This window comes from Bradyrhizobium sp. UFLA06-06 (assembly GCF_054820065.1).
Genome location: NZ_JADFUD010000012.1, coordinates 1 through 166794, shown reverse-complemented (window position 1 = coordinate 166794; position 166794 = coordinate 1). Strand labels below are relative to the sequence as shown.

Here is a 166794-nt window from a genome sequence, read left to right as displayed (position 1 = left end):
TCCCCAATCGTCGTCCTGGCGAAAGCCAGGACCCATAACCACCGCATTTGATTGTGAACGGGATCGCGGCCCCAGCGCCGCGCAGCAATCAACATTTGTGGTTATGGGTCCCTGCTCCCGTGCGCAATTGCGCACTAGGCAGGGACGACACTGGGTTTGTTGCGCCGCTTGTGAATCATACCTCCGCATTCTCGCGACATGAGCGTGCGATCTCCCCAATCGTCGTCCTGGCGAAAGCCAGGACCCATAACCACCGCATTTGATTGTGAACGGGATCGCGGCCCCAGCGTCGCGCAATGATTGAGATTTGGGGTAATGGGTCCTGGCTTTCGCCAGGACGACGATGAGGATGGTCCTCGATTCATGATGACAAACACACGGTGTCATCACCCGCGCATGCGGGTGATCCAGTATTCCAGAGGCCCCTGAGTTCAATCCGATAGGCCGCGGCGTACTGGATCGCCCGGTCGAGCCGGGCGATGACAGTTGTAGTGGGGATGCAGCTTCGTATTCTCGCGACATCTTCTGTCCGAGCTTTGCTCTTCTTCGCCTCTGGAAACAGAGGGCGCAGGGAAAGCCGCGTGCCGATCGCACCCATGGGCCCCGCGTAAAACCACCTCCCCGCTTGACCTTGCCCCTGCGGCCGCCTCCATAGAGGCGCGGTCAGACGATGCGAGGTGATTCGATGAATGCTGCTGCCGCCCGTTTCCTCAGCCCGTCCGAAGCTGCAAGGCAGCTCGGCATCTCCGCGAAAGCGCTGCGCCTCTACGAGGAGCGCGGCCTGATTGCACCCGGCCGCACGCCGGCGGGATGGCGCGCCTATGGTCCGGCCGAGATGGCGCGCGGCGCCGAGATCGTCGAGCTGCGCGCGCTCGGCCTTGGCGTCGGTGAAGTGGCGCGGATCCTGAACGGCGACGCCGTCATCCTCGGCCGCGTGCTGGCCGCGCACGAGGCCACGCTCGAAGCGCGCATCCGCCAATGCGGCGACAGCATCACCAAACTGCGCCGGCTGCGCGCCGACCTCGGCGGCGGCAAGATGCCCGCGACGGGTGACATCATCGGCGCGGTCCGGACGCGGCCGGCGATCGGCGTCGCGTTCGATCTGCCGTGGCCGTGGGGCGGCGAGCGCTTCGAGTTGCGCGACATCAAACGGCTGAACTACATCGTCGGCCCGCTTGGCAGCGGCAAGACGCGCCTTGCACAACGGCTCGCCGAAGCCCTGCCCGGCGCCAGCTTCGTCGGGCTGGACCGCGCGGCCGATGGCGGCGCGGCCGTGCGTGCGCGCCTCGATGCCGACCCGGCGCACAAGGCCAGGGTCGCGGCCAGCCTTGCCACCCTGCTGGCCGACGGCGCCGCGGACTCGCCGGCGCTGACCGCCCTGCTCGCGGCGCTCGAGGCCGGCGACGACGCGATTCTCGTGATCGACATGCTCGAGCAAGGGCTCGATGCGGCGAGCCAGGAAGCCATCGTCGCGCATCTGCGCCGCCGCGGACCCGAGGCGCGGCCGCTGTTCTTCCTGACCCGCTCCAATGCGATCCTGGATCTCGACGCGGTCGGCGGCGATGAAGCGATCATCCTGTGCCCCGCCAATCACAGCCGGCCGATCTGCGTTACGCCCGTCCCCGGCGCGGCGGGCTATGAAGCGGTCGCGACCTGCCTCGCTTCGCCCGAGGTCCGCGCGCGCACCGAAGGCACGATCGCGTGGCGGCCGTCCTGACTTCTCGCATTGGTTGTATTATAATCGTATGACAATGCACGACGCAGGTCGGATGCGCGCCGGAAAAGTGTGCTATAAGCACGCGCGATGATCGAGCTTCCCCGTACCCAGGCCTTGCGTTGCTTCATCACGGTTGCCCGTGAGGGCACGGTATCGCGCGCAGCGGCGATGCTGAAACTGACCCAGCCGGCGGTCAGCCTGCAACTGAAGGCACTCGAGGAAAGCACCGGGCTGCAGCTGTTCAACCGCACCCCTGCCGGCTTCACCCTGACCGAGGCCGGCGCCGCGCTGCTGCCGCTGGCGCACCGGGCGGTCGCGGCCGCCTCCGACTTCAAGGCGATGGCGGACTCGCTGAACGAGGCGCAGCGCGGCACGCTGCGCGTCGGCACCATCCTCGACCCCGAATTCACCCGGCTCGGACCATTCGTGCGCAGCCTTGCGATGTCCTCGCAGCGCACCGAAGTCTTCCTGCGCCATGGCGTGAGCGACGACGTGCTGGCGCAGATCGGCCGGGGCGAACTCGACGTCGGCTACTATGTCGACGCCACGCCTCAGGACCAGCTCGCCCATCACAGCTTCACCGAACGGACCATCGCCGACGGCCGCTACCAGCTCGCCCCGCTGCTCTGCTACGACTACCGGGTGATCGCGCCGATCGCCTGGCGCGACCGGGTGATGGGCAAGGGCTGGGCCGAGCTCGCCGAGCTGCCCTGGCTCGCGACACCGCCGCACTCCGGCCACCGGCGGCTGCTCGACGACATCTTCCGCCCGCTCGGCGCATTGCCGAAGCGGATCGGCTACACCGACCAGGAAGAGGCGATGATCGACTTCGTCGAATCCGGCCTCTGCCTCAGCCTGGCGCGCGATAACGTGCTGGCGCCGCGGATGGCACGGCCGCATCAGTTCGTGGTCGCCGACAAGGTGAAGCTGACCTGCGATCTCTCCTTCGCCAGCCTCGCCGCCCGCCGCCAGGAGCCGGTGATCGCGCACGCCTTCGCAAGCGTGCGCGCGGTATGGAATATCAAGCCGGCGATCGCCGGCGCCGGACCGACGCGGACGCGGAAGGTCGCAAAGAACGTGTGAGCGGCGCACGGAGGCGCGGATCAGGAAACGGTTCTGTTTACTTCGGTCTCGCGGATTAGACTGGCAGCGACGGAGTGCGGCAGGTCGGCTTTGGGCTAGAAGCAGACAAAGGTCGCGACAACCGAACGCTTTGATTGTCATTTCGCTCGCTTGAACACCAACTCCAACGTGATGCCGGCCGGCGTGCGTGGATTTGTTAGTTTCAATTCATCGTCGGTGATCGATGTCACGATGCGGCGTTGATTTGGCGCTCCGACCAAGTTGGGAAACGAACTCGCCTCGATGTTGACGTGGATCGTTTTAGTGCTCTCGTCCACTGTGTATGTTCCGGTGTAGGCAACGACACCTGACGCGATAGCCATGGCCTCCTCGGGGGAAGGACGTGCGGAATCGCCTGATACATACTTTGGAGCGTCGGAGCGCACAGTGATGAAATGGAAGCGGCCATCGGCGGTATAGGTGACAGCGCCTTGCAACTTCGGTCGCTCCACGGGACTGCCATCTTCACGTGTCCCGGTGCTGGATACGTAAATCCAAGTGCCGACCAACTGATCCTTGAGAGACTTTCCTTGGGAAATACTATCGTTCGGGAATGCTACAATCGAAATCAACGCGGCCGCACAAAGTCCAAGTGCATAACGTCTGTTCATGAGACGCCCCCTGCTCTGGCAACGCGGGCAACATTAGTCGGCGTTCCAATTGTCAGCAATGGATCAAAAAGACGACGTGACGAAAGATGCCACCTCATCAATGAACCAAGACCTAGGCCGCGACGACCAGCGGTCTCGTCATGTCCGCCATCGTGGGCACCAGCGACGGCGCGTCACAATCCTGCAGCGCGAGCTCGTCGACCAGCTCGCGCAGCCTTGGCGGCAGATCGGCGTAGTCGCCGCGCAGGGCATGGCGCAGCCTCTCGCCAATCTCTTCGCAGATGGCGCGCGCGTGCTCGGACGCAATCGGATGATGCTTAGTCATGGACGTGGACCGCTGGCGATGACTGCGCGCCGTCCCACTGCACTTCCGCAACCACGGATCCCGCATGTGCACATGCGATCAAGACGAGGATCCGAACAATGCTGAACATGGTTCGTACTCCCTTTTCCTGACCTTCAATAACAGCAGGTCGTTGCCGCCCGATTAGGGAAACTGGTTCTCACCGCCTTTAAGGGATTGGTAAACGCGAGGTTCACGACCGGCGGAGCCCGATCAAGTGCTCCGGACGGCGTCGGCCTCGCCATTCCCGTTGGTCGTTTCCGGCACCTCCGCCGATCAGGGCAGAACTCAACCAGGCGCAGGCCTGCCCGACGCCGCCAATGTCCCCAATCAGGGGGACAGACGAATCCGGCGGAATCAATATGATGCGCGAGCCGACGGCGGTCGGCTATCATCGGCCGCAGATAAAAAGAACCTGCTGGGAGGATTTGCAATGAAGCTGGCCATGGCCGGACTGTTGACATTTGCGAGCGCGATCCTGATTGCGCCGGGCGCGCGTGCCGATATCAAGGTCGGCGTCGTGGTGTCCGGATCCGGACCGGGCTCGGCGCTCGGCCAGCCGCAGATGCGCACCATCGCCGCGCTGCCGAAGGAGATCGGCGGCGAGAAGGTCACCTATATCGCGCTCGACGACGAGTCCGACCCGACCAAGGGCACGCAGAACGCGCGGCGCCTCGTGATCCAGGACGGCGTCGATATCCTGATCGGCTCCTCGCTCACCCCGGTGACCATGCCGATGCTCGACGTCGCCGTGGAGAGCAAGACGCCGATCATCTCGCTCGCGGCGGCAACCGCGATCGTGCAGCCGATGGATGACCGCCGCCGCTGGGCGTTCAAGGTGGTGCCCAATGACGACCTGATGGCGGCGGCGATCCTGAAATACATCGCCAAGTCCGGCATCAAGACGCTCGGCTATATCGGCGTCTCCGACGGCTATGGCGAAGGCTATTACAAGGAGGTATCGCGGCTCGCCCCTCAGCTCGGCCTCACCGTGACGACGCATGAGGTCTATGCGCGCGCCGACACCAGCGCGATGGGCCAGGCGCTGAAGGTGATCGCGACCAATCCGGAAGCGGTGTTCATCGCCTCCGCCGGCACGCCGGCGGTGCTGCCGCAGGAGGCGCTGCGCAGCCGCGGCTATGCCGGCAAGATCTTCCAGACCCATGGCGTGGCCTCGGAAGAGTTCATCAAGCTCGGCGGCGCCAATGTCGAGGGCGCGATCTTCACCGGCGAAGCCTTCACCATCGCCGACGATCTGCCGGCGAACGATCCGTTCCGCCAGGTGCGCGACGAGTTCGTGTCGTCCTACGAGAAGGCCAACGGCTCGAGGCCGAACATTTTCGGCGCCCATCTGTGGGACGCCGTCACGCTGTTCAAGCGGGCGGCGGCGAATGCGCTGAAGACCGCAAAGCCCGGCACGGCGGAATTCCGCGCCGCGCTGCGCGACGAGCTCGAGCGCGGCAAGGACGTCTATCTGAACAACGGCCTCTCGACGATGAGCCCGACCGACCACAACGGCTATGACGAGCGGTCGGCGTTCCTGATCAAGGTCGAGGGCGGCAAGTTCCGGCTGGTGAGGTAGAGCGTCACCTCTTGCGCGCCACGATGTAGGGGCGGTGATCGTCGCCCCTCGTCGCATGGTTCTCTGCAGCAACAATCTCGAACCCGCCGGCACCCAAGAACTCGCGCAGTCTCTCGGACGTGAACACGCCTGCATGGGGCGCCATTCCGATCGCGCGCATCGCCGGCAGCACAAGCCGGACCAGCGGGTTCATCTCACCAACACAGGGCGTCTTGGAAATGAAAACGCCATCTGCCACCAGCAGCGCGTGAATCCGGCAGAGAGTGCCATGCAGGTCCCGAATCAGATGGAGGTAGTTGAACCCCAGGATGGCGTCGAACGGTCCAGCGTCGACCGCAGTGGTATCGGCAGTCGCGACCCGGAACGTCAGACCCCGGATAGGCGTCGTCGCGTGCTTCTCATTGGCGATCGCAATCATCTCCGCCGAAATGTCGGTGGCGAGATAGCTCTCGACGTCGCCCGCGAGCCGGAGCGCCGTGGTGCCGGTCCCGCAACCGAGCTCCAGCACACGATCGCCGGATTTCAACAGTGCACGGGTGCGGTCCAGCGTGCGCTCATATTCGGCCGGCGCTGCGACCGGCCGCGCGGCATATTTGCGTGCAGCCCGGTCCCAGAAGCGGGCGTCGCTTTCGATGGTCAAGACAGGCAAATCCTCCGGGCGCGTGCGGGCTCAAAGACCATGAGCAGTCTGCACCCACCCAGGTCAATTCCGTCAAAATGTCGCGCCAGCCTGCTCCAGTCTCGAAATCCCCCTGCGTCACACCTTGCCCTTGCCCGCCGCGCAGATGCCCTTCAGCGCCTGCCATTCGGCCGCCGACAGCAGCGGCTGGCCGCCGGCCGGGCGAGCGGCATCGGCCTTGTCCATGCGGGCGAGGCGATCCTCGGTCAAGGGATGGCTGGAGACCAGCGAGAGCCCCTTGCCGCCCTCCTTGCCGGTGACGCGGAACATCAGTTCGCCCATCGGCTTGGCCGGACGGCCGAGCTTGTGCATGGTCTCGATCGCGAAGCTGTCGGCGTTGGTCTCGGCATCGCGCGAATAGGACGACGTCACCAGCGAGCGCGAGGCGAAGATCAGCGCTCCCGAGCCGGTGACATCGCCGAACAGCAGCCCGATCAGGAACGAGGTGCCGCCATTGTGGATCAGTTCGCGCATGCTGTCGCGGTGGCGGAGATGGCCGAGCTCATGCGCCAGGACGCCGGCGATCTCGTCGGGGTTCTCGGCCTTCTCCAGCAGCCCGTCGAACAGATAGACCTTGCCGCCGGGGAGCGCGAAGGCGTTCGGCACCGACGTCGCCAGCACGCCCGACTGCACCGATGTGTCGAAGCCCGCGGACTGCCGCAACTTGCCGACCAGCTTCGCGAAGGCCGCCTGGCCGGCCGGGTTGTTGCAAGGCTTGCCGTCGAACAGCACTTTGACCTGCGCCTCCGCGACATCGCCGATGCGACGCTCGAACGAGTCGGGCACCAGCGGAGTCAGCCGCTCGGCGGCCAGCGGCACGCCGAACAGCACCACCAGCACGATCGACACCGCGGCCGCGAGCGACCATCCGACGATCGCGGCGACGCCCCTGCGGTTCGGCAGCCCTTCCTCGAGCGTGTCGCAGCGCGCGACGAGCGCGGCGATCAGCCCGGCGTCGCGGATGTCGAGCCGCGCCAGAGGCGGTGCGGTCAGACAGCTCAGCCGCAACAGGCCGGACGGGCTGTCGGCGCGGCGGATGTCGTGAAACGCCCAGCGCGCGAGCAGCGCGCCGTCTTCCCTGATCTCCAGCGCATCGGACAGTCTGAGCGCAACGATGCGCCGCCGGTTCGACAGACCGTCGAAGAAGACGCCGCCGGGATTAGGCAGCGCCGCGGAATTGGTCTGGCCGGAATCGGATTCCATGTAGCTAGAAGCCCCCGACGTCGAGGCCATCGGCAAAACCCTCGCCGAGCGCATTGGCGAGCTCGCCGCGCGCGGTGACGTTGGCCGCCGCCCCGATATTGTGCACGATGGTCGAGGACAGCACCCGGACCCAGAGATCGCGCATCAGATAGACGCGCAACACCACGTTCAGCGCCAGCGCAAAGGCGAGATAGCCGATGCCGAGCAGCACGATCAGCGGAATGCTCTTGGCGAACGCCTCGGTCCTGAAGAAATCCGCGATCGAGGAGCCGTCCATGCTGGCGACCAGCAGGGTGCAGAGCGCGAGATAGGCCGCGAACACCAGGCCGAGCAGCACGACCCAGCCGATCACCTTCCAGTACAGGCCGATCAGCGCGCCGCGGCGAAGCGTGGACTCCAGCCGCACATCGCCGAAACGGATTCCAGACAGCCACCAGCGCCACTCGACCGCCTTGAACGCGGCATAGGCGAACGGGGCGAAGATCGTGCTGTAGAGCGCGAACGGCATCAGCACCCAGAGCCACCAGCCCCGCGCGAAGAACTCCCAGCCGCGGCCCTCGAACGAGCCTTGCAGGTCGCCGTAATAGGAATGCCGCATCTTGTAGCGTTCGAGCGCCGCCTCGCGCCACGGCAGCGCGAGGCCGAGCGTGATCACGACCAGCACGCCCCAGAGCGAGGCCTTGAGCGCATAGACCCAGCCCGAGCCGCTCATCCAGAAGCGGACGCCGCGCCACACCGTGCGGGTCAGCCGGTAACGCCGCGCGCGATAGATCGCGAACTGGCCGAACAGGTAGAAGAACGCGACCAGCGGCAGCGAGGCGAACGCCTTGAGATGCTCCGCCTCGATGCCGATCAGGAAATAGCCGAGATAGATCGGCACCAGGATCGCGAGCGCGACCAGGAAGCCGATCAGGAGTTCCTTGCCGCGGCCGGTATATTCCGGCGCGTCGCCGTCGATCTGGCTGTTCGACCACAGGTGACGGCGGATGTCGGTGGTGAGCCAGAACCGGTAGAAGCCGACCGTGACCAGTTCGAGCCCGGCGCCGCGCGCGATCAGGCGAAAGAACTCCTTCCGGTTCCCTGAGAACGCCACCGGCATCGGCGGCGGGGCCGGCTGCGGAGGCGGCTGCGGCGGCCCCAGCGGGGTCCAGCTCATGTCGTTCACGGGATGGCTCCTGGACGGGACAATCTCTAGGTTATCAAAAGCACAGATTTGTCGTCGCGAGTGTGATCCAGGTTTCACACAAGGTCGAGAGCCGAGGCGGTTTTTTGGCGCGGTGCAGTTGGCTTTGCCTTAACGAGATTGCCGGAAACCGTGTCCGCACTCCGGGAAACCCGGCGCGGTTCACTTTCCGAGACGGTCCTCCGGGATGGCCAGGATTGCTCTTCTCGCCGAAACGCGCCGCATCTTGCCGCATGAGACTGCGACCGCAGTTCGCTATCGCAGCTTGCCGAGCCACAGCGCGGTGAGCGCCGAGCGATTGCGCACGCCGAACTTGGCGTAGATCGACTTGACGTGGAAATGCGTGGTGTTCGGACTTTGGTCGAGCCTCTGCGCGATCTGCTTTTCCGTGTGCCCGTCGAGCAGTGCGAGCAACACCCTGCGTTCAGCAGGTGTCAGGGCTGCATTGGCGATCAGCAGGCCGTGGCTGAGCAGTTGCTGACGGTGAAACCATCTCAACCCGCGCATCACGAAGCCCAGACGCTGGCCGTCCTGCGCCGAGAAGCGAGGGGCCTCCGCATCGCGAAACACGAACAGGCGAATCCTCACGTCGTCATTGAGCGCGATGCGCACGGAAATGCTGTCGGCGAAGCCGACGTCCAAATAGTGCCGCCGATAGTGCTCGCCCTCGAACCATTCCGGCGGCAGCGCTTCGAACAACAGGCGGACGCGGAACGGCTCATCTCCCGACATGGAAAGGATCTGAGACAGGTCGACGTCGCGGGACCAGAGCGTATCGAACTGCTTCTGCACGGATGCTGCCACCGCCGGTATCGGGTCCAGCACCCGGACGAGGCGCGGACGCCAACCGAGCAAGGGATCGGCCCGCTTCGGCGAAGGCAATCGCACGACAACGCCCCACAGCACATTGCGTGCCGACAACATGGTACGCAGTGCGGCTAGCAGATGTGTCAGTGCGGCGTCGCCGTCGCCGACGGAGAACTCGGCCAGCCGATCCCAGAGTGCATAGACATCTTGATTCTGCGGATTGGTGGAATCCGTGGATAGATACATGTCCCCCCGAAACAAGTGCGCAGGTCACCGACCTTCGAGCAAGCATAGGAGACACCGGACCACCTTTCTAGGTAGTTCCCAGGCGCATCACGTGGCGCGATATTCAGTGCGGGTGTTGGGAAGACTGGCCTTCTCACCGTCACGATATTCGGAGATTAACGATGCGCACAGCAACGGGCGCGCGCCGGCTTGACACGCCCGACGACGACCGGACGGAGCGGCGGTGGCGTCTCGGCTTTTTCATCGCCCTATCATGCGCCGTTTTGATTGCACTCGCGGTCTTCGCGCAGGAGCAAACTGCTGAAGCGTTGATCCGACCCACTGGCCCGCTGCCGGCGATCAACATTCCCTGATCGAGGCGCTGTTGGCGCACCATTTGCCTGGAGCCGAGATTTCATTTGCATTGGAAGCACGACGCTCGCTAACGCCCAGTCATTAGCCAACTCCTGGAGATCATCATGCGCGCCGTTGCAATTGCTGCGATTGCAAACGCTTTTGTCCGCGTATTCCCTGCATCGTCATTGCAAGCAAACGTCCTCAAGCAGACCGCGATGCTCTGTGGAGCAGCCCTCTTGGTGTGGCTGCTGTCGGTGACTTATGGGCTGGATCTCAGTGCCGGATTCTTCTAGCCGATCAGCATCTGATTTTTGCGTTTGCTTCGGTATCCAGCCCCCTTGAGCCACATGCGCAGGGGTCGTCGCGCTCTTCAGGGGCAAGTTCATAGAAGGACGCGGAAATGCTCTGCTCAGACGTTTTGCTCTGCGGCTCGAAGTCCTGGGTTGAAGCTGCCGGCTATCTCGCATCGCTTCTCGTCCTCGCCACGTTTTGCATGAAGACGATGCTCCCGCTCAGGATCGCGGCCATCTTGAGCAATGTCGCGTTCATCGCATACGCGTTCTTCGACGGCTTGTATCCAATCCTCATCCTTCACTCGGTTCTGCTGCCTCTTAACGTCATCCGAACAGTCCAAATGCTCCGCCTCAGGCGAATTGTGGAGCAGGCATCCAAGGGCGAATTCACAACCGAACCGCTATGTCCGTTCATGAAATCCGCGACGTGGAAGGCCGGGGAGATCATTTTCAGGCAAGGGGATTACGCCGATCGCATCTATCTGCTTGCAAAGGGAAGCGTACGCCTGAGTGAAATCGATCTCGTTCTGGGGGCGGGAGAGCTGTTCGGGGAAATTGGCGTTTTCTCGACGGCACATCAGCGTACCCAGACGGCTCAGGCAATTTCCGATGTCGAGCTGCTCTGGCTCACCGAGCGCGAGCTCGCCCAGGTGTGCCATGCGGATCCTGCCCTGGCTTTCCACTTCCTGAAGCTGTCGATCAACCGCCTGCTGGCCAACACGGGACGCCAGCCGGGTCGTTCTTTCGTGGTCCCGATACCCCCGGCCGGCGAGAACGAGCTTCGAACCCTAACGAGGGAAATACATACTTACCGATCAGGTGATGGAACGACCAGCAAGGACGCCGCCGCAAGCGAGGACAGGTGCGATGAACAGATGGATCTTGTCGGCATGCCTTCTGGCGCTCACGGCAGCTCCGGCTGCTGCCGTCGACGTGCGGCTGGATTCCTATCGCAATCCGAAAAATGAGAACTTTCGCATCTTCAATCATATGTACCTGGACGGCGTCAGGGGCGGCCTGATGGCTTCCAATGCCTGGCTGAAACGGCATGGCGGCCAATTGTTGTTCTGCATGCCCGACGACCTTGCACTGAGCAGCGAGCAGACCGAAGAGATCATGCTGAAGTCCGCCGACAAGCGGTCGGCGAAAGGTGAGATGGTGATCGCTCTCCTGCTGCTGTGGGGGATGCAGGACACCTACCCCTGCGAAAAACCCGCCGGCGAGAAAGCCGGCAGTCAATAAACGGCGCCCGCACCGTTCGCACGCCGCCGCCCGACCAAATCAAACGCCGTTTCAAACGAGGCGTGATCGCCGCCGCGGCCCCTTCGCCACCGGAAAGGCCCGGATTCGGCCGCTTTGGTCTGACATCAATGCGGCCAAATGCACATCGAGAGCCCTTGCGCAAACCGCCGAATGGGAATGTAATTCGGTAAAACATGCCGCGCCGGCCATGCCCCGGCAGCTCAAACGGTTGAGGAGCCGCTCATGCACGGGACCATCGATCTCGTCGACAACACGAATCTGGACGCCGCACGCGAACGCGCCAACACGCTTGCGCTTTCGGACTACGATCCCGGCAATCCCGAGCTGTTCAAGACCGATACCTTCTGGCCGTATTTCGACCGGCTGCGCCGCGAGGATCCGGTGCACTATTGCAAGGACTCGATGTTCGGTCCGTACTGGTCGATCACCCGCTACAACGACATCATGGACATCGAGACCAACCACTCGGTGTTCTCCTCGGCCGCCTCGCTCGGCGGCATCACCATCCGCGACGTGCCGCCGGATCTGCGCCGCGAAAGCTTCATCGCGATGGACCAGCCGCGCCATTCCGCGCAGCGCAAGACCGTGGCGCCGATGTTCACGCCGACCCACCTTGACGAGCTCGCCACCAACATCCGCAAGCGCTCGACCGAGTGCCTCGACAATCTGCCGCGCGGCGAGGTGTTCGACTGGGTCGACAAGGTCTCGATCGAGCTGACGACCCAGATGCTCGCGGTGCTGTTCGACTTCCCCTGGGAAGACCGCCGCAAGCTGACGCGCTGGTCCGACGTCGCGACCACCCTGCCCGGCGCCGGCGGCCTCGTCGCCACCGAGGACGAGCGTCAAGCCGAACTGATGGAATGCGCGGGCTATTTCGCACGGCTGTGGAAGGAGCGCGCGAGCCAGCCGCCGAAGAGCGATCTGCTCTCGATGATGGCGCATAGCGATGCCACGCGGAACATGGACCCGAAGAACTTCCTCGGCAATCTGATCTTGCTGATCGTCGGCGGTAACGACACCACGCGCAACACGCTGTCCGGCAGCATCTATGCGCTGAGCAAGCATCCGGAGCAGTACCGCAAGCTCAAGGAGAACCCGGCGCTGATCGACAGCTTCGTCCCCGAGGTGATCCGCTGGCAGACGCCGCTCGCCCATATGCGGCGCACCGCGCTCGCCGACTACGAGTTCCGCGGCCGCCAGATCAAGAAGGGCGACAAGGTGGTGATGTGGTACGTCTCGGGCAACCGCGACGAGGAAGCGATCGAGAAGCCCTACGAGTTCCTGATCGACCGCGCCCGGCCGCGCACCCACATCTCGTTCGGCTTCGGCATCCACCGCTGCGTCGGTCTGCGGCTCGCCGAGCTGCAGCTCAAGATCATCTGGGAGGAAATCCTCAAGCGCTTCGACACCATCGAGGTGGTGGACGAGCCGCAGCGGGTGTATTCCAGCTTCATCAAAGGCTACGAGACGCTGCCAGTGCGCATCGCCGCGTGAGTCGTGACTAGAACAGGAAGTTCCGCTTGAACTGCAACCACGACGAGGCTGCGCTCCCTCTCCCGCTTGCGGGGGAGGGCTGGGGTGGGGGTGCCACCGCAGAGGTAGTCTTCCCGTGGAGAAAGCCCCCACCCGGATCGCATCTCGCGATGCGATCCGACCTAAGAGCGAGCTTCGCTCGTCTCGACCGCCGCAAGCGGGAGAGGTGAGAACCGCCGCCGGAGCTGATTGAGATGAACGTCCAGACCGCCATCCGCGCCGACCGGGCCGAGCTGCTGCGCCAGGCCCGCGAGGAAGCCTATGCGACACCGCTTAGGGATTTTCATCCCGGCGCGCCAAGACTGTTCCAGAACGACACGCTGTGGCCGTGGTTCGAGCGGCTGCGCAAGGAAGAGCCGGTGCACTACTGCACCAATGCGCCGATCGAACCCTATTGGTCTGTCGTGAAGTACAACGACATCATGCATGTCGACACCAGCCACGGCATCTTCTCCTCGGACTCCACGCTCGGCGGCATCTCGATCCGCGACGTGCCGCCCGGCTACGACTATCCGAGCTTCATCGCGATGGACCAGCCGAGGCACGCCCATCAGCGCAAGACCGTGTCGCCGATGTTCACGCCCACGCATCTCGACGAGCTGGCAAAGCTGATCCGGCAGCGTTCGGCCAGCGTGCTCGACAATTTGCCGCGCAACGAGACCTTCAATTTCGTCGAGCGCGTCTCGATCGAATTGACCACCCAGATGCTGGCGACGCTGTTCGACTTCCCCTGGGAGGAGCGGCGCAAGCTGACGCGCTGGTCCGATGTCTCCACCGCGCTCCCGAAGAGCGGCATCGTCGACTCGCCGGAGCAGCGCCGGCAGGAGATGGACGAGTGCTACGCCTATTTCTCGAAGCTCTGGAACGAGCGCGTCAACTCGGCCCCGCGTAACGATTTGCTGTCGATGATGGCGCATAGCGACGCCACGCGGCACATGGACCCCGATAATCTGATGGGCAACATCATCCTGCTGATCGTCGGCGGTAACGACACCACGCGCAACACCATGAGCGGCTCGGTGCTGGCGCTGCACGAGCACCCCGACCAGTTCCAGAAACTGAAGGAGAACCCCGCGCTGATCGACACCATGGTGCCGGAGGTGATCCGCTGGCAGACGCCGCTGGCGCATATGCGGCGCACCGCCCTTCAGGACACCGAGATCGGCGGCAAGACGATCAGGAAGGGCGACCGCGTCGTGATGTGGTACGTCTCCGGCAACCGCGACGACGAGGTGATCGACCGTCCGAACGAGTTCATCATCGACCGGCCGCGGCCGCGCATCCACCTGTCGTTCGGCTTCGGCATCCACCGCTGCGTCGGCATGCGCCTCGCCGAGCTGCAGCTTCGGATCGTCTGGGAAGAGATGCTGAAGCGCTTCGACCGCATCGAGGTGGTCGGAGAGCCGAAGCGGGTCTATTCCAGCTTCGTCCGCGGCATCGAGAACCTGCCGGTGCGGATCCCGGGCTGAAGCTAGAGCATGATGAAGTTAGGATGGGCTAGCAACCGCGACGACGCTGCGCTCCCTCTCCCGCTTGCGGGGGAGGGCTGGGGTGGGGGTATTGCCACGAGTCTCCTCGCGGAGAGAACCCCCACCCGCCGCGCTACGGACGACGCTTCGCGTCGCTCGTCGCGCGTCGGCCTCCCCCGCAAGCGGGAGAGGCGAAACGAGTCTGCGGCTCGGCTGATCCAACCAAAAATCATCACGCTCTAGATTGTCCTTGGCCACAAGCGCGATCGGCCCTATGTCTTTGCCGGGCGTGGGGGTTGATGCACCGCGTCTTGCAGTTTGGGCCGGTTGACGGAACATGAACCGAAAAGAACGGCGTGCGGCTGGTAAGCAACGGGATGAGTCCGCCAAGAACGCACCAGCCTTCGCCTCTGCAGGCGTCAGCATTGCCGATCTCGCCGCCGAGGCGAGCCGCTTCTACGGGATGCGCCGCTTCAACGAGGCGCAGGAGATCTGCCGGCAGATTCTCGCGCGCGAGCCTGGCCATGTGCAGAGCCTGAATCTCCTCGGCCTGATGGTGCAGGCGTCCGGCGATCACCGGGCCGCTGCGAAGATGTTCACGAAGGCGATTGCTTCCGACGAGGTGAACGCCGCCTGCCACTACAACGCCGGCAATTCGTACCAGGCGCTGGGCAATCGCAGCAAGGCGGCCGCGCATTTCAGCAAGGCGCTGGCGCTCGGCATGGATGCGAAGGCCGTCGGCTTCATCCTGCAAAGTCCTGTCGTCACCAGCTATGTCGGGCGGATTGCAAGCAAGTGGCCGCTGCCGGTGGCAAGCTCCGAATTGTTCGGCAGCGAAGGCATCGCACCGCTTGCGCGCGACCTGTTCCTGCGCTCGGCGATGGAAGCGACGACGCTGGCAAGCATGCAGCTCGAGGTGCTGCTCGGATATGCGCGGGCCGAGCTGCTGCGGCTTGGCGGCGAGCAGGGCTCGGATGACGGTGACGTCGACGACGATGTCGTTGGCTTTGCGTGCGCGCTCGCCCGGCAGTGCTTCATCAACGAATATGTCTATGCGCCGACCGAGGCGGAAAGCGAAGGTGCCGGCGCGCTGCGCGATCGATTGCTGCAGGACGTGGCATCAGGCGCCGCGATCTCGCCGCTCACGCTGGCCGTGGTGGCGGCCTATTTTCCGCTTCATACCCTGCCCGCGGCGGACGCGCTGCTGCGCCGGGATTGGCCCGCGACTGTCGCCGGCCTGTTGCGGGTGCAGCTTCGCGAACCCCGCCAGGAGATGGAAGAGCGCAGCACCATTCCAACGCTCACACCGATCAAGAACAGCGTGTCGGTCGACGTGATGCGCCAATACGAGGAAAATCCCTATCCGCGCTGGACCGTCAACCCGCTGACGGCATTCGCCGCCGATCGGGCGCGGGGACGAACCGTCGCGACCGCGGACCAGCAAGCCGAACGGGATATCCTGATCGCGGGTTGCGGCACCGGCTCGCACGCGATCCAGATCGCGCAGGTCTATCCCAATGCCCGCTTGCTCGCCGTCGACATCAGCATGACCAGCCTCGCCTATGCGCGCCGCAAGACGCGCGAGCTCGGCTTGCGCAACATCGAGTATGCCCAGGCGGACATCCTGGAATTGGGCTCGATCGGCCGCACCTTCGACAGCATCGAGTCGGTCGGCGTGCTGCATCATCTTGCCGAACCCTTGGCCGGCTGGCGCGTGCTGGTTTCGCTGCTGCGGCCGGGCGGCACGATGCGCATCGGGCTCTACAGCAATCTGGCGCGCCGCGTCATCGTCGAGGCCCGCGATCGCATCGCGGCACGCGGTTATCGCGCCACCGCCGACGACATCAGACGCTGCCGGCAGGACATCTTCCGCGAAGCCGACAAATGGAAGCCGCTGATCGGCGCCAAGGATTTCTACAGCATGAGCGGCTGCCGCGATCTGCTGTTCAACGTGATGGAACACCGGCTGACGATTCCGGAGATCGCGGCATTCCTCAACGAACACGGCCTGATGTTTGGGGGATTCGAGCCGTTCGACGATCCGGCGGTGCTCGAACGGTTCCGCAAGCAGCTTCCCGGCGCGGCCGACGAGACCGATCTCGATCAGTGGCACCGCTTCGAGGTCGATCACCCCGAGACGTTCTGGGACATGTACGTTTTCGTGGTGCAAAAGACCGGGCCCTGACGGCGGGGCGCTAGAGCATGATAACGTTAAGTCGAACTGGCGACCGCGCATGAACTGCGCTCCCTCTCCCGCTTGCGGGGGAGGGCTGGGTGGGGGTATCGCCGCGAATCCCATCGTGGAGAGAGCCCCCACCCGCAAGCGCAGGGCTATCGCATTTCGTGGCGGTGCCCTCGTGGCCATCCTTCGAGACGCCCGCCTTCGGCGAGCTCCTCAGGATGAGGTCTTGTTTTGCGGCACAATAGTAGACCCTCATGGTGAGGAGCGCCGCTTGCGGCGCGTCTCGAACCACGAGGCCAAGCGCTTGCGCGGTCGCCACGATAGCCCTGCCCGCAAGCGGGAGAGGCCAAGCGAGTCTGCGGTTCGGCCGATTCAACCAAGATTTTCGCGCGCTAGCGCGCGTGCTGGCCCTTGCTGGTCGGCAACGGGCAGTTGGTGCAGACCCGGTCGTCGCACATCCGGCAGATCGTGAAGCGATCCATCTCGGAGGTGTCCTGCCTTGCCAGCAGCTCGCGGATCAGCGTTGCAAGCTGCTTCCTCTCCGTCGACGACAGCACGTCCAGCAGCGACGTCACGGCCGAAATCCGCGACGCCAACAATTCGTTGCGAGATGCCGCGCCTGACGCCGTCAGGTGCAAGGCGACCTCGCGGCCGTCCTTGCCCGCCCGGCGTTCGACAAGCCGATCCGAAACCAGCCGGTCCACCAGCCGGACCGTTCCGGAGTGCGACAGGCCGAGGATCCGCCGCAGCTTGTCGTTGGTCATGCCTTGGCCATAGCCGATGACGATCAGCGCCGCGGGCGTTTCGCCGCCGCGGCCGACCACCTCGCGCGCGCCTTGCTCGATCCGATCCATGACGGCGAGCGACAGCGCGCCCAGCAGATTGGCGATTCCGTTTTCCATGCGGAGAATAATATGTGCGCTGCGCACAAAAAACAACTTGACCAGATATGTGCGCTACGCACATATTTAGCCGGGACAGCAACGACGGCAAGAATGGAGAGCAGCGATGACGACCCGAAGCACCGCAACGCCTGACACATCCGGCAGCGAACCCGCCCTGAAATACGTGCAGGCCAACGGCGTGCGGTTTGCCTATCTCGAACAGGGCAGCGGGCCGCTTGTCCTGTTCATGCACGGCTTTCCCGACAACGCCTGGTCGTACCGAAAGCAGCTGCAGGTGTTCGCGGATGCCGGATATCGCGCGGTCGCACCGTTCCTGCGCGGCTATGCGCCGACCGAGATTCCCGCCGACGGCATTTTCGATCCGATCGCGCTGGGCCAGGATCTCGAAGCATTGATCGCGGCGCTGAGCGACGACGGACGCGCCTACGTCGTCGGCATGGATTGGGGCGGCACCTCGACCTTCCAGGCGCTGGCCACGGCGCCGTCGGTGATCAAGGCCGCGGTTGTCATGAACACCGCGCACCCGATCACAATCCCGAGCCTCCGGAGCGATCCCGATGCCGTTCGATCGGTCTTTCACGTCTATTTCTTCACGGTGCCTGGCGCTCATTCGGCGGTCAACATCGAGGGACTTCCCTTCGTCGACTACCTTTGGAAGCTGTGGTCGCCGACCCTGCAGAACGACGCGCATATCCGCTCGGTCAAGCAGACGCTCTCTTCTCCCGGCACCATGAAGGCGGCGCTGAAATACTACAACGGCCTGGTCGATGCGGGCGTTGCGGGCCGGCTGCCGATCAACGACATGCATACGCCGACGCTGACGATCTATGGCGGCAACGATCCGACGGCGCGGTATTCGATCAAGGAAGAGCCGCTCTTCAAGGGGCCACATCAGCGCATCGTCCTGCCCGATGTCGGCCATTTCCCGCATCTCGAGCGTGAGGCCGAGGTCACCGGCCTGATCATGGACTGGTTCACCACGCAAGCCGCCGACTGAGCGCCCGCGCCGCGAGCAGCGGCCGCGTCAGTCAAGATCTTTCAATTTCCCTGAGAAGGAGTGCGCGCCATGGACGCCACGACACAGCAGCAATACGCCGAAGCGTTTCACCGACTTCACAAGCAGGACGATCCGCTCGTCCTGTTCAACGCCTGGGACGTCGCCACCGCCAAGGCAATCGCGAAGGCCTCGCCGGCGGTGGCGACCAGCAGCGGTGCGGTCGCATCCGCGCTCGGCTACGCCGACGGCGAAAATGCCCCGCTCGAGATGGTGGAAGGCCTGGTCTCGCGGATGACCGCGTCGGTCTCGGTTCCGGTGTCGATCGATCTTGAGGCGGGATATGGCGACACTCCGGATGCTGCCGCGCATTCGGCGGCGAGGATCCTGAAGGCCGGCGCGATCGGCATCAATATCGAGGACGGGCTTGTTGGCGGAAAGCGGCAGCTCGCCACTCCGGAGCAGCATGCCGCGAAGATCAGGGCGGTGCGGGACGCCGCGCAACAACTCGGCGTTCACCTCTTCATCAATGCGCGAACCGATCCGTTTCTGCTGAAGTTCGGCTCGCCCGAGCAATGCCTGAATGAGGCGGCAAGGCGTGCGAAGGTCTATGCCGATGCCGGCGCCGACGGAATTTTTGTGCCGGGGCTCACCGACCTCGCGCTGATCGAGAGGCTCGTCCAGCTGACGCCGCTGCCCGTCAACATCATGGTGACGCAAGGCGTGCCCGAAATCCCGGAACTCGCCCGTGCCGGTGTTCGCAGGGTGAGCCTCGGGCCGTGGCCGATGATGGCGGCAATGCGTGTCATCGGACAGGCGGCAGCCACGGTCGCCGCGAGCAAGCAATACGGCGCGTTTCTACAGCCCGACGGTTGAGCCCGTGAGCGCAGGCGATGCCACGGTCCGGCCGGACCATTCAGTCCGCGCCGGCCGGACCACCGGGTTCATGAACGAATTAGTCACTCGATCACTTCGTCTGCGCCGCTGACGACTGAAGCAGAGAACTCGTGGCCGAGCAGTTTGGCGGTCTTCAGGTTGATGACGAACTCGACCTTGGTGACCAGCTGGACCGGAAGATCAGCAGGCTTCTCACCCTTCAGAACCCGGCCGGCGTAGACGCCCGCGCGTCGATGCGACTGCACGAAATCTCCGCCATAGCTCATCAAGCCTCCGGCCGTCGGGAAATCCCGGGTCTGCGTGATTGCGGGCACACGATACTTCAGCGCGAGATCGGCCAAGCGCCGGCTGCGAAATGCAAAATAGGGATCGGAGGTGAATACAAGCGCGTTCGCCGACTCTCTCGCGACCGAAGAGAATACGGATTCGAACTCCTCCTCCTTGCTTGCCCGCAATATCTGCAGATGGACCCCCAAAGTTTCGGCAGCGGCCTGAAGCCTCTGCAGTTGTGAGCTGGCGGTTGGACTTGTCGGGTTGGTCACGACTCCCAATGTTGTCGCCGCCGGCAGGAGTTCGTGCATCAACTCGAGCCGCTTCGGCGACACGTCGACGCTCAGGCTCGAGACTCCCGTGATGTTGCCACCCGGCCGCGACAGGCTGTCCACCACACCCAGCTGAACCGGGTCGCCGCCCATCTCGAAAACAATTGTCTTGGTGACGCCGGCAGCCTTGGCGGCAAGCGCGACGGGCGCGCCGCCGGGCGCAACCACCACATCGACGTTGCGCGCGATCAATTCGCCGGCCAGTGCGGGCAACTGGGCATATTGCCCATTGGCCCATCGATACTCGATCGCGACATCGCGGCCCTCGACAAGGCCGGCTTCACGAAGTCCCTGGTGGAAAGCCTTCAGCCGGCTGCCAAACAACTCCGGCGATTCCGGACAAAGATAGCCGATCACAGGCATCGACGGCTTCTGCGCGTGCGAGGATGTGGTCCAAGCCGCGGCGGCGGCCATCAACAACAGGACCTCACGCCGGCCGGCGCGTCCGTGCGATGTTGCTGCACGAGAGTGAGCGCAACTCATGCTCTATCGATCCGCTGGCATTCGCCGTCGGCGAAAGTATATCCCACGATCCGAAACCAGTCGCCAATGGACTGCACCGAACCGCTCCTCGCGGCATCGGCCAACGCATCAAAAAGATATTCCGAACACCGGAATGGCGTCATCGAAGCCCTTGATTTGTCGACTCCCGATATCCTCCAGGGAGCGCTTGCCTCTCACGCTTGCGGCGGTCCCTGCGTCCATCAGGATTTCCCGATCTGCGGCAGATGCGCACAGGCGGGCGGCGAGATTCACGACACTGCCGATGGCCGTGTAATCGAGCCGGTCATCGTAGCCGATCCGCCCAACCGTTGCCGATCCACTAGCAAGCCCTATTCCAAAGCCAACCTGGTAGCCCCGCGACCGCCAGCCACCGATCAAGCCTTGCACGCGCTTCTGCATTTCGCTCGCAAGGTCGACGGCTCTCAGCGCCGGCTCCTCGACCGGCACGGGTGCGTTCACCAGCACCATCAGCCCGTCTCCCGAGAAGCTGATGAGCGTTGCTTCGAACCGCGCAATGACCCTGCCCAGAACCTCGTAATATTCGGACAGCACGCTCATGACTTCCTCGGGAGTGACGCCTGCGGAAAACGCGGTGAACCCGCGCAAGTCACAGAACACAACGACGACGTCGGTGCGGCGGCCATCCAGCACGCTGTCATCGCCGGCACGATCGACGAGATCGGCGACTTGAGGCGCGAGAAACCGCTTGAGCTTCGCGATCCGCTCCTGGTGCTGCTGCGCCAGCGCGAGCTCACCGGCCATCCTGTTGAAGCTGTTTGCCAGACGCTGAAATTCGTCCCCGGTCTGGATCGCAATGCGGTGCTCGAACGACCCGGCGCCGATCCGCTCCGTCCCCTCCTCGAGCAGCCTGATCGGCTCGGTCATCCGGTGCGCGAATGCATAGGCGAGCAGCCCTGCAAATACGGTGCTGCCCGCGAGAAGCACTGTGGTCCGTCGCAACGCGGCATAGATCGGGGCGTAAGCCTCGGAGAGCGGCTGCGCCACCACCACGGTCCAATCGGGACCCGCCACAGGAGCCGCGCGGGCAGCAACCCGACGTCCCTGTCCGTCCCGACCCGTTGCAAAGCCCGCTCCCGGGCCGATCGCGTCGCGTATGGTGCGAAACGGCTGAGAGGTTGTTTCTTCCAGCCCGCGGAGCACAAGGCTGATGTCGGGATGGGCAATGAGACGGCCCGGCCGGTCCAGCACGAAGGCGAGGCCGGTCTCTCCCACCTTGATCGCCGATACGACATCCCAGATCAGCTTGAGATTGACTTCGGCGATGACTGCGCCGACCGCGGACCGATTACCCACGAGCGCAATGGTCAAATACGGTTCCGAGCCTCTGTTGTAGCTGACATCGCTGAACCAAACCTGGCGCGCGTGGGCGCCGACGAGCGCAGGTTCAGCCGATCGGTCGGTACGACTTTCGATTCGATTGAGGCCGACCCGCGAGACGTAAAGACGCTCCAACCCATTGTTGTCGATCAGTGTCAGGCTGACGACGGCTGGCGCTTGACGAAACAGACGCAACGCATCGGTTCGGCGCCCCTCATCGGCCTCGTCGGTCCAGGGAAGCTGGACCAGCCAGCCAAGCTGGCTTGCGATGTCGGAGATGAAGTTATGAATTTCAGCGGCCGCGGACGTCGCCTGAACACCAAGCAACTGGTCCAGCCTTGCGCGCTGATCGCGGTAACCGAACCAGGCTTCGATCGACCCGTTGATCACGAGCGGAAGCGCGACGGCCAGGAACAGTCCGAGAAAATACTTTGGGAAGAGGCCGCGAAACCGATCTCGGACAATCATGCCCTGATCCCTGAAAATGCGACGGATATATCGATATGCGAAATGAAGCCTTGAAAATGAAGCCCCGGCGCTGCCGCCAACCGGCATCTTCTAGCATAATGAGCCGTTTTAGGCCGTAATGGGGCTGTTGTTCGACCCGGCCAAAGGACGCAGTCGGATCCGGCCGCCATTGCGCTTGCGTCGGCCCTGCAAAACCTTGGCCCTATAGAATTCCGGCATAGCTGGGCGAGCCAGATGCGAAGAGAATTAAGTCCCCGCCTGCCCTAAGCCTATCGGTGTGAGGACGCGCCAATGCGCGTCCCTTGTATTGACGCTTTTCTTCGCGAACCGGTACCCGGTTCGTTCGAAAACGCTACCGCCGAGGCCATGATGGACCAGATTGCCCTTCACCAGGACAGCGCGACCAGCCGGGACTGGCCGGTTGCGATCTACCGCACGCTGAAGAGCTTCGGCGTGGCGCAGGTGTCCTACGTCCCCGATGCGGGACATTCCAAGCTGATCAAGCTGTCGCACGCGGATGCCGACATCAAGACCACGGTGCTGACGACCGAGGAAGAAGGCGTGGCGATGGCGGCCGGCGCCTGGCTCGGCGGCGATCGCGCGGTGCTGTTGATGCAATCGAGCGGCGTCGGCAATTGCGTCAACATGCTGTCGCTGATGGCGAGCTGCCGTTTCCCGCTGCTGACGCTGGTGACCATGCGCGGCGAATGGGCCGAGTTCAATCCCTGGCAGATCCCGATGGGCCGGGCGACGCCGCAGGCGTTCGAGATCATGGGCACCACCGTGCTGCGGCTGGAGAACCCTGATGATGCCGAGGAGGTGATCTCGGCGGCCGCCTCGCTCGCCTATGACGGCGACCAGCAGGTCGCGGTCTTGATCTCGCAGCGGATGATCGGCCGCAAGAAGTGGACCAAGGAGACGCACTGATGTCGGCATCAACAGGCACTCTCGATCGCCGCGCCGCCGTGAAGGCGCTGCTCGCTGAGCGCGGCGACCTGCTCGTGATCTCCGGGCTCGGCTCCTCGTCTTACGATTTGTTCGATGCCGGCGAGCATCCCGGCAATTTCTATCTGTGGGGCGCGATGGGCGGCGCGGCGATGGTCGGGCTCGGTCTCGCGCTGGCGCAGCCGAAGCGCCCGGTGCTCGTGATCACCGGCGACGGCGAGCAGCTGATGGGGATCGGCAGCCTGCTGACCATCGCGACCAAGCAGCCCGGCAATCTCTCGATCGCGGTGCTCGACAACGGCCATTTCGGCGAGACCGGCATGCAGCCGAGTCACTCCGGCCTCGGCGCCAGGCTCGAAGTGATCGCTGATGGCGCGGGCATCGGCAGTGTCTCCGAGATCGCCGACATGGCCGGCATCGAGAACTTCCGCAACAGCCTGCGCGATCTCGGCGGCGGCCCGCGGCTGGCGCGCATTCGCATCGCCGCCGGCGAGGTCGAGCGCGCGCTGCCGCCGCGCGACGGCACCTATTTGAAGAACCGCTTCCGCGGCCATCTCGGCTTCAAGGTGAGCTGATGCGAAGCCGCGCTCAGGCGAGCTGGATATCCCAGAGCCCCTCGGCGCGCAGCGCGGCGACCTCGTCGCGCAACAGCTTCGCGATCAGCGTCATCGCATTGGAGCCGGGATGCTCGACCGGCGAGGCCAGGGTCAGCTCGCGCCGCGGCGCCGGCCGCGCGATGGCGGCGGTCTCGAGCCGGCCCTCCGCCACCTCGGCACGGACCGAGGACGGCGGCAGCAAGGTATATCCGAGCCCCTCCTCGACCAGGCTGGTCAGCACGCGAAACGAATCCGCCTCGAGCTTGACGTCGAGATCGATCTTCTTCTTGGCCGCGGCATGTTCGAGCAGCGCACGGAGGCCGTGCGAGTGACTTGGCAGCACCAGGCGCTGGCGCATCAGCCAGCCGAAATCGACCTGCTTCTTCGGCTTCAGCCCGCTGCCGCGCGGGCCGACCGCGACGATACTGTCGCGGCCGAGGCTCTGCACCGCCAGATGCAGATCGACCGACGGCCCGTAGATCACGGCAAGGTCCATCTCGCCGCGATGCAGCCACTCGATCAGATGGCCGCTGTAGCTCTCGACGATGCAGAGCGAGATGCCGGGATAGCGCTCCACCGTGCGCCGCGCCAGCCGCGCCGACAGCACGCAGCTCACCGTCGGCACCAGCCCGAGCACGACGCGCCCGGACGGCGCGCCGCCGGCGGACTGGATGTCGTCGCGGATCTGGTCGATCTGCCGCACGATACCGCTGGTGCGCGCCAGCAGCAGCCGGCCGGCGTCGGTCAGCACCATGCCGCGGCCGTTGCGCGTGAACAATTCGGTGCGCAGCTCGTGTTCCAGCAGCTTGATCTGCCGGCTCAGCGCCGGCTGCGCGACCCGCAAGGTATCGGATGCCTTGCTCAGGCTCCCGAGTTCCGCGACGCACGCAAAGGTCCTAAGCTGGCGGAAATCCATACTTGCCAATCCTGGAAGGCAGGTTCATACGCTATAACAAAACAGCATAGGGAGTTTACCGGGGCCCCACAACAGCGGGCGTTTCGTCCGTACGAGCATGATCCGGAAAAGTGCGAAGCGGTTTTCCGAAAGAGATCATGCTCAGACAACGAGCTAAAGCGCATCGCGCTTTTGGCGCAACCTCTCGGCAAGACAGAACAATGACCGCACACGATCAGAACATCGAAGACCATTCCGACATCCGCGACGCGGTAGCAAAACTCTGCGCGCAGTTTCCCGGCGAATACTGGCGCAAGCTCGATCGCCAGATGGCCTATCCGAAGGAGTTCGTCGATGCGCTGACGGAGGCCGGCTATCTCTCGGTCCTGATCCCCGAGGAATATGGCGGCGCCGGCCTGAAGCTGTCGGCCGCGGCGGCGATCCTGGAAGAGATCCAGCGCGCCGGCTGCAACGGCGGCGGTTGCCACGCCCAGATGTACACGATGGGCACCGTGCTGCGGCACGGCAACGACGCGCAGAAGGCCAAGTATCTGCCGAAGGTCGCGACCGGCGAATTGCGGTTGCAGGCGTTCGGCGTCACCGAGCCGACCAGCGGCACCGACACGTCGTCGCTGAAAACCTTCGCGCGCCGCGAGGGCGACCACTACGTCGTCAACGGCCAGAAGATCTGGACCAGCCGCGCCGAATATTCCGACCTGATGATCCTGCTGGCGCGCACCACGCCGAAGGAGCAGTCGAAGAAGCGCACCGACGGTCTCTCGGTGTTCATCGTCGACATGCGCGAGGTGAAGGGCAAGGGGCTGGAGATCCGCCCGATCCGCACCATGATGAACCACGCCACCACCGAAGTGTTCTTCACCGACATGAAGGTGCCGGCGGAGAATCTGATCGGCGAGGAAGGCAAGGGCTTTCGCTACATCCTCTCCGGCATGAATGCGGAGCGCATCCTGATCGCGGCCGAGTGCGTCGGCGATGCCAAATGGTTCATCGCCAAGGCGACCAACTACGCCAAGGAGCGCAGCGTGTTCGGCCGGCCGATCGGCCAGAATCAAGGCATCCAGTTCCCGATCGCAAAGGCCTACGCCTCGATGCGCGCGGCCGAATTGATGGTGAAGGAAGCCACCCGCAAATATGAGGCCGGGCTCGACTGCGGCGCCGAGGCCAACATGGCCAAGATGCTGGCGGCCGATGCCTCCTGGGAAGCCGCCAATGCCTGCGTGCAAACCCATGGCGGCTTCGGCTTCGCCGAGGAATACGACGTCGAGCGCAAGTTCCGTGAGACCCGGCTCTACCAGGTGGCGCCGATCTCGACCAATCTGATCCTGTCCTACGTCGCCGAGCACGTGCTCGGCATGCCCCGCTCCTACTGAGTTGTCAGAACATGCTGCCGCTTGAGGGATTGACCGTCATCGCCGTCGAACAGGCGGTTGCCGCGCCGTTCTGCTCGTCACGCCTCGCCGACGCCGGCGCCCATGTCATCAAGATCGAGCGGCCCGAGGGCGATTTCGCCCGTGGCTACGACGCCGCGGCAAAAGGCCAGAGCAGCTATTTCGTCTGGCTCAACCGCGGCAAGGATTCCGCCGTGGTCGACCTCGCCACCAAGGAAGGCCGCGCGCAGCTCGAGGCGCTGATCGCGGGCGCCGACGTGCTGCTGCAGAACCTCAAGCCAGGCTCGATGGACAAGCTCGGCTTCTCGCGCGAACGGCTGCGCAAGGATTACCCGAAGCTGATCATGTGCACGATCACGGGCTATGGCGACACCGGCCCCTATGCCGACCGCAAGGCCTATGACTTGTTGATCCAGGCCGAGAGCGGCCTTGCCTCGATCACCGGCGGCCCCGAGGGCGCCTCGCGCGTCGGCATGTCGATCGTCGACGTTGCAACCGGTGCCACCGCGCACGCCGCGATCCTCGAGGCGCTGATCGGCCGCGGCCGCACCGGAGACGGTGCGGACATCCGGATCTCGATGTTCGACGTGATGGCCGACTGGCTCACCGTGCCGCTGCTCAATGCCGAGGACGGCAAGTCGCCGAAGCGGATCGGCCTCGCCCATCCCTCGATCGCGCCCTATGGCGTGTTCCGCTCGAAGGACGGCAAGGAGATCCTGATCTCGATCCAGAGCGAGCGCGAGTGGAAGACGCTCTGCGCCAAGGTGCTGGGCCAGCCCGGCCTGCCCGACGATCCGCGCTTTGCCAATATGGTCGAGCGCGTGCGCAACCGCGCCGTCACCGACCAGATCGTCAGCGACAGCTTCGGCAAGCTGACGCGTGAGGAGTTGCTGGCGAAGCTTGCCGAGGCCGACATTGCCTTTGCCGAGGTCAACAGCATGGACGACCTCGCGAAACATCCCCATCTGCGCCGCATCGAGGTCGACACGCCGAACGGCAAGGTCAGCTATCCGGCGCCGGCCGCGATCGTGGTCGGCGAGAACAGGCACTACGGCAAGGTGCCCGCGATCGGCGAGCGCACCAGACGTTAGGCTGCAATGAGATCAGGCGCGATCGCAACCACGAACGAGCTGCGCCCCCTCTCCCGCTTGCGGGGGAGGGTTGGGGTGGGGGTGTCACCTCACAGGGACTCTTCAAGTGGAGAGAGCCCCCACCCGGATTGCATCTTCGATGCAATCCGACCTCCCCCGCAAGCGGGAGAGGTGAACCTTGCATGCCGCGCGAGCAATTTGAACATGCATCATCGCACTCACCTCCTCCCGGAGACAACCTCATGACCGACAAACTCGACCTCGATCATCTCCGCCAGTGGATCGGCCGCAGCACGGAGGCCTCCGACGTCGTCACCAAATATCTCGTGATGGGGCTGCGCGCGACGCTGTTCCAGGAGATCGGCGAGCCGAAGGCCGGTGACGCCGCGCCGTGGACCACGCATTGGTGCCTGGCGCAGCCGGTGTTTCCGATGTCGCAGCTTGGCCCCGACGGCCACCCGACGCGCGGCGGCTTCCTGCCGCCGGTGCCGCTGCCGCGCCGGATGTGGGCCGGCGGCGAGCTCGAATTCTTCGACAGCTTGCGCATCGGCGATGAGGCCAAACGCACCTCGAAGATCGCCGACGTCACGGTCAAATCGGGCTCGACCGGCACGCTGTGCTTCGTCTCGGTCAATCACGAGGTGACGACGTCGCGCGGACTTGCGGTGCGCGAGCGGCAGGACATCGTCTATCGCGAGATGACGAGCACGCAAGGCGCAGCGCCGGCCAAGGCGCCGCCGCCTCCGCCGGTCGCGCAGCATCGCGAGAGCCACGTCTCCGACCCGGTGCTGCTGTTTCGGTACTCGGCGCTGACCTTCAACGGCCATCGCATCCATTACGACCGCGACTATGTCACCAAGGTCGAGGGCTATCCAGGCCTGATCTTCCACGGCCCGCTGCAGGCTTCCTTCATCGTCGAGTTCGCCGCCAAACTGCGCGGCGGCAAGCCGCCGAAGAAGCTCGCCTATCGCGGCGTGCAGCCGCTGTTCGAGGGCAGCGAGTTCTCGATCAATGCCAGCGACAAGGACGGCGGCATGGAGCTGTGGACCGCGAATGCCGAGGGCCAGCCGACCATGAAGGGCACGGCGACCTGGTAACGCGCGAGCATGACGCATGTCATAATGCGAGGGAATAAAGAGGCGCTTTCATCAGCGCCTCGTATTCCCTATTGTGATCGCGTTCATCCCTGGATCGTAGATCATGAGTCGCTTCTGGAGTTCGGTCGTCCACAATCTGTCGCCCTACGTGCCCGGCGAGCAGCCGAAGATCGACGGCCTCATCAAGCTCAATACCAACGAAAATCCCTACCCGCCGTCGCCACGCGCGGTGGCGGCGATCACAGCGACAACGGATCGCCTGCGGCTCTACCCTGATCCCCGTGCAACCGCCCTGCGCGAGGCAATCGCGAGGCGCTACGGCGTCACGGCGGACGAGGTGTTCGTCGGCAATGGCTCGGACGAGGTGCTGGCCCACGCTTTCCCGGCGCTGCTCAAGCACGATGCGCCGCTGCTGTTTCCCGACATCACCTACAGCTTCTACCCGGTCTACTGCCGCCTCTATGGCGTGAGCTACGAGACCGTACCGCTCGACGCCGCGATGCGCGTGCAGCTTGCCGACTACCGGCGGCCCGGCAGCGCCATCCTGCTGTGCAACCCCAACGCACCGACCGGCACCTCGTTGCCGCGCTCCGCGATCGAGGCGCTGCTCGCCGAGAATCCCGACCGGCTGGTGGTGGTCGACGAGGCCTATGTCGACTTCGGCGCCGAGAGCGCCGTGCCGCTGGTCGCGCGCCACGACAATCTGCTCGTCATCCAGACGCTCTCCAAATCGCGCGCGCTGGCCGGCTTGCGGGTCGGCTTCGCGATCGGCCAGCGCCCGCTGATCGAGGCGCTGGAGCGGGTGAAGGACAGCTTCAACTCCTATCCGCTGGACTGCTTCGCGATCGCGGGCGCGGTCGCCTCCATCGAGGACGAGGCGTGGTTCGAGGAGACGCGGCAACGCATCATCCGGAGCAGAGAGGCGCTGGTCCGCAGCCTCATTGAGCTGGGCTTCGAGGTGCTGCCGTCGCAGGCGAATTTCGTGTTCGCCCGCCATCCCAGCCATCGCGGCGCCGATCTCGCCGCGAAGCTGCGCGCACGCGGCGTTCTGGTGCGGCATTTCCAGAAGCCGCGGATCGAGGACTTTTTGCGCATCACGGTCGGCACCGACGATGAGTGCGGCCGCCTGATCGGCCTGCTGCGCGGCATGGTCTGATAGCCGTTCACCGACGACGCAACTTGCGATCGACGGCGCCAACCTGCATAGTGATCGCGCGACAGGATGGCACGGTTCTCCGGGAAGGAGCGGTCATGCGATTTGCGATCGGCGACGCAACCGTCGACGTCATCGTCGACGACGACGATTTCGGCCTTCCGCTCGCCGAATTCCTGCCCGGCTACGATCGCGGCCTGATCGAAGCGCATCGCACCACGCTGGAGCCGGTGTTCATCGACCTCGCCCGAGGCCTCGCGAAACACGCGATCCAGAGTTTTGTGGTGCGAACCGGCGGCCAAACGCTGTTGATCGACGCCTGCATCGGCGAGCACAAGGACATCCCCGAGATCCCGGCCTGGCATCGGCGGCGCGGCAGCGGCTTCCTCGATCGGTTGCGCGCGTGCGGCGTCGACCCGGCCGGCATCGACGTCGTATTCTGCACCCATCTGCATGTCGATCACGTCGGCTGGAATACGCGCCAGGACAACGGCCGCTGGCAGCCGACCTTTCCCAACGCGCGCTATTTGTTCGGCCGCCGCGAGCTTGCGGACTGGATGACGCAGCATGATGCCGGGCGTGCTCCGCCGATCCACGCCCGCGCCCTGGAGCAGAGCGTCATACCGATCGTCGAGGCTGGCCGTGTCGATCTGGTCGACGACGGCCATCAGTTGGGACCGGGCCTGCGGCTGGTCCCGCTGCCGGGCCACACCAGCGGCCAGATGGGGCTGATGGTAGACTACGCACAACATCGCGCGATCTTTTGCGGTGATGCCGTGCACAACCCGGTGCAGATCTTCCAGCCTGGTCTGTCGACATCATCGTGTGCTGACCCGCAGCTCGCGGGCGAGACGCGCGCAAAGTTCCTGGCAGAAGCCGCCGACAGTGGCCGGCTCGTCATACCCGCCCACTTCCGCGGCCCGCGCTGTGCCCATATTCGTCGAGACGGCGGTGGCTATGCGCCGGTGTTCGACGCCCAACATCGGTGAGCAGCAACACCCGGCGCCGCAGCTCACTAGAGCAGGATGATTCTTGGTTGAATCTGCTTGCCGCGATTTCGGTTCACCTCTCCCCGTCGGGGAGAGGTCGGATTGCGCCTGGCGATGCGCAGCATCGTCCAGTGCAATCCGGGTGAGGGCTCTCGTTCACTCGATGGACCGTAATCCCCTCACCCGATTTGCTGCGCAAATCGACCTCTCCCAAAGGAGAGGTGAACCTTCGACGCCGTTCCAGCCGAACCTGGTCTCATCACGCTTTAGGTGAAGGCCGGGCGTATCATCCAGTCCATTGGAACCGAAACCCGGCTTGCGCGTTCCCCGCCCTGACGGAGGACGCCATGCTTAGAGACGAACAGGTCGCGGTTCTCTGCGACATCGCCCAATCCATTGCCTTCGCCGATGACGTGCAAGGCGAGGTCGACCGGCTGATCAGGGAGGGATACGTCGCCAAGGACGGCGACCTCTACGAGCTGACGCCGAAGGCCGAGAAGGTTTTGTCCGAGCGCGGCGCCTGCCTCAAGGCGTGACGCCGCCTATTCGGCCGGCGTCCACCACGTCCCCGGCAACCTTGACGCCGAGCTTGGCGGTCCGTTCGCGAAACTGCGCGATCGATCGCGCCGCCATGACGGATACTCCTGTTTGATCGCTCACTCCGGCAGCGGTTTGCCGGCCTGCTCGCGCACGATGTAGTCGGCGTACCAGTCCGGCCAGTTCGCATCGTGGCCGCCGGTTCGCTTCTCGTGCTCGCCATGCGCGGCTGCCGCGCGCCGGAGCGCCGCGGCAAGATCAGCGGATGAAGCGAAAGTCGTGCTGTTTCCGTCGACGCGACCGGGCAGACGCTGCGTGACCTGCTGCAGCAGCCAGACATTGCCGTCGGGATCGTTGAAGGTGGCGAGCGAACCATAGCTCGGCCGCTCCGGATCGGGTCCCTTGATGCGGCCCGCCGCCCCGCGATGAAACACCTCGCTGACATCGACGCCACGCGCGATCAGGTCGGCACGCGCCGCCTCGATGTCGTTCACGATCAGGAAGCGCGGCAGCGCGGATCCCTTGTCGAGATGGATCGAGGTCGGCGAGCCCGGCGGCGTCAGCTGCAGCGCCCGGGACCCGTCCGTCCTGACGAAATCGGCGTCGAGCCGCCAGCCGAGATCTTCATAGAAGCGCTTGGCCCGGTCGACATCGGACACGGGAATCACCACGACCTCGAGCTTCATGTCGATACCCGGTTTCCTGCTTTCGGTGCTCATGGCGCGCTCCTTGAAATGTGAGGGACCGGGCCGGAAACGCCCGTTGCACCCACGTTGACGATAGCGCATATTGCTATGAAAATCATAGCAACAATGCCGGATGAAGAAAACGTGATGGCAAGGCCAAAGGGCAATCCTGCTGACCAAACGCTGTGTCCGGTGGCGCGCGCGGAGACCGCGGTGGGCGATCGCTGGACCGTGCTGGTGCTGCGCGAGCTGTTCGCGCGCAACTATCGCTTCGAAGAGATTCAGGCCTATACCGGCGCGACCCCGCAGATGCTCACGGCACGGCTGAAGAAGCTGGAGGCGGACGGACTGGTGACGCGGCGCGTCTACAACAGGCGTCCGTTGCGCCACGAATATCATCTGACGGAGAAGGGCGCGGCGTTCTTCCCCGTGATGTTCGCGCTGCGCGCCTGGGGCGAGACCTGGTGCAAGTCACCCAGGGACGGTCTTTCCATGAACTATACGCACCTCAGCTGCGGCAAGCCGGCGGGGCTCGGTCCGGTCTGCCAGTCCTGCGGCAAGCCGCTGCATTGGGCGGACATGGTGGCGGAGCGAACGCCGAAATATCAGAGAGAGCGCGATGCGCGCTGGGAGGCCTTCAAGGCGACCCGCTGAACGCAACGACCGCGCCGGCGCAAGCGGACAATGCCCGTTCGCGCTGTCGCACATCCCGATCACGCGGGGCGGAGCCTCGCACAACACAGGAGACCACCATGCCATTCGTTCGCATCGACCTGAAGCGCGGCAAGTCCGCCGAATATCGCAAGACGCTGGGCGAGATCGTCTACAAGGCGATGCGCGAGGTGATCAACGTCCCCGAGAACGACAAGTTTCAGGTCATCACCGAGCACGACCGTGGCGATCTGAACTACGCCGACAACTATCTCGGCAATACCTACAGCGACGATCTCGTCTTCATCCAGATCACCATGAATGCCGGGCGCACCGTCGAGATGAAGAAGGCGTTCTACAAGCGGATCGTGGACGACTATCAGAGCCAGCTGCAGGGTCGGCCGGACGATGTTGTCATCAACCTCGTCGAGGTCGCCAAGGAGAACTGGTCGTTCGGCCACGGCATCGCCCAATACGCGAGCTGAACGCAGAACAGGAATGCGCCGGACGGACGGCCGCCTGCCCGGCGGCTTGCCGTCCGCAGCTTGCGGTCGGCGTCACCAGCACGCATAGTCCCGCCCGTGCACGAACAACAACAAACAGGGAGACAACCATGAGGACGATCGCAGCCGCGCTGTGCGCGCTCACGCTGATCGCAACCGGTGCGCAGGCACAGACGCTCAAGGACTTCATGGCTGTTGTCATGAAGAAATGGACCGCGCCGTTCGAACCGTTCCAGCTCATCGACAATATCTACTATGTGGGCACTGACGGGATCGCGGTCTACGTCATCAAGACGTCGCAGGGGTTGATCCTGATGGACACGGCGATGCAGCAGTCGACCGGCATGATCAAGGACAACATCGCCAAGCTCGGCTTCAAGGAGGGCGACATCAAGATCATCCTCAACACCCACGCCCATCTCGATCACACCGGCGGCTTTGCCGAGATCAAGAAGGAGACCGGCGCACAACTGATCGCCGGCGAGCGTGACAAGCCGCTGCTCGAGGGCGGTTACTATCCGGGCGACGAGAACAACGCCGATCTCGCCTTTACGCCTGTGAAAGTCGATCGCACCGTCAAGGAAGGCGACAAGGTGACGCTCGGCGACGTCACGCTCACGGCGCACACCACCCCCGGCCATTCGCCCGGCTGCACCAGCTGGGAGATGACGGTCAAGGACGGCAGCCAGGCGCACAACGTGCTGTTCTTCTGCAGCGGAACGGTGGCGCTGAACCGGCTGGTCGGCCGTCCGACCTATCCCGGCATCGTCGACGACTACCGCTCGACCTTCACCAAGGTCAAGGCGATGAAGGTCGACGTGCTGCTCGGGCCGCATCCGGAGGTCTACGACATGCAGGCCAAGCGGGCGCAGATGAAGGACGGCGCGCCGAACCCGTTCGTCAAGCCGGGTGAAAACGCGACCTATGTGGCGGGGCTGGAGCAGGATTTCGACAAGCAGTTCGCCAAGCAGACGGCGGCGCTGCAGAAGTCGAATTAGGTATCACAGCGAAAGGTCATACCGTCATCCTGAGGAGCCGCGAAGCGGCGTCTCGAAGGATCGACGGCCCGGTTTGTGGCCACGCATCCTTCGAGGCTCGCTCCGCTCGCACCTCCAGCGACAAAGGCGCAGCCTTTGCGCGGGGATGACGTGGAACAGCCGCCGATACGATTTTCAGCCGTTGCTGCGGCCACACCGTCAGGCAATCCATCGACAGGTGGATTGCTTTTCCAATGTGGCTTGGAGCACGAATTCGTGGATTGAAGACTGCGCCGCTTCTGTATATGGCAGGGTCCTGCTCACCTACCTTCTCGATGAGGCGCCTGTTGAGACTGCTACTTCTGGTGTCGCTGCTCGTGCTCTCCGTTCCCGCCTGCGCACAGGACCAGCGCTTTCTCGACAGCCTGCGTCACGTCGAGCCGGCAACAAGGCTTGAGCAAGTCTGCGACTATGCCGTCATGTCCGACATCAACCGCGATACCGGGCGACAGGCCGACAGGGCAAAGTCCGACGTCACCTCCAGCCCGTCGCGCCATGGCGATACGGTGATCGCAAAAGGCGGCGCGTTCCGGAGCAAAGGCCAGTGGTTCTCGTTGAGCTATACCTGCAAGGGCACTCCCGACCACCTGCATGTGACCAGCCTGCAATACAAAGTCGGTGAGGCGATTCCGACGTCGAAATGGGCGTCGCTGGGCCTTTGGCGCTAGTCTGAGCGAGCGGAACGTTTCAACAGGCGCAGCCTTCATCTCCGCTTCCGGTGCAGCCGGCGGATCGCATGCAGCCATCTCACCGCGCAGCGCGGCCACGAGCAGGCGCGAAGGCGGCGGATATCAATCCTTTGGCTCGTTCTTGGTCAACTGTCCGGTGTGCGGGTCGATGTGCAACTCGTACGTCTTCCCATCCTTCACTGCATCGCCTTCCCAATGGCCGTCGTCAGCCTCCAGATCCGTGATGTTCGTGTAGCCCAGACTATGGAGCCGATCGACGATCTGTTGCTTGGTGAGCCAGTCCGCGCCCGGAACGTCGGCGAGCGCTGAAGTGGACAGAACAGCAAGGAACAAAACGAGTATCGTCTTCATGCGTGCCTCCTTCGCTTGACCATCTCTTATCCGCGGCCGGAACTCGTGCCACACCTCAACGCCGACCGGCTGGTGGGGTTGCAGGGCATAGGTCAAAAGCGGAATATTCCGGCGCAGGCTCAAGACGCTCGGCACGCCTCACCTTGGAGCATGACGTCGGCTGGTGCTCGATTGGACAGCGTCCGAACCGTATCCTAGAACGATCAGACGATCCAAGACGCGCTCGTTGGACGTCTCCGTTGCCCGTAACGAACGTGTCACCAACTCCCGGGGTTCAATGATGTCGTCGCGCAAACCCGCCGCCAGCAAAGGCAAGACCGTCACCGTCAAGGACGCCACATTCGGCTTGCTCCGCGCGTGGGGCATTAAGAAAGTGTTCGGCAATCCCGGCTCGACCGAGCTGCCGTTCCTGAGCGACTGGCCCGACGACATCGACTACGTGCTCGGCCTGCAGGAAGCTTCCGTCGTCGGCATGGCCGACGGCTATGCGCTGGCGACGCGCAATGCCGGGTTCGTCAATCTGCATTCGGCGGCCGGCGTCGGCAACGCGCTCGGCAACATCTACAACGCCTATCGCAACCAGACCCCGCTGGTGATCACCGCGGGCCAGCAGGCGCGCTCGATCATGCCGCTGCAGGCCTTCCTCTATGCCGAGCGGGCCTCCGAATTCCCTAGGCCTTACGTGAAATTCGCGGTCGAGCCGGCGCGCGCCGAAGACGTACCCGCCGCGATCGCGCGCGCCTATTATGTCGCGATGCAGCCGCCCTGCGGGCCGACCTTCGTCTCGGTGCCGATCGACGACTGGGCGCATGCGACGCAGCCGCTCGACGCGCGCCAGGTCAGCCGCGAGATCGGCCCCGATCTGTCGGCGATGCAGGCGCTGGTGGCCGCGCTCGGCGAAGCCAAGCGCCCTGCCCTCGTCGTCGGCCCGGCCGTCGATCGTGCCGAGGCGGTCGACCTCATGGTCGACGTCGCCGAGAAGTCGAAGGCCGCGGTCTGGGCCAGCCCGTTCTCGGCGCGCTGCTCGTTCCCCGAGCGGCATCCGCAGTTCGCCGGCTTCCTGCATGCCGCGCCGGGCCAGCTCTCCGACGCACTGCGCGATCACGATCTTGTCGTCGTGGTCGGCGCGCCGGTCTTCACTTTCCATGTCGAGGGCCATGCCGCGATCTTCGACGGTTCGACCACGATCTTCCAGATCACCGACGATCCGGATGCCGCCGCGATGACACCGACCGGCCACAGCATCGTCGCGACCATGAAGCCCGCGCTGACGGCGCTGCTCGAGATGCTGCCCGAGATGCTGCCCGAGACCAGGCGCACCGCGCCGGCCGGCCGTGTCCTGCCGCCGGCGCCAGCCGCCGGCGACCCGATCCCCGCCGAATATGCGCTGCATGCGCTCTCGGCCGCGATGGGCCCCCACGATGCGCTGGTCGAGGAAATACCGTCGCACCGCCCGCTGATGCAGAAGGCGATGCCGATGCACGGCCAGGACAGCTTTTACACCATGGCGAGCGGCGGCCTCGGCTACAGCCTGCCGGCCGCGGTCGGCATGGCGCTCGGTCGACGTCAGGGACGCACGGTTTGCCTGATCGGCGACGGCTCGGCGATGTATTCGATCCAGGCGCTGTGGACATCGGCGCAGCGCAAGCTGCCGCTGACGGTCGTCGTGCTCAACAATTCCGGCTATGGCGCGATGCGCTCGTTCAGCCAGGTGATGCAGGTGCGCAACGTGCCGGGCCTCGATTTGCCCGGCATCGATTTCGTCAAGCTCGCCGAAGGCATGGGCTGCGACGCCGTGCGGGTGACGAAATCAGCCGAGCTCGCCGGCGCCTACAAACGCGCCCTCTCGCACCAAGGCACCAGCCTGATCGAGGTGATGGTGGATTCCGCGGTGCCGCTGCTTTACGCGCAGAAGGCGTGAAGATCGGGCCGATCGTGCCGGACCTTCGGCACACGTAGTGAGGAAGCCACCGGCGGTAGGGTTCCCTCCCCCCTTGCGGGGGAGGGTTAGGGAGAGGGGTGCCGCACGGCTCGCTCTCTCAACACGAGTCTCAGCATAACGCGGTCGAAGTTGCGAAAGCGAGACTCACTTCAACCATCTCGCCCGGGGCTTACCCCTCTCCCCAGCCCTCCCCCGCAAGGGGGGAGGGAGCCTGATGAGCGTGCTCACCTGACAAGATCGGACTCCTGCTCCAGCGCCGCCGACGGCGTCGGCACCTCGCAGCCGGTGGCGCAGCAGCGTCCGGGCTGCTTCGATACCCGCTGTCCCTGGTCGACAAGGCCGCGGCCGAGCAAATTCTCGACCAGCTCGGCCTTCTCCATCACCGGATAGTTGCGCCAGATCTCGCGCTTCATCGCCTCCGGTGAGCCGCCGCCGTGCAACGAGATCACCGAATACCAGCCGGCCTCGTGCGAGACGGTGAGGTCCTCGATCAGCCGCGCCACCTCGGCGCGCTGATCGGCCGGGATATCGGGACGTCCGCCCATGACAGCGGCCAGCGACGCGCGCGTTTCCGGATTGTGGTCCTCGTCGGGACCCGGCAGCGCGACGATCAGCCCGCCGGAGACGTAATGCGCGACGCGGTGCATGTCGTAGATCTTGGTCGCCAGCAGCAGCTTGCCGATGTTGGAGAACACCGCATCCGGCATCACCGAGCCCGCCGGGTCCTTCGTGCAGTAGACCGAGGAGGCGACGCCGCAGGCGTAAAAGCTTTCGGTAATGGTGATCAGCTCGACCATCGCCTCGCGGATATGCGCGTGCTTCTCGGCATCGAGTCCGTTGGCCTCGATCATCAGCGCGCCGGCGCCGATCAAGAGATCGCCGAAGCCGGCACGGGCGCCGATGCAGGAGTGGCGGTGGTGCGTGGCGTAGGACGTGGTGAGGAAGCCGCCCTCCTCGGTCTCGCCGGCGAGGAACACGCGGTCATGCGGCACGAACACGTCGTCGAACATCACGACGCCGACCGACTGGCCGTACTTGGCGGAAAATTTCGCCGCGGCATCGCCAGCCCGGCCGGCCGGGCGCGCGACGATGGTGACGCCGGGCGCATCGACCGGCACGGCGCAACAGACCGCGAAATCCTTGTCGGCGGGCACATGGGTGCGGCACGGCATGACAAGGAATTCGTGCATGTAGGGCGCGCCGGTCACGATCGCCTTGGTGCCGCGGATCACGATGCCGTCGGGGCGGCACTCCTTGATATGGACGTAGACGTCCGCATTGGCCTGCAGGCCAGGACGCTTCGAGCGGTCGCCCTTGGCATCGGTCATGGCGATGCCGAGCGTCAGATCCTGGTCCTGCACCTCGTGCAGATAATTGAGGAAGCGCTGGCTGTAATCGGTGCCGTGGCGATCGTCGGTCAGCCTGGTCGCTTGATAGAGACCGTTCAGCGCATCATGGGTCAGGTAGCGCTGCGCGCAGCCCGACGTCCTGCACACCAGCCGCACCGCCTCGAGCTTGTCGAGCAGGTCCTGCGAGCTCTGATTGATGTGGAGCATGCGGTTGACGGTCTTGCCCGAGGTACCCTGCCGCGCCGTCATGATCGGCACGTGCTCGGGCTGCAGCGCGAAATCATAGGTCACGCCGACGCCCGCCACGCCGGGCGCCAGCAACGGCTCGTCCGCCACGCTCGCAACGGCCGCGCCGTTGACGAACACACGCGGCTTGTAGCGGCGCAGGGATTCCCGGTAGTCCGCAGCCGTCATCAGCATGGCGCTTCTCCCTTGCTCATTTATTCTAACGTTGTTAAATTATCTAACGCTGTTAGAATTGAGTCAAGAACGGATTCGCCGGGCCATGCAGATGCGCGAGAGCAGGAAGGAAGCGGTCAGCCGCCACAAGCGGGAGCTGATCCTCGACGCGGCGCGCAGCGTGTTCGCGGAGGAAGGCCTCGAGGGCGCGAGCCTGCGGGCGATCGCGACGCGGGCCGGCTACACGCCGGCAGCGCTGTATTTCCATTTCGATTCCAAGGAAGCGATCTATGCCGAGGTGCTGCGGCAATCGCTGGCCTCGCTCGGCGAAGCCGTCAGCGCGGCGGTCGCGACGACACGCGGCGCCAAGCAGAAGCTGCACGCCGCAGGCATGGGCTTCTTCCGCTATTATGCGGAGCACCCGCGCGACCTCGATCTCGGCTTCTACCTGTTCCGCGGCGGCATGAAGCCGGCCGGGCTCGGCCATGACCGCGACCACGCGCTGAACGCCGCACTGGAGGCGGCACTGCATCCGATCGCCGAAGCCGCTGAAGCGCTCGGCGCGTCGAGGCAGAAGGCGAACACCGTGATGGTCGACTGCTTCGCGCATGCGACCGGCCTGCTGCTGTTGCTGCACACCGGCCGCATCAGGATGTTCGGCGCGTCGGCGCCCGATCTGATGGACGCCTATCTGCGCGACAGGATCGCACAACTCGCCAGGGAGTGACCCGGATTACGCTTCGCTTCATCCGGGCCGGTCTCACTTCCCGTGCGCTTCCCGCATCTTGGCCTGGATCTTGGCCATGCCGCCGATCCAGCGGTCGTAATTCTCGGTCTTCTTGCGCATGTAGCCGAGCACCTGCGGGTGCGGCAGGATCAGGAAGGTCTCCTGCTCGATACCCCTCAGCGCATCCTGCGCGACCTGCTCGGCGGAAAGATCGCCGTCGCCGGATTGCGGGCCCTTCGGGATCGAGCGCAGCATGTTGGTGTCGACGCCCTGCGGGCAGAGGATCGAGACCTTGATGTTGTCGGCGCGGTGCGAGATCGCGAGGTTTTCCGCAAAGCCGACCGCGGCGTGCTTGGTGGTCGAATAGGCCGGGCTGCCGACCTGCGACAAGAGGCCGGCGGCCGAGATCGTGTTGAGGAAGTAGCCGCCGCCGCGCGTCTTCATGCGCGGCACCAGATGCCGCGCCGCATAGACATGCGCCATCACATGGATCGCCCAGCTCCGCGACCACGGCTCGTCCGAGGTGCCGCCGGCGTTCACCGACAACGGATCGAAGCCGCCGCCGATGCCGGCGTTGGAGCAGAACAGCGCGATCGGGCCGAACATGCGCTCGGTCTCTTCGATCACGTGCAGGATGTTCTTCTCCTGCCCGACGTCGCATTTGAAGGCGGCGCCGCCGACCGTGGCCGCGATCTTCTCGGCCGCGCCGTGATCGAGGTCGACGACCACGACCTTCGATGCGCCCGCGGCGTGGAATGCCTCGCACAACGCCTTGCCGATGCCATTGCCACCGCCGGTGACCACCACAACCTTACCTGCCACCTGCATGGCCATCCTCCCGATATCTTTGCTTGCACACTGTCGCTTTACCCACTCGCTCCTGCGTGTCCCGTCACCCCCGCGCAACGGCGAAGCCGTTGTCGCTGGAGGAGCGCGGCACGCGCGTCTCGAAGGGTCGACGGCCACCAGCCGGGCCGTGCATCCTTCGAGACGCGCTCCGCGCTCCTCAGGATGACGGGACAAAGCGCAACGGGCGTATCACGAAGCATGATAGCCCATTCGCCGCAGATGGCGAGAGCTTCAGCTGGCCAGCACGACGTCGAACACCGCCGTATAGTGGCAGGCGGCCCCGAGCAGCACGAAGCAGTGCCAGATCGCATTCTGGAAACGCAGCCGGCGCCAGGAGTGGAAGATCACCCCCAGGCTGTAGAGGATGCCGCCGGCCAGCACGAAGCCGAGCGCCATCGCCGGCAGCACCTTGACGACGGCGTCGTAGAGCATGATGCCGCTCCAGCCCATCGCAAGGTAGAGCCCGACCGAGAGCCGGTCGAAGCGGCCGGGATAGCGTAGCTTCAGCCAGATCCCGACGATCGCCACGCACCACACCCCGACCAGCAACGCGATCGCGAAAGTGCTGTCCTTCAGTTCCACGATGAACGGCGTATAGGTCGCGGCGATCAGCAGATAGATCGCGGAATGATCGAAGCGCCGCAGCACCCATTTGGCGCGCGACACCGGCCACAGATTATAGGTCGCCGACAGCACCAGCATCGCGAGCAGGCCGGCGACATAGACCGAGACCACGGCGATGTCGAACGGGCCGGCATAGACCGCGGTCAGCACGATCAGTGCGGTGGCGGCGACCAGCCCGAACGCGACGCCGACGAGATGAATGACGCCGTCGGCGATCAGCTCGGCACGGTCGTAGTTCCACAGCGCGGCGCCGGCCGCGTGGATCGAGGTCGAGGCAAGTTGCTTCAGGCGGAAGACCGTCATGCAGGCTTTCCCGTGGGCCGATAGACGATGGGTAGCGCGGGCATGGTGACGCGTTCAATTCCCTTGCCCCCTGACAATCCCCTCGCCTGTAAAGGCGCCGGAAATGTGAAGCTTGATTTTGGCCCGATAATCGCCACTTTGCGGGTGATCGCCCGCCCCTTTTGGTCCCTCCTGCCGGGTTTTTCGTTAACCCTCCATGCCCCCCAGCTTCACTGATATCGTCGAGGAAGCCCGTCTCTCGGCGCGGGCGCTGCTCGACTATGGCGAGGGCTTCTTCAACCCGACGGTGCGGCTCGGCGTCACCGGCCTGTCGCGCGCCGGCAAGACCGTGTTCATCACCGCGCTGGTGCACGGCCTGACCCGCGGCGGCCGCTTCCCGGTGTTCGAGGCCTATGCCTCGGGGCGGATCGCGCGCGCCTATCTCGCCCCGCAACCCGACGATGCGGTGCCGCGCTTCGCCTATGAGAACCATGTCCGGACATTGGTCAAGGAGCGGACTTGGCCGAGCTCGACCACCGACATCTCCGAGCTCCGTCTCGTGATCGAGTATCAGCGCCAAAATGGCGCGGACCGCACGCTCACCCTCGATATCGTCGACTATCCCGGCGAGTGGCTGCTCGACCTGCCGCTGCTCAACAAGAGCTACGAGCAATGGTCGGCGGAAAGCCTTGCGCTGTCGCGCGAGCCGCTGCGCGCCAAACTCGCGGCGCCCTGGCACGCCCATCTCGCGACGCTGAAGCCCGAGGCCAGAGAGGACGAGCAGGCCGCGCTCACCGAAGCACGCCTGTTCACCGACTATCTGCGCGCCTGCCGCGACGAGCGCTTCGCGATGAGCCTGTTGCCGCCCGGCCGCTTCCTGATGCCCGGCAATCTCGCCGACACGCCGGCGCTGACCTTTGCACCGCTCGACGTGCCCGCAGGCGGCAGCGCGCCCGACGGCTCGCTGTGGGCGATGATGCGGCGGCGCTTCGAGGCCTACAAGGACGTCGTGGTGCGGCCGTTCTTCCGCGATCATTTCGCGCGGCTCGACCGCCAGATCGTGCTGGCCGATGCGCTCGCCGCATTCAACGCCGGCCCCGAGGCGCTGCACGATCTCGAGGCCGCGCTCGCCGGCATCCTCGACTGCTTCCGGATCGGCCGCAGCACGATCCTGAGCGCGCTGTTCCGGCCGCGCATCGACCGCATCCTGTTCGCGGCGACCAAGGCCGACCATCTGCACCACCAAAGCCATGATCGGCTGGAGGCCGTGCTGCGGCGGATCGTGGCCAAGGCCGCCGAGCGCGCCAAATATGCCGGCGCCGACATCGACGTCGTCGCGCTCGCCGCGGTGCGCGCCACGCGCGAGGCGCAGGTCCAGCGCGGGCGCGACCGGCTGCCGTCGATCCTCGGCACGCCGGCGCCGGGCGAGGTCGCCAATGGCGAGCGGCTTGACGGCGAGACGGAGGTTGCGACCTTTCCGGGCGACCTGCCCGACAATCCGGAGGAGTTGTTCAACGGCGGATTCCGCGGCCTCTCAAACTCAGGCGCCGAGACCGCCGATTATCGTTTCCTGCGCTTCCGTCCGCCAAAGCTGGAACGAAACGGCGATGCAGAGCCGGCGCTGCCTCACATCCGCCTTGACCGCGCCCTCCAGTTCCTGATCGGAGACAAACTGCAATGAACGAGAAGACGCCCCCGCGGCGGCCGGCGACGTTCAAGCTCGACGATCCCGGCGTGGTCGTGATGGATCCGGACGACGGCGGCCACCTCACCCGCGGCACGATCCAGATCGTGCCCGAGGCCGAGCCCGCGCAGCTCCCGGTCCCGGTTGATACGCCGCTGGTGCCGGTGCGCCGCGGCTTCCGCTGGGGCACGCTGTTCTGGAGCGCGGTCGCGGGCCTCGTGGTGCTCGGCACCGGGCTTGGCGTCATCAACCTGGTCGAGGACCTGTTCGCACACAATGAAGGCCTCGGCGTCCTCGGGCTGGGACTCGCCGTCATCGCCGCGGTGGCGCTTGCGGTCGTCACCACGCGCGAGCTGGTCGGTCTGGCGCGGCTGGCGACCATCGAGAAGCTGCATCTGCGCGCCGCCGAGGTGCTGATCAGCGACGACCGCGCCGCAAGCCGGGTGATCGTCGCCGATTTGCTCAAGCTCGCGCACCAGACCCCGCAGCTCGCCCGCGCCCGCAGCACGCTGCAGAGCCATACCGACGACATCATCGACGGCGCCGACATGATCCGCCTCGCCGAGCGCGAGCTGATGACGCCGCTCGACGAGGAGGCGCGACGCTTGGTCTCGACCGCCGCGCAACGCGTCTCGGTCGTCACCGCGGTCAGCCCGCGCGCGCTGTTCGACGTGCTGTTCGTGTTCGTGGCGAGCTTGCGGATGATCCGGCAGCTGGCACGGCTCTATGGCGGCCGGCCCGGCGCGCTCGGCATGATCCGCCTGCTGCGCCACGTCATCGCGCATCTCGCCATCACCGGCGGCATGGCCGCCAGCGACAGCCTGATCCAGCAGATGCTCGGTCACGGCATCGCGGCAAAACTGTCACAACGCCTCGGCGAAGGCATGCTCAACGGCCTGTTGACCGCCCGCCTGGGCCTCGCCGCGATCGACGTCACCCGCCCGCTTCCCTTCAACGCCCTGCCACGCCCGGCGCTAACGGATCTCGCGAAAGACCTGATCCGCAAGCGCGAGGAAGAGGAATGAGTTGCTTGCCTCGCCCCGCTTGCGGGGAGAGGCCGGAATTTTCGCGAAGCGCAAATTCCGGGTGAGGGGGAGTCTCCGCGAGACCAACTCTCGCCGTCCCCGCGGAGACTCCCCCTCATCCCGACCTTCTAAGAGCGAGCTTCGCTCGTCTCGACCCCGCAAGCGGGGAGAAGGAGAAGGCCAGCACGCGCCAGCGGAAGAAGGTGGTGTCCGGCGGCGGCGACAGATCGGGCGTCCAGCCGCTGATCTTCTCCAGCGAATAGGTGTCCATCACCATGCCGCGCCAGCTCCGCGTCACGCGCTCCAGCGGCTGGCGCACCGCCGTCGTCTCGCTCCACAGCGGCAGATTGTTCTCGGGCTCGCGCCCGACATAGACGCCGGCGTGATTTCTGATTTTGCTCATGCCGGGATCGGCAAAGCCCTGGAAGCGGCCGCGCTCGTTGATTTCGATGACCGTCACCTTCCCGCGCAGCAACCAGCGCAGCATCGCATAGGTGCGATAATCCGTGGTCGCGACCCAGGTTGCGCCGGTCGACTCAACCTGCGCCAGCGTGCGCGCAGCCACCACATCGTAGCCCGCCTCGGTGCCGATCGGATCGGTGCGGCCGATCAGATTCCACGGCGCGAACATGTAATAGAGGAAGACGCAGACGACGAAGACGATCCCGGTGGTGATCGCGGTCCGCGCCCAATAGACCGTCGATTTGACGAGCCCGACCGACCAGCCCTCGAACGGCATCCGCGTGACGTTGATGGCAATTGCCGCGAAGCCGGCGGGCCACAGGAACATCGGCCAGGTGTCGCCGACCCGCAGCGTCAGGGACTTCCAGAGGAAGTAGATGAACGGCACCAGCACCGCGGTCGCCAGCAGGATCGCGACCGGCTCGCGCTTGCGATAGCCGCGCCATGCCGTCAGCGCGGTGCCGAACAGCGTCACCGGAAGCAGCACGAAGCCGACCAGGCCGAACTGCATGCCGACGAATTCGCCGACGGTGCGCAGCGTGAAGGCGCGCTCGGCGGTGGCGCGCACCGCCTGGAAGCGGAACGAGGCCCAGTCGTGCCCGGCATTCCAGATCAGCACAGGCGAGAACACGATAATCGCGATCAGCGCGGCAAGATACGGATACGGGCTGCGCAGCCAGCGCCAGCGCCAATCCGGCACCAGCGCAAAGGCGAGCACCGCCGGCGCGAACATGATCGCGGTGAATTTCGACAGCAGCGCCAGCCCGGCAAACAGCCCCGCGGCGAGCCACCAGCGTCCGTCACCACTTTGTGCAAGCCGGACCAGCGACCACAGCATCGCCACCGAAAACGGGATCAGCGCCGTATCGGGCGCGACCTTGGCCATCAAGAGGCCGTAATACAGCGCCGCCTCCGGCAACAGCAGCGCCAGCATCACGGCGCGGACGTTGTTGGCCGTCACGCGGCGGACGATGTCGGCGAGCAGGAGCTGGGTGGCCAGCATCGCCACGATGCCGCCGAGGCGGACGCCGAGATTGGTGTCGCCGAGGATCGCGGTGCCGAAGCGGATGAACCAGGCAACCATCGGCGGATGGTCGAGGAACGACAGCACGTTTTCCTTCGACCAGGTCCAGTAATAGGCCTCGTCGGTGCGCAGATCGAGCGCATGGGCGTAGACCAGCCGCATCGCGGTCATGGCAACGATCACGGCGATGACGCCCCGCCAGTCCGGCGCGCGCGAACGGGCCGGCTTAACGCTGTTGTTATCGGCTCCAGGTTCGGCTTGGGCTATCGTCACGGCGCGCTTTTTGTTCGACTCTTAACGGAGTGTCAACGTGCCGCGCGGCCCGCTCTCACGGCTGGTCCGGACCCGCGACGGTGTTCAGCGCGGGAATTAACCACTAGACTTGCCGATCATGAATCACATGGCCTCCCCCTCGCGCGAGCATTTGCAGGACATGGCCCGCGGTATCGGCCTGCGGCAGGTCCGCATCGTCACGGGGGCGATCATGTTCGCCTACCTGATCAGCCATTTCCTCAACCACGCGCTCGGCAATATCTCGACGCAGGCGCTGGCGATCGGGGTCTACTACCACACCGAATTCTGGCAGTTCCTGCCGGTCGCGATCGTGTTCTACAGCGCCTGCCTGGTGCATACCGGGCTCGGCATCTGGGCGCTCTATCAGCGCCGCGAGTTCCACTGGAAGGCGATCGAGCCGCTGCAACTGACGCTCGGCCTCAGCATCCCGATGCTGATCGTCGCCCACGTCGTCGGCGTACGGCTCGGCCAGACCCTGTACGGGCAAGAGAAGCTCTACCCCCAGGAGCTGTACACCTTCTTCATCGCCTCGCCGAACCGGCTGTGGCAGATGCTGGCGGTGCTGGTGATCGCCTGGGTGCATGGCTGCATCGGCCTGTATTTCTGGCTCCGGCTGCGTCCGTTCTTCAAGCGCGCCGCGCCGTTCCTGCTCGCCGGAGCGGTGCTGATCCCGACCCTGGCGATGCTCGGCATCTACCAGGGTGGCCGCGCCACGATCATCGACTATCAGGACCCCGACTGGCGGCGCGAGGAGCTGTCGGTGCAGAAGCTCGGCACCGCGGCGCAGGGGACCACGCTCGAGAAGATCACCGACGGCCTGACCGTCGGCTATCTCGGCCTGCTCGGCCTCGTGCTGCTGGCGCGCGGCGCGCGGGCCCTGCTGGAACGCCGCGGCGGCATGATTGCGCTGTCCTACGGCAACGGCCGCACGCTGCGGGTACCGAAGGGATTGAGCGTGCTGGAAGCAAGCCTGCGCTACAACGTACCCCATGCGAGCGTCTGCGGCGGCCGCGCGCGCTGCTCGACCTGCCGCATCCGCATCATCGGCGACCACAACGGATTGCCCGAGCCCTCGCCGCGTGAGGCCTTCGTGCTGCACCGGGTCGGCAATGACGATCCGTCGATCCGGCTGGCCTGCCAGTTGCGGCCCACCGCTGACTTGAATTTCTTCCAGCTGTTCCTGCCGAGCACGACGTCGGCCAACGCGCACGCCACCAATCCGGCACGGGTCGGCCAGGAGTGCTATCTGGTCAGCATGTTTGTCGACATGCGCGGCTCGACGCAGCTTGCCGAGAAGCGGTTGCCGTTCGACACCGTGTTCATCGTCAACCGCTTCCTCGGCGCGGTGTCGCAGGCGGTGCTGGAAGCCGGCGGACGGCCCAACCAGTTCATCGGCGACGGCATGCTGGCGCTGTTCGGGCTTGCCACCGACCGGCAGGTGGCCTGCCGCCAGGCGTTGCGCGCGGCGGCGCTGATCGCAACCCATATCGACGAGCTGAACCAGTTCCTGAGCCACGATCTGCGGGAGCCGATCCGCTTCGGCATCGGCATCCATGGCGGCGAGGTGATCGTCGGCGACATCGGCTATCGCGACCACATGGTGTTCACGGCGCTCGGCGATGCCGTCAACGTCGCGGCACGGCTGCAGGACATGACCAAGGCGCTGGCCTGCGAGGCGATCATCTCGGACGAGGTGCGCGTCACCGCCGGGCTGGCCGCCGATGCCCTGCCGGCGCAGGAGGTCGCGATCCGCGGCCGCAACGAGCCGATGACCGTGCGCACGGTCGAAAAGACGCAGCTCCTGTCAACGCTGGTCGACGACCGGCGTGCCGTCGCGGCCTGACCGGTCCATCTCCCTCTTTCCGAATGTGACCTGCCGCACATCCGACGGTGCGTTCAGCAGAGATGCTCGAACGTGCCCGGTGCCGGATGCGACTGACTGGCGATGGGTAACACTGCAACCGCGCCGCGACAGAGCTCAACGCGCATCCGAAGGAGAAGACCATGTTTCGCAAAGTCACGCTCGCTCTCGCCACTGCCGCAACCCTCGGTGCCGCCGCGCTGGCGCCGACCGCAGCTTCCGCCAAGCCGTTCTTCTGGCATCCGCATCACCATCACTTCTGGGGTGGCCCGGGCGTTGCCGTCGGCTTCGTCGACTCCGGCTGCTACGCCACCCGCCTGGTGCTGACGCCCTACGGCTATCGCTATCGCACCTTGAACGTCTGCTACTGATCGAACCTTCTACCTGGATGGAAACGCCCCGGTCGCGACCGGGGCTTTTCGTTGTTGCGACGCAACGCTGCGAAAGCTCAATTGACTTGCCGTTCCCCGGTGCGACATTTGGGCTGCGTGCATTCCATGGTGCGAAGGTGCGCAAGGTAATCTGGGGCTGGTGATGACCGGCTCACGACAGAACAGCTTCGGAGGAAGCGGGATGCTCGATCGACGAGACTTGATGAAGCGCGCCGGATTGGCCGCTTTGGTGACGGGGCTGGGATCAAGGGGCGCATTCGCCCTCGACACCGTGACGCTGCCCTTTGGCAATGGCGAGCGGCCGCTGGTGCGCTACCCGCAGAAGCGCCCGATGATCGGCCTGACCGCCCGCCCGCCGCAGCTGGAAACGCCGTTTGCGGTCTTCAACGACGGCCCGCTCACGCCGAACAATGCGTTCTTCGTCCGCTATCACCTCGCCGACCTCCCCTACAATCTCGATCCGGACAAGTTCACGCTGGAGATCAAGGGCAAGGTCGACAAGCCGCTGAAGCTGTCGCTGAAGGACATCAGGAAGCTGAAGGCGACCGATATCGTTGCAGTCAACCAGTGCTCCGGCAACAGCCGCGGCTTCTTCAGTCCGCGCGTCGCCGGCGGCCAGCTCGGCAACGGCGCGATGGGGTGCGCGCGCTGGCACGGCGTGCCGCTGAAGACCGTGCTCGACATGGCCGGCGTGCAGGCCGGAGCCAAGCAGGTCACCTTCAACGGCATGGACGGTCCGGTCAGCGACAAGACGCCGGATTTCGTCAAGGCGCTCGACATCGACCACGCACGCGACGGCGAGGTGATGCTGGCCTGGGGCATGAACGGCGAGGACCTGCCGTTCCTCAACGGCTTCCCGCTCCGCCTCGTGGTGCCCGGCTATTACGGCACCTATTGGGTGAAGCACCTCAACGAGATCACCGTGATCGACAACGTGTTCGAGGGCTTCTGGATGAAGTCCGCCTACCGGATACCGGATACGCCGAACAATGCGGTCGAGCCCGGGACCGCACCGAAGGCGACGATCCCGATCAATCGCTTCACGGTGCGCTCGTTCATCACCAGCGTTGCCGACGGCGCCAAGCTGAAGGCCGGCCGCACCATGCTGCGCGGCATCGCCTTCGACGGCGGCAAGGGCATCAAGGAGGTGATGGTCTCGACCGACGGCGGCAAGAGCTGGACGCCGGCCAAGCTCGGCAAGGACCTCGGCAAATACGCCTTCCGCGAATGGAAGCTGCCGGTGAAGCTCGCGGCCGGTCCCGCAGAGCTGAAGGTGCGCGCCACCAACAATGCCGGCGATACCCAGCCGATGGATCCGTTGTGGAATCCGGCCGGCTATCTGCGCAACGTCGTCGAAACCGTGCGCGTCACCGCGGCGTGAGGAGAAGCATCATGACCAGCAAGCTGCTTCCATCCCTCGCCGCGATCGCCATGTTGTCGATCGGCGCCGCCGTCGCCGCGCCCGTGAACTACACGGTCCCCGAGGAGACCGCGGCCTTCAAGCCGGGCCCCAACCTCGATGTGGTGCAAAACAACTGCACCGCCTGCCACTCGGCCGACTACGTCAAGACCCAGCCGCAGGGCGAGAAGTTCAAGAAGGACTTTTGGCAGGCCGAGGTGACCAAGATGATCAAGGTCTACGGTGCGCCGATCGACGAAGCCGACGTCGGCAAGATCGTCGAATACCTCTCCGCGACCTATTGAGAGACGGCCGGTTGATCCCCGCACGCCGGCCGAAAAGGCAGCGCGCGGGACCATCGATCCAATTCGGTACACTGGAACCGATCCGTTTTTGCAGCGCATCAATTGACCACGAAACGGGCAATCTGGCGTCAAACCCCCGCAAAGCGGGTTGTTTCCGGTCAAAAACACACCGTCGTTTGATCTACCCAGCTTTTTTCAAACTGCTATCCTGTCGTTGCGGACAAGCCGGTTTGTGCGGGGGCCGGCTGGTCTGTTTTCGATTGATTCCGCGGAGACGACTGGAATGCCCAAAGGTACAGTGAAGTGGTTCAACCCGACGAAGGGCTATGGATTCATCCAGCCCGCAACGGGCGGCAAGGACATTTTCGTGCATATTTCAGCAGTTCAGAAGGCTGGCCTTCAGACCCTGAACGAAGGCCAATCCGTCGAGTACGAAGAGATCGCAAATCGCGGCAAGACGTCAGCCGAGAATCTCAAGGTCTAGCGTATTAGCGCCAGATCCGGCGGCGCACTCTCGGATACCGTCCGGGAGTGGGGGCCGACCCAACATCAGACAACGTGACGTTCGGCGGGGCGGGCACGATACCCGCGCGCCACGGCGTTGAGCTTTTTTTCGGCCGCCATCGCCAGCGCGCGCCGACGTTCATCCTTTGCTCCAGCAAAGCGCGCCGCCGCCGAGTTGCCGCGTCACAGGCAGGTGCCGCTCTGACCGTTGCCGCACGGCACCCGCTTCGACAGCTCCTGAACCTTGCGCTTCGACTCGGCCTGCGCCAGCACGTCGAACACGCTTGACGGCGTGAGCTGCGTTGCCTTGCGGAAGTCCTCGGTCGCCTTGTCGGCATGGTTGAGCGCCTCATACGCCTTGGCGCGGGCGAACAGGCCCTCGACGGTCTCCTTCTGCGCAATCGCCCGGTCGAGATCCTCGACCGCCTTGTCGTAGTTGCGCAGCGCCGACCAGGTGATGCCGCGTAATGTCAGCGCCGGCTGATAATCGGGCCGCGCAGAGAGGATGAAGTTGAGATCCTTCATCGCGTTATCCGGCTTCTTCAGCCCGAGATAGGCCCGGGCGCGCAGCACATGCGGGAAGGCATCGTTGGGCGCCCGCGTGATGATCTGGTCGAAGGCGGCGATGGCACGGTCGTACTGGGACGAGGTCAGCATGGCGAGCCCGCGGCCGAGCTGGGCCGTCGGATTGTTCGGGCTTCGCTCCAGCACGCCGTCGATATCGACCAGTCCCTCATCGGCGCGGCCCTTGAGCATCAGCGCGAGGCCGCGCCACGATTTGGCGACCAGATTGGTCGGCACCAGCGCCAGGGCCTGATCGAAATCCAGCAGCGCCTTGTCGAGCTGGTTGAGGCCGATATGGGCGAGCCCGCGCTCGGTGAAGGCGAGCGTCTCCTTGGCATTCAGCGAGATCGAATGATCGTAGTCGGCGAGCGCGTCCTGCACCTTGCCGGTGCCGGCCTTGACGAGGCCGCGCGCCAGATAGGCCAACGAATTGTTCTGATCGAGCGTGATGGCACGGCCGGCATCAGCCTTGGCCTCATCGAACTGCCGCATGCCGGCGGCATTGAGCGCGCGGGACGCCAGCAGCTGCGGATCGTCCGGCTTGAGCTTGAGCAGGGCATTGAGATCGTTGCGCGCGTCCGCCAACCGGCCGAGCCGTGAATAAGCCAGTGCACGCAGGCGCAGCGCAGCCTCGTTGCGGGGGTCGCCGCCCAGCACCTGGGTTAGATTGGCAACGGCGCCCGCATTGTTGCCTTGTGCGATGAACTGCTTGGCCTGCTCGACTTGCTGGTTACCCGCCGCCGGCGCGGCTGGCCGCGCCGCCGTTGCACCTGGCGGCGGTGCGGCCTGCGGCGGCGCGGCGCCGCCTGCTGCCTTGGCGAGTTCGGCCTGCATCGCGACCGCCTGCTGGCGCTGCTGCTGGATCTCCTTGTTGTCGGAAGAACCGTCAACAGCCGGTCGAAGTCGGCAATCGCGCGGGCATAGTCGCCCTTGGCGCTGTAGAGCTGGGCGCGGGCGAAATAGGCGCTGCGCTCGGCCTGCGGCGCCTGCGCGATCGCGCGCGAGAAATCCTCGATCGCTTTATCCATGTCGCCCTTGCGGCGATAGGCCTGACCGCGCCAGTAGAACGCATTCGGCGTGCTGGCGTTGACGGCAATCGCGGTGTTGGCGTCGGCCAGCGCCGCATCGGGCTGTCCGGATTCGACATAGGCCCGCGCGCGCCCGACATTGGCGGCGGGGAGATCCTGCCGCAACGTGATCGCCTGGCCGTAATCCGAGATCGCATCGCTCCAGGCGTGCTGGTCGGCGCGCAGATTGCCGCGCGCCAGGAAGCCGAACGGGTTCTTCGGCTCGAGCTCGATCGCGCGATCGAAATCGGCGCGGGCCTGATCCGGGCTCCCTTTGCGTTGCTGGACATAGCCGCGCGCGATCAGCGCCGGCACGAACTGTCCATTCAGCTGCACCGCCGCATCGGCATCGCTGAGGGCCTGATCGATCTTGCCGCGCGCGATGTCAAATCGCGAGCGGCCGGTGAAGGCCTTGGTGCGATCCTCGGTGGAGCGTGCGGTATCGTTGATGATGCCCGAGCACGCCGCCTCGGCCTTGTCCGTCGGCGGCCCGCTGCAATCCTCGGCATCACCCGCGCGCGCCGGGCCGGCGAACAAAGGCCCAAGCAGCAACGCAAGCGCCAGCAGCTGCGGGAAACGAACGCCGCCGGTGGCGGCATCAATGCAGATCGAACGTGAACGCATGTGGTAGCCTCGGGTTGACCGAATGCTGCCGGTGTTAACGCGTCACTTGGTTCTTATGGTGATCGGCGCTGAACGTATTTTTTGGAACCATATCGTTCGAAGCTTGCTGTTCGAAGCTTGGCGTTCGGTTCCAGCATCGCACGGAACGCTATCGCTACGATCAATGAGGATGGAACAGCGCGGAACGCGCAGCTGCAATGCTCAGTCGTTCAATCTTCCGTCACCCATTTGGCGACGGTCATGACGTCAGGCGGTTGCAGATAGCCGCGGGGCCAGAGATCGACGGCCCATTCCACCTTGGTCGCGCGCTCGACGAGAACGGCGGTGTTGTGCGGCGTTTGCGCCAACGAAAATCCGCGGTAGTGGGGATCCCCGACGTCATGAAACCTGAACAGGTTCCACGCCTGCATCACCAGCATCAGGCTGGTCGTGTTCCGCGTCGTGTCCCAGCAATCATAATTGTGTTTGTCGTCGTTGGCGCGGAAGTCCGCTTTCGCCACGCGCTTGTCGGTGCCGAGGATCGGCCCCATGCGGCGGTCGAACCAGATCACGGCCTTTTGCACGGCCGCGCGTTCGGCGGCGGCATTGGCGCGGCCCGCGGCCATGATCTTGGTCAGGGCCGCCCGGTCGGCCGCGCTGAAGTCAAGCATCTCGCGACGCCGGCAGACGAAGCCGTAACAGACCGTCATCCCCGTCGCCGACGGCGGATAGATCGAGACCGAGGAATAGAGCTGCATGACGCCGGAGCTGAGCTCGGCTGCGCGGGCCGGCGCCACCGACGGCAGCGAGAGCATGAGCAAAGAAAGCGCGCCGGCAAATCCGGCCTGCATCGCTCGTATCGGCTGATCGGCGTCTTTCATGAACCACTGCCCCAACTCAACCAAAGGATTATCGCGGGTGCGTCGCGATGCCAAGACATCCGGCGCATGGCTGTGGATCGGAGCGGCTGCATGTCAGCCGACCGGCAGCGGCGCGTCGCGCTTGACTTCCTCCATCACCGCGTAGGTTCGCGTCTCCCGTACGCCCGGCAGCGCCAGCAGGGTTTCGCCGAGGAAACGGCGATAGGCGGTCATGTTGGCGACCCGCGCCTTGACCAGATAGTCGAAGCCGCCGGCCACCATGTGACACTCGAGCACTTCCGGCGCGCTCTGGACCGCCCTGGCGAACTTCTCGAATACATCAGGCGTGGTCTTGTCGAGCAGCACCTCGACAAACACCAGAAGACCAAGCCCGAGCCGGTGCGGATTGAGCCGCGCGCCATAGCCCTCGACGAAGCCGTCACGCTGCAGCCGCTTCAGCCGCTCGCCGACCGAGGTCGGCGACAGGCCGATCCTCTCGGCCAGTTCCACATTGGCAATCCGGCCATCCCCTTGCAGGATCGAGAGGATTTTGCGGTCAGTCTTGTCGATCTCTGTCATATCTACGGTTCTTCGCGAATTGGTCCTGATTTTCTAAGGCAAATCTGCTAATTTGTCTATCGAACTACGGTTCGCTAGCGCGTACGTGTTCCCATGCAATCTCAAGGAACCGCCATGCCAGACCCGTCGCCGCTCCCACCCCCGTTCACCGCGCCCTACGCGCCCGACGACGCCGCCATCGCCGCCCGCCTGCGCCAGGACGCGAGGCTCGGCGCAGAGGCGGAGGCACGGATCGACCGCACCGCAACCCGCCTGATCGAGGCGATCCGGGCCAACGACGATCCGCTCGGCGGGGTCGAGGACATGCTGCGGGAGTTCGCGCTGTCGACCAAGGAAGGGCTGGCGCTGATGGTGCTGGCGGAGGCGCTGCTGCGGGTACCCGACGCGCGCACCGCCGACCAGTTCATCGAGGACAAGCTCGGCCAGGGCGACTTCGTCAACCACGAGACCAGATCGAGCGCATTCCTGGTCAACGCCTCGGCCTGGGCGCTCGGCATGTCGGCCCGCGTGATCCAGCCCGGCGAGACGCCGCAGGGCACGATCGGGCGGCTGACGAAGCGGCTCGGTGCACCGGCGGTGCGCGCCGCGACGCGGCAGGCGATGCGGCTGATGGGCAGCCATTTCGTGCTCGGCGAGACCATCGAGGCGGCGCTGTCGCGCGCGCAATCGCATACGGCGCGCGGCTCGCGCTATTCGTTCGACATGCTTGGCGAGGGTGCGCGCACCGCCGACGATGCGCAGCGCTATTTCGAATCCTACGCCCGTGCGATCGATGCGATCGGCAAGGCGGCCGGCGATCAGCCCCTGCCCGACCGGCCCGGCATCTCGGTGAAACTCTCCGCGCTGCACCCCCGCTTCGAGGCGGTGAGCCACGCGCGGGTAATGACCGAGCTGGTGCCGCAGCTGATCGATCTCGCGCGCCGCGCCAAGGCGTTCGACCTCAACTTCACCGTCGATGCCGAGGAGGCCGACCGGCTGGAGCTGTCGCTCGACGTCATCGCCGCCGCGTTCGCCGATCCCTCGCTCGCCGGCTGGAGCGGCTTTGGCCTCGCCGTCCAAGCCTATCAGAAGCGCGCCGCCGACGTGATCGACTATGTCGATGCGCTGACGCGCGCGCTGGACCGCAGGATGATGGTGCGCCTGGTCAAGGGCGCCTATTGGGACACCGAGATCAAGCGCGCGCAGGAGCGCGGGCTCGACGGCTATCCGGTGTTCACCCGCAAGGCGATGACCGACCTGAACTACGTCGCCTGCGCGCGCAAGCTGCTGGCGCTGCGGCCGCGGCTGTTTCCGCAATTCGCCACCCACAACGCGCTGACGGTCGCAACCATCCTCGAACTCGCCGACGATCCCTTGAGCTTCGAATTCCAGCGGCTGCACGGCATGGGCGAAGCGCTCTACGCCCAGCTCGGCGAGGACCGGCCGGAGATCGCCCACCGCACCTATGCGCCGGTCGGCAGCCACCGCGATTTGCTCGCCTATCTGGTGCGGCGGCTGCTCGAGAACGGCGCCAACTCGTCCTTCGTGGCACTGGCCGCGGACAATCGCGTGTCCATCGTGGACCTGCTGCGCCGCCCGGCCGAGATCGTCGGCGCCGACGACAAGGCGTCGCACTCCGCAATTCCGTTGCCGGCCGAGCTTTATCGGCCGCAGCGCGAGAACTCGCACGGCATCGAATTCGGCGAGCGCAAGGCGCTGGGCGCGCTGACGTCGGCGATCGCGGCCGAGCACAAGGCCTCGCCTTCCACCGCCCCATCAACAACCGAGCAGGCGAATGCCGCCGTTGCCGCGGCGCGCCGGGGCTTCAAGGCCTGGAACGCCACGCCGGCCACAAAACGTGCGGCGATCCTGGACAAGGCCGCGGAGCTGCTTGAGCAGCGCCGCGCCCACTTCCTCGCTTTGCTGCAAAGCGAGGGCGGCAAGACGCTCGATGATGCGCTATCGGAAGTGCGCGAGGCGATCGACTTCTGCCGCTACTATGCCGCGCTGGGGCAAACGCTGTTCGGCGAAGGCGAGACGATGCCGGGTCCGACCGGCGAAAGCAATGTGCTGGAGCTGCACGGCCGCGGTGCGTTCGTTGCGATCTCGCCGTGGAATTTCCCGCTTGCGATCTTCCTCGGCCAGGTGACGGCGGCATTGATGGCCGGCAATGCGGTGATCGCAAAGCCGGCCGAGCAGACGCCGCGCATCGCAGCCGAAGCGGTCGCGCAGCTGCATCAGGCCGGGGTGCCGCCATCGGCCCTGCATCTGGTCCAGGGCGACGGCGCGGTCGGCGCCGCGCTGGTGGCGCATCCCGCCATCGCTGGGGTCGTCTTCACCGGCTCGACCGACGTCGCGCGGTCGATCAACCGCACGCTCGCGGCCAAGGACGGCCCGATCGTGCCGCTGATCGCGGAAACCGGCGGCATCAATGCCATGATCGTCGACGCCACCGCGCTGCCCGAGCAGGTCGCCGACGACGTCGTGACCTCGGCGTTCCGCTCCGCCGGTCAGCGCTGCTCGGCGCTGCGGCTGTTGTTCGTGCAGGACGACGTCGCCGACCGCATGATCGAGATGATCGCGGGCGCCGCGCGCGAATTAAGGATCGGCGATCCCTCGGAACCGTCGACGCATATCGGACCGGTGATCGATGCCGAGGCCAAGCAGCGGCTCGATGCGCATATCGCGCGGATGAAGCAGGAGGCGCGGGTGCATCTCGCCGGCGAGGCGCCATCAGGCAATTTCGTCGCGCCGCACATCTTCGAGCTGTCGGCGGCCGGGCAACTGAAAGAAGAGGTGTTCGGCCCGATCCTGCACGTGGTGCGCTACCGCGCCGACAAGCTCGGCGAGGTGCTGAGCGCGATCGAGGCGACCGGGTTCGGGCTGACGCTCGGCATTCATTCCCGCATCGACGACACGATCGAGCACGTGATCGACCGCCTCCAGGTCGGCAACATCTATGTCAACCGCAACATGATCGGCGCGGTGGTCGGCGTGCAGCCGTTCGGCGGCAGCGGCCTCTCCGGCACCGGCCCCAAGGCCGGCGGCCCGCATTACCTCGCGCGCTTCGCCACCGAACAGACGATCACGATCAACACCGCCGCCGCCGGCGGCAATGCGGCGCTGATGGCGGGGGTGGAGTAACGGACACCGTCATTGCGAGCCAACGGGTCGCGCGAACGCGCGCCCGATGACAGGCTCCGCGAAGCAATCCATACCTCCGCAAGCCGAAGCATGGATTGCTTCGTCGCTCCGCTCCTCGCAATGACGGCCAACAACCCGTTGCATCGTGCCCCCCAGATGGGTCAAATGGCGGTCCGATCGGGATCATTGCTTGCGATAATTCCAGCTACCGGAAAAACACCAACAAGCGCCACGGGAGCGACGGCACGATGGAAAAAGGCATTTTTGACGGGCTCAAGGTCCTGGACTGCGCGAGCTTCATCGCCGCGCCCGCGGCCGCCACCGTGCTGTCCGACTTCGGCGCCGACGTCATCAAGATCGAGCCGCCCGGCGCCGGCGACCCCTATCGCAATCTGCCCAATCTGCCCGGCTATCCATCGAGCGAGCACAATTTCGCGTGGATGCTGGAGGCCCGCAACAAGAAGAGCCTCGCGCTCGACCTCACCAAGCCCGACGCGCAGCAGGTGCTGTACAAGCTCGTCGCCGAGGCCGACGTCTTCATCACCAACATGCCGCCGCAGGTGCGCCAGAAGCTCGGCATCACCTACGACCATCTCGCCCATCTCAACGACCGGCTGATCTACGCCTCCTTCACCGGCTATGGCGAGAAGGGCGAAGAGGCCAACAAGCCCGGCTTCGACTCCAACGCCTATTGGGCCCGCTCCGGCCTGATGGATCTGGTGCGCGCCGACGAGGAGACCACGCCGGCCCGTTCCGTCGCCGGCATGGGCGATCACCCTTGCGCGATGGCGTTCTACGGCGCGATCGTCACCGCGCTGTTCCAGCGCGAGAAGACCGGCAAGGGCTCGCATGTCTCGACCAATCTGATGGCCAACGGCGTCTGGGCCAACGGCGTGCTGGCGCAGGCCAAGCTCGCCGGCGCCAAGTTCAAGAAGCGCAAGCCGCGCGAAGAGGCGCTGAACGCGGTCACCAACCACTACAAGTGCAAGGACGGCCGCTGGCTGATCCTGTCGCTGCTCAATGAAGACCGGCAATGGCCGACGCTGGCGCGCTGCATGGGCCGCGAGGACCTCATCGCCGATCCGCGCTTCGCCACCAAGGCGGACCGCCATGCGCGCTCGGTCGAGCTGATCAAGATCTTCGACGAGGTATTCGCTAGCAAAGACCTCGCCGAATGGCGCAAGATCCTCGACGGCAACGGTCTCGTGTTCGGCGTCGTCGGCATCCTCGACGACATCCCGAACGACAAGCAGATGATCGAGAACGAGGTGCTAGTGCGCTTCGAGAACGACACCATGCTGACCGTCAACAGCCCGATCTTCATCGACGGCGCGAGGAAGGTGCAGCCGCGCAAGCCGCCCGAGGTCGGCGAGCATTCCGACGAGATCCTGCGCCAGGCCGGCTACGACGATGCCACGATCCAAAAGCTGCGCGCATCCGGCGCGGTGGCGTAGCGGATCGATCTCCGTAGAGCGTCGCTTCAGCGCTTCATCCAGGCCCAGACGATGGCCACAACGATGATGCCGATGATGACCGCGAGCCCGATCGCCCAGCTGCTGACGCGGACGGCGCTGACCGCCTGACGTTCGGCCTCGTTGGCCGCGATCTCGCGGTCGCGCTGCTTGTCCTGCTCGGGAGCACTCATCGGCCGGTCTCCGCTCAAGGCTGGGCTGTTCGGGGCGTGGTCGCGACGCGGAATGTAGCATCGAATAATGACGCGCAGCCGCTTCGGTTCCGGCCGAAATCACCGGCCCTTCACGAAGCACATCCCGATGCGCGAGGCCTTCCCGGCCACCTGGCAGGCAAGGCCCTCGGCGCAGGTCCAGCCGCGGAAGCTGCGGTCGATCTCGGCGGGCCTCGCGCCCGGCAGATAGCAATGCGCGCCCCAGCCGTCGCTGTATTCGGTGCCGGCAAGCTCGGTGCTGCCGCGCAGTTGCGGCCGGTTGGAGAAGCCGCGCGAAAAGTCCGGCGCCTTGCCGTCGCGGAAGCTTGCGAGGATATCGCGGCGGCGGGGTTGGTCGCCGAAGAAATGCGGCGAGGCCGGCACCACAGTGGAGTTCGACGGCTTTGCCGCCATCCAGTCGACGCCGGGGAAATGGAAGCCGCCGATGCCGCGGGTCTGGTGGCAGCCGGCGCAGGTGACATCGTTGAGGCGCCGTTCGAAGCCGGCCAGCGACTGGATGTTTTGCAGCTTCGTTCCGTCGGCCGCGGCCTTCTGCAGGGCGCCGACGATGTCGCCATCCGAGAACACCGCGTTGCCGGCTGTGCCCTCACCCTGCACCATGCCGAACTCGGGCTCCAGCTCGCTGACATCGAAACCGGTCGGCGTCGGCGCGACCGCTGAGGTCGCGAGGAAGCGATCGGGGACCAGCAAGGTGCCGCGATCGAGCTCGGCAAAATGTTTGGGATCGAGCAGCCACGCCTTGAAGTCGCGCCTCAGTGCCTCGTCCGCCAGAATGCGGTCGCGATCGATCTGGTTCTCCAGCGGCGCCTCGGCAAAGCGCTTTGCCGCGCGGTCATAATCGAACACCTTGAGCAGATAGTCGGTGCGGAAATCGCGCACCGCGGATTTCGGCGCGTGCGCGATCTGCAGATTGGTCTCGATGCGATCGATATTGCGCGCGTCGATCAGGTCGAGCGGACCATCCTTGCCGAACAGTTTCTCCATCGCCGGCGGCGCGCTGCCGATCGCGAGCCAGCGCCGCGCGATTTCGCGGCAGCCGAGCGATGCGTCGTTGCCGTCACCCTTCGCCTTCAGCACGAGGTTCAGCGTCATCGGCAGCCGTTGCGAGACTGCGTTCTCGCCGATCGGCGGCACATCGGGGCGGGTCAGCCGGTAGATCAACCGGATCTCGCCGCAGTCTTTCGGCGCCACATAGGCGCGGTCCATGCGGTTGACGATGCCTGACAGCACGAAGCGGACGTCGGGGGATTCAAGCGGCGCGCGATCGAACAGCTGAAACGCGAAGCCGTCGCCGACACCGATGCTCTCATTCGGCAGGCTTGCCTTATGCTTTGCGACGTAGCGATCGAATTCGCGATCCAGCGCCTCGCGCACCGGAATCATCGCGGCGAGCCCGAACAGATCGCGGTTGGACAGCGGCGTGTCGGCGGAACGCTCCGGCGCAAGCATCCGGCCGAGGTTGAAGCGGCCATGATCGAGCTCGCGCAGGATGGCGGGATCGATGACAGCCGCGCCGCGCTCGAGCACGCGATCCTCGGCAGCCTGTACGGGCGCAACGCCGCGGAGCAGGACGGACATCAGCAGGAGGCATTTCAGCGCACGGCTCATGCCCCACTAACACCGCGCGGCAAACCCTATTCAAGAAAAAAGGCGCTTCACATCGTGGTGAAGCGCCTTGGTGTTGTCGCGTTTCGGCGATCAGCGCGAAACGATCAGGCCCTTGCTGGTGACGACCACCCAGCGGCCATCCTGCTTGCGGATGGCGTCGACACGGCCGAGGCCCGGGACGGGGTCGCCGGCGTAAACCTCGTAGATGCCGCCGCGGCCCTCGATCAACGCGCCGCCATTGCCGACGTCGCGCAGCGACCAGCCGTCGACCACCGGCAGGCGGCCGACCTCGGGCCTGGGCGCGGCCGGGGCCGCCGCGGCAGTCGCCGGGGTGATCGAGCCCGTGACCTCACGGGCGGGCGTCGCCGCGGCGACGGTCGTCTGCGGCGTGGCGCGGAGCTTGTCGACCGCCTCGCTGAGCTTGTTAAGCTTGGCCATCGGCTCGGCCTGGGCCTTCTCGACCTTCTCGATCCGGTCGCTGGCCTTGCTGAACTGGGCCTGGCCGGCCTTGGCGGTCTGCTCGACGCTGGCCTTCAGCGCGGCGATTTCGGATTCGATCCGGGCGAGCGCGGCATCGGCCGCTTCCTTCGCCGCCGCGTCCTTGGCAGCCGTATCCGTCGCGGAGGCGACGGCGGGGGTGGCAAGATGGCCGAGCCCCGCGGTCGCGAGCGCACCGCCAACGGCGCCGGCCACGGTCGCCAGCGCGATCACCGCGGCCATCGCCCCGATCCGGCGCGGGCCGGCCGGCTTGCCTGCCGCCTTGGCCGCCTGCTCGGCGCCCGGCCTGGATGCGGTCGCCTCATGGTCCCAGGTGCGGTCACCCGGCGCCATGATCATCAGCTTGCCCGGAAAATGCGGCTCTTCCCGCTTGCCGGTCTCGACCTTGGGCACGTCCATATTGGTCGGCTCGACCTTGGCCTCGACCTTCGGCTCGATCGTGGACCCGATCTTGGGCTCGATCTTGGGCGGTTCAACCTTCGAGGGTTCAATCTTGGGCGCGTCCATCCGGGGCGCGTCCGCCTTTGGCGACGTCTCTTCCTGCTCGGGCGCAAGCCGGGGAGCTTCGACACCGGTCGCGGCCATCACGGGCTCGCTTTTCGCCGCCGTTTCGGCGCCGGTTTGACCGCTGACCGGCTCGCTCTGCTGCTCACTCACGTTCAAAGTCTCCAGACTAGGTTGACAATTCGGTAACTTTTATTGCTTGCGAAATGGTTACCCCGCTCCGCCATTACCTAAATTTTAGGGAGTTTTCCGGGCCGGATTTGGGCGATGCTGCCCTGCGGCAATCTGCGCCGCTTCCGTTTGCGCGCGGCGCTTTCCCGATTAACATACCGCCATCTTCCAGCCAGAAGGCAGGAGAGCGCCATGACGATCGAGAAATGCATCAAGGAATTTGGTGTCGATGACGTCATCTTTGAGGAAGGCTCGACCGGCCGCGAGCTGTTTGTCGTGCTCGACGGCAAGGTCGACATCGCCAAGATCGATCGCGGAAACAAGACTGTTATCGTCAGCCTCGGCAAGGGCGAGTTCTTCGGCGAGATGGCCGTGATCGACGGCTCGGCGCGCTCGGCGACCGCGATCGCCTCAGCGCCCGCGACGCGGGTGATGCGGATCAACCACGCCCGCTTCGTCTATCTGGTCAGCCAGCAACCGGCGTTTGCGCTGATGGTGATGGATGCGCTCTCGAAGCGCCTGCGCGCATCCAACGCGGTCACTTACCGGACGGCGGCAACCCCATGAGCGACCGCAAGCCAAGCCCGTTCAAGACGCTGTTCGACGCCGAGGTCGCAACGCTGATCCAGGCTGCCGACGACGTCTATCAGATCCGCTTCAAGAACCGTGCGGCGAACGCCTATCTGGTGCGCGGCAGCAAGCGGACGATCATGATCGACGTCGGACTGTCGACCAACTATCCATCGCTCATTGCCTGCCTCAACCATCTCGGGGTGACGCCCGAGATGATCGACATGGTGGTGCTGAGCCATGAGCATCTCGACCACATCGGCGCGGCCTATCATTTCCACGGCAGCGCCTATATCGCCGCGCACCGGCTCGCCGCCAACAAGATCATGCTGCGCGACGATTTCTCGATGCTGCGCAAGATGTTCAACGAGCCGAACGTGCCGATCGATATCGACATCTGGCTCGAGGAAGGTAACCTGATCGACCTCGGCAATTTCCGCCTCAACGTGATGTACACGCCCGGCCACACCTCGGCCTGCATCACGCTGTTCGACCAGGACAAGGGCCTGCTGTTCGCCGCCGACACGCTGATGCCCGGCGGCGTGATGGGCGGCGTGTTCGGCTCCGGCTCGATCGCCGACTACATCCAGTCGCTGGAGCGGCTGAAGGGCCTCAACTCGAAGATCCTGCTGTCGGGTCATGGCCGGCTGTCCGATACGCCGCAGGATGATGTCCGGATCGCGCTGCAGCGCTCGCACGGCCTGCTCGAGGACACCGCGCAACTGTTCGACGCGCTCGACGCGCGCTCGAATTTCGAGCCGATCATGCAGTCGGTGCGCGACCTCAACAAGCTCGACGATTGACGCTTGGTTCTTCCCCGTCGTTGCGAGCCAACGGGTCGCAATGACGTTCGGGCGACCGAGCACCTTCACATTTGACAAATCCACGCCCGGCCTGTTCAACAGCGGCAACAACAACGCTGAAGAAAACAGGGAGCGAGGACCATGAAGCTTTACGACTCGATCGGACCCAATCCGCGCATCGTGCGCATGTTCATGGCGGAGAAGGGCATCGAGATACCCAAGCAGACCGTCGACCTGCGCAAGGGCGAGAACCGCGAGACGGAACACCTGAAGCGTAATCCGCACGGCCAGATGCCGGCGCTCGAGCTGGATTGCGGCAACTACCTCTCGGAAATTACGGCGATCTGCGAATATCTCGAGGAGAAGCACCCCTCGCCCGCGATGATCGGCACCACGCCGGAAGAGCGGGCGGAATGCCGGATGTGGACGCGCCGCGTCGATCTCAACATCGCCGAGCCGCTCGCCAACGGCTACCGCTTCGGCGAAGCGCTGAAATTCTTCGAGAAGCGCATTCCCGTTGCGCCCGAAGCCTCGCCCGGCCTGAAGATGATCGCCGCCAACCGCATCAAATGGCTCGATGACCAGATGGCCGACGGCCGCGACTATATCTGCGGCAAGCGCTTCACGCTCGCCGACATGCTGCTCTATTGCTGGCTCGATTTCGGCAACCAGGTCGGCCAGCCGCTGGACCAGTCGAACGCCAACATCGTCGCCTGGTTCAGCCGCGTCGGCGCGCGGCCATCGGTGAAGGCGTAGACCCTCTCTCTACCGTCATTCCGGGGCGCGCGTAGCGCGAACCCGGAATCTCAAGCCAGTACCCCTGGATTCCCCGATGCGCGATTGCGCATCTGAGGTTCGATGCTCTCGCATCGCCCCCGAATGACGAACTCAAATCACCACCGGCTTGTCCGGCAGCTCGTTCGGGCCGGCCGGCGGCGGAAAATACTTCGCCAGCTCGCGCGACACCGCCTCAATCCCCTTGATCACGCCCTGCTCGAACCGGCCGGCCCGGAAGTCCGTTTCCATCGTGCGGCAGATCGCCTCCCAGCCGGCATGGCTGACCTTCGCGTCGATGCCGCGGTCAGCGACGATCTCGACGTCGCGGTCGGCGAGCAACAGATAGATCAGAACGCCATTGTTGTGATCGGTGTCCCAGATCCGCAAATGCGAGAACACGTCGAGCGCGCGCTCCCGCGCAGGCTGATTGCGGAACAGCGGCACGCCGTCGAGCGCGCCCTCGACGACGAAACGGATTTGGCCGGAATGAGTGGCCTCGCCGGCCTTGATCGCCCGCTCGATGGCGTCGAGCACGCGCGGCGGAAAATCACGCCGCACCCGCCAGCGGTGTTCGAGCAGATGCTTGCCAATGCGCTTGATGCCCATGCCTACCAGCTCCCCGAGGCGCCGCCGCCGCCGAAGCTGCCGCCTCCGCCGCTGAAGCCGCCGCTATCGCTCGAGCTCGAGCCGCTGCTCCAGCCCCCGCCGCCGGACCAGCCGCCGGAATAACCGCCGCCGCGCCGGTACGGTCCCGAGCCTGCCGCCGGACCGCCAAAGTTCAATCCGCCGAAGATCAGCGCCGCGATGGCGGCGAACAGGCCGACCACCAGCGCCGTGGCGAGCGAGCCGGCCACCATCCAGGTGAAGACGCCGACGACACCGCCGGTCGCGACCGAGCCCAACAACCGTCCCAGTATCCCACGCAACACGCCGGCCACGATGATGACGATAAAGATCGTCACCGGATTGGCGAAGTCGACCAGGTTCGGCCCTTGCCAATGCTCGGGCTCCGGCGCCGGCAATTGCTCGCCATTGATCAGGCGGATCATCCGGTCGACGCCGGCCGAGATGCCGCCGGCGAAATCGCCGGCCTTGAATTTCGGCGTGATGTCTTCGTCGATGATGCGATGGGTGACGGCATCGCTCAGCACGCCTTCGAGGCCGTAGCCGACCTCGATGCGCAAATGCCGATCGTTCTTGGCGACGACGAGGAGCGCACCGTCGTCGATCTTCTTGCGCCCGATCTTCCAGGCCTCGGCCACGCGGATCGAGAACTGCTCGATGGTTTCTTCGCCAGTAGTGGGCACGATAAGGACTGCGATCTGGCTGCCCTTGCGGGTCTCCAGATCCTTCAGCCGGTCGGTCAGCGATGCGACATCGCCGGCGGACAGCGTCCCGGTCTGGTCGACGACGCGGCCGGTGAGCGGAGGCACCGCGACCTCAGCCCATGCCGGGCACACCAAGCCCAGCAGGAAGGCGAGCAGGATAACGCGTGCGGCGGTCATCGCGATGCGCGCACGCCGGCGTTATTTCGACGGCGCCGGGGCCGGCGACGGATTATTGAAATCGACCTTCGGCGCGGTCGATATTTCCTTTTCATTGTCGACCGTGAAGTTGGGCTTCTCCTTGTAGCCGAACGCCATCGCGGTCAGATTGTTCGGGAAGGTGCGGATGCCGACATTGTAGTCCTGCACCGCCTTGATGTAGCGATTGCGCGCCACCGTGATGCGGTTCTCGGTGCCCTCGAGCTGCGCCATCAGGTCGCGGAACAGCGCATCCGATTTCAGCTGCGGATAATTTTCAGTGACGACCAAGAGCCGCGACAGCGCACTGGTCAATTCGCCTTGCGCCTGCGTGAACTTCTGGAACGCAGCCGGATCGTTGAGCACCTCGGGCGTTGCCTGGATGCTGCCGACCTTGGCGCGCGCGTTGGTGACGCCGAGCAGCACGTCCTTCTCCTGCTGCGCAAAGCCCTTCACCGAGTTGACCAGGTTGGGCACGAGATCGGCGCGCCGCTGGTACTGGTTCACCACCTCCGACCAGCCCGACTTGACCTGCTCGTCATTGGTCTGGATCGCGTTGTAGCCGCAGTTGGTCAGGCTCAATGTCGCCAGCGCTGCGAGCACGGTCCAAAGCTTGCGCATGAAGATGGTCCTCCCCGGTGGATTCTGCATCAGCTTAACAGATTTTCGTCGGATAATCCCGTGCGGCGGATTTCGCGGCTTCTTTTGCGGATCATGACGCTTGCCTATCCGTGCCCGCGCCGTTCATCATGGCAAAAAAATCGATCGCGGGAGGATCCATTGGCGTCTGAACAATTCGAGACGATTGTTGTCGAACGGCCCGAGCCCGCGATTGGGCGGATCGTGATGAACCGCCCCGAGGCTCGCAACGCCCAGAACCTGCAAATGACCTACGACCTCAACGCTGCCTTCTACCGGGCGGTGCAGGACGACGCGGTCAAGGTCATCATCCTCGCCGGCAACGGCCCGCATTTCTCGGCCGGTCATGATCTGCGGCCAGGAGCCAAGAACCAGGCGGGTGTCGATTTCCCGCCAGTCGGAAATTGGGGCGGCTTCGCCGAGCCGAACGCCCATGGCCGCTTCGCGCGCGAGCAGGAGATCTATCTGCAGATCACAAGGCGCTGGCGCAATCTGGCAAAACCGACGATCGCCGAGGTGCACGGCAAGTGCATTGCCGGCGGCCTGATGCTGGCCTGGGCCTGCGACCTGATCGTTGCCAGCAACGATGCCGAGTTCTGCGACCCCGTGGTGACGATGGGCGTCTGCGGCGTCGAATGGTTCGTGCATCCCTGGGAGCTCGGCGCGCGCAAGGCCAAGGAGATGCTGTTCACCGCCGACGTCTGGAGCGCCGACGAGGCGCATCGCCTCGGCATGGTCAATCACGTGGTGCCGCGCGGCGATCTCTCGTCGTTCACGCTGGCGCTGGCGCGGCGGATCGCCGCCAAGCCTGCCTTTGCGCTGAAGCTTTCCAAGGAGGCGGTTAACCGCTCGATCGACATCATGGGGCAGCCGGCCGCGATCGATCAGGCCTTCGCGCTGCATCAGCTCTGCCACGCCCACAATCTTCAGGAATTCGGCATGGTGGTGGATCCCGCGGGCCTGCATCCCTCCGTCAAGAAAACCGCCAACGTGTAGCAAGCCAGATGGACCTCACCCTCAGCGACGAGCAGCGCCTGCTGCGCGAAAGTGCCGACCGCTTCGTGGCGGAAACCTTTAATCCCGAGCATCGCAAGAAAGCGGCGAACGATCCGCTGGGTTATTCGCCCGCGATCTGGAAACAGTTCGCCGAGCTCGGCTGGCTGGCGCTGCCAATCAGCGAAGCCCATGGCGGGCTCGGCGGCGGCGCGATCGAGATCGGACTGTTGATGGAAGCGTTCGGCCGCGGGCTGGTGTCCGAGCCGTTCCTCTCCACGGTCGTGATCGGCGCCGCGCTGGTCGCCGAATGCGGTACCGAGGCGCAGAAGCAGGCGATCCTGCCCAAAATCACCGAGGGCGCGCTCACCCTCGCCTTCGCGCATTCGGAGCGCGCCGCGCGCTTCGACCTCGCTTATGTCGACACCACGGCCAGCAAGACGGCCGATGGCTGGCGGTTGAGCGGCAGCAAGATCGCCGTGCTCGACGGCGCTGCAGCCGACCAGATCATCGTCTCGGCCCGTATCGCCAACGCCAATGGTGCATCCGGCAAGCTAGGCCTGTTCCTGGTGCCGGCGGGGACGCCCGGGCTCACTCTGCGCGACTACGCGCGGCTCGGCGGCGGGCGCGGCTGCAATCTCGATCTGAAGGACGTGCCGTTGCCCGCCGATGCGCTGCTCGGCGACGGCAGCGATGCGCTGCCCGCGATCGAAACCGTGGTCGACCGCGCGATGGCCGCGCTCGGCGCGGAGGCGGTCGGCATCATGCAGACGCTGCTCGACACCACGCTCGAATACACAAAAATCCGCAAGCAGTTCGGCCGGCCGCTATCGACCAACCAGGTGATCCGCCATCGCCTCGCGGACGTGGCGATGCAGGTCGACGAGGCGCGCTCGATGGCGTTGCGTGCCGCGCTGATGGCCAACGCCGAGCCCGTGGCCCGCAGCCGTGCGGCGTCCGGCGCCAAGGCGAAGATCGGCAAATGCGCGCGCTTCGTCGCCGAGCAGGCGGTGCAGCTGCACGGCGCGATGGGCGTCACCGAGGAGCTCGACATCGGCGCCTATTTCAAGCGGCTGCTCGCCTTCGATACGCTGTTCGGCAACAGCGCCCATCATTACCGCCGCCACGCCGCGCTCAGCGGCCGCGCCCACGCCTAACGGAGAGCGCACCATGGATCTCACCTTCAGCGCCGAGGAACGCGCCTTCGAGCAGGAAGTCCGCGAGTTCATTGCCGGGAGCCTCACGCCGGAGATGAAGCGCGCCACCGCGCTGACGCCGTCGGTGTTCTCCGACCCCGATATCGGCATGGCCTGGCAGCGCGCGCTGCACAAGAAGGGCTGGGGCGCCCCGGGCTGGCCGGTGGAACATGGCGGACCGGACTGGACGCCGGCCCAGCGCTGGATCTTCGAGGCCGAATGCGCCCGCGCCGGCGTGCCCAATGTCAACGTGATGGGGGTGAAGATGGTCGGCCCCGTCATCATCGGGTTCGGCTCGCCCGAGCAGCAGAACTTCTACCTGCCGCGGATTCTCTCCGGCGAAGACTACTGGTGTCAGGGCTATTCCGAGCCGGGCTCGGGCTCCGACCTCGCCTCACTGAAGACCCGCGCGGTGCGCGACGGCGACGACTACGTCATCAACGGCACCAAGATCTGGACCACGCATGCGCACCACGCCAACCGCATGTTCGCGCTGGTGCGCACCAATGACGGCGAGCGGCAGCAGGACGGCATCAGCTTCATCCTGATCGACATGAAGACGCCGGGCATCACCACGCGCCCGATCCTGACCATCGGCGGCGACCACGAGGTCAACCAGGTGTTCTTCGACGACGTCCGGGTACCCTTCGCCAACCGCGTCGGCGAGGAAGGCAAGGGCTGGACCTACGGCAAGTACCTGCTCGAATTCGAGCGCGGCTCCGGCATCGCGTCGGCCAAGCTGCGCGAGGCGCTGAAGACGATCTCCGATCTCGCAGTCTCCGAGATCACCGGCCGCGCCATCGAGGATCCCGACATCGCGATCCGCATGTCGGAGGTCGAGGTCGATATCGATGCGCTCGAGATGACCGAGCTCAGGGTGCTGTCGGCGCTGCAGACCGGGCAGAATCCCGGCGCGGTGTCGTCGCTGATCAAGCTCCGCGTCAGCGAGATCCGCCAGGCGGTGACGCGGCTCGGCGTCGACGTGATCGGCCAGGATGGGCTTGCCGTCGAGCCGGCGCGGCCGTTCTACCGGCTCAACCACGAGCCGGCGATCCCCGAAGAACTGCTGCCGGTGGTGCCGGAATATCTCAACGGGCGCGCCTATACGATCTTCGGCGGCTCGTCCGAGATCCAGCGCGACATCATCGCGAAGATGGTGTTGGGGCTGTAGGGCACCGTCGTTCCGGGGCATCGCAAAGCGATGAACCCGGAACCTCGATGTTGTGGCGCGAGCTTTCGGGTTCGCGTTGGCACGCCCCGGAATGACACTACGCCGCCGTCACCTTGGCGTCGCGGATCGCCTGCCAGATCTTTGACGGCGTCAGCGGCGTGTTGAGCTGGGTGATCCCAACTTCGCTCAGCGCATCCATCACGCCGTTGGTGATGCAGGGCGGCCCACCGATCGCACCGGACTCGCCGCAGCCCTTGGCGCCCAGCGGATTGGTCTTGCACGGCGCGGAGCCATCGAGCGTCACCGTGATCGTCGGAATGTCGTCCGCGCGCGGGATGCAATAGTCCTGATAGCTCGCGGTCAGCAACTGGCCTTCCTCGCTGTAAGCTACGCCTTCGTAGAGTGCCTGGCCAATGCCTTGGACAACGCCGCCATGCACCTGCCCCGTCACCAGCATCGGATTGACCGCGACGCCAACGTCGTCGACCGTGGTGTAGCGCACCACCCGCGTGACGCCGGTCTCGGGATCGATCTCGACCTCGCAGATATGGGTGCCGTTCGGCCAGCTCGGCCCGTCGACATTGCCCTCGCTCTCGACCGAGAGCTTTGCGCCGTTTTCCTTCGCCGCGATTTCGAACAGGCTGATGCGCCTGTCGGTGCCGACCACGGTGAGGATGCCGTCGCGATACTCGATGTCCTCGACGGAGGCTTCCAGCAAGTTGGAGGCCTTGTCGCGCGCCTTGTTGATCATGTCGTTGCTGGAGACCGCAACCGCGGTGCCGCCGACGAACAGCGAGCGCGAGCCGACACTGCCGAAGCCGGTGGCGAGGTCCGTGTCGCCCTGGATGACGTCGATCTTGTCCATCGCGATGCCGAGCGTATCGGCGATCATCTGGGTGTAGGTGGTGGCGAGGCCCTGCCCCATCGCCATCGTGCCGGAATGCAGAATGATGCGGCCCTCGGCGGTCGCGTGCAGCGAGACGTTCTCGGTGTGGGCGCGGCCGCCGGTCCATTCGATGTAGCTGGTCAGGCCGCGGCCGTAGAGCAGGCCCTTCTTCTTCGCCGCCTTCTTGCGCCCGGCAAAGCCGTTCCAGTCGGCCAAATCGGACGCGCGCTCCAGCATGTGCGCGAAGGCACCGGAATCGTACACCTGGCCGACCGCATTGGTGTAGGGCAGCTGCGCCGGCTTGATGTAGTTGACCTTGCGGATGGTGCGCGGATCCATGCCGATCTGGCGCGCGGCGGCGTCGAACAGCCGCTCGACGATGAACACCGCTTCGGGCCTGCCGGCGCCGCGATAGGCGCCGACCGGCGCGGTGTGGGTCATCACCGACTTCACCTCGAAATGCACCAGCGGCAAATCGTAGACGCCGGTCTGCACGAACGGGCCGAGCACCAGCGGAATGATGTTGGCGGTGCCCGACGAATAGGCGCCGGTGCCGCCGATCGAGCGCACCCGATAGGCCAGCACGCGGCCCTTGGCGTCGAGCGCGAACTCGCCGGTCGAGGTCAGATCGCGGCCATGGGTGCCGCCGACGAACTCGTCGGTGCGGTCGCCGCGCCAGCGGATCTTCTCGTTCAGCTTGGTCGCGGCATAGGCGACGATGCCGTCTTCCGGATACAGGCTGGTCTTCTGGCCGAAGCCGCCGCCGATGTCGCCGACCAGCACGCGCACGCTGTCCTTCGGCCGCTTCAGGATCGATTCCGCCAACAGGTCGCGGGTCGAGCCCGGGGTCTGCGACTGCACGTGGAGAATCAGCCGGCCGGTCTTCTTCTCGATCTCGGCAATGGTCGAGCGCGGCTCCATCGCCGACGGCACCAGGCGCTGGCTGACCAGGTCGAGCAACACCTTGTGCGCGGCGTTGGCGAAGGCCTCCTCGACCTTGGCGGCATCGCCATAGCTCATCGCGGCCACGATGTTGTCGGGCGCCTCCGGCCAGACCGCCGGCGCGCCCGGCTTGATCGCCTCGGCCGGATCGACCACCGAGGGCAGCACCTCGTAATCGATCTCGATCGCTTCAGCCGCGGTCTGCGCCAGAACCCGTGAGGTCGCGACCACGGCCGCGACGCCCTCGCCCGCGTAACGCACCACCTCATGCGCCAGCAGGCGCCGCGGCGGCACGGTCATCGGCGAGCCGTCGGGCCGCTTGAAGATCGCAAGCGTCGGCAGCGTGCCGATATCGTCCTTGACGAGGTCGGCGCCAGTATAGACGGCCTTGACGCCGGGCATCTCCAGCGCCGCCTTGGCATCGATCGACTTGATGTTGGCATGGGCGTGCGGCGAGCGCAGCACGTGCAGCCAGAGCGCGCCGTCCTGCGGCTTGTCGTCGATGAAATGCCCCTTCCCGGTGACCAGCCGCTGGTCCTCCAGACGCTTGACTGGCTGGCCCGCACCAAAACGCATATTGCCGGGAAGAATGTTCATCAGAGGGTCCTTCGAGCTTCCAAGAATTTCCAGAGAATTTGGCGGGGGTTTTAGCGGATTTTGGCGGCCTGACAACCACGCGCCGGCCGGAGGACAGGCGCCTCGTCGCGCGGCGCGCGGAAGCACAATCCGGTGGCACGCGTCAGGCCATCAACGACATTATTGCGCCCGGCCGATATCGACGATGGCGACCTCGATATCGCGCGCCGAGCCGTCGCGGTTCACGCTGAGCCGCACTTTCTTGCCGACCCCGATCTGCTCGAGCTGGTCGGCCAGATCGGAGAGCCGGTGGACCGGCTTGCCGTCGACCGCGTTGATCACGTCGCCGAGCTCACCGGTCGACATGTCGACCCCGCGTATCCCGGCGCGCTCGGCCGACGACCCCGGTGTCGTGCGCACCACGATCAATCCTTCGGCACCGATACGGGTGGCGACCGCCTCATTGGCGGTGACGATGCCGATCCCCGGCGTCGGCACGCGGCCGTTGCGGATCAGCTCGGGCACCACGCGATTGACGATGTCGACCGGGATCGCAAAGCCGATGCCGGCATTCGAGCCCGACGGCGACAGGATCGCCGTGGTCACGCCGATCAGCCGGCCGGCGGAATCGAGCAACGGGCCGCCCGAATTGCCCGGATTGATCGCGGTGTCGGTCTGGATCACGTTGGAGATCTCGCGGCCGCTCGAGGTCGGCAGCCGACGCTTGAGGGCGCTGATGATGCCGCTGGACATCGATTGATCGAGTCCGAACGGGTTGCCGATCGCATAGGCAAACTGGCCGACCTTGAGATCGGCTGAGCTGCCGAGCGCTAACGACGGCGGCAGCTTGCGCGCGCTGCGGATGCGCAGCACGGCCAGATCGTAGTTCGGCGCCGTGCCGACGATCTCGGCGCGTACCGCCTCGCCGGAGGCAAAGCGGATCGCGACCTGGCTTGCGTTCTGCACCACATGGTTGTTGGTGACGACGTGGCCGTCATTGTCCCAGACAATGCCGGTGCCTGACGCCGCGCCGCCGCCCTCCTGCTCATCGCTCAGCGGATTGGCGGCGGTTTGCGTCACCACCTGCACGACCGACGGCGAGACCTTCTCGAAGATCTCGACATTGGCCTTTTCGGCATCCGACAGCGCGCCGCGCTCGGCGACGGCGCGGGCAGCCGGGCCGCTCCACGGCGCCTGACGGATGCTGCCGGCCGCGAATATCAGCAGAATGGCCGCGATCACGGTCAGGACAAGGACGGTACGCCGATTCATTGGTGTGCTCCACGCAACAAACGCGCTGACCAAGCGGAGGTTTCCGGCATAGCCAAGGCGGATTGCCCGGCATTTTGCCGCGCAGCCCCCGACGGCTTCAGGCCAGATCGCGCAACGCCGCCTCGACCACCTTGCGCTGCTCGGCCGTGAGCGGCGCCTGCGGCGGCACGGGATCGCCGACGTCGTAGCCCTGGCTCGCGAGCCCGGCCTTGATGCAGGCGGCGAGGTTGAAGCGGGCGAACGCCTCGTTGATGCGCCACAACTTGCGCTGCAGGGCCATCGCCTCGTCCCAGCGGGTGCGGCGGCACAGATTGTAGAGCTCGACGCTCTGCCGCGGGATGATGCAGGCCGGGCCCGCCATCCAGCCATGGCCGCCGATCAGCATCACCGCGGCCGGAATATGAGCGGAGGCCGAGAACACTTTCAGGCTGTCGCCACAGCGGTTCATGATCGACAGCAGCCGGCCGGTGTTGGTCGAGGCGTCCTTGATGTAGCCGATGCGCGGATGCTCGGCGAGCCGCGCGATGACGTCGAGCGTGAGGTCGGAGCGCTGGAAATTCGGATTGGTGTAGATCACGACCGGAATGTCGACGGCATCGGCGATGGCGCGGAAATAGGATTCGACCTGCGCATCGGCGACTGGGAAATAGGCCTCCAGGATCGCGAGGATGCCGCTCGCGCCGCGCTTCTGGTAGGCCTTGGCCTGCGCCACCGCATCCGCCGTCGAAGTCGAGGCGACGCCGGCGACCACGGGCACGCGGCCCTGCGCGGCCTCGATCGTGGTCTGCACCACCTGCATGCGCTGCGCATTGTTGAGATAGGCGAACTCGCCGGTCGAACCGAGCGGCGTCAAGCCGTGGACGCCGGCCTTGACCAGATCGTCGCAGAGCCGGCCCAGCACCTCGGTGCGGACATGGCCGGCGGGGTCGACCGGGGACACCAGGTACGGAAAGACGCCGTGGAAATCAGCCATTTGCGAGCCTCGTTGACGGCGAGACATAATCGGGATCGTGCGCAAAGGGAAGCGGCGCGCCGCTGCGCAAGGCGCCGAGCACCGCTGCGAAATCCGTCCCAGCGCGGAAGCCGAGCAGCCGTTCGGCCTTGCCGGCGTCGTAGATCCGGCCGATCGATTTCGGCAGACGCCAGCCGCGCCGCGCGAACAGCGCCGGCGCATCGGGGAAATGGCGCGCGATCACGCCAGCCGCGTCCGTCTTCAGGTCGGCGACGTCGCCGCGCGCAAACGGCGTCGGCGCGCTGATCACAAAGACCTCGAAGCCGCGGATCTTGTCCAGTGCCACGACATGGGCATCGGCGGCGTCCTCGACCGTGAGGCGGCGGTACAGCAGCTCGGTCGCCTTCAGGTTCTCACCATGGATGTCACGGATGGTGTCGTCATCCTCGGGGAAGAAGCGGCTGGTGCGCAACACCGCGCAGTTCAGCCCGTGCTCGCGACTATACAGGCGGCACAGCCCTTCAGCGGCGAGTTTTGTCACTCCGTAAATGTTGCGCGGCTCGAGCGGTCCTGTCGTCTCGTCGAGCCACACCGCAGCATGGCCTTCCTCGTCGCGGATCGCCTGCGAGATCATCAGCGAGGTCGTCGAGGTGAAGACGAAACGGTCGTGGCCGGCAGCCACTGCTGCCTGCAGCAAATTGAGCGTGCCTGTGACGTTGACGTCGACAAAGGCCTGCGGCGCGAACCGCGCGATATCGGGCTTGTGCAGCGCCCCGCCATGGATCACGGCCTCGATGCCGTGATCGGCGAACACACGCTCGACCACCGATCGTTCGGCTACCGAGCCTGTGACATCGGTCGCCTCACCCGCGACGACGTCGAGGCCGACCACGTCATGGCCGGCCTGTCGAAGCCGCGGCGCGAGGAAACGGCCGAGCCAGCCGGAGGAGCCGGTCAACAATATTCGCATGAATTCCGCCCGGCCCGCGCCTTTCAGAACACCTTGGCGATCGCGGCCTGCGCATCGCCCTGGATCTGCTTCAGATGATCCGGCCCGCGGAAGCTTTCGGCGTAGATCTTGTAGACATCCTCGGTGCCGGAGGGACGCGCGGCGAACCAGCCCGCCTCGCTTTCGACCTTGATGCCGCCGAACGGCTGGTCGTTGCCCGGCGCCTTGGTCCTGACCGCGCGCACGGCATCGCCGGCGAGCTGCGTCATGTTGAGCTGCTCGGGCCCGAGCGCCTTCAGCGCGTTCTTCTGCTTCGGCGTCGCCGCCACATCGATGCGCTCGTAATAGGGAACGCCGAGTTCGGTGGTCAGCTCGCCGAACAATTCGCTCGGATCGCGGCCGGTCTTGGCGATGATCTCGGCTGCCAGGAGGCCGAGGATGATGCCGTCCTTGTCGGTGGTCCACACCGAGCCGTCGCGCTTCAGGAACGAAGCCCCCGCGCTCTCCTCGCCGGCAAAGCCGAAGCCGCCGCTGCCGAGCCCGTCGACGAACCATTTGAAGCCGACCGGCGTCTCGACCAGCTTGCGGTTCAGCTTCTTCGCGACGCGATCGATGATCGAGCTCGACACGATGGTCTTTCCGATCGCGGCGTCCTTGCTCCATTGCGGCCGGTGCGCGAACAGATAGGCGATCGCGGTGGCGAGGAAGTGGTTCGGGTTCATCAGCCCGTTCGAGCGGGTCACGATGCCGTGGCGGTCGGCGTCGGTGTCGTTGGCAAAGGCGACGTCGAACCGGTCGCGCATCCCGATCAGGCTCGCCATCGCATAAGGCGACGAGCAGTCCATCCGGACCTTGCCGTCCCAGTCCGCGGTCATGAAGCGGAAGGTCGGATCGACGGCCTCATTGACGACGCTGGCGTTGATGCCGTAGCGCGCGATGATCGGCTGCCAGTAATGCACCGCCGCGCCGCCGAGCGGGTCGATGCCGATCTTGACGCCGGCGGACTTGATGAGCGCCAGATCGACGGTGTTGCCGAGATCGGCGACATAGGGCGTGATGTAGTCGTGCAGATGCGTGGTCGCGGCCTTGCGCGCGCGATCGTAGAGCATCCGCGCCACGCCCTTGAGGCCGGTCTCGATATAGCGGTTGGCGTTCTTCTCGACCACGGCGGTGACATCGGTGTCGGCCGGGCCGCCATGCGGCGGATTGTATTTGTAGCCGCCATCCTCCGGCGGATTGTGTGACGGCGTGATGACGACGCCGTCGGCAAGGCCCGTGCTGCGGCCCTTGTTGTAGCTCAGGATCGCATGCGAGATCACCGGCGTCGGCGTGTAGCCGCCCTGCGCATCGATCATGATCTCGACGCCGTTCGCCGCGAACACCTCGACCGCGCTGGCCAGCGCCGGCTCGGCCAGCGCATGGGTGTCGATGCCGATGAACAGCGGCCCGGTGAGGCCCTTCTCGCGCCGGTAGTCGCAGATCGCTTGTGTGGTGGCGAGGATGTGGTCCTCGTTGAAGGAATTCTTCAGCGACGAGCCGCGATGGCCCGAGGTGCCGAACGCAACCCGCTGGGTGGGATCGGTGGCATCGGGCTTGCCGGCAAAATAGGCCGTGACCAGCCGCGGCACATTGGCGAGCGAGGCGGGATCGATGGGTTTGCCGGCGGCAGGATTTGGTGCAGTCACGTGACCTCTCAGATCTGGTATCGCCGACCATCTGCGCAATGGTGATGCCATTGCGTGACATCTTGGCGTGACATCTTGGCGTGCTACCATGGCGGCTTACGTTCAATCAAGCCGAGGGCTTTTCGTTCCTTGCCCACCGCAGCCATGCTTCAGCTTCTTGTTTGAGCATGATCTCCGCGCAAACGCTTTGCGTTTGTCGCAAGGGAAAACCGCTTCGCACTTTGCGCTAACGCGGCCCTTCGGGTCCGGATCATGCTCTACGACACATCGATCTGCTGCACCTTCTCGCGCAATTCGTCGACCAGCACCCGCTTGTTCTCGCTATAGTCGATCGGCACCACGACAAGATGCACGCCGCCGCCGGAGAAGGCCCGTTCCAGGGTCGGGACGATCGCATCCGTGCTCGCGATCCGCGAACCCTTGGCGCCGTAGCTTTCAGCGTATTTGACGAAATCCGGATTGCCGAAGGTCAGGCCGAAATCCGGGAAATGATCGACCGCCTGCTTCCAGCGGATCATGCCGTAGGCGGAATCCTCCAGGATCAGGATCACCAGATTGAGCTTGAGGCGGACGGCGGTCTCGAGCTCCTGCGAGTTCATCATGAAGCCGCCGTCGCCGCAGACCGCGAGCACGCGGTTGTTCGGATACAGCATCGCCGCCATCATCGCCGACGGCAGGCCGGCGCCCATGGTCGCGAGCGCGTTGTCGAGCAGCAGCGAGTTCGCGAGCAGCGTGCGGTAGTTGCGCGCAAACCAGATCTTGTACATGCCGTTGTCGAGCGCGACGATGCCGTCCTCCGGAATCACCTGCCGCACATCATGCACGATGCGCTGCGGCGTCGGCGGCCAGCGGCCCTCGGTGGCGCGATCGGTGATCTTCGCCAGAATGCTCTGGCGCAGGCTGAGCAGCGCGCTGGCATGCGGCAGCTTCCCCTCGACCCGATCAGCCAGCAATTCGAGGCTCGGACCGACGTCGCCAATCACCTCGCATTGCGGGAAATAGACCTGCTCGACCGTTGCCGGCATGTAGCTGACATGGATCACCTGCGGCCCCTTCGGGCCCATGATGAAGGGCGGCTTCTCGACCGTGTCGTGACCGATCGCGATGATGAGATCGGCGCGGTCGATCGCCTCGTGCACATAGTCGCGCTCGCTCAGCGCAGCGGTTCCCATATACTGATTGGTGCCGCCGGATACCGTGCCCTTGCCCATCTGTGTGGTGAAGAACGGGATTTTCGTGCGCCGCACGAAATCGCCGATCCCGGCAGTCGAACGCGGACGCGATGCCGCCGCACCAAGCATGATCAGCGGGCGCTGTGCCTTCAGGATCATGTCGGCGGCGCGGTCGAGCGCGGCGGCGTGCGCGATCGGAATCTCGATCGGATGCGGCGGTATCATTTCGACCGGCGTCGTCTCGTCGCCTGCGATGTCTTCCGGCAGTTCGAGCAGCACCGGCCCCGGCCGTTCCTGCGTCGCAATGCGGAAGGCGTCACGGACCAGCGTCGGAATGGTCGCGCCGCTGACGATCTGCAGCGACAATTTGGTCAGCGGGCGGAACGTGTTGACGATGTCGACGATCTGGAACTTGGCCTGCCGGCTGCTCAAGATGCCCTTCTGGCCGGTCAGCATCACCATCGGCATCGCGCCGAGCAGTGCATAGGCGGCGCCAGTGGTCAGGTTGAGCGCGCCGGGACCGAGCGTCGTCATGCAGACGCCGGGCTTACCGGTCAGCCGGCCATAGGTCGCCGCCATGAAGGCCGCAGCCTGCTCGTGGCGTGTGACGATCAGTTTGATCGAGGATTTGCGCAGACTCTCGACGACGTCGAGATTCTCCTCGCCGGGGACGCCGAACACCCGCTCCACACCCTCATTCTCGAGGGCCGCGACCAGCAAATCGGAACCTTTGACCATCTCAGCCTCGCATCGTTGATTGCATGCCGCGCACGGAGCATATCCGCATCGCGCGCTGCCGGAAACTCCCTCGCGAGCTCACGGCTTGTGCGCCCTGATCCAGGCGTCGGCGGCGGGCAACACGCGCGCGGCAAGATCGGCCGAGATCGCGATCGCCTGCACGGATCGCGCCACCATCACCCGTCCGCCGGTGGTTGATTGCGACGGAGCAAACGCGGCGAGTTCCGCCGCGTGGCCCTCATCGGTAAAATTGGTCATGAAGTTCGGCACGAACTGGTCGCGGAAGTTCGGTCCCTGCCTTGCCAGCAACGTATCGAAATTGGTCCTGACGAAGTTCCAGGCGAGCTGCGGCTGCTCGCCTGCGGACGCAACCGCGTTGATCATCCCCGTCACGATCGTATCGGGCAATTCGTTGGTCAGCGTCAACGCCAGCGTCGCCCGCGCCAATTCGGCATCGCGGGCGCTTGCCGCCGCGAGATAATAACGCAGCCGTTCATTGGTCGCCGTGCTGTTGCGCGCCAGCGCGAGCAATTTGTCATAGGTTGCCCGATCGGCGGTCACACCGACAACATGCGTGACGGCATCGCGCAATGCGGTCGGAAGCGAATTGGGATCATCGACGAATGCCGCAAAGCGCCGCTTCGCTTCCGCCACAATAGCCGCATCCCCGAGGTCGCCAAGCGTCGAGATCAGGCTTGCACGCAACAACGCAGTGTCATCGCCGCCTGAACCGGCGCCGTCCCATCCGATCCGATCGAACACCGGGCGCAGCTTGGCGCGGGCATAGGCCTGGATCACCGGCCGCTCGGTGCGGCCGCGCGACAGGCGGTTCAGCGCCGCGAATGTCGAGATCACCTGGTCCCACACCGCGCGATGGTCACCGGCATCGAGCGCATCGAGCAGCGCGAGATAGGACGGCGCCTCCGCGCGGCCCGCCTGCACCAGCGCCCAGCTGTCGGTGACGACATTGAGACGGTCCGTGACCTGCATTTGCGGGAAGGCGTTCAACAACGCCGCACGGTTCTTCGGACCGTACTCGACCCTGTAGTAGCCGACGTCGCCGAGATTGACCTTGATCGCATCGCCGCAGGCGCCGGCCGGGATATTGGTGCTCCCCTTCAGCAATATCTCGTCAAACGGCTTGCCATGCGCCGGCCCGACCGCAACCGGGAGCTGCCAGTTGCGGGCCGGCAGCGGCGGATTGTTGGCTGGCGCGATCACGAAGCGGTCCTGCCGCAAGGTCAGGCGTTGCGCCACACCATCGCAAGCCGCCTCGGCCACGACCAGCGGCACGCCGTCCTGCTCGGTGAACGAGGCGGCGATACCGGTGATCGCCTTGCCGCCGGTACTCTCGAGCGCCTGCCAGAGATCAGCGGTCGTCGAGTTGCCGTAGGCATGCGCGGCCATGTATTTGCGGATGCCGTCGCGGAACGCCTGTTCGCCGAGATAGTTCTCGAGCATGCGGATCAGCGCCTGCCCCTTGTTGTAGGTAATGGCGTCGAATGCCGTGACTGCTTCACTGTGATCGGCAATCGGCTGCTGCACCGGATGCGAGGTACGCCGCGCATCGAGCGTCATGGCAAACTGCTTCGCGCCGTAGCCGTTCAGCCAGCCCTGCCACTCTGGATAGAACTGTTCCGAGGCCTTGGTCGCCATCCAGCTGGCAAAGCCCTCGTTGAGCCAGAGATTGTCCCACCATGCCATGGTGACGAGATCGCCGAACCACATATGCGCCATCTCGTGCGCGATGATCGCGAAGATGCCGCGCCGCGCGGTCTCCGCAGAGGTCGCGGGATCGAACAGCAGCCGGCTCTCGAAGAAGGTGATGCCGCCCCAGTTCTCCATCGCGCCGCCGAACCCGCCGGGAACGGCGATCAGGTCGAGCTTCGGCAGCGGATACTTGACGCCGAAATAGTCGTTGTAATAGGCGAGCAGCTTCACCGCGCTGTCGAGCGCGAACCGGCCCTGCCCGCCCTTGCCCTCCGTCGTCACCACGCCGACCGTGACGCCGCCGGCATCCGCCGTGACGCGCTCGATCTCGCCGACCGTGAGCACGAGCAGATAGCTCGACATCTTCGGCGTCGGCGCGAACGCAACCTTCTTGAGATCGCCGGCGACCGGCTCTTCGCTGGTCACGGGCATGTTGCCGACCGCGAGCAGATTGCGTGGAATGACGACGGTCAGCGCGAAGCTCGCCTTGAACGACGGCTCATCCCAGCACGGGAAGATCCGCCTTGCATCGGCCGGCTCCAGCTTGCTGGAGATCATCCGCTTGATCCCGGTCCTGGTCGGGTAGTCGACCGAGAACAGGCCGGTGCCGAATTTATTGATCTGCGCCGTGAAGGCGATGCGCAGCTTGTGGCGGCCGGCCGCAAGCGGCTTGGTGAAGGTCAACGTTGCGGTCTGCGCGGTGGCGTTAGTCGCGACCTCCGCGCGCTGCGCGCCGTCATCGATCGTGACCTCGGTGAAAGTCGTGTTGACGGCGTTCAGCGTCAGCTGCGCGGTCGCCTCGCGCACCTCGATGTCGACGGTCTCGACGCCGGGCAGAGCGAGGCTGGCGATGTCAGGCGTCAGCTCGATCGCGTAATGCAGCGGGAAGACCGTCTTCGGCAGCTTTCCGGGCGTGCGGTCGAACGAAAATGTCTGCTCGGCCCGCGCGCCCGCGGCCATTGTCAGCAGCAAGCCGATCGCAGTGGCAAGACGACGCAGCAGCGCCCTTCGGACATGGGTTGCAGGCATGTTCATCGCGCGCAGCTCACCGGGGGATTATCGGATGCCATTGCGGAAGGCCGTAGCAAGCAATCTAGTAGAGAAAATGTCGCCACAAAACTGACAACTCCGCGACATTGGCGTCACAATGCTTCGCATTGATTGGTGCGCCGCTCGCCATGGCACTTTGGCCTGCTGACCCTTGTTGCTCAACGGCGGGATGGAAGGTTAACGTACGGCTCGCATTCCAGCGGCAACGTCCGCGACGGGAGACAACAATGTTCGGAAAGTTCTCGCGCCGGCAGTTTGCGGGCCTCGCAGGCCTCTCGGCGCTCGGTTTGACCGGCCCCGCCGAGGCTGCAAACCGTGCGTCGCGGCCGGACGGCACAAACTTTCCCACGGGCTTCGTCTGGGGCACCGCGACCTCGTCCTACCAGGTCGAGGGCGCGGTCAATGAGGACGGCCGCGGCCCATCGATCTGGGACACATTCACCCATACATCGGGCAAGATCGAGGACGGCTCGACCGGCGATCGCGCCAACGACCACTATCACCGCTACAAGGAGGATGTCCGCCTCATCAAGGAGCTCGGCGCCAGGGCCTATCGCTTCTCGATTGCCTGGCCGCGGGTGTTTCCCGACGGCACCGGGGCGCCGAACCCGAAGGGCCTCGACTTCTACAACCGCCTGGTCGACGAGTTGCTTGCGAACGGCATCGAGCCCTACGCCACGCTCTATCACTGGGACCTGCCGCAGGCGTTACAGGACCGTGTCGGCGGCTGGCGCTCGCGCGACACCTCGAGGGCATTCGGCGACTATGCCGGCTACGTGGCGCAGCGACTGACCGACCGCGTGAAGAACGTCTTCACCCTCAACGAGGTCGGGCGTTTCCTGCCGTTCGGCTATGCGCTCGGCGTCGACGCCCCCGGGCTGAAGCTGCCAGCGGGCGAGGTGAACCAGGCGCGCCACCACGTCGCGCTGGCGCATGGTCTTGCGGTGCAGGCGATCCGCGCCAAAGGCCGTGCCGGCACGCGGGTCGGGCCGGCCGAGAACATCACCGCCTGCGTGCCCGCCTTCAACACGCCGGAGAACATCCGCGCCACCGAGATCGCGACCCGCGAGCTCAATGCGGGTTTTCTCGGTGTCGTCCTCGAAGGCAAGTACACCGAAGGCTTCCTGCAATATGCCGGCGCGGATGCGCCCAAATTCACCGCGGACGAACTGAAGATCATCTCGCAGCCCAATGATTTCGTCGGGCTGAACATCTACGCGCCGCAATGCTACATCCTTGCGACCGACCATGCCCCCGGCTGGAAGCCGCTGCCGATGCCGGCTTCCTTCCCGCATATGAGCTCGGAATGGCTGCGGATCGCGCCAGAGACGATCTATTGGGCGCCGCGGATTGCCGCCAAGCTGTGGAACATCAAGAGCATCTATATCAGCGAGAACGGCACGTCCGGCGAGGACAAGGTGCATCCGGACGGGCAGATCTACGACCTCGACCGCATCATGTTCCTGCGCAACTACCTTGCGCAGTTGCAGCGCGCGACCGCCGACGGCGTCCCGGTCCACGGCTATTTCCTGTGGAGCCTGATGGATAATTTCGAATGGATCTTCGGCTACGAGAAGCGCTTCGGCCTCTACCGGGTGGATTTCGAGACCCAGGCGCGGGTGCCGAAATTGAGCGCGGCATTCTACCGCGACGTGATCGCGCGCAACGCGATCGGGGTTTGATCTATCCGGCCTGCGGGCGCGCGCCGGACCACGCACGCTTCAGCAGGTCGCGGATGCCGCTCTCCTCGATCGGCCGCGGATTCCAGTAAGGGTTTTTGGTGGCGAGCGCGGCGGCCTTTGCGATGCCGTCTTCGGGCATGCCGATCTCGGCGAGCGAACGCGGCGCGCCGAGCCTTGCCGACAGATCGAACAGGCCGTCGGCGGCGTCAGCCGCTCCGAGCGCCCTCGCCGCGCGGCTGACTGCATCGCGGGCGGCCGGTGTGTTGTAGGCGATGGTATGCGGCAGCAGCACCGCATGGGTCTCGGCATGCGGCAGGTCGAACAGCGCGCCGACGGTGTGACAGAGCTTGTGATGCAGCGCCATGCCGACGGTGCCGAGACAGACCGCGCACAGCCACGCGCCGTACAGTGCGTCGGAGCGCGCCTCGAGATCGCGCGGCCGCGCGATCACGTCGGGCAGCGACGAGGCAAGCTTCGCAATCGCCTCTTCCGCCATCAGCGAGGTGATCGGGTTGCCGTCCCGCGCATACAGCGCCTCGGCCCCGTGTGCGATGGCGTTGAGGCCGGAGATCGCGGAGAATTTGGCCGGCATCGAGACGGTCAGGTTGACGTCGTAGATCACGGCCTCGGGCAGGATCTTCGGCGATGATTGCGTGGTCTTGACGCCGTCGACGGTCTCGCCGAGCACCGGCGTCATCTCGGAGCCGGCATAGCTGGTCGGCACGATCAGTTGCGGCAGGTCGGTGCGCAGCGCAATCGCCTTGCTCAGGCCGGTCGCGGCGCCGGCGCCGATCGCAACCACGCCGTCCGGCTTGAGCTCGCGGACGATCTCCATCGCACGTTCGGTCACCGGGACCGGCGTGTGCACCACTGCACCGTCGAACAATCCGGCCACACGGCCGCCGGTCAGGCCAGCGAGATCGCCGAGCTCGGCCTGCTGCCGCCGGCTCGCCAGCACCAGCGCGCGGCTGATGCCGAGCCGGTCGAGCTCGCCCGCCAACTGCGCGACCGTGCCGACCCCGAACACGACCCGCATCGGGCTGACCTGGTAGGTGAACGGCTGCGCCATGGCGATTTCCGAAGCGTTGGTCAGCCGCGGCGCCAGTCGCGCGGCGTGCAGCCGAAGCGGTGCCTGAAGCGCCGCGTGAAATGCGACAGGTCGGAGAAGCCCCAGTCGAACGCGATGTCGCCGATCGTGCGCCCGGCGATCGCGGGGTCCCTCAGATCGCGCGCCGTGCCGTCGAGGCGGCGGTCCATCACATGGCTGGCGAATGTCGTGCCGGCGCGCTCGAACAGTTTGTGGACATAGCGCTCGCTGATGCCGATCGCAGCCGCAATGGCGGCAACGCCGAGCCCGGGCTCGCGCAGCCTGCGGTCCACGGCGCGGCGCAGCGTAAGCCACGTCGCATCGGCAAGGCCGGCGCTCTCGGCGGCGCCTGCGCGGCCGCTGCGCGACAGGCTAAGCGCGACCAGATCGAGCAGCACGCCGAACAGCCGCGCGTTGTCCGCATCCGAAGCACGGAGCGCCGATGTGTTCAGGACCTGCGCCGTTTCTGTGATGAGATGGCCGACGAAGGGATCATCGGAGACCCGCGCCGGCGCGGCCTCGGGCGCCGACGGCAGCCGTTCATCCAGCGCCTCGGCCGGCACCCAGAACGAGGCGACCTGCAGCGCCGGGCCGCGGTCGTGCAGCAGCGCAAAGCGCTGGCCGCTGTCGAAGATTCCGACCTGTCCCGGCGACAGGCTGATCTCGCGTCCCGCCTGCTGGATCCGGCAGCGGCCGGCGAGCTTCAGATTGAGGTAGTAGCAGCGCCGGCTTGACGCGGCGATGTCGGCAGCGGAGCGTCGCACGATATGCTCCGGGAAGCTGACCCGGTTGACCGCGCCGTCGCCGAGTCCAACGGTCTCGACCCGGGCGAGGAAGCCTGGCGTCGCCGGCGGCTCCGGCGTCAGGTTCATGAAGGCCTGGCAGATCGCCTCGCGATAATAGGCAAACTGCTCGCCCGGCCTGGTGTCCGCGGTATTCCAGCTCAGTTTGCGCGAGCGATCCGCGGCGGCGATTTGCTGCATCAGTTCACTCCGAGCCCAGTCCGGTTCGCTCACAGCCAAGCGCGTTCCGCGGGTCCAGGTCAATATCCAGGTCAGTATCCATCAGGAAGCGGATGAAACTTGCGCGTATCCCGGTCCGTCCGGACGCGGCAATCGATCTAACCAAACCAGACAGGGAGGTACAACATGTCGACCTATGTTCTCGTCCATGGCGCCTGGCATACCGGCGCCGAGTTTGAACCGGTTGCGGCCGTTATCCGCAAGGCCGGCCATGTCGTCCACACCCCGACCATCAAAGGCAACCGGCCCGGCGACCGGAAGGACTCCGGCCTTGCCGAGGCGATCCAGTCGATCGTGGATTACCTCGCCGAGCACAATCTGAATGACATCGTGCTGGTCGGCCACAGCTATGGCGGCATGGTCATCACCGGCGTTGCCGACGCCGCCGCGAACCGCATCCGCCGGCTGGTCTACTGGAACGCGTTCGTGCCCAACAATGGCGAGTGCCTCAACGACATGGTGCCGCCGCACTATGTCGGCCTGTTCGATGCGATCCACGCCGAGCGCGGCGACGGCTCGGTGGTGCTGCCGTTCCCGATCTGGCGCGAGGCCTTCATCAACGACGCCGACCTCGAGACGGCGCAGCGGGCCTATGACAAGCTCAATCCGCACCCGTTGAAGACCTTCCAGGACAAGATCGCGCTGCGCACCAATCCCGCCGAGATGCCCATCGCGAAATCCTACGTGAACTGCATCGAGGACACCGCGATGCCGCACAGCCTGCCCTGGCATCCACGGTTGTCGGAGAAGCTCGGGCTGTTCCGCCTGGTCCAGGTGCCGGGCAGCCACGAGCTGTGCTTCTCCAACCCCGGGCGGCTGGCACAGGCCTTCCTCGACGCCGGCCGCGATTAGGCCACCGCCCTGTATGCCGGCGCAGTCGCGAGGAAGCGGGCATAGGCGTCCGCGTCCGGCGGCGTGAACTTTTCGACGAGCGGGTTGCGGCGCGACGCCTTGGTGCCGATGTCGGCCAGCAGCTCGTCGAAATGCTTGAAGTGATAGGGCGCGACGCACAGCCCGCCATAGACACCCGCTGCCGGACGCTCGACGCGCTTGAAGTTCAGCATCATCGCGATGTTGCTATTCATCTCGGCCGCGCTCGGCTGCCGCGCCAGCTGGCCGTCGGCGTAGCGCACCAGCCAGTTCGCGGCGAGATCGGCGCACAGCACGGTGCAGAAGCTCGAATTGAAACCGACAAAGCCCATGTCGGGCAGATCGGGATTGGCGATCAGCCGGTACAGCCGGTACTGCCCGTCGGGCTCGACCAGCTTGTTCTGATACTCCTCGGGCAGGAACGGCACGCCGAGCTTGTAACCGATCGCGAGCACCGCGACATCGGCCGCGACGCGCTGGCCGCCGCTCATCACGATGGTCTTGCCGTCGTAATGGTCGAAGGTGCCGCGCACCGCCTTGATCCGGCCGTCGGCGACCATCGGATAGAAGCCGGGGGTTGCGATCGGCACCGAGCAATTGACGCCGTCCTCGATCCGCTCCTTCGGCACCATGCCGCATTGCTTCAGCTTGAGCTGCATCTTCAGCATGCTTTCGAGCCCGCGCCAGTTCGCCCACACGAACGGCTTTGCCACGACATGCGCAAGGCGCGCCATCGGTCCGATGCCCCAGCTCGCAAACATCTGCTCCTGGGCGCGGATGTAGAGGATGCGCTTGAAGTTGACGAGGCCGCCGACGAAATAGGGAATCCGCCAGACCGGCTCGCGAAACACGATGGTGACTTCGCTGGCGCCGGAATTGACCGCGTTCACGGCGATGTCGGTCGCCGATTTGGAGCCGCCGAGCACCACTACCTTGCGGCCCTTGGCAAGCGCTGGATCGCTGTATTGCGACGAATGCAGGATCTGCCCGCCCTGCGCCTTGAAGCCGTCCTCGCCGGCCAGCGGCAAGGTCTGCGGCTCGTTGAACTGCCCGGTGCAGACCGCGACGAAGTCGAAATCCTCGTGGCCGGTGGCGCCGTCGGTCGAGCGCAGCGCCAGCGTCCAGCCCGGCCTGCCGTCGGCACGGCGCTTCATGCCTTCGACCTTGGTGTCGAACCGCATCGCGCCGTCGAGCCCGTGGCTGCGGGCGTAGTCGCGCAAATAGGCATGGACCTGCGGACCCTTCGGCCATTCCGGATAGGCCTCCGGCATCGCCTTGTCGGTGTAGCGATAGAGCTCCTTCGGGCTCTGGGTCTGCACGTCGGGATAGGAGCGCGCCGGCTCCCAAACCCCGCCGAGATCGCCGCTGCGCTCGATGATGGTCACCTTGTGGCCGCGACCGGCAAAGGCCTTGCCGGCGGCGAGCCCGGAAATGCCGGCGCCGATGACGCACACATGCTTCTGCTTGACCATGAAACCGCTCCGAATTGAATGAACAGGTCCAATTTCGTTAGGCGCACGCGTCCCCGTCATCGCCGGAGCCAGCCCCGGCGATTGCCGCCTCGCGTGCGTATTGTCTGTTTGGCCGCCGGCTAGTCGTTGGCTTCCGGCGGCAGAAAATCCACCTCGTGCTCGGCGGAGATACGCACCACCTCGACGGGGTCCTGCAGATTGTGCAGCTTCTCGAACAGCGCCTCGAGCTTCTGCATCGGCGACACCCAGAACAGCGCCCGCGCCGGCTTGTCCGACTTGTTGAAATAGCCGTGCGGGATGCCGCGCGGCATGCGCACGAGGTCGCCGGCCTTGGCCTGCACCCAGACGCCGTCGAGCTTGAGGTCGAGCACGCCCTCCTGCACCAGGATGAACTCGTCCTGGGTCGGGTGGATGTGCACCGGCACGAACTGGCCGGGGTCGCTGTTGGTCTCGAACGCGAAGGTCGAGTCGGTGATCGCCTTCGGATAGTAGACCTGGCCCAGGATATTCCAGGTCTTGCCGCCGTAGCCGGTGCCGGTTCGGGTAATGCCTTTTTCGAGCGTGCCCATGTCAGCCTCTCCAGTTTTGATGCGCATTGCCGGCACGGAGCCTGTCGCCGGCCGCTGAGGCTGTCTAGCCGATAAACGAATCCGCACCTGGCACCTCATGCTGCAATGCGGGAGCGCGGCGCCGGCCGGCTGCTGCCCAATGCGGCCGCATTCGCCTGCGCTCAGATCGGGCAGTTTGCGCGACGAAACGGCGTTCCCCTTTGCCGCGGGATGCTCTAGGCTGCATGATGTTTTAGGCCTCAAACAACTCCGGACGGCCGGCGTGACTGCTGTTGGCAACGAGGTTTCGGCAAGCGCAAATTCTCCAAGCGCAAGGCTGACGGAGTTCGCACGGGTCGCGACTGATCGCGTCGATGACGCGGCGGAAGCGATCGGCCGCATCTTCTGCCCGCACGATCTGACGCCGGTCGATCATTCCGCGAGCAATTTCTCCGCGCATCACAATTGCGCCGACTTCGACGGCTTCTCCGTCAACTATGTCGCCTATGGCGGATCGGTCGCGATCAATCCCGGCTGCCTCGACCGCTTCTTCCTGTTGCAGATGCCGCTGTCCGGCTCGGCCTCGGTGCGGACCGCCGCGCGCGAGCTCACCACCGGACCACGACACACCGCCTCGCTGCTGTCGCCGACCATTCCGACCGAAATGACCTGGCGCGGCGACTGCGCCCAGCTGATCTTGCTGCTCGACCGCAGGCTGGTCGAGCATCGCGCCGCGGCGCTTGGCGGCGTGCCGGTGAGGCCGGTCGAGTTCGACCCGGCCGTCGCGCTGAGCGGGCCGCTCGGGCAGACGCTCTCGGCCCGGATCGAGCATCTTGTCACGGCGGCCGAGCAGCTCGGGCCGCGCAAGACCTTGTCGGCGATCGCGGCGGCCGATTGGCGCGAGTCGTTTCTCAATGCCCTGCTCAACGGGCAGCGGCACAGCCTGAGTTCGGCGATCGATGTCTTCAACGGCCGCACTGAGGCCCAGCCGGCCGCCTTGAAACGCGTGCGCGCCTATCTGGAGAGCCGGGCGACCGAGCCGCTGGACCTCGCCGAGCTTGCGGAGATCGCGGGCACCGGCATCCGCGCGCTGCAACTCGGCTTCCGCCGTCACTTCGGCACCACCGTGTCCGAGATGTTGCTCGACATCCGCCTCGCCCATCTGAACGCCCGCCTCAAGACGGCGCGGCCGGGCGAACGCATCGTCGATATTGCATTCGACCTCGGCTTTACCCATCTGAGCCGGATGGCGAGCGCCTACCGCGCCAAGTTCGGCGAGAGCCCGAAGGCGACCCTGCAGCGGCTGAGCTGAGCGGCAGTTCCGGGCGGCCCGGCCACGCCCTGCCCATCCGGCCAGTATCGCCGTCAGCCGCGACATCCCAGATTGAGGGAAGCCAACGGAGTTTCCCATGACCGAACCGAATATCCTGTCCTCGCTGTCGTCAGCCCTTGCGGAGACCATTGCGCGCGCCGCGCCCGCAATCGTCTCCGTGCATTCGCATCGCGCACGCGCCTCCGGCTTTGTCTGGAAGGCGGGCCTCGTCGTCACTGCCGACGAAGCGCTGGCCGACGAGGGCGAGATCGAGATCCAGTTCGCCGACGGCAGCCGCGGGCCCGCGACCGTCGTCGGACGCGACCACACCACCGACATCGCGCTGCTGCGCGTCGATGGCGACGCCGCCCCCGTCAAGCTCTCGACCGGGAGCCCCGCGCTGGGATCGCTCGCGGTGATCGTCGCCGCCGACCGCGGCGCGCCGACCGCGCGGCTCGGCATGGTCGCGCTGTCGGGTCCGGCCTGGCGCAGCCTGCGCGGCGGCGAAATCGATGCACGGATCGAGCTCGACGTCCGGCTGCGGCACAGCCAGCAGGGTGGCCTCGCGCTGAACGCCGCGGGCGAGCCGTTCGGCATGGCCGTGCTCGGCCCGCGCCGCGTGCTGACGATCCCGGCTACGACCATCGAGCGGGTCGCAACACAGCTCGAGAAGAGCGGCCGCATCGCGCGCGGATATCTTGGCGTCGGATTGCAGCCGGTCCGGCTGGACGACGGCCTCGGCGCGATGGTGATGAACGTCGACAAGGCCGGCCCCTCGGCCGCGGCCGGCGTCCGGCAGGGCGACGTGATCATTGCCGTGAATGGCGAGAAGCTGTCCGGCGTGCGGGCGCTGTCGCGCGGCCTCGGACCGCAGAGCGTCGGCACGGAGGTCGAGCTCACCGTGCATCGCGGCGGCGAGCCGCTGAACTTCAAGGTGACGGTCGGCGAGAGGCCCGAGACGTGAGCGGTGAGCCGGCCAACGACATCGTCATCGCGCTCGAGGTCGACGACGCCGTCCTCGCCGATCGGCTGGCGACCCTGCTCGGCAGCGTCGCCGGCCTGCGGCTCGCTGCGCCGGGCGAACAGGCCACGGCGGCGGTCGTCGCACGCAACCGCGAGGCCGCGGGCGCCGGCGACTTCGAGCTGACGCCGCGCGAGCTCGACGTGCTGGCGCTGCTGGCCGAAGGCGCATCCAACAAGATGATCGCACAGCGGCTCGGAATTTCCGTCCACACCGCCAAGTTTCATGTCGGCTCCCTGCTCGACAAGCTCGACGCCACCGGCCGCACCGACGCCGTCGCCCATGCCGCGCGGCGCGGGGTGATAAATTTGTGAGGGGTGGGATTGCTGTTGTAGTGACGCTGAGCTGAGATCTCTCCACCCGTCGTCCCTGCGAAAGCAGGGACCCATACGCCGCGGCAGATATTGCAGTCGGGACTCATCATTGTCGTCCTGGCGCCAGGACCCATAACCACCGCATTTTGATCGTGAACGAGATCGTGGCCCCAGCGTCGCGCAACAATGCGCACTTGGGGTAATGGGTCCTGGCCTTCGCCAGGACGACGGCGAATCTTCATGCGCACTCGTCAGTTGCACGCAGCCACTGCACAGCGACCCTAAATCAGTGATTTGGAAAATTCCGCCCTGCGGGCACCCGGCTCAGTATTCGACCGGATACAGACGCCTTCACGATCTGGCTATGCAATCTTCAGCCAACAAGAAGAAACGGCATGAAGAAGCTGATCGGTCGTCATCGGGACATTCAATACACACTCACCAACATCGAACCCGACCTCTGGGGTTGGTCGTTCGACATCAACGGCAAGACCAAGCAAGGCACCACGCGCGCGCGGCTCGACCTGCTGGCGCGGCGGCGCGTCTGCACGCTGATCGATCGCGAATTGAAACGCGCGGAACGTACCAGGCCCAACGAGCCTGACTGATCACTCTCCCCGGTGAAAGTCCATTGGACGTGCCACGCCTATGAGAAATGAAAACTCCCGCAGCACCGGCTGCGGGAGGTGTTGGCATCGATGGTCGCGGGGAGGTCCAACCACCGAAGCCGACATTCGAACCCTGTCAGGCTGTTTTGGCGAACATCGTCAGGACGCCATCGGCGATGTTGATAGCGACGACCTGCGACGAAGTCAGGCCCTTGGCCTTGAGCGCGGAGACCGCCTGCGGCGTCGCGTCAATCGACTTCCGAAGCGACTGGATGTCGTCCTCCTTTGTCTTTGCGATGGCATCCTCGACCTTCGATCGCATCTCGGGCTTGAGGTCCTTGATGTCCACGACCTCTATGCTCCGGATGACAGTGGACTGATCAGATGCCTGCGGCGGCGCCTTGGGTTGTGCGCCTTGCGCTTGCACCAAGGCGGGCGTTCCGAGGGCGAGCGCGGCAACAGTGACGAATGCAGTGAGATTGCGCATGATCGATTCCTTTCCGAGTCCTTATCCGAGTCAGCAAGCGATAAAACCTACGCGCGAAGTTTGGCCGGCGTCTGATTTTTCCGTGGCCATTCATTGGAGCCAATGCGACCGCAATGCGGGCGTCGAAGCCCGCTCAACCGCGGCGTCGACGTCCAGCGCGTCGATCCGGGCGCGACTGACTACAATGCGATGACGGAAATAGCGATCCCGAGCCGTGGTCCGGCATAGCGCTTGTCATCCGGCCCACCCTCGCCGCACCCGACGTTCCAGACCGCCGGCCATGTGAACCGCTCAAGCCCCGTTGCCGATATCGCCGCCCACGATGTCCAGCGCGTGTCACCGCTGCGTCGCCACAGCACGCCGCCCGGTCCCATGTCCGGGTAGAAGGCGATGTCGAGGTCGAAATCGCTGTTGGCGCCGAGATCGGGACCGATCCAGTAATAGGGACTGCGTCCACGCTCACGTCCAAGGATCAAGGTGAGCGTCTGGTTCGGTCCGCGCAAGCCCAGCCAGAGCGGTGCGATCACGCCGGGCGCGGGCGTGCAGAGCAGCGTTTGTGGCGCGGCAGTTGCCGCGGCGGTGCGGCCCGACAGTTTCAACGCGATGACCGTCGCAGGCGCCAATGTCCCCGACAGCGGTGCAGGGCTGGTCCCGCGCGGCAGCGGCGACCACGCGGCCTGGTCCAGCGATGGTAGCGGCCATGTGAGCTGCTCGCGCACCACACCTTCGGTATCGAGCACCTGATAGCGAAACCCATCCTGATCGAGCGCGGCTTGCACGCAATGCAGATACTCGACGCCTTCGGGCATCCGGTGCGCGGTGCCCGCACCCGCCGTGCAGACCTGCAGCACACTGCGATGAACCTGGACGTCGAAGGCGAGAATGTGGCTGCACAGATAGGCGGTGACATCGGCGCGGACGAGGATATCCCAGAACCGCTCGCGATATTCGTGGCCGATCTCGCGCTGATAGCTGCCGCTGTAGCCGTTGATGGCGTACACGGGATGATGGCCCAGCACCAGCTTGTGCCTGGCGTCCTCGTGCTGTGCGAGGACCGCTTGCAGCCAGTCGGTCTCGACATGCCCCTCGCCGCCGAGGCCGCTCCAGAGCGTGTGCACGAACACCATCAGGAGATCGCCGCGGCGAACCCAGTAGGACAGCCCATCCTGACCGGGCGGGCCGTTGCTCGGCAGCTGCAGCACCTCGCGGAACACCGCCTCGCTCATCTCGTCATAGGTGGTGTGGTTGCCGGTCGTGTGCCACAGCGGCACCACGCGCCGGTCGAGCCAGGACATCTCGACCTCGAACCAATGCCGCCATTGCGCGCGCAGCGCGTCTGCATCGGCGGTGAGGCCGATGATTTCGTCGCCGGGGAACAGAATGAATTCGGGCGCAGGATGCAGCCGGCGCACCACGTCGTTCACCGACGCGAAGGTGCGCTCATGCAGCGCGCCCGGAACGCCCGAGCAGGCATCGGCATAGATCACGAACTGGTGGCCCGAAGTTCTCGGCAACAGAGACGGAATTGCATCATCCATGGTCGGACCACGTCCTCGCGAGCCACATCATAGAGGAAGGCAGACTGATCGCTCAAGGCAGACATTCGCAGGCGCAAGGTTGCGGCCGACAGGCGCTTCTGGGATCGTGCGCCGCGCATTGCATTCGTCCATGACAAGGAGTTCCGGCGTGGCCATCCTCAAGGACTTCAGCATCGGATTCTACAAGATCCCGCTCCCGGTGGTGCTCAGCGACAGCACGCATGGCGAGATCAAGGCGTTCGAGCTCGTCACGATCCGCGCCCGCGATGCCGACGGCGCGGAAGGCACCGGCTACACCTACACGGTCGGCCGCAATGGCGGCGCCGTCGCCGATATCCTGGGCCGCGAAATCGGCGAGATCGCGCGCGGGATGGAGGCCGACGACACCGAGCAGCTTTGGCACAAGGTGTGGTGGGCGCTGCATTATGGCGGCCGCGGCGGGCCGGCAGTGCTGGCGCTGTCCGCGCTCGACATCGCGTTGTGGGACCTCAAGGCGCGGCGGGCATCGCTTCCGCTGTGGCGGCTGCTCGGCGGCTTCGACCGCCGCGTGCCCTGCTATGCCGGCGGCATCGATCTTGATCTGCCGCTGGATGGTTTGCTGAAGCAGACCGACGACAATCTCGCCAAGGGCTTTCGCGCCATCAAGATGAAAGTCGGCCGGCCGAGCCTTGCGTCCGACGTGGCGCGCGTGAAGGCGATGCGCGGCCATCTCGGCGACGAGTTTCCGCTGATGGCCGACGCCAACATGAAATGGACCGTCGAGGAAGCGATCCGCGCCGCGCGCGCCCTGCAACCGTTCGACCTGACCTGGCTCGAGGAGCCGACCATTCCGGACGACGTCGCGGGACACGCGCGCATCCTGCAAGCCGGCGGCGTGCCGATCGCAGCCGGCGAGAACCTGCGCAGCCTGTGGGAGTTCAAGCCCTATATCGCCGGCGGCGCGCTGTCCTACGCCGAGCCCGACGTCACCAATTGCGGCGGCGTGACCAGCTTCATGAAGATCGCCCGCCTCGCCGAGGCTTTCAATATTCCGGTCACCAGTCATGGCGCGCATGACATCACCGTGCATCTGCTGGCGGCGTGCCCGAACCGGTCGTATCTCGAGGCGCACGGCTTCGGCCTCGATCGCTATATCGAGCATCCGCTGGTTCTGGAGCAAGGTATGGCGATGGCACCGGATCGCCCGGGGCACGGCATCGCCTTCGACTGGAAAGGCCTGGAGCGGCTCAGCGCGGGATGAGGGACGGCTGGCTTGGGCTATCGGCTACAGTGGCGGATGAACCTTACATCCCTGGCGTACAGGTACGTGTAAGGGTCCACCTGTTCGAGCGCATGGTGCCGCATCACCCAGTCGCGAACCTCGGGCGCATAGGCCGACATCATCAGCTGGGTCTCGCCGGGGTTCATGCTGCGGTCGCCGTGATGTGCAGCGTGAAACATGAAGTAGCCGCTCGGGGTAATGCAGATCTTGTTGAGGGGAACGGTCCCCAGGACCGTCGTGCAAGAAGACTTGCAGCGACCATCGATCACCACGCGATCATACTCCGCATTGACTTGCCGGTACTTGTAGATGTGCGCGGCGGTGTTGCCGCCAGGGTCGTGAAGATAGTAGATCTTCTCTGCGCGTGCGAAACCCGTCATTACCAAGGTGAAGATCGCGATACTGACCACGGCGAGTATCCGATGCATATCACTTCCCCTCTTGCGGCCCTCTCTACTTCAACGGGCATTGCGAAATGAGTACTATGCGTGAATCGGTTTCGCAACTTCCGCTGTTGGACCCTTGACGGACACAATTGGACACGTTGGCGACATCCGCCGTCGAAACCAAGCCGGAAGACATAACCTCAAGTCGCGGATCGGCTCTGCGAGCAGGTGCCCTAGTCGCGCTCACGCCAAGCTGCTAGCCTTTTGCGCTTCAGATTGCCCAAAGCGCGATGAGATCATCGCACTTTGGCTCATTGTCTGAGCATGATCCTTTCGGAAAACCGCTTCACACTTTTCCGGATCATGCTCTAGCGAGTTAAGGGATCGGAGCAAATGGACAACCGTAGTGATGTTTGGCGCGGCGTCGACGCGATCAAGCCGCGTTTCATCGAATTGAGCGACCGGGTCTGGGCGATGCCCGAGGTCTGCTACACCGAGGCGCGCTCATCCGCCGAACATCTGGCCGAACTGCGCCATCAGGGTTTTCGCATCACCGAGAACCTCGCCGACATCCCGACCGCGGTGATGGGCGAATGGGGCGAAGGCGGCCCGGTGATCGCCTTCCTCGGCGAATATGACGCCCTGCCCGGCCTCAGCCAGGAGGCCGGAATCGCCGAACATCGCCCGGTCGAGAGCGGCGGCCACGGCCATGGCTGCGGACATAATCTGCTCGGCTCCTCCGCGCTGCTCGCCGCGACCGCGGTGAAGGACTGGCTCGCCGCCAACAAGGTGCCGGGCCGCGTGCGCTATTACGGCTGTCCCGCCGAGGAAGGCGGCGCGGCAAAGGCCTTCATGGTGCGCTGTGGCGCCTTCGAGGACGCCGACATCGCCATCACCTGGCATCCGCACAGTTTCTGGGAGGTGGCGGTGACACCGTCGCTCGCCAATACCCGCGCCGACTTCATCTTCACCGGGCGCACCTCGCATGCGGCGGCCTCGCCGCATCTCGGCCGCAGCGCGCTTGATGCGGTGGAGCTGATGAATGTCGGCGTCAACTACATGCGCGAGCACATGCCGAGCGACGCCCGCGTGCATTACGCGCTGCTCGACGCCGGCGGCATCGCGCCCAACGTGGTGCAGGCCCATGCCCGCGTGCGCTATTCGATCCGCGCCCGCGACCTGCCCGGCATGAACGAGCTGGTCGAGCGCGTGCACAAGGTCGCGCAGGGCGCGGCGCTGATGACCGAGACCAAGGTGGAGATGAAGATCATCTCCGCCGTCTCGAACATCCTGCCCAACACGCCGCTGGAACAGACGCTGCACCGGATCATGGAAGAGCTCGGCCCGCCGCATTTCGACGATGCCGATAAGGATTTCGCCGGCAAGATCCGCGCGCCCCTGACCGACAAGGACATCGCCTCGGTCTATTACGCGATCGGCATGGAGCCGACCGACCGGCCGCTCGCCGATTTCCTGGTGCCGATCGACGCCAAGCGCAATCCGCTGATCGGCTCGACCGACGTCGGCGACGTCAGCTGGGTGGTGCCGACCGTGCAGGTTCATGCACCGACGGTTGCAATCGGCACGCCGTTCCACACCTGGCAGGTTGTGGCGCAGGGCAAGACGCCGGCCGCGCACAAGGCGATGGTACAGGCCGCCAAGGCGATGGCCGGCCTCGGCGTCAAGGCGCTGATGGAGCCGGAGCTGATCGCGGCCGCCAAGGCCGACCTCAAGAAGCGGACCACAAGAACGCCCTATGTCAGTCCGCTGCCGACGAATGTTGCACCGCCGTTGGACATGTCGATCGCCTGAGAGCCGCATTGAGAGCGGGCCGGACCTGCTCTCCGGGATCAAGCAATCGCATCTCCCCATCGTCATGGCCGGGCTTGTCCCGGCCAACCACTACTTTCTCACGCGGAAACGGCGACGTGGATGCCCGGCACAAGGCCGGGCATGACGAGTTTGTGGAGGGATCGAGCGCATATGCGATAGCTCGGCCTTCAGACGCGAACTCCGGCCTGCGTGGCAAAAAAGCATCTCGGAACAAAGGATAACGAACAAATTTTCCGCACTGCGAGGCGCGCAAGGGCACGCTTTTGGCGCCGATCTGCTGAACCGATGTGCGGCGAGCGGAGGTTCTGCACAAGCGATAGCCAAAAGACCTAGGCGCTGAAGAGCGGGAGGCGTTGACCTTCGCGGTCATTCGGTGTGCCATCCTGCCGCCAACACGGCGGCCGGTTCCACGGCCCGCCGCAATAACCAATTGAGCCGGACCGAGGGGACAATGTTCGACAGGAATCTGCGAGGCATGATCGACGACGTGAAGGACGGGCGGATGGATCGCCGCGCCTTCGTCAAGCGAATGATTGCCGTCGGCCTCACCGCGCCGATGGCCAACCAGATCCTTGCGATCGGCGGCGTCGCGATGGCGCAGAGCCCCAATCCCTACAAGCCGACCAAGCGCGGCGGCGGCGGTCCGCTGAAGCTGTTGTGGTGGCAGGGCCCCACCCTGCTCAATCCGCACTTCGCCACCGGCACCAAGGACCAGGACGGCTCGCGGCTGTTCTACGAACCGCTGGCAAGCTGGGACGTCGACGGCCATCTCAATCCGATCCTCGCCGCCGAAATCCCCTCGATCCAGAACGGCGGACTTTCCAAAGATGCCAAGACGGTGGTCTGGAAACTCAAACCCGGCGTCAAATGGCATGACGGCAAACCCTTCACCGCTGACGACGTCGTGTTCAACTGGGAATATGCCACCGATCCCGCGACGGCAGCCGTCTCGAGCGGCACCTATTCCGGCATGACCGTGGAGAAGGTCGACGACCTCACGGTCCGCATCAAGTTCAAGGATCCGACGCCGTTCTGGGCCAACGCGTTCGTCGGCGCCTATGGCTGCATCATCCCGAAGCATTTGTTCGCCGAGTACAAAGGCAGCAAGTCGCGCGAGGCGCCGAACAATCTGAAGCCGGTCGGCACCAGCCCCTACAAATTCGTCGAGTTCAAGCCGGGTGATCTGGTGCGCGGCGAGATCAATCCCGATTACCACATGCCGAACCGGCCCTATTTCGACTCGATCGAGATGAAGGGGGGCGGCGATGCGGTGTCGGCGGCGCGCGCGGTGATCCAGACCGGCGAATATGATTTCGCCTGGAACATCCAGGTCGAGGACGAGGTGCTGCTGCGGCTGGAAAAGGGCGGCAAGGGCAAGACGCTGTATGCCGTCGGCGGCGACATCGAATTCATCGCCATCAACTTCACCGACCCGAACACCGAAGTCGACGGCGAACGCTCGTCGGTCAAGACCAAGCATCCGATCCTGTCGGATCCGGCGGTGCGCAAGGCGCTGGCGCTGCTGGTCGACCGCGACTCCGTCAAGAAGGTGATCTACGGCCGCGCCGGCCGCGCCACCGCCAATTATCTCAACGGCCCCGAGGAGTTCGTTTCCAAGAACACCAAGTGGGAGTTCTCGGTCGAGAAGGCGAGCGCGCTGCTCGAGCAGGCCGGCTGGAAGGTCGGCTCCGACGGCATCCGCGAGAAGGATGGCAAGAAGCTGAAGCTCCTGTACCAGACTTCGATCAACGGCCCGCGGCAGAAGACCCAGGCGATCGTCAAGCAGGCTTGCCAGAAGGCCGGCATCGACGTCGAGCTGAAGTCGGTGGTGGCCTCGGTGTTCTTCTCCTCCGACGTCGCCAATCCCGACACCTATTCCAAGTTCTACGCCGACATCGAGATGTTCCAGATCCCGATGACGCAACCCGACCCGGGCCTGCATATGCGCCGCTATCTGTCGCGCAATGCCGCGACCAAGGAGAACAAGTGGCAAGGGCAGAACTTCCCGCGCTGGGTCAACAAGGATTTCGACGCGGCGATCGAGGCGGCCGATACCGAGACCGATCCGATCAAGCGAGCCGAGCTCTACATCAAGTGCAACGATCTGATGTGGCAGGACACGGTGGTGATCCCGGTGATGCACCGCCTCGCGGTGGAAGCCTGCTCCAACACGGTGCGGCCCGCGCTCTCCGGCTGGGCCAACCAGACCGACAATCTGCAAGATTGGTATCGTGAAACCTGAGACGTGACGTGCTCGGAATCGAACGGGCACTCTTCTCCCTCTCCTCGTTCTTACGGGGTCGAGACGAGCGGAGCTCGTTCTTGGAGGGTCGGGGTGAGGCTCTATCCGCAAATGCGTTGGAAGATGAGCTCGTGGAGAGTCCCCCTCACCCGGAATTCAAGCTGCGCTTGAATTCCGACCTCTCCCGCACGCGGGGCGAGGTGAAGCTCGCCTTTCGACTGGAAGCAAGATCAACGTGCTCAAGGTGCGAGCGTTAGTTAGATGATCTCTCGATGAGTCAATATGTCCTGCGTCGCCTGATGATCGCGATCCCGAGCCTGCTCGGGATCTCGCTCGTGCTGTTCGTCGTGCTGGCGCTCGCGCCGGGCGATCCGTTCAGCGAGCTCGCGACCAATCCGAACGTGCCTCCCGAGGTGCAGGCCGCGCTGCGCGCCAAGTTCGGCCTCGACGACCCGATCTATCTTCGCTACCTGCACTGGCTCGCGGCGATGGCGCAGGGCGACTGGGGCTTCTCCTTTGTCAGCCGGATCAATGTCGACACGCTGATCCTGCAGCGGCTGCCGACCACGCTCTACGTGATCGGCTCGGCCCAGCTGCTGGCGCTGCTCATCGCGATCCCGGTCGGCGTCTATGCCGCCACCCGGCCCTACTCGATCTTCGACCAGCTCGCCAACACCTTCGCCTTCATCGGCTTCTCGCTGCCGACCTTCTTCACCGGCATCCTGTTCATCCTGGTGTTCTCGGTGAAGCTGGACTGGCTGCCCTTCGTCTACACCGACGTGCCGGGCAGCGGCATTCGCTGGCTGCTGGAGATGATCCGGCAGGCCATCATGCCGGTGATGGTGCTCGGCCTGTTCCAGGCGGCGTCGATGACCCGCTTCGTGCGCTCGGCAATGCTCGACGTGATCCGGCTCGACTATGTCACCACCGCCCGCGCCAAGGGGCTCGGACAGGCCAAGGTGATCGTCAAGCACGTGATGCGCAACGCGATGATCCCGGTCGTCACGCTCATTGCGCTCCAAATGCCTGCCGTGTTCGGCGGCGCCATCGTCACCGAGCAGATCTTCCGGATTCCCGGCATCGGCTCGCTGCTGATTTCCTCCATCCTCGCCAATGACACGCCGGTCGTGATGGCCGTGACCTTCGTCTTCGCGTGTCTCGTGGTGCTGTTCAACCTGATCGCAGATGTCCTCTATGGCTGGCTTGACCCTCGCATCTCCTTCCGCTGAGCGGCGCGGCTATTCGCCCTGGCGCGAAACCTGGCGGCGCTACCGCCGGCACCGGCCGGCCGTGGTCAGCGCCGTGCTGCTGCTGCTTTTGATCGCGGCCGTCGTGATCGGCCCGTTCGTCTGGCGCGTCTCGATCAGCGACATGGACGTCGTGGCCGGCCTGCAGGGGCCGTCGCTGGCGCATCCGTTCGGCACCGACGATCTCGGCCAGGACCTGCTCGCCCGCATGATCTATGGCGGGCGCATCTCGCTCGCGGTCGGCCTCGCCGCGATGCTGGTCTCGGTGTTCGTCGGCACGCTGATCGGCGCGCTCGCCGGCATGTCGCGCGGCGCGCTCGGCTACGCGTTGATGTGGCTGACCGATCTGTTCCTGTCGCTGCCGCAACTGCCGCTGCTGTTGATGCTGATCTATCTGTTCCGCGACGGGCTGAAGGCGATGTTCGGCCCGGAGGGCGGCATCTTCATCCTGATCGTGCTGGTGATCGGCGGCCTGCGCTGGATGCCGGTCGCGCGCCTGGTGCGCGCCCAGTTCCTGTCGCTGCGCGAGAAGGAATTCGTCGAGGCGGCACGCGCGCTCGGTGCAAGCCCGGTGCGGCAGGTGGTGCGCCACATCCTGCCCAATGCGCTCGGACCCGTGATCATCGCCGGCACGATCGACGTCGCCGCCGCCATCATCGCGGAATCGACGCTGTCGTTTCTCGGCCTCGGCTTCCCGCCGGATACCCCGACCTGGGGCCGCATCCTCTATGACGCCAAGGACTTCCTCGACATCGGCCCGCATTGGGCGCTGTTTCCGGGCGGCGCGATCTTCATCGCGGTCGTCGCCATCAACTTCATCGGCGACGGGCTGCGCGACGCGCTCGACGCGCGCAAGGTGATCTGATGGCGCTGCTCGACATCAAGGGCCTGAAAACCCATTTCACCACCGACGACGGCATCCTCCAGGCGGTCGACGGCGTCGACATCAGCATCAACCGCGGCGAGACGCTGTGCGTGGTCGGCGAATCCGGCTGCGGCAAGACCGTCACCGCGATGTCGATCCTGAAGCTGATCGCGATGCCGCCGGGCAAGATCGTCGAAGGCGAGATCATCTTCGAGGGCCGCGACCTGGTGCCATTGACCAGCCATGAGCTCGACGACATCAGGGCCAAGGAGATCGGCTTCATCTTCCAGGAGCCGATGACATCGCTCAATCCGGTGCTGACCATCGGCGAGCAGATCGCCGAGAGCCTGCGCCGCCACGAGGCGGTGACCAAGAAGCAGGCGCTGGAACGCACCATCGAGATGCTGAAGCTGGTGCAGATCCCCAACGCCGCGGGCCGCGTGCATCATTATCCGCACCAGTTCTCCGGCGGCATGCGCCAGCGCGTGATGATCGCGATGGCGCTGGCCTGCCGCCCCAAGCTCGTCATCGCCGACGAGCCGACCACCGCGCTCGACGTCACCATCCAGGCGCAAATCCTCGACCTGTTGCAGGACATGAAGGAACGCTTCGGCATGGCGGTGATGCTGATCACGCACGCGATGGGCGTGGTCGCCGAGACCGCGCAGCGCGTCGTCGTGATGTACGCCGGCAAGGTGGTGGAAGAGGCGCCGGTCGACGAACTGTTCGGCAATCCCGGCCACCCTTACACCCAGGGCCTGATCCGCTCAATCCCGCGCATCGATCTCGACGCCGCGCACAAGACGCGGCTGGAGGCGATCGGCGGCTCGGTGCCGATCCTGATCAACCCGCCGCCGGGCTGCCGTTTTGCTGCCCGCTGCAAATACGCCATGAGCATCTGCACCGAAAAGGAGCCGCGGCTGCGCGAGATCGCACCCGGCCATCGCATGGCCTGCCACCTCGGAGACGCATCATGAGCGAGCCGCTGCTGCGCGTTTCCAATCTGAAGAAGCACTTTCCGGTGCTGGGCGGCCTGCTCTCGCGCGAGGTCGGCCAGGTCTATGCGGTCGACGGCGTGTCGTTCTCGGTCGACCGCGGCGAGACGCTCGGCCTCGTCGGCGAATCCGGCTGCGGCAAATCCACCACCGGCCGCTGCGTGCTGCGCCTGATCGAGCCGACCTCGGGCGAGGTCGTGTTCGACGGCCGGAGCGTCACCGGCCTCGGCGGCGGCGATCTGCGTGCTATGCGGCGCAACATGCAGCTCGTGTTCCAGGATCCGTTCGCCTCGCTCAATCCCCGCATGACCGTCGGCGCGATCCTCGGCGAGCCCTTTATCATCCACAACCTCGTGACCTCGGCCAGCGAGCGCGAGGACCGCGTCGCGAGCCTGTTGGTCAAGGTCGGGCTGAAGGCCGAGCACATGCGCCGCTACCCGCACGAATTCTCCGGCGGCCAGCGCCAGCGCATCGCGATCGCCCGCGCGCTCACCTTAGAGCCGAAGCTGATCGTGTGCGACGAGCCGGTCTCCGCGCTCGACGTCTCGATCCAGGCCCAGGTCATCAACCTGCTCGAGGATCTGCAGGCCGAGCTGAACCTCACCTATCTGTTCGTCGCCCACGATCTCTCTGTCGTGGAGCACATCTCCGACCGCGTCGCGGTGATGTATCTCGGCCGCATCGTCGAGCTCGCCAAGGCCAGCGATCTCTACCGCAATCCGCAGCACCCCTACACGAAGGCGCTGCTCTCGGCGGTGCCGGTGCCGGATCCCAAGGCGAAGCGCGACCGCATCCGCCTGAAGGGCGACGTGCCGAGCCCGATGAATCCGCCCAGAGGCTGCCACTTCCACACCCGCTGCCCGATCGCCGAAGAGCGCTGCCGGCAGACCGCACCGGAACTGCTGGAAGGCAGGAACGGGCATTCCGTGGCGTGCCATCTGGCGTAGAGCGGATCGCCTGCGACGATCGAACTGTCGGCGCGACCACTCTTTCACCGTTACCCTGAGGAGCGCGCAGCGCGTCTCGAAGGGTCGACGGCCCCGCTGGTGGCCGTGCATCCTTCGAGGCTCGCTCCGCTCGCGCCTCAGGATGACGGGGCAAAAAGCTTCGCCCGCCGCCGCTTCGCAGTCTTTGTCTTTGTCTTTGTCTTTGTCTTTGTCTTTGTCTTTGTCTTTGTCTTTGTCTTGGCCTTCGCTTTGGCTTTCGTCTTGGGCCGCGCGGCCGGCGCCTTCACCTGCGCTTCCTCGCTCTCGCTCACCTCCGTCCGCAGCGTCTCGAGCAGCCAGTCACGAAACGCGCGCATGCCCGGCGTCACCTCGCGCGACTTCAGCCAGGTCAGCCAATAGGATCCCGCCGGGACCTCGGCCGCGAACGGCCGCAGCAGCCGGCCGGACGCCAGCTCATTTTCGAACATCGCGATCGGCACCAGCCCGACGCCGACGCCGCGCGCGGCGGCCTCGGCCATCGCGACCGAACTGTCGAAGATCGGCCCCTGGATTTTCGGACACGGCGCGCCGGCGACCGCAAACCACAGCGGCCATTCCTCGGCGCGGTAGGAGCGCAGCAGGAATTCCTGTGCGAGATCGGATGGCTTGCGCAGCCGGCCCGCGGCATCGGGGCAGCACACCGGCGACAGCGGTGCGGACAACAGATGGATCGCCTCGGTGCCGTGCCACGAACCGTCGCCGAAGCGCAGCGCGAGATCGAGCCCGTCGCCCGCGATGTCGACGCGGTTGTTGTTGGTGAGCAGGCGCAAATCGATATAGGGATGCGCGCGCTTGAAGCGGTCGACCCTTTGCAAGAGCCATCCGGTCGCGAAGGTCGTGACACAGCCGACTGTCACGACCTCGCGCGCGCCCTTGGCCTCGATGCGGTCGATCGCGGCGCCGATCCGGTCGAGCGCATCTGACAGCACCGGCAGCAGCGCCAGCCCCTCGTCGGTGAGCACCAGCCCGCGCGGCAGCCGGCGGAACAGGCTCGTGCCCAGGAGATCCTCGAGCTGCTTGACCTGATGGCTGATCGCGGTCTGCGTCACGCGCAACTCCATCCCGGCGCGGGTGAAGCTGAGCAGCCGCGCGGAGGCCTCGAAGGCGCGCAGCGCGTTCAGCGGGAGATGCCGGCGCACGGCGTCATGACCAAGTTTTCCTCATGTCTCGCTGTATAAATGATTGTTTGTGCGCCGTCACGCCGCCCGGCAGGTTCGCGCCGCCAACGGGAGATTCGACATGCTGACGAAACGGACATTTGGATTGCACGCGCTGGGCCTTGCGGTGTCCTGCACCTTGCCGAGGCAAGGTGCGGCGGCGGGACCAAGCGAGCCGGCGCAGCGGCTGCAGCAGGAGTTTGCACGCATCGAGCTGGCGACCACCGGCCGGCTCGGCGTCGCCGCGCTCGACATGGAGACGGGATTGCGCGCGAGCCGGCGCGGCGACGAGCGGTTCCCGATGTGCAGCACCTTCAAGGCGATGGCATCGGCCGCGGTGCTGCACCGGGTCGATCGCGGCGAATCCAGCCTCGATCAGCGCGTGCAGATCGAGGCCAAGGATATCTTGGCCTACGCGCCCGTCACCAAGGAACGCGTCGGATCGGCCATGACGCTGTCCGAACTCTGCGCGGCCACCATCACGCTCAGCGACAACACCGCCGCCAACCTGCTGCTGCGCGAGATCGGCGGGCCCGCCGGCTTCACCAGCTTCTTCCGCACCATTGGCGATAATGTCAGCCGGCTCGACCGCTGGGAGGTGGAGCTCAACGAAGCCGTGCCCGGCGATCCGCGCGACACCACGAGTCCTGTCGCGATGCTGAAGGATTTGCAGCGCGTGCTGCTCGGCGACGTCCTGTCCGCGGCCTCGCGCCAGAAGCTGATCGACTGGATGGTCGCCAACAAGACCGGCGACGCTCGGCTGCGCGCCGGCGTGCCCCGCGACTGGCGGGTTGGCGACAAGACCGGCACCGGCGAGCGCGGCACTTACAACGATATCGGTGTGTTCTGGCCGCCCGGCCGCAAGCCGATCGTGGTGACGGTCTACCTGACCGGGGCAAGCGCCCCCATGGAGAAGTGCAACGAGGTGATCGCCAATGTCGCCCGCGCCGTCGCCAATGCGAGCGCCGGGCAGAGCGGCTAAACCAACGACGCCGCGATCAGCGTCTCCGACAATGTCAGGCCGGCCAGCGACCAAGCAAGTCGCTCGCCGCCTCGAACAACGCTGCAACGCGCAACAGTTCCGCATCGGCCCGGAAGCGGCCGACCAGGTGCAGTCCGATCGGCAGGCCGTCGCGGCCGAAACCTGCGGGGATGCTGACGGCGGGATGCCCGGTCATGTTGAACAGCATGGTCCAGGGAAACCAGTGCGGCCGCACGCTGTCGAAACTCCGGCCGTCGATTTCGATCGTACCGAACAGGTCCTGGTCGATCGGTAACGCCGACCGGGTCAAGGTCGGCATCGCCAGGAGATCGCCGCGCGCGAACAGCGACTGCACCCGGCGGAACAGCGCGGTGCGGTCGAACATCGCCCGCTGGTAGTCGACACCGCTGACCTGCGCCGCCAGCGCGAGCTGCTTCAGGAAGGTTGCGCTGAGATCATTCGGATGATCGGCCGCGAGTTTCTCAAAGCGGGTGCGCCAGACGGTGTGATTGATCGCACGCCAGATCGGCTCGATGTCAAAGCCGTCGCCGGAAAACTCTTCGAGCTCGGCGCCGAGGCTCGCCAGACGGTCGAGGCTTGCCTTGAACGTCGCAGCCACATCTGATGTGACCGGACGCCCCGGCGGCGACACGCAGAACAGCACCCGCCGGCCCTTGAGGCCGCCGCGCGGCGCGGCAAGCCCGAGATAGTCGGGCACGGGTACCCCGATCGACCATGGGTCCGACGGATCCTCTCCCGCCATCGCCTGCATCATCAGCGCCGTATCGGCAACGGTGCGCGTGGTCGGTGTGACATAGGTCTGGTTGCCGAAAGCATCCTGCACCTGGCTATGCGGGATCACCCCATTGCTCTGCTTGATTCCGACCACGCCGTTGCAGGCGGCGGGAATCCGGGTGGAGCCGCCACCATCGGTCGCAACCGCCAGCGGCGCGATGCCGCTCGCGACGGCCACCGCCGCGCCGCCGCTGGAGCCGCCGCTGGACCGCTCGACACTCCATGCATTGCGCGTCCGCCCGAACAGCGGCGAGTCGGTCAGGCACTTGCTGCCGAACTCCGGCGTCGTAGTCTTGCCGATCAATATGCCACCCTGGGCACGGAGGCGGGCCACCGCGACGGCGTCATTATCGGGCACGTTGTCCCGGTACGGCACCGCGCCGAAGGTCGTCCGAACGTCTTTGGTGCTGACGATGTCCTTCACGGTGAAGGGGATGCCGTGGAGCAGACCGGGCGGCTCGCCGGCCGTGATTTGCCGCTCGGCAGCTTTCGCCTGCGCCATCGCCGCATCGCCGCACAGCGTGATGAAGCAGTTCAATTCGGGTTGCAGCCGCTCGGCACGGGCGAGCACCGCGCGCGTAACCTCGACAGGCGAAACCTCCTTGCGGGCGATGCGCCCACGAAGCTCAACGGCAGACAGCAGACACAGATCGTCGCTCATTTGGGCAAGGACTCGCGCAGGCATGGTCGACGCCCGCATCGTGCCGCGCGGCATGCGGCAAGTCCATCGGCTCGGACGCATGGCGAAAGGCCGCGGCGCCGCGACGAGTGCATGGGCTGCCGGGTGCCGGCGGGCCCTTCCCGGCCGCGCGGCTTGGCAGCGACGGAGGATCATGCGACGCTCGATCCGCCATACGGAGGAACACGTCTTGTATCGCCGCCTCGCCCTCGCCGCGCTGATCGTTGCCGGCAGCGTGCACGGCAGCCTCGCGGCGGCCGATCCGGCACGGTGCCGCGAGCTGATCCGCAAATACGAAACCGACAAGGCCCAGCTCAGCGCGGTCGAGATCTCGCTGTCGCTGTTTGCGGCCGCCAATGCCGATTGCATCAACCTTGCCACCGAGCTGCTCGATCACGGCGCCTCCGTCGACGCGCGGGACCGGCTGGGCGCAAGGCCGCTGAGCCACGCCGCCCGCTCCGGCCATCTTGCCATGGTCGACCTGCTGCTGGCACGCGGCGCGCCGGTCGACGCGCGCAACCTCGCGGGATCGACCGCGCTGTATTTTGCCGCCGAGCGCGGCCATGTCGCGATCGTGCAGCGGCTGATCGACCGCGGCGCCGACGTCAATCTCACCGGACGCAGCGGCGCCTCCCCGGTCGCGGCCGCCGCCTATGCCGGCAGGGACATGGTGGTGCGCATGCTGCTGGCGCACGGCGCCGACGGCCGCAAGGCCGACGACACCGGCAAGCCGCCGGTCGTCTATGCCGCGGCCGGCGGCCAGCTCGGCATCGTCAAGCAGCTGCTCGCGCGCGAGATCGACATCAATGCGCGCTACGCCAACAATCTGACGCTCCTGATGTGGGCGGCCGGGCCGGATGAGACCGTGCCGGAGGCGCAGGCGCTCGAGGTTGTCTCGTACCTGCTGGAAGGCGGCGCCAAGGTCGACGATCGCGATGCGCGCGGCCGCACGGCGCTGATGATCGCCGCCGAAGGCAATCATCCGGCGATTGCCAGGACACTGCTCGCGCATGGCGCCGACCCTGCGCTGGCCGACAAGGCCGGCAAGCATGCCGCCGATCTCACCATCCTGTCGGCGCTGCGCGAGGAGCTGACGCCCCGCTGAGGCATGATGAGTTGAATCGAGCAACAGGTTCCGCATCACCTCGCCCCGCTTGCGGGGAGAGGTCGGAACGCATCGTTAGATGCGTTCCGGGTGAGGGGGAGCTTCCACGAGCACGTTTATCACCGTGTTCGCGGAGAGAGCCCCTCACCCCAACCCTCTCCCCGTAAGGACGGGGAGAGGGAGATCAGCCGCAACGAGGGGTGAACTTCAGCGCCGCTCACAGCCCCGCCAGATAATCCACCAGCGCGGCAAGGTCGTCGGGCGACGTTGCCAGCATCAGGTCGGACATGCCAGGATTGTTGCCGCGCGCACGGGTGCGGAAATCGGCGATGGTCTTGGCGAGATAATCCCGTCCCATTCCGGCCAGCCGCGGCACCGTGCCATCGCCCTGGAAGCGATCGAGATGGCAGGCCGGACAACCGACCGAGCGGCTGGCGCTGACCGCCTTCTCCGCCACGTCCTTGGGGGCGCGCGGCTGGCCCAGGTCAGGCCACGGCTTCTGCGAAAAATATTGCGCGATCGCCAGCATGTCGTCGCGCTCGAACTGCGCCGCGATCGGCTGCATGATCTCGCTCTTGCGATCGCCGCGCTTGAAATCGCGCAGCTGGATGTAGAGATAGCCGGCCTGCTGGCCCCAGATCGTCGGAATGGTCTTGTCGACCGGCTTGCCGTTCTCGCCGTGGCAGCCGGCGCAGACCTGCACCTTGTCTTCAATCTTCTCAGCGCATGCCTGTACCGCCATCAGCAGCAGCGCGACGCCGCCAATCATCAATCTACTGAACATCTGCCCATCCGTAGAAAACAGAAGCGGGACCGAACCGGTCCCGCCTCGCCGTCAATGTTCGCACGCGTGATGATGCATCAGGCCCGGGCTCAGTCGAGCGTGAAGGCGATGATGTTGTTGCCACGCTTGTAGTCGAGCTGGGTGTTACCGCCCGCGCCGACCACGATATATTGCTTGCCGCCGACCATGTAGCTCGACGGCGGCGCGTTGACGCCGGCGCCGGCCCGGAAGCTCCACAGCTCCTTGCCGTTCGACGAATTATAGGCCGCGAACTTGCCGTTGCCTTCGCCGGTGAAGACCAGGCCGCCGGCGGTGGCGAGGATGCCGCCGATCATCGGCTCGGGCGTGTTGACCTGCCATTTGATCTTGCCGTTGTTGTAGTTCACCGCGGTGATGTTGCCCGCCTGCTTCTCGCCCGGGATCACCTTGAAGGCACCGCCCAGCCACAGCTTGCCGTTCGGATAGGCCGAGCTCTCGACGTGGTAGGTCATCGGCTGGTGCAGGTTGATGGCGTAGGCCAGCTCCTGTCCCGGATCGGTCGCGATCGGCGACCATTCGACGCCGCCATTGGCGCCGGGCAGCATGCGCGCACCTTCCTTGGTCGGCAGCACCCACATGTTCTCCTGCGGTACCATCGCCTCGGAGAAGCGGATCAGGCTGCAGTCCTTGCGATCGTGCACATAGATGTGCCCGGTCTTGCCGGCATGAATGACGCCGGGAATCGTCTTTCCGCTCTTGTCCTTGACGTTGACCAGCACCGTCGGGCTGACCGCGTCGAGATCCCAGACGTCGTGGGCGATGTACTGGAAGTGGCAGACATACTTGCCGGTGTCGAGATCGAGCGAGACCAGCGAGTTGGTATAGAGGTTGTCGCCGGGCCGGTTCGAGCCGTCGAGGTCGGGCGACGGGTTGCCGACGACGAAGTAGATCCGGTTGGTCGCGAGATCGACCGACGGGTTCTGCCACACGCCGCCACCGAGCTTGGCATAGGGATCGCCGATCTTGGCGAGCATGTCCTTCTCGGCCTGGATATTGCGATGCATGTCGCGGCCGGTGGCATCCTTGGTCGCCCAGACACCGACGGAGTTCTCCGGAATGGTATGGAAATTCCAGAGCTGCTTGCCGGTCTTGGCGTCATAGGCGCGCACGAAACCGCGGATGCCGTATTCGCCGCCATTGGTTCCGATCAGGACCTTGTCCTTGACCACGGTCGGCGCCATCGTCTCGCTGTAGCCGAGCTCGGGATCGGCGATGTTGGTGGTCCAGATCACCTCGCCGGTCTTGGCATTCAGCGCCATCAGCTTGGAATCGAGCGTCGCCAGATAGACCCGGTCGCCGAGCACCTGGACGCCGCGATTGTTGGGACCGCAGCAATAAACCGTGATCGGGCCCATCTTGTGGGCATAGTGCCAGAGCTGCTGACCGGTCTTGGCGTCGAGTGCATAGACATGGCTGAACGACGTCGTGACGAACATCACGCCATCGACGACGATCGGAGATGTCTCAAGCGATTCCTTGACGTCGGTCTGGAAGATCCATGCGACGTGCAGGTTCTTCACATTGTCCCGGCTGATCTGCTTGCCCGGATAGAATCGCGTCTGGGCGTAGTTGCCGTTGGTAAGCAGGAAATCCCTGGTGTTCTTGTCGGCGGCGTTGAGTTGCTCCTGGGTCACAGGAGAAACATTGGCGTTGCCGAGGACCGACTGCTTCTCCTGCTTGACTTCCTGTGCGATGGCGGCGCCCGACAACAGGCCAACGCCGAGCGCGGCGGCGAATGCCGCAATCCCTTTCACGTACATATCTTCCCCCGTTATTTCTTGGTTGCAATATTAGGGATGCGTGTCTGCTACTTCCCTTCGAGGCCCGGCCGCCCTGGCGAGCGCGCAACCCGTTGCGTGGCTTGGTTGCGCTGCAATAGACGATCAAAAAAGGACGACGACAGGTATCGATGGATGGGTTCCATGTTAGCGGGGTCTTTCACAAAGACAACCGATGCGCTCAATGCGAAGCCGAAGCAGCATGACTTCGCACGCTCGAAATGCAGCGATCGCGGGTCGGCATCAAATCCGAACGATATCGGGTGCTTCGGACACCTTCACGCATCGCCGGGCAGATTTGCCTTCGCAGGCGCAGCACGCAAAATGAGACTAAGCGTCAAGCGACGGCATCGCGCGAGACGCCGCGCCGGCTGAGGTCGTGCGCGGCCTACCAATAGTCGGCCGGCAATTCCCGGCTCCGCGGTGGATCGGCGCCGGGCCGCGTGCAGGTGAAGGCGGCGCATTTGCAAGCAAAGGACAGCGCACGTGTCAGCTCGGCCGCGGAGATGTCGCGCAGCCGCTGTCGCGCGATCCGGTCCAGCCGATGCAACGCGGCGAGCAGCGCCGCCTGAAAACTGTCGCCGGCGCCGATCGTATCGACGACGTTCACCACCAGTGCTTCGGCCACGACCGGTCCGGCCTTGCGATGCCAGGCGCAGGCGCCATCATGGCCGCGCGTAATGACGACAAGCGATGCGCCGCCCGAGAGCAGCTCCTCGGCCCTCGGAGCATAGGCCTCGTCGCCGAACAGATAGGCGAAGTCGACGTCGGACATTTTCACGATGTCGGCCTTGCCGCAGAACGTCAGCATGCGCGCACGGTAGGCGTCCTTGTCCGTGACGAGGTTCGGCCGGCAGTTCGGATCGAGCGCGATCGTCACGTTCGGCCGCGCATCCTCGATCAAGGCCAGCGTCTCCGCCGCGCCCTTGTCATGGACCAGCGTGGTCGAGCCGGTGTGGAGGCAGGTGACGCCGTCAAGCGCGACCGCATCGCGCCGATAGGTCCAGTTCCGCGATGCGGTGTCGGCGTCGTAGAAGGCGTATTGCGTCTCGGTGCCGGTGACGCGCGCAAAGGCCAGCGTGGCCTGACGATTGCTGCGCGTGGCGCGACGAAGGTCGACGCCGGACGCCGCGGCATGATCGGCGATCATCTTGCCGAAGGTGTCGGTCGAGATGCCGCCGACAAAGCCGGTCGGAACGTCGAGCCGCGCGCTGCCGATCGCGATGTTGAGGCAGGAGCCGCCGACCGCGGGCGTCAAGGCCTCGCGTCCATCCGTCGTCTTCGACGGCAGGAAATCGATCAGCGCATCTCCGCAACTCAGCAGCATGGGATAAACCTTACGTCGGCGCTTCGCCGGGCGCCCGCCTCATCGCCTCGCGGCTGTCGCGGTCAAGCTCTCGCAGCATCTTGTGCACGCCGCGCTTCTTGCGGTGGAAATCGGCAAGCTCCGGCCTGGTCGGCTCGCTCAACCGCCCAAGCGCCGACATGCCGGCCATCGCGGCGTTGATCGAATTGTGCGCGCCGCTGGCGACCGCGCCCAGCATCGCGGCGCCGAGCAAGACGGGTTCTTGCGTCTGCGGCAGCGCCACCGTGTAGCCTGTCGTGTCGGCCATGATCTGGCGCACCAGGGGGCTGCGGCTCGCGCCGCCGCCGATCACGATGGTCTTGCCGTTGACGCCATGCGCCTGCAAAGCGTCGATGACGTCCGCAAGGCCATAGGCCAGCCCACACAGGCCGGCGATGAACAGCCGCTCCAGCGCCGACACGTCGGTGTCGAGATTGAGCCCCGCGATCACCGCACGCGAGCCGGGATCGGCATAGGGCGAACGGTTGCCGAGAAATTCCGGCAGGACGTGAACGTTGCGCGCCAGCAGCGCGGCGGCACCGGCATTGCCGCTGCGCGCCAGGATGCGCTTCTCGAGATGCTCGATGACGTCGACGCCGTCGCGCTTCGCCGCGAGCACAACCTCGGCATGCGCCGGATGCGATTTGAGCAGGTGATCGATCGCGGCGCCCGCCGCGGATTGGCCGCCCTCGTTCAGCCAGAAGCCCGGCACCATGCCTTCGAAATACGGCCCCCAGACACCGGGCACGAAGCAGGGATCGACCGTCGTCGCCATGATGCAGGCCGACGTTCCCATGATGTAGGCGAGCCGTTGGCAGACATCGACCTCGGCGCCGGAGCCATCGCGGCCGCCGATCGCGCCGACGCCGCCGGCATGGGCATCGATCAGGGAGGCCCCGACCGCGGTTCCCGGCAGCAGGCCGAGATCGCGCGCGGCATCCTCGGACAGCCCGCGGCCGAGCGGCGAGCCGGGCGGCACGATCTCGCTGCCGATCCGCCCAAAGCGATCGGCCGCGAGCGCCTCGAGCCCGACCCGCTTGAAAAAGGCTTCACTCCAGCCGCCCTCATCAGCGACGTAGGTCCATTTGCAGGTGACGGTGCAGGTCGAGCGCGCCAGCGAGCCGGACGCGCGGAACGAGAGATAGTCGGCAAGATCGAAGAAGTGCCCGGCAGCCTCGAAGGTCGCGGGCATATGCCGTTTCAGCCAGAGGATTTTCGGGATCTCCATCTCCGGCGAGATGGCGCCACCGACATAGCGCAGCACCTTGTCGCCGGTCGCGTTGACGAATTCGGTTTCGTCCATCGCGCGGTGATCCATCCAGACCACGACATTGCGTGCGGGATCGCCGGACGGACTGACGGTGAGCGGCCGGCCAGCTCTGTCGAGTACGACCAGCGAACAGGTCGCGTCGAAGCCGATGCCTTTGACGCTTTCGGCGATAACCGCGGCCTCCCGGATTGCGTGGCGCACCGAGGCGACGCAGGCCGCCCAGATGTCGTCGGACGATTGCTCGACGATATCGCCGGGCTCGTGCCAGACCCGGATCGGGTGCCGCGCCGACCCCAAAAGCTTCCCCGACTCGTTGAACACGCCCGCCCGGGCGCTGGTGCTTCCGACGTCCACCCCGATATAGGCTTGCCGCATGACCGCTCTATCTTCTGTTGAGCACGATCTCCCCGGGCAACCCTACCAGCAAGTGTAGCCGCCATCGACCAGAACGATGCTTCCGGTCATCAGACTTGCAGCATCGGAGGCCAGGAACAAGACGACGGAGGCGATCTCGTCAACCTGCCCCATCCGCGCCATCGGGGTTCCACCGATCCAGGCATCGTACATTTTGGGGCTGTTCTTCACGAACGCGTTCAGCGGCGTCTCGATATAGGTCGGCGCCACGGCATTGACGCGAACCCCGCGCGCGCCCCATTCGGCCGCGAGCGATTTCGTCAGGTGATGCACCGCGGCCTTGGAGGCATTGTAGAAGCACTGTTCCTGCGGCTTGTTGACGATGAAGCCGGACATCGAGCCGACATTGACGATGGTTCCGGACTTCGCCTTCAGCATGTGATTGCCGAAGGCGCGGCAGCACCAGAAGGTACCGTTCAGGTTGACGTCGATGACATTGAGCCAGTGCTCGTCGGTTACGGTTTCCGCCGGCGTCTCGCTGCGGGCGATGCCGGCATTGTTGACGAGGATGTCGACCTTGCCGTACTTGCGCACCAGCTCGTCGGCGACCGCGGAGACGCGGCCGGAATCCGTGACGTCCATCACCGCGATATCGGCGTCAAAGCCCTTGGCCTTCAGCGCGGCTAACGCGTCATTGGCGACCTTGACGTCACGGTCGCCGATGATGACCTTGGCGCCGGCCTCGGCGAGCGCTTCGGCGCAGGCGAGCCCGATGCCCTGACCGGCGCCGGTGATGATGGCGGTCTTGCCGCCGAGCCTGAATTTTTCGAGATACATTTTCTTCTTCCTTAGCTTCTTTTTGAGCATGATCTGTTCGGAAGACCGCTTCACACTTTGCGCTAACGCGGCCCTCCGGGTCCGGATCATGCTCTACGCGTGAATCGATTTTCCGCTGTCGTCGAAACGGTGGATGCGCGCCGGATCCGGGATCAGCGACACCCGGTCGCCGGGATGCAGATCGAGCTCGCCGATATAGCGCGCAGTCAGCATTCCCAGTGGTCCGGCGTCGACATAGAGGAAGGTGTCGCTGCCGAGATGCTCGGCGACCGAGACGGTGCCGTGCCAGCCGCCCTGCCCGTCGCGCTCGACCCTCAAATGCTCGGGCCGCACCCCGATGGTCGCGGCGCCCTGCTGCTTCGCGATCTCATCGGTGACGAAATTCATCTTCGGCGAGCCGATGAAGCCGGCGACGAACAGGTTGGCCGGCTTCTCGTAGAGCTCGAGCGGCGAACCGTATTGCTCGATCTTGCCGCCGTTCAGCACCACGATCTTGTCGGCCATGGTCATGGCCTCGACCTGGTCGTGGGTGACGTAGATCGCCGTGGTGCCGAGCTGCTTCTGCAACCGCGTCACTTCGAGCCGCATCTGCACCCGCAGCGCGGCGTCGAGGTTCGACAGCGGCTCGTCGAACAGGAACGCCTTCGGCTCGCGCACGATGGCGCGCCCGATCGCGACGCGCTGGCGCTGGCCGCCGGAGAGCTCGCGCGGCTTGCGGTCGAGATAGGGCGTCAGGTTGAGCGTTGCCGCGGCCGCCTCGACCTTGCGGTTGATCTCGTCCTTGGCGATGCCGGCCATCTTCAGGCCGAACGCGATGTTGCCGCGCACGCTCATATGCGGATAGAGCGCGTAGGACTGGAACACCATCGACAGCCCGCGCTTGGCCGGCGGCACATCGACCACGTTGCGCCCGTCGATCAGGATCGCGCCGCCGGTGACATCCTCGAGCCCCGCAATCAGCCGCAACAGCGTGGTCTTGCCGCAGCCGGACGGGCCGACGAAGACGACGAAGGAGCCGTCGGCGATGTCGAGATCGGCGCCCTTGATGATGTGGACCGGCCCGAACGATTTTTGGACACCCTGCAGCGTAATCTGACCCATGGCAAAAGCCTTTCTGCTACTTGACCGCGCCGAAGGTCAGGCCGCGGACGAGCTGCCGCTGACTGAACCAGCCGAGCACGAGAATGGGCGCGATCGCGAGCGTCGACGCCGCCGACAATTTCGCCCAGAACAATCCTTCCGGGCTGGAATAGGACGCGATGAACACGGTGAGCGGCGCGGCCTCGAGCGTCGACAAGTTGAGGGTCCAGAACGCCTCGTTCCACGCCAGGATCAGATTGAGCAGCAACGTCGAGGCCAGCCCCGGCACCGCCATCGGCGTCAGCACGTAGATCAGCTCGCGCCCGATCGTGGCGCCATCCATCCGCGCCGCCTCGAGGATGTCCTTCGGAATCTCCTTGAAATAGGTGAACAGCATCCAGATCACGATCGGCAGATTGCCGAGGCAGAGGATGAAGATCAGGCCGCTTCTGGTGTCGAGCAGGCCGAAGGTGCGGTAGATCAGATAGATCGGCACCAGGACACCGACTGGCGGCATCATCTTGGTGGACAGCATCCAGAGCAGCACGTCCTTGGTCCGCTTGGTCGGCGAGAACGCCATCGACCACGCCGCCGGAATCGCGATCAGCATCGCGATCAGCGTCGAGCCGCCGGCGATGATGATCGAGTTGAGCGCGTGGTGGAAATAGTCGCTGCGCTCCTGCACCGTGGCGTAGTTTTCGGTGGTCCAGTGGAAGAACAGGAACGAGGGCGGGATCGCGAACGCCTCGAGCTCGGTCTTGAAGCTCGCCAGCACCATCCAGAGGATCGGGAAGAAGATCAGGAAGCCGACCAGCCAGGCCGCCACCGTCGAGATCACCTTGCGCCGTGTCGTGACCATCCGCGCCATGACGTTACGCCTCCAGATTCCGGCCGACGATACGAACGAGGAAGAACGCGACGATGTTGGCGAGCACCACCGCGACCAGGCCGCCCGCCGAGGCGCTGCCGACGTCGTACTGGATCAGCGCCTGCGAATAGATCAGGAAGGCGATGTTGGTGGTCTGCAGGCCGGGGCCGCCGCCGGTGGTGACGAAGATCTCCGCAAACACCGTGAGCAGGAAGATGGTCTCGATCAGGATCACCACGGTGATCGGGCGCGCCAGGTGCGGCAGCGTGATGTAGATGAAGGTCGAGATCGCGCTCGCGCCGTCCATCTCGGCGGCCTCCTTCTGCTCCTCGTCGAGCGATTGCAACGCGGTGAGCAGGATCAGGGTCGCGAACGGCAGCCATTGCCAGGAGATGATCAGGATCACCGAGAACAGCGGCGCGTCGTTGAACCAGTCGATCGCCGGCAGCCCGAACAGATGCGCGATCCAGGCGAACAGGCCCGACACCGGATGCATCAACAGGTTCTTCCAGACCAGCGCGCTCACCGTCGGCATCACGAAGAACGGCGCGATCACCATCAGCCGGACGATCGAGAGCCCGACCACCTGCTGGTCGAGCAGCACCGCCAGCGGCACGCCGAGGATGATCGTGATCGCGAGCACCGAGCCGACCAGCACCAGCGTATTCTGCAGCGAGGCGAGGAAGGCCGGATCGGTGAGGAAGTAGCGGAAATTCTCCAGGCCAACGAACGATTCGGAGCCAGGATCGAGCAGATTGTAGTGCAGGGTCGCGAAGTAGATCGTGAGCGCCAGCGGCACGATCATCCAGATGAACAGCAGCGCTACCGCGGGCGTAAGCAGCGTGCGTGCAAGCAGTTGGGTCTGCTGGGTCGCCATCCCCGCCTCCTTACTTAAGGAAAGGAGCGACCATCCCGCTGCGGGACAGGATGGTCGCAAGTACCCAGCTCGGGAGGTCTAAGCTGGTCAGGCGGCAAGGCGTTTGACTCGCCTTGGCTATCGAGTCGCAGGCAGGCTTACTTGATGTAGCCCGCGCGCTTCATTTCGCGCTCGGTCGCGGACTGCGCAGCCGAGAGCGCCGCATCGACAGTGGTCGAACCTGAGAGCGCGGCCGAGAACTGCTGGCCCACCTGGGTTCCGATGCCCTGGAATTCAGGGATCGCCGCGTATTGCACGCCGACGTAAGGCACCGGCTTCACCGTCGGCTTGTTCGGATCGGCGGCATCGATCGAGGCCAGCGTCAGCTTGGCGAAGGGGGCGACCTTCAGATAGTCGGGGTTCTTGTACAGTGAGGAGCGCGTGCCCGGCGGCACGTTGGCCCAGCCTTCCTTCGACGCGACGAGCTTGGTGTAATCCTTGCCGGTCGCCCAGGCGATGAACTTCTCGGCCGCCTCGACCTTCTTCGAACCGGCGGGGACCGCGAGGCTCCACGCCCACAGCCAGTTGGCGTTCTTGCCGAGCCCGGTGTTCGGCGCCAGCGCGAAGCCGACCTTGTCGGCGACCTTGGATTCCTTCGGATTGGTCACGAACGACGCCGCGACCGTGGCGTCGATCCACATCGCGCATTTGCCGGCGTTGAACAACGCGAGGTTCTCGTTGAAGCCGTTGGAGCTGGCGCCGGGAGGGCCGGCCTGCTTCATCAGGTCGACATAGGTCGTCAGCGTCTTCTTCCATTCCGGCGAGGTGAATTGCGGCTCCCACTTCTCGTCGAACCAGCGCGCGCCGTAGGAATTGGCCATCGCGGTCAGGAACGCCATGTTCTCGCCCCAGCCGGCCTTGCCGCGCAGGCAGATGCCATAGACGCCAGCGGACTTATCGGTCAGCTTCTTGGCGGCGTCGACCACGAAGTCCCAGGTCGGGCTCTCCGGCATCTTCAGGCCGGCCTTGTCGAACAGGTCGGTGCGATACATCACCATCGAGCTCTCGCCGTAGAACGGCGCTGCATAGAGCTTGCCGTCGACCGAGACCGCATCCTTGATCTTGGGCAAGAGGTCGCCGACGTCGTAATCGGCGCCGAGCTTGTCGAGCGGCACCAGCCAGTTCTTCTTGGCCCAGATCGGCACCTCATAGGTGCCGATGGTAAGCACGTCGAACTGGCCGCCCTTGGTGGCGATGTCGGTGGTCACGCGCTGGCGCAGCACGTTCTCCTCGAGCGTCACCCATTTGACAGTGATATCGGGATTCTTCGCGGTGAATTCGCTGGTGAGCCCCTGCATGCGGATCATGTCGCCATTGTTGACGGTCGCCACCGTCAGCGTGGTCTGGGCGATCGAGGGGGCAGAGATCAAAACAGCAGCCGCGCCCGCAACGGCGCAAAGGACGTTTTTCAAGGTGACCTCCCTTATGTCACGTTGAGCATATGCCCACGTGTTGAGCGTATGTTCATCCTGTTGCCAAATTTTGTCAAGCGCGCGGGGAACGCCGTTCCGCGCGTTTGCGGGTTCCACCACAGCCTGAAATGGAGGTGTTTGCGGAGGTGAAGAAGGGCGCTGAGCCCCAGAAGGCAACTTGATTTGCGGCCACAGCGGGACTGCGCTCCCTCGCCCCGTTCTTACGGGGAGAGGGTTGGGGTGAGGGCTCTTTCCGCGCATACGAAGCGGACGAATGCGCGGAGACTCCCCCTCACCCGGATCGCATCTCCAATGCGATCCGACCTCTCCCCGCAAGCGGGGCGAGGTGAAGTACGACTCGCGACGCCTACCGATCGAGCACCGCGCGCGCGGTGGCCTCATCGGTGATGAGGCCGTTGATCACCCGGCCCGCCAATGCGGCCTTGATCGACGGCACCTTGGCGGCGCCGACCGCCGCGGCGATCGTGGTCGCTTCCGCGGGGATCTGCGGCGGGATGCTCGTCAGCCGCTTGTTGGTGCCGCCCTTGATCAGGCGGCCCCTGGCGTCATAGGCCCAGCCGGTCACCTCACCGATCGCGCCGAGCCGCATCATCTCGAGCAGCTCCTCGCGGGTGACGAAGCCGTCGACATGGACCTGGGCCTTCTGGTCCATCTGGCCGATGCCGATCAGCCGCAGATCGGCCTTGGCGGCGACCGCCCTCACCCGCGCGATCGGGTCGATGCGCACCATGCGGTTGCGCTCGTCCTCGCTCGACATCAGGAACGGCAGCGGCATCGGGTAATGGCGCGCACCGGTGCGGTCGGCGAGCCGTCCCACCGTGTCGTAGAAGCTTGCCGAGCCGTCGGCGGAGATGTTGCCGACCAGCGAGACGATCTGGTGATCGGGCCGCTCGATTGGCGAGACCCGCTCGACCGCGGCGCGCACCGCGCGGCCGGTGCCGAGCGCGACGATCACGGGCGTCTCCGAACGCAGCGTCGTCTCCAGCAGATTGGCGCTGCGCTCGGCGATCCCCGCATTCGACAGCGGCGCCGCCGGATCGGTCGGCACGACGTCGCAATGCACGAGGTTGAACCGCGCCTTCAGCCGGGAGGCCAGCTCCATGCAGGCCGCGATGGGGTGTTCGAGGCGAAACGTGATCAGCCGCTCCGCGAGGCACAGCGACACCAGGCGCTGCGCCGAGGCGCGCGACACCTGCAACATTTTGGCGATTTCGTCCTGGGTGTGGCCCGCGATGAAATACAGCCAGCCGGCGCGCGCCGCATCGTCAAGGCGAGACTTTTCGTTGTCGGGCGCAGCCATCGTCTTGCGTCAGCCTTCCATCCAGAAATCCGTCATCGCGGCGAAGATTCGATCCGCCCCGGCCTGCCGCAGCAGAACACTGCCATCCGCCAACCGATAGTGGGCGCCGCCGACAAATCCCCATACTTTCATGCCGGCCGCCTTCGCCGCGGTCACCCCGCTGATGCTGTCCTCGATCACGAGCGTACGGCGCGGCGCGGCGCCCATCGCGCTTGCCGCATGCAAGAACAGATCCGGGGCCGGCTTGCCGTGCTTGACCATCTGCGCAGTGTAGAGCCGCGGTCCGAAGCTGGCGGCGAGGCCGGTCAGCTCCAGCGAAAACTTCACCCGCTCGAGATCGCTCGACGAGGCGACACAATATGGCAGGCGCAATTCCGCGAGCACCGCCGCGATGCCGGCGATCGGCTTGAGCCGGGAGCGGAAGGTCTCACGGACCTGCAGCGCCAGGCCTGGCAGAAACGTCGCGGGCAACGGCTTTCCGACGCCCCGGCAGTAGTCGACCAGGGCCGCGGTGCTGCGTCCGAGGAAGAGTTCGAGCGCCCGCTCGGTGGTCATCCCGATGCCGGCCTGGACCATTGCCTCGGCGAGGCAGCGGCAGCTCAATTCCTCGCTGTCGACGAGCACGCCGTCGCAGTCGAAGATGACGAGATCGGTCTCGGGAAGCCGCGGATCCATCCCGACATGAGATCATATGCTCAGGCCATGAGCAATAGATCACAGCTTCGCGCGGAATGCCGCGCCTCAAATGGTCGCGGTGCACCGCCAGGGATGCTGTGCGACAAGGCGAAATGCCGCATGACACACCTCTGATCGCGACCGTCGTCGCGGGTCTCGGATTAGCTTTCGTCTTCGGAACCATCGCCCAGCGCTTTCGGGTTCCGCCACTGGTCGGTTATCTGCTCGCGGGCGTGGCCGTCGGTCCCTTCACGCCCGGCTTCGTTGCCGATCAGGCGCTGGCAACCGAGCTCGCGGAGCTCGGTATCATTCTCCTGATGTTCGGCGTCGGCCTGCATTTCTCGCTGAACGATCTGTTGTCGGTGCGGGCGATCGCGGTGCCCGGCGCGATTGCGCAGATTGCGGTCGCCACATTGATGGGCCTTGGCCTTGCGCTGTTGATGGGCTGGACCGTCGGCGCAGGCCTGGTGTTCGGCCTCGCGCTGTCGGTCGCAAGTACCGTCGTGCTGTTGCGCGCACTGCAGGAGCGCCGCCTGATGGACACCGAACGCGGCAAGATCGCGGTCGGCTGGCTGATCGTCGAAGACCTCGCCATGGTGCTGGCGCTGGTGCTGTTCCCGGCGATAGCGAGCTTGCAGGGCGGCGATGGCGCGGCGCTTACCTCCGACCCGCTCGCCGCCCGTTTCGGTCTCGGGCTGACCGGCGTGCTGGTGCTGACGCTGATCAAGATCGCCGTGTTCATCGCGCTGATGCTGGTGGTCGGGCGCCGGCTGATCCCGTGGGTCCTGCACTACATCGCGCATACCGGCTCGCGCGAGCTGTTCCGGTTGACCGTGCTCGCGATCGCGCTCTGCATCGCGTTCGGCGCGACCAAGCTGTTCGGTGTCTCGCTGGCGCTCGGCGCGTTCTTCGCCGGGATGATGCTGCGGGAATCGCCGCTCAGCCAGCGCGCGGCCCAGGAAACACTGCCGCTGCGCGATGCCTTCGCGGTGCTGTTCTTCGTCTCCGTTGGCATGCTGTTCGATCCATTCAGCTTGGTGCGCGAGCCCTGGCCGTTCGCAGCGACTTTGTTCGTCATCGTGGTCGGCAAGTCGCTCGCCGCCCTTCTGATCGTCGTGCTGTTCCGTCATCCGATGGCAACCGCCCTGATGATCTCGGCGAGCCTCGCCCAGATCGGCGAATTCTCCTTCATCCTGGCCGAGCTCGGCGTTGCGCTCAATCTGCTGCCGAAGGCCGGCCGCGACCTGATCCTGGCGGGCGCGATCGTCTCGATCATGCTCAACCCGCTGGTGTTCGCGGTGGTCGACTGGCTGACGTCGCGGCTCGAGAAGCCGCAGACCTCCTCGCCAACCGCCGCAGCTTCTGAACCAATCCCGGTCACCGAATTGCAGGATCACACCATCCTGGTCGGCTACGGCCGGGTCGGCAGCATCGTCGGCGATGCTCTGCATCAACGCAGCGCACCGTTCCTCGCGGTCGAGGCGTCCGACGACATGGTCGCCAAGCTCAAGGAGCGGGGCATCGAAGCCCTGATGGGCAACGCCGCGCGCGCCAGCGTGCTGCGCGCGACCAATCCGGCCGCCGCGCGATCGCTGGTCATCGCGATTCCCGAAGCTTTCGAGGCCGGCCAGATCGTCGAGCAGGCGCGCGCCGCGAATGCCGGTATCCAGATCATCGCCCGTGCGCATTCCGACGCCGAGGTCGATCATCTCAAGGCACTTGGCGCCGACATCGTGATCATGGGCGAGCGCGAGATCGCCCGCGGCATGATCGAGGAGCTCGACAGGGCACGTCCGGCCGCTATGCGAACCGCCGAGCAGGATTCGGCTGCTTGAGATAGATTACGCCCGCCGCACCGATGCACGCCGCGCGTCACGCGATGAGGGAGATCAAAACATGGCCTTCAAGAGCCCGCACGTTTCGCTGGTGTCGTTCTCGGTCGAGATCGGCGCCGCGGACACGACAAACGTCATGCAGGTCGAGACCGACCTGCATCTGAACACCCGTCATCCGAGCTATGACGCGGCCGCCGTGGAGCGGCTGGTGCGTGACGCGCAAGCCCATCTCGCCGGCAATGCCGGTCAGGTCACCCGGATCCGGCTGGTCTCCACCCGCAGCGGCCAGACCTGATGGCTCTTTATTCGAGCATGATCTCCGCGCACACGCTTCGCGTTTGTCGCGAGAGAAAACCGGCCTCCACTTTTCCGGATCACGCTCTAGCCGCCAAGGAATGCGGGCGCCAGATCCTCCTGCACGATGATGTTGGCGGCTTCCGTCGTCAGTTCGCTGCCGACGAGGTCAAGATTCTTGGCGGCCTCGAACAGCATCGAGCGGACGTCGTCTGGCGTCAGCACGCCTTTCGCGATCAGCTTGCGCACCAGCGCCTGCAGGATAAGAACGTCGATCTCGCCATGCGCCAGCGGCGTCGGCTTGTCCGTCATGATCGTCTCCCAGGCTGATCTCAAGGCTGAGGTTCGTCGTAAGTGAGGCGCCTAGCGCGGTGGTGACGCCATATCCTTGTGCAATTGCTCGAACGCGCGGCGCAGGCCGTGCAGCTGATCGACCAGATGGAGGATGACGTCGATGCCCTCGTCGTTGACGCCGAAGTCGCCCTTCAGGTCCTGGATCAGATGCGCTCGCGCCACGTCGGTGTCGGAGAAGCTGACCTCGCTGGCGGTCTCGTCCGGCACGAGCCATTGCTGCTCGATCCAGAACTCCAGCGTCTGCACCTCCAGACCTGCACTGGTGAGGAACTGCTGCTTGTTCATGATGCACCATCCTCGCGCGGATCGAACGCCTTTCGATCCCAGTTCGATACAAACGCCTCGAGCTCGGGATCGGGTCCCTTGGGCAGGACCACCTTGAGCTTGACGAGTTCATCGCCATGGCCACCGCCGACGCGGGGCGCGCCCTTGCCGCGCAACCGCATGGTCGTGCCGGTGTTCGATCCCTTCGGAACCGTCATGGTCACGGCACCGGTCGGCGTCGGAACGCGGACTTTTCCGCCGAGCACCGCCTCGGACAGCGAGATCGGCAGTTCCAGCGTAATGTCGTCACCCTCGCGGGTGAAGCGCGGGTCGGGGCGAACCTCCACCTCGATCAGCGCATCGCCGGGACCGCCCTTGCCGCTGCCGGGCATGCCCTTGCCGCGCAGACGAATGATCTGGCCATCGACGAGCCCTGGCGGGATCGTCACGTCGAGCGTACCGCCGTCGGGAAGCGTCAGCCGCTTGCTCGCACCGGTGATCGATTCCGCGAAGTCGATCGCGAGGGCGTAATGCAAATCACGGCCGCGCCGGTTGGCGCGCGCCTGCTCGCTGCGCCGGAGCAGCTCGGCGAAGGCGTCGTCCTGGTCCATGTAGTCGGCATAGCCGGAACTGTCGGCGTACGGATGCCCCGCATCCGCGTTGGCGAAATCCCGGTAGTAGCGATGCTGCGGCCGCTCGGCGCCATCAGCATCGATCTCGCCGGCGTCGAAGCGCTTGCGCTTCTCGGCATCCGAGAGCAGATCGTTCGCAGCAGCGACTTCCTTGAATTTGTCTTCGGCCGCCTTGTCACCCGGATTGAGATCCGGGTGCAGCTTCTTCGCCAGCCTTCGATAGGCCTTCTGGATATCGGCCGCAGACGCCGTCGGGGCAACGCCAAGAATCTCGTACGGATTTCTCACAACCTGCTCCGCAACACCGTGAGTGCACCTGCAATCATGAGGGCGCAAAAGCAGGCGATTTGCAAGTGCGCAGGCGCGCCGCGGGGCAACGGCCGACGCAGCATGCGCTCACGTCACATGACGAGCTAGGATGTATGTCCGGGGTCCAGATAGTTCGGCATGTTCTTTTGCTGCTGCGGCGTCATCTTGGCGGTATCCGGCTTGCCGGGCACGCCCCGCGGACCGAGCAGGGCGCGCTGCATATCGTCCTCGCTCAGGCGCGGCTTGCCATCGTCAAGCTGTCCATCGCCACCGTGACTCTGTGCCATGACCAACCTCCAGTGATGATCGCTTGCGCACAGGCGGGACAATACCGCGCTCCGCCGGAACGAGCCAGCGGAGCGCGGACGTGCCTTAGTGTTGCTCCTGCCGCTTCTCCTCCGCGGGATGACCTGCCGCGGGCGCAGCATGCGGAGCGGCGTGCGGCTCCGGCCGTGCGGCGGGCTGGGGATGGGCGGCCTGCGGATGCGGCTCGGGGCGCGCCATCGTCTCCGGGCGCGCTTCCGGCCTTGCCGCAGGCTCCGGTCGCGCTTCGGGCTTCGCTGGCTCAGGCCGCGCAACGGGCTTCGCGGCAGGCTCGGGACGCGGCTCTTCCTTGCGCACCTCTTCGGGCCGCTTCTCCTGCACGGCAGGCCGCGCCGCTTCTGCAGGATGCGGCTCAAGCTTCGGCTCGGCGGCAGGCGCTGCGCGCTTCTCTTCGACCGCAGGCCTATTCACTTCGGCGGGCGGATGCGCCGCGACGCCCTTCTCGGGAACCGGAAGCGCGTGGGATCCGGCAGGCGCGGGTGCAGCAGGATGCGGCTCAGCCTTCGTCTCGGGAGCAGGTGCCGCGCGCTTCTCCTCGGCCGCGGGCTTGTTCGCCTCGGCCGGTGGATGCGCCGCCGGAAGCTCCTTCCCCGGGACCGGGAGCGCGTGGGAAGCGGCCGGTGCTGTTGCGGGCGCGGCTGCAGCTCCCGGGTGCCCCGGCTCCCCGGCCGCCGGCCGTGCAGCGTTGGCAGGCACCGCCTCGCCGGCCGCCCGCGCGCGAACCACGCCCGGTCCCTTCAACTCGCCGGGACGCGCCGTTGCGGCGACAGCGGGCACGCCATTGTTGGTCCGCTTGAACAGGCTCGGATCCTGGCTTGCGGTCTCGACCTGCTTGCGTTGCAACGGCGTCGCCGCGAAGTGCTGCTCCTTGGCGATCGCGCGATCGGCCGGCGTCGGCCGCACCTCGATGCCGCCGCGGCCGCCATTGTAGCTGACGTTGTTGACGGTGGTCTGATTGATCGTGACGTTCTTCTCGTAGACGTTGGTGATCCGCGCGCCCTGCAGATTGTTCACGGTGCGATTGTAAAAGAAGTTGCCGTGATCCCAGCGGCCGCCTTCATACCCTGAACCGCCGTAGCCGAAGCCGTAATTGACGCCGCCGTAGAAGCCGACGCGATCACCCCAATAGCCCTGATGGAAAATGAAGCCGCCGCCGAACGCGCCCCAGTAGCCGGGCGTCCACAGCAGTCCGACCCGCGGCGGCTGCACCCAGGTGCCCGGCACCCAGTAGTAATCGCCGCGATCCTCGTCCCACGACCAATTGCCCGGCGACCACATGTAGCCGGGACCAGGCACCGGCGGCTGATCGTAAGTCGGCAACGGCGGCGGCGCGGTCTCGACGGCAGAGACCGGCGCGCATGCCGCATCCTGCGCGATTGCGGGCACCGCAGTCGCATAGAACAGCGCCGTGGCAATCGCTGCACACGACACGGTCGAATAGAGACGAGTTGTCATTGGGAGCCTCTTCGATGAGCACGTTCGACGTGAGACGGAACAAAAGTTCCGTGCATCGGCAATGCACCGACACACTTCATCGCTAGCGCCTTGACCTTACACCAGCCTGAAACGCATAGACGCAAACGGAAACGCGCACACGCGGCTATTCATGGTCGGTTCAGAGTGCGCCGTGACAACGTTGCGCGATTCAGTGGAACATCGCGCGTTGCTTCTCTGCATCATCGAGCAAGCTACGCGAAACGCGACGTGATCGATTCCGACAGCGTGTCCCGAACTTGACTTGGGCCTTTGTGCGATCACAACGATCCATGCTCATCCAGCGCTCGCTTCGCGAGCACAGCGATCTATCGAACCGCAATCAGCACGATGCGTGCACCCGGCTTGCCGGCGCGGCCGTAGCAGTGCTCCCGGATGAGTGCCAAAGACGAACGTCAGCCCTCGCAACGGCTTAACCGCAGCATCCCGGCGGTCGCGCTCCGCGATTGACACTCCCCTGAAAGGACCACACGATGCGAGATGCGGCGGCCTTCGGCCCGCGGTTTTTCCGCCGGCGCAATCGCACGGGGCTGTTGCATGATGGATGTCATCGTTCCGCCATCTGTCGCCGGCGGGACTGCGTGGCTGACTTGATCTCGACGAGCCTGCGTTGCCTTGAGGTGCCACGATGAACATAGAAAAATATACTGATCGCGTTCGCGGCTTCATTCAGTCGGCGCAATCACTCGCGATGCGCGAGGGGCATCAGCAGTTCTCGACGCTTCACATCCTGAAGGTGCTGCTCGACGACAATGAGGGCCTCGCGGCCGGCCTGATCGACCGTGCTGGCGGCAACTCGCGCGCGATCCTCAAGGCGACCGAAGACGCGCTGGCGAAGGTACCGAAGGTGAGCGGCGCCGGCTCGGGACAGATTTACCTGGCGCCGGAGACCGCGCGCGCCTTCGCGGCGGCAGAACAGGCCGCCGACAAGGCCGGCGACAGCTTTGTCTCGGTCGAACGCCTGCTGCAGGCCCTTGCGGCCGACAAGGACAGCGAAGCCGGCAAGCTGCTCGCCAAGGGCGGCGTCAATCCGCAGAACCTGAATGCGGCCATCAACGCGCTGCGCAAGGGCCGCACCGCCGACAGCGCGTCGGCCGAGAACGCCTATGACGCACTGAAGAAATATGCCCGCGACCTGACCCAGGCCGCGCGCGACGGCAAGCTCGACCCGGTGATCGGCCGCGACGAGGAGATTCGCCGCACCATCCAGGTGCTGTCGCGGCGGACCAAGAACAATCCTGTGCTGATCGGCGAGCCCGGTGTCGGCAAGACCGCGATCGTCGAAGGCCTGGCGCTGCGCATCCTCAATGGCGACGTGCCGGAAAGCCTGCAGGACAAGGCGCTGCTCGCGCTCGATCTCGGCGCGCTGATCGCCGGCGCAAAATATCGCGGCGAGTTCGAGGAGCGGCTCAAGGCGGTGCTGCAGGAAGTGACCTCGGCCGAGGGCGGCATCATCCTGTTCATCGACGAGATGCACACGCTGATCGGCGCCGGCAAGGGCGACGGCGCGATGGACGCATCCAACCTCCTGAAGCCCGCGCTCGCCCGCGGCGAGCTGCACTGCATCGGCGCCACCACGCTCGACGAATACCGCAAGCATGTCGAAAAGGATGCGGCGCTGGCGCGGCGTTTCCAGCCGGTGTTCGTCTCCGAGCCGACGGTCGAGGACACCATCTCGATCCTGCGCGGCCTCAAGGACAAATACGAGCAGCATCACGGCGTGCGCATCGCGGATTCGGCGCTGGTCGCCGCCGCCACGCTGTCGAACCGCTACATCACCGACCGCTTCCTGCCCGACAAGGCGATCGACCTGATGGACGAGGCGGCGGCGCGGCTGAAGATGCAGGTCGATTCCAAGCCGGAAGAACTCGATTCGCTCGACCGCGAGATCATCCGGCTCAAGATAGAGCAGGAAGCGCTGAAGAAGGAGACCGATCTCGGCTCCAAGAGCCGCCTGCAGACGCTCGAGAAGGATCTTGTCGACCTGGAAAAGAAGTCGGCGGACATGACATCGAAATGGCGGTCGGAAAAGAGCAAGCTCTCCGATGCGCAGAAGATGAAGGGCGAGCTCGAACAGTTGCGTACCGAGCTCGCCAATGCGCAGCGCAAAGGTGAATTCCAGAAGGCGGGCGAGCTGGCCTATGGCCGCATTCCCGAGCTCGAGAAGAAGCTTGCGGCTGTCGAGGCCAGCGAGACGTCGTCCGCCAGCGAAACCGTGACCGCCGACAATATCGCGCAGGTGGTCTCGCGTTGGACCGGCGTACCGGTCGACAAGATGCTGGAGGGCGAGAAGGACAAGCTGCTGCGCATGGAGGAGATGCTCGGCAAGCGCGTCGTCGGCCAGGCCGAGGCGGTCCGCGCGGTGTCGACCGCGGTCCGTCGCGCCCGCGCCGGCCTGCAGGACCCCAACCGGCCGATCGGCTCGTTCATGTTCTTAGGTCCAACCGGCGTCGGCAAGACCGAGCTTGCGAAAGCGCTTGCCGAATATCTGTTCGATGACGAGACCGCGATGATCCGCCTCGACATGTCCGAATACATGGAGAAGCACTCGGTCTCGCGGCTGATCGGCGCCCCTCCCGGCTATGTCGGCTATGACGAGGGCGGCGCCCTGACCGAAGCCGTGCGGCGGCGGCCTTATCAGGTGGTGCTGTTCGACGAGATCGAGAAGGCGCATCCCGACGTCTTCAACGTGCTGCTGCAGGTGCTCGACGACGGCCGCCTGACCGACGGCCAGGGCCGCACCGTCGATTTCCGCAACACGCTGATCATCATGACCTCGAACATCGGCGCCGAATACCTGGTCAACCAGCCGGAAGGCCAGAGCACAAGCGCGGTGCGCGAGCAGGTGATGAACATGGTACGCGCGCACTTCCGCCCGGAATTCCTCAACCGGATCGACGAGATCATCCTGTTTCACCGGCTGCAGAAGAGCGACATGGGCCGCGTCGTCGAGATCCAGTTCTCGCGGCTGCGCAGGCTGCTGGAGGATCGCAAGATCGAGCTGGAGCTCGATCCGAAGGCGCGCGACTGGCTGGCGGAGAAGGGCTGGGATCCGGCTTACGGCGCCCGGCCGCTGAAGCGGGTGATCCAGCGCAGCGTGCAGGATCCGCTGGCGGAGATGATCCTTTCCGGCGACGTGCGCGACGGCTCGGAGGTAAAGCTTTCGGCCACCAAGGCCGGCCTCACCTTCAACGGCAAGAAGCCGGAGAACGCGGCGGCGGACGAATTCGAACCGGTGTGAGACAGGCCGGATTGCCCACGACGCGTTGTCATCGCCGCGTCGTCTGCCAGCATCATATGCTAGCCGAATATACAAGCTGACCTGCAACCAGGGAGAGCGCCATGACGCAGCACCAGATCAAGGACAACATGGAGGTCATCGGCGCCGATGGCGTGCATGTCGGCACCGTCGATCACGTCGAGGGCAACCGCATCAAGCTGAAGAAAAGCGACAGCGACGGCTTCCACAAGGGCCATCACCACTTCATCGAGCTCGGCTTCGTGGCGGGTGTCGAAGGCTCCAAGGTTCGGCTCTCGGCCAACGCCGCGATTGCGGTGACGCTCGAGGAAGAGAAGTCCGGCAAGCCCGTCGATTGAGGCAGGCACCTCTGCAAGCGCGTGAACCATTCGAGCCCTTGTAAAGGCTCCACCGGCATGCTCCTCTGCCCCTGTCTGGACGCCGATCCGGCGTCCAGCGCTTGCCTTTTGTCCTCGTGGAAGTGCCGTTTTAGTCAAGGAGACCTGCGTGCCATCAGCCGTTCCGCAACCGGTCGCTGCGAAGCTGACGCGCGCGGCCATCTTCCTTGCGGTCACGCTCAAGCCCAATCCGGAATATGATGCGGTGGTGCGGTCGCTATGCGCCGACCTGGGCGCGCTCCTGCGCGCCGTGGGCTTCCGCGACCTCGAGGGCCGCCTGTCATGCGTCATGGGCATCGGCTCCGACGCATGGGACCGGCTGTTCGGTGCGCCGAAGCCGAAAGGTCTTCATCCGTTCCGCGAGATCAATGGCGTCCACCACGCCGTCGCAACGCCGGGCGACCTGCTGTTTCACATCCGCGCCGTGCCGATGGACCTGTGCTTCGAGCTCGCGACCCAGATCATGACGCGGCTCGGCGATGCGGTTGCGACCTCCGACGAGGTGCACGGCTTCAAATATTTCGACGAACGCGACCTGCTCGGCTTCGTCGACGGCACCGAGAATCCGGAAGACCAGGCGGCCACCGACGCCACCATCATCGGCGACGAGGACGCGGCGTTTGCCGGCGGCAGCTATGTGATCGTGCAAAAATACCTGCACGACCTGAAGAAGTGGAACGAGCTGCCGGTCGAGATGCAGGAAAAGATCATCGGCCGAACCAAACTGTCCGACATCGAGCTCGACGATGCGGTGAAGCCGAGCTACGCGCACAACGCGCTGACCACGATCGTCGAGAATGGCGAGGAGCTCGATATCGTCCGCGACAACATGCCGTTCGGCAATATCAGCAAGGGCGAGTTCGGCACCTATTTCATCGGCTATGCCAGGTCCCCGCACCGGATCGAGCAGATGCTGGAGAACATGTTCGTCGGCAAGCCGCCGGGCAATTACGACCGTTTGCTCGACTTCAGCCGCGCCGTGACCGGCATGCTGTTCTTCGTCCCGTCGGCGACCTTCCTGGAGGACGTCGCGAGCGAGGCGCCGGCACCCTCACCCGCCGAGCCCTCTCTGGATGACGCCGGGGCCGACGACACACCTGCACCAGGAATACCGCCGTCCGACGGCTCGCTCGGGATCGGCTCACTGAAAGGAGAGGCTGGACATGAATAATCTTCATCGGGGACTCGCCCCTATCTCGGACGCGGCATGGGCCCAGATCGAAGAGGAGGCCTCGCGCACGTTGAAGCGCCATCTGGCGGCGCGCCGTGTCGTCGACGTCGACGGTCCGAAGGGAACGGATTTCTCCGCGGTCGGCACCGGTCATCTCAAGAAGATTGCGGCGCCGGGCGACGGGGTCGAGGCGACGCAACGCGACGTCCAGGCGCTGGTCGAACTGCGCGTGCCGTTCGAGCTCTCGCGGCAGGCGATCGACGATGTCGAGCGCGGCGCGAATGATTCCGACTGGGATCCGCTCAAGGATGCCGCGCGCAAGATCGCATTCGCCGAGGATCGCGCGGTGTTCGACGGCTACGCGGCCGCCGGCATTCGGGGCATCCGTCAGGGCACCAGCAACCCGGTGCTGACGTTGCCGTCAAGCGTCAAGAACTATCCTGCCGTGGTCGCGCAGGCGGTCAGCCAGCTGCGGCTTGCCGGCGTCAACGGTCCCTATACGCTGCTGCTCGGCACCGAGCCCTATACCGCGATCGGCGGGGCGACCGACGACGGCTATCCGGTGCTGCAGCACATCCAGCGCCTGATCGACGGCAAGATCATCTGGGCGCCCGCGATCGAGGGCGGCGTGTTGCTCACCACCCGCGGCGGCGATTTCCAGCTCTCGATCGGCCAGGACCTTTCGATCGGCTATCTCAGCCACTCGGCGAAATCGGTTCAGCTGTATTTCCAGGAGACCATCACCTTCCTGATGCTGACGAGCGAGGCGTCAGTGGTGCTTGCGCCGGAGGCGAAGAAACCCGCCTAGTCTTACCGGCGTTGACTCATCCGGGAAGTCTCCGGCCGTGGCCGGAGCTTCCGTTGAACTTCAACGGAGAGGAGGCCCGCAATGGACTACGATCTCTACATCAATCCGAAGAAGACATCGATCGGTCTTTATGTCCGCAAGGGTGCGGGTCTTCCCGATCTTGCCGATGCCAAGGACTGGGTGTTCGACGGCACCTCGGCTCAGGCCAATCTGCCGCCGCAGCTCGTGAAGGAAATCGAGGCCAACGGCCACGCCTTTCGCGACATGGATTGAGCGCGTCTGCCGGCGTTATTTCTCACCAGTCTTCACCGGGGCGGTCTCGGGCATCAGGCTCATCGCCACGATGCCGACCGCCGCCGCGAGCAGGAGATACCAGGACGGCGCCAGCGGATCCCCTGACACGTGCAGCAGCCACGTGACCACGAGCTGCGCGGTGCCGCCGAACGTCGCGATGGCGACCGCGTAGATCGTGGCGAACACGCCGCCGCGAATGCTCTGCGGCAGCGCTTCGGTGAAGGCGGCATAGAACGCGGTGAACGGCAGCGATCCGATGAACGACAGGATGCCGAAGCCGAACAGAAGCGACCACGCACCGGGGTCCTGGACGATCCACAGGAAGGCCGGATAGGTCAGCACCAGCACGACCAGCTGCGGCCAGATCATGATCGGCTTGCGTCCGAGCCGGTCGGCGAGCCAGCCGCCCAGCACCGCGCCGATGATCTGCAGTCCGTTGCTGACCAGCGAGACCGTGAACGCCAGCGACGGCGACACATGCAGCGTGTTCTTGGCGTAGGTCGTCATGTATTGCGTCACATAGGTCGAGATCGTGCCGCTGGCCAGGATCATCACCGCCAGCACGATGACGCGAAGATGCCGGCGCGCCAGCGCCACATGGCTCGAGCGCTCGATTTGCCCGGCGGCGTGCTCGCCATGCGAGACCGTTTCCGGCAGCGTGCGGCGCATCCAGATGCCGAACGGCAGACAGACGGCCCCGAGCAGGAACGCGATGCGCCATCCATAGGCCTGCAGCATGTCGGGCGCCATCGCGCTGCTCAGGATGACACCGACAAGCGCGCCCACCGTCGCCGCGATCTCCTGGCTGGCCGGCTGCCAGGCGACCACGAGGCCGCGGTTCCTCGGTGCAGCGATCTCGATCAGATAGGCCGTGGTCGGCCCGACCTCGCCGCCGAGCGCGAACCCCTGCACCATCCGCGCCAGGATCACGATGATCGGCGCCACAATGCCGATCGCGGCATAGGAAGGCGTCAGCGCGATGGTCAGGATCGCGCCGCCCATCAGCGCGAAACTCAGCAGCATCGCCGGCCGCCGCCCGACCCGGTCGGAGAAGATGCCAAGCACGACGCCGCCGATCGGCCGCGTCAGGAAACCGGCGCCGAAGGTCGCAAGCGACAGCATGAGGCTGCCGTATTCGCTGTGCGCGGGGAAGAAGGTGCGCCCGATCTCGGTCGCAAAGAAGCTGTAGGTGATGAAGTCGTAGAACTCCAGCATGTTGCCGATGGTCGCGGCAAACGCTGCGCGCTTGACATCGAACTGTTCCCTGCTCGCAATCTCCGGCAACGCTCTCGGTTCCTTGTCTGCTTGTGCGAGCGGAGTATTATTCCTCCGACCATGTTAGGCAAGGCATGGAGAGCCGCGCGATCTGCATGTGACACAAGCGACAAGAGGAACAGATCCGATGCCAGCCGACAAACTCTTCATCAATGCCAGGCTCGGTGACGGCACCAGCCGCGATCTGCTGGTCCGTGGCGGCCGCATCGTTGCGATTGAGGCGAAAGGCGAACGGCCCAACGGGATCGAGATCGTCGATCTCGGCAATGCGCTGGTCGTGCCCGGCTTCGTCGAAGGCCACATCCATCTCGACACCAGTTTTTACGGCGATACCTGGCGGCCGCACCGTCCCTGCACCGACGGATTCGACGTCCATGAGCGGGTGGCGTTTCAGGCCGAGAACCTTGCCGCGGCCGCGCCGATGGACGTGCGCGCACGGAACCAGCTCGACCTCTGCATCGGGCACGGCACGACGCAGATGCGCAGTCACGTCATGGTCGACGGTTCGGTGGGGCTGAAGTCGCTGGAGACCATCCTCGGGGTTCGCGAGGAATACAGGGATTTGATCGATATCCAGCTCGTGGCGTTTCCCCAGAACGGCATCCTCACCAGCCCCGGCACGCCGCAACTGCTCGACGAGGCCATCAAGCTCGGCGCCAATGCCGTCGGCGGGCTGGATCCGGCAAGCTTCGACCGGGATGTCGAGGGCCATCTCGACGTCGTGTTCGGCGTAGCGCAAAAGCACGGCGTCGATGTCGATATCCATCTTCATGACGGCGGCATGCTTGGCGCCTTCGAGGTCGAGCAGATCGCGGCGCGCACGCGTGCGCTCGGCATGGAGGGCCGCGTCACCGTCAGCCACGCTTACGGGCTCGGCGACATTCCCGCCGATGCGCTGAAGAAGACCGCCGACAGTCTGGCGCGCTCGGGCGTGGCGATCATGACGAATGCGCCGGGCAGCCGGCCGTTCCCGCCCGTCGCGCCGTTGCGGAAAGCCGGCGTCACCGTGTTCAGCGGCAACGACAACATCCGCGACTCCTGGTGGCCCTTTGGCGACGGCGACATGCTGGGCCGTGCCATGATGATCGGATACCGCTCGGGTTTCTACACCGATGAGGAGCTCGCGATCGCGTTCGACATGATCACTACGGCCGGCGCCAAGGCGCTCAGGCTCGAGGACTACGGCCTGCATGCGGGGGCCAAGGCCGATTTCGTGACCCTGAACGCCGTGCATATCCAGGAGGCCGTGGTCGCGCGGCCGTCCGGGCGTTCCGTCTACAAGGGTGGCGTGCTCACCGCGCGGGACAATCGCGTCGTCAAGGCCGCCGGCCGATCCTGAATCGGACGCTGCGTCCAATCGAACGGCTTAGCGGACCGGAGGGATGATCGCGCGGAGGATGTCCGCCTTCCAGCGTTGCCGGGCGCCGTCGAATGCCGCAAAATCGTGGTCGAACTGCCAGTAAGCCCACGCCCAGCCATTGCGTTCCGCGCTTCTCGCCATGAACGACAGATACGTCGCGCGGCTCTCCGCGGGCGCGCGTTCATAGACACCGAACTCGCCCAGATAGATCGGGCGTTTCTCCTTCTCGGACCAGGACCGAATCTTGTCGAAATCGGCCGAGGCCCTGGCTTCGTCTTCCGCAGAGCCCCAGCGCAACGGACCGATCTTCGAGAAGGTCGGCGACCACGGCGCGCCCTGATGGGTGAATTGCAGCGGCAGGTAATAGTGGAAAGTGACGATCAGGTTTCGGTCGCCGGCCGGTAGCACCAGCTGATCGATCGGCAGCTCCTCGGTGTTCAGGATCGCGACCACGACATTGCGCTTCGGGTTGGTATCCCGGATGATGGCAAGACAATCGTGGAGCAGCGCATTCCATTCGGCCGAGGTCATGTTGCCGCCGGGCTCGTTCAGGATCTCGAACAACAGCGCCGGGTATTTCCCCGCATAGCGCGATGCGATCTGCCGCCAGAATGCCCTGAGCTTCACGCCGCATTCGGCCACGTCGCGTTGGCAGAGATCGGTGTCGTGCTCATCGAGGATCGGAACGAGCCTATTCGCCAGCACCTGCTCGATCACGGCATCGAGGCGCCGCAGGACGGCATCATCGAGGATGTTGCCGGAATCCATATGCCTGAAGCCGAAGAAATTGATCCGGACATGGGAAAAGCCGGCCCTGCGAATCGCGGCGAAGTTTTCCAGTCGGAACGGCGCGTTCTGGTAGCCTTCCCAGATGCCGTCATAGCCGAGAATATTGATGCCGCGCCCCAACACCGCGGCGTCCGGCGATGCCCCCTGCCCCGCGGCCTTCGCCGGTGCGATCAGCGAGACAGCAAGTGCCGCCGCCACCAGCATGACGAAGGCTCCTTGCAGAAGCAATCGGAACGCGGTCATGGCTGCTCCAACTCGCGCGGCTCTACGCGCGACGACGGCACCGGCCGGCAAATGGCGAGGAAGAAGGCGATCAGCAGCACCGACGTGAACATCGTCGAGCGAAGGAAGACCGTCTCGGTGAAATTGGTCTGGCAGTTGAGGAAGACGAACCCGATGATCAACGCGCAGTGCAGACGGTCGATCGCCCGCCCTGCGATCAGGCAGAGCACCTTGTAGGAAAACAGGAAGACGCTCGCCGTGAACAGGAAATAGCCGAAGAATCCGGTCTCGACGAGAATGGCGATATAGCCGTTGTGATAATTGTCGAGGACCCAGCCGTGGTTCTGGTTGAAATAGTCGTAGATCGCCGGATTGGTCCAGAATCCGTTGATGCCGAATCCGAACAGCGGCGCGTCATCGAAATGGCTGATGGCGTACTGCCAGATGAAGGTTCGCTCGGTGAAGTCGATCGTCGTGTCGAAGACATGGATCGAGTCGTAGCCGGTCGTGTAGAAATACAGGATCAATAGCGCTGCCGCGACGCACATGACACATGGCAGGATCGCGTAGACCTGCATGCACCGGACCGACCACAGGGAGGTGATCAGCAGCGCGCAGGCAACCAGCGACAGGGCGCCGGCGCCGCGCGACTCCGAGAGCATGACGCAGGTGGAGGCCAGCACGAACGTCACGAGGAACGGCAGCCATCCTTGTCCCGTTATCTTTCGATAACAGGCGAAGAACATGAGATAGGCGCCGGCGAAGCCGAGGGTTTGCTTCGACTCGAAGACACCCTGCCACTGCCCGTTGTGCATCCAGGTCTGATCGATCCCGATGTCCGGGAGGACCACCGCACAAAGCGCAGAGGCCGCGATCAGCACGAACAGGCCGCGGGTGGCCGATGTCACGATGTCGTCGATATCGACGCGGGTGATCATGCAGAACGCGCCAAGCGTCGTGATCGCGAGCGCTGCGGCCTTCATCAGGGCCGCCACGCCGAGGTTGGTCCACAACACGGAGATAGTGGCGAACGCATAGAACGCGACGATCACGAGCGTGTCGAGATTGAGGGCCAGCCGCAGGCACGGACGGATGAACAGGCTTGCGTAGATCAGGACGCCCCACATCAGCAGGGCGACGGCCTGCTGCACAAGGGTCAATTCGGTCGGAAGCAACGCGGCGTGGAAGGTCCCCATCGACATGATCACATTGATGGTGATCGACCAACCGACGACGGTCCTGGCGAAATTTTCCGCCCCGACACCGGGTGCCTGCCAGATCGATCCGTCGATCGCACGTCCGTCCATTCGGTTGTACTCCGCTCATGGAATGAGCCTGCTGCTCCGGTGGATCGGAGCGGCACATTGCACTCGTTAGAGGCGTCAGTCCTTCGCTGACGAGGATCGAGTGCGGTTGAACAGCAGATAGAGCGCGTGCGGATTGGTCGTCAGGTAGCGCCAGAACAGCCGCCGCGGCTCGAGCCACAGGCGCCAGGCCCATTCGAGACCTACGATCTGCATCCATCTCGGCGCACGCGGCCGCGAGCCGGACAGGAAGTTGAACAGCCCGCCCGAGGTCTTGATGACGCCGACATTGCCGAGCCGAGGCATGAATTCGTCGACGAAAGCCTGCTCATAGGGCACGCCGAGCGCGACCCAGAGGAAATCAGGCGCAAGGGCATTGATCTCGTCGACCTTGGCCCGCAGTGCGTCGCCGCGCAGATAGCCGTGCGAATGGCCGACGATCTTGAGTGCCGGATAGGCCCGGCGGACATTGGCAATGGCAGCCTTGTTCTCGGCTTCGTTGGCGCCGAACAGATAGAAGGTCAGCCCGATCTCTTCCGCCTTGCGTGCGACGTCGTGAAACAGATCCGTGGTCGCGACGCGCTCGGGAAGCGGATTCGGCGACCGGAGCTTGGACACCATGACCAGCGGTTGGCCGTCGGCATTGACCAGGTCGGCGGTACGGAACAGCCGGTCCGTCATCGGCTCGGTCGAGCAGCGCGACAGCACCTCGCCGTTGGCGGAGGTCAGATACAGCGGACGATTGGCACGCCGGCTCGGATACACCGCCTCGACCATGAACTCGGCGGTCTGCTCGCGATCGAGCACGGCGAGCCGCAGCCCACCGATGGTGGCCCGGGGAACACCGGCAGTCGCAGCCCTGCCGACTGGATTGATACGCCGCTCCCGCGCACCGTGTGGCAATGATCCGATCTGCGCCGGCGCCGAGGACATCTGCTCGGCCCGCGGTATGTCGCAAATCCGGACAGGTGGCGCAGCCATGTCCGAATTGAGACGCCGAGGCGGCTTGCGGTCGGCCTGCGGGAACGAAATTGTGTAGGAAGCGCGGGTTTTTTGGCTGTGACTCAGCATTTCGGCGGGACTCCAGGACTTGCGAGCCCTTAACTGCAATATCCGGTCCAGACCGTGTGCGATTATCTCACCACGGCCCGATTGAGCTGATCCTTAAAGGATTGTTAACGATGCTGATCCCTGGGACGCGGCCACGTTGAGTTGACGGCCGATCGCAGTCGATACGATGACGGCAACGGCTCGACCCAGCAACAATGTGCAAGGGTCGACGCATTGCGTTAATACAAATCGTATTCTGCCGCTGCCCGAGCCGATCGACCTTTGCTATAAGGGCGGCGTGCCGGATTCAATCGGCGCTTTGAAACTGTCGTTTTGTTTGGTCTCACATGAACAAGAATGATGACGCGTTCGATGTCAGCATCGACGACGCATTCGACTTCCTGTCTGAAGAGTACGTAAAGCTATTTGAAGGCTCGGACGCGACCGCCTTCCAACATCCGCTATGGCTGGACAGCCTTTACCGCAAGCTCGCTCCCGCCGCGTCGGCCAGACCGCTGGTCGTCGTCGTCCGCCATCGTGCGAACATGTCGCTTGCGGCCGTGCTGCCGATGCTGCGCGTGCGGCGCGGCCCGATGCGCACCATCGAATTCGCCGATCTCCGCGTGTCCGACTATTTGTCGCCGGTCTGCAGCATCGCGACCTTCACCGACCTGCTGCGAGACCAGCATGCCTGCGAAAGGCTTCGACAGCTGCTGCGGCCGTTCGACCTGCTGCGCATACCCAAGCTGCTCGATGCGAGGATGCCGATCGAGAATCTGCTCGGCGCGCCCCATCGCAGCCTGATGGATACCAATGCTTACGCGACGGTCCTGGTCGCGCCGTTCGAGCAATGGCAGATCAATGCATTGGGAAAGTCGTATCAGAAGGAGTTGGCAAAGAAACGGCGCCAGATCCACAAGAAGGGCACACTCACCTTCTCATGCTGCGACGACAGCGCTTCCATCGGCGAAGCCATGGAGACGATGAGAAAGTTTCGCGGACCGCGGTTTCACGAACAGGGTGATGGCGACCTGTTGCAGCGACCGGAGTATTTCGATTTCTACTCGAGCGTGGCGCTTCGCGGCATGGGCTCCTTTGCCCGGCTCTACGCCATGAAGATGGACGGCAGCGTCATCGCCACCGCGCTTGGGCTGGTCCACCGCGGCAGCGTCCTCGTCGTCATGACGGCGTTCGACATCGAGGGATACAAGAGCCAATCGATCGGCGCGCTGACATTCGAGAGCGTCGCCAGGGATTGCGTCGAGCGCGGCGACCGCGTGCTCGATTTCACCATCGGTGACGAGCCCTACAAGATGCAGTTCGGCGGTCAGCCGACGCCGATGTCGGCGGTGACGCAGGCCGGCAGTGCGGCCGGCTCGCTCGCGCTGTTTGCCTTGAAGCAGGCGCCCTGGATCAAGCAGGCCGCCAAGCGTGTGACTGACCTCAGGCCGGTCCGCACCTCGACCGGCACGCGCTAAAGCGCGATGAGATCGGCTCGAATCATCATCGCGCTGCAGCTCATTGTGAACATGATCTCGGCGCGACGACTCGCCTAGCGGAGCGCGCTGCGGACGCGCATCACCCATCCCGGATGAATCCGGTCCACCCGGTGGGTGATCATGCGGCGCAGGAAGTGCAGCTTCCGCCGCAAGTTCCAGCGCACACCGGTGTTCGACGTCAAGGCCTGGCGGAAGTTCGCCAATTGCAGCGAGTGCTGATCGGCGGCGAGCTTGTCCCGATCTGAATAGAACTGCGCAATCTTGTCCACGCCCATGCCGCCGGTCTCCAGCCAGCGCGGCACATAGTCCGTGCAAAGACGTTCGACGTCCACCAGCAGTCGGCCAACGCCGGTTCCCGCCGCGGGACAATTGGTCTGAAACGCATCGCCGATCAACACGACGCCCGGCTGCAGATGGCCCTCGGTCACAGTCAGATCCATGACCCAGTTCTGCACCTGGCCGACCACCTCGAAATCGCCGAGATAGGGCTGCAATCCCGGCATCAGGCGAAGCAGCGTCCGTCTGGTGTCGCGGCGCAGCTCGCGCATGATCGGATCGGTCGGGTCGCGGAACATGAACAGGTTCGCCCGCATGCCGCCCGACATCGGAAACAGGCTGAGATAGTCGACACCGTCAGCCGCCTCCTCGCCATAGCAGGTCAGCGCATCGAAATCGAACGGCGCGTTATCCGGCCGTGCGATCGTGAAGCCGAACGAGACCGAGTGGCACGCGGCAAGCATCTGCCGGCGCATTCCGAGACTGTGGCCGAGCATGTTCGTCATGCCGGTCGCCAGAATGACCAGACGCGAGACGACGCGCTTTCCGGAGACCAGCGTCAACTGCTGACGTTCCTCGCTGCAGCTGACATTGGTCACCTGGTCGAGCAGGAAGCTCGACGCATCGGGCGTCAGGCCGCGTGCCATGTTGACGAGGTTGGCATAGGAAATCCCGTAGGACCGGCCGACGCCAATATCGACCAGCTTGCCGCTCCTGATGTTGAGCACCCGGTCATAGGGCGCGGCGATGGCCTCGACGTCGTCGATGAAGCCGAGGCGGCGCAGGATATCGATCTGCCGTCCGGCGATCTTCTCGACGCGGAATTCGTCCGGCGGGATCGAACGCTTGTCGATCAGGATGACCCGGTACCCGGCCCGGGCGAGCACAGCCCTTGCAAGCGAGCCTGCCAAACCGGCTCCGACAATTGCGACGTCCGCTTCGATGACCTCGGCCTCGCAGGCCACGATCGGCTTGGTCGCACTTTTCTCGGCAATCATGTTTGTCCGCTCCGACGGCTAGAGCGTTTTCGAGCGAAGTGGATACCGGTTCGCGTGAAGAAAACGCGTCAAAACAAGAATCTAGAGCCCCGTTCCGATTCCATCGGAACGGGAAAAGCTCAAGTTGGCCGCAGAACTGCAATTTCCTTGCCTGCGGTGCCGCCTTGCCGATCGAGCACGGCGAGTTCCAGAATCGAGGTTAATGAAAACGTTTGGACCACGATCGGCGGTCTCTCGGCACATGGCTTGCACGACGGTCGGCCATGAAACTGAACCTTTGCAGGCTCCGCAGCAGGATGGCGAGGCAATTGTCAGGCGATCGAGCTGCGACAGATGGCGTTGACGCGGAAGCCCAGTCTCATGCGGCAAGGTCCGCGCCACTGGACCGGGCGCCGGAGGCAAATCCGACCTGCGCCGTTTGGAGACAGGGCACACGGCGCCGTTCCAGAATGGAGCAACGCGACCTGGCCCCGTTCACAACTGCGTTGGGCCCGGAAGCCATTCGAAAGGAACGGAATCTTAGCAAGAGAACATTAACACTCCAGGCTTCACCGATTGCTACGGTCAACAGCCCCGACTGGATATTGAGACATCTCTGGTGATTGCCTCCGTGCTCCAATTGTTACGGCGCGACGTCACGCGCGGCGTTGCCGGGACCATCCTGCTCAAGGTTGGTAGCGGCGGGCTCGCATTCGCGTTGTTCTCGCTGGCCGCACGGGCGATGACGCCGGACGCGTTTGGAGACTTCGCAACCCTGCTCTCCGTCGCCCAGATCGCCTCGGTGGTGGGCCTGGTCGGCCAGGAGCTGCTCCTGGTTCGGTTTCTCAATGAGTATGAGGTGCGCGGCCAGACCGACTTCACCAAGGGTGTGCTGCTGACGAGCCTGAGGAACTCAGCGATCGGGATGCTGATTTCGATCGCCGCGATCGCCGCTGTGGCAGGCATTCGCGGCGAGTGGTGGCTCTTGATCCTGTCGGTCTCGGCGTTCACCGCGGTCAATGCAGGGCTCATGCTCGGCAGCCAGATCGCGCGATCGCTGGTCAGCATCCTGATGGGCGAAGGCAATCGGGAGTTCTTCTGGCGCGTCGCCGTCGTCCTGTTCCTGATCGCGGTGCTGTTCGGCCACCGGCAGCTCACCCCCGCCGAGCTGTTCAGCGCGATGTCGGCCGCCATGGCCCTCGGGCTCGTCGTGCAGATCGTATCGATCGTGCGGGTGCTGCCGAACCTGCGGTCGGTCACGGCGCGCTTCGAGACCTCGCGCTGGAACAAGAGCGCATTCCGGTTCTGGCTCGCCTCCATTCTCGAAGCGGCAAACCAGTATTTCGACGTCATCCTGGTCTACTGGATGCTGGATCCGGCCACCGCCGGCGTCTATTTCGCCGCCTCGCGACTGGCCAACATCTTCGCCATGCTGTCGGCCGCGCTGTACACGTTCGGCGCGCGCCGGCTCCCCTCGCTGTACTTCAGCAAGAATCACGACGAGCTCGAACATACGCTGAAGCTGATGGCCGAGGTGACCGCGCTCTGCGTGCTCAGCGGCCTCGTCATTGTCTGGGTGGGCGCCCCCCATCTGCTCGGCCTGTTTGGGCCGCACTTTGCGGCGCAGCAGTGGGTGTTGATCGTGCTCGCGATCGGAACGGCCTTCCAGGCGGCGGGCGGGCCCTCTGCTGCTGTTCTGCAGCTGACAGGCCATGAGCGCGATTACGTTCCTGTTGTCGCAGCCAATGTGGCGTTGCGGCTGCTGGGATTTGTCGTGCTGATCCCCTGGCTCGGCGTGCTCGGCGCCGCGATCTCGGCGACAGTTTCGCTGGTCGTCGCCACCATCGCGCTCAACGTACTGTGCCGGCGGCGGACCGGCGTCGACCCATCCATTCTGGTACTGTCGCATCTGTGGCCGTCGAAAGGTGACGCCTACGCGGTCCGCGTTGCGGACAGCAACGACTAGAGCGTTTTTTCGAACGAAGTGATACCGGCTCGCGTCAGAACAAGAACCCAGAGCCGCGTTCCGATACTCTGGGAACGGAAAGGCTCTAGCTTCAGCCGAACCGCCTTCAGCTCGCCAGGCCAAGCGCTTCGCCCTGGGGATCGCGAACGGCGTCATTAACCGCCACGCGATTGACGACCAGCGCGGTCGGGACCGAACCATATCCGGATAGGTCGGCCCGCGCCTTGCCGATCGCAGCCGAGTTGGCGGCCCCTTCGCGAACCACGAGGATCACGAGGTCGGCATGGGCAGCCAGCGCCACCGCGGCCGGCTGCAGGGCAAGCGACGATGCGTCGACGATGATCAGGCCGAAATCGGCGCGAATATCGTCCGGCGGATAGGGCGGCGCCTTGCTGCTGGTGCCCAGCAGCTCGACGACGGACGGCAGATCGGCCTTGATGATCCCCGATCCTTGCGGCGGCGCGGCCTCGGCGCGCCTGGATTCCATCTCGATCAGGACGCTGAGCATGCCATTCTTGACGGCGGATCGGTTCAGCGACCGTGCAACGGTGCTGCCGCCGGCACCGCCCTCAACCGACAGCAGGAGCGCCACCTTGCCGTGGTCTCCCGGCAATTGCTCGATGTTCTCGATCAGCCGCTGAAGATGCGGACTGAGATCAGGCTCGGCCGTCGTCGCGATCGGAGTCTGCCAGACGCTCCTGACGGCATCCGGCGACGCCATGTTGGGAATCCGGGCCAGCACCGGCAATCCCGGCGGCAGCGCTGGTTGCGGCGCGGCAGGCGCCGGCGGCGCGGGCGCCTCGGCCCGACGAAGCGGCGGAATGGCCTTGATCGGGAGCTGCTTCAGATTCAGACCGGGAACGGCGACGATCGCCGTCGATGTCAGCAGCGAGACGATCGCGAGCGCGACCAGCAACAGCGGAAGCGGCGGCAGCGTCGAGCGTACCGGCGGCGTCGCGGGCGATGCGACCTTGGTCTGCGAGCTCTGCAGCAGCCGCTGCTCGTCGGTGGTCTTGTAGCGCGAGAGGAATTGCTCGTAGATATTCTTGTTGGCATCGGCGTCGCGCTGCAATTCCTGCAGCTTGACGAGCGCCTGACCGTCGACAAGGATCTGCTGTTCGACCGCCTTCTGCTGATCCTCGAGCGCCTTCTGCTGATCGCGCTGCGCTTCATATTCCGATTTCGCGGTGTCGATGTTCTTCTTCCGCTCGATCTCGATCTGCCGGTTGAGATCGCTGAGCTGGCTGAGAGCCATCACGAGGTCTGGATGACGGTCGCCCAGCACCCCGCGCTTCTGTGCGATCTGGTCGTTGAGCGCGGAGCGCTGGGCGCGCAGCGCACTCAGCAGGTCCTGCTTGACGGGGCCGTCGACATTGGCCTTCAGGTCGCGCTGCAGCTGCTCATAGCGGACCTTGGCCTCCTCGGTGCGGGCGCGCGCGGCGGCGACCTGCTGGGTCAGATCGGTGACGCGCAATTGCTGCGTCGTCGATTCCTTGCCGGCGTTGACGATCCGGTGCTCGAGCTTGAACTTCGCAACGGCATCTTCCGAAGACCGCAAGCGATCGTTCAATGTCTTGAGCCGGCTCTTCAGCCAGTCGGCGGCCTCGTCGGTCGCCACGCTGCGCGTGCCACGCTGGCTGGCGACGAACGCCTCAGCCACCGCATTGGCGTAATACGCCGCGCGCTGCGGGTTGTTGGACGTGAACTTGATGGCGATGACATAGGTCAATCCGCGCCGGGAGATGTCGAGCCGGTTGCGAAACCGGTCGAGCAGGCGCGTGGGGTCGGTCCTGCCGCCGGAGATGTCGCTGTCCTCGGCGACCTTGAGTTGCTCGATCAGCGGTCCGAGAAATCCGTCGGATTTGGCGATCTCGACATAGCTCTGCAGTGCTGCGGCGTCCTGACCGATCCCCGGCAGGACGTCCTGATCGGTGGTGACGCGCTGCTCGCGCGGGTCGACCACGACGAGCGCGGTCGCGGCATAGCGCGCCGGAATCAACATCAGCAGAATGACGCCGACCGCGAAGATCACCGCGGCGAGCATCAGAATGCGCTGACCGTTCTCGCGGAAAAATGCCACCACGCCGGGAATGCTCAGCGCGCCCTTGGTGGTATCCGCAGAGGATTGGCTGGCCGGCACGCCGGCAGTTTCCCACGACGCGGCGGGTTCCGTGGCTTCGGAACGGCTCGAGCCTACGCGGTTACCGAACTTCATGAGGCTGTGACTCGAATTCAACTGACAGTACCGCTCCAACGTAAATATCTATGGTTAATCCACGGTTACCCCCTGCTGATGCGGCCGTAACCAATTAGTTAACGAGCCGGCTGTACCCTTTGTGTGAGACAATGGCTCTCGATTGCTGGCGATGTCTGACCGCACTAAATGAGCAGTAACCTCAACACGCGCTACTCGGTGTACGAGCGCGCTTCGCGTGATAAGCACGCGCGCAAGAGCGAGGGAGCCGTCTCCACTCCTTCGACGGGTGAGGAAGCCGTGCTCCATTACAGGCCAAGCACAGAATTGCGCGAGGCATCGACCGCATCACGCAATCAATCGAACGAGAGCAAGCCAAAGCTGCGTGTCGTCCTGGTACAGACCCAGGCCGAGAACGCCGGCGCGCAGGAGATATCGCGGCTGGTCGGCGCGGGCCTCACCGCGCGCGGCTATGACGTCGCCAACCTGTTCTTCTTCCGCAAATCGGATTCGTTCGACGAGCCGCCCAATACATTCTATTGCGCGCCGAGCCGCCCGGGAAATCCGCTGGCGCTGCTGCGGATGCTGTGGACGCTCGCCGGTCATCTCAGGACCCTCAGGCCCGATGTCGTGCTGACCTTCCAGCACTTCGGCAATGTGATCGGCGGAGGCGTGTCACGCCTCGTCAGCCGCGCTCCTGTCATCGCCAACCAGGTGTCCTCGGCGATGTCGATGAGCATGCCGGTGCGCGCCGCCGACATCATCATGGGCTCGACCGGCTTCTTTCAGTGCATCACGCTGAATTCGCGCGACATGGAACGTGAATACGCCCGCTATCCTGCGCCCTATCGCTCGCGCATGACGCACGTCCCGCATGGCTTCGACGACAAGTCGCGCAGCCTGCCGAAGGACGTCGCGCGGCAGCGGTTCAAGCTGCCGCCGGATCGCACGCTGCTCGGCTGCGCGGCAAGGCTGCATCCACACAAGCGGCTCGATGCGGCAATTCGCCTGCTGGCCTCCGACCAGTCCTGGCATCTTGCCCTCGCCGGACAAGGCGCGGATGAGGAACGGCTGCGAGCCCTGGCGAGCGAGTTGAAAGTCTCGGACCGGCTGCACTTCATCGGCGAGATTCCACCGCGCCAGATGGCCGATTTCCTGGCGTGCCTCGACGTCTTCGTATTTCCGACGCAGGCCGAAACCTTCGGCCTCGCCGCGGTGGAAGCCGCGAGCGCCGGCATTCCCTGCGTCGTCAACGATCTGCCCGTGCTGCGCGAGGTGCTGTCCTACCAGGGACAGCCTGCCGCGGTGTTCGTTGACGCTGCGAACGAGGCCGAGTTTTCGGCCGCCGTGGCGAAAGTCCTGACCGATCGTTTGTTGAGCGACCAGCTGCGGCAAAGTGCCGTGGGCCTGAAGTCGCGTTATTCGTTGGATGCCATGATAGAGGAATACGTCCGCATTCTCGGCAATGCCGTGGGAGTGGACGCGCACTAGGAAATTGGACTGGACATGATTATCGAGTTTCGCTGCGATCGCGCGCAGGCGCGACTCTGGATGCGTCGCGAGACGCTGCGCGTCAGCGATCAAGATATTCCCGTTCAAATCGCCTGGACCGCGACACCGGGGCCGAGGCCCGCCGGCCTCGACATGCTGTTCGAACTCGAACGCATCGTGCTGCGCAAGGGCAAGGCGGGCGACGCCGACAGGCTGAAGACCATTGCGGAACGGCCGCGCATGGGCAACCCCGATGTGGTGGTCGACTTCACCACGGCCGCGCGGGACCCGAACTGCTCCGCCAGGCTCTATCTCCGTGCCCGCTTCAACGGACAGGCGGGCGAAGCCGCCGCACTGGCCGCCATTCTCGCCGGCGACCTGCCGGTGATTGAAATCGTCAACGAGCTCGACGGCATGGTGATGGACCGCGGCCATCCCTCGGCGGAAATCGCCGCCGGCCTGAGCGGCGGGCTCGAAACGGTGATGGCGCGCACCTTGTCCATGCTGCCGCCGATCCTGTCGGGGGCTCCGCGGCTGGTCCCGCAATTGGCTGCGCCGGCGGCCGGCAGCGCGCCGCGAAATCCCGCGCCCTTTGTCCTGCGCGGCGTCGCGACCTCGATCGCGAAGGAAATCTACCGTCTCTGCTGCTACGCGCCGCATTGGCATATCGGATGGCGCTATGCCGAGAACGCGGATGTCTGGCGGACCGGCGACCTGTCGGGACCTGCCTGGAACGTGCTCGGCGATCCCGGCAATCACTTCTATGCCGATCCCGTCCCGGTGAAGTGGCAGGGCAGGACCTTCGTGTTCTTCGAGGACCTCGACCACCGGACTGGCAAGGGCATCATCTCCGCGATCGAATTCGACGGCAAGGGACCGGTCGGCACCGTGCTGCCTGTGCTCGAAGAGCCCTGGCACCTGTCCTACCCGTTCCTGATCGAGAGCAACGGCGAACTGTGGATGATCCCGGAAAGCACCGCGCATCGGGATGTCCCGATCTACAAATGCGTGCGCTTTCCCGACAAGTGGGAACGGCAAGGCACGCTGCTGTCCGGGCTCGAACTCGCCGACGCGACCATCACGCAGCATGACGGCCTCTACTACATGTTCGGTGCCTGGCGCGACGGCACCGGCGGATATTCCGACACGCTGGCGATCTATTACGCCGAGCAGTTGTTCGGCCCCTGGCGGCCGCATGCAAGCAATCCGATCCTGATGGATCGCGCGACGACGCGGCCGGCCGGCAATTTCGTAACCATCAACGGCAAGCTGTGGCGGCCGGTGCAGGACTGCACCAACGGATACGGGGCGGCGCTCGGACTTGCGGAAGTGCTCGAACTGTCGCCGACGACCTACCGGCAGGCCGTGCGCCATCTGCTCAAGCCCGGGCCGCTGTGGACCGGACGCAAGCTGCACACGCTCAACCGCTGCGGCCAGCTCGAGGTGATCGACGGCTCGCGGGTCCAGCCGAAGACCACGGCGTTGCTGAACAGCCTGCGGTCAAGCGACCGGTCGGCGCAGCGGGAGTGGCAAAGCGCGCTGGCGAAGCCGATCGCGCGACGGCTCCACTAGCGCCTCGGTCGACCCGGCTCAGTTCAGGTCGGCACTCAGCACGCCGCCGAACTGCTCCCATGAGCTTCCGGTCCAGCGTTGCAGCTGAAGCTGCGTATAGGCCATGCTGTTGTCCGGGCCTGTGTTGATGGTGATGCCCGGCATCAGGGTCGGCAGCACGAGCCCCCTGATGTTGCGCGCCTGCTTGACGATGTTCTCGCGCGACAGGTCGTCGCCGCACTGCTTCAGCACCTGCTCCAGGATCTGGCCCTGCTGGGTGCCGAACAGATAATTGTTGTCGCCGATGTCGGCGCCGGGAAGATACTTCTCGAAATGGGCGCGATACCATTTCATGCCGGGATCGTCGGCCCACTTCTTGTCGTTCGGATCCTTGGTGACGGTCGCCACGACAACGCCCACCGCCTTGTCCGCTCCCGCCGGCACGATGGTCGCGGAGACCGAGCTCGACACATAGTTGACGATGGTCAGCGGCGACCAGCCGATCTCGTTCGCCTTCTTGATCGCCTGGGCCGCGAATTTCGGCGTGCCGGCGATCAGGAACGCCTGCGCACCCGACGCCTTCAGCGTCACCACGCGGGATTCGATCGTCGGCTCGGTGACCTCATAGGGCGACGTCACCACCTTCCTGTCGAAATCGGCCTTCAGCACCTCCTTGAACGCGGCCACGAAATCGCGGCCGAGATCGTCGTTCTGGTAGAGGATCGCGATCTTCGCATCGGGCGCCGTCTGCGTGATGTATTTTGCGTAGATCTTTCCTTCGGTGTTGTAGCTCGGCAGCCCCGTGGTGGTCAGCGGAAACTCGGTGAAGTTCGCAAACTTGGTCGCGCCGCTGACGACGAATAGATGCGGCACCTTCTTCGCAGTGACGTATTTGATGGTCGCGCCGATGCCGGGCGTGCCGAGCGGGCTGAACAGGAACGCCACCTCGTCGCTCTCGATCAGCTTGCGGGTCTGCTCCACGGCCTTGGGCGGCGTGTAAGCATCGTCATAGGTGATGAGGTTGATCTTGCGGCCGTTGACGCCGCCGCGGTCATTGACGGAATGGACGTAGGCGATCAGGCCCCTGCCGGTATTGCTGAGCGGCGACGCCGGGCCGCTGAACGGGAACGTCGCTCCGACCTTGATTTCCGACTCCGACACCCCCGGCGTTTCGGCGCGGACCGGAGCTGCGGCAAGCGCCGCGAGCATCGCAACGGACACGGCAAACGTCTTCAACAGCATGAAATTCCTCCTGAGCTTTTATGAATTGAACTGTTCCTGCAACCGCCGCGCGGCGCTACCAGGCTTCGCCGAACGGCCTGATCTCGACATTGAACGACCACGCGCTGCGATCCTGATGGGCGACGTGCCAGACCTCGTCCGCGATCGCTTTCGGCTTGATGAAGAAGTCGTCCGGCCGATCCGGCCAGCGCTTCCGCGTCCACTCCAGATCGATCACGGCATCGATCACGAGATAGGCGACGTGCACGCCTTGCGGCCCGAGATCGCGGGCCATCGCCTCGGCGAGAATCCGCTGCGCTGCCTTGGTCGGCGCGAACCCCGCGAAGCCGGCCTTGCCGCGCAACGCCGAGGTGTTGCCGGTCGCGACGATGGCGCCCTTGCCCGCATCGATCATCGCCGGGGCGAACCGCCTTGCCAGGTACAACAGTCCCATCGTGTTGACCTGGAAGTTGCGATTGAGAATCTCCGGATCGATCTCGCGGAAGGTGCCGAACGCCCCGCCGACGGCGTTATGAATGACCACGGCGGGATTGCCGAGATCGCGCTCCACGGTGGAGGCCACCGCCTCGACCTGCGCAGGATCGGACACATCGCACCGATAGGCCTTTGCGCCAGACAGCTGCTTTTCGAGCGCGGCAAGACGCTCCTCGTTCCTTGCGAGCAGCGCGACGCGGTAGCCACCCTCGGTGAATCTCCGGGCGAGCGCCGAACCGGTGCCGGGCCCGACGCCGGATATCAGACAGACAGGTACGGTCATGCGATCAACCCTCCGCATTGCGGCCTATCGCCTTCATGGTCAGGCGGCCGCCTTCGACAGCAGCTTCTCGACGTAAGGCTTGAGGTCCGGCCTGACATGCTCGTGCGCGATCAGGCGGTCAAAGTGGGTAAACATCAGCGGATACTCATCCTGCACACCCGGGTGCAGAATTTTCGCCAATCCCTGCTTGTGCAGCTGCTCGGCCCGCGCGTGTTCGTTCATGAACAGCGCGAGTTCAGCGGCAAAGCAGATGTCGGCAATCGAGATGCCGTTCCCGACCAGCGCCTCCCGCCGGGGCGACAGCGCCTGCTCGATCCCCGAGGCATAAATCGCGAACGCATCCTTTGCGCGCGCGTGAATGGCCGCATCGACGGTGCCGCCCGAGAGAGCCAGCAGATAGATTTGCGAGTCCCGCGCAAACACCAGGCTGACATCGAGAAAACTGTCGATCCTCGACGCCTCATAGGCGTCGCGCCCGTAGAGCGGGAACGCTGCCTCGCCGAGCCGCGCCACCGCGCGCATGATGCTGTTCGATTCGAAGATGCCGACCTTGCCGTCGGCGCCGAACGCCGCCGGCACATTGCCGAACGGCTGTGCCGCCATGAACGCGTCGGTCTTGAAGAGCTGCGCGCCGGTCAGTCCGACCCGCCCGGTCCGTGCCAGCGACGACAGCGAGGCGCGCTCATGCTCCGCCAGCGGACGGGCATCATAGTCCCACAACCAGTCGCGCAACTCCTTGCCCGAGGCGCCCCTGACCTCGACATCGACACCGCAGAACCGCGCCGCGATGGTTGCCTTCCAGACGCGCGGGTTCGGCAGATAGGAGAAGATGCGCAAGGCGGCCATGGTGGACTGCTCCGGTGCTAATGCCTCAGGCGGCCAGCTTCAGGATCTTGACGACGTCGGCGGGTTCGCGGATCGGCTGCGGGTTGGCCCGCGTGAAGATCGACAGCATGGCGTTCCGGCCGATCAGCTCAAACCGATCTTCGCCGACGCCGACATCGGCAAGCCGGCGCGGCAGGCCGAGTTCCGCGATGAACGCCGCGAAGGCTTCGCCGGCGTCACGCCCCGGCGCGCCGAGCGCGGCGGCAATCGATTGCTGTGCGGCTTCCGTCGCCGGGCGGTTATAGCGGAGCACGCTCGGCATCATCACCGCCGTGCAGAAATAATGCGGCACATCGCAGGTGCCGCCGAGCACGTGGCCGATAGCGTGACTGGCGCCCATCGGCACCCGCGACTGCAATCCGAACGCCGACAGCCAGGAGCCGAGCTGGCAGCTCAGCCGCGCCGCCGCGTCGTCGGGGTGGGCCTTGGTGCGCAGCAGGCCGTCATGCAGATAGCGCAGCCCCTGCTGGCACACCGCATCGACCAGCACATTGGGGCGGCTGGAGCAGATCGCCTCGATGCCGTGATCCATCGCCCGCGTGCCGGAACCGAGCCAGAGCTTCTCGGGCGTATATTTCGTGATCGCGGGATCGAGGATGATGCTGCGCGGCATCATCATCGGATGGTTGAAGATCTGCTTCAGCTTGCGGCCGGTATCGGTGACCAGCGCGCCGGAATTGTATTCGCCGCCGGACAGCGTGCTGGGGATCGCGATCATCCGGACCTTCGGCGACCGGAATGGCCCGAAGCGGCGGTCCGGCGTGGTCTCGAAGCCGTCGAGGCCATCCGGCTTGAAGATCGCGTGCTCGATGCACATCAGCACGATCTTCGCCGCATCGACCACCGAGCCGCCGCCGATCGCGACCACGAGGTCCGCCTTGGCCTCGCTGGCCTGCCGCGCGATCTGCGTCACGACATCCCTCGTCGTGTGCTGCGGCACGCCGTCGAAGGTCGCGGCATGGCGGTCGCCGAGGGCTTGACGGATTTTCTCGATCTCGTCGGTCGTGGTGTTCAACGTCCGGCTGGCGATCAGGTAGACGCGCCTCGCGCCCAGCCGCTCGGCCTCCTCGCGCAGCGCTTCGGCTGCCGGCCTGCCGTAGATCACGGATTCCATGGTCGGGTATTGATGGCTGCCGGTGACGCGCATGCTTTCACTCCCTCGATGTGTCCGTGAGTTCCGCTGTCGGTCAGGCCGACAGCTTGGTGAAATCAGGCTGCCGCCGTTCCGCGAAGGCGGCAAAGGCCTCGCGCGCCTCGGGCGTCGTCAGCCGCTCCTTGAACAACACGCCTTCCTCGGCGATCTGCGCCGCGATCTTCTGCTGCTCGCGCATCAGCTTCTTGGTCATGCTGAGCGACCCCGCCGGCCGCCTGGTCAGCGCGACCGCCGCGTCATGCGCCCTCTTGCGCAGATCGGCCTGCGGCACCACGGCGTTGGCGAGACCCGATGCCAGCGCGCCCTGCGCGTCCATCGGTTCGCCGAGCGCGAACATCGCATAGGCGCGCGCATGCCCGATCCTTAAGGGAAGCAGCCAGCTCGACGCCGCTTCCGGAACCAGCGCGAGGTTGACGAACGGCGTGATCAGCCGCGCGTTCTCGGCGAGATAGACCAAGTCGCAATGCAGCAGCATGGTGGTGCCGACGCCGACCGCATTGCCCTGCACCGCCGCGACGATCGGCTTGCCGACCTTGCTGATGGTTTCGATGAAAGTGTGGGCCGGACTGTCGACAGCGCTTTCACCGCGCGCCTGGCTTGCGAAGTCAGCCAGATCATTGCCCGCGGTGAAGCTGTCGCCGTCGCCCTGGAACAGGATCACCCGGACGGAGGCATCCGCCTCCACCTGCTTGAGCGCCGCGGACATGACATTGTACATCGCGCCGGTCAGCGCGTTCTTCTTTTCCGGCCGCTGCAACGTCAGCGTCATGACGCCGGCGGCGATCTCAACCTTGACATGCTCGGTCATGGCACTCTCCCGTCAGGCGACCGCGCGGGCCGGAGTGGTTTCGAATTTGCCGTCGAGGAAGCCGGTCAACCGCTGCCGGATGATCGCTTCGGCTTCAGCCATGATGCGGTCGATCAGCTCCTTGACGGTCGGGATGTCATTGATCAGGCCGACCACCATGCCGCAGCTCCAGGCGCCGGCATCCATCTCGCCGTCGATCATCACCTTCGGATAGACGCCGGCGACCTGCTCGTGGATATCCTCGATCTTCAGCCTGGCGCCCTTCTCGCGCTCGATCTCGAGCAGCTCGTCGACGCCCTTGTTCTTCAGCACCCGCTCGGTGTTGCGCAGCGCGCGCATGACGAGGCGCGTATCGAGCTCGTCGGCGTCGAGCAGCGCCTGCTTCACATTGGGATGAACCGGTGCTTCCTCGGTCGCGATGAAGCGCGTGCCCATGTTCATGCCGGCAGCGCCCATCGACAGCGCGGCGACAAGGCTGCGCGCGTCGGCCATGCCGCCCGAGGCGACGAACGGGATCTTCAATTCGTCCGCCGCACGCGGCAGCAGGATCATGTTCGGGATGTCGTCCTCGCCGGGGTGGCCGCCGCACTCGAAGCCGTCGACGCTGACCGCGTCGCAGCCGATCTTCTCGGCCTTCAGCGAATGCCGCACCGAGGTGCATTTGTGGATCACCTTGATGCCGGCCGCCTTCAGCGCCGGCATGTACTGCTCCGGGCTGCGGCCCGCGGTCTCCACCGCCTTGACGCCGCCCTCGCGGATCGCTGCGATGTATTCCGGATAGGGCGGCGCGGTGAAGCTCGGCAGGAAGGTGAGGTTCACGCCGATCGGCTTGTCGGTCATATCGCGGCAGCGCGCGATCTCCTTGGCCAGCAGCTCCGGCGTCCGCTGGGTCAGGCCGGTGATGATCCCGAGGCCGCCGGCATTGGACACCGCCGCCGCCATCTCGGCGAAGCCGACATAGTGCATGCCGCCCTGGATGATCGGATGCTGGATGCCGAACAGTTCAGTGATTGCTGTCTTCACAAGTCTCTCCCGCGTTGCCGCTCAGTGGACGATTTCAAACAGGCCCGCCGCGCCCATGCCGCCGCCGATGCACATGGTGACGACGCCGTATTTCGCCTTGCGCCGCCGGCCCTCGATCAAGAGGTGGCCGGTAAGCCGCGCCCCGGTCATGCCGTAGGGATGGCCGATCGCGATCGAGCCGCCATTGACGTTGAGCTTGTCCGGATCGATGCCGAGCTTGTCGCGGCAATAGATCACCTGCACGGCATAGGCCTCGTTGAGCTCCCAGAGATCGATGTCGTCGATCTTGAGGTTATGCCGCCTCAACAGCCGCGGGATCGCGGCAACCGGGCCGACGCCCATCTCGTCCGGCTCGACGCCGGCGGCGACGAAACCGCGGAAGATGCCGAGCGGCTTCAGCCCCTTCTGCGCGGCAACCTTGTCGCTCATGATCACGCAGGCCGATGCGCCATCCGAGAGCTGGCTGGCGTTGCCGGCGCTGATGGTCTTGCCCTCGAACACCGGCTTGATCTTGGCGAGCCCATCCGCCGTGGTATCCGGCCGCGGGCCCTCATCCTTCGCCAGCGTCACCTGCTGGTAGCTGACTTCCCTGGTGTCCTTGTTGACCACGGCCATTTTGGTCGTGATCGGCACGATCTCGTCGTTGAAGCGGCCGCCCTGCAGCGCGGCGCCGACGCGGCGCTGGCATTCAAGGCTGTATTCGTCCTGCTTGTCGCGGCCGATCCCATAGCGCTCGGCGACGACCTCGGCGGTCTCCAGCATCGACATGTACATCTCGGGCTTCATTGCCATCAGCTCGTCGTCGACGGCATGGAACCTGTTCATGTGCTCGTTCTGCACCAGGCTGATCGACTCGATGCCGCCGCCGATCGCGATCTCGACGCCGTCGAGCATGACAGAGCGGGCGGCGACCGCGATCGCCTGCAGGCCGGAGGCGCATTGCCGGTCGATGGTGGTGCCGGCGACCGTCACCGGCAGCCCGGCGCGGATGGCGCCCTTGCGCGCGACGTTCATCACCATGGTGCCCTGCTGCATCGCGCAGCCCATCACCACGTCCTCGACCTCGCCCGGCGCGATGCCGGCGCGCTTCACGGCTTCGGCCATCACATGACCGGCGAGGGTCGGGCCGTCGGTGTTGTTCAGCGCGCCGCGATAGGCCTTGCCGACGCCGGTGCGCGCGGTGGAAACGATGACTGCATCCTGTGACATGCTTGCCTCTCTGAATCAGGCGGCCGCGTCGAGCTGCGCATAGCGCAGCACGTGATAGGCGGGATCGCCGAACTGGATGTTGATGGAGGAAATCCGCTTGAAGTAGTGGCCGACATTGAGTTCGTCGGTCATGCCCATGCCGCCGTGCAGCTGCACCGCCTGATCGGCGACGAACTTGCCGGCATATCCGATCTTCGACTTGGCCCCGGAGGCGAGCCGGGAGACGCCGACCTCATCGTCGCTGAGACTGAGGCTGAGATGCTGCATCAGCGACAGCGCCTCCTGATGCGCGATGAACATGTCGACCATCCGGTGCTGCAGCACCTGGAAGCTGCCGATCGTGACGCCGAACTGCTTTCGCGTCTTGGAATAGTCCAGGGTCGCAGCGTTCAGTTCGCCGATCGCGCCGACCGCCTCGGCGCAGAGCGCGCCGATGGCGCGGTTGCGGCAGGCCTCCAGCGCGGCGACGCCCTCGCCTTCGCTGCCCAGCAATTCCGCGCGCACGCCGCGCAGGCTGACCTCGGCCGCCCTGCGGCCATCGATCGTCCTGAAGCTTTGCAGGTCGAGATTGGCCGCCCGGCGATCGACCACGAACAGGCTGACGCCGCCACGATCGTGGCGATGGCCCGAGGTGCGCGCGGAGACGATCAGATAATCCGCCCACGGCGCGGCGATCACCGTCGTCTTCTCGCCGGTGAGCACATAATCGTTGCCGTCGCGGCGCGCCGTGGTGGTGACGGTGGCGAGATCGAAGCGCGAGCCCTTCTCGGTCCAGGCCAGCGCCCAAAGTTTCGTGCCAGCGATGATGTCGGCGATGAACGCCTGCCTCTGCGCGTCGGAACCTGCCTGCTCGATCAAGCCGCCCGCCACGACGACCGTCTCGACGAATGGCTCGACCACGAGATGGCGGCCGAACTCCTGCATGATGATCATGGTCGACAGCGGCCCGCCGCCGAGCCCTCCGACCGCTTCGGAGAACGGCGCGGCGAGCAGGCCGAGCTCGGCGAACTCGGCCCATTGCCTGCGGCCAAAACCCTCTTCGCTCGCGACGATCTTGCGGCGGGCGTCGAAATCATACTGGTCGCGCAGCAGCCGCTGGACGCTGGACCGCAACAATTCCTGCTCTTCCGTGAACTGGATATCCATCCGATCCTCGTTGCTTGTGGCTAGAGTCCAAGCACCGCCTTGGCGATGATGTTGCGCTGGATCTCGTTCGATCCGCCGTAGATCGAGAGCTTGCGCGAGTTCAGATATTTCTCCGACGCGGTGTGGCCGTAGTCGGGGCCCGGCATGAAGTGGTTGGCGCTGACCGGATGCTCGCGGATCGCAAGCCCGTAATTGCCGATCGCCCGATGCGTCAGCTCGGTGATGTCCTGGAAGATCTCGGTGCCGCGGATCTTGAACAGCGAGGCCGCCGGTCCCGGGTCGATGCCGCGCGCCATCTGGGCGACGACGCGGAGTTCGGTCGCCTCCAGCGCCAGCACGTCGAGCTCGACGCGGGCGATGTCCCTGATGAACTCCAGATGCGCCGGATCGTGTTCCGGGATCTCGGCCTTCACGATCTTCTTCAGCCGCTCGATATAGCGCGTCGAACGGCCGATGCCGGCCATGCTGGTGCGCTCATTGCCGAGCAGGAATTTGGCGTAGGTCCAGCCCTTGTTTTCCTCGCCGATCAGGTTCGCGGCGGGGACACGCACGTTTTCCAGGAAGACGTCGTTGACCTCGTGCGAGCCGTCGATGGTGATGATCGGGCGCGCGGTGATGCCCGGCGACTTCATGTCGATCAAGAGGAAGGAAATGCCGGACTGCGGCTTGGCCGCGGGATCGGTACGAACCAGGCAGAAGATCCAGTCGGCGTGCTGCGCCAGCGTAGTCCAGGTCTTGTGGCCGTTGACGATGTAATGGTCGCCGTCGCGCACCGCCTTGGTGCGCACGGTGGCGAGGTCGGAGCCGGAGCCCGGCTCCGAATAGCCCTGGCACCACCAGTCCTCGCCGGACAGGATGCGCGGCAGGAATTTCCTTTTCTGCGCATCGTTGCCGAAGGTGTAGATGACCGGGCCGACCATGGTGACGCTGAATGCCAGCGGCGGCATGGTGCCGGCGCGCGTCGTCTCCTGCTCGAAGATGAAGCGGCGGGTGATCGACCAGCCGGGCCCGCCATATTCCCTGGGCCAGAGCGGCGCGATCCAGCCCTTCTCGTGCAGGATGCGATGCCACAGCAGCATCTGCTCCTTGGAGAGATCCGTCTCCGGATTGGCGACGCGCATCTCCGCTGGATAATTGTCCTTGATGAAGGCGCGAACCTCGTCGCGGAACGCCGCATCTTCAGGGGATAGCGCGAGCTCCATCTGCGGTGCTCCCTACCACTTCTCGCCGAAGGGCCGGATTTCCAGTTCAAAGGTCCAGGCGCTTTTGGGCTGCTGATAGAGCTGCCAGTAGGCGCCCGCGACCGATGCCGGCGGCATCAAGAGATCGGGATTGTCGAGCGCGTTCGGGCCGAGCGCCTCGATGCGGCGCTGCCGTACCCATTCGGTATCGACGCCGGAATCGATGATCAGATGCGCGACATGGATGTTCTTCGGCCCCAGCTCGCGGGCCATCGCCTGCGCCACGGCGCGCAAACCGAACTTGGCGCTGGCAAAGGCGGCATAGCCGCTGCCGCCGCGGAGTGACGCGGTGGCGCCGGTGAAGAAGATGTTGCCCTCGGCACGCGCCGTCATCAGCCGCGCCGCCTCGCGACCAGCCAGGAAGCCGGAGTAGCAAGCCATCTCCCAGACCTTGCGGAACACCCGCTCGGTGGTCTCGAGGATCGGGAAATTGACATTGGCGCCGATGTTGAAGATGCAAACTTCAAGCGGCGCATGCTTGTCGGCGTCGTTGAGGAAGGCCGTGATCTCCTCCTCCTTGCGCGCATCGAGCGAGCGCGCATGGATCTCGCCGCCGGCGGCCTCGATCTCCTTGACCAGCGGCGCCAGCTTGTCGCCGTTGCGGCGGCCGGCGAAGACCGTAAAGCCTTCGGAGGCGAACTTCTTGGCGATCTCGCCGCCGATGAAATCGCCGGCACCAATGACGGCCACCGTCTTGTTTCGCTTCTGCATGGTGTACTCCGGTCTTGTTTGAGTGAACTGGCTCGCGGCGGCGGCTCAGCCTCAGCTGCGCAGCGACTCCGCCAGCTTGTGCTTCAGCAGCTTGCCCGTCGATGTCGCGGGCAGCGCGTCCATCAGGATAATCTCCGACGGACGCTTGTACGAGGTGAGTTGCGGGGCAATATGCGCCATCAGGTCCTGTACGGTGGCGGTCGAGCCCTTGATCAGCTGCACAAAGGCGACCACCTCCTCATTGCCCTCGACCGGCCGGCCGACCACGGCGCACTGCACCACGGCGTCGTGCGTGCTCAGCACCGCTTCGATCTCGGCCGGATAGACGTTGAACCCGGAGCGGATGATCATCTCCTTGGTTCGCCCGACGATGTAGAGCGCATCATTCTCGAAGCGGGCCAGATCCCCGGTGTTGAACCAGCCGTCGGGATCGATCGCCTTGGCGGTCAGGTCGGGCGCGCGGTAATAGCCGCGCATCACGTTGGGGCCGCGAACATGCAGCTCGCCGACTTCGCCTGCCGCAACCGGCTTGAGGTCGCGGCCGACCAGCTTGGCCTCAAGGCCGGGCATGACGGTACCCACCGCATGGTCGGCCCGCGGGTTATCCGGCCGGACGCCGGAGATACCCGGCGAGCATTCGGTGATGCCATAGCCGTTGAGCAGCGGCAGCCCGAGCTCCTGCTCGACCCGTGACTTGAGATCGAGGTCGAGCGGCGCGCCGGCCACCGAGATCACCCGCAACCGGCCGCGATCGAGCTTCGGCAGGCCGGCATTGCGCCGATATTCGAGCAGACGCTGATAGGTCGCGGGCACGCCGTTCAGGATCGTGATGCCCTCTTCAGTCATCGCCTTGACCAGCGCGGCCGGATCGTATTTCGCTACCAGACGCACGGTGGCGCCGATCATCAGGGTCATGGTCAGCAACGAGATGCCGACGATATGCGAGATCGGCAGCACGCAATATTGCACGTCATCGGCCGCCATCTTGCGGAAGCTTGCCGTCGCCCGGGCGCTGAACAACAGATTGCGATGGGTCAGCATCACGCCCTTTGGCGTGCCCGTGGTGCCGGAGGTGTAGATGAGAACCGCGACCTGGTTTGCGCCGTCGGCCTCGACCGGCTCCGCCACCGTTGCCAGGTTCAGGCCGGTGACGGCGATGCCGCGGAGCGGGCCGACATCCTGCACGGCAGCCTCGTAGCGCGCGGCATGCGTCGCCGCCTCCTGCGAGACCTCGGCGGTCAACAGCACGCGGCGGGCGCCGCTGTGATCCCTGATCTGGTCGAGCTCACGCGGCGACAGCCGGGGATTGACCACGATGGACCAGACATCGAGCCGGCTCGCCGCCAGCAGCAGGCAGGCGAGCGGAATCGAATTCTCGCTCACGATCATCATGCGGTCGCCGGCGCGGATGCCGAGCGCCCGCAGCGCCTCGGCGACGCCGCCGACCGTTCGGACGAGTTCGCGGTAGGTCAGCCGCATCTCGTCATCGATCAGCGCCGGATGATCCGGCGTCGCCCCGACGTGGTGATCGATCACCTCGTGGATGCGGTTCGGCAAGCCTTCCACACTTCCTTCAAACTGGGTCGACGCCTGCACTGAAACCTCCCTGTGACAGCCCTTTGGGCCTGATTTGTTGTCTTGAGGAATTTTCCCGCTCAGGCGGTCTTACGCCGCCCCGCAGCCAGTTGCGCGACGATCTCCTCCTCGACCTCGCGCAGCTTGTCCTTGCCGAAGAAGATCTCGTCGCCGACAAAGAAGGTCGGCGAGCCGAACGAGCCGCGCGCCACCGCGTTGCTGGTGTTGTCGATCAGCTTCTTCTTCACCTCGTCCTGCTGGGCGCGGGCGATGATGCGGTCGATATCGAGGCCGGAAGACAGGAACGCTTCGCGAAACACCTGCGGATCGTCCATCTTCTTGGGCTCGGACCACATGTGGTGATAGGCGGCGCGAAAGTACGGCTCGAACTGCCCTTCGAAATCGGCAGCGACGACGCCGCGCATCAGCATCAGCGTGTTGACCGGGAAGAACGGGTTGGTCTTGAATGTCGTGATGTTGTGGCGGCGCAGGAAGCGCTCGGTCTCGAGCGCGTTATATTCCGGCTTGTTCTTGATGCCGCGCAGCGACTCGCCGGGCGACATGTTGCCGGTCGCCTTGTAGATGCCGCCGAGCAGCACCGGGATGTAGTCGAATTTCACGCCGGTGCGCTTCTCGATGTCAGGCAGCGCCAGTTCCGCCAGATAGGCGTTCGGACTTCCGAAATCGAAATGGAATTCGACCTTGAGCGGAGCAGCCATGGAACGCCCTTCCCTTCGATTGCCAGCGGCCGTCAGCCGCCGCGTTGATCGAGCCGGGACCTTAAGTTCTATTTTAGAACTGTCAATATGATATTTGTCATCCAATGACCAAGCTACGGCTCCAAGCTAGGCATCCTATTGAAATGACGTTAGTTCTGTTTTAGAATTTTGCTGAGCGATATCGTCGCCGGCCGCAGGAGATGCTGATGAAATGGGATGCCCTCGAGGAGGAGCCGTGCTCGGTGGCCCGCACGGTGGCTGTCATCGGCGACCGCTGGAGCCTGTTGGTCCTGCGCGAATGTTTCCTGCGCATCCGCAGGTTCGATGACTTCCAGGCGTCGCTCGGGATCACGCGGCATCTGCTTGCCGACCGGCTGAAAAAGCTGGTGCGGTTCGGCGTGCTGCGCAAGATTCCCTATCAGGAAGCACCGAAGCGCTACGAATACATCCTGACGCAGAAGGGGCTCGACCTCTATCCGATCATCATGTCGATCGTGCACTGGGGCAACGTCCACATGGTCGATTCGCGCGGTCGGCCGATGCTGCACGAACACAAGACCTGCAAGAAGATGTTCGATCCCGTCATGGTCTGTTCGGAATGCGGCGAGCCGCTGAGCGCGAAGGCGGTCCACGTGCATCCGGGCCCCGGCGCGCGGAAATCATCACCGGTGCACGCCAAGGCGCAGGAGCGGGCCAGGCGCGCCGCTGACTAGACGTGGATACTGTTTACGAAGCCGGCTCGCCTTGCGCTGGCGGCTGCTCAGTGTGACGGCGCAGCCATCAGCGCAACATTGCCGCCAAGCAGGCAGCCGACGGGACGGCCGCCGGCGAAGCCGATGCGGACGCGAATCTCGGACAGCCGCCCCATCGCCCTGCCCTGCAGGATTCGGATCTCGTCGTCATCAGGAGCGACCAAGCCATAGTCGAGCAGGCCGAACGCCAGCGCCGCGGCCGCAATGCCGGTTGCGGCATCCTCCCGATAGCCGGATGAGCGCGGGAATTGCCGCGCCTCGAACAGGCGAGCCTTTCGGTCGATCACGGCGAATGGATAGAGCCCGGTCGATCCGATCCGGCCGCAGACCGCCTCGACGTCCCCTATCGCGGGATCGAGCGCATTCAGCGCTTCGGGGGAGCGCATCGGGATCAGGGTCTTGATCCGCGATGTGACGGCATTGCACGGTGTTGTCGCATCGATCGCTTGCGGCCCGACCGCGAGCGCCCAGAGCACGTCATCGCGTTGCCCCGTGGTGAGCGGAACGGTCTTCCCGGCCGGCTGGGTGATCTCGACGTTGGGCTCGCCGTGACGATCACGGCTGATGAAGCCGGTGACCGGACCGCTGCGCGTCGATATCCGCATCGTATCGCCCGGCAGCTTTCCCTGGCGCGCAAGCAGCCAGAGCGCACCGATGGTCGCGTGGCCGCACATTTCCATTTCGTGATTCGGAACGAAGAAGCGGAACGTGACGTCGAAATCGTCGCTCTGCGCCGGCAGCACGAAACCGGACTCGTGGCCGTGGCGGCGCGCAACATCCTGCATCTCGGCGGCGCTCATGCCGCTTGCATCCACCACGATCGGACAGGGATTGCCGCCCTGCCCATCGACCGTGAACACGCTGACCAGTTCGGCTGTCGTCATGATGTCGCTCGCCTGTCTCGCCGTCTGCTACTTGACCAGCGTCGCGCCGGTCTCCGGGTGCTGCAGCCAGCCGAGCAGCGCCTCGTGGAAGCGCGCCGGCGCCTGGATCTGCGGCGAATGGCCGAGGTCAGGGAATTCGATCAGCTGCGCATGCGGAATCCGCTTGGCGGCCTCCTTGCCGAGCACCGGATAATTGCCGAGCGTCTTGCGAATCTCCGGCGGCGCGGTGTCCTTGCCGATCGCGGTTGTGTCCTTGTCGCCGACAAACAGCAGCGTCGGCGGCTTGATCTGCTCGAATTCGTAGAACACCGGCTGGGTCGCGATCATGTCGTAGAGCCGCGCCGAGCTCGACGCCACGGCGGCGCGGCCCGGACCGCGATACATGCCGGCCAGCATCTGCACCCAGGTCTCGTAGGACGCATCCCAGGTATCGGCGTAATAGGTGGCGCGCTCATAGGCGCGGATGCTGTCCGCGGTGACGCGCGTCTCGCGCTGCATCCAGCCGTCGAGGCTGAGCCACGGCACGCCCTTGGCCTTCCAGTCTTCCAGGCCGATCGGATCGACCAGAACCAGGTGGTCGGTGGCCTCCGGATACATCAGGGCATAGCGCATCGCCAGCATGCCGCCGGTCGAGTGGCCGACCATGATCGAATGCGCGATCCCGAGCGAGGCGAGCAGCGCGCGGCTGTTGCCGGCGAGCTGCTGGAAGGTGAACTGATAGCGTTCCGGCTTGCTCGATTTGCAGAAGCCGATCTGGTCCATCGCGATCACGCGATAGCCGGCGCCGCTGAGCGCCTTGATGGTGCCGTCCCAGGTCGCTGCACAGAAATTCTTGCCGTGCAGCAGCACCGCGGTCTGGCCGTTCGGCGTCGCCGGCTTGACGTCGAGATAGGCCATGTCGAGCTCCTGCCCCTGCGAGCTGAAGCGATAATGCTCGAGCGGATAGGGATAGTCGAAGCCCTGCAGTTCCGGTCCATAGGCCGGCTCGGCGGCCGATTGCGCCAACGCGTTGGACGATCCGAGCGCGACGGTCGCAGCGACGGCAAGGTGAAACAAGGCTTTCAGGTGCATCTCAGCAAATCCAGAACTCGGGGACGATCTCCGTGATGCCGTAGCCGAACGCGTGGGCGCCATCCAGCGCCCAGCGATGATTTGTTCGTGATCTCCGCGCGAAATTACGCCGGATCGAACGCCCGGATCGGCGGCAGATTGCCGTTGAAACGCTCGACCTCGACGCTGGTGAGCTGGCCGGTGCAGCCCTGCGCGAAGGATGACGTGCCGATGTCGCGCGTCAGCACGTTCGGATTGCCGTGCACGCAGAGCGGCGCATCCTCCTCGGGGTCCATCGGGTCGTACCAGGCGCCGGTCGGCAGCTGGACCACGCCGGGCGCGATGCCGTCGGTGACATGCACCGCGGCGAGGCAGGCGCCGCGCGCATTGAAGACGCGGATGATATCGCCGTCGGCGATGCCGCGCGCGGTTGCGTCGCGCGGATTCATGCGCGCAACCTCGCGGCCGCGATGCTTGGCGTCAAGCGAGTGACCGCCGAAGTCGAGCTGGCTGTGCAAACGCGTCACCGGCTGGTTGGCGACGAGGAAGCACGGCGCGCCCGGCGCCGGCGTGTCGGTCTTCTCGAGCCAGACCGGATGGCCCGGGCAATCCGCATCGCCATGGCCTGCGATCTTCCGCGAAAAGATCTCGATGCGGCCGCTCGGCGTCGGCAGCGGCCGCGCGACGGGGTCTTCTCGGAAGCGACGCAGCGAGCCGCCGTCGTCGAGATGCTGCGGCACGACCAGGCTGCCGCGCGCCCAGAACTCCTCGAAGCTCGGCGCTTCGAGCCCGCGCGCGGCGAGCGCCTTACGCGTTGGTTCATAGAGATGTTCCAGCCATTGCTGCGACGTGCGTCCCTCGGTGAAGGGCTCGCGGGCCCCTAGCCGCTCGGCGAGGTCGGCGAAGATCTCGTAGTCGTCGCGGGCAAGGCCGAACGGCTCGGCGATCCGGTGCATCGCGACCATCAAGGGATCGTTGCTGGAATAGCCGATGTCTTCGCGCTCCAGCGTCATCGTCGAGGGCAGCACGATGTCGGCGTGGCGGGCGGTGGCGGTCCAGGCGAGTTCGTGCACCACCAGCGTGTCGAGCCGCGCGAACGCCCTGCGCAGGCGGTTGAGGTCCTGGTGATGGTGGAACGGATTGCCGCCGGCCCAATAGACGAGGCGGATATCCGGATAGGTCCGCGTCTCGCCATTGTAGCGATAGCTGGTGCCGGGATTGAGCAGCATGTCGGCGATGCGCGCCACCGGAATGAAGTCGGCGACGCCGTTGCGGCCCTGCCCCAGCGTCGGTCCCGGCACCGCATTGACGCGCCGGCCGTAATAGCCGATCGCGCCGAGCGAATAGGCGTAGCCGCCGCCGGGCAGGCCGATCTGGCCGAGCGCCGCCGCCAGCACCATGCCCATCCACACCGGCTGCTCGCCATGCTCGGCGCGCTGCAGCGAATGCGACACGGTGATCAGCGCACGCCGGCCGGCGAGCCGCCGCGCGAGCGCCTTGATCGTGCCGGCATCGATGCCGCAGATCGCCGCGGCCCATTCGGCGCTCTTGGGCACACCGTCGCTCTCACCGGTGAGATAGCGCAAAAACACCGGCCAGCCCTCGGTGTAGCGATCGAGGAAGGCCTGATCGTGCAGGCCTTCGCTGACCAGCGTGTGGACGATGCCAAGCATCAGCGCGGTGTCGGTGCCGGGCGTGGCCGTCAGCCATTCGGCGCCGGCCTCGACCGGAAGATCGTCACGCAGCGGGCTGACCAGGATGAACTGACAGCCGCGCCGGTGCGCGGCTTCCATGGCGCCGCGCTCGACATGCTTGCTGATCGAGCCGCCGGCCACCATCGAATTCTTCAGCGCCATGCCGCCGAACGCCAGCACGATGTCGGTTTCGGCCGCGATCTGCTCCCAGGTCACGTTGCGCTTGGTGATGTCCTCGTAGCCGGTCAGGATCTGCGGCAGCAGCACCGAGGACGCGCCCGAGGAATAGGTGTTCACCGAACGGACATAGCCACCCATCGCGATGTTGAGGAAGCGGTGCACCTGGCTCTGCGCGTGGTGGAAGCGGCCCGCGCTGGACCAGCCGTAGGAGCCGCCGAACACCGCGCCGGGGCCGATGGTGTCGCGGATCCGCGTCAGCTCGCCGCCGAGCAGATCGAGCGCCTGCTCCCAGCTGACCGAGACGAATTCGTCGCGGCCGCGGCGATCGTCCGGACCGGGCCCACGCTCGAGCCATCCGCGGCGGATCGCGGGCTGCGCGATGCGCGCCTGGTGGCGCAGCGCGCCGGGGAAATTGTTGATGATGCCGTTCGGATCGGGATCAGCGGCATAGGGCCTGACTTCGAGACCCGCCTTGCCGAGCCGCGCCGAGAACACGCCCCAATGCGAGGTGTGCGGCTTGAAACCGTCGGACAGATCGAGGCCGGGATCGGGGTGGCCAATGGTCTCGCTCATCGATGCTCCTTCATCCGCAGGCCGGCGCCTCGGCGGGCCTGTCGCAACCCAAGTCTGTCGCAACGTTCCCCGCCAGTATAATGATCCAATCGGCGCACGGTACCCGCTAACACGGACCGCACCGTGCCTTGCCGGCATGACTACCCCTGACGGCGGCGGAACTCGCCACCGCAGGCAGGACTGTCGCATATGCGCTCGATCCCTCCACAAACTCGTCATGCCCGGCCTTGTGCCGGGCATCCACGTCTTGGTTTCCGCGTGGAAAAGACGTGGATGGCCGGGACGAGCCCGGCCATGACGATGTGGAAATAGCAGCGCCAAGCTTTGCCCTGCCATATGCGATCGCCCTACTCGCCGCAGGCCCGCGCCGCCAAAATATCGAAAACAACCCCATGCAAAGGAGCGGGCGGCTGCCCGGCGCCCGACAAGGCCACTTGACGCGTCGGGCAAATCAGGGATACATTTCCAATATTCCGAAATCGTGCAAGCCCCCTCGCCCGCAACAGCGGGCGCGACGGATGCACTTGCGACCGAACCCCTCCCCACAATTGACATCGCACCGGCTGCCGCAGCGAGCGATCGCCTGCGCACGTGCCGCGCGCGTTCCAGGGAATACCCGACATGGATACTGCACCCGAAATCACCGTGCCGACGATGCCCGCCGCAACCGCCCAGACCCAGGCTGCCGCAGCCCCGCGGATCAAATTCTCGTCGCACGGCTTTGCCATCGACCATCCCGATCCCGAGCTCGGCGCACAGCTGATGGCGAACGCGTTGGGCGTGGCCGATCGCGACGCGATGGACGGCATCCTGCGGCAATTGGTCAAGGCCAGCGTGAGCGGCGGCAAGCCCTGCGAGGTCCACCTCGCCTTCATGATCTCGATGGTGAGAAGCATCGGTCCGCGGGATTCGGTCGAGGCCATGCTGGTGGCGCAGATGGTGTCGGTTCATGTGATGACGATGCGATGTGCCCATCACCTCGCGCATGCCAAGGACCTCGCCCAGCACGACAGCGCCGCGCGGGCATTGGGCCGGCTCGCCCGCACCTTTCCCGCCCAGATCGAGGCGCTGAACCGCCACCGGAGCCATGGCGAGCCCGCCATCACCGTGCAGAACGTCAAGGTCGAGGACGGCGGCAACGCCATCGTCGGCAACGTGACGCAGCATGCGAGCGTGATCGTGTCCGACAACAGCCCGGCATCCGCGGCGCGGAATGCGCCGAAGGCTGCGGGCGCGAGGCGACGGCGGAATTCCGCCGATGCCGGGCGGGACGCCCTGGCATGAGCGGCCACATCCAAACGACCGGCCCGATGCTGGCGAGCCCGCGCTGCGGCGCCAGGACCCGCCCGGGCGGCGCGTGCCGCGCGCCGGCGGTGCACGGCAAGACGCGCTGCCGCATGCACGGTGGCGCAAAGGGATCCGGCGCGCCACGGGCGAACCGGAACGCGCGCAAGCACGGCCTGTTCACTCGGGAAGCGATCGCCGAGCGGCGGCAGATACGGGCGTTGTTGGGGGACGTGCGGAGGATGCTGGAGGGGATGAAGTGATTGCGTTTCGCAAATGGCCGCGCGCAAGAACGGCATTTGGGAACGTCGATCTTCGAGGCGTGTTACACCAGCCCGATAGCAAGGGAAACGTTCAAATGAAAATTGCGAAGATCGCACTGGCAACGGCATTCATATTCGGGTCAATCGCAGCAGCGAGCGCTCAAGGCTGTCTCTTATACACATCTGACGCTGCCGACGAACTCTAGGGTG

The 166794-nt window shown here is 65.2% G+C and carries 149 protein-coding genes and 1 pseudogene; 71 read left to right on the top strand and 79 right to left on the bottom strand.

Annotated features, from left to right (window positions below):
• Positions 1 to 685 precede the first annotated feature (685 nt).
• Entirely contained in the window at positions 686 to 1717 is a 1032-nt protein-coding gene (locus IF803_RS13545; protein WP_461192457.1) for a MerR family transcriptional regulator, read from the top strand.
• A gap of 87 nt (positions 1718 to 1804) precedes the next feature.
• The gene (locus tag IF803_RS13540; protein ID WP_018273276.1) at positions 1805 to 2800 is read left to right on the top strand and encodes a LysR family transcriptional regulator; all 996 of its coding nucleotides are present in this window, start codon (positions 1805 to 1807) and stop codon (positions 2798 to 2800) included.
• Positions 2801 to 2937: 137 nt separating this feature from the next.
• Here the strand turns inward: IF803_RS13540 and IF803_RS13535 are convergent, their stop codons facing one another.
• Together IF803_RS13535 and IF803_RS13530 are read right to left on the bottom strand one after the other, a co-directional pair.
• Positions 2938 to 3450 (bottom strand): lipocalin-like domain-containing protein, encoded by a 513-nt coding sequence (locus tag IF803_RS13535; protein ID WP_461192456.1) that lies wholly within the window; start codon positions 3448 to 3450, stop codon positions 2938 to 2940.
• A gap of 112 nt (positions 3451 to 3562) precedes the next feature.
• A complete protein-coding gene (locus IF803_RS13530; protein ID WP_461192455.1) occupies positions 3563 to 3775 on the bottom strand; it encodes a hypothetical protein in 213 nt (70 codons plus the stop codon).
• Between the two features lie 451 nt (positions 3776 to 4226).
• Between IF803_RS13530 and IF803_RS13525 the strand changes: the two genes are divergently transcribed.
• Positions 4227 to 5375 (top strand): ABC transporter substrate-binding protein, encoded by a 1149-nt coding sequence (locus IF803_RS13525; RefSeq protein WP_461192454.1) that lies wholly within the window; start codon positions 4227 to 4229, stop codon positions 5373 to 5375.
• A 4-nt stretch (positions 5376 to 5379) separates the two neighbouring features.
• Here the strand turns inward: IF803_RS13525 and IF803_RS13520 are convergent, their stop codons facing one another.
• The 4 genes from IF803_RS13520 to IF803_RS13505 all read right to left on the bottom strand — a co-directional run bounded on the left by IF803_RS13520 (position 5380) and on the right by IF803_RS13505 (position 9493).
• Positions 5380 to 6015, bottom strand: coding sequence for a class I SAM-dependent methyltransferase (locus IF803_RS13520; RefSeq protein ID WP_461192453.1), 636 nt, complete (start codon positions 6013 to 6015; stop codon positions 5380 to 5382).
• A 117-nt stretch (positions 6016 to 6132) separates the two neighbouring features.
• Positions 6133 to 7257 (bottom strand): M48 family metallopeptidase, encoded by a 1125-nt coding sequence (locus tag IF803_RS13515; RefSeq protein WP_461192452.1) that lies wholly within the window; start codon positions 7255 to 7257, stop codon positions 6133 to 6135.
• A 4-nt stretch (positions 7258 to 7261) separates the two neighbouring features.
• Positions 7262 to 8413: a DUF898 family protein gene (locus tag IF803_RS13510; protein ID WP_461192470.1), complete on the bottom strand. Its 1152-nt coding sequence runs from the start codon at positions 8411 to 8413 to the stop codon at positions 7262 to 7264.
• Positions 8414 to 8695: 282 nt separating this feature from the next.
• A complete protein-coding gene (locus IF803_RS13505; protein ID WP_038386276.1) occupies positions 8696 to 9493 on the bottom strand; it encodes a helix-turn-helix domain-containing protein in 798 nt (265 codons plus the stop codon).
• Positions 9494 to 9654: 161 nt separating this feature from the next.
• Here IF803_RS13505 and IF803_RS13500 point away from each other — a divergent pair, with 161 nt between their 5' ends.
• From IF803_RS13500 to IF803_RS13470, 7 genes are all read left to right on the top strand, one after another.
• Complete coding sequence (locus IF803_RS13500; RefSeq protein ID WP_304496747.1) at positions 9655 to 9846, top strand: hypothetical protein; 192 nt, start codon at positions 9655 to 9657, stop codon at positions 9844 to 9846.
• Positions 9847 to 9951: 105 nt separating this feature from the next.
• Positions 9952 to 10122: a hypothetical protein gene (locus IF803_RS13495; RefSeq protein ID WP_461192451.1), complete on the top strand. Its 171-nt coding sequence runs from the start codon at positions 9952 to 9954 to the stop codon at positions 10120 to 10122.
• 107 nt (positions 10123 to 10229) lie between these two features.
• On the top strand, positions 10230 to 11090 hold the full coding sequence (locus IF803_RS13490) for a cyclic nucleotide-binding domain-containing protein (RefSeq protein ID WP_461192450.1): 861 nt from the start codon (positions 10230 to 10232) through the stop codon (positions 11088 to 11090).
• A gap of 52 nt (positions 11091 to 11142) precedes the next feature.
• Positions 11143 to 11364 carry a hypothetical protein gene (locus IF803_RS13485; RefSeq protein WP_461192449.1) on the top strand — a complete coding sequence of 74 codons (222 nt, stop codon included), beginning with the start codon at positions 11143 to 11145 and terminating at the stop codon, positions 11362 to 11364.
• A 243-nt stretch (positions 11365 to 11607) separates the two neighbouring features.
• Positions 11608 to 12879, top strand: coding sequence for a cytochrome P450 (locus IF803_RS13480; RefSeq protein ID WP_461192448.1), 1272 nt, complete (start codon positions 11608 to 11610; stop codon positions 12877 to 12879).
• 233 nt (positions 12880 to 13112) lie between these two features.
• Positions 13113 to 14387: a cytochrome P450 gene (locus IF803_RS13475; protein ID WP_461192447.1), complete on the top strand. Its 1275-nt coding sequence runs from the start codon at positions 13113 to 13115 to the stop codon at positions 14385 to 14387.
• A 337-nt stretch (positions 14388 to 14724) separates the two neighbouring features.
• The gene (locus IF803_RS13470) at positions 14725 to 16572 is read left to right on the top strand and encodes a class I SAM-dependent methyltransferase (protein ID WP_461192446.1); all 1848 of its coding nucleotides are present in this window, start codon (positions 14725 to 14727) and stop codon (positions 16570 to 16572) included.
• Between the two features lie 389 nt (positions 16573 to 16961).
• Here the strand turns inward: IF803_RS13470 and IF803_RS13465 are convergent, their stop codons facing one another.
• The gene (locus tag IF803_RS13465; RefSeq protein WP_028342477.1) at positions 16962 to 17471 is read right to left on the bottom strand and encodes a MarR family winged helix-turn-helix transcriptional regulator; all 510 of its coding nucleotides are present in this window, start codon (positions 17469 to 17471) and stop codon (positions 16962 to 16964) included.
• A gap of 106 nt (positions 17472 to 17577) precedes the next feature.
• On the opposite strand from IF803_RS13465, the gene IF803_RS13460 reads away from it, so the two are divergent.
• Both IF803_RS13460 and IF803_RS13455 read left to right on the top strand, forming a co-directional pair.
• Positions 17578 to 18471, top strand: coding sequence for an alpha/beta fold hydrolase (locus tag IF803_RS13460; RefSeq protein ID WP_461192445.1), 894 nt, complete (start codon positions 17578 to 17580; stop codon positions 18469 to 18471).
• Between the two features lie 69 nt (positions 18472 to 18540).
• Positions 18541 to 19344 carry an isocitrate lyase/PEP mutase family protein gene (locus tag IF803_RS13455; RefSeq protein ID WP_461192444.1) on the top strand — a complete coding sequence of 268 codons (804 nt, stop codon included), beginning with the start codon at positions 18541 to 18543 and terminating at the stop codon, positions 19342 to 19344.
• 83 nt (positions 19345 to 19427) lie between these two features.
• Here the strand turns inward: IF803_RS13455 and IF803_RS13450 are convergent, their stop codons facing one another.
• Positions 19428 to 20381 carry an ABC transporter substrate-binding protein gene (locus IF803_RS13450; protein ID WP_461192469.1) on the bottom strand — a complete coding sequence of 318 codons (954 nt, stop codon included), beginning with the start codon at positions 20379 to 20381 and terminating at the stop codon, positions 19428 to 19430.
• 177 nt (positions 20382 to 20558) lie between these two features.
• Positions 20559 to 22277, bottom strand: coding sequence for an adenylate/guanylate cyclase domain-containing protein (locus IF803_RS13445; protein ID WP_461192443.1), 1719 nt, complete (start codon positions 22275 to 22277; stop codon positions 20559 to 20561).
• A gap of 366 nt (positions 22278 to 22643) precedes the next feature.
• On the opposite strand from IF803_RS13445, the gene IF803_RS13440 reads away from it, so the two are divergent.
• Positions 22644 to 23204 carry a thiamine pyrophosphate-binding protein gene (locus IF803_RS13440; RefSeq protein ID WP_155258630.1) on the top strand — a complete coding sequence of 187 codons (561 nt, stop codon included), beginning with the start codon at positions 22644 to 22646 and terminating at the stop codon, positions 23202 to 23204.
• A complete protein-coding gene (locus tag IF803_RS13435; protein WP_461192442.1) occupies positions 23204 to 23797 on the top strand; it encodes a thiamine pyrophosphate-dependent enzyme in 594 nt (197 codons plus the stop codon). Before IF803_RS13440 ends, IF803_RS13435 begins: the two co-directional genes overlap by 1 nt.
• A 13-nt stretch (positions 23798 to 23810) precedes the next feature.
• Here the strand turns inward: IF803_RS13435 and IF803_RS13430 are convergent, their stop codons facing one another.
• Complete coding sequence (locus tag IF803_RS13430) at positions 23811 to 24734, bottom strand: LysR substrate-binding domain-containing protein (RefSeq protein WP_028334965.1); 924 nt, start codon at positions 24732 to 24734, stop codon at positions 23811 to 23813.
• A gap of 200 nt (positions 24735 to 24934) precedes the next feature.
• On the opposite strand from IF803_RS13430, the gene IF803_RS13425 reads away from it, so the two are divergent.
• The 6 genes from IF803_RS13425 (at position 24935) to IF803_RS13400 (ending at position 30988) form a co-directional block, all read left to right on the top strand.
• A complete protein-coding gene (locus IF803_RS13425; RefSeq protein ID WP_461192441.1) occupies positions 24935 to 26104 on the top strand; it encodes an acyl-CoA dehydrogenase family protein in 1170 nt (389 codons plus the stop codon).
• An 11-nt stretch (positions 26105 to 26115) separates the two neighbouring features.
• Positions 26116 to 27213, top strand: a complete 1098-nt coding sequence (locus IF803_RS13420) for a CaiB/BaiF CoA transferase family protein (protein ID WP_461192440.1) — start codon at positions 26116 to 26118, stop codon at positions 27211 to 27213.
• Positions 27214 to 27455: 242 nt separating this feature from the next.
• Positions 27456 to 28310: an HTD2 family dehydratase gene (locus IF803_RS13415; protein WP_304496760.1), complete on the top strand. Its 855-nt coding sequence runs from the start codon at positions 27456 to 27458 to the stop codon at positions 28308 to 28310.
• Between the two features lie 103 nt (positions 28311 to 28413).
• Positions 28414 to 29466, top strand: coding sequence for a histidinol-phosphate transaminase (gene hisC / locus IF803_RS13410; protein ID WP_461192439.1), 1053 nt, complete (start codon positions 28414 to 28416; stop codon positions 29464 to 29466).
• 95 nt (positions 29467 to 29561) lie between these two features.
• On the top strand, positions 29562 to 30452 hold the full coding sequence (locus IF803_RS13405) for an MBL fold metallo-hydrolase (RefSeq protein ID WP_461192438.1): 891 nt from the start codon (positions 29562 to 29564) through the stop codon (positions 30450 to 30452).
• A 347-nt stretch (positions 30453 to 30799) separates the two neighbouring features.
• Complete coding sequence (locus IF803_RS13400; RefSeq protein WP_038386258.1) at positions 30800 to 30988, top strand: Rossmann-fold NAD(P)-binding domain-containing protein; 189 nt, start codon at positions 30800 to 30802, stop codon at positions 30986 to 30988.
• 120 nt (positions 30989 to 31108) lie between these two features.
• Here the strand turns inward: IF803_RS13400 and IF803_RS13395 are convergent, their stop codons facing one another.
• Positions 31109 to 31708, bottom strand: coding sequence for a VOC family protein (locus IF803_RS13395; protein WP_461192437.1), 600 nt, complete (start codon positions 31706 to 31708; stop codon positions 31109 to 31111).
• A gap of 114 nt (positions 31709 to 31822) precedes the next feature.
• On the opposite strand from IF803_RS13395, the gene IF803_RS13390 reads away from it, so the two are divergent.
• From IF803_RS13390 to IF803_RS13375, 4 genes are all read left to right on the top strand, one after another.
• On the top strand, positions 31823 to 32329 hold the full coding sequence (locus tag IF803_RS13390) for a winged helix-turn-helix transcriptional regulator (RefSeq protein ID WP_461192436.1): 507 nt from the start codon (positions 31823 to 31825) through the stop codon (positions 32327 to 32329).
• Positions 32330 to 32427: 98 nt separating this feature from the next.
• Positions 32428 to 32811, top strand: a complete 384-nt coding sequence (locus IF803_RS13385) for a tautomerase family protein (RefSeq protein ID WP_283069021.1) — start codon at positions 32428 to 32430, stop codon at positions 32809 to 32811.
• Positions 32812 to 32939: 128 nt separating this feature from the next.
• Positions 32940 to 33827, top strand: a complete 888-nt coding sequence (blaBJP, locus tag IF803_RS13380; protein ID WP_461192435.1) for a BJP family subclass B3 metallo-beta-lactamase — start codon at positions 32940 to 32942, stop codon at positions 33825 to 33827.
• Positions 33828 to 34171: 344 nt separating this feature from the next.
• The gene (locus IF803_RS13375; RefSeq protein WP_461192434.1) at positions 34172 to 34534 is read left to right on the top strand and encodes a DUF930 domain-containing protein; all 363 of its coding nucleotides are present in this window, start codon (positions 34172 to 34174) and stop codon (positions 34532 to 34534) included.
• A 123-nt stretch (positions 34535 to 34657) separates the two neighbouring features.
• Here the strand turns inward: IF803_RS13375 and IF803_RS13370 are convergent, their stop codons facing one another.
• The gene (locus IF803_RS13370) at positions 34658 to 34906 is read right to left on the bottom strand and encodes a PepSY domain-containing protein (RefSeq protein WP_461192433.1); all 249 of its coding nucleotides are present in this window, start codon (positions 34904 to 34906) and stop codon (positions 34658 to 34660) included.
• A 280-nt stretch (positions 34907 to 35186) separates the two neighbouring features.
• Here IF803_RS13370 and mdlC point away from each other — a divergent pair, with 280 nt between their 5' ends.
• Entirely contained in the window at positions 35187 to 36827 is a 1641-nt protein-coding gene (gene mdlC, locus IF803_RS13365; protein ID WP_461192468.1) for a benzoylformate decarboxylase, read from the top strand.
• Positions 36828 to 37072: 245 nt separating this feature from the next.
• Here mdlC and IF803_RS13360 read toward each other — a convergent pair whose 3' ends face one another.
• Positions 37073 to 38617, bottom strand: coding sequence for a 4-hydroxyphenylacetate 3-hydroxylase family protein (locus IF803_RS13360; protein ID WP_461192432.1), 1545 nt, complete (start codon positions 38615 to 38617; stop codon positions 37073 to 37075).
• 91 nt (positions 38618 to 38708) lie between these two features.
• Here IF803_RS13360 and IF803_RS13355 point away from each other — a divergent pair, with 91 nt between their 5' ends.
• Positions 38709 to 39323, top strand: a complete 615-nt coding sequence (locus tag IF803_RS13355; RefSeq protein WP_461192431.1) for a TetR family transcriptional regulator — start codon at positions 38709 to 38711, stop codon at positions 39321 to 39323.
• A gap of 33 nt (positions 39324 to 39356) precedes the next feature.
• Here IF803_RS13355 and IF803_RS13350 read toward each other — a convergent pair whose 3' ends face one another.
• Positions 39357 to 40151, bottom strand: a complete 795-nt coding sequence (locus IF803_RS13350; protein WP_461192430.1) for an SDR family oxidoreductase — start codon at positions 40149 to 40151, stop codon at positions 39357 to 39359.
• A gap of 252 nt (positions 40152 to 40403) precedes the next feature.
• A complete protein-coding gene (trhA, locus tag IF803_RS13345) occupies positions 40404 to 41099 on the bottom strand; it encodes a PAQR family membrane homeostasis protein TrhA (RefSeq protein WP_028342501.1) in 696 nt (231 codons plus the stop codon).
• Between the two features lie 196 nt (positions 41100 to 41295).
• Here trhA and IF803_RS13340 point away from each other — a divergent pair, with 196 nt between their 5' ends.
• Complete coding sequence (locus IF803_RS13340; RefSeq protein WP_461192429.1) at positions 41296 to 42759, top strand: YcjX family GTP-binding protein; 1464 nt, start codon at positions 41296 to 41298, stop codon at positions 42757 to 42759.
• Positions 42756 to 43787: a YcjF family protein gene (locus IF803_RS13335; RefSeq protein WP_461192428.1), complete on the top strand. Its 1032-nt coding sequence runs from the start codon at positions 42756 to 42758 to the stop codon at positions 43785 to 43787. The genes IF803_RS13340 and IF803_RS13335 overlap by 4 nt, the downstream gene beginning before the upstream one ends.
• A 115-nt stretch (positions 43788 to 43902) precedes the next feature.
• Here IF803_RS13335 and IF803_RS13330 read toward each other — a convergent pair whose 3' ends face one another.
• Entirely contained in the window at positions 43903 to 45444 is a 1542-nt protein-coding gene (locus IF803_RS13330; RefSeq protein ID WP_461192467.1) for a glycosyltransferase family 39 protein, read from the bottom strand.
• A 220-nt stretch (positions 45445 to 45664) separates the two neighbouring features.
• On the opposite strand from IF803_RS13330, the gene IF803_RS13325 reads away from it, so the two are divergent.
• From IF803_RS13325 to IF803_RS13305, 5 genes are all read left to right on the top strand, one after another.
• A complete protein-coding gene (locus tag IF803_RS13325) occupies positions 45665 to 47410 on the top strand; it encodes an adenylate/guanylate cyclase domain-containing protein (protein WP_461192427.1) in 1746 nt (581 codons plus the stop codon).
• Between the two features lie 161 nt (positions 47411 to 47571).
• The gene (locus tag IF803_RS13320; protein ID WP_461192426.1) at positions 47572 to 47799 is read left to right on the top strand and encodes a hypothetical protein; all 228 of its coding nucleotides are present in this window, start codon (positions 47572 to 47574) and stop codon (positions 47797 to 47799) included.
• A gap of 202 nt (positions 47800 to 48001) precedes the next feature.
• A complete protein-coding gene (sorA, locus tag IF803_RS13315) occupies positions 48002 to 49201 on the top strand; it encodes a SorA family sulfite dehydrogenase catalytic subunit (protein ID WP_461192425.1) in 1200 nt (399 codons plus the stop codon).
• A gap of 11 nt (positions 49202 to 49212) precedes the next feature.
• Positions 49213 to 49524 (top strand): SorB family sulfite dehydrogenase c-type cytochrome subunit, encoded by a 312-nt coding sequence (gene sorB / locus IF803_RS13310; protein ID WP_028342507.1) that lies wholly within the window; start codon positions 49213 to 49215, stop codon positions 49522 to 49524.
• A gap of 283 nt (positions 49525 to 49807) precedes the next feature.
• Positions 49808 to 50008 (top strand): cold-shock protein, encoded by a 201-nt coding sequence (locus IF803_RS13305; protein WP_016842427.1) that lies wholly within the window; start codon positions 49808 to 49810, stop codon positions 50006 to 50008.
• A 203-nt stretch (positions 50009 to 50211) separates the two neighbouring features.
• Here the strand turns inward: IF803_RS13305 and IF803_RS13300 are convergent, their stop codons facing one another.
• The 4 genes from IF803_RS13300 to IF803_RS13285 form a co-directional block, all read right to left on the bottom strand.
• On the bottom strand, positions 50212 to 51249 hold the full coding sequence (locus tag IF803_RS13300; RefSeq protein WP_461192466.1) for a tetratricopeptide repeat protein: 1038 nt from the start codon (positions 51247 to 51249) through the stop codon (positions 50212 to 50214).
• A gap of 5 nt (positions 51250 to 51254) precedes the next feature.
• Complete coding sequence (locus tag IF803_RS13295; RefSeq protein WP_461192424.1) at positions 51255 to 52283, bottom strand: tetratricopeptide repeat protein; 1029 nt, start codon at positions 52281 to 52283, stop codon at positions 51255 to 51257.
• A gap of 209 nt (positions 52284 to 52492) precedes the next feature.
• The gene (locus tag IF803_RS13290) at positions 52493 to 53113 is read right to left on the bottom strand and encodes a hypothetical protein (protein ID WP_461192465.1); all 621 of its coding nucleotides are present in this window, start codon (positions 53111 to 53113) and stop codon (positions 52493 to 52495) included.
• A 123-nt stretch (positions 53114 to 53236) separates the two neighbouring features.
• A complete protein-coding gene (locus IF803_RS13285) occupies positions 53237 to 53701 on the bottom strand; it encodes an Lrp/AsnC ligand binding domain-containing protein (RefSeq protein WP_461192423.1) in 465 nt (154 codons plus the stop codon).
• A gap of 114 nt (positions 53702 to 53815) precedes the next feature.
• On the opposite strand from IF803_RS13285, the gene putA reads away from it, so the two are divergent.
• Positions 53816 to 56824, top strand: a complete 3009-nt coding sequence (gene putA, locus IF803_RS13280) for a bifunctional proline dehydrogenase/L-glutamate gamma-semialdehyde dehydrogenase PutA (RefSeq protein WP_461192422.1) — start codon at positions 53816 to 53818, stop codon at positions 56822 to 56824.
• Between the two features lie 248 nt (positions 56825 to 57072).
• Positions 57073 to 58278, top strand: a complete 1206-nt coding sequence (locus tag IF803_RS13275; protein WP_028342511.1) for a CaiB/BaiF CoA transferase family protein — start codon at positions 57073 to 57075, stop codon at positions 58276 to 58278.
• Positions 58279 to 58304: 26 nt separating this feature from the next.
• On the opposite strand, the gene IF803_RS13270 is transcribed toward IF803_RS13275, so the two are convergent.
• From IF803_RS13270 to IF803_RS13260, 3 genes are all read right to left on the bottom strand, one after another.
• Positions 58305 to 58469: a hypothetical protein gene (locus IF803_RS13270; protein WP_196238199.1), complete on the bottom strand. Its 165-nt coding sequence runs from the start codon at positions 58467 to 58469 to the stop codon at positions 58305 to 58307.
• A gap of 99 nt (positions 58470 to 58568) precedes the next feature.
• Positions 58569 to 60116 carry a hypothetical protein gene (locus IF803_RS13265; protein WP_461192421.1) on the bottom strand — a complete coding sequence of 516 codons (1548 nt, stop codon included), beginning with the start codon at positions 60114 to 60116 and terminating at the stop codon, positions 58569 to 58571.
• 90 nt (positions 60117 to 60206) lie between these two features.
• On the bottom strand, positions 60207 to 61277 hold the full coding sequence (locus tag IF803_RS13260) for a hypothetical protein (RefSeq protein ID WP_028342513.1): 1071 nt from the start codon (positions 61275 to 61277) through the stop codon (positions 60207 to 60209).
• A gap of 204 nt (positions 61278 to 61481) precedes the next feature.
• Between IF803_RS13260 and IF803_RS13255 the strand changes: the two genes are divergently transcribed.
• The 3 genes from IF803_RS13255 (at position 61482) to IF803_RS13245 (ending at position 63418) form a co-directional block, all read left to right on the top strand.
• A complete protein-coding gene (locus IF803_RS13255) occupies positions 61482 to 61856 on the top strand; it encodes a Crp/Fnr family transcriptional regulator (protein WP_018273297.1) in 375 nt (124 codons plus the stop codon).
• Complete coding sequence (locus IF803_RS13250; RefSeq protein ID WP_028342514.1) at positions 61853 to 62662, top strand: MBL fold metallo-hydrolase; 810 nt, start codon at positions 61853 to 61855, stop codon at positions 62660 to 62662. Before IF803_RS13255 ends, IF803_RS13250 begins: the two co-directional genes overlap by 4 nt.
• A gap of 141 nt (positions 62663 to 62803) precedes the next feature.
• Entirely contained in the window at positions 62804 to 63418 is a 615-nt protein-coding gene (locus IF803_RS13245; RefSeq protein WP_028342515.1) for a glutathione S-transferase family protein, read from the top strand.
• A gap of 132 nt (positions 63419 to 63550) precedes the next feature.
• Here the strand turns inward: IF803_RS13245 and IF803_RS13240 are convergent, their stop codons facing one another.
• Genes IF803_RS13240 through IF803_RS13230 form a run of 3 tightly spaced genes read right to left on the bottom strand, consistent with a single transcriptional unit; the run spans position 63551 to position 65583 of the window.
• Positions 63551 to 64045 (bottom strand): TPM domain-containing protein, encoded by a 495-nt coding sequence (locus IF803_RS13240; protein WP_028342516.1) that lies wholly within the window; start codon positions 64043 to 64045, stop codon positions 63551 to 63553.
• Positions 64046 to 64047: 2 nt separating this feature from the next.
• A complete protein-coding gene (locus IF803_RS13235; RefSeq protein ID WP_028342517.1) occupies positions 64048 to 64944 on the bottom strand; it encodes a TPM domain-containing protein in 897 nt (298 codons plus the stop codon).
• Positions 64945 to 64965: 21 nt separating this feature from the next.
• Positions 64966 to 65583, bottom strand: a complete 618-nt coding sequence (locus IF803_RS13230; protein WP_028342518.1) for a LemA family protein — start codon at positions 65581 to 65583, stop codon at positions 64966 to 64968.
• 159 nt (positions 65584 to 65742) lie between these two features.
• On the opposite strand from IF803_RS13230, the gene IF803_RS13225 reads away from it, so the two are divergent.
• From IF803_RS13225 to IF803_RS13215, 3 genes are read left to right on the top strand one after another with little or no spacing between them, the layout of a single operon-like run.
• Positions 65743 to 66597: an enoyl-CoA hydratase gene (locus IF803_RS13225; protein WP_461192420.1), complete on the top strand. Its 855-nt coding sequence runs from the start codon at positions 65743 to 65745 to the stop codon at positions 66595 to 66597.
• 8 nt (positions 66598 to 66605) lie between these two features.
• Complete coding sequence (locus tag IF803_RS13220; RefSeq protein WP_461192419.1) at positions 66606 to 67751, top strand: acyl-CoA dehydrogenase family protein; 1146 nt, start codon at positions 66606 to 66608, stop codon at positions 67749 to 67751.
• A 13-nt stretch (positions 67752 to 67764) separates the two neighbouring features.
• Complete coding sequence (locus tag IF803_RS13215) at positions 67765 to 68961, top strand: acyl-CoA dehydrogenase family protein (RefSeq protein WP_461192418.1); 1197 nt, start codon at positions 67765 to 67767, stop codon at positions 68959 to 68961.
• 97 nt (positions 68962 to 69058) lie between these two features.
• On the opposite strand, the gene IF803_RS13210 is transcribed toward IF803_RS13215, so the two are convergent.
• The 7 genes from IF803_RS13210 to IF803_RS13180 all read right to left on the bottom strand — a co-directional run bounded on the left by IF803_RS13210 (position 69059) and on the right by IF803_RS13180 (position 80878).
• A complete protein-coding gene (locus IF803_RS13210; protein ID WP_461192417.1) occupies positions 69059 to 71386 on the bottom strand; it encodes a xanthine dehydrogenase family protein molybdopterin-binding subunit in 2328 nt (775 codons plus the stop codon).
• Positions 71387 to 71545: 159 nt separating this feature from the next.
• Positions 71546 to 72637, bottom strand: a complete 1092-nt coding sequence (locus tag IF803_RS13205; protein WP_461192416.1) for a S1C family serine protease — start codon at positions 72635 to 72637, stop codon at positions 71546 to 71548.
• A 97-nt stretch (positions 72638 to 72734) separates the two neighbouring features.
• A complete protein-coding gene (locus tag IF803_RS13200; protein WP_038386222.1) occupies positions 72735 to 73610 on the bottom strand; it encodes a dihydrodipicolinate synthase family protein in 876 nt (291 codons plus the stop codon).
• Positions 73603 to 74559: an NAD-dependent epimerase/dehydratase family protein gene (locus IF803_RS13195; protein ID WP_461192415.1), complete on the bottom strand. Its 957-nt coding sequence runs from the start codon at positions 74557 to 74559 to the stop codon at positions 73603 to 73605. The genes IF803_RS13200 and IF803_RS13195 overlap by 8 nt, the downstream gene beginning before the upstream one ends.
• Before the next feature lie 23 nt (positions 74560 to 74582).
• On the bottom strand, positions 74583 to 76223 hold the full coding sequence (pgm, locus tag IF803_RS13190; RefSeq protein ID WP_461192414.1) for a phosphoglucomutase (alpha-D-glucose-1,6-bisphosphate-dependent): 1641 nt from the start codon (positions 76221 to 76223) through the stop codon (positions 74583 to 74585).
• Between the two features lie 257 nt (positions 76224 to 76480).
• Positions 76481 to 78133: an acetolactate synthase large subunit gene (locus IF803_RS13185; RefSeq protein WP_461192413.1), complete on the bottom strand. Its 1653-nt coding sequence runs from the start codon at positions 78131 to 78133 to the stop codon at positions 76481 to 76483.
• Positions 78134 to 78211: 78 nt separating this feature from the next.
• On the bottom strand, positions 78212 to 80878 hold the full coding sequence (locus tag IF803_RS13180) for a M1 family metallopeptidase (protein ID WP_461192412.1): 2667 nt from the start codon (positions 80876 to 80878) through the stop codon (positions 78212 to 78214).
• A 242-nt stretch (positions 80879 to 81120) separates the two neighbouring features.
• Between IF803_RS13180 and IF803_RS13175 the strand changes: the two genes are divergently transcribed.
• Positions 81121 to 82575: a GH1 family beta-glucosidase gene (locus IF803_RS13175; protein ID WP_461192411.1), complete on the top strand. Its 1455-nt coding sequence runs from the start codon at positions 81121 to 81123 to the stop codon at positions 82573 to 82575.
• 1 nt (position 82576) lies between these two features.
• On the opposite strand, the gene IF803_RS13170 is transcribed toward IF803_RS13175, so the two are convergent.
• Positions 82577 to 83644, bottom strand: a complete 1068-nt coding sequence (locus IF803_RS13170; protein ID WP_461192410.1) for a maleylacetate reductase — start codon at positions 83642 to 83644, stop codon at positions 82577 to 82579.
• Positions 83645 to 83664: 20 nt separating this feature from the next.
• A complete protein-coding gene (locus IF803_RS13165; protein ID WP_461192409.1) occupies positions 83665 to 84645 on the bottom strand; it encodes a helix-turn-helix domain-containing protein in 981 nt (326 codons plus the stop codon).
• A 165-nt stretch (positions 84646 to 84810) separates the two neighbouring features.
• On the opposite strand from IF803_RS13165, the gene IF803_RS13160 reads away from it, so the two are divergent.
• On the top strand, positions 84811 to 85536 hold the full coding sequence (locus tag IF803_RS13160) for an alpha/beta hydrolase (protein ID WP_304496793.1): 726 nt from the start codon (positions 84811 to 84813) through the stop codon (positions 85534 to 85536).
• Here the strand turns inward: IF803_RS13160 and IF803_RS13155 are convergent.
• Together IF803_RS13155 and IF803_RS13150 are read right to left on the bottom strand one after the other, a co-directional pair.
• Positions 85533 to 87026: a flavin-containing monooxygenase gene (locus IF803_RS13155; protein WP_461192408.1), complete on the bottom strand. Its 1494-nt coding sequence runs from the start codon at positions 87024 to 87026 to the stop codon at positions 85533 to 85535. The two genes, IF803_RS13160 and IF803_RS13155, sit on opposite strands and share 4 nt — an antisense overlap.
• Before the next feature lie 119 nt (positions 87027 to 87145).
• Entirely contained in the window at positions 87146 to 87595 is a 450-nt protein-coding gene (locus IF803_RS13150) for a cupin domain-containing protein (protein ID WP_016842394.1), read from the bottom strand.
• A 262-nt stretch (positions 87596 to 87857) separates the two neighbouring features.
• On the opposite strand from IF803_RS13150, the gene IF803_RS13145 reads away from it, so the two are divergent.
• The 4 genes from IF803_RS13145 to IF803_RS13130 all read left to right on the top strand — a co-directional run bounded on the left by IF803_RS13145 (position 87858) and on the right by IF803_RS13130 (position 90829).
• A complete protein-coding gene (locus tag IF803_RS13145; RefSeq protein ID WP_028342534.1) occupies positions 87858 to 88886 on the top strand; it encodes an AraC family transcriptional regulator in 1029 nt (342 codons plus the stop codon).
• Positions 88887 to 88983: 97 nt separating this feature from the next.
• A complete protein-coding gene (locus IF803_RS13140; protein WP_028342535.1) occupies positions 88984 to 89850 on the top strand; it encodes a S1C family serine protease in 867 nt (288 codons plus the stop codon).
• On the top strand, positions 89847 to 90221 hold the full coding sequence (locus IF803_RS13135; RefSeq protein WP_028342536.1) for a response regulator transcription factor: 375 nt from the start codon (positions 89847 to 89849) through the stop codon (positions 90219 to 90221). The genes IF803_RS13140 and IF803_RS13135 overlap by 4 nt, the downstream gene beginning before the upstream one ends.
• Positions 90222 to 90616: 395 nt before the next feature.
• Positions 90617 to 90829, top strand: a complete 213-nt coding sequence (locus tag IF803_RS13130; protein WP_028342537.1) for a hypothetical protein — start codon at positions 90617 to 90619, stop codon at positions 90827 to 90829.
• Between the two features lie 136 nt (positions 90830 to 90965).
• On the opposite strand, the gene IF803_RS13125 is transcribed toward IF803_RS13130, so the two are convergent.
• Together IF803_RS13125 and IF803_RS13120 are read right to left on the bottom strand one after the other, a co-directional pair.
• Positions 90966 to 91316 (bottom strand): hypothetical protein, encoded by a 351-nt coding sequence (locus IF803_RS13125; RefSeq protein WP_028342538.1) that lies wholly within the window; start codon positions 91314 to 91316, stop codon positions 90966 to 90968.
• Between the two features lie 179 nt (positions 91317 to 91495).
• Positions 91496 to 92854: a metallophosphoesterase family protein gene (locus IF803_RS13120; RefSeq protein ID WP_461192407.1), complete on the bottom strand. Its 1359-nt coding sequence runs from the start codon at positions 92852 to 92854 to the stop codon at positions 91496 to 91498.
• A 148-nt stretch (positions 92855 to 93002) separates the two neighbouring features.
• Between IF803_RS13120 and IF803_RS13115 the strand changes: the two genes are divergently transcribed.
• Positions 93003 to 94094 (top strand): mandelate racemase/muconate lactonizing enzyme family protein, encoded by a 1092-nt coding sequence (locus IF803_RS13115; protein ID WP_028342540.1) that lies wholly within the window; start codon positions 93003 to 93005, stop codon positions 94092 to 94094.
• A gap of 17 nt (positions 94095 to 94111) precedes the next feature.
• Here IF803_RS13115 and IF803_RS13110 read toward each other — a convergent pair whose 3' ends face one another.
• The gene (locus IF803_RS13110; protein WP_028342541.1) at positions 94112 to 94543 is read right to left on the bottom strand and encodes a hypothetical protein; all 432 of its coding nucleotides are present in this window, start codon (positions 94541 to 94543) and stop codon (positions 94112 to 94114) included.
• Between the two features lie 351 nt (positions 94544 to 94894).
• On the opposite strand from IF803_RS13110, the gene IF803_RS13105 reads away from it, so the two are divergent.
• From IF803_RS13105 to IF803_RS13080, 6 genes are all read left to right on the top strand, one after another.
• Positions 94895 to 96313 carry a M20 family metallopeptidase gene (locus IF803_RS13105; RefSeq protein ID WP_461192406.1) on the top strand — a complete coding sequence of 473 codons (1419 nt, stop codon included), beginning with the start codon at positions 94895 to 94897 and terminating at the stop codon, positions 96311 to 96313.
• A gap of 472 nt (positions 96314 to 96785) precedes the next feature.
• Entirely contained in the window at positions 96786 to 98576 is a 1791-nt protein-coding gene (locus tag IF803_RS13100) for a peptide ABC transporter substrate-binding protein (protein ID WP_461192405.1), read from the top strand.
• 272 nt (positions 98577 to 98848) lie between these two features.
• Entirely contained in the window at positions 98849 to 99805 is a 957-nt protein-coding gene (locus IF803_RS13095; RefSeq protein WP_304496802.1) for an ABC transporter permease, read from the top strand.
• Positions 99771 to 100688, top strand: a complete 918-nt coding sequence (locus IF803_RS13090; protein ID WP_028334911.1) for an ABC transporter permease — start codon at positions 99771 to 99773, stop codon at positions 100686 to 100688. Before IF803_RS13095 ends, IF803_RS13090 begins: the two co-directional genes overlap by 35 nt.
• Positions 100685 to 101665 carry an ABC transporter ATP-binding protein gene (locus IF803_RS13085; protein WP_085970703.1) on the top strand — a complete coding sequence of 327 codons (981 nt, stop codon included), beginning with the start codon at positions 100685 to 100687 and terminating at the stop codon, positions 101663 to 101665. The genes IF803_RS13090 and IF803_RS13085 overlap by 4 nt, the downstream gene beginning before the upstream one ends.
• On the top strand, positions 101662 to 102630 hold the full coding sequence (locus IF803_RS13080; protein ID WP_411782725.1) for an ABC transporter ATP-binding protein: 969 nt from the start codon (positions 101662 to 101664) through the stop codon (positions 102628 to 102630). The genes IF803_RS13085 and IF803_RS13080 overlap by 4 nt, the downstream gene beginning before the upstream one ends.
• A gap of 320 nt (positions 102631 to 102950) precedes the next feature.
• On the opposite strand, the pseudogene IF803_RS13075 reads toward IF803_RS13080, so the two are convergent.
• Positions 102951 to 103808 (bottom strand): annotated as a pseudogene (locus tag IF803_RS13075) (LysR substrate-binding domain-containing protein); the annotation flags it as partial.
• 100 nt (positions 103809 to 103908) lie between these two features.
• On the opposite strand from IF803_RS13075, the gene bla reads away from it, so the two are divergent.
• Positions 103909 to 104808, top strand: coding sequence for a class A beta-lactamase (bla, locus tag IF803_RS13070; RefSeq protein WP_461192404.1), 900 nt, complete (start codon positions 103909 to 103911; stop codon positions 104806 to 104808).
• Between the two features lie 34 nt (positions 104809 to 104842).
• Here bla and IF803_RS13065 read toward each other — a convergent pair whose 3' ends face one another.
• A complete protein-coding gene (locus tag IF803_RS13065; RefSeq protein WP_461192403.1) occupies positions 104843 to 106264 on the bottom strand; it encodes an amidase in 1422 nt (473 codons plus the stop codon).
• Positions 106265 to 106472: 208 nt separating this feature from the next.
• Here IF803_RS13065 and IF803_RS13060 point away from each other — a divergent pair, with 208 nt between their 5' ends.
• A complete protein-coding gene (locus tag IF803_RS13060) occupies positions 106473 to 107387 on the top strand; it encodes an ankyrin repeat domain-containing protein (protein ID WP_461192402.1) in 915 nt (304 codons plus the stop codon).
• Between the two features lie 217 nt (positions 107388 to 107604).
• Here IF803_RS13060 and IF803_RS13055 read toward each other — a convergent pair whose 3' ends face one another.
• The 11 genes from IF803_RS13055 to IF803_RS13005 all read right to left on the bottom strand — a co-directional run bounded on the left by IF803_RS13055 (position 107605) and on the right by IF803_RS13005 (position 120066).
• Complete coding sequence (locus IF803_RS13055; RefSeq protein WP_461192401.1) at positions 107605 to 108171, bottom strand: c-type cytochrome; 567 nt, start codon at positions 108169 to 108171, stop codon at positions 107605 to 107607.
• An 89-nt stretch (positions 108172 to 108260) separates the two neighbouring features.
• Positions 108261 to 109970, bottom strand: a complete 1710-nt coding sequence (locus IF803_RS13050; protein ID WP_304496809.1) for a pyrroloquinoline quinone-dependent dehydrogenase — start codon at positions 109968 to 109970, stop codon at positions 108261 to 108263.
• A gap of 406 nt (positions 109971 to 110376) precedes the next feature.
• Positions 110377 to 111315 carry a carbohydrate kinase family protein gene (locus tag IF803_RS13045; protein WP_461192400.1) on the bottom strand — a complete coding sequence of 313 codons (939 nt, stop codon included), beginning with the start codon at positions 111313 to 111315 and terminating at the stop codon, positions 110377 to 110379.
• A gap of 10 nt (positions 111316 to 111325) precedes the next feature.
• Positions 111326 to 112978 (bottom strand): FGGY-family carbohydrate kinase, encoded by a 1653-nt coding sequence (locus IF803_RS13040; protein ID WP_461192399.1) that lies wholly within the window; start codon positions 112976 to 112978, stop codon positions 111326 to 111328.
• 42 nt (positions 112979 to 113020) lie between these two features.
• A complete protein-coding gene (locus IF803_RS13035) occupies positions 113021 to 113794 on the bottom strand; it encodes an SDR family NAD(P)-dependent oxidoreductase (protein ID WP_461192398.1) in 774 nt (257 codons plus the stop codon).
• Between the two features lie 93 nt (positions 113795 to 113887).
• Positions 113888 to 114895 (bottom strand): ABC transporter ATP-binding protein, encoded by a 1008-nt coding sequence (locus tag IF803_RS13030; RefSeq protein ID WP_304496812.1) that lies wholly within the window; start codon positions 114893 to 114895, stop codon positions 113888 to 113890.
• A gap of 16 nt (positions 114896 to 114911) precedes the next feature.
• On the bottom strand, positions 114912 to 115742 hold the full coding sequence (locus tag IF803_RS13025) for a carbohydrate ABC transporter permease (RefSeq protein ID WP_069279505.1): 831 nt from the start codon (positions 115740 to 115742) through the stop codon (positions 114912 to 114914).
• Positions 115743 to 115746: 4 nt separating this feature from the next.
• Positions 115747 to 116619, bottom strand: coding sequence for a carbohydrate ABC transporter permease (locus IF803_RS13020; protein WP_028344353.1), 873 nt, complete (start codon positions 116617 to 116619; stop codon positions 115747 to 115749).
• Positions 116620 to 116756: 137 nt separating this feature from the next.
• A complete protein-coding gene (locus tag IF803_RS13015; RefSeq protein ID WP_461192397.1) occupies positions 116757 to 118070 on the bottom strand; it encodes an ABC transporter substrate-binding protein in 1314 nt (437 codons plus the stop codon).
• 367 nt (positions 118071 to 118437) lie between these two features.
• The gene (locus IF803_RS13010; protein ID WP_461192396.1) at positions 118438 to 119391 is read right to left on the bottom strand and encodes a sugar-binding transcriptional regulator; all 954 of its coding nucleotides are present in this window, start codon (positions 119389 to 119391) and stop codon (positions 118438 to 118440) included.
• Positions 119392 to 119400: 9 nt separating this feature from the next.
• Positions 119401 to 120066, bottom strand: a complete 666-nt coding sequence (locus tag IF803_RS13005; protein WP_461192395.1) for an HAD family hydrolase — start codon at positions 120064 to 120066, stop codon at positions 119401 to 119403.
• A 113-nt stretch (positions 120067 to 120179) separates the two neighbouring features.
• On the opposite strand from IF803_RS13005, the gene ybaL reads away from it, so the two are divergent.
• Both ybaL and IF803_RS12995 read left to right on the top strand, forming a co-directional pair.
• Positions 120180 to 121901, top strand: coding sequence for a YbaL family putative K(+) efflux transporter (ybaL, locus tag IF803_RS13000; RefSeq protein WP_461192394.1), 1722 nt, complete (start codon positions 120180 to 120182; stop codon positions 121899 to 121901).
• Between the two features lie 61 nt (positions 121902 to 121962).
• The gene (locus IF803_RS12995; protein ID WP_461192393.1) at positions 121963 to 122196 is read left to right on the top strand and encodes a hypothetical protein; all 234 of its coding nucleotides are present in this window, start codon (positions 121963 to 121965) and stop codon (positions 122194 to 122196) included.
• Between the two features lie 86 nt (positions 122197 to 122282).
• On the opposite strand, the gene IF803_RS12990 is transcribed toward IF803_RS12995, so the two are convergent.
• The 5 genes from IF803_RS12990 to IF803_RS12970 all read right to left on the bottom strand — a co-directional run bounded on the left by IF803_RS12990 (position 122283) and on the right by IF803_RS12970 (position 125533).
• Positions 122283 to 122507 (bottom strand): hypothetical protein, encoded by a 225-nt coding sequence (locus tag IF803_RS12990; RefSeq protein WP_016843345.1) that lies wholly within the window; start codon positions 122505 to 122507, stop codon positions 122283 to 122285.
• 51 nt (positions 122508 to 122558) lie between these two features.
• Positions 122559 to 122834, bottom strand: coding sequence for a chaperone modulator CbpM (locus IF803_RS12985; RefSeq protein WP_461192392.1), 276 nt, complete (start codon positions 122832 to 122834; stop codon positions 122559 to 122561).
• Positions 122831 to 123733 carry a DnaJ C-terminal domain-containing protein gene (locus tag IF803_RS12980; RefSeq protein WP_461192391.1) on the bottom strand — a complete coding sequence of 301 codons (903 nt, stop codon included), beginning with the start codon at positions 123731 to 123733 and terminating at the stop codon, positions 122831 to 122833. The genes IF803_RS12985 and IF803_RS12980 overlap by 4 nt, the downstream gene beginning before the upstream one ends.
• 125 nt (positions 123734 to 123858) lie before the next feature.
• On the bottom strand, positions 123859 to 124041 hold the full coding sequence (locus tag IF803_RS12975; protein WP_028334890.1) for a hypothetical protein: 183 nt from the start codon (positions 124039 to 124041) through the stop codon (positions 123859 to 123861).
• Between the two features lie 85 nt (positions 124042 to 124126).
• Positions 124127 to 125533 (bottom strand): YXWGXW repeat-containing protein, encoded by a 1407-nt coding sequence (locus IF803_RS12970; RefSeq protein WP_461192390.1) that lies wholly within the window; start codon positions 125531 to 125533, stop codon positions 124127 to 124129.
• A gap of 667 nt (positions 125534 to 126200) precedes the next feature.
• Between IF803_RS12970 and clpB the strand changes: the two genes are divergently transcribed.
• The 5 genes from clpB (at position 126201) to IF803_RS12945 (ending at position 131460) form a co-directional block, all read left to right on the top strand.
• Positions 126201 to 128813 (top strand): ATP-dependent chaperone ClpB, encoded by a 2613-nt coding sequence (gene clpB / locus IF803_RS12965; RefSeq protein WP_461192389.1) that lies wholly within the window; start codon positions 126201 to 126203, stop codon positions 128811 to 128813.
• A gap of 101 nt (positions 128814 to 128914) precedes the next feature.
• On the top strand, positions 128915 to 129169 hold the full coding sequence (locus tag IF803_RS12960) for a DUF2171 domain-containing protein (protein WP_028343298.1): 255 nt from the start codon (positions 128915 to 128917) through the stop codon (positions 129167 to 129169).
• Between the two features lie 148 nt (positions 129170 to 129317).
• Positions 129318 to 130379: a Dyp-type peroxidase gene (locus tag IF803_RS12955; RefSeq protein WP_461192388.1), complete on the top strand. Its 1062-nt coding sequence runs from the start codon at positions 129318 to 129320 to the stop codon at positions 130377 to 130379.
• Positions 130372 to 131187 (top strand): family 1 encapsulin nanocompartment shell protein, encoded by an 816-nt coding sequence (locus IF803_RS12950; RefSeq protein WP_028343300.1) that lies wholly within the window; start codon positions 130372 to 130374, stop codon positions 131185 to 131187. The genes IF803_RS12955 and IF803_RS12950 overlap by 8 nt, the downstream gene beginning before the upstream one ends.
• Positions 131188 to 131268: 81 nt before the next feature.
• Entirely contained in the window at positions 131269 to 131460 is a 192-nt protein-coding gene (locus tag IF803_RS12945; RefSeq protein WP_461192387.1) for a hypothetical protein, read from the top strand.
• Positions 131461 to 131475: 15 nt separating this feature from the next.
• Here the strand turns inward: IF803_RS12945 and IF803_RS12940 are convergent, their stop codons facing one another.
• Entirely contained in the window at positions 131476 to 132765 is a 1290-nt protein-coding gene (locus tag IF803_RS12940) for an MFS transporter (RefSeq protein ID WP_461192386.1), read from the bottom strand.
• Positions 132766 to 132883: 118 nt separating this feature from the next.
• Here IF803_RS12940 and IF803_RS12935 point away from each other — a divergent pair, with 118 nt between their 5' ends.
• Positions 132884 to 134095, top strand: coding sequence for an amidohydrolase family protein (locus IF803_RS12935; RefSeq protein ID WP_304496826.1), 1212 nt, complete (start codon positions 132884 to 132886; stop codon positions 134093 to 134095).
• Between the two features lie 27 nt (positions 134096 to 134122).
• On the opposite strand, the gene IF803_RS12930 is transcribed toward IF803_RS12935, so the two are convergent.
• The 3 genes from IF803_RS12930 to IF803_RS12920 form a co-directional block, all read right to left on the bottom strand.
• The gene (locus IF803_RS12930) at positions 134123 to 135148 is read right to left on the bottom strand and encodes a glycoside hydrolase family 5 protein (protein WP_461192385.1); all 1026 of its coding nucleotides are present in this window, start codon (positions 135146 to 135148) and stop codon (positions 134123 to 134125) included.
• Complete coding sequence (locus IF803_RS12925) at positions 135145 to 136434, bottom strand: O-antigen ligase family protein (RefSeq protein ID WP_461192384.1); 1290 nt, start codon at positions 136432 to 136434, stop codon at positions 135145 to 135147. The genes IF803_RS12930 and IF803_RS12925 overlap by 4 nt, the downstream gene beginning before the upstream one ends.
• A gap of 75 nt (positions 136435 to 136509) precedes the next feature.
• Positions 136510 to 137364, bottom strand: a complete 855-nt coding sequence (locus IF803_RS12920; protein ID WP_461192464.1) for a WecB/TagA/CpsF family glycosyltransferase — start codon at positions 137362 to 137364, stop codon at positions 136510 to 136512.
• A 464-nt stretch (positions 137365 to 137828) separates the two neighbouring features.
• Between IF803_RS12920 and IF803_RS12915 the strand changes: the two genes are divergently transcribed.
• Positions 137829 to 138959 carry a GNAT family N-acetyltransferase gene (locus IF803_RS12915; protein ID WP_461192383.1) on the top strand — a complete coding sequence of 377 codons (1131 nt, stop codon included), beginning with the start codon at positions 137829 to 137831 and terminating at the stop codon, positions 138957 to 138959.
• A 74-nt stretch (positions 138960 to 139033) separates the two neighbouring features.
• Here IF803_RS12915 and IF803_RS12910 read toward each other — a convergent pair whose 3' ends face one another.
• The gene (locus tag IF803_RS12910) at positions 139034 to 140254 is read right to left on the bottom strand and encodes an FAD-dependent oxidoreductase (RefSeq protein WP_461192382.1); all 1221 of its coding nucleotides are present in this window, start codon (positions 140252 to 140254) and stop codon (positions 139034 to 139036) included.
• Positions 140255 to 140873: 619 nt separating this feature from the next.
• Here IF803_RS12910 and IF803_RS12905 point away from each other — a divergent pair.
• Positions 140874 to 142199, top strand: a complete 1326-nt coding sequence (locus tag IF803_RS12905) for a lipopolysaccharide biosynthesis protein (RefSeq protein WP_461192463.1) — start codon at positions 140874 to 140876, stop codon at positions 142197 to 142199.
• A 106-nt stretch (positions 142200 to 142305) separates the two neighbouring features.
• Here IF803_RS12905 and IF803_RS12900 read toward each other — a convergent pair whose 3' ends face one another.
• Positions 142306 to 144414, bottom strand: coding sequence for a GumC family protein (locus tag IF803_RS12900; RefSeq protein WP_461192381.1), 2109 nt, complete (start codon positions 144412 to 144414; stop codon positions 142306 to 142308).
• A gap of 279 nt (positions 144415 to 144693) precedes the next feature.
• On the opposite strand from IF803_RS12900, the gene IF803_RS12895 reads away from it, so the two are divergent.
• The gene (locus IF803_RS12895; protein ID WP_304500373.1) at positions 144694 to 145884 is read left to right on the top strand and encodes a glycosyltransferase family 4 protein; all 1191 of its coding nucleotides are present in this window, start codon (positions 144694 to 144696) and stop codon (positions 145882 to 145884) included.
• Positions 145885 to 145899: 15 nt separating this feature from the next.
• Positions 145900 to 147456: a glucosamine inositolphosphorylceramide transferase family protein gene (locus IF803_RS12890; protein WP_461192380.1), complete on the top strand. Its 1557-nt coding sequence runs from the start codon at positions 145900 to 145902 to the stop codon at positions 147454 to 147456.
• 18 nt (positions 147457 to 147474) lie between these two features.
• Here the strand turns inward: IF803_RS12890 and IF803_RS12885 are convergent, their stop codons facing one another.
• From IF803_RS12885 to IF803_RS12830, 12 genes are read right to left on the bottom strand one after another with little or no spacing between them, the layout of a single operon-like run.
• Positions 147475 to 148677: an ABC transporter substrate-binding protein gene (locus IF803_RS12885; protein WP_461192379.1), complete on the bottom strand. Its 1203-nt coding sequence runs from the start codon at positions 148675 to 148677 to the stop codon at positions 147475 to 147477.
• A gap of 55 nt (positions 148678 to 148732) precedes the next feature.
• The gene (locus IF803_RS12880) at positions 148733 to 149434 is read right to left on the bottom strand and encodes an SDR family NAD(P)-dependent oxidoreductase (RefSeq protein ID WP_461192378.1); all 702 of its coding nucleotides are present in this window, start codon (positions 149432 to 149434) and stop codon (positions 148733 to 148735) included.
• Positions 149435 to 149473: 39 nt separating this feature from the next.
• A complete protein-coding gene (locus IF803_RS12875; RefSeq protein WP_461192377.1) occupies positions 149474 to 150280 on the bottom strand; it encodes a glutathione S-transferase family protein in 807 nt (268 codons plus the stop codon).
• Between the two features lie 25 nt (positions 150281 to 150305).
• Positions 150306 to 151466, bottom strand: coding sequence for an iron-containing alcohol dehydrogenase (locus IF803_RS12870; protein ID WP_461192376.1), 1161 nt, complete (start codon positions 151464 to 151466; stop codon positions 150306 to 150308).
• A 40-nt stretch (positions 151467 to 151506) separates the two neighbouring features.
• On the bottom strand, positions 151507 to 152280 hold the full coding sequence (locus IF803_RS12865; protein ID WP_461192375.1) for an enoyl-CoA hydratase-related protein: 774 nt from the start codon (positions 152278 to 152280) through the stop codon (positions 151507 to 151509).
• Between the two features lie 12 nt (positions 152281 to 152292).
• A complete protein-coding gene (locus IF803_RS12860) occupies positions 152293 to 153303 on the bottom strand; it encodes an NAD(P)H-dependent flavin oxidoreductase (protein WP_461192374.1) in 1011 nt (336 codons plus the stop codon).
• A 21-nt stretch (positions 153304 to 153324) separates the two neighbouring features.
• A complete protein-coding gene (locus IF803_RS12855; protein WP_461192373.1) occupies positions 153325 to 154512 on the bottom strand; it encodes an acetyl-CoA C-acyltransferase in 1188 nt (395 codons plus the stop codon).
• A 15-nt stretch (positions 154513 to 154527) separates the two neighbouring features.
• A complete protein-coding gene (locus IF803_RS12850; protein ID WP_461192372.1) occupies positions 154528 to 155658 on the bottom strand; it encodes an acyl-CoA dehydrogenase family protein in 1131 nt (376 codons plus the stop codon).
• Positions 155659 to 155678: 20 nt separating this feature from the next.
• Entirely contained in the window at positions 155679 to 156860 is a 1182-nt protein-coding gene (locus IF803_RS12845; RefSeq protein ID WP_461192371.1) for an acyl-CoA dehydrogenase family protein, read from the bottom strand.
• Positions 156861 to 156872: 12 nt separating this feature from the next.
• Positions 156873 to 157610, bottom strand: coding sequence for an SDR family oxidoreductase (locus IF803_RS12840; RefSeq protein WP_461192370.1), 738 nt, complete (start codon positions 157608 to 157610; stop codon positions 156873 to 156875).
• A gap of 51 nt (positions 157611 to 157661) precedes the next feature.
• Positions 157662 to 159206: a class I adenylate-forming enzyme family protein gene (locus IF803_RS12835; RefSeq protein WP_461192369.1), complete on the bottom strand. Its 1545-nt coding sequence runs from the start codon at positions 159204 to 159206 to the stop codon at positions 157662 to 157664.
• Positions 159207 to 159265: 59 nt separating this feature from the next.
• Positions 159266 to 159904 carry a DsbA family protein gene (locus tag IF803_RS12830; RefSeq protein WP_461192368.1) on the bottom strand — a complete coding sequence of 213 codons (639 nt, stop codon included), beginning with the start codon at positions 159902 to 159904 and terminating at the stop codon, positions 159266 to 159268.
• Positions 159905 to 160110: 206 nt separating this feature from the next.
• Here IF803_RS12830 and IF803_RS12825 point away from each other — a divergent pair, with 206 nt between their 5' ends.
• Entirely contained in the window at positions 160111 to 160617 is a 507-nt protein-coding gene (locus IF803_RS12825) for a winged helix-turn-helix transcriptional regulator (RefSeq protein WP_026193238.1), read from the top strand.
• A 47-nt stretch (positions 160618 to 160664) separates the two neighbouring features.
• Here the strand turns inward: IF803_RS12825 and IF803_RS12820 are convergent, their stop codons facing one another.
• From IF803_RS12820 to IF803_RS12810, 3 genes are all read right to left on the bottom strand, one after another.
• Complete coding sequence (locus IF803_RS12820) at positions 160665 to 161540, bottom strand: PhzF family phenazine biosynthesis protein (RefSeq protein ID WP_461192367.1); 876 nt, start codon at positions 161538 to 161540, stop codon at positions 160665 to 160667.
• Between the two features lie 27 nt (positions 161541 to 161567).
• Positions 161568 to 162611 (bottom strand): alpha/beta fold hydrolase, encoded by a 1044-nt coding sequence (locus IF803_RS12815; RefSeq protein WP_461192366.1) that lies wholly within the window; start codon positions 162609 to 162611, stop codon positions 161568 to 161570.
• Between the two features lie 104 nt (positions 162612 to 162715).
• On the bottom strand, positions 162716 to 165037 hold the full coding sequence (locus IF803_RS12810) for a molybdopterin guanine dinucleotide-containing S/N-oxide reductase (RefSeq protein ID WP_461192365.1): 2322 nt from the start codon (positions 165035 to 165037) through the stop codon (positions 162716 to 162718).
• Between the two features lie 621 nt (positions 165038 to 165658).
• On the opposite strand from IF803_RS12810, the gene IF803_RS12805 reads away from it, so the two are divergent.
• Complete coding sequence (locus IF803_RS12805) at positions 165659 to 166321, top strand: hypothetical protein (protein WP_461192364.1); 663 nt, start codon at positions 165659 to 165661, stop codon at positions 166319 to 166321.
• A complete protein-coding gene (locus IF803_RS12800; protein WP_461192363.1) occupies positions 166318 to 166584 on the top strand; it encodes an HGGxSTG domain-containing protein in 267 nt (88 codons plus the stop codon). The genes IF803_RS12805 and IF803_RS12800 overlap by 4 nt, the downstream gene beginning before the upstream one ends.
• Positions 166585 to 166794: the final 210 nt, after the last annotated feature.

What these genes read in the sequence shown, in the direction of transcription:
- IF803_RS13545 (WP_461192457.1), top strand. Translation starts at nt 686, where the DNA reads ATGAATGCTGCTGCCGCCCGTTTCCTCAGCCCGTCCGAAGCTGCAAGG.
- IF803_RS13540 (WP_018273276.1), top strand. Translation starts at nt 1,805, where the DNA reads ATGATCGAGCTTCCCCGTACCCAGGCCTTGCGTTGCTTCATCACGGTT.
- IF803_RS13535 (WP_461192456.1), bottom strand. Translation starts at nt 3,450, where the DNA reads ATGAACAGACGTTATGCACTTGGACTTTGTGCGGCCGCGTTGATTTCG.
- IF803_RS13530 (WP_461192455.1), bottom strand. Translation starts at nt 3,775, where the DNA reads ATGACTAAGCATCATCCGATTGCGTCCGAGCACGCGCGCGCCATCTGC.
- IF803_RS13525 (WP_461192454.1), top strand. Translation starts at nt 4,227, where the DNA reads ATGAAGCTGGCCATGGCCGGACTGTTGACATTTGCGAGCGCGATCCTG.
- IF803_RS13515 (WP_461192452.1), bottom strand. Translation starts at nt 7,257, where the DNA reads ATGGAATCCGATTCCGGCCAGACCAATTCCGCGGCGCTGCCTAATCCC.
- IF803_RS13510 (WP_461192470.1), bottom strand. Translation starts at nt 8,413, where the DNA reads ATGAGCTGGACCCCGCTGGGGCCGCCGCAGCCGCCTCCGCAGCCGGCC.
- IF803_RS13505 (WP_038386276.1), bottom strand. Translation starts at nt 9,493, where the DNA reads ATGTATCTATCCACGGATTCCACCAATCCGCAGAATCAAGATGTCTAT.
- IF803_RS13500 (WP_304496747.1), top strand. Translation starts at nt 9,655, where the DNA reads ATGCGCACAGCAACGGGCGCGCGCCGGCTTGACACGCCCGACGACGAC.
- IF803_RS13495 (WP_461192451.1), top strand. Translation starts at nt 9,952, where the DNA reads ATGCGCGCCGTTGCAATTGCTGCGATTGCAAACGCTTTTGTCCGCGTA.
- IF803_RS13490 (WP_461192450.1), top strand. Translation starts at nt 10,230, where the DNA reads ATGCTCTGCTCAGACGTTTTGCTCTGCGGCTCGAAGTCCTGGGTTGAA.
- IF803_RS13485 (WP_461192449.1), top strand. Translation starts at nt 11,143, where the DNA reads ATGGCTTCCAATGCCTGGCTGAAACGGCATGGCGGCCAATTGTTGTTC.
- IF803_RS13480 (WP_461192448.1), top strand. Translation starts at nt 11,608, where the DNA reads ATGCACGGGACCATCGATCTCGTCGACAACACGAATCTGGACGCCGCA.
- IF803_RS13475 (WP_461192447.1), top strand. Translation starts at nt 13,113, where the DNA reads ATGAACGTCCAGACCGCCATCCGCGCCGACCGGGCCGAGCTGCTGCGC.
- IF803_RS13470 (WP_461192446.1), top strand. Translation starts at nt 14,725, where the DNA reads ATGAACCGAAAAGAACGGCGTGCGGCTGGTAAGCAACGGGATGAGTCC.
- IF803_RS13465 (WP_028342477.1), bottom strand. Translation starts at nt 17,471, where the DNA reads ATGGAAAACGGAATCGCCAATCTGCTGGGCGCGCTGTCGCTCGCCGTC.
- IF803_RS13460 (WP_461192445.1), top strand. Translation starts at nt 17,578, where the DNA reads ATGACGACCCGAAGCACCGCAACGCCTGACACATCCGGCAGCGAACCC.
- IF803_RS13455 (WP_461192444.1), top strand. Translation starts at nt 18,541, where the DNA reads ATGGACGCCACGACACAGCAGCAATACGCCGAAGCGTTTCACCGACTT.
- IF803_RS13450 (WP_461192469.1), bottom strand. Translation starts at nt 20,381, where the DNA reads ATGGCCGCCGCCGCGGCTTGGACCACATCCTCGCACGCGCAGAAGCCG.
- IF803_RS13445 (WP_461192443.1), bottom strand. Translation starts at nt 22,277, where the DNA reads ATGATTGTCCGAGATCGGTTTCGCGGCCTCTTCCCAAAGTATTTTCTC.
- IF803_RS13440 (WP_155258630.1), top strand. Translation starts at nt 22,644, where the DNA reads ATGATGGACCAGATTGCCCTTCACCAGGACAGCGCGACCAGCCGGGAC.
- IF803_RS13435 (WP_461192442.1), top strand. Translation starts at nt 23,204, where the DNA reads ATGTCGGCATCAACAGGCACTCTCGATCGCCGCGCCGCCGTGAAGGCG.
- IF803_RS13430 (WP_028334965.1), bottom strand. Translation starts at nt 24,734, where the DNA reads ATGGATTTCCGCCAGCTTAGGACCTTTGCGTGCGTCGCGGAACTCGGG.
- IF803_RS13425 (WP_461192441.1), top strand. Translation starts at nt 24,935, where the DNA reads ATGACCGCACACGATCAGAACATCGAAGACCATTCCGACATCCGCGAC.
- IF803_RS13420 (WP_461192440.1), top strand. Translation starts at nt 26,116, where the DNA reads ATGCTGCCGCTTGAGGGATTGACCGTCATCGCCGTCGAACAGGCGGTT.
- IF803_RS13415 (WP_304496760.1), top strand. Translation starts at nt 27,456, where the DNA reads ATGACCGACAAACTCGACCTCGATCATCTCCGCCAGTGGATCGGCCGC.
- hisC (WP_461192439.1), top strand. Translation starts at nt 28,414, where the DNA reads ATGAGTCGCTTCTGGAGTTCGGTCGTCCACAATCTGTCGCCCTACGTG.
- IF803_RS13405 (WP_461192438.1), top strand. Translation starts at nt 29,562, where the DNA reads ATGCGATTTGCGATCGGCGACGCAACCGTCGACGTCATCGTCGACGAC.
- IF803_RS13400 (WP_038386258.1), top strand. Translation starts at nt 30,800, where the DNA reads ATGCTTAGAGACGAACAGGTCGCGGTTCTCTGCGACATCGCCCAATCC.
- IF803_RS13395 (WP_461192437.1), bottom strand. Translation starts at nt 31,708, where the DNA reads ATGAGCACCGAAAGCAGGAAACCGGGTATCGACATGAAGCTCGAGGTC.
- IF803_RS13390 (WP_461192436.1), top strand. Translation starts at nt 31,823, where the DNA reads ATGGCAAGGCCAAAGGGCAATCCTGCTGACCAAACGCTGTGTCCGGTG.
- IF803_RS13385 (WP_283069021.1), top strand. Translation starts at nt 32,428, where the DNA reads ATGCCATTCGTTCGCATCGACCTGAAGCGCGGCAAGTCCGCCGAATAT.
- blaBJP (WP_461192435.1), top strand. Translation starts at nt 32,940, where the DNA reads ATGAGGACGATCGCAGCCGCGCTGTGCGCGCTCACGCTGATCGCAACC.
- IF803_RS13370 (WP_461192433.1), bottom strand. Translation starts at nt 34,906, where the DNA reads ATGAAGACGATACTCGTTTTGTTCCTTGCTGTTCTGTCCACTTCAGCG.
- mdlC (WP_461192468.1), top strand. Translation starts at nt 35,187, where the DNA reads ATGTCGTCGCGCAAACCCGCCGCCAGCAAAGGCAAGACCGTCACCGTC.
- IF803_RS13360 (WP_461192432.1), bottom strand. Translation starts at nt 38,617, where the DNA reads ATGCTGATGACGGCTGCGGACTACCGGGAATCCCTGCGCCGCTACAAG.
- IF803_RS13355 (WP_461192431.1), top strand. Translation starts at nt 38,709, where the DNA reads ATGCGCGAGAGCAGGAAGGAAGCGGTCAGCCGCCACAAGCGGGAGCTG.
- IF803_RS13350 (WP_461192430.1), bottom strand. Translation starts at nt 40,151, where the DNA reads ATGCAGGTGGCAGGTAAGGTTGTGGTGGTCACCGGCGGTGGCAATGGC.
- trhA (WP_028342501.1), bottom strand. Translation starts at nt 41,099, where the DNA reads ATGACGGTCTTCCGCCTGAAGCAACTTGCCTCGACCTCGATCCACGCG.
- IF803_RS13340 (WP_461192429.1), top strand. Translation starts at nt 41,296, where the DNA reads ATGCCCCCCAGCTTCACTGATATCGTCGAGGAAGCCCGTCTCTCGGCG.
- IF803_RS13335 (WP_461192428.1), top strand. Translation starts at nt 42,756, where the DNA reads ATGAACGAGAAGACGCCCCCGCGGCGGCCGGCGACGTTCAAGCTCGAC.
- IF803_RS13330 (WP_461192467.1), bottom strand. Translation starts at nt 45,444, where the DNA reads ATGACCGCGATGCGGCTGGTCTACGCCCATGCGCTCGATCTGCGCACC.
- IF803_RS13325 (WP_461192427.1), top strand. Translation starts at nt 45,665, where the DNA reads ATGAATCACATGGCCTCCCCCTCGCGCGAGCATTTGCAGGACATGGCC.
- IF803_RS13320 (WP_461192426.1), top strand. Translation starts at nt 47,572, where the DNA reads ATGTTTCGCAAAGTCACGCTCGCTCTCGCCACTGCCGCAACCCTCGGT.
- sorA (WP_461192425.1), top strand. Translation starts at nt 48,002, where the DNA reads ATGCTCGATCGACGAGACTTGATGAAGCGCGCCGGATTGGCCGCTTTG.
- sorB (WP_028342507.1), top strand. Translation starts at nt 49,213, where the DNA reads ATGACCAGCAAGCTGCTTCCATCCCTCGCCGCGATCGCCATGTTGTCG.
- IF803_RS13305 (WP_016842427.1), top strand. Translation starts at nt 49,808, where the DNA reads ATGCCCAAAGGTACAGTGAAGTGGTTCAACCCGACGAAGGGCTATGGA.
- IF803_RS13295 (WP_461192424.1), bottom strand. Translation starts at nt 52,283, where the DNA reads ATGCGTTCACGTTCGATCTGCATTGATGCCGCCACCGGCGGCGTTCGT.
- IF803_RS13290 (WP_461192465.1), bottom strand. Translation starts at nt 53,113, where the DNA reads ATGCAGGCCGGATTTGCCGGCGCGCTTTCTTTGCTCATGCTCTCGCTG.
- IF803_RS13285 (WP_461192423.1), bottom strand. Translation starts at nt 53,701, where the DNA reads ATGACAGAGATCGACAAGACTGACCGCAAAATCCTCTCGATCCTGCAA.
- putA (WP_461192422.1), top strand. Translation starts at nt 53,816, where the DNA reads ATGCCAGACCCGTCGCCGCTCCCACCCCCGTTCACCGCGCCCTACGCG.
- IF803_RS13275 (WP_028342511.1), top strand. Translation starts at nt 57,073, where the DNA reads ATGGAAAAAGGCATTTTTGACGGGCTCAAGGTCCTGGACTGCGCGAGC.
- IF803_RS13270 (WP_196238199.1), bottom strand. Translation starts at nt 58,469, where the DNA reads ATGAGTGCTCCCGAGCAGGACAAGCAGCGCGACCGCGAGATCGCGGCC.
- IF803_RS13265 (WP_461192421.1), bottom strand. Translation starts at nt 60,116, where the DNA reads ATGAGCCGTGCGCTGAAATGCCTCCTGCTGATGTCCGTCCTGCTCCGC.
- IF803_RS13255 (WP_018273297.1), top strand. Translation starts at nt 61,482, where the DNA reads ATGACGATCGAGAAATGCATCAAGGAATTTGGTGTCGATGACGTCATC.
- IF803_RS13250 (WP_028342514.1), top strand. Translation starts at nt 61,853, where the DNA reads ATGAGCGACCGCAAGCCAAGCCCGTTCAAGACGCTGTTCGACGCCGAG.
- IF803_RS13245 (WP_028342515.1), top strand. Translation starts at nt 62,804, where the DNA reads ATGAAGCTTTACGACTCGATCGGACCCAATCCGCGCATCGTGCGCATG.
- IF803_RS13240 (WP_028342516.1), bottom strand. Translation starts at nt 64,045, where the DNA reads ATGGGCATCAAGCGCATTGGCAAGCATCTGCTCGAACACCGCTGGCGG.
- IF803_RS13235 (WP_028342517.1), bottom strand. Translation starts at nt 64,944, where the DNA reads ATGACCGCCGCACGCGTTATCCTGCTCGCCTTCCTGCTGGGCTTGGTG.
- IF803_RS13230 (WP_028342518.1), bottom strand. Translation starts at nt 65,583, where the DNA reads ATGCGCAAGCTTTGGACCGTGCTCGCAGCGCTGGCGACATTGAGCCTG.
- IF803_RS13220 (WP_461192419.1), top strand. Translation starts at nt 66,606, where the DNA reads ATGGACCTCACCCTCAGCGACGAGCAGCGCCTGCTGCGCGAAAGTGCC.
- IF803_RS13215 (WP_461192418.1), top strand. Translation starts at nt 67,765, where the DNA reads ATGGATCTCACCTTCAGCGCCGAGGAACGCGCCTTCGAGCAGGAAGTC.
- IF803_RS13210 (WP_461192417.1), bottom strand. Translation starts at nt 71,386, where the DNA reads ATGAACATTCTTCCCGGCAATATGCGTTTTGGTGCGGGCCAGCCAGTC.
- IF803_RS13205 (WP_461192416.1), bottom strand. Translation starts at nt 72,637, where the DNA reads ATGAATCGGCGTACCGTCCTTGTCCTGACCGTGATCGCGGCCATTCTG.
- IF803_RS13200 (WP_038386222.1), bottom strand. Translation starts at nt 73,610, where the DNA reads ATGGCTGATTTCCACGGCGTCTTTCCGTACCTGGTGTCCCCGGTCGAC.
- IF803_RS13195 (WP_461192415.1), bottom strand. Translation starts at nt 74,559, where the DNA reads ATGCGAATATTGTTGACCGGCTCCTCCGGCTGGCTCGGCCGTTTCCTC.
- IF803_RS13185 (WP_461192413.1), bottom strand. Translation starts at nt 78,133, where the DNA reads ATGGTCAAAGGTTCCGATTTGCTGGTCGCGGCCCTCGAGAATGAGGGT.
- IF803_RS13180 (WP_461192412.1), bottom strand. Translation starts at nt 80,878, where the DNA reads ATGAACATGCCTGCAACCCATGTCCGAAGGGCGCTGCTGCGTCGTCTT.
- IF803_RS13175 (WP_461192411.1), top strand. Translation starts at nt 81,121, where the DNA reads ATGTTCGGAAAGTTCTCGCGCCGGCAGTTTGCGGGCCTCGCAGGCCTC.
- IF803_RS13170 (WP_461192410.1), bottom strand. Translation starts at nt 83,644, where the DNA reads ATGGCGCAGCCGTTCACCTACCAGGTCAGCCCGATGCGGGTCGTGTTC.
- IF803_RS13165 (WP_461192409.1), bottom strand. Translation starts at nt 84,645, where the DNA reads ATGCAGCAAATCGCCGCCGCGGATCGCTCGCGCAAACTGAGCTGGAAT.
- IF803_RS13160 (WP_304496793.1), top strand. Translation starts at nt 84,811, where the DNA reads ATGTCGACCTATGTTCTCGTCCATGGCGCCTGGCATACCGGCGCCGAG.
- IF803_RS13155 (WP_461192408.1), bottom strand. Translation starts at nt 87,026, where the DNA reads ATGGTCAAGCAGAAGCATGTGTGCGTCATCGGCGCCGGCATTTCCGGG.
- IF803_RS13150 (WP_016842394.1), bottom strand. Translation starts at nt 87,595, where the DNA reads ATGGGCACGCTCGAAAAAGGCATTACCCGAACCGGCACCGGCTACGGC.
- IF803_RS13140 (WP_028342535.1), top strand. Translation starts at nt 88,984, where the DNA reads ATGACCGAACCGAATATCCTGTCCTCGCTGTCGTCAGCCCTTGCGGAG.
- IF803_RS13130 (WP_028342537.1), top strand. Translation starts at nt 90,617, where the DNA reads ATGAAGAAGCTGATCGGTCGTCATCGGGACATTCAATACACACTCACC.
- IF803_RS13125 (WP_028342538.1), bottom strand. Translation starts at nt 91,316, where the DNA reads ATGCGCAATCTCACTGCATTCGTCACTGTTGCCGCGCTCGCCCTCGGA.
- IF803_RS13120 (WP_461192407.1), bottom strand. Translation starts at nt 92,854, where the DNA reads ATGGATGATGCAATTCCGTCTCTGTTGCCGAGAACTTCGGGCCACCAG.
- IF803_RS13110 (WP_028342541.1), bottom strand. Translation starts at nt 94,543, where the DNA reads ATGCATCGGATACTCGCCGTGGTCAGTATCGCGATCTTCACCTTGGTA.
- IF803_RS13105 (WP_461192406.1), top strand. Translation starts at nt 94,895, where the DNA reads ATGGACAACCGTAGTGATGTTTGGCGCGGCGTCGACGCGATCAAGCCG.
- IF803_RS13100 (WP_461192405.1), top strand. Translation starts at nt 96,786, where the DNA reads ATGTTCGACAGGAATCTGCGAGGCATGATCGACGACGTGAAGGACGGG.
- IF803_RS13095 (WP_304496802.1), top strand. Translation starts at nt 98,849, where the DNA reads ATGAGTCAATATGTCCTGCGTCGCCTGATGATCGCGATCCCGAGCCTG.
- IF803_RS13090 (WP_028334911.1), top strand. Translation starts at nt 99,771, where the DNA reads ATGGCTGGCTTGACCCTCGCATCTCCTTCCGCTGAGCGGCGCGGCTAT.
- IF803_RS13080 (WP_411782725.1), top strand. Translation starts at nt 101,662, where the DNA reads ATGAGCGAGCCGCTGCTGCGCGTTTCCAATCTGAAGAAGCACTTTCCG.
- bla (WP_461192404.1), top strand. Translation starts at nt 103,909, where the DNA reads ATGCTGACGAAACGGACATTTGGATTGCACGCGCTGGGCCTTGCGGTG.
- IF803_RS13065 (WP_461192403.1), bottom strand. Translation starts at nt 106,264, where the DNA reads ATGAGCGACGATCTGTGTCTGCTGTCTGCCGTTGAGCTTCGTGGGCGC.
- IF803_RS13055 (WP_461192401.1), bottom strand. Translation starts at nt 108,171, where the DNA reads ATGTTCAGTAGATTGATGATTGGCGGCGTCGCGCTGCTGCTGATGGCG.
- IF803_RS13050 (WP_304496809.1), bottom strand. Translation starts at nt 109,970, where the DNA reads ATGTACGTGAAAGGGATTGCGGCATTCGCCGCCGCGCTCGGCGTTGGC.
- IF803_RS13045 (WP_461192400.1), bottom strand. Translation starts at nt 111,315, where the DNA reads ATGCTGCTGAGTTGCGGAGATGCGCTGATCGATTTCCTGCCGTCGAAG.
- IF803_RS13040 (WP_461192399.1), bottom strand. Translation starts at nt 112,978, where the DNA reads ATGCGGCAAGCCTATATCGGGGTGGACGTCGGAAGCACCAGCGCCCGG.
- IF803_RS13035 (WP_461192398.1), bottom strand. Translation starts at nt 113,794, where the DNA reads ATGTATCTCGAAAAATTCAGGCTCGGCGGCAAGACCGCCATCATCACC.
- IF803_RS13030 (WP_304496812.1), bottom strand. Translation starts at nt 114,895, where the DNA reads ATGGGTCAGATTACGCTGCAGGGTGTCCAAAAATCGTTCGGGCCGGTC.
- IF803_RS13025 (WP_069279505.1), bottom strand. Translation starts at nt 115,742, where the DNA reads ATGGCGCGGATGGTCACGACACGGCGCAAGGTGATCTCGACGGTGGCG.
- IF803_RS13020 (WP_028344353.1), bottom strand. Translation starts at nt 116,619, where the DNA reads ATGGCGACCCAGCAGACCCAACTGCTTGCACGCACGCTGCTTACGCCC.
- IF803_RS13010 (WP_461192396.1), bottom strand. Translation starts at nt 119,391, where the DNA reads ATGGCTGCGCCCGACAACGAAAAGTCTCGCCTTGACGATGCGGCGCGC.
- IF803_RS13005 (WP_461192395.1), bottom strand. Translation starts at nt 120,066, where the DNA reads ATGGATCCGCGGCTTCCCGAGACCGATCTCGTCATCTTCGACTGCGAC.
- ybaL (WP_461192394.1), top strand. Translation starts at nt 120,180, where the DNA reads ATGCCGCATGACACACCTCTGATCGCGACCGTCGTCGCGGGTCTCGGA.
- IF803_RS12995 (WP_461192393.1), top strand. Translation starts at nt 121,963, where the DNA reads ATGGCCTTCAAGAGCCCGCACGTTTCGCTGGTGTCGTTCTCGGTCGAG.
- IF803_RS12990 (WP_016843345.1), bottom strand. Translation starts at nt 122,507, where the DNA reads ATGACGGACAAGCCGACGCCGCTGGCGCATGGCGAGATCGACGTTCTT.
- IF803_RS12985 (WP_461192392.1), bottom strand. Translation starts at nt 122,834, where the DNA reads ATGAACAAGCAGCAGTTCCTCACCAGTGCAGGTCTGGAGGTGCAGACG.
- IF803_RS12975 (WP_028334890.1), bottom strand. Translation starts at nt 124,041, where the DNA reads ATGGCACAGAGTCACGGTGGCGATGGACAGCTTGACGATGGCAAGCCG.
- IF803_RS12970 (WP_461192390.1), bottom strand. Translation starts at nt 125,533, where the DNA reads ATGACAACTCGTCTCTATTCGACCGTGTCGTGTGCAGCGATTGCCACG.
- clpB (WP_461192389.1), top strand. Translation starts at nt 126,201, where the DNA reads ATGAACATAGAAAAATATACTGATCGCGTTCGCGGCTTCATTCAGTCG.
- IF803_RS12960 (WP_028343298.1), top strand. Translation starts at nt 128,915, where the DNA reads ATGACGCAGCACCAGATCAAGGACAACATGGAGGTCATCGGCGCCGAT.
- IF803_RS12950 (WP_028343300.1), top strand. Translation starts at nt 130,372, where the DNA reads ATGAATAATCTTCATCGGGGACTCGCCCCTATCTCGGACGCGGCATGG.
- IF803_RS12945 (WP_461192387.1), top strand. Translation starts at nt 131,269, where the DNA reads ATGGACTACGATCTCTACATCAATCCGAAGAAGACATCGATCGGTCTT.
- IF803_RS12935 (WP_304496826.1), top strand. Translation starts at nt 132,884, where the DNA reads ATGCCAGCCGACAAACTCTTCATCAATGCCAGGCTCGGTGACGGCACC.
- IF803_RS12930 (WP_461192385.1), bottom strand. Translation starts at nt 135,148, where the DNA reads ATGACCGCGTTCCGATTGCTTCTGCAAGGAGCCTTCGTCATGCTGGTG.
- IF803_RS12925 (WP_461192384.1), bottom strand. Translation starts at nt 136,434, where the DNA reads ATGGACGGACGTGCGATCGACGGATCGATCTGGCAGGCACCCGGTGTC.
- IF803_RS12920 (WP_461192464.1), bottom strand. Translation starts at nt 137,364, where the DNA reads ATGTCCTCGGCGCCGGCGCAGATCGGATCATTGCCACACGGTGCGCGG.
- IF803_RS12915 (WP_461192383.1), top strand. Translation starts at nt 137,829, where the DNA reads ATGAACAAGAATGATGACGCGTTCGATGTCAGCATCGACGACGCATTC.
- IF803_RS12910 (WP_461192382.1), bottom strand. Translation starts at nt 140,254, where the DNA reads ATGATTGCCGAGAAAAGTGCGACCAAGCCGATCGTGGCCTGCGAGGCC.
- IF803_RS12900 (WP_461192381.1), bottom strand. Translation starts at nt 144,414, where the DNA reads ATGAAGTTCGGTAACCGCGTAGGCTCGAGCCGTTCCGAAGCCACGGAA.
- IF803_RS12890 (WP_461192380.1), top strand. Translation starts at nt 145,900, where the DNA reads ATGATTATCGAGTTTCGCTGCGATCGCGCGCAGGCGCGACTCTGGATG.
- IF803_RS12885 (WP_461192379.1), bottom strand. Translation starts at nt 148,677, where the DNA reads ATGCTGTTGAAGACGTTTGCCGTGTCCGTTGCGATGCTCGCGGCGCTT.
- IF803_RS12880 (WP_461192378.1), bottom strand. Translation starts at nt 149,434, where the DNA reads ATGACCGTACCTGTCTGTCTGATATCCGGCGTCGGGCCCGGCACCGGT.
- IF803_RS12875 (WP_461192377.1), bottom strand. Translation starts at nt 150,280, where the DNA reads ATGGCCGCCTTGCGCATCTTCTCCTATCTGCCGAACCCGCGCGTCTGG.
- IF803_RS12870 (WP_461192376.1), bottom strand. Translation starts at nt 151,466, where the DNA reads ATGCGCGTCACCGGCAGCCATCAATACCCGACCATGGAATCCGTGATC.
- IF803_RS12865 (WP_461192375.1), bottom strand. Translation starts at nt 152,280, where the DNA reads ATGACCGAGCATGTCAAGGTTGAGATCGCCGCCGGCGTCATGACGCTG.
- IF803_RS12855 (WP_461192373.1), bottom strand. Translation starts at nt 154,512, where the DNA reads ATGTCACAGGATGCAGTCATCGTTTCCACCGCGCGCACCGGCGTCGGC.
- IF803_RS12850 (WP_461192372.1), bottom strand. Translation starts at nt 155,658, where the DNA reads ATGGATATCCAGTTCACGGAAGAGCAGGAATTGTTGCGGTCCAGCGTC.
- IF803_RS12845 (WP_461192371.1), bottom strand. Translation starts at nt 156,860, where the DNA reads ATGGAGCTCGCGCTATCCCCTGAAGATGCGGCGTTCCGCGACGAGGTT.
- IF803_RS12840 (WP_461192370.1), bottom strand. Translation starts at nt 157,610, where the DNA reads ATGCAGAAGCGAAACAAGACGGTGGCCGTCATTGGTGCCGGCGATTTC.
- IF803_RS12830 (WP_461192368.1), bottom strand. Translation starts at nt 159,904, where the DNA reads ATGGCTGCTCCGCTCAAGGTCGAATTCCATTTCGATTTCGGAAGTCCG.
- IF803_RS12825 (WP_026193238.1), top strand. Translation starts at nt 160,111, where the DNA reads ATGAAATGGGATGCCCTCGAGGAGGAGCCGTGCTCGGTGGCCCGCACG.
- IF803_RS12820 (WP_461192367.1), bottom strand. Translation starts at nt 161,540, where the DNA reads ATGACGACAGCCGAACTGGTCAGCGTGTTCACGGTCGATGGGCAGGGC.
- IF803_RS12815 (WP_461192366.1), bottom strand. Translation starts at nt 162,611, where the DNA reads ATGCACCTGAAAGCCTTGTTTCACCTTGCCGTCGCTGCGACCGTCGCG.
- IF803_RS12810 (WP_461192365.1), bottom strand. Translation starts at nt 165,037, where the DNA reads ATGAGCGAGACCATTGGCCACCCCGATCCCGGCCTCGATCTGTCCGAC.
- IF803_RS12805 (WP_461192364.1), top strand. Translation starts at nt 165,659, where the DNA reads ATGGATACTGCACCCGAAATCACCGTGCCGACGATGCCCGCCGCAACC.
- IF803_RS12800 (WP_461192363.1), top strand. Translation starts at nt 166,318, where the DNA reads ATGAGCGGCCACATCCAAACGACCGGCCCGATGCTGGCGAGCCCGCGC.